Source organism: Crystallibacter degradans (assembly GCF_012952295.1).
Lineage (GTDB): Bacteria > Actinomycetota > Actinomycetes > Actinomycetales > Micrococcaceae > Crystallibacter > Crystallibacter degradans.
Genome location: NZ_JABBCH010000001.1, coordinates 515,361 through 739,526, shown reverse-complemented (window position 1 = coordinate 739,526; position 224,166 = coordinate 515,361). Strand labels below are relative to the sequence as shown.

The window sequence follows — 224,166 nt, the reverse complement described above, 5'->3', positions numbered from 1 at the left end:
ACGGAACGCCGATGGAGGCGATCAGCCAGACCAGTACCGTCGAGGCGTTGACTACCTGATCGGCGGCATTTTTCAGGGCGTGGGCGATAATGAGGCGGAGGCCGGGTTATTTCGTCTCAGGCGTCGTCCGTCTCCGGGCGTGATTCGGACCCGGACCCAGCTTCCGGGTCCGGGTCTGTCTCTGGTTCGGGAGGCAACGCGCCGCCTTCGCCCTTCCACCGGTGCAGCTGTTTCTCCGGTACCTCGCCTGTGTCAATTTTTCGGGTCTTGCCCGGGCCACTTTCGGCAGACTTGTCCATGCCCAGACTGTAGGCCGTCATCAGTGGGAGGGCAAGGGCCGCGCTGGCGACAGCCTGTGCGGCAGAACCGTGATCGAGAAAGTCACGGATGATTGATCTGAGTTAATAGGAGTGGACGAAGCATGCCGGGGTACCGAAGCGCCGGAATGCTCCGACGGAAGGGGTGCACGCAGTGGATCTGGAGACAACGACAGTCGAGGTCGAACGCGGTGTCCGGGAGGCAGATCAGCGCCGAGTGGCCAACATCCTCTCCGGGCTGGGCCCGGTTGAGGCCGTCCAGCTGCTGGAACGGCTGAATGCCAAACGGCGGGTGACGGTCTTCCTATTGCTGAGCAAAGAGGCAGCGCCTCTGGTGTTCGAGCGGCTGGATCCGGAGCTGCAGCGCGAACTGATCCTCCGGCTGGAGGCCTCCGAGGCAGCAGCGATCTTCGCCACGCTTCGGCCTGAGGACCGCGCGCGCCTCCTCGATATCACTCCCGCCCGGACCGCCGAGCGTTTACTCGCCGGACTCCCGCCCGCCCAGCAGGAAATCACCTCCGCACTGCTGCGCTACCCCAGAGGGACCATAGGGCACTGGATGAGGTCGGACCCGTTGTCCCTGCACCCGGAGCTGACGGCTGCCCAGGCGCTGGGACTGGTCCGGGATTCCACAGACAAGGTCGACACGCTCTGTATCCTGCCGGTGGCCGATGCAGCCGGCCGGCTCATCGGTGTGGTCACCCTGCCCGATGTTATCGGCACCAACCCGGAGACCCATATCGCCGACATCATGCGGACGCCCGAGTCTGTACGCGTGGACATCCCGGCTGAGGAGGCGGCCAGGCGTTGCGCGGACTTGAAACTGCTGGCTGTGCCCGTCGTTGACGAGGCAGGCCGACTTGTCGGGAGTCTGACGGTTGCCGACGCGTTGCGCATTCTGGAAGACGCAGAATCCGAGGATACGGCACGTGCTGGCGGCAGCGAACCGCTGCGCAGGCCCTATCTCGCGACGCCGGTGATGCGCCTGGTGCGATCCAGGGTGGTGTGGCTGCTGATGCTGGCCGTATCGGCGATCCTGACGGTCCAAGTCCTGGAAATCTTTGAGGCGACGTTGGAGCAGATGGTGGTCCTGGCCCTGTTCATCCCGCTGCTCACCGGAACCGGCGGAAACACCGGAAACCAGGCCGCCACGACCGTGACCCGTGCTTTGGCGCTCGGGGATGTGCGGATCCGGGACATGGGGAAAGTTCTCCTGCGGGAAGTACGGGTAGGAGCGGCCCTGGGCGTCATGCTCGGTGGACTGGGCTTTGCCCTGGCTTCGATCTTCTACGGCGCAGGGGTGGGACTTGTCATCGGGCTGACATTGCTGAGCGTGTGCACCATGGCAGCGACGGTCGGCGGGGCTATGCCCCTGATCGGCAAGTCCATCCGGGTCGATCCGGCCGTTTTTTCCAATCCGTTCATTTCAACCTTCTGCGACGCTACCGGCTTGGTGATGTACTTCCTGATCGCCCGGACGGTCCTGAATCTATGACGAGCCCCAGCGCGACGTTCACAGGTTAGCTGGCTGGCGGCTGTGGAGTAGGGTCGGCCTCGCCGCCGTCCTTCCGGAATGTGCTGATCATTCCATTTGGTTCCATAAAGGCGTATTTCACTTGATCCAGATTTTCAATACCCTGCAGGCGCAGTTGGGCCTCGATTTCCTCACGGCCCATAAACTCCCTCCTCATGAGGTGTTTGTTCAACTGCCCGTTCTCGATCAGTGACCTCTTGCTCGGCTTAAGGATCTTTCTGACCGATGGAAACTTGTAGGCTACTGCATCGAGAACAACGCTCCAGGCCAAGATCGTCACCACCAGGATCAAACCGTCCGTGACGGATGTGGAATCGGGGGCGAACGCGTGGGAGACGGCTTCCGCGAGCAGGACAACGACCAGGAGGTCCGTTAGCGCCAACGAGCCTGACTCCCGTTGCCCCGTCAGCCGGAGGATGAAGGTCAGCCCCAGAAACAGCAAGCTGCCCTGCACAACCAATTCGGCCACGGGAAGGGACGGATCAAGAATTGAAGCCCAGTCCATCGAAATACCTCCTGCGAACCCACGATGGCGGCGCATTCCCCGCCTCGATCGGGGGATCGGGGAGCAGCGCAGCCCTGGCCGTCCAGAATAAGTAAGTATACTTATAAGATTGGATTTCGGGCCAAGTCGCTGATCGCAGTGCGGTTTCCGATGGCACCGATAGGCGAGCGTACAAGCGGTCGAGCTACCACAGCCGGGAGGGGAGTTTATGGCACCATCCGGAGGGGACGAGCGCGAGAGTCGGACCATCGTCCTGGGCCTGATGGCCGATCCCGGGCTGCCGGAGCTCGTGGCCACACGATTGGGAGACACACTGCCGGGCAAGTTGTCCGAAAATATCGACGCCGCGGTGCGGTGGGAGGTTTCCGTCATCCGTGAGACCCTCCCGCTCGACGCGGACGGCGATGTCCAACTGGAGCGGTATTCGAAGGATCTGAAACAGCGCCATCACTGGGACCTTTTGGTCTATGTGACGGACTTGCCCCGCTACGTCGGAAACGAGCCCCTGGTCAGCGACGTCAACGTGGCCCAAGGTGTCTGCCTGATCTCGTTGCCCGCCCTGGGCTGGCCACGGGTCCGGCGCCGCACTTTGCAGGCGGTGCTGCATGCGGTAGCGCATATGATCGAAGCGTCTTCCGCAGAAGAGCCGGCCGACGATGAAAATGCGGACCGGCTCGCCCCGGTGCATGGCGTTTTCTCCTCTGCCAGAGATGACGGGAAATACTCGTACCTGTCGGGACTGCGCGGACGGCTACGGCTGATGTTGGGAATGATCCGCAGCAACCAACCGGGCCGGCTCCTGCCATCACTGTCCAGCGCCACCGCTGCCGCAATCGGCACCGGCGCCTTCGGCATCTTCTACGCGTCCATCTGGAACATGGCCGATTCTTCCAGCCCCCTCCGCTTGGCAGGAATCAGTGTCCTTGCCGTTGTCTCGATGACAGCATGGCTGATCGGGTACAACGGACTGTGGGACCGGCGCCGGCTCCACGGACTGGCCGGCCGCGCAGGCATGGATAACGTCGCTACGGCCATCACCGTGGTCCTCAGCGTTGCAGCGATGTACCTGATTCTGTTCGCGGTGCTGTTCCTGGGGTCCTTGGCGGTGATTTCCGGGGACTACCTGCAGTCACAGCTGAAGCATCCCGTCAGCCCCATCGATTACGCGCGGCTGGCGTGGCTCGCCAGTTCCCTCGGCACCTTTGCCGGCGCGCTGGGGTCCAGTTTCGACAGCGACGAATCCATCCGGGAAGCAACCTACAGCAGACGACAACAGGAACGGCGGAAATTAGCTGATGAAACATCCGGTGGCCGGGAGTGAGGCGGATCCGTCAGATGGATGGAGGGAAAAACCGTAACCCGTCGCCCGCCGGAGGCCAGACATGGGCTTGCCCTTGAACTAAGACAGAGCGTCCACCATGCTGGCAGTACCGACAGGCGAACATAATGTCTCCTGGCAGAACGAGGAACAGACTTCCTCGGAAGGGTGCACCCAATGCTCCGAGTGGCTGTACTGGCAACCGGCGGGACCATCGCGTCGAGCAAGGGTGCCGATGGCGCATCGGTAGCAAGCCGGGGCGTGCAGGACCTCGTGTCGGGGCTCGGGGCTGGGGACGTAGCGGTGGAAGCGCGGGATGTGCTCCAGCTCGGATCCTATTTGTTGGCACACCGCCATCTGCGCCTCATCGCCGAAGCCGTCGCCGAGGAGTTGGCCCGGCCTGAGGTTGACGGGATCGTAGTCACCCACGGTACGGACACCATGGAAGAAACGGCCTACCTGCTGGACCTGGTGCATGACAGTCCCAAGCCCGTGGTGTTCACCGGTGCCCAGCGGCCGGCCGATGCCGCTGATACTGACGGTCCGGTAAATCTTCGCGAAGCAGTTGCCGTTGCGGCGGCTTCCGAGGCCCGCGGACACGGCGTGCTGATCTCCTTCGCCGGACAGATTTTTGCCGCACGGGGCACCGGCAAGGCCCATACCGTGGCCCCGGCTCCGTTCCAAACGGCCGACGGCGGTCCGATCGGCCGCACCGACGGGACATACGTCCGCTTGGCGATGCAACCGCTTCGGGCACCCGCGTTGGCCCGGCCGACGCCGGCCTTTGACAGCACCCGGGTGGACGTAGTCAGCGCTTACCCCGGAGCCGATGCCGCGCTCGCGGCCGCCGCTGTGCAAGCCGGTGCTGCCGCCGTCGTTATTGCGGGCACCGGGGTGGGCAATGGCAATCACGCGCTGTGTGCCTGGGCGGAAGAAGCGGTGCGGTCCGGCGTCGTTGTTGGGCTTTCCACTCGTGTGGCGGAAGGGCCGGTGGTTCCGTACTACGGCAATGGCGGTGGCGCCGATCTTGTACGGGTAGGGGCCGTTCCACTGGGCTCGCTGCCGCTGTTCCAGGCGCGCATCCTGCTGGCGTTGCTGATCTCCGGCGAGCGGCGGCCCGAAGCACAACTGCTGGAGCCGTACCTCTGAGGAAGGAAAGACATGGCAAAGGAAATCTTCGTCGCTTTTGGAATTGATGTTGATGCGGTGGGCGGTTGGCTCGGTTCCTACGGGGGAGAGGACTCGCCTGATGACATTTCGCGCGGTGTTTTCGCCGGTGAAGTAGGCGTTCCGCGGCTGAACGCGCTGCTGGCCAAGTATGAGCTCCCGGCCACCTGGTTCTGGCCCGGCCACTCCATCGAGACCTTTCCCCAACAGTTCGACGAAGTTATTGCGGCCGGACACGAGATCGGCGTCCACGGCTACAGCCATGAGAACCCGATCGCGATGAGCAGGGAACAGGAGACCGAGATCCTGGACTACTGCATCGACCTGATCGAGCGGAAGTCCGGCAAGCGTCCGACTGGCTATGTGGCGCCGTGGTGGGAATTTTCCAAGGTCACCAACGAACTGCTGCTGGAGCGCGGCATCGCGTATGACCATTCACTGATGCACCGCGATTTCGAGCCGTACTACGTGCGCGTGGGCGACAGCTGGACGAAGATCGACTACGACCAGCCGGCCAAGACCTGGATGAAGCCGCTGGTCCGGGGCGAGGAAACCGATCTGGTGGAAATTCCGGCCAACTGGTACCTGGATGATCTGCCGCCGATGATGTTCATCAAATCCAGCCCCAACAGCCATGGATTCGTCAATCCGCGCCAGCTGGAGGAAATGTGGCGCGACCAGTTCGACTGGGTCTACCGGGAGCGCGACTACGCCGCTTTCACCATGACCATCCACCCGGATGTTTCGGGCCGGCCGCAGGTGCTGCTCATGCTGGAGCGGCTGATCGAACACATCAGTGGCCACGACGGTGTCAGGTGGGCGGACTTCCACACCATTGCGGAGGATTTCAAGGCGCGCAGCCCACGGTCGAAGTAACGGGCGAAGTGGCGACCGGAGGCGAAGTAACGGCTGGCAGCGGCTGGCAGCGAAGTCACGCGGTTCCCCCGGCCGTTGCCGGATCAACCGGCTGGCCGAAGGCGTGGACCAGCCACGCACCAAGCTGATCCCGCCAGACCAGGGTGACAACGGTAGCGCCGTCTGCCGGACGGCTGCTGCCTGGCGTGGTTCCTGCTGCGGCCGTCGGGAAGATCCCGACGTAGGCCACTTTGGGATCTTCCTCCGCGGGCTCGGCCACCGCGGCAACGTCCCAAACCGGAACCTGCTGCAGCTCCCGCGCCGCGGCGCTGAAATCTCCCCAATGTGCCCGGGAACCGGGTGTCACCAGGCTTTCGAGGGTGTTCCGGAAATGACCGGGGTCCATCAGCGCCTCGCAAAACAGCCGTGCGACTTCCGCTGCATCCTGCAGGTCACCCGCCGGTTCCGCCGGTCCGGCTCCACCCTCGGTGCGCGTCCGGTTCGTCCAACGGCTCTGCGGCGGCTGATCTTTGTTCATGCTTTCAGCGTAGGACCCGCCCCCGACCAGATAGCGTTCATTTTGCACCGCATTGCCCACCTCGCCGGAATGCGTGGCTGACTGAGGCAGTAGCGGACGCGCGTTTTACCTCGCTCGGCGGTAAAACGGACGTACTAGCTCACCAGCTGGGGACGCCTCCCGACTAAGCAACCGGATGGCGGGCCGTCTGGTTCACGACGGGATGACGGCCACGCCGGACCGGTGGATGCGGGCGGTGCGGCAGCAGGTGCAAGTACTCGGGATGCTCATACATGGTCTTCTTCACCAGCGGGTCCATGGGCCGCACCATCAGTTGGCGGCGGTGGACGAAGTCCAGGGCGCTGATAATCAGGAAAGTGTCCAGCTGCTTGTTTCTGAAGCCGCGGTCGATGGTGGTTTTGAGGAACCAGATTTCTGCACCCTTGATGCGGTAGGTCAGGGTCCCGGCGACGGTTCCGTCCGAGAAAATGATGAACTGGGAATGCGTGGGGTCATCGCGAACGGCAGGCATCAGAGTCTCCTCTTGCTTCCGATGGTGCGCAAGGCGCGCGCCAGTTACTGCATGAGACGCAGAGACCCCGTTGAAGGTTCAGTTTCGGAGGAAATTATTTACGACGGCGGCTGCTTCCCTTCGGGCCCGAAGATGAACTCCTCGGCATGGGCCACGGCCTTCTTGAAGGAATCATTGCGAAGGGCAAGCTGTGCGGCGTCGTCCTGGGTTTCCGCTTCGATGTACTGCGTGAAACCGGGCCGCAGAACCCAGATGCCGCCAGCGGGTGGCAGATAGAAAACGGCGAAGGACCGGTGCTTCCGGTCATCCTCCCATATAGGGACGACGGCGACGCTTGCGCCGGTGTCCACATTGATCCACTGGGCGCGGGGACGTGGCTGGTCCTCGTCGAACACACTGGGATTCAGGAACGGGGCTGTGCCCTCGCCCCAGCGTTCCTCGAAGCGCTCGTGGAAGATGGGAAATAGGGTTGAATCGTAGCGCCGCCAGTTTGACACTTTGCGGTCCTTTCTCGTGATATTCGGGTCAGGCTAGCCCAGGAACCATCGCCGGACCAGCAGATCAAACACGTCCCGCGGCGGGCGCAGGGGCGAGACCGGAGGAAACAGCCAGACCGTATCTTCGGGCAGCGCCGTCCAGCCCAGTATTACCGGCTCCGAATCCTGCACATCCAGGGCCACATGGCGTGCGCGGGACCTCGGCCGGGCATCCGGAACCGACGCCGCGCGATGCTGTCCGCGGTTGTCATAGGCGGCCCGGCGCCGGGGATCGCCCAGCACGGTGTAGGCATCCAGGATGCGGGCCATCGTGCGTGCCGCAGCCCGGGCGGTTTCCGGATCTGCCGAGAGCTGGAGGTCGGGGTGATGCCGGCGCAGCAGCAGACGATAGGCGCGGCGGATCTGTTCCTGGTCCGCGTCGCGATCCACCTCAAGGACCGCGTAGAGATCCTGCTCTTCCATCTCGGTTCTCCTCTGCAGTCTTCCGTCCGCACAGGGCACGGCTACGGATGCACCGAAAGTGATCATGGCAGGGGCGGTTGCCCTGCAGCCAGACAGGGCAACCGCGAAATCCCGCCGAATATCAGCCTCCTTGTGCGTCCTTCCGTTCTCCTTCGGGTTAGGCGTTGATCTGCTGCTGGGTGTCGCTGCTGTTGATTTCGATCTTGCGAGGCTTGGCCTGCTCACGGATCGGGATCCGCAGAGCCAGCACCCCGGCGTCGTAATTTGCTGTGACCTTGTCCGTGTCCAGGGTGTCGCCAAGGACGAGCTGCCGGCTGAAGGTGCCGGTGGGCCGTTCCGCGGCCACTACTTCTTTCTCGTCATCCAGCCGGGACTTGCGCTCGGCGGCTACGGTAAGGACGTTGCGCTCGACATCCAGATCAATCGTTGCGGGATCCACGCCGGGCAGGTCGAGTTCTACCACGAACTCGTCGCCTTCGCGCCAAGCGTCCATGGGCATGGCGGCGGGACGGGTCTGGGATCCGAAGACCTGCTGGGTCAGCCGGTCGAGCTCCCGGAACGGATCAGTTCGCATCAACATGGTTGCCTCCTTCAGTTCTTCTCTTGTTAGTCGGGCAGATTATCTATCTCTGCTGACACAGATATTATGACGCTGCGCTACAATATTTGCAAGAAGTGCGGAGGAAGAAATTGGGCAACGACGACGAGCGGCGGCTGCGGGCAGAGCAAGGCGTCTATGGCATCTCGGTGGCCGCGGACCTGGTGGGCGTGGGTCAGCAGACACTGCGGCTATACGAGCGCAAGGGCCTGGTGGAACCCGGGAGAACCGAGGGCGGCACGCGCCGCTACAGCGAAAACGATGTCGAGCGGCTGCGCCGGATCGGCGAACTAGTGGACGACGGACTGAACCTGGCCGGCGTCGACAAAGTGCTGCGGCTGGAGGAGGTCAACGCCGCGCTGCAACGGGAACTGGACGCGGCCAAGGAGCGGGACCGGCGGCAGAAGCGGTCTGCGAAGCAGGGCTAAGCGGTCCACGAGGCGCGTCCCGGCGCCTGCTATGCCGTCTGGCTGTCAGCGGACGCTATCGGCAGCGATGGCCGTGACCGGTTTGGGGAAATCAACCGCGACATCCACCTCGTGCCCGAGCGACTCCAGATACACCAGGTGGCTGGCGGTTTCCGCCAGCGCGAGCCGCAACGAGAACCCGTTCAGGGATGCCCAGCCGCGGGACCAGGTCAGCTCGCGCGCAACCTCCCAGACCGAGCCGGGAGCCTGCTCACGCAGGACCAGCAGTACTTCATCCGAGCGGGCCTGGTTGTGGCGTGCCAGTTGGGCCACCCGGCGGGACAAACCGGTAAAGCGGTACTCGTGCGCCGGGCAGACCTCGACGTCGCCGCCCAGATCGATGGCGGCGAGGGAGTCGAAGTAATCGGCCAGGGGGTTTGGCAGGCCCTCGTGTTCGAGGGAGATGTGCGGGGAAATCCGCGGCAGGACGTGGTCGCCGCTGAAAACCAGCCCGTTGTCTTCATCGACCAGGCAGAGGTGGCCCGGAGTATGCCCCGGAGTGGAGACGGCGCGGACGTTCAGCCCGGCGACGGGAAGCATTTCGCCGGAGGCCAGCGGGAGATCAGGCGACAGCAGTCGGGGGCGGTTGGCGCGGCGGGAAAAAGTCAGCTCTTCCAGCCGGTCCTGCGGCACACCCCAGTGGCCGAGCCGGAACATGTCCGCCTTCCGTACTTCGTCCACCTCGCGGGACGGATCCGGAATCCATTCATCCCCGTCCATCGCCAGCCAGGCGCCCGATGCGTCCTTCAGCCGGCCGGTCATGCCATGGTGGTCCGGATGATAGTGGGTGACCACAATACCGGTCAGGTCCCCGGGGGTTATGCCGGCTTGCTCCAGCCCGTCCACCAGATGCTGCCAGCCGTCGTCGCTGTCCCAACCCGGATCAATCAACACGGACGCTCCGGTGCCGAGCAGCAGGTAGCTGATCGTGTACCGCAGCGGATTGCCCGGGAATGGCACCGGAATGGACCAGACGTTGGAACGCAGCTGTTCCACCGGCGGGAATTCCTTGGCGTGCCACGCCCGGTACTGCTCGCGGCCGGTGACGGTGATGACTGGTTCTTCTGGCATCCGACCAGTCTAGGTCAGCGCAGCACGATCGCCGTGGCCGTTGCCGGCGATGCCCCCGTTTCCACAAAACCGGAAACGTTAGCGTCCGGATGCTTGATGATGTCGGTGATGGAGCCCAGATGCCGGGACAGATCCACCTTGTCCTCCGGTGCGGCCAGCAGCAGCTGGAAGCCGAATTCCTGCAGCGCGTTGATGCCGGCGCCGGCGTATTCGGAGTTCGCTTGGATGAAGGCCTCATCGATCATCACCGTGCCGTAGGTGCTGTAACCCTGGCTGGCAATGCCGAGCTGGTACGCCAGCGCGGCGCCCATGATGAACGAGGTGAAGCGCTGGCCTTCGCCGCCGGAGAGCGTGCCGGGTTCCAGCCCGGTTTCGATCTCCCCGTTGGGGTGGTGCTCGTTGCAGCTGATGGTGACATGCTGGCGCACATCCAGGACGGTGTCCCGCCAGTGCTGTTTCGCCGGATCGTTCAGCGCGTCCACCAAGCGTTCCAACGCCTTATAGCTGGCGGCCATCTGCTCCGGAGTCTGCTTGACGTAGGCATTGCCCAGCGCGTTTTTCAGATCTGTGCGGAAGGTGCGGGCTTCCTCCGGAACGCTGGTCCGGACCTCGAGCTTGAGGTGGCTGCCGTTGTCGAAGGGGACGTCGTCCAGAATCTGGTTCAGCGGCAGGATGCGCTCCTCGATGGCACGGCGTTCCTCCTCCAGCATCTGCAGCAGGTCCGAAAAGCGCTCGTAGGAGCGGTTGTTGAAATACTCCCGGAACTCCTCTTCGCGCTGCGGCAGGCCTTCGGAAATGATGTCGTGGTACAGCTGCTCATACTGCGCGGCGCTTTCGACGCCGGTGCCAAAGGAAGCGCTCAGATGCTCGCCCCAGTCGCGGGCAAAGAATTTGAAGGTATCCGTCAGCGCCGTCTCCGTTTTGTGGAGCTCATCGCTGAGGGTGGCAGCGGCGTCCTTGAGCTCCAGGGCCAGCCGGTGGAAGGCGGTTTCCAGTTCCTCCAGCCCCGTCGGTTCGCCCAGCGGTTCCAGGTAGCGGCCGATGGCCTCGGCAGCCCACTCCGCCGGCGGGTTTTCTTCGGCCCGGCGGACGGTGTTGTGCCAAGCGGACTCGGCATTGCGGAACTGCTTGTCCAGCTCCTGGAGGTCGTGGCGCAGCACTGCGAGCCGGCCAACACTGGCCTCCAGCTCGGACTTGGCAGCCTTGAGCTCGGCGTGGATTTCCGCGAGGGTGGCGCTGCTGTCCACCGCTTCGCGCAGCCGGTCCTGCAGGCCTTCCAGCACTTCGCGCTGGGCGCTGCTGTCGACGTCGGACCATGGACGGGTATCGGAGGCGACACGATGGAGCGCGTCCAGCCGCCCGGCGAGCACGTCCTTGGCCTTGCTCCGCTGGTCGGCCAGTTCGGTGGCGTCCGCATGCTCCCGCAGAATGCGCTCCGCCTGCGCTTCGAGCAGGGCGATCTTGTCCGTGTTGTTGAAGCCGAGCAGGTAGTCGCCCGGATTAACCTTCCGGGTGTCCCGTTCGAAGGTGTTCTTGTTCAGCTTGAGGGTGCCTGCGAGGCTGATCGCCTTGTCCTCGTGATGCAGCTCGGCGTCGGAGTCCACGCAGGTGAAGGCGTAATCACTGGTGATTTTCTGCTTCAACCAGTCGCCGGCCTCCGAGTTCTTGAATTCGAGTTTGCCGACCAAATCACGGTCTCCGGCGGTTCCCGGGCGCGGGGGAGTGGCGATATTGATCCAGCGCAGCTTGCCATGGCTGTCCAGCGCATCGATTGCCTTCGTCACCGTTCGGATATCGTCACCGCGGATCAGAAGCGTGGTGGCCAGCGACCGCAGGGCCTTCTCGGCGGCAGGCCGCCACGGCAGGTGCTCCGGGGCGATGTCCACCAGCTCGCCGGCGAACGGCATGTCCTCAGGTGCGATGCCGGTTTCGGCGCTGATCTGCCGCCGGGCGGCTGCGCTGGCGCCGTCGATGTTGTTGCCCCGCCGGGCGTAGGACGCGATCTCGGCGCGGAGCTTCTTCTCCCGGTCCTTGGCGTTGATGCTTGCGGCAACGGCCTCATATTCGAGGGTCTTGGCGGCTGCGGCCTCGGCGGTGAGCTCTTCGACGGCGGCCGCAGCCTGCTTGCGGGCAGACGCCAATCCGTCGGTCGACCACTCAACCTGCAGCCCGGCGTCGTCAATGTCTTGCTGCACCTGGGTGAGGACGCGCTCGCGCTGCGCCAGTTCCACCGAGGCGGCGCGGATGTCACGCTCCAGCGCTTCAATCGCGCGGCCGCCGTGGCTGGCATGCTGTTCATCCAGCCGCTGGACCTGCGCCTCCAGGTTCTCCTTCGCCGCGGCTTCCTCCCGGATCCTCAGGGTCTTGGCCTCGCGCTGGGCGGTGAGTCTGGCCGTTTCGGTTTCGAGGAGCCCGGCTGCCAGCTGCTGGCGGACCCGGGGCAGCTGCACCTCGGCCAGTTCCCGGTTCCGCTCCAGCTGTTCGCGCAGTTCCCGGTAGCGCAGGTGCTGCGCCGGTACCTTCGCCAGAGCATCGCGCTGGCCGGTGGCCTCTTCCAGCTGGCGGTAGATCCCGCGCAGGTGGCTGAAGTCCTCGATGGCTCCCGCGGCCGCCTTGAGCGTGGACGGGATGTCCAGCACCTCGTAGCGGAAGAACTTATTCACACCCTTGTCCAGACCCTTGCCGTTCTGCAGGGTCCGCAGCAGACTGAAGGCCTTGTCATTATCGATTCCCAGCCGGCGGCGGAAGCGCTCGGCGAAGGCCTTGTGCACGTCGAACGCCTCGCAACCGGGCAGCGCGGCATGAAGGGAGGTAGGGGAGAAGCGCCGTCCGCCGTGGTTTTCCAGCGCCTCGGTGTCCAGCGGCTTGTTGTGGATGACGTAGTGCTTGCCCACCTGGCCTTCAAGCCCGTTGGCCGGCAGATCAAAGAGGGCGGAGATGGTGACCTGGCGGCCGAGGCCGTCGTCGAAGACCAGTGCGACGGCGGACCAGGTGGCGCTGGGCCGCTGGTAGGTAGTGCCCGCAGCGGTTTTGGCCTTCCGCCCGCGCATGTAGCTGTAGGTGGTGCGGCGGTCCTTGCGGTTGCTGGCCTCGTTGGCGGACTCATTCAGCCGGGGCGCGGCATAGAAGATGTGCTGGATGCCGTCGAAGAGCGTGGACTTGCCCACCCCGGGGTGGCCGGTGAGCAGTGTGCCGGCGCGGTCCACATACATGGTGTGCCGGCCGTGGAACGTGCCCCAGTTGATCACCTGGATTTTGCTCAACCGGTACTGGCCGGGGTTGATCTCCTCGCCGAACGGGAGCGTCTGGGCAATGCTCACAGTTCCTCCTCGTTTGCGGTGGTGTTGTTAGGGACGGTGCTGCCGGAAGCGTGGCCTTCGGCCTCCGGGGCGGTCAGCTCAGGATCCAGGAGCTCGGGATCCGGCAGTTCCTGGTCGAGCAGGTCGGGGTCCAGCAGTTCCTGGGCGTCGCTGCGGGCCAACGCTTCGATGTAGGCCGGGATCTGGTCGATGCTGTCGAACGGCAGCGCCATGGCCAGCGCGTTGCTGACCCGGTACACGCCGGCCAGCTCGGTAGGCAGCAGCAGCTTCAACGCAAGCAGACGGGAGATGGAGGCATCGGTCAGCTCTTCCAGCCGCTTGTCGTCCACGGTGCCGAGCTGCCGGTGTTCTTCGAGGATCTCCCGGGCGGCGGCGCGCGAAATCGTGGCGTCGGTGCCGGAGCCGGCGTGCCGGTCCAGCAGCAGCCGCAGCCGCAGGGCCAGCAGCGTTTCCTCGCGCCGCAGCGGCTTGCGAGGCTGGATGGCGGTGGTGTGCGGGGCGTCCACTTCGGCCGGGGTGAGCATGGCGATCTTCCGGTCCGGATCCACGCTGAGCACCAGGAAGATCTCGCACAGGTAGTCGGCGATGACCTGCCGGTTGTCCAGCACGGTGGTCCACAGCCGGGGGTCGGCAACGCCATCGATGTACGGTCCGCGCAGCAGCCGCACGATCGTCTGGCGCAGCTGCAGCGGGAAGGTACCGGTGTCGCCGTCGAACAGTTGCCGCTCCGCGCGGTACCCGCTCGCCGCAATGTCAGCTTCCGTCTCGGTCATTTGCTGTCGTCCTTTGAGTCTGTTGAATCTTTGGTGAACGTGACGAGCGGGAGGTAGGCGGTGCGCTCGACGCCGTCGATCTGTTTGTAGGTGAGGACCTCGAACCGGTCGCCGGTGATGTCCTGGTCCGTGTTGCGGGCGGCGAGCACCAGGCCGCGGACTGAGTTGATGTGGCGCTGCTCGGGCGGCAGCAGCCCGAACGCCGCGCCCAGCGTTGCCCTGCCGTCCGTCGCCGCTGCGGTGGCGGCGCTGATCGCCTGGCGGATGGCACCGGCGTCGGCCTTGGGCGTATTGGGCGTGCGATGGATGTCCGTGTCGCTGAGCGCCGGCGGCTCGGCAAGCCGGGGAGGCGGGACGTGGTCCTCGGGGTTGAAGATCCCGATGCCCGCCAGCGTTTCGAACTCCGGCAGGTACAGGTTGACGGGAACCGCCGGCGTGCGGGTCTTCAGGTCCGGCGAGTGGGCCACGGCCAGCTCGGCCGAGCGGATGGCCTTGCGCAGCAGCATCGACTCGCGGAACTCGTCGCTCTGGACATAGGTGTGCAGGCTCTCGGAGAGACGGCCGTAGATGGCATGGACTTCGGAGGCCTGGCGCCGCAGCTCCCGCACCATGTTGGCCAGGGTGTTGCGCTCGTCGGAGCTGAGATCGGAGACGAAATCGCGCTCAAGCACCTCCCGGACAGCCTGGCGGAAGCGGGCCTGCTGCTGCGGGTTGTTCAGGAACTCCGTGAAGCCGCGGAAGGTCTCGCCCTCGGCGGTGCTGCGCAGCTGGCGGTCGCCTTCGAGCACCTGGCCCACGGCCACGCCCTTGGCCACGCTGGACTCCATGATTTCCTGCCGGATGTTGTGCAGCATGGCCTCCACGCCGTCGCGCATCCGCTTGAAGTCCGCTGGCAGACTGGAAGCCAGGTCGAGGATGCTGCGGGCCGCGGCAACGGAGGTTTCGTGTGGGAGGACCGCGGGTTCCTGGCCGGTCTCCAACGCCTGGATCTGCGCCTGCCGCTCGGCGATTTCTGCCTCAAGCTGCCGAATTCTCGCCGCCGGATCCGGGTCGGACTCGTGGGCGAGCGATTCAATGCTGTTCAGCAGGGCGCTCAACCGGGAGCTGTTGAGATTGGTCCGCTCCTGGGTGAAACCCTCGATGAAGTTCAGCACCCGCTGGGTTTGCGCGGTGGGCTCGTAGACAAACTGTCCGTCCACCATCGGCCGGGCGAGGAACTGGTTGCGCACCCAGGAATCGGCATAGTTGGCTGCCTGCCACTGCTCGTTGAGATTCAGGTTCTCGTGCCGGAGTTCCTTCAGGAAGGCAGCCAGTGCCGCGTGGAATTCCTCGAGCCCAATCCGCGGCCGGTTCGGGGTGAACTCGGCCCGGAAGAAGGCGATGGTCCACGGTGCCGCGGAGAGCAGCTTCCAGGCAGGGCTGAGCCTGAAGTCCTTCTGGGTGTGCCAGTTGGAGACAGCTTGTTCAGTGGAGCGCATCAAGAACTTTCTGCCAGTGCCTGGCTGCGGAGGGGACCCATTGATCTTAAGGGATGCAGCTCCGGGTGGCAGAATCACGAGGTGCTCTCGAGGAAGGTGCCGAAACGGTTGTCATCTGCGGGCAGCCGGATCTATGGTCAGACTGACGCAGTGCACATGGTCTTCGGAAGGTTCTCCATGACCAACTTGATCTATTCGGCGATCGCCTCACTGGACGGGTACATCGCAGACGAGCAGGGCCGCTTCGACTGGAGCATGCCGGATGAAGAAGTCCACGCCTTTATCAACGATCTTCAGCGGCAGATTGGTACCTACCTCTTCGGCCGGCGGATGTATGAGGTCATGACTGCTTGGGAGGGTCTGTCCAACGACGCCGGACTGCCGGCTGTCGAGCATGATTTCGCAACAATGTGGGATACGACGGACAAAGTCGTCTACTCCAGAACCTTGGAGACTGCCTCCAGCGCGAGGACCCGGATCGAGCGCAACTTTGCCCCGGACGAAGTCCGCCGGATGAAGGACGAGACGGACCGCGACCTTGCGGTGGGCGGATCCGAGCTCGCGGCCGAGGCGCTCAGGGCCGGGCTGGTGGACGAGTGCCACCTTTTCCTATCGCCTATTGCTCTGGGATGCGGCAAACGCTTCCTGGCCGACGGAATCCGGATCGAGCTTGAACTGTTGGATGAACGCCGTTTCGGAAACGGCGTTGTTTATCTCCGCTACGGCGTGGGAAAGAGTGATCGCTGATGTCCGGAATAGTTGCCGCCCATGGCCCCTTCGACCCCGAAACCGGGAAGCGGATGCTGGACCGATTATCGCACCGTGGACCTGACGGGGTGGGGTTCCGCCAATGCGGACCTTCCTGGCTGGGGAACCGGTATCTCGCCATCGTCGATCCTGCACACGGCGGCCAGCCCCTGTCCGGCAGTACCGAGGACATCTGGCTGGTGGGTGACGGCGAGATTTACAACCACCAGCGGATCCGTGCCAGGCTGGGCGCGGACCGCTTCCACACCGGCTCGGATCTGGAAGCGGCGGTACAGCTCTACGAAGAAATCGGGGTTGCCGCCTTCGAAAAACTCTGGGGTACGTTCGCCTTGGTCATTGCGTCGGAGGACGGGCGGTTTGTAGCGGCCCGTGACCCGCTCGGGCTGGCACCCCTGTACTGGGCCCGCCAAGGCCAGACAGTGTTGTTCGCCTCGGAGATGAAAGCCTTCGACGAGCAGTGGCGCCCCTCGGTGGAGCCTTTTCCGCCGGGACACGCCTGGACGCCGGAAGCCGGTCTCATTCCCGGTCCCGTTTTTCCTTCCGGTGCGCCGGTGCTGCTTAAGAGCCGTACCCCGGAGGAGGACCCGCCCACCTGGGTCTTTGACGCACTGCGCGAGACCTTGGTGCGCGCCGTCGAAAGGAGCATGCAGGTCGACGTTCCTGTCGGCGTCCTGCTTTCGGGCGGGGTGGATTCGAGCATCGTGACGGCCATTGCGTCGCGGATCGCCGGCAAAAAGGGCAAGACCCTGAAAACGTTCGCCGTGGGAATGGCCGGTAGTTCGGATCTTGCTGCGGCGCGTGTAGTGGCCGAGCACTGCGGGACCGAGCATCATGAGCACGTCTACACGGCCGAAGATGCCATCGGTCTGGTCCCGCAGGTGATTGCCGAGCTGGAATCCTTCGACCCGACTCTGGTGCACAGCGCCGTGCCTAACCACCTGGTATCCCGACTCGCACAGGACCACATCAAGATTGTGCTGGTCGGCGAGGGGGCGGACGAGCTGTTCGCCGGATACTCGCACTATGGCGAACACAGTAGCGGCGAAGCCCTGCATCAGGACCTGCTCGACACCATCGAAGGCCTGCATATCGGCGGGCTGCAGCGGGTGGACCGCGTCGCCGGGGCGCATGGACTGGAACCGCGGTTGCCGTTCCTGGATCTGGACATGGTGGAACTTGCCCTGGCACTTCCGCCGGCGTGGAAACTTACGAGCTCCGAGCGCCCGGCGAAATGGCTGCTGCGCCGTGCCTTCGATGGTTGGATACCGGATGAGGTGCTGTGGCGGCCCAAGGAGCAATTCGGCCAGGGCACAGGCATGAACGATGTGCTCCGCGGTCACTTTGGCGCCACAATCTCAGACGAGGAACTCGCCCGCGAATCCGATGTGCTGGATCCGCCCCTTCGCACCGGGGAGGAATTGGCGTACTACCGCATGTTCACGACGGCGCTGCCGGGAGTCAATGCACAGAAGACAGTGGGCAGGTTCGTCGAAGCCTGAACCTGCCCACTGCGCTCAGCCCAGCAGGCCTTCGCTTTTGAGCCACTCCTCGGCGACGTCGCGCGGCTGTTCGCCGTCGTTGTCCACGCGGCCGTTGAGCTCGGTGACAACCTCATTGGTCAGTTCGGCGCTGATCGGAGCCATAATGTCAGCGATGGCCGGGAACTTGTCCAACGTTTCCTGCCGCAGGGTCAGAGCGCCCTGGTACTCGACGAAGAATTCCTTGTCGTCTTCGAGCACGGTCAGGTCATTGGACACGACGCGGGCGTCGGTGGAGAACACTTCACCAAACGGGCAGGACTCGCCGATCTGCGTGTAGATCAGGTTCAGATCGAGCTCAACAACTTCGCTGAACTCGAAGCCATAGGCCTTTTCAAGCCCCGGCAGGCCGTCGTCGCGGTTGATGAACTCGCTGGCCGCACAGACGGCTCCCTGCTCGGGATTTTCCTGAATGAATGCTGCCGCTTCAGTCATGTTCGTCAAGCCGTTCTCTTCGGCAAAGGCAGACTTCACCGCAATCCGGTAGGTGTCGTCGAACGGTGCGGGTTCCAGCCACACAATGCCGTTTTGAGCATCCTCTTCGGCTACCGCGGCGTAGAGGTCCTCCGGCGCGTCCTCGGTGGTGTGGCCCAGGATGTTGACCCAGCCGGTCCCGGTGTAGTCCCAGTACATGTCAACTTCGCCCGACTCGAGTGCCTCGCGGACGGTGGCGCTGCCGGAGATGCCGGTGCGGTCCTCAACCGTGGCACCTGCGTTCTCCAGGGCGACGGCGGTGATCTGGGCCAGCAGGATGGACTCCGTGAATTCCTTCGAGCCGACGGCCAACTCGGCGCCGGCCAGCTCGCCGGTGCCGTTCCCACCGCCGTCGTCTCCGCCGCCACAGCCGGTCAGCAAAAGCATGCCTGCCCCCAATGCAGCAGCCACTTTGATCCTGGCGCTCATCGCTTTCATGATTCCTCTTCTCCTCGTTCTGATCGTGCTTTCACAGGCCTTTGGGCCGCAGGAAGTCTTCGGCAATACCAGCGAGGTAATCGATCAGCAGGGCCAGCACGGCTGTGAGCGCGGCACCGACAATCTGCACCAGGACCCGGTTGGTGGAAAGCCCGGCAACGATGATGTCCCCGAGCCCGCCTGCGTTGATGTAGGTGGTCAGCGTCGCGGTGCCGACATTGATGACCAGGGCGGTCCGGACGCCGGCGAGGATGATCGGGACGGACAGCGGCAGCTCCAGACGGGTCAGCACGCCGAACTTCGAGATTCCCATGCCACGCCCGGCTTCGAGGACGGATTCGTCCACCTGCTCCAGCCCGACCATGGTGTTCAACAGCACGGGGATTATGGCGTACAGGACCAGGCCCACCACCGCTGCCTGGAAGCCCAGGAAGAGGAAGGCCACGGCGAGCAGCACCAGGACCGCGATGGTCGGTACGGCCTGGCCGATGGTGAGCACGGTCAGCAGATAGGGCCGGATCCGGCGGGTGAATGGCCTGGTCAGCAGCACTCCCAGCGGAATGGCGATGACCAGGGTGAGCAGGGTAGACACCGCCGTGAGCTGGACATGCTCCCAAATGGCCTTCGTCAGAGACGCGGCGTTGAGGGAGCGGGCTTCGATACTGTCCAGCTCCTGGGAACTGACATACAGGTACAAGGCCAGGCACACCAATGCCAGCAGGGCCGGCATCAACAGGTAGCCGGTCAGGGTCCGGCGGTGGTGCGGCGGCTCGGCGGCCGCGACAATGCCGGTACGGACACCGGCGCCGGTATCGCTCATGGCTGCCCCCCGGTGCTCCCCGCCTCAGCGCCTTCGGCCAGTCCGGCTCGTGCTCTGGCGACGGCGCTGCTGCGCATGCCCCGGATGGCTTCATTGATCTGCTCGATATCCACTACGCCTTGGTAAATCCCTTTGGCATCCACGACGATGGTCACGCTGTAGCGGGCGGTGATCAGTTCGTTCAACGCGTCGCTGAGGGTGGCACGGGGCTCGACCATGGCGCCGGCGGGCAGCCCGATCTCATCGAGCGGACGGCCGGCGCCACGGTGAAGGTCATCAGCACCTACCCAACGTCGGGGCCGCCCCGACTCATCGAGTACCAGCAGGGCGCTTCGGTCGGATCGGCGGAGCATGTCCAGCGCCTGGTTGTGGTCCGTGCCCAGCTGGACGGTGGGCCATTGCGTCAGTTCGATGTCGGACACATGGCTAAGATTCAGCCGCTTCAGCGAGGCGCCGTTGCCGATGAAATCGGAGACGAAGTCGTTGGCCGGCGCGGTCAGGATCTGTTCGGGGGTGTCGTACTGGGCGATTTTTGATGCGTCTTGCAGGATGGCGATCCGGTCTCCCATCTTGATTGCTTCGTCGATGTCATGGGTGACGAAGACGATGGTCTTGCGTACTTCGGACTGCAGGCGCAGGAACTCGTTTTGCAGCCTGTCCCGGGTGATTGGATCGATGGCGCCGAAGGGTTCGTCCATGAGCATGACGTCCGGGTCTGCGCCGAGCGCCCGTGCCACACCCACCCGCTGCTTCTGTCCGCCCGAGAGCTGTTTGGGATAGCGGTTGCGGTAGGACTCGGGCGCGAGGTTCACCATCTCCAGCAGTTCGTCCACCCGCGCACTGACGCGCTTGCTGTCCCAGCCCAGCAGCTTCGGAACGGTAGCGATGTTCTCGCCGATGGTCAGGTGCGGGAAGAGACCCACCTGCTGGATGACGTAGCCGATACGACGGCGGAGTGCGTCCGGATCCGTGGTGGTGACGTCCTCGCCGTCGAGAATGATCCTGCCCGAAGTCGGTTCGATGATCCGGTTGATCATTTTCATGGTGGTGGTCTTGCCGCAGCCGGAGGGACCGACGAGCACGACAATCTCGCCTTCGTAGATATCCAGCGTCAGGTTGTCGACGGCGTTGTGTTTCTGCCCGGGGAACCGCTTGGTCAGGTTTTCCAACCGGATCATCACCTTGCCGGTGGATCGGTTGTTCACGGTTGTGCTGGTCATCGGATTCCTTGGGAGGTCGTGAGCTTGCGGATGACGTAGAAAAAGGCGTCGAAAAGGACGGCCAGAATGATGACGCCCAGCGTTCCGGCCAGGACCAGATTGACGGCCACGGGTGTACCGACGCGCGCCAACCCGGTGAAGATCAGTTCGCCGTAGCCCGGTCCAAGCACAATGGCGCCGATCGCGGCGATGCCGAGCAGGACCAGGGTGGTCACACGGATACCGGTGATGATGACCGGCCAGGCCAGCGGTAGTTCGATGCGCAGCAGCCGCTGGGACCGGCTCATGCCCATGCCCAGTGCGGACTCGACGATGGCGGGGTCTACCTCGCGGAGCCCGGTGATGGTGTTGCGGACAATCGGCAGCAGCCCGTACATCGTCAGGGCCACGACTACGGGCATGGCCCCCAGGCCCAGCGGCCCGATGAGCAGGATGAACAGTGCAAAGGACGGCACTGTGAGGAAGGCGCCGGTGATGGCGAGGACAACTTCGCGCGGGCGTTCCCGCTGGTAGGTAGCAATACCCAGGCCTACACCGATCACAGTGGCCAGCAGGACGGAAACTCCCACCAGGACTGCATGCTCGATGCCCAACTCGAGCATGTCGTCACTGCGGTTAATCAGGAATTCGAAGAAGTCCAAGCAGTTCTCCTCTACATCTCAACCGGGCACCGGCCTCTGGAACAGTGGCTTTGGCAGATTCCTTGAACGTGCCAATTGCCGGACTGACTGTCACTATAGTGGACGGTGCCCTGCGGTCCGCAGCGTGTCCGCAAGATGCGGCAAAGCGTTATCAAGCCTCTATCTGCGCCGCGGCGACGGTTGTGCCTGCTACGTGTCCCGGACCCGGACCGCTGATTCACGCAGGTATTGGTCCACGCGGGTGTAGGCATCGCGGGTCAGGGCACGCCACAGTTCCACAGCAAGCCGGGGGTCTTCTTCCTGCAGCTCGTCTATGGCTTCGGCGGTCAAGATCTTCACTTCAACCGGTCCTTCCGCCTTCTCCGTGGTCTCCTGCCGGTCTTCGCTGCCCAGGGCGAGTTCGCCGAAAGTCATCCCGGCGCTGAGCGTGGACAGCCTGACGCGTGCGCCGTCCGGCCCGGTGGCGATGGTATTGACCTTGCCCGAGATGATGAAAAAGACACCGCCGAAACGCTGTCCCACCCGGCGGACGATGCCGCCGTCGTGGTAGGTGCGGGTTTCCATCCGCGACTCCAATGCCGCGATATCGTCTGGGCTCAGCGTACTCATCGCCGGCGATTCGGCCACCGGGACCCTGGCCGGCGGCGACCAGCCCGGATTGTGCAAGGAAATCAGGCGGTTTTCCGCATACTCGACGGCGGCATTGCGGGTATCGAAGCTGCGCACCTTGGCGTCGGGAGCGGCGAAAAGGTCCTTGAGGGACTCTTCCCGGTCGACCAGCACGAGTTCCTTTCCAGCGGCGGCAAGATTCCGTTGCAGGCGGGGCAGCAACCGGTGCGCAACGCCGCCTGCCTCGCCTACCCGGCGCAAATCCAGGATGACCAGCTCGACGGCGGAGTCCAGCCCTGCGATGGCCCGCACCGTCGATTCTGTACCGGCAAACAGCAGGTCTCCGTTCAGTTCGATCACCCGGGCGCGGTGGCCATGCTCGCGCAGTGTCAGAGCGGCCTCGTCGTCGCGGCGTATTCCCGAGGGCGAGGCAGCGATGTCGTAGGAGGCGCGGATGGCGGAACGCCCGGCGCGGGCAGAGCGGACAAAGTGCATTTCCATCTCATCCGAGAGACGCTGGCTGGTGGCGATGCCCCGTACACTGCCGCCATGTTCATCAAGCGGCGGCGAGAAGACAGCCAGCCCGGCCTGTCCGGGGAGCACAGCTATGGTGCCGCCGCCCACCCCGGACTTGGCAGGCATCCCCACGTGGCTGACCCAGTCACCGGCGTCGTCGTACATCCCCGAAGTCATCATCACTGAAAGCACGCGCTCCACCGGGCCGATGTCCATGACGCTCACGCCGGTCACGGGGTTGGTGCCGCTGTTGGCGAGCGTGGCCGCCATGATGGACAGATCCCGGCAAGTGACCTGGACCGAGCATTGCCGCAAGTAATTTTCCAGGACAGCAGTGGGATTGTCTTCGATGATGTTGAAGGAGCTCAGGAGGTAGGCCAGTGCGTGGTTGCGGTCACTGTTGCGGAACTCCGCTTCAAAGATCTTTTCGCTGACAGCCAGGTCCCTGCCCGCGAAGTCGGAGTAGGCGCTGACGATGCGTTTGATTGCGGACCTGCCACCGGAGCCCTTGACCAGTGAAGTTACTGCCAGCGCGCCCGCATTGATCATGGCGTTTGCGGGTCGGCCAGTACCGGCGGCCAGCGAAATCTCGTTGAACGGATCTCCGGACGGCTCCACATCCACTTTCTCGTCCACCGCCGCCATGCCGAGATCCGACAGGGCGAGAGCGTAGGTGAATGGCTTGGAGATCGACTGCATGGTGAATTCCTTGCGGGAATCACCGACTTCATAGACATAGCCGTCCACGGTGGCGAGGCAGATACCGAAGTTATCCGGGTCTATCGTCGCCGAGGCAGGCCCGACGCTGTAGGGGAGGCCATGCCTGAGCTGCGAGATTTCGGTATGGAGGCTGCGCAGGTAGCTCTCGATCGGAGATTCCATGGGCAACAGCCTATTGGCAATGTGGAAACCCGATTGGCAGCCATCAGGCCCCGGCGTCGAACGGCGGGTCAGCGGGAACTGATGGACTCGAACTTCCGGATGGCCAGCGGCACGAAGACCAGCAGCATCACGGCGATGCCGATGAACACGGTGACGAACGGGTGCTGCAGCGTCCACGCGGTGGGCTCCGGGAATTCCGCATAGGTGTTGCCGAACAGCTGGCGGGCCGAGGCCACCAGCGCGGAGACCGGGTTCCATTCGGCGATGACGCGCAGGATGTCCGGCATGGTGTGGATGGGCACGAAGGCGTTGGAGATGAAGGTCAGCGGGAACAGGATCATGAACGAGGCGTTGTTGATGATCTCCGGGCTGCGGACGCTCATGCCCAACAGGGCCATGACCCAGCTGAAGGAGTACGAGAACAGCAGCAGGATGGCGACCCCGCCGAGGAAACCCCAGAACGACGTCGTTACCCGCCAGCCGACCGCCCAGCCCGTTGCCATCATGATCAGCATGGAGATGGAGTTGATGGCCAGGTCCCCGTTGGTGCGCCCTACGAGGACCGCGGCCGGGCTCATGGGCAGGGTGCGGAACCGGTCGATGATCCCGTCCTTAAGGTCCTGTGCCATCGCCGCGCCCGAGAACGTGGAGCCGAAGATGACCGTTTGGGCGAAAATGCCGGCCATCAGGAACAGCGTGTAGTTGTCGATGGCCATGGCGCCGCCGTAGACCTGGCTGAAGAGCAGCACGAACATGATCGGCTGCAGGATGGTGAAGACCAGGATTTCCGGCACGCGTTTGATCTTGACCAGGTTCCGGCGGGTGGCGATCCAGCCGTCCGATACGAACTGGCCGAAGCTGCTGCCGGTGCTGGCCAGGGCCGATGTGGAGCCGGGCTGGGTGAGGGTGGTCATTTCGCGTCCTCCAGTTGCGTCTTGGCGCGCTGCGAGCCGGTGCCGGTGCCGGCACCGCCGTCGTCGTCTGCGTCGGTTTCCGCCTTGCGGCCGGTGAGTTTGAGGAAAACATCGTCCAGCGTGGGGCGGCGCATGCCGGCGTCGTGCAGCTGGATTTTCACCTCGCCGAGGTCCGCGAGTACATACTGCAGCGCGCGCGGCCCGTCCGTCACCGGCACTTCCACCACGCGCCCGTCTCCGGAGACCTGGGCCTCGCCCTCGCCGTGCCGGGCCAGAATGCCGACCGCCGTCCCGGCGTCCGCCTCGTCCACCAGCGTGACAACCACGCGGTGGCCGCCGATCTGCGCCTTGAGCTCGTCCGCGGTGCCCTCGGCGATGACCCTGCCGCCGTCGATCACGGCAATGTCGTCCGAGAGCTGGTCCGCCTCCTCCAGATACTGCGTGGTCAGCAGCAGGGTGGTGCCCTCGGCCACGAGGTTCTTGATCACGCCCCAGAGCGCGAGCCGGCTGCGCGGGTCCAGCCCGGTGGTGGGCTCGTCCAAAAACAGGATCTTGGGGTTGATCACCAGGGCGCCGGCGAGGTCGATCCGCCGCCGCATGCCGCCGGAAAACCCCTTGACCGGACGGTTGCCGGCTTCGGTCAGTTCGAACTGGTCGATCAGTTCCTGCGCCCGGCGCCGCGCCGTTTTGGCGCCGAGGTGGTAGAGCCGGCCGACCATTTCCAGGTTCTCGAAGCCGGTCAGGTTCTCATCAACCGCCGCATACTGTCCGGCGACGCCGATGATCCGGCGCACGTCCTTCGGCGCGGCGGCGACATCGATTCCGTCGATATGCGCGCTACCGCGGTCCGGTTTGATGAGTGTGGTCAAGACCTTAACGGCCGTGGTTTTGCCGGCACCGTTGGGCCCGAGCAGGGCCTTGACCGTGCCGCGCGGGACGGAAAGATCCAGCCCGTCCAAGGCATGGACTGCGCCGGTTTTCGTCTTGTAGATCTTGGTCAGGCCGCGGGCCTCGATGATCGTCATGGTGGCATCTTAGAAAAGGCCGGGTGGGTTCGGAAAGGGAATTGAGGACAGTTCCGGTCCTCATGCCGGCCGGAATCATCGTGGTGCCGCCGTCGCACTATGGTGTGGGCCGCCGTCGTACGCCCTCGCTCTTTCTACGGGCTCCCGGTTAGGGACGCCTCCGGGGCAGACCTCTTAGCGACCGTCGGCCAACGCGCCGGCCGACTCCGAAAGTTCCGGCATCGGGCTGTCCGCTGCTTGATGTTCCGTCGCCGGATGCTCCGCTGCCTGATGGCCGGCCGTCTGGTCGTCCGCGGGTTTGCGGACAAAGAAAGCTGCCACCACGGCGAAGACCGAGATGATCGCGCCGGCCAGGAACGCGGCACGCACGCCGCCGGCCACCGCCACGTTACCCGCCGAACCGTCCGCGGCCAACGCGGCGGACTGGATCGACATGACGGTCACGAACAAAGCCGTCCCGACGGCGCCCGCCACCTGCTGGACCGTGCCGATGATCGCGCTGCCGTGCGAGTACAGTTCCGGCTTCACCGCGCCCAGGCCGGCGGTGAACAGCGGGGTGAAGAGCAGGGCCAGACCGATGCTCAGGACAATGTGCGCGGCCAGCAGCGTGAAGGGCGAGGTGTTCTCGGTCAGCGTGGAGAGGAACCACAGCACCGCACTGACCAGCGTTGTTCCCGGCACCAGCAGGACGGTCGGCCCGAACCTGTCGTAGAGCCGGCCGACAAACGGCGCCAGCAATCCCATGAGGAGCCCGCCGGGCAGCAGCATCAGGCCGATCTGGAACGGTTCGAGCCCAAGCACCTGCTGCATGTAGATAGGGAGCAGGATGATGGTGCCGAACAGGGCCGCCATGCTGATGACCATCAGGCCCACGGCGACCGCAAAGGTGCTGGAGCGGAAGGTGCGCAGATCCAGCAGCGCGCGGTCCCGCCGCTGGAGCCTCAGCTGGCGCAGGATGAAGGCGGACAGGGCCACGAGCCCCACACCGAAGGAGATCCACATGGGCATTGCGGACACAGCCTCACCCGCCTCGCCGGAGCCCTGGCCGACCAGGCTCAGACCGTAGATCAGGCCGCCGAAGCCGAACGCGGAGAGCACCACGGAGAGCACGTCCAGCGGGACCGGCCTCGGTTCGGTGACGTTGTCCACCCGCCGGTTGCCGATGATCAGCATGGCGACGGCGATCGGCAGCACCAGCCAGAACATCCACCGCCAGGACAAGGCGTTGAGGATGATGCCGGAGATGGTCGGACCGATGGCCGGCGCCACGGAGATGACAATCGAGACGTTGCCCATGGTCTTGCCGCGCTCGGCCGGGGCCACCAGGGTCATCAGGGTGGTCATCAGCAGCGGCATCATGATCGCGGTGCCGGTGGCCTGGACAATCCGGCCCAGCAGCAGGAGTTCGAATCCGGGCGCCATAGCGGCGATCAGCGTGCCGGCGGAGAAGAGCGACATGGCGGCGGTGAAGACCGGCCGGGTGTTGAAGCGCTGCAGCAGGAAGCCGGTGATCGGGATGACCACCGCCATGGTCAGCATGAACGCCGTGGTCAGCCACTGGGCGGCGCGCGCGGTGATCCCGAGGTCGTCCATCAGCTCCGTCAGGGCGACACTCATGATCGTCTCGTTCAGGATGACCACAAAGGAGGCAGCCAGCAGCAACCGGATCACCCGGTTGTTCCGGCGCGTATGGTCGGCGCCGTCGCTTCCCGGTCCGGGTACTGGCGCGGCGCCGGGATTTACGACGGCGGGTTCGGCCGGGGACTGTTGACTCACGGAAGGTATCCTCTAATGGTTTTTGTGGGAAGCGGTGCCTGCGCGAGGCGGCGACAGCAAGACTAACCAGCATAGTGGGAGCAGTATTCCCGCCGGTCCCAAAAGGGGGCGCACCCCACATAAGATGCCCCACTTAAGCGAGGTATGCACCGCCGGAAAATCCAACGGTGCATACCTATATATAGGAGCGCGTATATATAGGAGCGTCCCTATATAGCTGTTCCGGCTGTTCGGCCGTGGGCCTTACGCGGTGAAGTAGCCGTCTACCGGCATCCAGCTGGTGGGGTGCACCTTGGTGCCCTCGCCCGGGTTCAGGGCGCTGATCATCTGGCCGCCACCGAGGTAGATGCCGATGTGGCTTCCACCGTTCTGGAGCACCAGGTCGCCCGGCTTCGGGTTGCTGGTCGGGGTCAGAGCCCCGGCCTGAGCCGTGGTGACGCGGGGCAGGTCGATGCCGTGCTGGGCGTAGACCCACTGCACGAAGCCGGAGCAGTCCCAGCCGCTGGTCGAGGTGCCGCCCCAGACGTACGGGGTGCCGACCATGGACTTGGCGGTGCCGACGATGCCCGAGGTGCTGGCCGTGCTGGTGGAAGCAAGCTCGATGTTGGCGCTAGCTGCAGCAACAGTGAACGCTTCTTCCTGCGGTGCGGCCTGGGTGGCCGGTGCCTCGGCGGGTGCCGGGGCGGCCGGAGCAGCCTGGGCGGCCGGGGCCTGTGCGGCGCCGGAGAGCTGGATGACATCGCCCGGGTAGATAACCGAAGCAAAGCCGAGGCCGTTGGCGGCGAAGACATCGTTCAGCTCAACGCCGTGCTGCGCGGCAATGTTGCCAAGGGTGTCGCCAGCCTTGACGGTGTGGGTTGCAGCGTCCTCCGAGGAGGCCGGTGCGGGCGCCGGAGCTGCGGCCGGAGCGGCAACAGCCTCAGCCTGGGCCGTTGCGGCGAAGTCGCTGGAAGATACGTCGGACGCTGCGTTGGCAGGCAAGCCGGCGCCGAGCATCAGGCCACCGGCAGCGGTGACAACTGCGGCACTGCGGCCAACGGTACCTGCGTGGGACGATACGGCCTTCGAAACTCCGCTGAACGGGTTGCTGTGGACCGGGGTTGCACGATGGCGTGCGGAAGTGTTCTTGAACAAGGTTGTAGCCTCTCCCAATGCCTGCGAGGTAAGCTGTCGGGTTCGGATGGGAGTCACCCGGCCGCGTTCCACCTCGGAAAATCGCTCCGTGGTGAAGTGCGGCTTAACCCCAAGGGCTCTGGAGGGAGCCCGGTAAACGTGGGTCCCCCGCCTCTGCCATCTGTCTAGCGAACGGACTCGGAACGGTGGCAGAGTTAGGCAAAGCCATTCCGAGGGGGCCGGCCCAGGAAGCGCCGACGTGGTTGCCACCCTACATAACGGATTGGTAACTCCGCAAAACGGACGCGCCGTCAATGGCGGTTTTGGGGGTGGTTTGGTGCTAGTGGAGGCCCGGTGGATGCGTTCGGGCGGTGGCGCTGTTCCGTAGTAATCTTGCCGGATGATCCGTCGAAGCTTTGCCCTCGTGTTTGTGTTGTTTTCCCTGCTCATCACGGGGTGCAGCCAAGTTGAACAGGCCGCCGCCGATGCGGCCAATGAAGCCGTTTCCGGTGCCAAGGATGCGGCCGGCCAGGCCGCCTCTGATGCTGTGTCGGGAATCACATCGGCTGCTGTCGACGAAGTGCTCCAGCAGGTCTGCAAACCTGTGGCGGATGGCACGATCAGCGCGGGGGAGAAGCAACTGCTTTCCGGCCTCGTCGGTGCCGCTGAACAGGCCGGGGTGCCCGCCGAAATTACGACGCCGATGGGTGACATTGCGCAGGCCGGAGACCAGGTGCCGGCCGAGTCTGTGAACGCACTGCAGGACGCCTGCGCCAACGCCAGCAGCTAGCGCCAACGCCACCAACTAGCGCTAGAGCAGCCGGAACCAATCCCGAGCGTCGGCCTGGAATTTTGCCGGGTGAAGGCCTGCGGCGTCCTGCGGGATGGCGCCGAGGAACGGCACGTCCACACTCTGCAAGTACCGCAGATTGTCCTCTTCCACCGCGCTTGGTTCCACCGGCCAGGAACCGATGACCAGCCCGGCGGCTGCGAGGTTTCGGGTTTCCAGGGCCTCCAGCGTGAGCAGAGTGTGGTTCAGCGTGCCCAGTCCGCTGCGGCAGACAACGACGACGCCGGCACCGCCAACATCGGAGTTCCCCATCGCGGCCGCGAGGTCTGCGAGGGTCCTGCCCTCGCCGTCGAGTTCCACGAGGAGCCCGCCGGCGCCTTCCACCAGGACATGGTCCGATTCCGCAGCCAGCTGCTCAATGTGCCGGACGTGGTTCGCGAGGGAAGGCAGCGCCGCCCCTTGCCGCGCAGCAGCAGCCACCGGGGCCATCGGCTCGAGCAGCCGGATGCCTTCGGTCACCCTAGCCGCACCGGAGAGCCGGCGCACTTCGTCTGCGTCGCCCGGTTCGCCGTCACCAACCCCCGTCTGAGCCGGCTTGTAGACCGAAACGGTGCCCGGTAAGGCGGTGGCGAGCGCCGCCGTCGTTATCGTCTTGCCGACGCCGGTGTCGGTGCCGGTGACGAAAATGACCTGCGGCAGGCCGGTGAGACTGGCCTGACTGGACGGGGTGGGAGCCTCCGTCACTTTTCCTCCCGTTCCACCGTGACGGTGAGGGGCGTTTGGAAGGACAGCAGGCGCAGCCATTCGGGTTCCGGCCCGGTGAGTCCTACCGAGGGCAGGGCCCGGGCCGTTTCCTCAAGCACCAGCACGGTTTCCAGCTCGGCCAGTTTGGCGCCCAGACAGCGGTGCAGGCCATGCCCGAACGCCAGCGAATACGCGGTTCCGCCGGTGTCCAGGGGATGGTTGCCGCTGAGCTCGAGCAGGATTTCCGCGCCGGCGGGGAGTTCCGTGCCGCCCAATCGGGTGTCGCGGCCAACGGCGCGCCGCCAGGTATGTACGGAGGATTCGGTGGCCAGCACCTGCCGCACGAACGGCGCGGCTCCGGTCCTGCTCCCGTTCGTGGCGCCCGCCCCGGCTCCGGCCCCTGCCCTGGCGCCGGCCGCGAGGTGCTGCCAGCGTCCCGGTTCCTGCAGGGCGCGGTAGAACGACGTGCCGATCAGCTGCGCCGTGGTTTCCTGCCCCGCGATGACCAGGAAATAGCCCAGCGAGCAGATCTCCGACGGCGTAAGCCCGGCGGCATCGAGTACGCCGAAGAGCGACGCGGTGCCGCGGCTGGCGGCCACTTCGCCGCGCAGCCAGCCGTAGAACTCGGCGGCACTCTCCGCCAGGGCCGGCTGGCGGTCCTCGGCCGGCCAGCCCCAGAACAGCTCGAGCGAGTCCCTGCTCCAGCGTTTGAGGATGTCCAGGTCGGGGCAGCGGACGCCGGTCAGCTCCGCCATGATGACCGGCGGAACGTGCTTGGCCACCGCATCGGCCAGATCCACCGGCCCGTGGTGCAGCAGTTCAGCGGTCGCAGCGGTGCGTTCCCGGGTCAGCTCCCGCACCCGCGGCCCGATGGCGGCGACTTTCGCGGGGGTGAAAAAACCCGCCACCAGCTTTCGCACATCGCGGTGCTTGGTTCCGGTAGCCGACGCCAGCACCGGCGGCAGGGCGAAGCGGGCGCGGCTGAGGATGCGCAGGGCAGCCGGGGCCAGGGGCACCACGGAGGTCAGCGCGTTGGTGGGCAGGAAATCTTCGGTCCGGCGCATCACCTCACGCACTTCTGCCGGATCCGAAACAACGTGGAAGCTCATCGCGCTCCTACCCTTCCGAGGTGCATTGCAGCGTCTATTCCGCCCACCGGTTTAGGCAGAGTTCCTGCCTCCAATCCGGCCACCATGCCGGCCACCAGCCCGGCGGCATGCCGTACCTGTCCCGGTGCCAGGTCCGCGCGGGCAGTCAACCGCAGCCGCGAGATGCCGTCCGGCACACTCGGCGGCCGGAAGCATCCGACCAGGACCCCGGCTTCCTCGAGGCGGGCGGCGAGTTGCGCGGCGTCCTCCGGCCGGCCCACTGGGACCGACTGCACAGCTCCGGCGGCCTGCTCGACGCCGCACGCCTGGGCAATGATGGCCGCATTGCCGAGCACGGCCTGTGCCAGCGACGGGTCGGCGGCGATGATCCGGCAGGCCTCGGCCGCGGCAGCGGCTGCAGCCGGGGCCAGCCCGGTATCGAAAATGAAACTGCGGGCAGTGTTGACCAGGTGCGCGCGCAGTGCGGCCGAACCGAGTACCGCGCCGCCTTGTGCGCCGAGCGCCTTGGACAAGGTCGCCGTGAGCACCACGTGCTCCGCGCCAGCCAGTCCGGCCGCGTGGACGGCGCCGCGGCCGCCGCCGGCAACGCCGATTCCGTGCGCCTCGTCGACCACCAGCAGGGCGTCGTGATTGGCGCAGATGCGCGCAGTTTCTCTCAGCTCCGCCGCATCGCCGAGCACCGAGTAGACCGATTCAACAACGACGACGGCGCGCGGCTGGCCTCGGCTGCCCAGCAACCGGTCCAGCGCGGCGAGATCGCCATGGGCAAACACTTCCACGGGGGAGCGGGAGAGCCGGGCGCCGTCGATCAGTGAGGCGTGGCAGTGTTCATCCCGGACGATCAGCGTGCCGGGGCCTCCGAGCGCGGTGAGGATGCCGAGGTTCGCCGCGTAGCCGCTGGAGAACGCCAGGGCGGCGGGCTGGCCGGTCAGCCGGCAGAGCTCTGCTTCGAGTTCCGCGTGCACCGGCTGCGTCCCGGTGACCACCCGGGACGCGCGGGCGCCCGTGCCGAAGCGCCCGATAGCGTCGATGCCGGCGGCCTGTAGCCGGGGATCGGTGGACAGGCCCAGATAATCGTTGGAGGCCAGATCCAGCAGCGTGTCCCGGGCGGCCGAGTCGCTGGCGGCCGCGTTCCGGACGGTTGTGTTCCCTGCCGTGGTGTTCCGTGCCGTTGTGTTCCGCACTGTTCCGCGCCGGGCACGCACGTGGGCCTGCTCCCTGAGCCACTGCTGCATCGCGCCCATCAGCCGTACACCCGGCCGACGGCGGCGGTGATCCCGGCGCCGATGGCGGCGATATCCTCCGCCGAGGAAATATAGGGCGGCATGGTGTAGATCAGGTCGCGGAACGGGCGCACCCACACACCTTGCGCCAGCGCGGCGCGGGTGATGGCGGGAATGTCCACCGGCCGGTCCAGCTGCACCACCCCGACGGCGCCAAGCACACGGACATCGCGGACCGATTCCAGGCCGGCAGCCGGTGCCAGTGCGGCGGACAAGCCCTGCTGGACGTGCTGCACCTGCTTCTGCCAGTTGGCGGATTCCAGCAGGTCCAAGGACGCGGTGGCCACCGCACAGGCCAGCGGATTGGCCATGAAGGTGGGTCCGTGTAGCAGCGCGCGGAACTCCGAGGCCGTGATGGCGGCAGCCACCTCGCCGGAGCACAGCAAGGCGGCGAGGGTCAGGTACCCGCCGGTCAGTGCCTTGCCCACGCACATCACGTCCGGTGCGACGCCGGCCCACTCGGACGCGAACAGCCGGCCCGTGCGGCCGAAGCCGGTGGCGATCTCATCGAAAATCAGCAGCAGTCCATGCTCGTTGGCCACCCGGCGCAGGGTCCGCAGGCACTCCGGGGCGTAGCTGTACATTCCGCCCGCGCCTTGCAGCACCGGCTCCACGATGATGCCGGCCAGCTCGCCGGCATGCCGCACCGCCGTCTCTTCCAGCTCGGCGATCCAGCCGGACACCTCGGACGCCTCGGCGACCAGTTCGCCGTCGTTGTTCAGCCGCGCCGCAGGCGGCCGCGGCAGGAAGTGCTGCTGCGCGACGAGGCCGGGGAACGCGGTGTGCATGCCGTCCACCGGATCGCACACGCTCATCGCCGCGAAGGTGTCGCCGTGGTAGCCGCCGCGCAGGGCCAGGAACTGCTGGCGGCCGGGCCTGCCCATGGCTGCCTGGTACTGCACCGCCAGCTTCAGGGCCACCTCCACCGAGACGGAGCCGGAGTCCGCGAAAAACACGTGTTCCAGCGGATCCGGCGCCAGCTCCACCAGCTGCTCAGCGAGCCGGACGGCCGGCTCGTGGGTGAGTCCGCCGAACATGACATGGCTGAATTGCTCCGTCTGCCGGCGGACCGCCTCATCCAGGACCGGGTGCCGGTAGCCGTGGATGGCGGACCACCAGGAACTCATCGCGTCAACCGCCTCGAAGCGCTCGCCGTCCGCGGCCTGAAGCAGGAGCCGGACTCCCGAAGCTCCCGTGACGGCGTAGGGATCCGGACCGTCCAGCGGGGCGTAGGGATGCCAGAGCAGGCCGCGGTCGCGGGCGATGAGCGACGGCGCAGCGGAGGCTGTCTTGTCCAGAATGCGTGCAGCGGCGGCTGTTCCGACCGGAAACTCGATCGGCCTGCCCGGCGTGGCGGTTACGGTGCCCAGGGCCGTCTCAGACATTGGGGGCGAGTTCCGTACCGGCGCCGCGGCGGCGGATGGTGACCTGCCCTGCGGAAGCCGGGGCACCGCCGTCGTTGTTTGTCTGCGGGGTACCTGACGCAGCGGACCCAGGGGACACAGCACTGGAAACAGCGGACCCGGTGCAATCGGTGGACCCTGTGGAAGAATCCGGGCCGGCGCCCAGGACCACGAACCCGTTGTCGGCAATCATGTCCAGATCGGCCTTGGCCTCCTGGCCTTCGCTGGTGAGGTAGTCGCCGAGGAACAGCGAGTTGGCCACCTGCAGGGCCAGCGGCTGCAGCGAACGCAGGTGCATTTCTCGGCCACCGGCCATGCGGAGCTCGGTGGCCGGGCAAGCGAAGCGGATCATCGTTAGGATCCGTAGGCAGTGCGCGGGCGTCAGCAGCCAGGTGCCTTCCAGCGGTGTGCCCTCGAACGGCATCAGGAAGTTGACCGGGATCGAATCGCTGTCCAACTCGCGTAGCGCGAAGACCGCGTCGATCAGTTCGTCGTCGGTTTCGCCCATGCCCACGATCAGGCCCGAGCAGGGGGAGAGCCCGGCGTCCTTGGCATGCTCAACGGTGCGCACGCGGTCGGAGTATTCGTGGGTGGTGCAGATGTCCGCGTAGTTCGATTCGCTGGTATTCAGGTTGTGGTTGTAAGCGTCGACACCGGCGTCCTTGAGCTTGGAGGCCTGGCCGTCCTTGAGGATGCCGAGGCAGGCGCAGACCTCCACCTGCGGGTGCTCATCCTTGAGCCCCTCCACCATGGAAGCCACCCGGTCGACATCCCGATCGGTGGGGCCCTTGCCGCTGGCCACCAGGCAGACGCGGGAGGCGCCGGCACGGATCCCGGTGGCGGCTTGCTGCACGGCTTCCTCGGGCTTGAGCCAGGTGTACTTGAGGATTTGCGCGGCGGAACCAAGGCGCTGGGAGCAATAGGTGCAATCCTCGGGGCAGAGGCCTGATTTGAGGTTCACCAGATAGTTGACCTTGACGGTGTTGGCGAAGTGCGCGCGGCGCAACCGGCCCGCGGCGGCCACCACGTCCAGAAGCTGATCGTCGGTGGAGTGCAGGACGGCGAGGGCTTCCTCGCGAGTCAGGGTGCCGCCGGCCAGTTGCCGGTCGGCCAGGTCTTGAAAGTAATTGAACACCGTTCAAGTGTGTTGAGGCGCACAGGTTCTGTCAACAAAGATTGAACAGTGTTCAGGATTGTGACGTGCGCAGGGCGGGCGCCGTTCATGACTTGCTGCTCACAGACGTGCGGCACCACTCAACAGGGGCCTCCGGGTCCCTGAATCGACGGATGGTGTTTTAGCGCTGGGTTTCGGCGTAGAACCATTCGATGTGCTCGCGGAGCAGTTGGGAAGCCCGCTTGCCCTCGCCTGCGGACACCGCAGCCAAGATGCCGTGATGTTGGCCGCGGAGTACATCGGCGACCGGTTCCCACGCCTCGTCGCTGCGGATCGACTCCGCAACGTAGTCACTGATGGACAGGCGCAGCGACTCCATCATCGCCTCGATGACTGCATTGCCGGCGAGCGAGGAGAGCAGGACATGGAAGCGGGCATCGAGCGAATGGAAGTCCGCGCGGGCGAGCTTCGGGTCGTCCATCAACTCCAGCAGTCCCGCGGCCTCGTCAAGCTTGGCCCGGGTTGCCTCGTTCTCCGGATCGATGGTGACGGCCTCGGCGGCTCCGGTTTCGAGCAGGATACGCGTCTGCACGATCTCGCTGACCGTCAACTGTCGGGTTGCCACATGCAGTCGCAGTGCGGCGGCCAGCCCGGATGCGGGCTGGGACACGATGATCGCGCCTGCGTTGGGGCCGGAGCCGGTAGAAGTACGTACCACTCCGAGCACGTCCAGGATGCGGATGGCGTCGCGTACGGATGCCCGGGAGAGCCCGTGTTTTTCGGCCAGTGTCCGTTCGCCGGGCAGTTGATCGCCGAGTTTGAGTGCCCCGGAGCGCAGCTCCGCCTCAATACTTTGGAGCACCGCCTCGTAGGCGCGCGGTGCGGGTTTAGCTATCTTGCTGGTCACTGCTTCATCTTCGCATGCGCAGGCAGCCGGGCACGCCTTGGCAAGGCGTGCCCGGCCGCCGGTGGAGGCGGATGCCTAAGGTAGCATCCAGCCCAGGACCGGTGTCGACTGCAGGTAGACGACGATGCAGAGGACCAGCAACATGCCCACGCTCCAGCCGACGACCTTGCGCAGAATAAGTGATTCCTGCCCGTCGAGCCGGACAGCGGTGGCGGCGATGGCCAGGTTCTGAGGGCTGATCAGCTTGCCGACCACACCACCGGAAGTGTTGGCGGCAACGAGCAGGTTGGGATCTATCCCCGCTTTCAGCCCGGCGGTCTGCTGCAGCTTGGCGAACAGGGCATTGGCCGAGGTGTCGGAACCGGTGACGGCGGTGCCGATCCAGCCCAGAATCGGAGAGAGGAAAGCGAAGAACGCCCCGGTGCCCGCCAGCCAGGTGCCGATGGAGACGGTCTGCCCGGACAGGTTCATCACGTAGGCCAACGCGAGCACGGTGAGGATGGTCAAAGCGGCCCAGCGCATGCGGTGGATCGTGCGCGGGATTTCGGCCAGCGCCGTGCCCACCCGCAGCGGGTAGCGGCCGGCCCCGTCGAAGCGTGAATAGACGACGGCGACGAGCAGTCCGGCGATGAGCAGCAGCGTGCCCGGGTTGGACAGCCATGTGAACTTGTAGATGGTGGATGACACCGGGTCGCCGGCAGCGTCTACTACGTTCCCGTACAGCAGCGGCCACGGCACCGCGATGTCGGTGGAGGCAAGCCACCCCGGGATGTCCACGCCGAAGGTCCAGAGTTTGGCTACACCGAAGACCATGATGACGAGGAAGTACGGAAAGAGCGCGAGCCAGGTGCGGACCGGTGTCAGCCGTTCGGCGGCAGAGTCCGTCCCGGGCACGCCGGAACCGCCACCCTGCACGGCGTGGCCAGCGACCGGCACACCGCTGCCAGCGACCGGGACACGACTCGCCCCGACCGGAATCTCCGCGCAGATGCGTTCACGGGCAGCCGTTCTGCCACGCGGCTCCCAGACACGGAGGAACGCCACCGCCGCACCCATGGCGACCAGTGCGGCCACCACATCGGTGAGTTCGTAGGAGAAGTAGTTCGAGCAAAGGAACTGGGCGAGGCCGAACGAGAAACCGATGACCAGGGCCGCAGGCCAGCAGTCCTTGAGCCCCCGCTTCCCGTCCAGGATCAACAACAGGATCAGGGGAACGACGAACGCCAGCAGCGGGGCCTGCCGGCCGACTACGGCGCCGATATGGTCGGCATCCAGCCCGGTCAGTCCGGCGGCGGTGGTGATCGGGATCGCCACCGCACCGAAGGCGACGGGAGCGGTGTTGGCGACCAGCACGGCGGCGGCGGCGCGCAACGGAGCCATGCCCAGCGCGAGCAGCATCGTGGCGGTGATCGCGACGGGCGCCCCGAACCCGGCGAGCGCCTCGAGCAGACCACCGAAGCAGAAGGCGATGAGGATGGACTGCAGCCGCACGTCGCCGCGGCCGATCACATCGAATACCCGCCGCAGGTCTTCGAAGCGGCCGCTGATGACCGTAACTTGGTACAGCCACACGGCCATCACCACGATCCAGACGACGGGGAACGCGCCGAAGACCGCTCCGAGCCCACCGGACATCAAGGCCAAGCCCGCGGGCATCTGGAAGACCAGAATGGCGACCAGCAGTGCCACGAGCAGGGACACCAGCCCGGCCACGTGCGACTTCGTCTTGACGACGGCGAGCAGCACGAAGAAGGTCAGCAGCGGTAACAGCGAGACTATGGCCGAAAGCGCGACGCTGCCGGCTAGCGGATCAGTGGTAGGGGTAAATGTCTCCACAGGTTTTCCTTCGCATTGTGGGGCACGAGACCGGGCAGTTGGTCGGACCACTATGGTCCGACCACGTAAGCATAACGCATTCCCGCGGATTCTGTGAGGGGCATCACGAAGATGGGGCTGACCTGCGGCATTGGACGCGAAGCGTGGCGCAAGGACAGTAACGGGGGAGCGGGCGCGCCGGTTAGCGGCCGTTACGGCATGATGGAACAGGACGATGCTTGACCTCGGCGTACGGATCAGGAGCAATGGATGAGTCTCACCCGCCGGCAGATTGTGGATGCAGCCATGGACATCCTGCGCCATTACGGCCTCGGCGACCTGTCCATGCGGCGGCTTGCCCGTGATCTGGGGGTCCAGCCCGGCGCCCTGTATTGGCACGTGAAGAACAAGCAGGACCTGCTGGGTGTGCTGGCCGAACAGATTTTGGCGGAGGTGGACGCGGATACCGTTGACCCCGCAGCCACGGACGGCGACCCGGTCCGTCGGTTGGCCGCGGACATCCGCACCGCGCTGCTGGCCGTACGGGACGGTGCCGACGTGGTGTCGCTGGCGCATGCGCTGAATCCGGAGGCGCTTCCGGCGATCGCCACCCTGCGTACGCTTCTGCAGGATGCCGGCCTGACCGACCAGCAGACGCGCTGGGGCGCCCGCACGCTGACCCATTTCATTCTCGGCGCCGTCGCGGAGGAGCAGACCCACGCTGATCTTTCCGCGGCCGGATTGTTGCCGGAAAACGTACGCCAGGACAACGACGACGAGGCCTTCCTCTTCGGCGTGGACGCCGTCCTGGCCGGATTGCGGGCCCGCTAGGAGCAGTCAGTCCCGGATGCGGACGGCGGTTTCGCGCAGGTACTGGTCCACTCTGATGTAGGCATCGCGGGTCAGCGCCTTCCATAACTCCAGCGCCAGCCGCGGGGCGTCTTCTTCAAGCGCGAGGATTTCGTCGGCGCTGAGCACCATCAGCTCCACCGGGCCCACGGCCTTGACCGTGGTTTCCTGCCGGTTCTCGCTGCCCAGGGCCAGTTCGCCGAAGGTCATGCCGGCGGAGAGCGTACTGAGTTTGACCCGCGTTCCGTTCGGTCCCGGCACGGACGTGGTGATCTTGCCCGAGACAATGAAGAACACGCCGCCGAACCGCTGGCCCACGCGGCGGATCACGTCGCCGTCGTCGTACGTTTTGGGTGCCATCCGCTGCTCGAGCGCCGCGGCGTCCTCCTCGCTGAGGGAGCTGAGTGCGGGGCTGTCCGACGGCTGCACCGCATCCGGCAGCTCGAGGTCGCCGCCGTACCGGGCGATGAGCTGGTTCTCGGACCACTCCACCGCGGCGCTGCGGGTGGTGAAGGTTGGGACTTCGCCGTCGACCTCCATGAAGGACGCCGCCAGCGTGCCTTCGCCGTCGATTAGCACCAGCTGGCGCCCGGCCTCGGTGAGCTGCTCGCGGACGTCGGCGAGCATACGCAGTGCCACCGCGGCCACCTCGTCCACGCGGCGCAGGTCCAGAATGACGTGTTCGACGTCGTCGCTCAAGGCGCTGAGTTCGCGCACCACGGATTCGGAGCCGGCAAAGAGCAAGTCCCCGTTCAGCTCGATGACCATGGCGCGGTGGCCGTGCTCACGCAGTACGTCCGCGGCCTCGTCGGTGCGGCGGATGCCGGAGGGTGAGTCCGTGATGTCGTAGCCGGCGCGGATGGCGGACTTGCCGGTGCGGCCGGCCCGGACAAAGTGCAGTTCCATGTCGTCCGAGAGCCGCTGGCAGGTTTCGATTCCGCGCACACTGGTTCCGTGCGCGTCCAGCGGCGGCGAGTACACCGCCAGTCCCACCTGGCCCGGCAGCACGGCCAGGATGCCGCCGGCCACACCGGACTTGGCCGGCATGCCCACCGAGCTCATCCACGCCCCGGCGTCGTCGTACATCCCGCAGGTGGTCATGACCGACAGTACGCGCTCCACCTCGCCGATCCCGAGCAGGTTCTCGCCGGTCAGGGGGTTGGTGCCGCTGTTGGCCAGCGTGGCCGCCATAATGGACAAATCGCGGCAGTTGACCAGCACCGAGCACTGCCGGAAATAGTCCTCCACAACCGGGTCCGGGTCGGTTTCGATGATGTTGAACGAGCGCAGCAGATAGGCCAGCGCCTTGTTCCGGTGCCCGTGGGCCAGCTCCGATTTGTACACGCGATCGCTGACGGCAAGGTCCCGCCCGGCGAAGTCGGAGAACATGTTCAGGATCCGGCGGGAACGCGAGTACGGGCCGGCGCTTTTGACTAACGACGTCGCCGCCAGCGCCCCGGCGTTGATCATTGCGTTGGAGGGCCGGCCGCTGCCCTCGGCCAGGGAAATCTCGTTGTAGGCGTCGCCGGAGGGTTCGACGTCGATCTTCTCGTCCACTGCCGCCATGCCGCGGTCCAACAGCGCCAGTCCGTATGTGAACGGTTTGGAGATGGACTGGATGGTGAACTCTTCGCGCGAATCGCCGATTTCATAGACGTAGCCGTCCACCGTGGCCAGGCAGATGCCGTAGTTGTCCGGGTCCACGTCCGCCAGCGCCGGAATGTAGCTGGCGGGTTCGCCGTCCTTAATGCGCGCGATCTCCGCGTGGATGTGCGCCAGGTAGCGCTGGATAGGGGAGTCCATACCGCCAGCCTATGTGCCCGGCCGCTATTCCCCGATATCGCCAGTCAGCGATCCAGATTCATCACGGTTCACCGGTGGCCGCGCCTCTTCAGCCCCTCCTGACTCCGGCCCGGCAGACAGGAGGGGCTGCCGCATGATGCGGCAGCCCCTCAAGGTGTGTCAGTATCGGCCGGTCAGGCGGCCGGCAGATCAGTCGGTTATTCCGCTATTTAATCGGCTGCTCCTCAATTGGTTGCTCCGCTGCGGCTGCCTGAACCTGCGCGCTTTCACCCCTTCGTAACCGCTTCACGAAATTGACCACCATGATGATGATGACAAAGGCGAAGGGGAACGCGCCGATGATCGTGCCGGTTTGAACGGTATCGATCACGGAGGTGCCGCCCAAGGTCAGCAGCGCTACGGTGATGGCCACGATGCTCGCCACCAGTACCACCCGGAAGAGCTTGCTCGGCGTCCGACCCGAGGATACGAACTCTGCCAGGGCATGCACGCCTGAATCCAGGGAGGTGATGTAGTACGTTGCCACAAGGATGGTCGCCACGACCAACAGGATGGTGCCGACAGCGGGGATGTACTCGAGCATCACGAACAGCCCCTGCGAGGTGTCCTGGGCAACCGCGTCCGCGATGGTCCCCTGGTTCGCGTTGTCGTAGTACAGTGCGGCTCCGCCGATGACGCCGATCCAGATCATCACGATCAGGGACGGAACAACGGTGACGCCAAGGACGAATTCCCCGATGGTACGGCCCCGCGAGATGCGGGCGATGAAGGCTCCCACAAACGGGGAGAACGCGATGACCCAGCACCAGATGAAGACCGTCCACCAACCGTTCCAACTGTCCTGCCAGGAGCCGATGCCTTCGGCCGCGATGCCTGAATCCGTCCAGAGGCTCATGGCTAGGAAATTCTGGAAAAATGCGCCGAAGGTCTGCGACAAGGTGGACGCCAGGTAGATGATCGGGCCGAACGCGAACACGGCGACCAGGAGCACGATGCTCAGCACCGAGTTGATCTCGCTGATCCGCTTCATGCCCTTGCTGATGCCGAAGAAAACCGACCCTGCCGTGAGGGCACCCAGGGCCACGATGATCGCAATCCACAGCGGGGCACTGGCATGGATGCCGGTGATGGCGCTGATGCCGGAGGTGAACTGCAAGGTGGCGAAACCAAACGAGGTAGAGAGGCCGAGCACGGTGGCGAGGATCGCGAGCAACTCGATGACCATGCCGGCGCCGCGGCGGGACTTGCGCGGGAAGATATCGACGACGGCGTCGCGGAACGTGAGCTTTTTGCCCAGGTTGTGGTGCGAGTAGGCCAGGCAGATCGCCACAATGCCGTACATCGCCCAGGCTGTCAGGCCCCAGTGGAAGTAGGACCATGCCATCGCCCCGTCCACCGGGCTGGCAGAACCGGCCGGGAACAGGGGATTCTCCTCTTTGAGCATGATGGGCTCGGCAACGGACCAGAAGATCAGTCCAATGCCTTGGCCGCAAGCGAAGAGCATGGAGTACCAGGCGAATTTGCCATACTGGGGCTTGGCATCCGGTCCGCCAAGGCGGATGTGGCGGAACCTGCCGAATGCCAGCCAGCCGCAGACGCCCAGCGCCAGCGCGGAGAAGGCCACGAAGAACCACGTGAAGTATTCGGTGACAAAGGTCCGTGCTGCACCGATGGCGGTGGCAGTTCCATCCGGAACGGCCACGGCGAACGTGAGGATCGAAACCACCAGGACGATGGCGGCCACCTTGATGACAAGGTCGTCGACGCGCCGCTTCTTCTCTTCCTGCGGCTCTGACGGATTCAGGTCAACGTGCTTTACCGCCGGCACTGCCGGCCTCGTCTCATTTTTGCTCAACGTCATTGTCGATCACATCCTGGAATTCAGCATCAAGGGCGGCCGACATGGCGACGGTGGCCCGCTTGAGCAGGATTTCGCCCTTCTCCGCAGTGGCTTGGGCGGCAGATGACAGGCATCCTGACGCCGGCGTCAGTTCCGGACGCACAGGCAGGACATCGTAGTTCGGCAACACCGCCGGCGGCAAATCTTCGACCTTGTTCATCTCCACTTTCTCCGGGTACAGGTGGAGCATCAGCGATGTTTCGAGGACTCCGCCGTGTTCCAGGTCCCACCCGGTGAACCCGTCGGGGTACAGTTCCGCAATCGTCGCTTCGTCAACGAAGTCCCAGTAGGAGAGCAGCATGACCTTCACATCGTTGATCCCGGCCCGCTGCAGTTCCGTGACGGCCAGGTCGACACCTTCATACAAGAACTGGTAGTTCTCGAAATGGCCGTTGATGAAAGCGATTTTCCGCACGCCGTGCCGGGCAAATTCGAGGGTCAGCGTCCGGGCAATGGAAATGACGGTGGACGCATCCAAGCTGGTGGTACCGGGGATGTGGTTTCCGCCGCCTGAACGCTGCTGGGACTTGTAGCCATAGGTGATGGGGGCAGCGACCAGTCCGCCCACGGCTTCGGCTACGTTGCCTGCCATGGCGCGGGAGAGCAGGACGTCCACGTTGAGCGGCATGTGCGGTCCATGCTGTTCGATGGAGCCCACAGGGACGAGGACGGCCGCCTTGCCGTCCGAAATCTTTTCGCGGTAGGTGAAGGAGTCCAACTCCTCCATATAAACACTGTTGCGCATCGTCTCTCCGATTCTTTGCAAGCTGACAGGATGCCCCACCCCGTAAACGTGGCTGCCCGCGTGGAATACACGCGGGCAGCCACGTCCAGCGGGACGAGCAACTGGGTGCGACGAGGCGGTGCCGGTCCGGGACCGGCACCGCCCGAGGCACGTTAGGCGTCGATGATGTTGTTTTCGGGGCCGAAGCCGAATTTGGTGATGTTTTCGACGCCGCCGTCGTCGCCGATGACGAGGATGTCGTGTTCGCGGTAGCCGCCGGCGCCGGGTTCGCCGTCGAGGACGGTGATCATTGGTTCCATGGAGACGACCATGCCGGGTTCGAGGACGGTGTCGATGTCTTCGCGCAGTTCCAGGCCTGCTTCGCGGCCGTAGTAGTGGGAGAGGACGCCGAAGGAGTGGCCGTAGCCGAAGGTGCGGTTCGGCAGGAGGCCGTGGCCGATGTAGATTTCGTTGAGTTCGGCGGCGATGTCCTTGCAGACGGCGCCGGGTTTGATCAGTTCCAGGCCGCGGCGGTGGACCTCGACGTTGACGTTCCACAGTTCAAGGGAGCGTTCGTCGGGCTGGCCGAGGAAGAGGGTGCGCTCGAGGGCGGTGTAGTAGCCGGAGGTCATCGGGAAGCAGTTCAGGGACAGGATGTCCCCTTGCTGGAGTTTGCGGGTGGTGGCCCAGTTGTGGGCGCCGTCGGTGTTGATGCCGGACTGGAACCAGACCCAGGTGTCGCGGACTTCCTGTTCGGGGAAGGTGCGGGCGATTTCGTGGACCATGGCTTCGGTGCCGATGAGGGCGACTTCGTATTCGGTGATGCCTTCGCGGATGGCGGCCTTGATGGCTTCGCCGCCGAGGTCGCCGATGCGGGCGCCGTGTTTGATGACTTCGATTTCTTCGGCGGATTTGATCATGCGCTGGCGCATGGCGTCCTGGGAGACGTCGAGCAGTTGCGCGCCGGCGAACGCGGCCTGGATCTTTTCGCGGGTCAGGACGGGCAGGGCGTCGTCTTCGACGCCGAGGCGGCGGGCGGTGATTCCGCGCTGGCGCAGGGCTTCCTGGAGGCCGAAGTAGAAGTTGTCGCGGCGCCAGTCGGTGTAGACGATGTTCTCGCCGTAGCTGGTGCGCCAGGGCATGCCGGCGTCGATGTTCGCGGTGATCGTGACGGAGTCTTCGGCGGTGACGACCAGGGCGTAGTTGCGCCCGAAGGTGGTGTAGAGGAAGTCGGAGTAGTACTTGATGCCGTGGTAGCTGGTGAGGATGACGGCGTCGAGTTCCTTGGCGGCCATGATCTGGCGCAGCCCGGTCAGGCGGCGTTCGAACTCGGCGTCGGAGAAGGTCAGCTTCTGCTTGGTGCCGTTGTGCAGGACTTTCAGGCGCTCGAGCTCGGCGACGGAGTTGGCGGGAGCAGCTGCGATGGACATGGAATCTCCTAGAGAATTACGAATTGCGGTACCCGGCGACTGGCAGACGGGTGCAGTCGAAAGGTCGTTGTGGGAGGCAGCCACGAAACCCCGATGTGTTCCCGCTGCCCTTACGGACAAGGTTATGTGCCCTGCATCACAAAAAGTATGGGTAAAACGTCAAGGGATTACTGGAAAGCAATGGACGGTCTGTAAAGAACTTTCGTCCCGCCGTCGAAATTAACCCCCGGCCCCCGCCCGCTTCGTCCGGGTGGTGAACAGGACGCCCGCAATCACCAGGCCCGCGCCGAGGACCTGCATCGCCGTGATCGTCTCGCCCAGCAGGAAGTAGGCGCCCAGCATCGTGCCAACCGGCAGGAAGTTCAGGTACACAGAGGCCTGCGAAGCGCCCAGGATGGCCACGGCGCGGTTGTAGAGGATCAGTGCCACCACGGAGGGGAAGACGCCCAGGTAGACCAGCCCCCACCAATGGCCGCTGCTGCCCAGATCCGGCACCCCCAGGATCAGCCACTCGCCCGCCATAAACGGGAGCAGCATCAGCACGGACAACCCGGACATGACCAGCACCGAGCCGTAGGACGGGAACAGGTGCAGGTACTTCCGCACCCCGATCGAGTACAGCGCCCAACTGGCCACGGCTCCGACCATCAGCGCGTCGCCGGTATTCCAGCCCAGGTTACCAAGCTGGAAGACCTGCCCCTCCAGAACCACCCAGACCGATCCGAAGAGCGAAAGCGCCACCCCGAAAAGCTGGATCCACCGCAGTTTCTCCCGCAGCAGCCAGGCACTGAGCGCCACCGTCACAGCTGGGATGGCCGCCTCCAGCACCGAGACGTTGGTGGCCGAGGTGAACTGCAACGCTGCGTACAGGAACGTGGTGAAGGCGGCGACGCCGGTCACGGTCATGAACAACAGAGGTTTGAAATGCCGCCGGAACAGTGGCGCGGCCTCCCGCGCGCCGCGGTAGCCGAATGGCAGCAGGACCACGAACGCAACGGCCACCCGCAGGAACGCGATGGTGAAGGGCGGCAGGTCGGCCAGCGCCTTTCCCACAAGAATATTGCCAGAGTAAAAAACCACCACGAGAATGCACATCAGGTAGGCGCGCATCACGTGTCCTCTATGATCAGCAGCAAGGGGCAACCTCAGCATCGCCCGTTGCCACCGCCCGCGCCAAATCGTTCCACCACCAAGGAGCAAGACCAGTGGCATCAGTATTGTTGACCGGCGGAACCGGAACCCTCGGCCGCGCCGTCGAACACGCCCTGATTCACCATAACCACACGGTCCGGATCCTCAGCCGCCGCGAGCAGCCGGCCGGACGAGGACCCGGCACCTGGGCACAAGGCGATCTCAAAACCGGAGTCGGGATCGACGCGGCAGTCCACGGCGTCGATACGATCATCCACTGCGCAACCTCCGGCGGGCGCGGCGACATTGCCGGCATCGAAAACCTGATCGCGTCGGCCCGCAAGGCCGGCAGCCCGCACCTGATCTACGTCTCGATCGTCGGTGTGGACAGCATCCCGATGTCCTACTACCGGGCCAAATTCGAAGCCGAGCAGCGAGTGGAAACCTCTGCGTTGCCGTGGACCATCCTGCGCGCCACCCAATTCCACAACCTCGTCTCCGCCCTGTTTGCCGTCCAGCGGCGGCTGCCGCTGGTGTTCGCCCCGGAACTGCGCTTCCAGCCGATCGACGTCCGCGACGTCGCATCGCACTTGGTGGAACTGGCAGCCGCCGGCCCCGCGGGCAGGACTCCGGGCATCGGCGGACCGGAGATACTCACTGCCGAAGAAATCGCCCGCCTGACCCTTCAATCCCTTGGCGTACGACGGCGGGTGGTTCCGTTGCGTTTTCCCGGCAGGATGTTCGCCGCGCTCAGGTCGGGCAACAACCTCGTCCCCGGCAATCGGGTAGGAAAGCGGACCTTCGCCGAGTTCGCCGCCGAACAAACCAGCCGAGGACGATGACCGCAACCCGAAGGAGAATGATGATCGCAGCCATCCTGCACTCTGCCATGGCACCCGGAGAGGCCGGCCAGTCCGGACAAGCCGGACCAACCCGCTATGCCGAGGCCAAGCCGCTGGTCATTGAAGAACTCGAGCGGCCGGAACCGCGCGCCGGCGAGCTGGGCGTGTCCATTACGTATTCCAGCCTTTGCCACTCGGACCTTTCCGTCGTGGATGGCTCTCGGGTCCGTCCACTGCCCATGGCGCTGGGGCATGAGGCGGTAGGACGGGTAGTTACTGTGGGGGAGGGCGTCAACGACGTCAAAGAGGGAGACCACGTGGTGCTGGTTTTTGTCCCCAGCTGCGGAAGCTGCCGCGCCTGTTCCGCCGGTCGGCCTGCCCTCTGCCACCGCGCCGCCGAGACCAATGGCTCCGGCGACCTGCTGCACGGCGAAGCCCTGCTGAAAACTGCCGAGGGGAAGCGGATCAACCACCATCTGGGCGTGTCCGCCTTCGCCGACTACGCCGTAGTTGCCCGCGAATCCGTCGTCGTAATCAACGATGATGTACCGGACACGGTGGCGGCGATGTTTGGCTGCGCAGTGCTGACGGGCATGGGCGCGGTGCTCAATACGGCTGCGGTCCAAGCCGGGCAGTCTGTTGCGGTGTTCGGCCTCGGCGCCGTGGGCCTGTCTGCCGTCATGGCGGCCAGCCTGGCCGGGGCGAGCGATGTTATTGCCATTGATCCGAATCCGGGCAAGCACCAGTTAGCCTTGGACTGCGGAGCCACTGCCGTGGGAACGCCCGAAGATGCCGGCCGCCTGATCGCTGCAGCGACCGGCGACGGCGTCGACGTGGTGGTGGAAGCGGTCGGATCCGCCAAGGTCATCGCATCCTGCCTCGAGCACGTTACCCGCGGCGGCGCCGTGGTCTCCGTCGGCCTGCCGCACCCCTCGGCCGAGCTAACGGTCCCGGCCCTGCAGTTTGCCGGAGCAGGAAAGCGGCTGCTCGGTTCCTACATGGGCGACGCGGTGCCGGAGCGGGACATTCCGCGGTACCTGGAGCATTGGCGGGCGGGAAAGCTGCCCGTGGAACTGCTGTACACGGACACCAAACCGCTGCGCGAGATCAACGAAGGTCTGGACGCGCTGGCATCGGGGCAGGTGGTCCGCCGCCTCTTCCAGGCGTGACCGCTGCCTAGAAACCCCTCGCTACCGCGGCGGCCGCGCGGAGCCAGGCGCGCTGGGTCGCCGGCTGCAGGGCGTTGAACCGGATGGGCCCGTTGACCAGCGCCGGGTCGTACGGAATGCGCACTACCTCGCGAACGAATTCCCGGAAGCCGGTCTCGATCCGGTCCGCCTCGATCTTCGCGCGCTTGCGGGTCTCGCCGGTCATGCCGCGGCCGGCGTCGGTTGATTCGGAGACAATAACGACGGCGTTGCGCGCCAGTTCCGCTTCATGGTCACCGCGTGCCGCGAGGGTCTGCAGGGTAAGGCGCGCAGCCTCGGCCCGGTCCTCCATCGCGGTCACCGGCACCACCAGTTGGTTGGTGTGGTCGATCATCCGGCGCCAGTTGGCGGAGCGGGAGGTGTTCCCGGAGTCCATGACGATCAGCCGGTAGTACTTGCAGGCCACCCGGTGCGCGATGTCCACTTCCTCCGCGGTTACCTCGTGGTCGCCTTCTTCATTCTCGTCCGAGCGCAGCACATCGAACTTGTCCGCAGCCTGGTGATGGACGTAGTGGGCAAGGTCGGCAGCGTTGGATTCGGGGGAGAGGAGCTTGCCGGACGAGTCCACCAGATCCAGCACGCTCGAGGCATGCGGGCCTTGCTCGGTGCGCCAGCCTAGCGTGCCCTGCGACTCGTTGTTGTCCCATGCCAGCACCGGGCCGCCGCCGTAGCGGGCGAGGATGGCGCTGAGCATGACCACGGTTGGGGTCTTGTTGGCCCCGCCCTTGCGATTGACGACGGCGACCGTGCGCGGCCCCGGCCAATGCTGACTGACGAGCTGTACGTCCGCACGCTCGGCCAGCTCTTCCTTGGACGGCTCTACCCGCAGGCCCATTTTCGCCAGCACGCCCCGCCAGCCCTTGGTGGCCGGCTCCTTTGCCGAGCCAGTGACGAGGAAAGACGTCTCCCGCAGGTCCCGCCGGCGCCGGGCCTGCCCGCCCTCCTGCGGCTGAGGCTCTTGCCCGCCGTCCTCCTCCCGCGAGGTCACTGGCTCGCCGTCGTTCTGCTGCCTGCGCAACCTGCGGCTGGGCGGCTGGAATTCGTCGGCGCTGGTGGTGTCCGGATCAGAACGTTCTCCGGCGTTGTTGGTCCGATTGGCAGCAGCAGCAGCTGCCGGAAAGTCCGGAACTTGCCTGGTCATAGCCGTCCTATCATCCGGGGAGGTGAAATGATTTACTACTGATCATCTCCGGCCAGCTTCAGATGAACAAATGAAAACGGCATGAATGAAGCATCTGTGGATAGTTCCGCCCCTGCCGGGCGCGGCTGTTTTGCGGCGCTTACCGCCCGTTGTCGCCGAGTTCGTAGCGGTACGTGCGGGCGTTCACGCCGTCCCGGGTGGGGTGCTCGTCCACCGCGCTCCAGTTGAGGCGTTCGTAGAAGAGCGCCGCATTGCCTTCGCCGAGCAGTGTGACCAGCTCCGCCCGCGTGGCACCCGCAGCGCTCGCGTCCTCCAGGAAGCGGTTGAGGAGTTTCTGGCCGGCACCGGTGCCCCTCGCGGAGGAGTCAACGGCAATGGCAGTAACGACGGCGATCTGCCCGCCGGACGTAGCGTTGGACTCAGTGCTGGACGCAGTACCGGACGAAGTGCTTGCGGCCGGTCCGGCTGCGGGGGTGCGATGTGACTTCGGGGTGAGGATCCGCTTGAGGTAGGCTCGCCCGCGGGTGCGGACGAAGTGGGCGCCGAGCCGCGGCCGCTGGGCCAAAGCCAGCAGCCCGGCCAAGGCAAGCCGGACGCGGTGGCGGCGAACGACGTCGTCAATATGGCGGAACTGGTCCGTGGAGCCAACGAGGAAGCCAACGGACTGCGTGCCCCGGGCGTCAACGCGCTCGGCAACCAGCGCGACGCCAAAGGGTGAGTCGAGGAAACTGGCATGCCAGCGGCGGACAAAGCGCTCGCCCATCTGCGGGAACAGCCCGTCGGGCACATAGCGGCACTGCCACGCCGCCATGGTGCTGAGGTCGGTCGGCGTGGCCGGGCGCACGGTTACGCTCGGAACGTCTGGGGCAGGCAAATTAACTCCTGGAACAGGGAGGTGGCCAGCACCGAACGCGGTTGTATCAATTGTCGACTGCAGACGGCCCACTCCTCTTTCTTTGATGACGTCTCATCTAATGTCTGTGTGCACAGTGTAAACGACCAACCTTTCCGCAAACTGACAGGCTGGGGGAGGCAGCCGCGTCTGATCAAACGCGCCCCTCCCCAAGCGGCCCGTCCGCTCCTAGACTTAACGCTTGGGGCGTGGACCGCCCGCGCCTTTTCAACAATCGGGTTCATTACAGAATGCAGGTGAGCGCAATGACTGGTCGTGTAGTGCATTTCGAGATTCCCGCGGAAGACGAGGAACGGGCAAGGAACTTTTACAACGCGGCCTTCGGCTGGAACATCCAGCCCATGCCGGAGCTGAATTACAACATGGTCATGACCACGCCGACGGATGACCAGGGCATGCCGAGCGAACCGGGCGCGATCAACGGCGGTATGTTCCGGCGCGAAGGTGAGCTGAAGACACCTATTATTACGCTCGACGTCGAGGATATCGATGCTGCACTGGAGAAGGTGGGCAGCCTGGGCGGGTCCACGGTGGAAGCCAAAATGGCCGTCGGCGACATGGGGTTCGCCGCCTACTTCCGGGACAGCGAGGGGAATCTGATGGGCCTGTGGCAAACAGCCGCGCCCTCCGCGGGCTAGGCGCAATCCGGCGGTTGCCCTTGCGGGATCGGCCGTGAATGGCAGAATCGCACTCATGAAGCTCCACCTGCCGCTCGCATGGCCCACATCGCAGCCATCGCACGCCGGCGTGGTGCTCCGCCCGTTCCGCGACTACGATGCGCACCTCGCCGTCGAACTCTCGCAGGATCCCTACATCCAACTGATCAGCACCATTCCGGCCCGGCCCACCGAGGAAGAAGCGCTCGAGTGGATCCTGTACCAGAACGGACGCTTCACCGAGGGGATGGGCTACTCCTTCGCGATCGCGGACGCCGTGACGGACCGGGCACTCGGCCAGATCGGCATGTGGCTGAAGGCGATAGAGACAGGAAGAACGACGGCGGGTTACTTGGTTGCGCCGTCGGCGCGCGGCCGGGGCGTGGGCGCCGCGGCATTGACAGCGCTCACGTGCTTCGCCTGGACACTGCCCGTGCTGCATCGGGTGGAGCTGTACATCGAACCGTGGAACACGGGTTCCATCCGCACGGCCGAAGCCGCCGGCTACCAGCGCGAAGGACTGCTGCGCAGCCACCAGGCCATCGGCGGCGAGCGCCGGGACATGCTGCTCTACGCCGCCATCCGGCCCTAGTGCGGGCGTGCCTCATGGTGGGCGCGTCCATGGGAGCGCCGGTCCTCTTTCATCTCGGCCTCGAACAAGTGCCGCTTACCCTCGGCGAGCTCATCGCGCGCGGCCTGCTCCACTGACTTGAACGCGGCGTAGTAGTTGTCGTCGTAGTCTTCGACGATCTGGAACGTCCACCGTCCATCGATTACATTCCGCCCCACAACGTCCTGCTCGACCCGGTCGGCCAGCTCGCCGTGCCCGGCCTTGCGCAGGAGCTCCGCAGCCTCTCCCAGGGCGAGGTCGGCCCTACCCGTCAGGCGGTGGAAGCCGTACAGATAGCCACGCGCGTGTTCAACGACCTCCAACGCCTCGGACAGCTTGCCCAGCGCTTCAACCGTTGCGTCACTGGTGCCCTCGGGGCGGCGGTGGGAATGGTCAGGACCTTCATGCGGAAGCGTCGTCATGGGGAAATTATTGCCGTTGGAAGCGCAAAGCGCGACGCCGGCGTCCAACTTGGCACCGGCGTCGCACTTGGTTTTTTGGTTTTCTTGAAGGGACTACGGCAGCTGCGGGTCCACGCCGTAGTGCTCGGCCAGATCGGTGATCACGGCGTGCGCGCCCTGGATGCTGACGGAGGCGACGAAGGTTTCGTCGTCATCCTGCCGGCCATCTGGCCCTTCCTGGTCGCGGGCCTGGTGCTGGCGGCGATGAACATTCCGGCGCTGAACGCGTTGGCACTGGGCGAAGACACCGCCCGCTCCCTGGGTATCTCGGTGCTGTGGGCGCGCTGCGCAGGCATCGGAGCCATCACACTGCTGGCCGGATCCGCCGTGACCATGGCCGGCCCGATTGCGTTCGCGGGACTGCTGGTTCCGCATATCGCCCGGGCGATGGTGGGGGCCGACTACCGCTGGCTGCTGCCGGCTTCCGCTGTCACCGGCGCCGCGCTGCTCCTCCTGGCCGATACCGCCGGGCGGGTCATCGCGCGTCCGGGTGAGCTCTCCGTGGGCGTGGTGCTGGCCGTCATCGGCGCCCCCTTCTTTGTCTTCCTGGCCCGCCGCCGCAAGCTGGTGACCGTATGAGCACCGTGACCCGCAACGGCGGCAACGTCCGGTCGCTCCGCGTGCTGCGGGCCGGGCCGGTCTCCATCCGGATCAGCCCGCGCGGGCTCTCCGTGGGCGGAGTGCTGGTCCTGGTGCTGGTGGCGGCCATGGCCATCCACGTGGCCAACGGCGGCACACCGCTCGCCTTGCTGGACGTGCTGCGCGCGCTGCTGGGTGATACCTCCGATTCCAAGGTCCACCTGGCCGTGACCGAGTTCCGAGCACCGCGGATGGTTGCCGCCGTCGTCGCCGGTGCCTGCCTCGCAGCCGCCGGCGCCATCACGCAGACCGTCGCCAGGAACCCGCTGGCCAGCCCCGACGTCCTGGGCGTGACTGCCGGGGCCTCGCTCGGTGCCGTGACCGTGCTGGTGCTCGCCGGCGGCGGGAACGCCGGGCTGAGCGGGCTGACCGCAACCATGGGCATGCCGCTGGCAGCCTTCGGTGCGGGCGTGCTCAGCGGCGTCGCAGTCTACCTGCTGGCCTACCGTGGCGGGATCGACAGCTACCGGCTGGTCCTGGTTGGCCTGGGCATCAACGGTTTTGCCGTCAGCCTGACCACCTGGCTGCTGACCCTCGGCGACGTCAGCAGCGCGGCCCAGGCCCTGACCTGGATGATGGGTTCGCTCAACGGCAAGGACTGGGCACTGGTGCAGCCGATGGGGGTCATTGCCGCGGCGCTGCTGCTGGCCGCCGTCTTCTGCGGACGATGGCTGCTGCTGACCAGCTTGGGTGAGGACACCGCCGTCGGACTTGGTACCCGGGTAGGCTCGGTCCGGCTGACGGCGCTGACCATCGCCGTGCTGCTGGCCTCGGTGGGTACCGTGGTCGCCGGGCCGCTGGTGTTCGTGGCGCTCGCCAGCCCGCAGATAGCGCGCATCCTGACCGGTGCCGTAGTGCCCCCGGTGGCCATTTCCGCGTTGGTGGGGGCTGTGTTTGTGCTGCTGGCCGATACCGTCTCCGCCAACGCGCTGAGCGTGGCGCTGCCCGTGGGCGTTGCCACCGCCGTGGTCGGCGCCCCCTATTTGATCTACCTGATTCTGCGCTACCAACGGAGGCTCACATGAGCGCGCCCAGTACCGGCGGGCGGCTGCGCGCCGACGCCCTGACCCTCGGCTACGACGGCCCCGACATTGTCCGGGAACTGTCGCTGTCCGTGCCGGATGCCGCCATCACCGCCGTGATCGGGCCCAACGGCTGCGGGAAGTCCACCCTGCTGCGCGGGCTCGGCCGGCTGCTTGCGCCCAGGTCCGGAGCGGTGACGCTCGACGGCGAACCCCTGGCCAAGCTGTCCACCCGCCACGTTGCCACCCAGCTGAGCGTGCTGCCGCAGACGCCGGCCGCGCCGTCCGGACTGACCGTGGCGGACCTGGTTTCGCGCGGGCGGCACCCGCGGCAGAAGTGGTACCAGCAGTTCTCCGTGTCGGACGAGGCCGTGGTGCTCGATGCGCTGGCGGCCACGGACAGCCTCGAGCTGGCGGACAAGCCGCTGGAGGATCTGTCCGGTGGCCAGCGGCAACGGGCCTGGATCTCAATGACGCTCGCTCAGGAGACCGACATCCTGCTGCTGGATGAACCCACCACCTATCTCGATCTGGCGCACCAGGTGGAGGTCCTGGAGCTGGTCCGCCGGCTCAACCGGGACCGCGGCCGCACCGTGGTGATGGTGCTGCACGACATCTCGCTGGCGGCCCGCTACAGCGACCACATGGTGGCCATGAAGGACGGCCGGATCGTCGCGCAGGGAACCCCGGCTGAAGTGGTCACGCCGGAACTGCTGCTTGAGATCTTCGGGCTGGCCGCGCAGGTGGTGCAGGAACCGACAGCCGGACGGCCGCACGTCATCCCCTTGGGCGCCGGCGTTTAGCCAACCTGTTGGCCAGCTGTTAGCCAGCTTGGGCGGCTGTCTGGCTGCGACCTGAGGTCGGACGGCTAGCCGCAACCTGGCCGGACGGATCCCAGCACGTGCACGTGCAGGGCACGCCCCTACTGCGCCTGACTACCGAAGGAGGTGGAGACCGCGAAGTCCCCGCCGACAATGTAGCTGCGGCGGTACTCGAGCGGACGGCCTCCTGCATAACCCACGCGGTCGATCAGGAGCAGGGCAGTGTCCGCGGCGCACTGCAGCGACCTCGCCTGTTCCTCGGTGGCGACGACGGCGGTGAGCCGTTCTTCGCCGCCATCCAGCGAGATTCCGCACGCTTCCTCGAGCTCCTGGTACAGGGCAGTATTGGAGAAGTCCCGCTCCAGCAGCGGCCCGACCTGTTCGGCCGGCAGCCAGACGTCATCCAGCGCCAGCGGAACGCCGTCGGCATAACGCCGTCGTGAGAGATGGAACAGCGGTTCATCCGCCGGGAGCATCAGCCGCTGGGCTACCGCTTCGTTTTGCTCCACTTCCTGGGCCAGGACGTCACTGTAGTGCTCCATTCCTGCTTCCTGCAGGGTGGCGAAGAGGCTGTACACGGGACCGTAGGCGGTGCTTTTTCCCGCGACGACCTGTGGCAGGGCAACCGGCTTGCGGCCGCGTTGCGCGGTGACCAGCCCGGCCTCGCGCAGGGGGCGCAAGGCAGCGCGGATGCTGCCGCGGCTCGCACCGTATTCGTTGGCCAGGGCCAGCTCGCCGGGAAAACCATCGCTGAATTCGCCCTTCTGCAGCCGGCGGTGCAGATCCCGGCTGATGGCTTCCCAGAGCGGAGTTCCGGGCGCGGTGCTGCCAGACCCTGCAGCCGAAGGTTTTGCATGGTCCTGCCCGGTCACGTAGCCTCCATTTGGAGAAATGTATAAACATTTGCGGCCGCTCCGGCCGCAACGAGGAGCCTGAATGCCGTCGCCCAAGCCAACTGCCCCAGCCAGTAACCCCCGCAACCGTAACTTTACCGTGACGGCCACGGTCCTGGGCGTGGCCGTGCTCCTGCTGTTCGTTGGCATCTTCGCCTACCAAGGGGGTAAATCGCAGCAGGCCGCCAGCGCTGGACAGGGTGAACAGGCCGGAGAGAACGCCCAGCGGGGCAGTGAAGGCGAACTGGACATGTCCCGGCGGATCGCGGATGACCCCACGGCCCTGGGCGCCGTGGACGCGCCGGTGGTCATGGTCGAGTATTCGGACTACCGGTGCCCCTTCTGCGGCCTCTTTGCCCGCGACACACTGCCCGCCCTGGTGAAGAAGTACGTCGACAGCGGTGATCTCCGCATCGAGTGGCGCGACCTGCCGGTCTTCGGGGAGGAATCCATGGAAGCAGCACTGGCCGGGCGTGCGGCAGGGGAGCAGGGCAAATTCTGGGAGTTCAATAAGGCCGTCTACGATGCCGCACCTGAACGAGGACACGCGGACCTGAACCGGGAGCGCCTGATCGAGTTCGCCGAGCAGTCCGGCGTGCCGGACATGAAGAAATTCGAAGCGGACCTGGAGTCGAAGCAGCTGCGTCAAGCAGTTACCCGGGACGCACAGGAAGCGGCCTCTCTCGGTGCCACCGGAACACCTACCTTCCTGGTCAACGACACGCCCTTTGTCGGTGCCCAGCCGCTGGAGGCGTTTGAACAGGCCATCGACGCCGAGCTGAACGAAGCGAGAAGCAAGTAATGGAAATCGGCTACGCAGGCGCCTTTCTCGGCGGAGTGCTCACGCTGCTCAGCCCGTGTTCCGCCTTGCTGCTGCCGGCGTTTTTCGCCTATGCCTTTTCCACCAAGACGCGGCTGGTCGCCCGGACGGCGCTGTTCTACGCGGGCCTCCTGTCTACCCTGGTGCCGCTGGGGGTCTTCGCCGGGGCGCTCGGATCCCTGATCACCCAGCACCGCCATGGCCTGGTAGCGGTGGCGGCCACGCTGGTCATCCTGCTCGGTGCGGCGCAGATCCTCGGCCTCCGGCTGCCGGCCGTCCTGCGGAACAATTCGCAAGCCGGCTCCTCGGGCCTGTCGGTCTTCGTCCTCGGGACGGTCTATGGTGTCGCCGGGGTCTGCACCGGCCCGATCCTCGGCTCCATCCTGACCGTGGCGGCCGTCGGCAGTAACGCAATGTACGGCGGCATCCTGCTGGCGATTTATGCGCTCGGCATGGCGCTGCCGCTCTTTGTGCTGGCGCTGGTCTGGGATCGGCTGGGCATCAGCGGGCGCCGCTGGCTGCGTCCGCGGCCGCTGGTGATCGGCCGCTGGTCCAACTCTTGGATCGTGGTCATTTCCGGCATGCTCTCCATCGGCATCGGAGTCCTGCTGCTGGTGACGGACGGAACGGCAGGGCTGGGCGGCATGCTCAGCGTGGGAGACCAGTTCCGGTTGGAAACCACGGTCAGCGGCGCGGCGTCCGGCGTCTCCAACCTGGTCTTCGCCGGCATCGCCGCGGTGGTGCTGGTTGTCGCCGTCGTGCTGTATCTCAGGAGCCAGCGGACCCCGCGCGCAAGTGGCGACTTCGCCTCGGTCAGCGCTGCGACCCGGGACAACAAGAACAAGGAAGAGCGATGAAAAGCGGCCTTGTGCCGCTGAAGGGGGCGCTTGCGCTGTGGCCGCGCCGGCGCTGGCTGGCCGCGCTCGCAGCCGCAACCGCCACGTATGTAGTGGTGGCCGTCCCGACCGACCTGATCAACACGCCGTTTTTCGTCCGGGAGGTTCCGCCGACCTGGTGGTCCTTCCCGGTTCTGGCCATCACGGCCGCGCTGGCCGGTTTGGTGGCCGCGACCTACGTGGCGCGATTGCCGGAGGTGTCGCCAGAGCGCGGGCAGCGGATCGGAGTCGCGGGCGCCATTGTCTCCTTCTTCGCCGTCGGCTGCCCGGTCTGCAACAAGCTGGTACTCCTGGCCCTGGGCACCTCCGGCGCCATGCAGTATTTTGAGCCGGTCCAGCCGCTGCTGGCAGTGGTGTCGATCGGCCTGCTGGGCTGGGCGTTCTTCCGGCGTGCAACGTCCGAAGACCGCTACACGGTACCGCAGAAAACAACGACGCCGGCACTCACCGGCCGCTGAATCTCCGGCGTACGAACCTATCCCGGGGTGTCCTGCTTTTCGGGGACGGCAATGGCGTAGACGGTCCGCTCCTTCGTCGGGAACAGGGCCGTCCCATCGGCCAGCATGGACACCGGAAGGACAAAGTCGCCCGTGTCCAGAATGGCGCCGGACTCTATATCGATCCTGGCCGCCACGCCGTCGAGCTCGGCGTAGGCCACGCCAGGGCCGGCTGCTGTGATTCTCGCGCTGCGGGCGAAGCTCTTGGTCCACAGGGTGCCTTCATCAGGGCGGAGGGCCGTGATCACCTGCGAGCCGTCGCCCAGTTCCGACGCCAGCAGGACCGTGCCGGACGACTCGTCCACCGCTGCCATTCCGGCCGGCGAGCCGGCCAGCTGTCCCAGCAGTTCGCCGGTTCGAAGACTGTAAATAACGTCCTGAGGCTCCTTGCCCTGTTCCTCCCAGCGCAGCACCACGATGCCCCCGGTTGCCGGCCCGTAGCTGCCGGTGAATCGGACTGTCGCGCCCGGCGTTGTCCCGTTCGGCCGGGTGAACTCATCCGCGGACCACAGGGTGCCGCCGGAGCCGGTATCAACGGCCGAGAATCCGGTTCCGGAGCCGATCAAGGCTGTGCCGTGATGCTCATAGAGAGCAGTTTCACCCGCCGGGGTTTCGATCACGGTCCCGGTGTTCGCGTCCAGCAGCGTGCCTGGAGTGGTTCCGGCCGTGAGCGCCTTCGGCGTATTGGCGAAGATGAGTCCGTTTCCCGCGGAGGGGCCGGGAACCTCAGTGGGTCCCCACAGCACGTCGCCGCTGGCGGCAGAGAAGGCGGTGGCCGTCGTGATGCTGACCGGACCCTGCCCGTCCTTTCCGGCGTCGGAATCAAGAATAACGACGGCGGGTTCCCCGCCAACGCTGGTAAGCACAGTTCCCATACAGGACGGATTGGTATCAATGCGCCAGAGGGTGCCCGCAACGTTGAAGCCGTAGAAGCTTAGCGATGAGCGGCCGTCCCGGGGGAAAGCGGAACCGATGAAGGTGGCACCCAGGGCCGCCGGGGCGCTGTCGATCCTGACCGCGGAAGCCACCTCGAATCCGGGGAAGAAGCGCGCACCATCGGTTGAGCCGGTTGAGCCGGTTGAGCCGGTTGAGCCGGTTGAGCCGGTTGAGCCCGTCGAGCCGATTGAGCCGCCGGATGTTATGGGGCCAGTGGGCGTGACGGCGGCGGGCCGATCCCCGGTTTCATTGTGAGGCGAGGTGGGCGGGTTGCCGATATCTACCCGGTGCGCGGTGGGCAAAGCGGTATCTGGCGAGCAGCCAGTAACACCGAGCAAAGCGACAAGGACAAGGCTCGCAGCGGTTCGCCGTCCTGAATGTCTATACATTTCGGTGGCCACGCTACCATGCACAGGAAGACTTTTCCCGCCCGCGCGTCGCGGGCTCAGGATCGACCGAGGAGGAACCATGCCAACGGTGGACAATCCCATGCAAGATGCCCGTGCCGAATTCAGGGCGATGGGGCTGCTGGTTCACGGCGCGGGCCCGGGCGCCCAGGACTGGCTGCCGGGGGTGCTGCGCAGCGCAACCAACGCGGCAGACGCGCTTCCGGCGGGGACCGCTATCGAAGTGGTCATCCAGGGCCCCGGGGTTGCCCTGCTCTCCGGCGGATCCGGGTTTGCCGGCGAAATCAGCGCCGTCCTGGAGCGGCAGATCCGGGTTCTGGCCTGCGGAAACAGCTTGCGTTCCGCCGCCGTGCCGCCTGAGCAACTGCTGCCGGGCGTGGCCGCAGTCCCGGCCGCCATCGCCCACCTGGCTAGCAGGCAATGGGAAGGCTGGGCCTACGTCCGACTCTAGGCCGAAGTTGCGTCCGGCCTAGGAGCTGCCTAGTTCGCCACGTACGGGTAGTCCGTGTAGCCGGAGGCGCCGTCGGTGTAGAAAGTCTTCGAGTCCGGATCGTTCAGGGGAAGGTTTTCCTGCCAGCGGCGGGCAAGGTCCGGATTCGCGATGGCCGGGCGGCCCACCACAACGCCGTCGGCAAGTCCGTCGTCGAGGATGGCCAGCGCTTCTTCGCGGGTGGTAATGACGCCGAAGCCGTTGTTGAGCAGCACCGGACCGCCAAAGCGCGCGCGCAGTTCCTGGACGAGTGCGCCGGCCGGCTCCTTGTGCAGGATGCTCAGGTAGGCCAGGCCCAGCGGGGCAAGGCCGTCCATCAGCGCGGCATAGGTCGCCCGGGTCTCTTCGGCATCCAGTTCCAGGGCGCCCTGGACATTGTGTTCCGGGGAGATACGGATGCCCACCCGGTCAGCGCCGATCTCGGCGGCAACGGCTGCGGCAACCTCGATGACGAACCGTGCGCGGTTCTCCGGCGATCCGCCGTACTGATCGGTGCGCTGGTTTGAGCTCGGTGCGAGGAACTCGTGCAGCAGGTAGCCGTTGGCCGAGTGCAGTTCCACCCCGTCCAGGTCTGCTTCCACCGCGTTCCGCGAGGCCAGCACAAACTCGTCGATGATGCCCGGCAGCTCATCGGTGTCCAGGGCGCGGGGAACAGGGTACGGCTTTTTGCCGTCATAGGTGCGGGTCTCGCCGTCGATCGCTATGGCGCTGGGCGCGACGACTTCGTGGCCGCCGTTGGTGGCTTCGTGCGTGACGCGGCCGGCGTGCATGACCTGGGCGACGATCCGTCCGCCGTCGTGATGGACAGCGTCTGCGACAGCCCGCCAGCCGTCGATCTGTTCCGGCGTGACCAGGCCCGGCTGGCGCTGGAAGCCCTGTCCCGCGTAGCTGGGGTAGGCGCCCTCGGTGACGATCAGGCCCAGCGAAGCGCGCTGCCGGTAGTGCTCGACGACGAGCGGTCCCGGAACGCCGTTCACGCCGGAGCGCATGCGGGTCAGCGGCGCCATGATGAGGCGGTTGGAGAGGTCGAGGGCGCCAACGGACAGCGGGGTAAACAGGCTCACAAAAGTCCTTCTTCTTAACAATGCTTCCGCAGGGGCAACCAAGCGGGCAGACAAGTTATTCCAGCCGGACCCCGCGGGCGAAGCCTGGCGCTACCTAATCCTCGTAGAAGGTCCTCGCCGGCCCCTGGTCCAGCGAGGTCACGATTCCCGCCGCGACCTCGCGCAGCTTGATGTTCCGGGCGCTGGACGCCGTCTTCAGGATTTCGACGGCGGATTCCTGGCTGCACCGGTTCTGCGCCATGATGATGCCCACGGCGACGTCGATGTCCGTCCGGGAGACCAGCGCGGCCTTCAGATTGTCGGCGGTTTCGGCGAGGTGGGCCACGCGGACCGCCAGCATCAGGCCCAGTGACGTCTGCCGCACGAACTGCTCAACCAGCTCAACGGACTTCTCGTCGAACCGTCCTGGCCGGTGGGAGTAGAGGTTCAGCGCGGCCTTGGTGTCTTCCTGAAGGTGGAACGGAACGGCAAGGATGGCGCGCACGCCGTGCTGGAGCACCGCCGTCGTATATTGCGGCCACCGCTCTTCCGTCTGAAGATCGGGAATGAGGACATTGACCTGGTCACGTGAGGCGGTCATGCACGGGCCGTCGCCGAAAGCGTACTGGATCTCGTCCATGGCCTGCGCGTCTTCGCTGCTGCTGGCCACGGTGGCTGACCTCTTGTGCCGGAGCAGGGTTATGCCTGTGAGCACCTCGTCCCCAGGGGTGGAGAGGCTGGAGGATGACAGGCGTGCCATCCCGTCCAGGAATTCCCCGACGTCGGTGCTGTTGAGAACCAGTTCCTGAAGGTGCTGGCTCAAGTGGGTATCTGTTTTAGCGGTGGACTCAGTGCTCAAGACCGTTGGCGCCGTTTCACTCATGCACTGCGCGGGCCCGTCCAGCCCGTCGAAGAGCAATCCAAAGCGGCCCGCTGCTGAACCGTACCGAAAAAGTATAGGCCAACGGCAAGGCTTCTGGCGGCATACTGCCCCGTGGCGGGAGTAATGCCGGACACATGCGCTCAGTCGTCCCCGCTGCCGAGGATAGCCCAGGCGAAGGGGCCCAGCTCCAGCCCGTCGCCGCCCACCTGGACGTCGCCGCCGCGGGCCAAAACCGCGCGGGCGCCAGCAGGCGCGTCGACGCTCACGGGACTGCCGGCGAGGTTGAGCGCCACGGTGAGGGAATGCCCGTCGGCCTGCGCTTCGTAGACAAGGTGTTCGTTGGCCAGGGCCAGAACCCGGGTGTGCGCCCGGTGCAACCAGGGATGACGACGCCGGACGCCGATCAGCTCCTGATGCAGCCGGAAAATGTCCGCGCCCAGGTTGCTGAGCTCCGCCGGACTGTCGGGGAACGCCGGCCGGACCGCGTCGTCCCCGCCGGCACGGTCCTCCTTCACGCCGCGGAACCCCTGTTCGTCGCCGGCATAGATGGAAGGCGTGCCTCCCAGCGTCAGGAGGATAACGACGGCGTGGGGCAGCAGCGCGGTATTGCTCAGCTTGCTGGCCAGCCTGGTGACGTCATGGTTGCCCACGAAGGTCAGCGGGGCGAAGGACTCGAGGAAGCCGTTGTGCCGGTCCAGCGCGGCGGACAGTTCGTAGAGGTTGACGTCGTTGAGCGAACTCCAGACGGCCTTCCACAGCTCGTACTGGGTCACCGAGTCGAGCCCGCCCTCCGCCACGGCAGCGGCGTAATCCCCGTGGATGAACTCGCCGACGAAGTACGCGTCCGGATAGTCGGCGCGGACCGTGTCCAGCACCGGCGCCCAGAACGACGGCGGAACCGCATAGGCCGCATCCAGCCGCCAGCCATCCGCGCCGCGGGCCAGCCAGTACTTCATCACCTCGACCACGAAATCGCGCACCTGCGGTTCCACGTGGTTCAGGGCGAGCAGGTGGTGGTGCCCCTCGAAGTCCTCGTAGTCAGGTTCCGTGCCCGGGCTCCATTGCCCCTCGGGCCAGGAAAGCTTGAACCAGGACGACGACGGCGCTTCCGGCCCCTCCCTGAGAACCTGCTGGAACCGGTCAAAACTGCGGCCAACATGGTTGAAGACCCCGTCCAGCAGGACCCGCAGTCCCCGGGAATGGGCCGCGGCAATGAGGTCCTCAAAGTCGGCTCCGTCCCCGAGGCGTGGATCGATGCGGAAGTAGTCGGTGGTGTCGTAGCCGTGGGTTTCGGCGGCGAAAACCGGTCCGAGCACAATTCCGGAAGCACCGAGTTCCACCACATAGTCCAGCCACGCCGTCAGCCGCGGCAGCCGGTGCTGCACCTCGCTGCCTTCAACGGGAGCGTCTCGTTCCGCCCCGACGAACCCCAAAGGGTAGACCTGCCACCATATGACGTTTTCGACCCAACCCGGCCTGGCCATGAATGCCTCTTTCCGTTGTGGACGCTACTGCCGCAATTGTGTCAGCAATTGGACACATGGACTCCCCAAAGTTCTTCCCACGCGGTAGTTTCAAGAGTACGATCGTAGGTCCCGCGAGGAGAATTATGGCTCAATCCGTCATAAGGGCGACGGCATGATCCGGCTCCGGCAGCTGGCGCAAGCCGCGTCCGTTCTGACAACCCCGTTGGCTCCGGAAGATATTCTGTCCCTGTTCAACCCGGTGTTCTCGGCCCGCCAGCTGCGCGGCGTCGTGACCAAGGTTGTTCCGGAGACAACCGGTTCAGCCACCATTTATTTCCGTCCCGGCCCGGGCTGGAAGGTGCATCAGGCAGGCCAGTGGGCACGCATCGGCGTGGAGCTGGACGGCGTACGCCATTGGCGTTCCTATTCGCTGAGCACTGCCGCCGGAGAGGACCCGGCCATCACGGTGACCGACATCGGGGCCGTTTCCGGTGCCTTGGTGCGCAAGGTCAAACCGGGCGACGTGCTGTTCCTGGCCGCGCCGCAAGGGGACTTTGTGCTGCCCGAACAGCCCCGGCCGCTGCTGATGCTCACCGCCGGCAGCGGCATCACCCCGGTGATGTCCATGATCCGCACACTGGTGCCGGCCCGTCCGGATGCAGATGTGGTGCTGATCCACTCTGCCCGGACCCCGCAGGACAGCATCTTCGGGGAGGAACTGTACGAACTGGCCGACCAGTTCCCCCGCCTGCGAGTCATCCACCAGTTCACTGCCGAACACGGCCGGCTCGACTTCAGTTCGCCCGCCGAGCTGGACCGGCTTTGCCCGGACTGGCGGGAACGCGCCGCCTACGCCTGCGGCCCCGAAGGCTTCCTTGATGATGCCGAAGCGCTTTGGGCGCGCGAAGCCGCCGCCTCCAAATCCGGTGTCCCCGCCGTTCCCGCTGTGACCGGTGCCTTGACGATCGAACGCTTCAGTACCGGCCTCGCCGGGGGAGAAGGGCACGACGGCGGCCTGGTCACCTTCGAGGCGTCCGACCGCGAAATCGAGGCGGACGGAAACACTCCGCTGCTCGACGTCGGCGAAGACGCCGGTATATTGATGCCCAGTGGCTGCCGGATGGGGATCTGCCAAAGCTGCCTCGCACCATTACGGGCCGGACAAGTCCGCGACCTGCGCACCGGGGAAGTCCTCGGGGAACCGGGCCAACTCATCCAGACATGCATTACGGCAGCCGCCGGACCCGTCAACCTGGATCTCTAAGGAGGAAAATTATGGAAAGCGTTTCCACTACGGCCACAGTCCGCAGAACCGGTGCGCTCGCCGCGTCGGGTCATCCGCTGGTCCGCCCGCCGGCCGCCGCCCACCTCTCCGATGAGCAGGTCGCCGAGCTCGGCCGCGAGTTGGACGCCATCCGCGACGAAGTCATCGCCGAGCGCGGTGCCTCGGACGCCGCCTACATCCGGCGGGTGATCAAGGTCCAGCGCGGACTCGAGATCGCCGGCCGCGCGGCACTGCTGGCTGGGCGCAACAAGACCGCGTGGGTCACCGGCACCACCCTCCTGAGCTTCGCGAAGATCCTGGAGAACATGGAGATCGGCCACAACGTGCTCCACGGCCAGTGGGACTGGATGCGCGACCCCGATATCCACTCCACCACGTGGGAATGGGACTTCGTCACCCCGGCCCGTTCCTGGCAGCACACCCACAACGACTTGCACCATCGCTGGACCAACGTGATCGGCAAGGACAAGGACGTCGGCTACAACCTGCTGCGCATGTCTTCGGACCAGCCGTGGCGGCCGTTCAACGTGGGCAACCCGCTCTGGAACGCGATCCTGGCGCCCGTGTTCGAATGGGGGATCGCCATCTACGACCTGGAACTGGTGGATTACCGCGAAGGCACGAAGTCCAAGGCCGCTCTCGTCAGGGACCTCAAGGCGATGGGCCGCAAGGCCTTGCGCCAGTTCACCAAGGACTACGCGGCAACGCCGATCGTGGCCATGGTCACCGGCTCCGGCAAGCAGGCACTCTGGGGAACACTGGCCGCCAACGCCGTCCGCAACGTCTGGGCGCATGCGGTCATCTTCTGCGGCCACTTCCCGGACGGGGCGGATACCTTTACCGAGGAAATGGTCGACGGCGAAACCCGCGGCGACTGGTACGTGCGCCAGATGATCGGATCGGCGAACATCTCCGGTTCCAGGTTCATGCACCTGATGACCGGAAACCTGTCCCACCAGATCGAACATCACCTGTTCCCCGATCTGCCCTCCAACCGCTACATCGAGGTGGCCCCGAAAATCCGCGATATCTGCCGCCGCTACGGCTTGCCCTATAACTCCGGGCCCCTGTTCAAGCAGGTCGGCTCCTCCTGGGCGAAGGTCTTCAAGTACGCGCTCCCAGACAAGGCTGCTCCGGCTTCCTGACACCGGCTCCGCGTTTTCTTGGCATTCCTCGCCAGCTCCCGAGGAATCATGTCAAGATGCCCGCTTGGATTGCTTCTTGACTTTCCTTCCCGGCGGGACCAGTGTTTGTGCAGCGCTAAAAAGCTGCAGCGTACAAACCGGCAGCGGTGGGTTGCGCTGGGGAAGTGTGGCGCATCATGGCATCAACCGGCACGGGTCCGAGCAAGGACGCGGGTAGGCAATCCGGTGGAGGCACCCGCCGGGTGACCGGAGGGTTGTTCATCATCAGCGCCCTCACGTTCGCTGGCGCGGCCACAGTCTTATCGGCGACGTTCGATTGGCCGGATATCCTGCGCGAGCCGGCCGCCGTAGTGCTGCCCGCCTTTGCCGCCGGAGGCCCGGGGCTGGTCTGGACCTGGTTTGCGACCGCCTGGACGTACGGGATTCTTGCCGTTCCGATCCTGCTGCTGCCTTCCGTACTGGGCCGGCGCGAGGACCCGGTACTGCGCGCGGCCACTTACTTTGGCGCCACCTCCGTGGTGCTGTCGCTGATCGGATTTCTGCGCTGGGTCTTCGTCGTGCCGCCGCTGGCCGAGTCCTACGTCGCGGGCGACGCCGCCACCAGAACCGCGGTGGACGCCGCCTGGACTGCCCAGCACCAGTTCGGCGGCGCGCTGCTCGGTGAGCACCTGGGCCAACTGCTGGTCATCGGCTGGACAGTCACACTCAGCGCGGTCATCCTGCACAGCCGTGTCCTGCCGCGCTGGCTCGGCGCCGCCGGGCTTGTCACAGGGGCCCTCTACCTGCTCAACCAGGGGGACATCCTGGCCACAGCCGTGCCCGGTTTCCCTGTCTGGGACCTTGCAGGGCTGATTGGCAGCTCAACGTGGGGACTGTGGGTGGCGGCCCTCGGCGCCGTTCTCCTGCTCAGGCGAACGACGCCGTCGGCGGTGACTCCGCAGTAAGTCCGGCTGTGACTCCATCAAACTCAGCCGGTGTGCCGTCCCGTGAGCTTGTCCCGGAGCCGGTCGACCATGCCGACGCCGGGGCCGACGGTCTTATGAAACAGCTCGGAGTGCGGTGCGTGTGGGTGCGGGCGGGTCGGCGCCAGTTTCTTGGCCTTCTGCACCTTTTCGCCCAGATCGACCAGTTTCTCCGGAGGGATGTGCGCGCGTAGCTGGGGGAACTGCTCGGACTCCTCGTCCTTCGCATGGTGGCGCAATTTCGCCTCCAGTTCGCGGATAAGTTCCATGAATTCCGGGTCAGCGGCGTCGACGTCTTCAACCTGCTTCATCAACCGGACTATCTCGTCGTGCTCTTTCTTATCGTGCTCGACCTCCTTCGCGCCGTTCGGCACGTGCTCTTCTACTGCCGGGTAGACGAACATTTCTTCGGCGACGGCATGACGCATAACTTCGGCAATCACGGTGTCGGCCAGATCCCGGCGCTGGCTCGGATCGGCCGTGCTCTCGATCTGTCCGATCAGCGCGACCATCTCCCGATGGTCGGTTGTGAGGATATCGACGACATCTGTGCTGGTTCCACCACTACTGGTCATGAGACGTCCCTCCTTTGGGTCGTTGCTCCCGTGCGTTGGCAGGAACGGCCAACGTACCATCGCTCAACAGCAAGATCCATGGGCTGCCCGGGAGTCTGGAGGATTGCCAGCGTTCTCTCGCCAAAGTGAGCCAACCCGGCAACCATCGCATACTGAGCAGTAGGCTTTGACCATGCAGAAGCCTCTGGTCCAGGAAAAGACTCCGCTCAAAGTCGTCATGGTCGCCATCGTTGCGGCGCTCGGCGGCTTCCTGTTCGGCTTCGACAGCGCCGTGATCAACGGCGCCGTCGACGCGGTGCAGCAACAGTTCGGGCTGGGCAGCGTACTGCTCGGCTTTACCGTCTCCTGCGCACTGCTCGGCGCCATGATCGGCGCCTGGCTTTCCGGTCCGCTCGCCGACCGCCAAGGCCGGGTCCGGGCAATGCTGGTGGCCTCCGTCCTCTTTACTATCTCGGCCATCGGCTCCGGCCTCGCCATCGGCGTGACCGACCTGATCATCTGGCGCTTCATCGGCGGCATCGGTGTCGGCATGGCATCGGTCCTGGCCCCGGCCTATATTGCAGAGGTCTCGCCCGCGCACAGCCGCGGCCGCCTCGGTTCGCTGCAACAGTTGGCCATCGTGCTCGGTATCTTTGTGGCGTTGCTGACTGATGCGTACCTGGCCGCAGTGGCCGGCGGAGCGGGGGAGCCAATGTGGTTCGGGCTGGAAGCCTGGCGCTGGATGTTCCTGGCCGAAACCGTTCCTGCCGTGCTGTACGGGTTGCTGGCCCTGCAGGTGCCCGAGTCGCCTCGTTATTTGGTGGCCAAAAACGAACTGGTGGGCGCCGCCAAGGTGCTGCGCGACGTCGTTGGTCTTAACGGCAAACAGGCGGTGCAGGACAAGATCCAGGCCATCCGCGAAACCATCCACAGTGAGGAACGGCAGGGCCTCAAAGACCTGATCGGGGGGAAGGGCTGGCTGCTGCCGATCGTGTGGGTCGGCATCTTCCTTTCCGTCTTCCAGCAGTTCGTTGGCATCAACGTGATTTTCTACTACTCCACGAGCCTGTGGAGGTCCGTGGGCTTCAACGAGTCCGATTCCTTCAGCATTACCGTCATCACCTCGGTGACCAACATCCTGGTGACCGTGGTGGCCATCATGCTGGTGGACAAGGTGGGGCGCAAACCGCTGCTGGTGGCTGGCTCGATCGGCATGTTGCTCTCGCTTGGCGTGATGGCACTGTGTTTCAGCCAGGCCGTCGGGACCGGCGAAGACGTCACCCTGCCGCAGCCGTGGGGGGTGGTGGCGCTGATCGCGGCCAACCTGTTTGTGGTTTCCTTCGGCGCCACTTGGGGTCCGGTGGTCTGGGTATTGCTGGGGGAGATGTTCCCCAACCGGATCCGTGCCGTAGCGCTCTCCGTCGCCGCGGCCGCGCAGTGGCTGGCCAACTTCGCGATCACCACAACCTTCCCGTTCCTTGCAGATATCGACCTGACTCTGGCCTACGGACTGTATGCGTTCTTCGCGCTGTTGTCGCTGGTATTCGTCTGGAAGTTCGTGCCCGAAACCAAGGGCAAGGAACTCGAGGCTATGTAGCTGTGCTCGGCATCTTCACCACGGTGGTTCGGTCGGCTGCAGCGGCCAGTCATCGAACGGCCGGTTCCAGTCATCCGGTCCGTCTCCGGTCAGCGACTGGTTGGACAGCTTGGACTTCTGGGGCACGTCTGACGCGATAGGCATCTCGGCCGACTTCGGTTGGCTCGGTGGCAAGTCCGTAATGGGCTCCATCAGCGGCAGCAGTGTCTCTGCCTGTTGGCCGGGTGGACCGGAGCCGGGTACCAGTGAGAGTTCTGCCGGTTGAGGTGGGGGTTCCGCGACGGTGCCGTTTTCAACAAGCGGGGCCTGGGCGCGGGCGCCGGGCAGGGGTGTGCCGGCGAGTCGGTATCGGTTGCGGCGGGGTTTTTGGTCGGGGTCGATGTAGCGGGGCGGGATGAACCAGGGGATTCCGTCGCGGATTTCGATTATCCAGTTTTCGTCGTGCAGCAGGTGGTGGTGGTAGGAGCACAAAAGGCAACCGTTGTGAACTGATGTTGGGCCGTTGTGTTTCTCCCAGAATTTGATGTGGTGTGCTTCGGTCCAGGGGGCGGGCATGGTGCAGTCGGGGAAGGCGCAGCCTTTGTCGCGGGCGACGAGTGCGCGGCGTTGGGCGGGGGTGAACAGGCGTTGGGCGCGTCCGATGTCGAGGATTTCGCCTTTGCCGCCGAGGACGAGGGGGATGAGGTCGGCGTCGCAGGCGATTTTGCGGACGGTTTTGGGGCTGATCAGTCCGCCGAACACCGCGTCGGCGGAGGCGCCGATCTGGTCCACCAGGTCCTGGTAGTCCAGGTTGATCATGATTTGGGGGCGGTGGCCGCCGCTGGAGGGAAGTTTGTCCGTGGACAGGGCGATCTGGCAGGCGCCGACGAGGCCTTGCAGCAGTTTTTGCGGCCGGGTGGGTCCTTGCCATTGCTGTTCGGGCCCGGCCCCGGCCGTGTCGGCCGTGCCGCCCGGAGTGTCGGCGGCTGTTGCGGGGGCCGCCGGGGTGCCGTCTTCAGAAGCGAAGGTGGTCTTGACGCGCGGGTTGGTCGCGGCGTTCATGACGGTGACGAGGTATTCGAATTGTTCCGGGGTGGCGGCGATTTCCAGCCGGTGGAGGCCGTGGCGTTTGCCGCGGAGGAACACGCCTTGTTTCGCGCGGAGGATCTCATCGGTGGGTTCGAGTCCGTCCGGGTCCAGTACTGCTTCCCAGCGTTTGATGATTTCGCGCAGGCCGTCGATATCGGATTCGGTGGCCTGCTGGGTGAGCTGGTTTTCCATCGCGGCCAGGCCCGCGGGGGTTGCGGTGGGGCGGACGCGTTCGAGGGCGTCGCGGATGAGGGTTGCGGCCTGGCCGCTGATCTTTGAGGAGGTCAGTGCGGCGCCGAGGCGTTCGAGTTTCGGGGGTGCCTGTTCGCCGGTGATCAGGGTCGAGGGCATGGTGCTGGAACCTACGCGGAGGCGGCGTTTGGCTTCGCCGCGGCTGATCTTGAGTTTCTGGCGGAGGTATTCGGCGGCGTCCTTGTATTCGGGCTTTTTCGGTTTGCCGTCCTGACCGGTTCCCTGGACCGGGTCGGCCCAGGGGATGCGCTGGTCTGTTTCGCCTGTTTGGGCGATGTTCTGCTGTTCGACGGCGTGGGCGCCGATGACCTGGAGTTGCTCGACGGATTTGGAGATCTCTTCGATGCCGGCGACTGTGGCGGCGAGTTCCTTGGGGGATTGCAGGAGGCAGTCCTGCTGGAACCTGGCCGAAAAGTCCTGGAGGGCGGCCTGCACGGAAGCGAGGAAGCCCGCGGGCTCCTGATGCGCTTCGACCGGTGCGATTGCCATACCTCAACGCTATAGAACACGTCTTCGAGTAGCACGGGAAAAGCGCCAATGTGGAGGACTAGTGCCTTGTGTAGGAAGGAAGCGCGGGTCCGGCCGCCTGTGGAGGCGGCGTGGAGCGGGCCTTGGCCTAGGCGGAAGTTGCATTCCAGCCTAGGACCCAGCTTCGGTCAGGCCCGGCGGCGGCCGAACACCAGTGAGGCTACTGCAGTGCCTGCGGTGACCGTGTAGACGGCAGGCCAGGCACCCAGCTTCTTCGCTAGCGGGTGGGAGGCGCCAAACGCAGCCAGGTATACGCCGGTCAAAGCAGCGGCAGTCCCGGTGCCGGCGTCGCGCTTCCACAAAACGAAGGCTGCCGCACCTGCGGCGGCGAGCACGGCGCCGCCGAGCGGACGGTTCTTGGTGGCGCGGGCGGTTTGGAAGCCGCCGATCAATCCGGCGCTCGTGACCAGCGGGGTCAGCAGGGAACTCATGGAATCTCCTTAGTCTGGGGCGATGCCCTCTAGCCTATCTGGAGCATAGACTGCCCCTATCTAACGGAACTTTCCAAAGGACCCGATATGGGAACCGTCAGACGCCTTGCCGCAGATTTGACGCTTACCGACCTCGGCCGCGCCGTGAGTATCGTCGGCTTTAACCACGATGTCCATGCCGGAACGTTGTCCGGCTTCATTGTCCGCCGGACCAGGGATGTCGTGGATATTCATCTGGACGGCATCCCTGAGACGGTTGCCGTGTCGCATGAGGCGATAGTCCTGATCCTGGAGCCGGACAGCGAGAAGGGAACCGGACTCGGCGCGGAACAGGAAGCGGGCACGGGCGCGGAGCAGGGCTAATCGGACACCAAGGTTAGTCGACCGCTTCGCTGTTCCTGCCGGCGTCGTTGTTCTTGTCGCCGTATTGATGCTTCGCTTCCTCGGGGTTCACCGCGCGTTTGAGCAGGGCCGGGATCACCCACAACAGCACGAGCATGACCAGCACGACGCCGCCGCCCACGTAGATCGCCACCTGGTCGCCCGCCACGACGTCGAGAATGAAGGCGACGCAGCCGGTGGCCATCAGCCCGATACCGAGCACGGCGGACTTCACGATGCGGTGGCCGTGCGCCACGGTGGAGTCCTTCACATGCAGGCCGAAAAGCTTGCGGTGGATGGCCACGGGCGTGATAATGACGCAGGTCAGCAGGCCGGAAAATGTCAGCAGCGCGACGTACAGGCCCACCTGATAAGGCGCCAGTTCCTCGAACCGCGCCTGGAACGGCAGGGTCATGAGGAAGGCGGTGATGATCTGTGCGCCGGTCTGCATCACGCGCAGTTCCTGCAGCAGGTCGTTCCAGTTGCGGTCGAGTTTCTCCTCGAACGTCTCCCGACGGCCCACCGAATCTTCGTACACCTGATCGTCGGTTGCCATCCTTCAAACTTACCGCCAAAGTACGACGGCGGCAGGGTAAGTTCCAGCGAGGCTTACCATTGGCGTTATGCCACGTTCTGATTCCGACGGTTCATCCACGCCTGCAGGTTCCCCAGCCTCTGCCGGGGACGCCGCGAAACCCGTGCAGCCTGTTGCCGAGTTCAAGGCCGGCCAGGTGCCTCCCGGCGCCGACTACCCCGGCCGGGAGCTCATGCTGCTGTTGCAGAGCTTCACCACGGAGACTGACCGCTACATCGATACGATGGGCCGCCGTTACGGCATGCACCGGACGGACCTGAACGCTCTGACTATTGTGATCGACGCGCAGCGAGAGGGCCGGACGATCACGCCGGGGGTCCTTGGTGCGAAACTGTCACTGAGTTCGGCCGCGACGACGGCGCTGGTGGACCGGCTGGGCAAGGTAGGGCACATGGTCCGTGCGCGCAGCGAAACGGACCGCCGGCAGGTGCAGCTGGAAATCACGGACAGCGCCCGCACCACCGGGGCCGAGATCTTCTCGCCCATGGTCGAAGAACTCATTAAGGTGGTTGCGCGGCATTCGGCCGAGGAAGTTGAACTGCTCTCCACGTTCATGGCCGAGCTGCGGGATGCGATGATCCGCGCCCGCGAACAAGGCGTGGATCGGGATCGGACGGCGGGTCAGGAGCGGAACAGTGCCGGCTCGGCAGCAGCAAGCAATGGCAGCTGAAGCACCAGCCAGGGGCTGAAGGCCCACGGCGCAGCGTCCACGGCCCGGAACAGGGCGGCCGGATCCGTCCAGCGCCACTCGCAGACCTCCGCCGGCGCTGGCTGCGGATCGGTTTCCAAGATGGCCGTGTAGACAGGGCAGATTTCGTTCTCCATCACACCGGAGGCGTCCAGTGCGCGGTAGCGGAAATCCGGCAGGACCGGCTGCAGTCCGGAAACGGCGATCCCCAGTTCCTGCGGTGCGCGCCGGCTGACGGCTTCCTCCGTGGTCTCACCCGGGGCAGGGTGGCCGCAGAAGGAGTTTGTCCACACGCCGGGCCAGGTCTGTTTTGTCAGGGCCCGCCTGGTCACCAGGATTTGCCCGTCCTGATTGAAGAGGTGGCAGGAGAATGCGAGGTGCAGTGGCGTGGCCGCGGTGTGCACCTTGGACTTGTCGGCGGCACCGATGGCGGCGCCGTCGTTGTCCACCAGGACAACATTCTCAATGCTCGAGTCGCTGGAGTGGACGCTGTTCATAAAATCAATCCTGCCATGTTTCTCGATTACCGAGAGATAATCATGTTTACTATTCCGTATGACGATCCCGATGGAACGCCAGGCGGCGCCGGCCTCCCGCTCCGAAGAGCACCACAATCGTACTGAGCGTGTGTTGGAACAGTACTTTGACGGAGCGCGCCGCCAAGCCGGAGCCATGGGAACAGCATATGGCGAATTGTGGGACGTATTGCGCCGCGGCACCCAGGGCGGCAAGCGGCTGCGGCCGGAGCTGGTGTTCACCGCCTACAGCGGGCTGGGCGGCACCGACTTTGTCGCCGTGGCACCGGTAGCAGCGGCCTTCGAACTGCTGCACACCGCCTTGATCCTGCACGACGACGTTATCGACCGCGACTTCAAGCGCCGCGGCGTGAAAAATCTTGCCGGCGAATTCCGCGATCGCGCTGCCCGCCAGGGGTTTCCGGCGGATCAGGCCGAACACCGTGGCCAGTCCGCTGCCATCATCGCCGGTGACCTTGCCCTGACCGGTGCTTACCGGCTGATTGCCGGGGCAGAGCTGGCCGGCGAGCTGCGGTTTAGACTGCTGGAAGAACTGGATGCCGCAGTCTTCGCCTCCGCCGGTGGTGAGTTGCTGGACATGGAGTTTGCCGGCGCGCCGCAGCTGCCCACGCTGCCGGAGGTGATGACGATGTCGCGGCTGAAGACCGCCGCGTACTCGTTCGAAGCGCCGCTGCGCACCGGTGCCATCCTGGCCGGCGCCGACCTGCCGGCCGTGGAGACCGTCGGAACGGTGGGCCGGTTCATGGGGACGGCTTATCAGCTCGTCGATGATCTGCTGGGGACCTTCGGCGACGAATCCCTTACGGGCAAGACCACGATGGGCGATCTGGCGGAGGCCAAGTCCACGCCGCTGATGGTCTACGCCCGGAACACGCCGGAGTGGCCCCGGATCGCGGCTCTGCTGGACCAGGGGATCCGCACACCCGGGCAGGCGGATGAGGTCCGCCGGTGGCTGGAGCGCTGCGGCGCACGAGCCTACGTTGAAGACCTGACTGAGTGCTACACCGCCCGTGCCCGTGCCGCCTTGGAAGATTCACAGCTGCCGCCGCAGCTGCTTATCAAGCTCGACGGCGTCCTCAACCGTGCCGTCCAAAGGAGACGATGATGGATAACCAGGCGCAGGCGGGACTGTACGCTTCCGTCGCCCAGGAGGCCGCCGCCGTCGTTATCCGGCGCTATTCCACCTCATTCTCGCTGGCGACGCGGCTGCTGGAAAGGCCCGTCCGCCGCCATGTGGAAAACATCTACGCGCTGGTCCGGATCGCCGATGAGTGCGTAGATGGGGCCTGTGCGGGAGCCGGGTCCTCACCGGAGGCCATCCGCAGCTGTTTGGACAAGCTCGAGCAGGAAACCCTGGACGCCGTGGCCGGTTGCTACAGCTCCAATCTGGTGGTCCACGCCTTCTCGATCACTGCGCGTCAAGTGGGAATCGGGGCGGAGTTGATCCGCCCGTTCTTTGCCTCCATGCGCGCGGATCTGGAGCAGACCGGGCACACCCGCGACAGCTTCGAAGCGTATATCTACGGCTCGGCCGAGGTCGTGGGGCTCATGTGCGTGCGGGCCTTCCTGCTCGGCAGCCCCGTTGATGCGGAGCATATGGCAAGGCTCGACGGCGGTGCCCGCCACTTGGGTGCCGCGTTCCAGAAGGTGAATTTCCTGCGCGATCTCTCCGATGATTACCAGGATCTGGGCCGGAGTTACTTCCCCGACGTCACAGTCGACGAGTTCAGCGACGCCCAGAAGGATGCCTTGCTGGCCGACATCGAAGCGGATCTGGCAGCTGCTGCAGCGGTCATTCCGGAGTTGCCCGCCGGCAGCCGGACTGCCGTCGCTGCCGTGCACGCTTTGTTCGCCGAGTTGGCCAGGCGGCTGCGCGCCGTCCCGGCCCGGGAGCTGCTGGCGCGCCGCGTGCGCGTGCCTGACGCGGTCAAGCTGCGGCTGGTTGCCGCCGCCTGGTACTCACAGCAAGGACGCTCCGGCGCTTGGAAGCTGCGGCCGGTGCCTGTGCTGGCCGCGCTGCACAGGAGCAGCCGGTGAACGGCGGACAACGGAAGCCGCCCGGACCGGAAGTGGCTCCGGGCAGCAGGATCACCGTCATCGGCGCCGGACTCGCCGGTTTGGCCTCGGCCGCGTTGCTGGCGCGCGACGGATACCGGGTCACCGTCCTGGAGAAACAGCCCGACGTGGGCGGACGGGCCGGCACTTGGCAACAGGACGGCTACCGCTTCGACACCGGGCCCTCCTGGTACCTGATGCCGGAAGTTTTCGACCACTTCTTCAAGCTGCTGGGCACCTCGTCCGCGGAACAGCTGGACTTGAGCGTCCTGGACCCCGGCTACCGGGTGTTTTTCGAAGGCCGCGACCAGTCCGTGGACATGCGGCAGGACCGCGGCCTGAACGAGAAGACGTTTGAACAGCTCGAGCCGGGAGCGGGCAGGAAGCTCAGCGCCTACCTGGACTCGGCCCAGGAGACCTACGAGCTGGCGAAGAAGTACTTCCTCTACACCTCCTTCGCCTCCTTTAGGCCGCTGTTGACCCGCGAAGTCCTGCGCGGCGGGCCGAAGCTGGCCCGGCTGCTGCTGGAACCCCTGGATAGGTTTGCCGCCCGGTATGTGCAGGACGAGAGGCTCCGCCAGATTCTGGGCTATCCCGCGGTGTTCCTCGGGTCGGCACCGAAGCTGACGCCCAGCATGTATCACTTGATGAGCCACCTGGACCTGGATGACGGCGTACTCTACCCGCAGGGCGGCTTCGGCCGCATCATCGAGGCGGTCCATCAGTTGGCCGAAGCCGCGGGAGCCAGCATCCTTACGGGCGCCGAGGTGACGGACATCCTGACCGAAAGCCGCCCGGGCGGAAAGCCGCGGGCCTTCGGCGTCCGTTACCGCGACCAGCAGGGGGCAACCCACACGTTGGCCACGGACGCCGTGGTTTCCGCCGCGGATCTGCACCACACTGAAACACAACTCCTGCCCAACGCCCTGCAGACCTACCCCGAACAGTACTGGCGCCGACGGGTCGCCGGTCCCGGGGCCGTGCTGGTCATGCTGGGTGTGGAGGGAAAGATCCCGCAGCTCGAACACCACTCGCTGCTCTTCACCAAGGACTGGGACACCAACTTCGATGCCATCTTCGGCAGGCAGACGAGGGTGCCGGAGCCGGCGTCGATCTATGTCTGCAAGCCCAGCGCCACCGACCCGATGGTGGCGCCGGCGGGCCACGAGAACCTGTTCATCCTCGTACCGGTACCGCCTGACCCCGGCCTCGGTGCCGGCGGGATCAACGGCGCGGGCGATGAACGGATCGAGGCGATCGCCGACGTCGTTATCGAACAGCTCGCCACGTGGGCCGGAATCGAGAACCTCGCCGGTCGCATCCGCCTCCGCCGCACGGTGGGCCCGGCGGACTTCGCGGCCGACTACAACTCCTGGCGCGGCGGCGTGCTGGGCCCGGCGCATGTGCTCAAGCAAAGCGCCTTCCTGCGCGGACGCAACAAGAGCCGCAAGGTGGACGGCCTCTACTACGCCGGCGGCACCACCATCCCCGGCATCGGCTTGCCCATGTGCCTGATCAGCGCGGAAATCCTGCTCAAACGCCTGCGCGGAGACATAACGACGACGGCGCTGGCCGAACCGCTGCTGCCTTCCGTTAATGCGGGGTCGGGAGCCGTGAGTTGACCGGTTTCATCTATCTGGGCGCGCTGCTGTTCTCGCTGGCCGGCATGGTCATCCTGGACTGGCGGCTCAAGTTGTTCGTGCGGGTTGCCCCGCTGCGGGCCGGCCTGGTGCTGCTGACCGGTCTCGTGTTTTTCCTGGCCTGGGATCTGAGCGGCATCGCGCTGGGCATCTTCTACCGCGGACAAACACAGATCATGTCCGGCATCCTGCTGGCGCCCGAATTGCCGCTGGAGGAAGGAGTCTTCCTGCTGTTCCTGTGCTACCTGACCATGAACCTGTTCCTGTTGTTCAGCCGGAGACTCCGGACCGGCTCGTTCCTGCCGACGGGACAAGCGGTCCGGCGTGGGGAATCCCATGGGGAAACCAATGGGAAAACGCGTGGCGAAAAGGCAGGCTCCCGATGACGTACCTGCTGCTCAACCTCGGCTTCCTGGCCGTCGCCGCAGCTGCCGCTCTCGTGGCGGCTCTGGTCCACCGCGGCCGGCAAGCAGCGAGCCAGCGTCCGGCGAGCCGACCGCGGAAGGTGATTGCCGCCGTCGTACTTAGTTTTGTGGCGCTGGGCGTGCTGACCGCGGTGTTCGACAACCTGATGATCGCCTCCGGGCTGTTCGAGTACAGTGCGGAGCATACGTCCGGGTGGCGGATCGGGCTCGCGCCGCTGGAGGACTTTGCCTATGTGCTGGCCGCGGCCGTGCTGCTGCCCGCGGTGTGGACTTTGCTGCCGGCAGGGAAGGGAACGCGCGATGAATGACGTCAAGCCCGCCTCCGTGCTGCGCAATCTGTTTGTGTCCTCGCGGCCGGTCTCGTGGGTCAACACGGCCTACCCGTTCGCCGCGGCCTACCTGCTCACCGCCCAGACGCTGGACCTGCCGCTGGTGCTGGGCACGCTGTTCTTCCTGATCCCGTACAACTTGATGATGTACGGCATCAACGATGTCTTTGACTACGAGTCCGATGTGCTCAACCCGCGCAAGGGCGGGGCCGAGGGCGCGGTGCTGGATAGGACCTTGCACCGCATCACGCTGCGGGCTGCCTTGCTGCTGCCGCTGCCGTTCGTGCTGTACCTGCTGGCGGTGGGGACGTGGCTGTCCGCGGGGGTGCTGGCGCTGAGCCTGTTCGCCGTGGTGGCCTACAGCGCGCCCGGGCTGCGGTTCAAGGAGCGCCCGTTCGTGGACTCGATGACCTCCAGCTTCCACTTTGTCAGTCCGGCGCTGTTCGGGCTGGTGCTGGCGGGGGCCGATTTTACCGGCGGACTGTGGGCGCTGCTGGGTGCTTTCTTCCTGTGGGGGATGGCGAGCCAGGCTTTCGGTGCTGTGCAGGACATCATCGCGGACCGGCAGGGCGGTGTCGGTTCGGTCGGGACCGTGCTCGGGGCCGCGGCGACGGTTAAGTATGCGCTCGCCGCTTACGCGCTGGCCGGGCTGCTGATGCTCTTCACTGGTTGGCCGGGCATGCTCGGGGCGCTGTTGGCCGTACCGTACCTGGCCAACATCTGGCCGTTCAGGAAACTGGACGACAACGACGCCGAACGCAGCAACGCGGGCTGGAAGCGCTTTCTCTGGCTGAACTACGTGACCGGGTTCCTCGTGACCATGCTGCTGCTCTGGTACGCCGCCGCCCGCTGAATGATCTTGCGCGCCATGGACGGGAAGATCAGCCCGTGGAACGGTAGCACCAGCCACCAGTAGAGCTTGCCGGACAGGCCACGTGGGAAATAGATGGCGCGCTGGCGGTAGATGGTGCCGGTGCCGTCTGCCAGCGCGGAGAGTTCCAGCCACGCCTCGCCCGGCACCCGCATCTCGGCGCGCAGCCGCAGCACCTTGCCCGCGGGCGAGTCCTCGATGGCTTCCACCCGCCACCAGTCCACGGCATCGCCCACGACCAGCCGGTCGGCATGCCGCCGTCCGCGGTTGTGCCCGGCGCCGCCCACCAGCTTGTCCAGCACGCCGCGGATCGCCCAGGCGGCCGGCCAGGAGTACCACCCGTTGGCCCCGCCGATGCCTTCGATCACGCGCCACACGTGCTCCGGCGCCACATCGGTGCTGCGCGTGCGCTCGTCCACGAAGACCGTCTGCCCGGCCCACTCGGGGTCGCTGGGCAGCGGATCCGAGGGCGGCGCCTGCGAGGCGTTGGTCCAGCTGGTCTCCACCTCGCCGCTGGCCATCTTGCCCAGCGCCAGCTGAACGGCCGAGCGGTAGCCGGTCAGTCCGCCGTCGGGCTTTGGAATGTAGTTGTCGATCTCGTGCTCGGCGGCGACGGCGTCGTGCTGGAGGGACTCCACCAGCGGCACGGCCATGGAGTGCGGGATCGGCGTGGTCAGCGCCACCCACCAGCCGGCCAGCTTCGGCGCCGGGATGGGCAGCGAGTAGACCCGCCGCCGGGACAGCTGAGCCTGATGCGCGTAGCCGTACATGATGCCCGCATAGGTCAGCACCTCGCGGGATCCGATGTCGAAGGTGCGGTTCAGGCCCGCCGGCAGCTGCGGCGCGTGGACAAGGTAGTGCAGCACGTCGCGGATGGCGATCGGCTCAATTTTCCGCCGCACCCAGCTCGGCGCCGGCATGACGGGCAGGTTCTCGGTCAGGTGGCGGATCATCTCGAAGGACGCGGAGCCGGAACCGATAACGACGCCGGCCTGGAACACCACCGCGGGCACGTCGCCTTCCAGCAACACTCGTCCGACGGCGGTGCGCGAACGCATGTGCCGCGAGAGTTCAACGCCCTCCGGATGCAGCCCGCCCAGGTAGACAATCCGCTGGACGTCAGCGCGGGCAGCCGCCTCCGCCACGGTCCGGGCCATCTCGAGTTCTTTGCGCTCGAAACCCTCGCCGGAGCCCATCGAATGGACCAGGTAGAAGAAGGTCTCAACGCCGTCGCACACCCGCGCCACGGCAACGGCGTCCCCGAGGTCGCCTTCGACGATCTCCACCTGGTCATGCCACGGGACCCCCCTGAGCTTCGCGGGGGAGCGCACCAGCACGCGGACTTGGTAGCCCGCGTCGAGCAGCCGCGGGACCAGCCGCCCGCCGATATAGCCGGTGGCGCCGGTTACCAGTACCCGTTGTTTCATGCGGAGCGTCTCCTTCGTGTCGCGGCCAGCCGTGCCTGCCAGCGTTGGGCGGGTGCTTGGTCTGCCCAGTGTACGGACAGGGTATACAGGGCCCGCCGGAACCGCAGCCTCAGGCTGGCGGCGCTGGCAATGGCCCGCGGGGACATCCCAGTGGTCAGCCGCCGGTCGAAGCGGATCCTGCGCAGCGGCCCAAGGTGGAAGCTCAGGCACAGATCGTCGTGGAGCTCGGGGTCCTGCCGGTGGATCTGGTCCCTGATTTCCAGCCAGCACGACCTGCGCAAAGCCATGTTGGAACCGAACAGCGGCCAATGGCCCAGCGCCGCGCCGGTGGCCAGATAGTAGGAGCGCAGATAAAGGAAGGAAAGTACGACGGCGGCGGGCCGGGGGAGTGCGAAGGTTCCGTTTCCGGTCAGTGCTGCCAGTTCCGGTTCACGGGCGAAGGCTGCCGTAATCCGCCGCAGCCAGTCCTGCGGGAGGACCGAGTCGGCGTCGCACCGGGCGATGATGTCACCGGTGGCGGCGTCGTAACCGGCCGAGGCCGCGGCGGGAATCCCCGGTGTCGGCTCCTTGATGACCCGTGCGCCAAAGCGGGCGGCGACCTCGGTGCTGTTATCAGTGCAGCCGTTGTCCACCACGATGACCTCATCCGGAGGGTCCAGTTGGCCGGCGAGCGAGCGCAGGCATACCTCCAACGGCCCCGCGTCATTGAGGCAGGGGATCACTACCGAAACGCCGGAGCCCATCAGCCGTCCTTGTCCCGGCGCAGGGCCTGGTACGCCTCGAGCGCCGCCTGCCGGGATTCCTTCACGTCCACGATCGGCTCCGGGTAGTCCGGGCCGGCGTATTCCGGCACCCAGCGGGAGACGTAGCGGGCGTCCGGATCGAACTTGGCCTGCTGGGTCAGCGGGTTGAAAATCCGGAAGAACGGCGCCGCGTCCGCTCCGGAGCCGGCCACCCACTGCCAGCTGGCCGGGTTGTTCGCGGGATCGGCGTCAACCAGCGTGTCCCAGAACCACTGCTCACCGACCCGCCAGTCGATGCCCAGGTTCTTAATGAGGAAGCTGGCCGAGACCATCCGGACCCGGTTGTGCATCCAGCCAGTGCTCCACAGCTCGCGCTGGCCGGCGTCCACGAGCGGGACCCCGGTCCGGCCGCGCTGCCAGGCACGGACCCGTGCGGCGGGTGAGGCGCCGTCGTCGTTGTTCCGCTTGCGCTGCCCGGGCCGCTGCCAGGGGAAGGCATCGAATTCCGGACGCAGGTTCCGCTCCGCCAGCAGCGGCTGGTGGTAGAGCTGGTGCCAGCAGAACTCCCGCCAGCCCAGCTCACCGAGGTAGGTGCGGATGGCCTCGCCATTCGTCGCGGTGCGGCGGGCAGCCACTGCGTGCCAAATCTGGAACGGGCTGAGGTGGCCCCAGCGCAAATACGGGGAGAGCCGGCTGGTGCCTTGGGCAGCGGGGCGGTCGCGACCCTGCGGATAGTCCGCCAGTGTCTCGTCGATGAAGTCTTCCAGCAGCTCATGGCCGGCCACCGCTCCCGGCGTCCAGGTTTCACGCAGGCCGCCGGCCCAATCGGGCAACCGGGGCAGCAGCTTCCAGCTGTCCAGGTTCTCGGACTCCGGCAGGTGACCGCGGTAGCGCTGTCCGGGCTCCGGGGCGTCAAGCGGCTTGCGGAAGTCCAGCTCGGAAACCGTCTTCCAGAACGGCGTGAAGACCTTGTACGGGTTGCCCTGGCCGGTGCGGATCCGCCACGGTTCGTGCAGCAGCGAGGCCTGGAAGCTCTCCGCGTGGAGGCCGGTCGCCCCGGCCTTCTGCTTGACCTCGGCGTCGATCTGGCGCTCGGAGCCGCCGTAGCGCCGGTTCCAATAGACGGCTCCGGCGGCCAGTGCCTCCGCGACCTCGCCGACGATCCCGGCGGCCGGTCCACGGCGCAGCAACAGCGGAATGCCGAGCTTGTCCAGCTCCAGGCGCAGGTCCTCCAGTGCGTGGTGCAGCCACCAGCGGGCCGCGCCCCCGAGCGGCCGAATGCCTGGGCCCTCCTCGTCCAGCACGTACAGCGCCACCGCAGGCGAGTCCGCCACGGCAGCCAGCAGTGCCGGATTGTCCCGGACGCGCAGATCGTCGCGGAACCAGACCCGCGACGTCGTCATGGGAAGTTCCTTCCGGAGATCCCGCCCACGGAGGCAGACCCTTGGGGCGGGACAGACAGTGGGCTTATCTCTCGATTATCGAAATTGTTATGATCGAGTTAAGCACACCGGGGAACCCGCCGCCAAGCAGGAGGAGTTATGAAAACAACAACGCGAGGCCAAACGGGTCTGGCCATTCCGGTGCTAGTGCTGGTCAGCGGGCTGGTGGCTATCGCAGGCGCTTTTTTGGGCAGCGGCGCGATTGTCGGCACGCCCATTCAGGACGCCGCCGGAGGGTGGCTCTCGGCCGATTCCACGCCGCTGGCACCGGCTTCCCCGGCCTTCCGGATCTGGTCGGTGATCTATCTGGGCTTGTTTGCCTATTCCATCTGGCAGTTGCTGCCGGCCCAACGCCGCTCAGACCGCCACCGGGTGCTGCGACCTTGGGCCGCCGCCGCAATGCTGCTGAATGCGGCGTGGATCTGGGTCGTGCAGGCCGGCTGGCTGGCTGCGAGCCTGTTGGTGATCGTGGTCCTGCTGGCGGTCCTGATCCGCATACTGTTCATCCTGATGCACACCCGGGCAGAGAATGCCGCGGACGCAATCATTACCGATGGCACCTTCGGCCTCTATCTGGGCTGGATTACGGTGGCGACGATAGCGAACACCGCGGCGGTGCTCGGCGCGGCCGGCTTCTCCGGCTTCGGTCTGTCCGTACCCTTGCTGGCTTCCGTTGTCCTCGCGGTGGCTGCCGTTATCGGCGTAGTGCAGGCCTGGCGGACCGGAGGCCGGATTGCTCCGGCGCTCGCCCTCGCGTGGGGCTTGGCCTGGATCGCCGTCGGCAGGGTGGACGGCGGGCTGGAGTCCACCGGCACAGCCATCGCCGCAGCGATCTGCTCGGCTGCAGTACTGCTGGCCGCCGTCGTGCTTTGGCTGAAGTCCCGACGGCCACGCGCTAAGCTTGCTGACTAGTTCCGGACAGTTGGCCGGGCGAGGCAGAAAGAAGCCCAACCGTGTTCGAAGGCCCCAGCATTCTGTTCTTCGAGGCAGGCCTCGCGGTCTTCGCCGCGGCGATCCTGCCCAAACTCCTGCGCAACATGCCGCTCTCCATGCCGATGGTCTTCCTCGGTGCCGGCATTCTCGCTTTCACCGTGCTCCGGAACCTGCCGGACCCGGACCCGGTCAAGTACGCCGAGTTCACCACGCATCTGACCGAAATCTGCGTCATCATCTCGCTCATGGGTGCCGGGCTGGCGCTGGACCGGCCGTTCCGCTGGCGGGAATGGTCCACTACCTGGCGCATGCTGGGGATCGTCATGCCGCTGTGCATCCTGGTGATGACGCTGCTGGGGCTCTGGGTGCTGGGCCTCGGGTTGGCCGGCGCCATCCTCATTGCGGCGGCGCTCGCGCCCACCGATCCGGTGCTGGCCTCCGAGGTACAGGTGGGGGAGCCGGCCGACGCAGAAACGGACGCCAACGAGGACGAGGTCCGCTTCGGCCTGACCTCGGAAGCGGGCCTCAATGACGGGCTCGCCTTCCCCTTTGTCTATCTGGCCATCGTGATGAGCCTGGTCGGAACGGCTCCGGAAGCCTGGTTCCCGCAATGGTTCGCCGTCGACGTCGTGTGGCGGATCGGCGTCGGCGTGCTGCTCGGGTTCGGCACGGGCAAGCTCCTGAGCCGGATTTTCTTTGCGGCACGGTACAAGAGCCTGCGGCTGTCCGACCATTCCGAAGGCTTCGTGGCGCTGGCTGCCACCTTCCTGGCTTACGGCATGGCCGAGATGGTGGAGGGCTACGGCTTCATCGCGGTGTTCGTCTGCGCCGTCACCATCCGTTCGGCGGAGCACACCCACGGGTACCACAAGGTGCTGCACAGCTACGTGGAGCAGCTCGAACGGTTGATGACCGTGGTCATCCTGGTGCTCCTTGGCGGCGCCATCGCCCGCGGCCTGCTGGCAGGAATCGGCTGGATCGAGGTGCTGGTGGCGCTGGCGTTCCTGCTGCTGGTCCGTCCGCTGGCCGGGTGGCTGGCGCTGATCGGCGGCAGGACAGGACCGCGCGAACGCCTTGCCATCGCCTACTTCGGAATCCGCGGGATCGGCTCGCTCTACTATCTGGGGTACGCCCTCAGCCATGGCGAGTTCGACGCCGAAGCGCGCGAACTGTGGGCCGTCGTCGGGCTGGTGGTGGCGATGTCCATCGTCCTGCACGGCGCCACCACCGCTCCCTTGATGAACCGGCTGGATGCCCTGCGCAAGAAGGAAGCACTCCGGCAGTTCGGCGACGAAAACCAGGCACCCAACACCGCGGTGTGACAAATAACGACGGCGCCAAGCACCTTGCGCGCTCGCGTCACCTCGGATCCCCTTAGCACCGAAATACTAAGCATGCTGAATTTCGCGCTGAGCTAAGTCGGCCGTATTCCGTGGACGGCCAGCGCTGGGGTGGCTAGGTTGGAGGAAGTGGCGTGCCGATACGCGGCGCACCGAGTAAGGAGGTTTTTGATGGCTGCAAAGGACCGATCGAAGGCAGGCTTTACCGTACCGGGACTCTCGCTCGAGGATGGCTACAAGGTGGGCGAAACGCTGCAGATGCGGCTGCACGCCCTGAACGACCTGCAGCTGACCCTCAAGCACGCACACTGGAATGTGGTGGGCCGCGATTTTATCGGCGTCCACGAAATGCTCGACCCGCAGATCGAACAGGTCCGCGCCATGATCGACGCGGTCGCCGAACGGATGGCAACCCTGGGCGTTTCGCCCAACGGCCTGCCCGGCGCCCTGGTCAAGGCCCGCAGCTGGGACGACTACTCCATCAACCGTGCCGGAACCACCGAGCATCTGGCCGCGCTGAACGTCGTCTACAACGGCGTGGTGGAGGATCACCGCAAGGCCATTGAAACGGTAGGCGAGCTCGATCCCATCACGGAGGACATGCTGATCGGCCAGACGGCGGAGCTTGAACTCTTCCAGTGGTTCATGCGCGCGCATCTTGAGAACGCGGGCGGCGAACTCTCCACCGAAGGCACCAAGACGGAGAAGGACGCGGCCAGCAAGGCGAAGTCCAAGAAGTAACGCAGAGTATTCAAACTGATAACCGCATGCATACAGTAGCTGCGCAGAAGATCAGTTTTGGGGCCCGGCCGGCCAACCAGCTCGACTGGGACGCCGCCGGGCCCTTGCTCGCGCAGGCCGGGACCTGCAAAGGGGACCCCCGCCCAATCCTGACGGAGCTCAGGGCAGCGCAGGATCCGGTCCCGCAGCCGGGAACGGGTGCAACGCGTGCCCTCTGGGAGTTCCTTGCCGGGTTGGCAGCTGCGGATCTGGCAGCGGCACGGACGGTGGAACCGCATCTGGACGCCGCCGCGATTCTGGCGCAGGCCGGGATGGACATGCCGGCCGGGTCCGCCTGGGGAGTGTTTGCCGCGGAGTCGGCGGGCAGTCTGCTTGAGGCAAGCAAGAACGACGACGGAGCCTGGCAGCTTGCCGGAACCAAGCCCTGGTGCTCCTTGGCGGCAGAACTGGACGCCGCCGTCGTTACCGCCCATGTTCCCGGCGGCAGACGCGCTTTCGCCGTGGGGTTGCGCCGCGATGAAGTGCAGCCTGATATGGGCGAATGGCCCAGTCTGGGGTTGAGTGCGCTCCCCAGCATGCCGGTATATTTCCGCGCTTCGCCGGCAGTTCCGGTTGGCGGGACCGACTGGTATCTGTCGCGGCCCGGTTTCGCGTGGGGAGGGATCGGGGTGGCAGCATGTTGGTTCGGCGGTGCCGTCGGCCTGTTCCGGACCATGCTGGTAGCGGCGCACCGCCGGGAACCAGACCAGCTGGCCTTCGCATGGCTGGGTGAAGCGGACCGTTTGCTTGCGGCCGGAGCCACGGTGCTGAGCGCTGCCGCAGAGCAGGTGGACGCCGGCCAGGCAGGTGCGGCCGAGGCACTGCGGGTACGCGGCCACATTGCCGCGCTCTGTACTCGGATGCTGGAGATCTGCGGGCAGGCTTTGGGGCCAGGCCCGCTGGCCTTCGACGCGGACCATGCCCGCAGGGCAGCGGACCTCACGCTCTACATCCGCCAGCATCACGCCGCCCGGGACGATGCTGCGCTGGGTCGCCTGCTGCTCGAGCCGGCTTCGCCATCAGAGTCGGGACCGGCATAATGAGCTTTTCCCATACGGATACCGGCACCCCAGAGCAGCGCTGGCAGGAGGCGGGAGTCGCCAAGCTGCCTGCGCTGGAGCCGGCGGCCATTCCCGGCCGCGGCGGAAGGTTGGTGCTCGTGGCAGCACATCCGGATGACGAATCGCTCGGAGCTGCAGGGCTCATCCAGGCAACACTGGCCGCCGGCGCGGACGTCGTCGTGCTCCTGTGCACCGCGGGGGAGGCGTCCCACCCGCAATCCCCAACACACACGCCGCAGGACCTGGCCCGGATCCGGCTGCAGGAGTTCGACGCCGTGATGAGCGGCTTGGCGGCAGACGCTGCCTTCGCCGCAGACACCGCGGATGCCGCCGCCACCGCGGAGGCCGGGGATCCTGCCGGAAGCGGCAACCTGAGCTGGACGTTCCTTGACCTGCCGGACGGCAAGATCAGTGCGCATACCGCGGAGCTGGATGCAGGTCTTGCCGCCGCCCTCGCCGGCGCCGAAAACGCCGTCATCGCTGCGACGTACCGGGAAGACGGACACACGGACCACGAGGAGGTTGGTCTCGCGGCGCAACGGGCGGCACATGCCCATGGCGCCGGGCTGCTCGAGTTCCCCATCTGGTACTGGTTGTGGGCTGCGCCGGAGCAATCAGAGTCCTGGCGCAACTGGCGGTCGCTCGCCCTTCCGGCCCCGGCGGCGGACGCCAAGGCAAGGGCGCTGGCCGCCCATGTTTCACAGACTGCACCGCTGTCGGACGCGCCGGGAGACGAAGCGCTCCTCAGCCCGAGCTTCCTGCAGTACTTCGGGCGGCCGGCAGAGATCTTCCGCTGGACGCCCGCCCGCAACGCTGCAAGGCCCAACGGCGCCGGGACGGCAGCCAAAGTCTTCGACTCGCTCTACCGCAGACAGGCAGACCCATGGGCCTACCTCTCCAGTTGGTACGAGCAACGTAAGCGCGCCGTGACGGTGGCGTCCCTGCCGCGCGAGCACTACGACCGGGCGCTGGAAGCCGGCTGCTCGATCGGTGTCCTGACCGCCGAGGTGGCCGGCAAATGCGGCCAGCTGACCGCGGTGGATGCCAGCAGCGTGGCGCTCGAACGGGCGAAGACCAGATTGGCGAACAGCAACAACGTGGAGTTGGTCCGGGCGGAACTTCCGGACGGATGGCCCGCCGACAGCCAGCAGGGGCTGGACCTGGTCATTGTCTCCGAGATCGGCTACTTCCTGCGCTCCGGCGAGCTCCGCGAACTGCTGCGTCGGACACGGGAAGCGCTGAATCCGGGCGGACACTTGCTGCTCTGCCACTGGCTGCATCCCATTGAAGGGTGGGAGCTGGACGGGGAAACGGTGCATGCCATCGCCCGCGAGGTTACCGGTTGGGAGGCCGTTGTGGTCCACCGGGAACGTGATTTCCTGTTGGAGATCCTGGAGCGCCCCGAAGGAACGCGTGATTGAGCTGACCGGGATCCAAAGCACGACGGCGCAAGCCGGCTCGGGCGCGATCCGGCACGTCGTCGTCGTTGTTCCGGTGCGTAACGAAGAGGAGCTTTTGGCTGGCTGCATTCGCTGTATCCGGCACGCGATGGACCGGCTCGAAGCCGCGCGGCCGGGCCTTACCGCCGCATTGACCGTGGTGCTGGACGGGTGCACAGATGGATGGGCAGCTATCGCGCGGGCAGCCGCAGCGCAAGATGGCAGGATCGAGATTCTGGCGGCCGACTACGGGTCAGTCGGCGCTGCCCGAGCGGCCGGAACGGCAGCCGCACTGGAGCGTGTTCGGGATTCAACCGGCGCGATGGAGACCGTGTGGATTGCCTGCACGGATGCGGACACCTTGGTTCCCGGTAATTGGCTGACCGCGTTCGTTGGCCTGGCTAATGCCGGTGCAGACGCGGTGACCGGAACCGTGGAACCGGATCCGGCCCAGTTGGATGCAGAGCGCCTCGCCGCCTGGCACCAGCGCCACGGCCGCAGTGCGGAAGCTGCCTCTGTCCACGGCGCCAACCTCGGCATGCGTGCCTCCGCCTACCTGGCTGCCGGCGGTTTCCGGGACATGGCCGAGCACGAGGACGTCCGGCTGGTCGAAGACCTGCGCAGTTCCGGCGCCACCGTCCGCGCCTCCCGGGCCCTGCATGCCGTCACGTCGGGGCGGCTGGAGGGACGGACACCGGGAGGGTTCGCCGGTTATCTCGCCGCGCTCTAGTGCCTACCCTTCGGCGTTAATGAAGCCGACGATGATTGCCGTCCACCAGGCTGTCTGCGAGATCAGTGCGCAGGAGACCATGTGGAACCGCTGCCCCAGCGGCAGTTTGGCGAAGGTGGTGCTCGGCGGCATCCTGACCAGCCGCTTCATCAGCGGAATCAGCATGATCCCGTTCAGCGTCGCGATCAGCACCGCGGCAAGTTTCACCTGCGTCAACGGTTCGGTCAGCACCGGATTCAGAAAAACCCCGGTGGCGAGCAAACCCGCGAGGCCGCCCCAGATCAGTGTGCCGGCGGCCCCGTCCAACCGGATGGTTTCGCTCAGTTCCCGGCGGCCCAGCAGCCAGAGGAAACCGTGCCAATCCACCAGGATGATGGCGCCGAAAGCCATTACCAGGGACAGAATATGCAGGACCAGGGCGATGGTGAAGACGGCGCCGTCGGTCCGCACGATGGATGAAAGGTAGACCGACAATGCCCACGCGACAACGCCGGCGAGAACGAGCGCAGCCACTACCTTCCTAATGTCGCTCTCCGTCGCCGGCCTGCCCTGCCGGCGATTTGCGGCTGCAAAAGTGCTCATAGCGATCCTCCAGGGTGACGCATCCAAGCCCCCAGAGACTGGACCACACCTCCAAATTGGGAGACGCACCAGACCCGGCAACGGTTCAATACATCGAGCGATGTACTATGGCGTTATGGAAACCATCGTTCATTCTTCGGTGTTGTCCCGGTTCGGCTATGCACTGTCGGACCCGACGCGTGCAAGGATACTGCTGGCCCTGCACGATGCTCCGACCTATCCGAGCGATCTGGCGGAACTGATCGGGGTCAGCCGACAGAGCCTGTCGAACCACTTGGCGTGCCTGCGCGGCTGCGGACTGGTGGTTTCCGTTCCGGAAGGCCGCCGTGCACGGTACGAGCTGGCGGATCCGAAGCTGGGCCATGCACTGACGGACCTGCTCGACGTTGTGCTGGCTGTCGATCCGGCCTGCTGCAGCGAAAGCGTTGAGAAAGGCTGCTGCTGAATGGCTGCTCCCGCAAGCAACACCACTGCTGCTCCTTCGCCAATCCGCCGCGCCGTCCTTTCGCGCCGGGTCAGGTTCTTCGTTGCAGCGACGATTACTTACAACGTCATCGAAGCGGCAGTCGCGCTGACTGCCGGTTCGCTGGCCTCGTCCAGCGCGCTCATCGGCTTCGGCCTGGACTCGCTCATCGAAGTCTCTTCCGCCGCAGCGGTCGCCTGGCAGTTCGCCGGCCGCGACCCGGAAGCGCGGGAGAAAAAAGCACTGCGATTCATTGCGTTCTCGTTCTTCGCCCTGGCCGCCTTCGTGACTGTCGATGCGCTCCGTTCCCTCCTCGGCGGACGCGAAGCCGACCACTCGACCGCGGGCATCGTGCTGGCGGCCGTCAGCCTGGCCATCATGCCCCTGTTGTCCTGGGCCCAGCGCCGGGCCGGACGGGAACTGGGCTCGCGCTCGGCAGTCGCGGACTCCAAGCAAACCCTGCTCTGCACCTACCTCTCGGGCGTGCTGCTCGTCGGCCTGGTGCTGAACAGCACGCTTGGCTGGTCCTGGGCCGATCCGGTGGCAGCTTTGGTTATTGCAGCGGTCGCCCTCAAAGAAGGCCGGGAAGCGTGGAAAGGCGATGCCTGCTGTAGCCACGGCTAGAATCAACCCGAGAAGCTCGCGCAACTTAAAGGAACAACCCTCGTGACAGCCAAGTCCTCCATCAGCCTGCCCAACAAGATCGCCATCGGTATCATCATCGCCACCGTGGTGGTGGTTATCGGCATCGTGGCCCTCATCAACACGAAGGACACGGCTACTCAGGCAGCCCCGACGGAGGCCGCAGAGGTGGTGCGGGCCGACAGCCACCGGTTATCCGCCGCCGAGGACGAAAAAGCGGTCCTGGTCGAGTTCCTGGACTTCGAATGCGAATCCTGCCTCGCGGCCTACCCGTTCATCGAAGATCTGAGTAACAAATATGAGGGTGAGCTGACCATCGTCAGCCGTTATTTCCCCTTGGCCGGCCATCCGAACTCCATGAACGCGGCCCTTGCCGTTGAAGCAGCCGCCCAGCAGGGCAAATTCGAGGACATGTACCACCGGATGTTCGAAACCCAGAAAGAGTGGTCGCACTCCGCGGAGTCCCGTGCAGCCACGTTCCGCGGTTACGCCGAGGACCTCGGTCTCGATCTGGCAGCTTACGACGACGCCGTCGCGGATCCGGCTACAGCCGCCCGCATCGAGCAGGACAAGCAGGACGGCACCACCCTCGGCGTTTCCGGCACCCCGACCTTCTTCCTCGACGGCAAGCTCATCGAGCCATCCAGCCTTGAAGAATTCGAACAACTCGTGAAAGACGCCATCGCGAAGTAATTGCACCGGTTGGACACCGGCTGGACCGGTGCCCGGCTGTCGTTGGGGGATACGGCCGGGCACCGGAGCTTGATCGTTGGCCAAGGGTCATCATCCCTGCGACCAAGACAGACAAAGTCTTACCGGCCCAGCTTGTAAAAACCCGAACACGCGCTGCTGCAGGTCCGCCCCGGCCGGGACACGGCTTTCGAAGCTGCCTTCCGCGGATCCGCCGAGTACCAGCAGTGGAAGAAACTGCTGCACCACTTCTACGAGCCGTTCCCCACCGTGGAGCACTACTCCCAGATCGTTACGGCTACTTAGCTTCGATCTCCACGAAGACGAATTCGCCCGGCCCCGGGTTGACCACGTTGTGCTCGCTGCCCGCGGCCCTTGTGTAGGACTGCCCTGCGGTCAGCTGGTTCACGGATTCGCCGTCGTTAGTTTGCAGCTGCAGCTCTCCGGTAGTCATGGGTACGACGACGTAGTCCAGCTCGTGCCGGTGCCAGCCCGTCTCGGTGCCGGGCGGGAACCTCCACTCGGTGACCCGGAACTGCTCGTTGTCGATCTGGACCGTGGCGGTGGCCTTGTTGTGCAATCTGTCCTCCAAACCGTCGGCGCAACTTCAAACATACTCGTAGCCAGCACCCGGCGTTGTTCATCCGGCTGGCTTATTCCAGTCCGGCTCTTGTCGCATCGTCCAAGGTGATGTCCCAAATGTGCGGGTGTGCCACGGTGAACCGCCGGCCGGTAACTTCGGTGGGAGTGATGCGGACGAAGTGGTCTTTCGCCCCCGCTTCCCATGGCAACAGATGCTGGGCGGCCTCGGTACTCAGTGCCTGGGCCTGTTCCAGCTCAGCGGCCTGTCCTTTTACCACCACGCTCCAAGCGACATTGGTGCTCGAATCCACGCTGTCTACCTCAAACGCCACCGGTGCACCCTGTAGTACTGCGGACAGCTTTGTCCCGGGGCCGGTTCGGAAGATGATGGTTTCCTGGTCGATCCGGAAGTTGATGGGAAACAACTCCGGGTGGTCGTCGACCCATGCGGCGAGTCGACCGAGCGACACTCCGTGCAGCATTTTCCAGCATTGGTGGGTTTCCAGAACCTCGGTCGTGGGTCTTGAGGATTTGTTCTGCATGGCGGCGAGCCTACCCTCAATGCTGATAGGGAACCAGTGCCGGCGGCGACGATCAGGCGTAGCCTGACAGGACCAATCCATCCCTGACGTGTCCTGCGCCGCAAGCATCGGAGCCAGCATGCAACTGCAATACGTGGTGTGGTTCGAGGAGACCTCGCTGGAAGACATTCCACGCGTAGGCGGCAAGAACGCCTCGCTGGGCGAGATGCTGCAGGCACTCGCTTCCGGCGGGGTCCGCGTGCCCGGCGGCTTTGCCGTGACGGCGCAGGCGTACCGGGATTTCGTCCGGGCCAACACGCTGGAACCTGCCATCCGGGAGCAGCTGGGTCGCTACCGCGCCGGCGACCTGCCGTTGTACGAAGCGGGTCAAGCCGTGCGGGAACTGTTCCTGTCCGGGACGTTTCCCGCCGACATCGCCGCGGCGGTGCTGGAGTACTACCACGCCCTGGCCGACAGGGAGGGGACAGCCAACGTGCCGGTGGCTGTCCGCAGCAGCGCGACGGCGGAAGACTTGCCCGATGCGAGCTTCGCGGGGCAGCAGGAGACGTTTCTGAACGTCGCAGGCGACCAGTCGCTGCTGGAGGCCTGCCGGAGCTGCTTCGCGTCGCTGTTCACGGACCGGGCCATTGCCTACCGGGCGGTGAAGGGCTTCGATGATCTCGAAGTGGCCCTGTCCATCGGTATCCAGCGCATGGTGCGCTCCGACATCGGCGCCTCCGGCGTCATGTTCTCGCTGGACACGGAAACCGGATTCCCCGATGCCGCGGTCATCAGCGCGGTCTGGGGACTGGGCGAAACCGCGGTGCAGGGGACGGTGAACCCGGATAAGTACCAGGTGTTCAAACCGTTCCTTTCGACGTCGGGCCTCGTCCCGATCATCGAAAGGACATTGGGCGCGAAAGAACGCAAGATGGTCTACCGTCGCGGCGGCAGCGTGGGCACCCGGATGGTGGATACCACCGAGCGTGAGCGCCGGTCATTGGTCCTGCAGGACAACGAGGTCCTCCAGTTAGCACGCTGGGCGGTCCTGATAGAGAACCATTACGGCTGCCCGATGGACATGGAGTGGGCCAAGGATGGTCAGACCGGTGAACTGTTCATTGTCCAGGCCCGGCCGGAGACAGTCCATGCCGGTCGAAGCGAGACCCGGTTCTCCGTGCACCGCCTCATCGGACACGGGGAGCCCCTGTTGACGGGGGCAGCCATCGGCGATTCGATTGCCGTCGGGCAGGCATGCGTGATCCGCAGTGTCGCCGACATTGACCGGTTCGTGGACGGCTCCATCCTGGTCACGGAGATGACGGACCCGGACTGGGTCCCGGTGATGCAGCGGGCCGCCGGCATCATCACCGAACATGGCGGCTCCACCAGCCACGCGGCGATCATCAGTCGGGAACTGGGCGTACCCGCCGTCGTCGGCACGGGAAATGCGACCGACGTGCTCAAGGACGGCGCCACCATCACGCTTTCCTGCGCTGAGGGGGACGAGGGGCATGTCTATGCGGGAAGGCTGGAGTACGAGACCGAGGAGATCGACCTGGCGGAACTGCCGGAAACGCGGACGGACATTATGGTCAACGTCGCCAGCCCGGCGGCGGCGTTCAAATGGTGGCGGCTGCCCACGGCCGGGGTGGGACTCGCCCGGATGGAATTCATCATCAACGACGTGATCAGGATCCACCCCATGGCCCTGGTGCATCCGGAACGGATCGCGAACAAGGACGAGGCCCGGCAGATCCGCGAGCTGACCCGGGGCTTCGAGGACCCGGCGGAATATTTCGTGGAATCCCTCGCCATCGGTCTGGCCAAGCTCAGCACACCGTACTATCCGCGGCCGGTGATTGTCCGGCTCAGCGACTTCAAGACCAACGAGTACGCACACCTGCTGGGCGGTGGCGCGTTCGAGCAGCCGGAAGAGAACCCGATGCTCGGTTTCCGCGGTGCCTCCCGGTACTACGACGAGCGCTACCGTGAGGGCTTCGCGCTGGAGTGCCGCGCGTTGAAGCGCGTGCGGGAGGAGATCGGGTTTTCCAACATCATCATCATGATCCCGTTCTGCCGCACCGTCTCCGAGGCCGACCGGGTCCTGGACGCGATGGCCGCCAACGGCCTGGTCCGCGGCGAGAACTCCCTGCAGGTGTACATGATGTGCGAGATCCCCTCCAACGTGGTGTTGGCAGAACAGTTTGCCACCCGCTTTGACGGGTTTTCGATCGGCTCGAACGACCTCACGCAGTTGGTCCTCGGCGTCGACCGCGATTCCGAACTGCTGGCTCCACTGTTCGATGAACGGGAGGAAGCCGTGACGCGAATGATCAGCCAGGTTATCGCCAAGGCGCATGATGCCGGGATCAAGATCGGCATCTGCGGACAAGGGCCCAGCAACCACGCCGACTTCGCGGCCTTCCTGGTCGGCGAGGGCATCGACTCCATTTCGCTGAACCCGGACACAGTGCTTCAGACCATTCCGCGCATTGCCGAAACCGAACGTAGCCGAAACTAGTCAGGGCACGAAACACATGCCTGCTCTCGCCGAAATGCAGTCCGCGTAGCTAGGCTGTGGTTGATGGATACCAATGAGATTCTGCTGCAGCGTGCCGGACGCCTCGGGCACATCATCCTGAACCGGCCCAAGGCCATCAACGCGCTCAATGACACCATGATCACCGCGATCACGGCCGCGTTGCAGGAGTGGGCAACGGACGACGGCGTCGAAACCGTCCTGCTCTCGGGCGCGGGTGAGCGCGGGCTCTGCGCCGGCGGGGACATTGTCGCGATCTACCGCCACATCCAGGCCGGCGCGGACAAGGAAGTGTTCTGGGAAGACGAGTACCGGATGAACTCGATGATCTCGCGCTACCCGAAGCCGATCGTCGCGCTCATGGACGGCGTGGTGCTCGGCGGCGGCATCGGCCTCTCCGCCCACGCCTCGCACCGCGTGGTGACCGAGCGGACCACGGTCGGCATGCCGGAAACGCGCATCGGTTTCATTCCCGACGTCGGGGGCTGCTTCCTGTACTCGAGGGCGCCGGGGGAGCTGGGCACCCACCTGGGTCTCACCGCCGGAACCGGAACCGGGGCGGACGCCATGCTGCTGGGTCTGGCCGACTACTACGTGGACAGCGCAGACCTGCCGGAGCTGGCTGCGGCGCTCGCGGAAACTCCGGCGGAAGAAGCCATCGCGAGGTTCGCGCACAAGGAGGTGCCGCCGTCGGGCCTTGAAAAGGAACGGCTCTGGATCGACGCCTGCTATGCGTACGACGACGCGGAGGAGATCCTCGCCGCGCTGGAGGAATCCGGCGAACCCAACGCCCGGACGGCAGCCGCGGAGCTCGCCGCCAAATCGCCGACCTCGGTGAAGCTCACGCTCGAAGCCCTGCGCCGGGCCCGCGGGATGGACACACTCGAGGAGGTGCTGGACCAGGACTACCGCCTGGGCATCCGCCTGCTCGCAGCGCCGGACTTTGCCGAAGGAGTCCGCGCGCAGGTCATCGACAAGGACCGCAATCCCAAGTGGAAGCCCGCCACCCTGGCCGACGTGGACCGCGAGACGGTGGAGTCGTACTTTGCTGACCTCGGCGAGGACGAACTCGGGCTCAGTTCCGCGCAGATGCCAGCCGGCCAAACAAAGGCGTGATCAGCGGGCGGCGGTAGCAAGGCATTCGTCGGCGTTATCAAAACGTGATCTAGTATGGGTGGTGGCCGGGACTCAGCCCGCTGCCGAAGAGGAACGGAGTACCTTTGTCCACTCGTACCGTACTGACACGTGCCATCGCCGCCACCACCCTGGCCACCGGCATCGCCGCCCTGGGTGTTACTGCGGCCAACGCGGCCGGCATGAACTATGTGTATTGGGAGCCGTCCTACGTCCACTGCAAATGGAAGCAATGGACCGTGCTCAACGAAGAAGGCACCACGCTTACGCGGGACTGCACTGAGTCGAACGGCCAGTGGTACTTCACGACGCTGGAGTAAGCGGGTCGCGAGTGGGCGGAAGTTAGCGCCCCTTGTCTTCAAGTACTTGAAGTTCCTATCGTTGATGGAGTGAGCGCACCAAGCATCAGGCACACCTATTCGATCAAGGAGGCAGCGGCGCTGACCGGGCTGCCGGCCAGTACGCTGCGCTACTACGAATCCATCGGTGTCATCACCCCGATCCGTCGCGGGGCGAGCAGCAAGCACCGCGTCTACACGGACGAAGACCTGGACCTTTTGACCTGGGTATCGTGCCTCAGCGCGACGGGTATGTCGGTCGCCGACATGCGCCGCTACCTCGCGAACGGAGCCCTCGGGCCGGCCGCTGCCCCGGAGCAGATCGCGTTGTTGAAAGCGCAGCAGGAGCAGCTGGAGGACGAAGCGAGGTCCATCGCCCTGCGCAAGCGGTACGTTGCGCTGAAAATCGACTACTGGCAGGCTGTCCACGTCGGTGACGGCGCCAAGGCCGAAAGGCTCTCGGACGAGGCACGCATGCTGGCCGAAGACCTCAAGAAAACCAGGAAACAGTAAACAACACGCCCATCAATTCACGGACCCAATGGTCCGCCGGTCCGGCGTGCCCAAAGACAGGCAGGAGCACGACCGGCCGACCACAACAACCAACTGACCAGCCCCCTAGAAGGAGAAAACACATGACCACCATTGCCCACGCCTACGCATCCCCCTCACCCGACGGGGACCTTGTCCCCACGACCATCAAACGCCGCGACGTCGGACCGCACGACGTCCTGATTGAGATCAAGTACTCCGGCATCTGCCACTCCGATATCCACACTGTGCGCGGCGAGTGGGGGCCACAGGCCTATCCGCTGGTTCCGGGCCACGAGATCGCCGGCATCGTCACCGAGGTCGGAACCGAGGTGACAAAGCACGCCGTCGGCGACCGGGTCGGCGTCGGCTGCATGGTCAACTCCTGCGGCGAGTGCAAGAACTGCAAGGCCGGCGATGAGCAGTACTGCCTCAACGGCACGGTGGGAACCTACGGCGTGACCGACCGCGACGGGACCATCACGCAGGGCGGATACTCCACCCATATAGTCGTTACCGAGGACTTTGTGCTCCGCATTCCGGACGGCATTGACCTCGACGTCGTCGCCCCGCTGCTCTGCGCGGGCATCACGACCTACTCGCCGCTGAACCGCTGGGGCGCCGGCCCGGGGAAGAAGGTCGCCGTCGTCGGCCTCGGCGGACTCGGCCACATGGCCGTCCAACTCGCCCACGCCATGGGCGCCGAAGTCACAGTCCTCTCGCAGTCCCTCAAGAAGCAGGAAGACGGACTCCGCCTCGGCGCGGACCGCTACTACGCGACGAGCGACGAGGCCACCTTCACCGAACTGGCAGGCTACTTCGACCTGATCATCAACACCGTCAGTGCGTCGATCGACATCAGCGCTTTCCTGGGGCTGCTCACCGTGGACGGTGCCATGGTCAACGTCGGCGCGCCGGCGGAGCCGCTGCCGGTCAACGCCATGGCGCTCATCGGTGGTCGCAGGTCGTTCGCAGGCTCCATGATCGGCGGCATCCCCGAAACGCAGGAAATGCTCGACTTCTGCGCCGAACACGGCATCGGGGCCGAGATCGAACTCATTTCCGCCGACAAGATCAACGACGCCTACGAGCGCGTCCTCTCCTCGGACGTGCGCTACCGCTTCGTCATCGACACCGCCACCCTCGTATAACGCAGCGGCCTAACCAGGAGCGTGGCGTCCAATCTGGTTCGCCACGCTCCTGAGGATTCCGTTTACCGGCCTTGCTGCAACTCCAGGTATGCCGCCAGGTTCGCGAGCGACGAGGCCATGCCTGCCGCATGGTCTGCGGCGGAAATGCCGGCAGGGACATTATCGGCGCGGATATCCACCTGCGTCCCGGCGGCCACCGGCGTGACTTCCCAGGTCATCGTCATCGTGCCGGAATAGGCGGGATCGTCCGAGACGAAGTCGATTGCCTGCACCACCCGGACGCCTGGAACAATCTCGACAAAGCGTGCCTCGACGACGTCCGTGTCACTCGTGGCCTTGCCAGCTGCCATCGATTTGTCCGTATAGGTGAGGACCAAGCGGTAGGAGCCGCCCGGCCTGGCGTCGAAGTGCTCAAAGCTGCCGCTCATGCCTTCCGGCGGTAGCCAGGCCGCGAGCGAATCCGGATCGACGAGAGCGGAGAACACTCGTTCAGGCGGCGCCGCAACTACCCGGGAGGCCTTGTCAGTTCGTGACATTGTTCCATCGTAAAGCCCCGCTGGCCTGCTGGGACCGGGGCGGGTCGTCCCGGTTTGAGGCCGGGCCGCGGGTCTGGATCGACGCCGGGCCGGGGCCGACGCGTTCGCTGGCGCTAGGGGTGCTTGCGCTTCCAGACGGCGTGGCCCCAGCAGGCGGCCGCCACCAGGACGATACTGACGATCAAACCGAGGCTGAAGATCGTGCCGTAGCGCCTCTCGTCCGCCAGGCGGGCGGTGAGAAAGGTGCCTACCGAGCTGCCGAGGAACAGCGAGAAGGCAAACAGGGACACGCTCGTGGCACGGGCCTGCGGGGCGACGTCGGTGGCCCAGCCTTGCATGGAGGAGTGCAGTATGGCGTTGGAAGCGCCAACCAGCAGCGCGGTCGCGGTCAGCGCCGCGGGCAGCTGCGACACGGAAGAGGTCAGGTAGGCGACGACGAGGACCAGCCCGCCGAGGGCCATGAGCCGAGTGCGGGTGAAGTGACGGACCAGGCGCCGCATCAGGCGGGCACCGAGGATGACGCCGATACCGTAGCCGGCCGCGAGGATGCCCGCCAAGGTGACCCCGATGCCGGCGTTCTGCAGCGCCGGGACGAAGTAGGTCAGGATGCCCATCAGCACCGCGCCCTCCAGGGCAGCCAGGCCATAAACCCCGAGGGCAGAGCCGGAAAACGCCAGTCGGAAGTTGGCACCGCCGCGGTGGGCCGACCCATCGCCCGCCACCCCGCGAAGCCAGATCAGCAGGACCAGACAGCCAAGGGCCGGCAGCGCGAAGACCAGCCGCCAATCGAGCACCGCGGCCAACGTCCCCGCCGCGAGGGTGGCGATGGTCGTTCCCAGCGACGAGTAGATCTGCAGGTCGGATAGGCCGCGGGCCCGCTCAATCCCGGTCCGGGTATCGCCCAGGATCGTCAACAGCGTGGGGTACAGCGCCCCGGCCATCAGCCCGGTGAACGCCCTAGCCAGGAGGAGCGGAAGGTAGGCGCTGAACAGTGTGCTGGCCAACGCCCCGACCAAGACACCCACCAGCGCCGTGCGCAGTATGGCCATGCGGCCGAATCTGTCGCTGAAGAAACCCCACACCGGCTGCCCGACGGCATAAAGCAAGGCGTAGGCTGCCACCAGTTGGACGGCCTGGCCGAGGGACATCTCTGTCCGCTCGGCAAGCACAACCAGCATGGGCGGAGTGGCGAAGCGGTCGAAGAATGAAAGGAAGCCAATGGAGCGCAGGACCGAGTCGGGCACGCGTGCCCGCGGCTTGCCGGACGCTCCAACGGAACCGGACGCGTGCGCCATCATCTGTTCAGTATTTCCTTGTCTTCGGGCCTGCTCCGGTAGCTGAGACTAACAGGACTAGTCCTCCACAGGTGAGTCGGACGGAATGACGATGGTGGACAGCGCCCGCCGTTTCCGCCCTTTGCCCGGAGTGTTCGCCGAATACTTCTGCACTACGTCCCGCATCTCCCCGGCGAACTCCTCGAACTCGGCGTCGGTCAGCCACAGGGCGGTCTGCCGGTAACCTACGCCGTCGCGGACCAGATCCACCTTGCCTCGGTCCAGCGCGCCGTCGATGTAACGGTCGAAGAGTGCCAGCAGTCCGGCCGCGAATCCCATGAAGGCCTTGCGGTGGTCCTCGGGCGACATCGACGCCAGGGCATCTGCGGAGAGTTCGGTGGCTGCGAGATCCAGGGCATAAGTCCGCTCCGTAGTGCCTCTGACCTGGCGTTCCTCAACTACTGCCAGGACGCCGGCCTCGGCGAGCGTGCGGATGTGGCGGTAGAGCGTCGCGGGCGGCACATCGGGCAGCTGCGCAGCCATCCCGGCGGTGGTCAGCGAGCGGCCGCCCAGCAGTGTCTGGCAGATCCGCAACCGCACCGGATGAAGGACAAGGTCTGCGCTGGATCGGTTGGCCATGGAGCTATGTTCTCACTATTGACAATGTTATCGCAATTGATAATGATGGTCCTGTACACACCGATTACGAGAGTTGGGGAGAGGTAAATGGCACGGTTGGTCGTCAGCAACGGAGCTGTCCGCGTGGAGCTGAGCAGAGGGGAGAAGATCGCCGGTCTGCTGCCGAATCTGGACATACCTGCCACCGCGGTGGAGGACGTGCAGGTCCTGAAGGACGGCTTCACCGGGGTCACGGGTATGCGTGCGCCAGGCCTGGCACTTCCCGGCCGCGTGCGCATCGGAACCTGGCGCGGGTCCCGAGGGAACACCTTCGCCGTCGTCAATCAGGGAAAGCCGGCCGTGCAGCTGACGCTGAAGGACCAGAAGTACCGCCGCGTCGTCGTCGACGTCGCGAATGTCGAAGACGCAGCCCGGCAGGTGCGGGAAGCCGCCGGCCTGGATGAGAGCGCGGCGCCGGTTCTGGAAGACGCCAGCTTCCAATCGGACGGCCTGACCCTTGCCGGAACCTGGACCTTGCCCGCATCCGAACCGGTGAAGGGCCTCGCCCTGCTGCTGCCCGGATCCGGCGAGGTGGACCGCAACTCGGACCACCGCCGGATGCCGCTGGGCGTCACCCGCGATCTGGCCGAGGCGCTGGCGCTGGAGGGCATCGCTTCTTTCGGCTACGACAAGCGGGGCGTCGGCGCGTCCGAGGGATCATTCCTCGCCGCGGGCTTCCAACATAATTACGACGACGCCGCGGCGGCCCTCGAGATGGTCGCCCGGCGCTCGCCGAAATTGCCGGTCTTCGTGGTCGGTCACAGCGAAGGTGCCTTCCATGCCACAGCCCTGGCCGCGCACGAGCGGGAGCGGGTTGCCGGCGTCGTTCTGCTGTCCGCATCGGCCCACAGCGGCCAGGAAACTTCGCAGTGGCAGGTCGGGCAGATCGCCGGCGCGCTGCCTGCCTTCCCGCGGGTGGTGCTGAAGCTGCTGCGCACGGATCTGGCCAAGCAGCAGCGGAAGTCCATGGAGAAACTCCACGCCTCGGACCAAGACGTGCTGCGGATGCAGGGACGGCGGATGAACGCCCGCTGGATGCGCGAATTCCTTCAGTTCGATCCGCTGCCTTTCCTCAAGCAACTGGACATGCCGGTGCTGGCCATCAGCGGCGGAAAGGATCTGCAGGTCAACCCCGCCGACCTGGAGATCATCGCCCGAACGGTTCCAGGGCCGGTGGGGACCAAGCGCATTCCGGATCTGACACACCTGCTCCGCCGGGATCCGCGGACGCCGATGCTGACCGACTACAAGCGGCAGATCCGTGAGCGCACGGACACCGAAGTGCTGGAAACGGTGGCCGGCTGGGTGCGGTGCCAGGTGCTGGCCGCCCGTCCGCCCGTGGCCTGAGTCAGACTGCGCCCGATTGGATCGAACCTCGGCCAGCCGGATCGCTCATGACCGGACTCGGTTCCCTGCGAGCGTCGCACGCGTCCAGCCGCCGGATACCTGTAAGAACATGCTGAAGCTTCTTACATTTAATTCCCTAAATGTAAGTACTGAAGACCATTTCTTAGCTTAGTCATTCGCTGCTCGTGCAAGTTACTAGAACCTCCGACTTTTCAACAGGGAAACAACTTGGTTGACGCGGTTTACCAGGCGGCCTAGGCTGGAAATACCAAACTGAGGCAGGAGGACGGTGTGGACCTAAAGCACCGCAAGATGGCTTTGATCAAGAGGGCCCGTGGCGCCGCCTCGTCCGCTTCCGATCAGATGGTCGCTGTTCTTATTCGCAAACTGCGTGATTCAGTCGCGGCGAACGGCAGGACCCTGGAGGGTGTCGATCTGGACAGGGTGGTTGCCAGCATTACGCGTACCCTGCCCGACAAGGACAATCGGAACCACATGGTGGACCGGGTGGGCCCGTTTTATGACACCGCCGGACTGGAGCGTTGGCTGGGCATCTCTCGGCAGGCGCTGCGCAAACGCGTTCAGTCCCACAAGCTCCTCGCCTGCAAGACAGAAGACAACGTTCTCTTGTATCCGGTCTGGCAGTTCCGCGACGACGGGACCCTGATCCCGGGACTCCATGAAGTCCTCGAAATCTTAGCTGACGGCATGGAGGCACCCTGGAGTTGGGGCCTATGGCTTACCGCAAGGGTCGATGACGAACTTGGTGGCATGTCCGCAGCAGATTGGCTGGCGTCAGGTCGGGACCCGGAACGCGTCAAAGACCTTGCCCGAGAAGATGCCGCCGGCTGGGCGGCATGAGTGATGACCGCGGCCTGGGCAATCCGCCCGCAGAGCTGACGGATTTTCCAGCCGAGCAGATCTCGGCGGACCGAGATCTGTACCGGTGCGTGTCTAAACCCCGCAAGCCCTGGTGGTTCGGATCGGATGGCTCCCAGCGATTCGATTTGAAGGAACCGCGCGGAACGACCTATGTGGCGCTGGACATCGAGTCCGCCATCCGCGAAAAACTGCGCCGGAGGTTGCTGGAGGGCGGCATCCTGGACGAGGTGATGGTTGATGCCATCGAACTCCATACCCTCAGACTTCCCCGCGACGGTCGTTACGCCAACACCGGTTCCGGCCGCGCCCAGGATTTCGGAGCCAATCGAGAATTGTCCACCATCATGGATAAGGAGCTTACATGCCGATGGGCCGAGGCCTTCGCCGACGCAGGATTCGACGGCATCTTCTACGCCTCAAGGTTTACTTCGCCAATGGAGTGCAATTCCCTCGCCGTCTTCGGTGACGCGGGAGAGAGGACCTGGCCCTCCGAACCGATGGCCGGAAGGCAGGCCATCCGGCGCTCCGGATTGGTCCGCATGGTCGCGCGGTCGCCGTTTGCTAGGGGAGCCGACATCAAAGAACCGCCGCTCCCGGGAAAACCATAGCCCGACGCGCTTCAGCGTCTGCCGGTTGATGTCCAGCCTTGCTCATGCAGGCGTTCGAACCCGTCCAGCAGCAGATCCAGCGCAAACTCGAACTCGAACTGGTCGTCGCAACCCTGGCCGACGACTGAGTCGTCGTCGTGGTCCGCCCTCATCGCGATCTCCATGACATGCGGATACTTCTCGGCCATCGCGTGGAGCATGGTTGGCGAGATTTCCGCCGTGGCATTCGCGGAGTCGTCGAACACTTCCTGCGTGAATCCCCACATCCGGCTGCCCATGGCATGCATGACGTGATGGGTAAGATCCACCGAGAAGCCGCCAGCCTGGAACATCCCGATCATCGAGTCCATATACTCCAGCACCACGGGCGACTTGTTGGTCCGCGACTCGATCACCCGGCGTGCCCACGGATGCCGTAGCAGGATCTGCCGTGCGGCGAGGACCCGTTGCCTGACCGCGCTCTTCCAGCCCTCGCCACTGGCCCCGGTGTCGATCTCGCCAACGATGACGTCGACCATGCCGTCCAGCAGCTCTTCCTTGTTCGCGACGTGCTTGTACAGCGCCATCGGCACCACGCCCAGCTCCTGCGCAAGCTTCCGCATGCTCAGCGACTCGACTCCTGACTCATCCGCAAGAACGACGGCGGCACTCAGTACACGTTTCCGGCTCAGGGGAGTGCGACGCACCGTTTCCCTCTGCTGGGCCATCTGGTGCCCCCTTCTTTAGGCAGCCAATTTCTATTGACAAGTGTACGCCGTACACCTACCTTTAGTTGCATCAGGTGTACGCCGTACACCCTCGGCAAAATCGGACCGCTTCTCCCGGCCCCTCCAGCGAAGGATTCGAAATGAACGCCAGCAGAAAGACCGCAGCCGTGGCGATCGGGTCGGAAACCGGCGAAAGCTCCCGCCGCCGAAGCCCCCGGGTCCGGTGGCTCGTGCCCGCCGCATTGATCTTCGTCAGCCTCATCCCGGTGTTCTTCGGGACGGCCCGCCTCGCAGAACTGACGGGCGGTGCCGAGGTGACGCCGGCCAACCACAGGTTCTTCGACTCACCCATCCCCGTGCTGGTCCACATTCCCGCCGCCATCGTGTACTCCCTGGTCGGGGCGTTCCAGTTCGTCCCATCGCTCCGTCGCGGCAAGCGCGGCAAGCGCAGTTGGCACCGCTTGGCCGGGAAGGTCTTGATCCCCGCCGGCCTGCTCGTAGCCCTGTCCGGCCTGTGGATGGCTGTTTTCTATGACCTTCCGGCCAGTGACGGACCACTTCTGCTCGTCTTTCGGCTGGTCTTCGGCTCGGCCATGGTGGCGAGCATCGCCATGGGGATTCTCGCGATCCGGCGCCGGGACTTCGCCGCCCACGGCGCGTGGATGGCCCGCGGCTACGCCATTGGCATCGCCGCGGGAACCCAGGCACTCGTCAGCATCCCCTGGCTTCTCCTCGTCGGCCCGGCCGACGTACTGACCCGCGCGCTGCTGCTGGGGTCGGCATGGGTGATCAACCTTGCGGTCGCCGAATACTTCATCCATCGCCGCGCCCGTCGGTCTGCGCGAAAGAACCATGGCTCCAGCTCCCTTGCCGCGCCTGCAGCCATAACGTCCCTCTGATCGCTTGCTTCGATCAGCGCTATCCAACTACATGGCGATACCGGTGATCTTGCTGAAATCAGCCTCGGTATTCCCGGGGCAACAGATGGCAACTGCTTTGTACCGTATCCAGACTCCCCAAGACTAGGGTGATGCCCGGGACACGCCCGGGTATCGACGACTGCGATCGGGTCGTCGGTAGATCGTGGGGAGCGCGCCGCAGTGGACGCCTCTCCCAGTCTGTTCAAAGGAGAACTTCGTTGATCACAGCCAATTCGAGCGTGAGACGACGGCGAGGCATGGTGGGCCTCGCCGTTGCGCTGCCGCTGACCTTCATCCTGGGCGCCGGCGCCGTAGCCGCTGCGCCCCAGTCGACGAATGAGGGCAATCACGGAAAGCCCGCTGCGCTGGAGACGCGTGCCAAGAAGATCATCACGGTCAAGGGGCGCCAGTTCAAGGACCTGAATGGCAACGGCAAGCTTGACGTCTACGAGGACTGGCGAAAGCCGGTCGATGCTCGAGTCGCCGATCTCGTCGGGCAGATGACCCTTGAGGAGAAGGCGGGCCTCATGCTCATCGATACGGTGAACGCCTCGTGCGACCCGGCGACGGGCAAGTTCGGCACCGTACCCGACACGGCCGTCGACTACATCGACACCCAGAAGATGCACCGGTTCATCTTCCGCAACGTCGTCGACAGCGGCGAGCGCGGTGCCTGCCAGCCCAGCGGCGGCGGCTTCGGGACCAACGTGCGAGTCACCCCGGGCGAGGCGGCGACGTTCATGAACGACATCCAGGAGCTGAGCGAGGCCACCCGCCTCGGCATCCCAGTGCTGTACAAGTCGAACGCCCGCAACCACATCGACCCCCAGGCCAGGGCCGGCATTAACGAGGCATCCGGTGCATTCTCCGCGTTCCCCAAGGAAGCCGGCATCGCCGCGGCCGCCCTCGGCGAGCAGGCGAAGGCCACCGGCGAGGCGACCGATGGCGACATGTCCGTCGTCGAGGAGTTCGCCGGCGTCATGGGCGACGAATGGTCCTCCATCGGCCTGCGTGGCATGTACGGCTACATGGCCGACCTGTCGACCGAGCCGCGCTGGTACCGCACGCACGAGACGTTCACCGAGGACGCCGACCTGGGCGCGAACATCATGGGTGAGCTCGTGGAGTCGCTCCAGGGTGAGGTCGGCAAGGACGGCAACTCCCTGAGCGCAGAGACCGACGTCGCTCTCACGATGAAGCACTTCCCGGGCGGCGGCCCGCAGGAGCTCGGCCTGGACCCGCACTACGCCTTCGGCAAGGCGCAGGTCTACCCCGGGGATGCCTTCGGCTACCACCTCAAGCCCTTCGAGGCCGCCATCGAGGCCGGAGTCTCGTCGATCATGCCGTACTACGGCGTGCCGGTCGACGTCACGTACGAGGGCGTGGACTACGACGAGGTCGGCATGGCCTTCTCCGACCAGATCGTCAACGGCCTGCTGCGCGACCAGATGGGCTTCGACGGCTATGTCAACTCCGATACCGGCATCATCAACGACCGTGCGTGGGGCCTCGAGGACGCTACCGTTCCTGAGCGCGTCGCCGCGGCCATCAACGGCGGCACGGACACCCTCTCCGGGTTCAACGAGGTGCAGACGATCACCGACCTCGTCAAGACCGGCCTTGTGACCGAAGACCGCGTGGACCTCGCCGCGGAGCGACTTCTCGCCCCGATGTTCGAGATGGGCCTGTTCGAGGACCCGTACGTCGACCCGTCGGTCGCCGACTCGACCGTCGGCAGCGACGAGAACCGTGAGGTCGCTCTCGATCTGCAGCGCAAGTCCACCGTGCTCCTGCAGAACCAGGAGATCGACGGCGACTCCGTGCTCCCGCTCGACGGCGGCGAGACCGTGTACGTCCTCGGCAACGTCGACGCCGAGGAAGTTGCGGCCTCCGGCTATGACGTCATCGACGGCAACGACCCGGCCGAGCAGCGCACTGCTGCGGACGCCGACGTCGCGCTCATCTCGATGACCGCACGGAACGTCAACACCGGCAGCTACGTCAGCAACGACCCCGCCACGGGCCTCAACCCCGAGCACACCAATCCGAGCGCCATCGAGGGCCTCGACGGGCAGAGCCCGTACGGCGCAGCAGACGCATGCGTGGTCAACGGCGGTGGCGCGTGCACCGATGACGGGCTGCGCTTCGGCGGCTCCTTCCCGTGGGAGTCGAGCACACTCGACTTCACCGGGATGAAGGACGCCGAGTCGTGGGAGGTCACCCCGTCGCTCGACGCGGTGCAGCAGGTGATGACCGAGGTCGGCGCCGAGAACACTGTCCTCGACATCTACTTCCGCCAGCCGTTCGTGCTCGATGAGGCCAGCGGCCTGCGCGACGCCGGTGCGATCCTCGCCAACTTCGGCAACTCCACCGCGGCGCTCATGGACGTCGTCTCGGGCGAGTTCAACCCGCAGGGCCGCATGCCCTTCGCGCTGGCCGGAACCCGTGAGGCGATCCTCCAGCAGAACAGCGACACCCCGGGCTATGACGAGACCGACGACGGGGCGCTCTTCCCCTACGGTTTCGGCCTCAGCTACAAGGAGTAACGCTTTCTCCTTCCACTGAAGCGGCGGGTCACCAGAACGGTGGCCCGCCGCTTCGTCGTGCGACTCACGCGCTGCCGGAGGCCGGATGGTTTACACGTTGGCTGCCCGTAGATTATTCCGCAACGAGTGCCGTTGACCGACGGCAGGTGCAGCCACAAAGTTCTGCAGCGAAGTCGCACCACCGCGGGACCACGGGTAGAAATGATCGCCGTGCTCGGCAAGGACGCGAACAACGACGGCGGAACCCGGCTTCCAGCTCGCAAAGCCCACCGGCGCGGGCCATGCCATCGCGGCGCTGCTGCCGGGTGAACCGGCGCACCGGATCTAGGCGATGAGCGCCACCGCCATGACCATCGGCAGCGAGACTACCGAGGCGATGGAGGTGACCATCGTCAGCGTCTTGAACGTTCCTTGAGTGGACAGTCCGAGAAGCGACTTGAACATCCAGAAGAAGTTGCTGTTGACCTGAAGAGCGAACATCGCGCCCGAGGCAATGGCGAGGCCGATGACGATCGGCGGGACGCTGATCGACCCGAGTACAGGGCCGATGATCCCGGCGGCCGCGATGGCAGCCACTGACACGGACCCGATTGCTAAGTGCAGCACTGCGGCGATGACCCAGGCGAGCAAGATGCTGAGGATGACCGGCGCCGCGGCGTCGGCCGTGAAGAGGTCGGCCAGGATCGTGTCGAGCCCGGTCTCCCCGATGACGGCGCCCAGCGACCCGCCGATGCCGGTGATGAGCAGGATCTCACCGGTGGTGTGGAATCCTTCGCTCATTGCGGTTTCTGTGCCCTTCGAGCCCAGAGTGCGCCTGCAAAGCACGTAGGCACCGAGCAGGCCGACGAAGAGCGCGAAGTTGGCGTCGCCGAGGAAAGCGATGAAGTCGTTGGAGAACCCGAACAGTTGCGCGAAGGCGCCAAAGGCGATCATCACCAGCGGCACGAGAATGGGTAGCAAGCAGACGAACAGCGGGGGAGTTTTGGCGTCCTTCTCGACCAGTTCGGTGGTCTCCAGTTCGACCATCGCCTCATCGACTTCTTCGTCCTTGTCCGCCTTCCAGTAGCGCCCGCGCAGGAGCCATTGGAAGATCAAGGTCGTCACGATCGCGGTCAACGGTCCGAGCACGAGGCCGTAGACCAGCCAGAGACCCAATGGAATGTCCATCAGGCCCGCGATGGAGACTGCGGCCAGTCCCGGGATCACGAAAACGTAGCCGGCGAAGATCCCGGTCCCGAGTGCACCGGCCATGTGCGGCAAACCGGTCCGGCCGATAAGGGGCCCGCTCGAGCGCGCCACCGGAGAGGCCAGCACAACCTGTACGTCCACGTAAATCGAGGGGAAGATGGTCGACATCGCCGCCGTCAACGCGTACGGGAGCCGGCGTGCACCGACACCGTTGACGAGCATCGTCACCATCTTGCCGAAGGCACCGATCGCATGGAGCATCGCCCCGATGAGCACCCCGAAACCGATAAGCAGGCCGACCTCGCCCATGATTTCGCCGAAACCGGTGGCGATCGCCACGATTGTCCCCGTAAAACCGACGCCGGTGGCGAGGCCGAGGTAGAGCGAGCCGATGATCAGCGAGATCACCGGGTCCACCTTGACCTTGATGATGAGCAGGATGATGACGATGATGGCTATCGCGGTGTGAAGGGCGATCATGGCCTGCTCCTGCCGTTACGCGGAATGGCGGGGTCTACCCGGCACCGTCGCCATGTAGGCCCCACACTCTGGCCCTCAGTTCATACGCAGAGGTCGACAGTGTCAAGGAATTCAGGCAGTTAGTTCTTCGGCACAACCAATTGGTGCTGGAGCACTTTGGACTCCTGCTCGCCCAGGATTCCACCGGCAAGCTTTAGGGTGTCGCCCTCCTGAAGGTAGGGGAAGCGTCCGGACATGGCGACGCCTTCCGGAGTGCCGGTGTTGATAAGGTCTCCGGGCTCCAGCACCATGTACTGGGACAGTCGGTACACCAGCTCGGCGGCGTCGAAAACCATGTCGGCAGTAGAGCTGTCCTGCCGCGGATTGCCGTTGACCCAGGTCTGCAGGCGCACGCTGGCATCACCGGCCACGGCGTGGACTTCAGCTGCGGGGACAAGCCACGGCCCGATGGGAGTGAACGTGGGGCAGGACTTGCCCAATGTCCATTGCACACCCGAGTGCTCCAGTTGGAACTCGCGCTCCGAGATGTCGTTGGCCAGCACGTAGCCGGCGATGCAGGCGGCCGCGTCGGCCGGGGAAGCGAGGTAGCTGGCGCGCCGGCCGATCACCACGCCCAGCTCCACCTCCCAGTCGACCTTTTCGGCGCGGGGCGGGATGACGACGTCGTCGTTTGGCCCGATCACGGTGTTGGGGTGCTTGTAGAAGACGATGGGCCGCTCGGGAATGGGGTTGCCGGATTCGGCAGCGTGGCCGGCATAGTTCAGGCCGATGCCAAGCACTGCGCCGGGTCGGGCAATCGGTGCGCCGATGCGCAGGCCGGCAGAGTCAAAGGGTGCCAAGGCCTCAAGCGGCAGCTCGTCCAGCCGGTGCGCCCAGCTTTCCAGGAATGCCACGTCGATATCGGCGGTGACCGGCCGCAGGTCGTATGCCTGCCCCTCCGTGGAGACGAAGATGGGTACTTCCTGTCCGGCTTCGCCGATGCGCATAACTTTCATGCGGGGTCCTTTCGCTGTGGTCTGGGATCCGCGCCGGGCAACCGAACCGAGCCGGCATGCCGTCGGCAAGCATTGAGCCGCCTGCGTTTCCTATTTCATAATGTGGAAACTAATTCTCGCTACACGGTAGAGCGACTTTATCCAGCGACGGCTGGTGCGTCAAGTTTTCCGAAGCTTCAGGGGTTCTGCCGTTGCTGTTCCTGCAGGGCCTTGCGGTAATCGTCGGGGAACTGGTCGTGGTATTTCTCGACATGGTGCGCGGACTGCGCGCCTGCCTGCTCCGGATCGCCGCTGGCAATAGCTGCCCAGAGGTCGCGGTGTTCCTCGATCAGTTCGGGCAGGTCGGTGGCGTAGCGGAGCAGCCAGTTCATCCGCCCCTGCAGCGGTTCCAAGGCGGTCCGCAGGAAGTCATTGTCGGCAATCCGGGCTATTTCCTGATGGAAGCCGCTGTTGGTGCGGAGGGCTACAAGCAGCGAACCCTTGGCGAAATGGCGTTCGGCTTCGTCGAGATAGCCCTTCAGCCGGTCCAGGTCTTCGGGGGTTGCACGGACCGCCGCGAGCCGGCAGGCCAGCACTTCCAGGGAATGCCGGACGGCAAAGAGGTCTTCGACGTCCTTTTCGCTCAGGCTGCTCACTTCCGCACCGCGGGCCCCGCGGTCGCTCACCAGACCTTCCTGGCGGAGCATCCGCAGTGCCTCGCGGACCGGAAGGCGGGAGACGTGGAACTCCGCGGCGAGGTCGCGTTCCACCAGCGGGGTGCCGGGGACATAGCGGCCTTCGAAAATCCTCGAACGGATCGCATCGCGCACAGTATCCCGAAGCGGTTTGTCCTTTTCGGGGGCTCCATCTGTGCGGCTCATCGTTTTCTCCATCCGATCTCCAAAACTGCAATGCGGGCCCAAGCGATTGGAGCAGGAATCCAACCTGCTGGCCGCAGAAAAGCCTTTGGGATACCGAGTTGGGATCCCAAAATCATAGTGCTGCCGCTGATCAGGGTCAAACAAAATCGTGCGCCTTCCTGTGCACATCGAGCGGCGGCCCCGAGGAGCGATCAGGCGAACAACGACGGCGGTCGCTCCCTTCTGTCCGGAGACCCACTTTCCGTCGTGCGCACCACCGCTGTGCCCCTGTCCGGCAGCGGGCTCAATCCGCTTCCTGGCCTTGAACAGCGGCGATTTTGGGCTTTATTGGCATACCAACGCCGTGATCCCGCGTCAGCCCGCCGACGGGGCATTGACTGGGTCCTCCGGTTCCTTGACTGTGATTGGTGTCACCCATAACCTTGTTTCAATTCCTGAAAACAATTTTCCACAATATGAAAACAGGTAGAAATGACTGCACTCCAGGACCAGAGGTCAACGTCGACCGCACTGCCCCTGAGCCCGCGCCTTTACAACGAGGATCTGGCACCCACCAAAAAGGCAGGCCGCACGTGGTCGGCCTACAACATTTTCACTTTGTGGGCCAATGACGTCCACAGCCTCGGCAACTACGCCTTCGCCATCGGGCTGTTCGCCCTGGGGTTGGGAGCGTGGCAGATCCTGCTGGCGTTCCTCGTCGGCGCGGTGCTGCTCTTCCTGCTCCTGAGCCTCTCCGGCTTCATGGGGGAGAAGACCGGTGTTCCCTTCCCGGTCATGAGCCGCATTGCCTTCGGCATCCACGGCGCGCAGCTTGCCGCCGTCGCCCGTGGCGGCGTGGCCATCGCCTGGTTCGGCGTCCAGACCTACCTGGCCTCCGTGGTCCTGCGGGTGATGCTGACGGCCATGTTCCCCGGGCTGGCACCGCTGGACACCAACAACTTCCTCGGCATGTCCACCCTGGGCTGGATCTCCTTCGTGGCGCTCTGGATCCTGCAGGTCATCATTGTCAGCTTCGGCATGGAAATGATCCGCAAGTACGAGGCCTTCGCCGGCCCCGTCATCCTCGTCACCATGCTGGCCATTGCGGTCTGGATGTTCATCGAGGCCGGCGGCTCCATCGCCCTCTCCACCAACGAGAGCCTGACCGGCGGCGAGATGTGGCGGCAGATCTTCGTGGGCGGCGCCCTCTGGATCGCCATCTACGGCACGTTCGTCCTGAACTTCTGCGACTTCACCCGCTCGGCCACCAGCAAGAAGGCCATCACCCGCGGCAACTTCGTCGGCATCCCGCTGAACATGCTCTTCTTCGGCGCCATCGTCGTCGTACTTGCGGGTGCGCAGTTCAAGATCAACGGGCAGATCATCGAGAGCCCGTCCGACATCGTGCAGACCATCCCCAACACGTTCTTCCTGGTGCTGGCCTGCCTCGCGTTGCTGGTGCTCACCGTCGCGGTGAACCTGATGGCCAACTTCGTGGCACCGATCTACATGTTCACCAACCTCTTCCCGCGCCGCCTAAACTTCCGCTCGGCCGCAATTGTCAGCGCCGTCATCGGCCTGGTCATCCTGCCCTGGAACCTCTACAACAACCCGGTAGTGATCGTGTACTTCCTGGGCGGCCTCGGCGCCATCCTCGGCCCGATCTTCGGCGTCATCATGGCCGACTACTGGATCATCCGGAAGGCGCAGATCAACGTCCCGCACCTGTACACCGAGGCAGCCAACGGCGAGTACCACTACAAGCGCGGCGTCAACCCGCGGGCCATCATCGCCCTGGTTCCGGCCTCCGTCATCGCGATCATCCTGGCCTTGGCTCCCGCCTTCAGCGCCGTCGCCGGTTTCTCCTGGTTCTTCGGCGCCGGCCTGGCTGCGGTCTTCTACCTGATCGTGGCCGACCGCAAGGCACGCTTCCGCGACGTCGACGGCGAAGCACTCGCCGTCGCCAGCGTTCACTAACCGTTCACTACCAACGACCAATCCCTATCCAGCAGGAGAATTACTGTGCGCATCCTCGTCGTGAATGTGAACACCACCGAGTCCATGACCGAAGCCATCGGGCGGCAGGCGGCCGCCGTGGCGTCGCCGGGAACCGAGATCGTCGCGCTGACTCCGCTCTTCGGCGCGGACTCGGTCGAGGGCAACTATGAAAGCTACCTGGCCGCCATCGCCGTGATGGAAACGGTCCGCAACTACCCGGAGCCGTTCGACGCCGTCATTCAGGCCGGCTACGGCGAGCACGGCCGCGAGGGGCTCCAGGAAATCCTGGACGTCCCGGTCGTGGATATCACCGAAGCCGCCGCCAGCACCGCGCAGTTCCTCGGCCACAAGTACTCCGTGGTGACCACCCTGGACCGCACCGTCCCGCTCATCGAGGACCGGCTCAAGCTCGCCGGACTGGACGCCCGCTGCGCCTCCGTCCGCGCCAGCGGCATGTCCGTCCTGGGCCTGGAGGAAGATCCGGACGCGGCCGTCAACGCCATCGTCGCGGAAGCCGCCATCGCCGTCGCCCAGGACAAGGCGGAAGTGATCTGCCTGGGCTGCGGCGGCATGGCCGGCCTCACCGAGCGGGTGATCGAGCGGACCGGAGTGCCCGTTGTCGACGGCGTTGCTGCCGCCGTCACGATCGCGGAATCCCTGGTTCGGATGGGATTAACGACGTCGAAAATCCGCACCTATGCGCCCCCGCGGCCTAAAACCTTCAAGAACTGGCCGCTGAGCTCCGTCCCGGTGCTCGCCGGCCAAGCCTAATTAGAAACCCACTACTCACAGGATTGCAGAACCACCATGACAGAAACCATCAGCCGCCCAGCCTCCGCACCCACCGGACCCGCCACCGACTATGACCTGGTCATCCGCGGCAACCGGATCATGACCACCGCCGGCGAAGTCGCCCGCGAAGTCGGCATCCGGGACGGAAAGATTGTCGCCATCGAGCCCCTGGGCAACAACCTGGAAGGCGCGGAGGTCATCGAGCTCTCCGCCGAGGAAGTCCTGCTCCCGGGACTCGTCGACACCCACGTCCACGTCAACGAACCCGGCCGCACCGAATGGGAAGGCTTCGCCTCCGCCACGCGTGCAGCTGCTGCCGGCGGCGTCACCACCATCATCGACATGCCGCTGAACTCCATTCCGCCGACCGTCAACGTGGACGCGCTCGAGCAGAAGCGGGCGGCGGCACGTGAGCAGGCCTTCGTGGATGTCGGCTTCTGGGGCGGGGCCATCCCCGGCAACCAGGGCGACCTTCGCGGTCTGCATGACGAGGGCGTCTTTGGCTTCAAGTGCTTCCTGCTCCACTCCGGCGTGGACGAATTCCCGCACCTGGAAGCGGACGAGATGGAATCGGACATGGCCGTCCTGAAGACCTTCGACTCCATCATGATCGTGCACGCGGAGGACTCGCGCGCCATCGACCGCGCGCCCACCGCCGAGGGCGACCACTACGACAAGTTCCTGGCTTCCCGGCCGCGCGGTGCCGAGAACGTCGCCATCGCCGAGGTCATCGAGCGCGCCCGCTGGACCGGCGCCCGCGCCCACGTGCTGCACCTGTCCTCCTCGGACGCGCTGCCGATGATCGCTTCCGCAAAGCGCGACGGCGTCCGCATCACCGCGGAGACCTGCCCGCACTACCTCACGCTCATCGCCGAGGAAATCCCGAACGGCGCCACCGCGTACAAGTGCTGCCCGCCCATCCGCGAGGCCGGCAACCGCGAACTGCTGTGGGAAGGCCTGCTGGATGGGACAATCGACTGCATCGTCTCGGACCACTCGCCCAGCACCCTGGACCTGAAGGACCTGGAGAACGGTGACTTCGCCGTCGCCTGGGGCGGTGTCTCATCGCTCCAGCTCGGCCTGTCGCTGATCTGGACCGAGGCCCGCCGCCGCGGCATCACCCTGGACAAGGTCATCGACTGGATGTCCACCAAGCCGGCCGCGCTGGCAGGGCTGAACTCCAAGGGCAAGCTCGCGCTAGGGTACGACGCCGACCTGTCTATCTTTGCGCCGGACGAGTCCTACGTAGTGGATCCGGCCAAGCTCCACCATAAGAACCCGATCACCGCCTACGCGCAGAAGCCGCTCTCCGGCGTGGTCCGCAAGACCTACCTGCGCGGACAGCAGATCGACAGCCAGACCCCGGCCGGACAGTTGCTCCGCCGCGGCATAGCCTGACCCAACCAACAGGGGCGGTTGCTGCATAGCGAAGTGCAGCAGCCGCCCCACCACGAAAGGCAGCAAGTCCATGAGCAGCTCCACGGCGAGTACTCTGATCAACACGTTTGCAGTCGGCGACGACGGCACTGCGAGCTGCGAAGATTCCACTTGCCTCTACTGCAACGGCCCGGAGACGGACTGATCCTGCGGCCGCCCCGGCGAAAGGATCAGCGGTCCCCGCGCAGATCGTCGAGGATGTCCTCGCTGTTTTCATCCAGCCGAGTTCTGGCAAGCAGGCTGTAGTCCACCGGTCCCGCAGACGCGGCAGGACGAACGGCGCCCCCGAGCAGCAACCGTTCAAAGGGTGACGACGACGGCGGGATAAGCGTCGCCGCCACCTCGCCCTTGATTGTCACGCCGATGATCTCCCCGCTTCTGACGCGCTTAAGGATTTTGCGGCTCTCGTTGCGGAGCTGACGATGGGGAATGGTAGTCATGATTGACGCCTCCTTCGCTGGCGCCCTGTGCGGGTTGAGCATGGATGAATTCTCGGTCCTTCAGGCTGGGAAGTTGGCGTCTAAGGACGCTCGACGTTGATCGGCTCTTCCAATCAGATCAAATCTTTACCGTCGGCGCTATACCCATCAGCTACAGCCTCGGCCGTGGCCTTCCAGGAACTAACCAGGATGACAAGGCGGTCATAGCGGCCGACGGACGCGCAGCCTCGTGTCATGTCAATGACTTCACTGGCAAACGTCGCCTGATCCTTACGATCGAGAAACACTACATCGGCCCGGAAGGCCGAGACCAGGTCTCCCGTGGCCTTCGACGTCGCGTAACGTCCGCACAAAGGCCCGAATCTGCAGCATTGGAGTGCGACGACCAGTCGGTGCTGGTTAAACGGCGAGGCCGCCGGATCAACTCGATGATCGCGGCGGCCTGGCCGATGACGTTTCTCCCCAGAACGGTCGCGGTGTGGATGGCTCGGTGTATCACAGTCGCTCAGCTCCAGCGAGCGTCGGCCTCGACACCACCAGGAGAGCTGATACAAAGCGCTATAGACCCGTCTGGCTCACTCCGTACTCGGCCTGCTCCGGGGTGAAGCCCTCGAAGATCAGCTGGTCGTAGAGCCCGCCGCGAGAGAAGGAGGTGTAGTCGAGATAGTCCTTGGCTTTGTTGGCTGCCTGCTCGTTCCAGTCGACTGTCACGCGGTCTACGGCCCAAGTCGCATCCTCGGTCGAAAACTCCTCGAACTCCAGTTGACCGATCAGACCGGTGCGCGAGAAGGCGGTGTAGTCGAGGTAGTCAGCAGCTTTCCCCAGAGCATTCTGCTGACTGATTGTCCCAGCATTGGCCTTGGCAGCAGCATCAGCTTCAGCCTTGGCGGCAGCATCCGCCTCAGCTTTCTCCTTGGCAGCAGCATCAGCTTCAGCCTTAGCGGCGGCGTCCTCTTCAGCTTCAGCCTTTGCGGCGGCCTCTTCTTCAGCTTCCGCCTCCGCAGCGGCCTCAGCCTCGGCGACTGCTTGAGCGTCAGCAGCGGCAGGATCCTCTGTTGGCTCTGCCTCGGTAGCAACAGCGGAGCTTTCCGGCGCGGAAACGGCCGAGACGGACGTTGCGGGGGTCGACTCGCCGCGGGTGGCGTTGAAAATGATGCTCAGGAGGATGAAAACACCTGTGACGATCCAAGCGATTTTCTTGTGCTTGTCGTAACCCTCCAGCGGAAGACCCCGCTTATCCCGGGTCTTGTTCGCCAGAACGAGAATAAGGTCGACGAGGGCCCATATGCCCAGACCACCGAAGGTGACCAGCTTGAGGACGCCGGTTCCGATTTTGCCCAGATAGAACCGGTCCACGCCCAAAACGCCGAGGAGGAGGGAGAGCAACCATGTCACAAGGAACGATTTATTGCTCAGCTGCGGCTGTCCATAGCCGTGGGTTGGAGGATATGGCGCGGTGTAGGGGCTTTGGCTCATGAGAGTCCTTCCATAGGACACTTGACCGACGTGCGATGCGAAGTGTGCGAGGTGGGTGCGGTGATGGACGCGCATAGAGGGAACTCAGCATGGAGCGCGGGCCGCAAAGGCGGTTGATTGCGCCAGCAGACAATTAAAAACAAAATCGCTTCCCCCAATAGCGACACGGGCGCAGATGCCCGCAAACGTCTGCTACAGCTTAATCGATACATGTATGCAAATCAATCAAATTGGAAGTGACTTTTCAGGCGTCGACGCTGCTTACCATCCGTAATACCGGCGCCTGGCCGGAGAGACGCAATGCAGGGCAGACAACTGAGCAGTTACAACCGGTTCAACACGGCCTGCTTCACGGCGCTGGCCACCGCACCGCAGCGTTCGTGCAAGGCCTCCGACACCGCCGGTGTGAAGACCGCATTCATCGACCCGGGATCGCCCTGGGAGAACGGGTTCATCGAATCATTCATCGCCCAATTCCGAAGGGAACAACTCTCCGGAGAAATCATGGACACCGTGGCCGAAGCCAAGTGCTTGACCGACGAATGGAACGACATCTACAACGTGAATGGCCCCACGGATCCCTGGACGGAATGACGCCATCCAACTACTGGAATCAGTGGACCGCAGACCACCAATTAGCTATCGCGTAGCTGCTGGACTGCTAAAGCGGGCCCAATCAGTCCCGCCTCCGGCATCCCACCGTTCAGGTTTCCTAACCGGTACTCGTCGAAAACAGTCGCTGTACCTGATGCGAAGTCACCGGCATGCTGGACTATGGAAGCACCAAATCAAAAGCCTAGAAAGGCACCCACATGAGCAACTCAACGGCGAGTACTCTGACCACCACTTCGGCAGCCGGCAACGGTCCGGCCCGGTTCTTCAACGCGGACGCCATCGGCCCGTACGACGCAACCTGCGAAGACTCCACTTGCCTCTACTGCAACGGCCCCGAGACGGACTAAATGCCTACTCGTTGACCGATCCGGCCTCTGCCGGACGGTTGCGGATGCCCCAAGCCGAGACGAGGCCTCCGGCGATGGCGAGGATAGCGACGACCACGAGTACCCGGCGGAAGCCGTCGCCGTCGAGCACGGCGCCGAGAATGACGCCGGCGAATGCCACGGCAATCAGCCCGGCGATGCGTGACACTGCGTTGTTGATGGCGGATCCGATTCCGCTCTCGCCAGAACCTACAGCGGAGAGAATGGCGGAGGTCAGCGGGGCAACCGTAATGGCAAGGCCCAGCCCGCAAACGAGCAGACCGGGCAGCAGTTGTGTCCAGAAGTCCACCGGGATTCGCACGGCAGTCATCATCAAATAGCCGGTACCGACCACCAGGGGACCCACCGCCATAAAAATACGCGGACCGAACCTCCCCGCCAGCCCACCGAAGGTGCCGGATAACAGCAGCATCAATATGGCAACGGGGATGGTAGCCAGACCGGCTTGGGTTGCGGAGAACCCGGCGACCTGCTGAAGGAACAGGACTAGCACCAGCATGCCCAACGACAACGCGGCGTAGATGAACGCCGTGGCGATGTTGCCGATGCCGAAATTGCGCATCCGGAACAACCGCAGCGGCATCATCGGATGCGCGGTGCGGTTTTCCCACCAGAGGAAGACTGCGAAGGACACCACTCCACCGGCCAGGGAACCAACGACACCGGGATGGCTCCAGCCAAGCCGTTGCTGCTCGATCAGCGCGAAGACCGTTCCACCCAAGCCGACTGCGGCCAGCACGGCACCAACCACATCCAGCGGCCGGCTTTGTGCAGAAGGCTGTCCCTCGAGCCTCCTGAGTATTACTAGGGTGACGGCAATGGGGAGCACGTTGATGGCAAATATCCAGCGCCAATTCAACAGGTCAACCAGGAGACCGCCGAGCAATGGCCCCGCGATGGCGGAGGTACCTGTCCAGCCGGCCCATAACCCGATGGCTCGGCCCTGGGCTGCATCCCTGTAGGAGGACATGATCAGCGCCAGGGAACTGGGCACAAGCAGGGCGCCGCCGAGACCTTGGACGGCACGTGCTGCAATCAGCACGCCGCCGGTCGGCGCCAGCGCGCAGGCTAGGGATGCCAGGCCGAACAGGACCAGGCCCAGCCGGAGTATGCGGACCCTGCCGAACCCGTCGGACAAGGAGCCTGCAATGAGGATGAGGGCGCCGAGGGTCAGAAGGTAGGCATCAACAACCCACTGCTGCAGCGCCAGTCCACCGCCCAGATCGTCCGTCATCGCGGGCAGCGCAACGTTGATAATCGCGCCGTCCAGGAATGCCACGAACGAGGCTAGGATCGCGACCCACAGCACCGGACGGAGCGCGGGATCGAGGCGGACGGCTTCCTTGCGCCCCATGCGGGAACGCTTGTTCATTCCTGCCTCGCTTTCGGACCCTTTACCGGAGCCGTCGGCCAAAATGCCGCGGCAAAGCGCTGCTCCAACTCTAGCGAGGGTTCGCGAACCCAACCTGCTAACTTGTCGTCATGACAGAACGCGTAGGACAACTTGCATCAATCTCGCTCGACTGCCCGGATACCGATCAACTCGCAGCCTTCTACTCCCGACTCCTGGGCCTTGAGGAAGCATTCGCCACTCCGGATCGCGGCGTCGTTGCACTCTCTGGAGCAGGGCCCATGCTCACGCTGATGCGGGTGGACAGCTATGTCCCGCCTTCCTGGCCGGAAGGTCCGCAGCATCAGCAATTCCACCTGGATGTTGCCGTCAGCGAGCTGGAGCCGGCTGTCGCGAGTGCCCTCACGCTGGGCGCCACGGAGGCGGAGCACCAGCCCGCACCGGACCAGTGGCGCGTGCTCGTCGATCCCGTCGGCCACCCCTTCTGCCTCACTGTCGTCCGCCCGGACTGAGGAAAGGGGATGCCGTTGTACTGGCCAAAGTCAGGAGTACTTTCCAGCCTCCAGACCAGCTGGGTGCCTACTCGTTGGCCTATCCGGCCTCTACCGGAAGGTCGCGGATACCCCAAGCTGAGACGAGGCTGAATGGACACACATGGTGCCGCTGCTTGGTCATATCGAAATCGAATATAGGGTTGAGGCACGACTGTAATCGTAATCACGGGGGTAGATGTGTCACTGCAGTATGTTCCGATTCTAAAGGCGAAGCAAGGCGAACTTAGTGCTCTTCAGTCTTGGAGGGATTCCGACTTCCCAAACACTACCCCCCTCGTGGAGGTCGTCCCATGGGAGCGGGACGACGACATCGATGGGGATGATGGCGGAGAAATCAGGAAGGCCGTCTCCAGAATTGGAAAGTCCTGGGCGGGCAAACGTGCAACCATGCTGCTCGATGCCGCTTCCGCTGAGAGGGACCCAGAGAACGGTTGGGAATCATCAGCTCGCACCCCCGTCCTGTCGGAGATGTTGCGTCAATTGCGTCGAGAGCTTGTAAACGTGGCGCCGGTCGTTCGGGTGTCCGCCGGAGACGCATATACACGGCGCCTTGCTGACATTCACTACGAGTCGCCCATGGAGCGAGGCGCAATCCGGATAACGGCGGAGGATTTAGACGACACGGCGACACCCCTAGGAGACCTTGCGCTTAGGGTCGCCGACAATATTCGAATTCATCCAAGAAAACTGGACATCATCCTGGACTTCGGGGCGGTAAATGACGACGCTACCGCCGCTATGGCGGCGCGGCTGGCAAGATTCGTTCTACCTCAGTTGGCGGACGGAACTTGGCGATCGATCGTTGTGGCCAGTGGCGCATTCCCCGTCAACCTCTCGGAAGTCTCACCAAATAAGGTGGCAGAACTCGAGCGCTTTGACTTGCGCCTATGGCATAGCCTTCAAACGTTCAAAATCGGAACTCAGATTCACTTCGGAGACTATGCCGTTACGCATCCATTGATTCCCGTAGGAGTTCCATTCGCGGCTGCTCCGCAATTGCGGTACACCCTAGAGGATAGGTGGCTCGTAGCGAAGGGGCGCCGACAGGATCGGCGTGGACATGCTCAATTCTTCGATATATGCGCCGAAGTCCTGCGACAGGCTGGAAGATCGGCCCCCGACTACGATGTCTCCTGGGGGGACGAACGAATTCATCAGGCGGCGCGTCAGGCGGTAAATCCCTTGCCGGAGCTTGAACGGCTTGCACCATCGTCGCCTGTAGGACCCGGAAACGCGTCGACGTGGCGAGCAATCGCTACTTCACACCACATGGCCTATGTATCTCGTCGGTTGTCCGAGACGGGCGCGCCTTGAGTCGAGCGCGAACCGCTGCCTGCAACTCGTCTAACGGAAGCATCTCCACCAGGCGGTCCCACAGTACCCATCTGGTAGCTTTTGAGAGTCCCTTGTGAAGACCTCTCTCGCTAAGCTCTTCGAATGCTTCGTCTCGCCAAAGCAACTGTGCAACTGCCAGGGGGTCGATCTTCGGGTTGTGCTGGGGCTCGCGCTCCCAGTGGAGCCGCACCCTGGAGTCCGCGTCTTGAGTGGCGCACATTACGCCCCACCATTCGGGAACAGCGCCCATCGCCTTGTTCGCATGCTTTTCAGTAGAAACTATGGATGCGAAGTCCAGTACCAAATTGTAGTGTTCGATCTGGCTAGGCAGACGCGTCAAGTTGTCTCTCGGCGACTTAATCTCGAAGCCGGTAAGGGCGCCATTAATGAGGCAGACGTCCACTCGAGAGGCTCCGAGACACAAAGACAGCTCGGACCAGACTCGGTTGTCAACAGGGTCTGGATGTTCGCTACGAAGCTGATCAATGAGCGCCGAGCGGATCTCAATGTCTCGCATGTTCACTATGTTAGTCCTCCAGGGGTGATGGTCGTTTGATAGTCGATGCCTGTTGCCATTTGCTTTCGGCCGCGCCAGCCGAGACGCAGGCCACCGCAACCGTGGACCTTTGGGCGCGAGTTATGGCTCTGTTTGGGTATGTTGTGACTACCGCGTGCTTCTTTTTCACGGCGCGGCCGAAAGTTTGGCGCCGTCGTGCAGAGCAAAGCCGAGGATTGGGAGCACCACTGAAGGAGGTGTCTGAGGTGTTGGCTGAAGCAGAACAAAGTTCTTCTGCCGCTCAACGCCTCTGGACTCCAGCCATTGGCGTTGCGATCGAAGCAATGAAGGAAATAAGGGGCGAACTTTCCGACAAGAGGCTATGCCGGTTAATTACTGAACTGAGCGGACAGGTTGGTGAGGCCAAGGGCATGGCCCCTCCGACGGTCGACGACGCTGAAAGCCCGAAGCCTCTTACTGCGATTCAGCTTGAGAATGTTCGACTTGCAAGTCAAACAGCATCGAAGATTAGGAAAAGGCTGGGGGAAATCAAAAAGAAGGGTCACGGGGCGACCTAGCGACACCTGCTGCCTTGGGGTGATACAGAGGAATGCAACACGCCCCAGAGGTCCCCAAAGGACCTGTGGGGCATGTATTCGATCGGCGGACGTTAGTGATATTCGGCCTGGCAGGGTGACATGAAGTAGACCTCCGGGTGGAGTGGGGCTTGTCGAGAGTCCAGTTCCACAAACGGAGGTCTTCATGTCCCACCCTAACGCCATTCTCGCTCCCAAGGGACGTCTCCAACTGGCCAAATGCGTGGTCGACGAGGGTTGGACGCTGCAACGCGCCGCGGAAAGATTCCAAGTTGCCGTGACCACTGCAGCCCGTTGGGCCAGCCGCTACCGTGACCATGGCGAAGCCGGCATGACCGACCGTTCCAGCCGCCCGTACCGGTCACCGAACCGGGTAACCATGAAACGGGAACGCCGGATCATCAGCCGCCGTGTGAGCCTGCGTTGGGGTCCGGACCGGATCGGCTACTCATCGCGGGCAGCGCAACGTTGATAATCGCGCCGTCCAGGAATGCCACGAAGGAGGCCAGGATCGCGACCCACAGCACGGGACGGAGCGCAGGATCGAGGTTGACGGCTGCCTTGCGCTCCGTGCGGGAACGCTTGTTCATTCCTGCCTCGCTTTCGGACCCATTACCGGAGCCGCCGTCGGGACGCCGCGGCAAAGCGCTGCCCCAACTTTAGCGAGGATTCACGACGACGACGGCATACGGTTTTACGGTAGCGACCAACGCATGTGATTGCCGCCGATTAGGGGTGCCTGAACGGGTGCGTGAAAGGTACCGTTAGTCCCGTGATGTCACGCTGAAAGGACTGGCTCCTATGGCTACCCTCGTTACGTCCCTTGATCAACTCAATCTTGCATTCGCAGACCGCTTCAACGCGCGCGATGTAGACGGCCTGATGGCGCTCACCGTCGATGATGTCGTCTTCGTTCCGGCACCGGGGCAGTCCGTGGAAGGTCAGGAAACGGTTCGTGGCGCGCTTGAGCAGTTTCTCGGCCTGAACTTACCGATCGATTTGACGGTCCGTCACGTCTTCCAGACCGGCAACACCGGCCTTGCAATCGCTGACTGGACGATCAACGGTACCGGGCCCGACGGATCGGAAATAGCGATGGCGGGTACCACCGCCGACGTAGCTGTCTACGACGAGCAGCACGGATGGCGTTACGTGATCGACAACCCCTTCGGCACCGCCTGAATACTGCAAAAAACTCGTGAACGTAGAAGGGACTGTACCCGGCATAAACCGGGCACAGTCCCTTCAATATTTATGACAAGTGGAACGTCAGGCCGTCACCTCAAATACCGAGGCGGTCCAGCAGGTCGTTGGCCACCGGGATCATCTGCGCGGCACCGGAGTCGGTCAGGTAGCCGGCCTCGATCTGGCTAGCGTTGGAATCCTCAATCAGCTTCAGGTAGGCCTCGCGGCAGCCGTAGGTCTGCTCGAACTCCTCCTGCGAGATGAGCGAGTAGCTGCCGAACACCGATCCCGGGGCGGAAGCACCGATGAACGTGGCCAGCGGGTAGTCAAACAGCCCGTAGCGGACACCGCCGGTGACGTTGGCGTGGTCGTCGCGGACCAGTTCGCCGTCGTCGTTCATTTCGAACGATTGCGACGGCGCCGCCGGCTCGCCGTCCTTGGCCCGATCGACCAAGGACTCGGTGGCGGCGATGATGGTCGGCTCCAGCGGGTACGGGTTGAGCGCGTCGATGAACTCCTGGTCCATCAGGCGGGGGAGCCGGCCGCTGCGGTAGACCTCTTCATTGGCGGGCGTGACGGGGGAACTGACGTCCGTGTGCGGCGTGCCGGGAACCTGCCAGTGCCGGCGGTTCTCGGCCAAGTCCTCGTTTTCGGCGAGGACTTCGGTGCCGAACAGCGATGTGTCGCCCTCGGAGGAAACGCATCACTTGGAAGAGCACTTTTGACCTGGCCCCTAACAGGGAAGTAACCGATCCATTCCTCTATTCGATGTACTTCCTGGACTCCTCACCGGCCCGGAAAACAATGTCTCCCCTAACCGACGGCACTCTCCAGCCGCTCAGCGAATCAAGCTCTCGGATTTAATTCCGGGGATCCCATAGAAGTCACCCTCGTCGCCTTCACCCCGAGGACGTCTGCGCCCAGGTTGCTTCGGTCCGACAGCGCGCAAGTCTGGCCGCGCCGTCGCCCACGGCGGTTGGTGTCTCGAGGATGCCTACCCGGGACCGGATAGCGCATCTTACGTTTCCGGGATCGAGGCCAGGACAGACCAGATGCTGGCAGCCGTTCCGCAAATCAGGCCGCCTCCTACAAACAGCAACTCTGTTAGAAGTTTCCGGGATGACTGATAACTGTCCTGTCCGTGACTGGAGGTTCCAAAGTAGAAATCGGATTGGTTATAGGGGACACCCCAAGGGTCTGATTCATGTAGTTCCTGAGTTATCCATGCGGTGCCGTCGCTTTCCGCTTCCGGGTAATCATCTGAAGCGACGAATAGGTCTTCGCAGACGCCGCGGAGAGCAGCTATGTAGTCTTGTCGAACCTTGTATCGGTGTCCGGGCGGATATACCCGCCGCAGGGCGTGAAGAATGGCGTAGAGCGGCAGTACGCCTCCTGCCAAGTAAAGAAGGCTCATAGAGATTCCGGCGATATTCACAGCACGACCTTAGCTAACAACCCAGAGACCACTGAACGCGTCGTTGAGGCCGCTGGGGGGCTACTCGCATCCATGCGGATTTCATCGGACGTGGAACGTGTATGCCTTGGTTTCCCGTCAGCATACAGAAACGTCTGAACGAGGAGCAATTGCACGCGAAGAGGGAACTCTTCCACCTGACCGGCCTTTGAAGTGGACCTGAACGGCGAGCGTGCGACGGCGGCGTTCAGTCGCTGGTTGCCGCGCGCAGTGACTGGACCTTCTCCTCTAGCCCTCCATCCGGGCGTCCATGATGAAGTGGGCGTTCGCCGCCCTCGCCACCCGTGGGCGAGAGCTGGAGAACAGCAGGCTTTGCCAAGCTACACTCTGTACGGCCAGAGTACCTATTTATATGCCGAGAGCTCCAGCTATCTTGTCCCTATGGGTTCGGTACGCGTGAGCTCCGTCGTCGTCGATGGCCGGCACACGAATGATCGGTGGCAGGCTCATAGCCGAGGCGGCCAAGTCACGTAGCGAGTCGTAGTAGGCGCGCTGCCTTGTCCTTGAGCCTGGATTGGGGAATCCCTTGGCGAGCTTGGAGGCGCGGAAGGTGTCGGCCCGATTGGCGTTGCGACGGCACAGGTAACGGTATTCGTCGCGGTCGAACCCGAGGGCCGCATCCAAAGGGTAGGCGTCCAGGGCGACTAGCCGCCAACTGGAGAAGTGCTGGAATTCATCGACTTCGATTATGGTGCCGCTCGGCTCGTGGAGGAGATCGCCGCGCAACACGTTGGTCCGTCCGGCGGCATACGGAATAGCATCACCCTCAAGAGCCAGAAAGATCCCGTGGAGGGAGGCGGCTACCTCGGACGCCTCCGGAGGGAGGCCGAAATGTCCCCGCTCATTCAGCCAGGAAAACGAGTAGTTTTGCGTTAGCGGAATGCCGTCCGAAGCGGCGGCCGCTTTGAAGCTCTGTTCGCTGTCTCCCCGTGCCATGTTACCCACCATAGCTGAGCGGCATAATAGATCTGGGGCTCCGTGTGTGGCACCTCTATGCATCTAATGTGGCTGGCGGACGGACTGCTGAGAGAAGACCCTCCAGATCGCCAGTGGCGCCCTGATGATTGGCACTCGCAGAGGGCTTCCCCTGTGGCACCGTGGGGCACCGCGGGCAGCTTGCGCTCCGACCGTACGCAGGGCGTACCCACACGGCTTCTCCTTTTCCTTGTTTGGGCCCTGAAGATTATAGGATTGAGCACGTGACTGACTACGATTTTCGATCTCTTTCCCCTATAGATTTTGAAGAGTTTGCGAGAAATCTACTAAATGCCGATCTGGGTTTGGAATTGGTCACTTTTGCGGTTGGCCCCGACGGCGGAATAGATCTACGTGACACGATGTCCTGCTCATTGCCTGTAGTCGTACAGTGTAAGCATCGTCCTGACGCCCAAAAAGCTTCATTGAAGAGTGCAGCTGCAGGAGAAGTTCAGAAGTTGCAAGGCATGAGGCTAAGTAAGTATTTATTGGTTGTGTCGGCAGCGCTGTCGCCTGAAGCTGAAAACGAAATCCTGCAGATTTTGAACGGTATCGATGCCCAGACGCGGCAAGTGTGGCACAGGGGCAAACTTAATCAAGCTTTGACGAAGCACGCCAAAGTGGAAGAAAGGCATTTCAAACTGTGGTTGTCGAGCTCTACTGCTCTACACCGCATGGTGAATAGTGCCGAATGGCAGCGGAGCGAAGAGCTGGTTCGACGTGTAATCGATCGTGCCAGGCTTTTCGTCCACACCCCTGCTTATCGCCAAGCTTCTGATGTTCTAGACGAAGAGAATCTACTGATTATTACTGGCTCACCAGGTGTTGGAAAAAGCACTTTAGCTGAGATGCTGTTGTTGAGGCATTGGCATCAAGGATGGAGGGTGGTAAACGTCACGTCAGATGTTCAGGAAGCCTGGCGTCAATTGAGCGAGGAAAATACCATTTTTTTCTATGATGATTTTCTTGGTCAAACCAGCACGGCCGAACTGCAAAAAAATGAAGCAAACAGCATTGCCGCCCTTCTCGAGAAGATTCGGCGATCTAATGGGCACTATAGACTAATCATGACAAGCCGCGAACAGCTATTCGGTGAAGCCATCAGTGGACCCGATGATCGACTTCGTCGTCTTGGCGATGATCATGCGAGACTGAAGATCAACCTGTCTGATATTGGGCGGCAAGCAAAAGCGGAGATGCTATTTAATCATCTCTATTTTGCATTCGAACATGAGTCATTCCGTACCGGCTTTGCGAAAGATCTTCGCTATCGCAAAGTGGTCGATCACGAATCTTTTAATCCGCGAATTTTAGAGTCGGTTACAATGTTGACCAGGCACGAAAAAATCGATGAATTTTATGAAGAAATTCTCGGCGCACTAGACAATCCTGACGCGATTTGGTCTGGGAGTTTCCGGCAGTTGCCAAGACTTGCTGTCGACATCTTGTTTCAATTAGTTGCTGATCCTGGTGTTCTTGTCCCATTAGATGACATCAGGCGCGCTGTATCGATGGAAGACGAACGCAATTGGATCCCCGCGTTAAAGGTTCTGGAAGATACATGGATTCGTCTAACACCTCAAACTGGCCACGCACAGTACACCTCATTGTTTGACGCCAGCCGCAAGGATTTTTTGCTGCGTCGTATAGACGAGGCGCACCATCTTCAAGCACTCTGGCCACGTCTGATGAAGTGTGCACAGATCGCCTACTTGCTAAGGCTGGCTGGGTATTTGGACGATCGGATTATAGGCTCTTCAGAGAGGCCGCGTCCGGAGCTAAGGGCCAGCCTGGCCGAACTTCTTCCCGACCTGGACGGGCATACGATGCGAGTTGCCGCTACGCAGCTCGAGATCGCAGAAACGCGGGAGCAAGCCCGCAGAACCCTGAGTGAAGCGGAAAAAGCTGAGGCGTTTCCGTGGCATCCAGAGAGACTTACAGAGCGCGTCGAACTGGTATCGGACCTCGCTGCCCTGGCTTTCGGCACTTCGCTCCGCTTGCCAGCTACTGCAGAGTTGCTTGAGCAGAACGTGACCTTGCTGCTGGAGCTCTTGAGCGGGTCTGTCCGTCCGGAAGCAACAGCCCTCTTCCACCTGGCAGCTTACCTCGCAACCCCGGATGGTCCCGACTGGGCTCTAGATGCTGCGGAGGAAATTCTCTCGAGCGCGTTCTTTATCGTGGAACAAGCGAGCGATCTTTTGGCGTTCCATGAAGTGCCTGAATGGTTCCGCAACGGGCGTTATCAGAAGAAGGGCGAGGAACTTCTGATGCAAGCCGTCGAATGGGAAATGGAAGCAATCAATCAACAAGAGGATGCCAAGCTAATGCAACAACTTTTGGATGAATTGGTATCTGTGGCCTACGAGCTTGGACTCGACATTGATTTTGATTCGATTATCGAGAAGATTGACGAATTGAGCGACCCAGACGGGGAAGACTCTAATGCTGGTTGGCAGCCGTACATTCCAAGTGCAGCTCCCGGCGGATCTGACGAAGATCTGGAGGAACTGTTCGCGAAGTTGGCATGAGTGCTTCCAGAACAGCAGGCAATCCTCTACCGAATCGACTGTGCGTCGGCCGATTTCTGACCGAGGCCTCCAAATTGCGAATGTGCCGGCTGAATAGTGGTTAGTCATGCATACCCTAGTTGCCTTCAGCGACTATATATGCGTTATGTAATGATCTTCAAGCCGGCACGCTTTAAGTAACTGGCAGCGGACGCATACCAATCCGGGTTTCGTGTCGGGTCATCGTTGGTACCATGCGGCACGAAAATGATCATGCCCTGGCGTGCCCTTGTCAGCAGGACTCTGTATGCGTTGCGCAGGAAATCTTGATCTAGGCGCTTGTTGATGTGTTGCCATTTTGTGCCGGAAAACTTCCAGTGTTCAAATTCGGACCCATTCCATCTATAATCGGCGTCCCAGGCTACGATAGTCCAATCAAGCTCTAAGCCTTGAACATCGAACTCGGTTCCAACGAGTTCTAACGCATGGCATGACCGAACATCATCTGTTTCATTGAGAAACCATACGGCCGGATCGATTTTATTTTTTACAAATATTCCTTCCGGAAGGAGCCGGTATCCTTTGGAAGAGGCGAGTAGTCCACTTGATTCAGTCGCCTTTCGGTGCTCACGAACCCAAGCTTTTGCCACTTCCAAGTCACGTGTTACAGTTATTGGGAAAAGATTCTCTGTCTGTCTAAATATTTTCGACGCCGCATCCGAATCGCCGTGAACGAGATGATGTACTCCTTCGGATATAAGTTCTGTTCTAAATGACCGTTGACTCGTCTTCAAATGCAGGTCTGTCGATATTTCAATGCTTAGATCTGAATAATCAACTAGGCTTACGGCAGATCCCATAGACGTCGGGTCCTCGACCTCAGGTGCGAGGTATATGCTCCAGCTCGCATGGCTCTGGTTTAGGGCTCGAAGCCAGCCATCGAGTCCTGCCTCGCCGGCATTAATCTCTTGGCCACCGCCGACCAAAGCGACTATTACCGCCCAGTCGTCGTGTCGGTCCATGACGCTGATGAGGAACTCGGGTTCGGATTGGTCGAATCCGGGCTGCCGCTTCTTCGTTCGCATGAACTTTGAAGTCTGTTCGCGGTTCCATGCGCGCTGGGCCTCATCAAATATGACCACCTGTTCGGCGGGGGAACCCGAGTCAAATACATACTCATCTCGAAAATGGTGAATGTTCTGGACGTAGGCAGCGGCGCGTCGATAGCTAGTGGACTTGCGACATCCCAGCCGTCCAGATTCGTCTCGGGCCAGTGCTTCTTGTAGGACAGAGACAAGAGGGCCGTTGCCGGACAGGTACACAGCGTGTTCAGCGTCGGACGCTTGGGTGGCTGTCGCAATGTTCAGTCCGACGAGTGTTTTGCCTGCTCCGGGAACTCCTGTGACGAAGCAGATAGCTTTTTCACGATTTAGCCGAGCCGAGTGGATTACTTGTTGAACGTAGTTGCTCGTTTCTCGAAGGCCCGCTTCATCTGCTTCTGATCGAGTAATATCAGCAACATCGTGCCCGGCATAGAGGGCTTGGGCTGCCTGCACTATGGTTGGGGAAGGATAATACCTACCATCAGCCCATAATTCAGCATCAATCATTTCTACTCTAGTTTCCTGAGATTGAATCATCTGCAGAATTGCGCCGAGATTGCTGCCATTGCTTTTAATTGGGACAGCGACTGCCTCGTCGTCCCAGTGCACTTCAGCTATTTGACTAGGAGCGTCTGTAGCGATTACTACAGGAACAATCGGAAGCAGATGACTTGTCTTGTGGAAATACTTCAAGTCGAGGGCGTACCCATATGCCTGCTCGAGTGCTTGTATGTCGAAGTGGTTCGCGCCAACCTTGAATTCGATTACGAAAATACTTCCTGCAAGAATGATGACGGCGTCTGCTCTTCTGCCCATGCGGGGAATCATGAATTCGATAAATACGGTCCCCTGCTGGAGATTGATGAGTTGCTCCTTCAGCAGCTCAATCTCAATCGCCCATGCGTCAGCCTGTTCCGAATTCGTATCAAAACCATGAAAATATGTCAGTTGCCCGACTACCGACGCAGTTTCAGTCCGCATGAATTGTTCGATGGAATTACTGTACAAAGAGCGTTTGCCTCGTCCCCTGATGGCAATGGGGGAATGAACCGATTCCTGCGCTACATGTTCAGTGGGAGTCGTAAGCGTCATATCCCGATGCCTCTTACGAGCTCACTCAACGGGACTCCCAACCCATCAGAGAGACGCAGCATGGAAGTTAGGCTCGGATTTCTTTCACCTCGCTCGACTGCACCGACATAAGTGCGATGAAGTCCAGATCTTTCGGCGAGCTGTTCTTGAGAAAGGGACAACTGTGAGCGAGCTTGCTTTACGTTATTTCCTAGCGCGCTCATGGCGGAATCGAAGTAGTCCGTGTCGGTTTGCTTGGTGAATTGCACAAATCTGATTTGATGCGATTGCGACTTATAAGTCGACAGACTATGAGTAGCAGTCGCTGTGGATTAGGTCACGCGCCGTTGATTTATTCGGTGGTTCGGTGTCATGTTGACGAATAATTGAGTTGACTGGCGAAGTTGGACAACGTCAGGAAAGGACTCGTCCATAGGATGACGAGCTGGGCATGAGCAGATAAGTACATCTCTGAATTTGAGAAACTTCAGATCGACCGCGATCAGCTACAATCTCGGTTGCCCGATCTTCGGCGGTACTGCCCCGGCCGTGGGCGCCCCCGCTAGTCAACGCCACAGGGATCGTGCTCGCCGGCCTATTGACTCCGCGGCGGGCAGCGGTCGTGTCCCTGCTGACGCTGACTAAGGTGCAGGAAACCCGCGGCGTTTTGGGCTGGGGGCTTGTTCATTCTATGCAGTCGAAGCATCATGGCCCGCGATGGCAGCGGTGATCACGACCAGGCGACGACCAGGCGGGCGGCTTGTTGGGGGATGGTGACGTCTATGCCGGTTAAGTCCGTGAAGCGGCGGAGGCGGTTCATGAGCGTGTTGCGGTGGCAGAAGAGCTGGTCGGCGGATTGGGCGATGCTTCCGGTGGCTAGGTAGGAGCGCACAGCTTCCTCGACCCGTGCCCTTTCTGCCGGTCCGCTTTGAGCAAGCGCCGCTTCGACGTCGGGGACGACCGGGACGCCAGTTTCCGATAGGCGGTGTCGGGCGAGGCGTGCCCAGGCGTTGCGCATGGTGAGGGCTTGCTGGTCGGTGTCTTCGACCAGGGAGGCCAGGGCGCGGGCGGCCTGGGCCGCGACGCGTAGGTCCGCGAGGCCGCGTACCTGCTCCACCAGGCCGCACCTGATGTTCCGGACCTGCTCGGCGGCTTCGCGGTCGGCGCTGCCGGGGCGGTCGTCGGCTGCCCAGAAGGCGACGAGCCCGTCCGGCAGCGGGTGGGTGAACACTTCTGTACCACGGCGGGAAGCCGCGGCGATCACCACTCGGAGGGCGGCGGCGTCGTCCGTTGTTGCTGCGGCCACGACGAGGGGAGCGTCCTCGTCGATGCCGAGCTCGTCGGCGATGCGGGTGAGCATTTCCGGCGCCGGGCTGACCGGGCCGAACATGGTGGCGACGTGGCCTTGCCTCACGGAGGACGCTTCCTGGGCCATGCGCTGGCGCTCGGCGATGTAGGTGGCCTGGGTCTGGGCGGCGTAGGAGTCCACCACTTGCCACACCGTCTCGGCCCGGCGCACCAGCAGCTCGGCGTCGCCCGGACCGGCCAGGGCCATGAGCTCGCCCCAGGTGACCGTGAAGTCGATCCTGATGGCGGTCATGAGCGACTCCACCGGGATGCCGGCCCGGGCGCGGGAGACGCCGACGTCCAGGGAGATGTTCTGTGCTATCTTATTCGAGACAAATCTGATTTATTGTCGGCTGGGCCACATCAAATCAGATGTAACGACGCGTCTGAGGAGTTCGGCCAGTGGCAGAACAGAACCTACCCCCATTTGTAGTGATGGGTGTGCAAGGGTGCGGCAAATCGACGGCTGGCATGGCCATAGCCGACCGCCTTGGCCTGCCCTTCATTGACGGCGACGATCTGCATTCGGCGAGCAACAAGGCGAAGATGGCGGCCGGAAATCCCCTGACCGACGCGGACCGTGAGCCGTGGCTGGACGCCGTCGGGCGTACCTTGGCAGAGGGAATTCAACAGGGCGAAGCCCGGGTCATTGCTTGTTCGGCACTCAAGCGCCGGTACCGCGACCAGATCCGTTCCTTTGCGCCGACAGCTCGGTTTGTGCATCTGCAGGGGCCGCAGGAATTGATCGCGGCCCGGCTCAGCCAACGCAACCACGAATACATGCCGCCCGCGCTGCTGGATTCGCAGTTTCAAACGCTGGAACCATTGGAAGCGGACGAGGCCGGGATCAGGCTCGATGTAGCCAGTTCGCCCGAAGACATCGCTGAGGCCGTGGCAGACGCCCTCGGCGACGCCGGCAATCAGTCGCCGATCAAACCGAAGAACGGATAGGACAAATGACGGATCTCGAACTCAACTGGACGTTGGGTACGCCTGCCCTGTTGGGCGTGGCCACGGCAGCGATCGCGCTGCTGCTCGTGCTGATCATGCGGTTCCGCGTGCATGCCTTCCTGGCGCTGATCGTGGTCAGCCTGCTGACCGCTGTGGCTACCGGCATCTCCGCAGCGGACATCGTGCCGACGCTGCTGGGCGGCTTCGGCACTACTCTGGGCAGCGTTGCGCTGCTGGTCGGCCTCGGTGCGATGCTGGGGCGCATGCTGGAGGTCTCCGGCGGTGCGGACGTGCTCACCAGTGCGCTGATCCGCCGCTTCGGGGAAAAGCGGGCTCCGCTGGCGCTGTCCGTGGCGTCGCTGCTGTTCGGCTTCCCGATCTTCTTCGATGCCGGCCTTGTGGTCATGCTGCCGATCATCTTCACCGTGGCCCGCCGGCTGGGCGGATCGCTGCTGCTCTACGCCTTCCCGGCAGCCACTGCGTTCTCGGTCATGCACATCTTCGTGCCGCCGCACCCCGGCCCCGTGGCCGCAACAGGCCTGCTCGGCGCCGACGTCGGGCTGGTCCTGGTCCTTGGCCTGGTTGTCGCCCTGCCCACCTGGTACGTGGTTGGCTACCTGTTCGGTAAGTTCCTCGGCCGGCGCATCCAGGTGCCGGTGCCGGACATCCTGGACGCGCCGAAGGGTTCGGCCGAGTCCGAGTTCCGCTCCGCGCCCAAGCTGGGCACCATCATGTTCCTGTTGCTCCTGCCGCTGGTGCTGATCTTCCTCAACACCGGCCTGAACATGCTGGCCACAGCAGGCGTCGTCTCGCTGGATGACACCTGGGTACAGATTGTGCGCACCTTCGGCGAAACGCCTGTGGCGCTGCTGATCACCGTGTTCATCGCCATGTGGATGCTCGGCCACCGCCAGGGCAAGAAGCACAGCCTCACCGAAACCGTGGTGGACAGCGCCCTCGGCCCGGTCTGCTCGATCATTCTCATCACCGGTGCCGGTGGTATGTTCGGCGGCGTGCTGCGCGCCAGCGGAATCGGCAACGCCCTGGCGGATTCGCTGGATGCGGTCGGCTTGCCGGTCATCGTTGCCGGCTTCGTGATCGCCGCTATTGTCCGCGTGGCGCAGGGCTCGGCTACCGTCGCGCTGACCACGGCCGCGGCACTGGTCCAGCCGGTGGTGGCCGGCAACGCCAGCTACAACCCGGTGGAACTGGCAGCGATCGTGCTGGCCCTGGCCGCCGGCTCCGTGTTCGCCGGCCACGTCAACGACTCCGGCTTCTGGCTGGTCAGCCGCTTCTTCGGCATGGACACCAAGACCACCCTGAAGACGTGGACGGTCGGTCAGGCACTCATCGGCGTGATCGGCTTCGTCCTGGCCCTGGCCATCTTCATGATCGCCTCGTCCGTCTAGCAACCCCGCGGCGGGGGCGGCAGCACCGCCCCCGCCCTGCAAGGAAAACTTATGTCTGTGAACATGTTCGACATCACCGGCCGGGTAGCCCTGGTGACCGGCTCCAGCCGGGGCATCGGCAACGCCATTGCCCGGGGGCTCGCCGCTGCCGGCGCCACCGTAGTCCTCAACGGGCTGGACCCGGACCGGCTGGAAGCCGCCCGCGAAAAGCTGGCCGCCGAGGTCGGGGCGGAGCGGATTTTCGCCAAGGCCTTCGACGTCACCGACGCCGAAGCAACGGCCGACGGCGTTGCCTGGGTCGAGCGCGAAATCGGATCGTTGCGCATCCTGGTCAACAACGCCGGAGTGCAGCACCGCGTGCCGATGCTGGACCTGGACGTGGCCGACTGGGAGCGGGTGCTGCGCACCAACCTGACCAGCGCGTTCCTCGTGGGCCGTGAAGCCGCCCGGCACATGATTCCCCGGGGCGAGGGGAAGATCATCAACATTGCCTCGGTGCAGGCCGACCTGGCCCGCCCGACCATTGCCCCGTATACGGCGTCCAAGGGCGGCATCCGAAACCTGACCCGGGCCATGACCGCCGAGTGGGCCGCATCCGGCCTGCAGATCAACGCCATCGCCCCGGGCTACATCCACACCGAAATGACCCAGAACCTGGTTGATGATCCGGCGTTCAACAGCTGGATCCTGGGCCGTACTCCCGCCCACCGCTGGGGCACGGTTGAGGACATCATCGGCCCCGCGCTCTGGCTGGCCTCGGATGCTTCCAACTTCGTCAACGGGCAGGTCGTCTTCATCGACGGCGGCATGACCACCGTTGTCTGACCAGACCAGCCGAAAGGAACCTGCTGCAATGAACCAGCTCCCCTCCTCGACCCTGGGCGTGGTCGCCCACGGCGCCGGTGACCTGCGGGTCGAGGCGTTCGACCGCGCCGAGCCGAAGCCGAACGAGGCCGTCGTCGAGATTGTCTACGGCGGAATCTGCGGTTCCGACCTGCACTACTGGCAGCACGGCGCCGCGGGGGAGTCCATCCTCAAGGCCCCGATGCTGCTGGGTCATGAAGTGTCCGGCCGCGTGGCCGTGCAGGCTGCCGACGGCAGTGGTCCGGCGGCTGGCACCGCCGTCGTCGTCCATCCGGCCACCCCCGGCCCCGGCGACGGTTCCCGCTACCCGGCGGAACGGCCCAACCTTTCCCCGGGCTGCACCTACCTGGGCAGCGCCGCCCGCTTCCCACATACCGAAGGGGCGTTTGCCCGCTACATCAACCTGCCGACGCGGATGCTGCGCCCGCTTCCGGCGGAGCTGCCGCTGCGCCGGGCCGCGCTGGTGGAACCGGCGAGCGTCGCCTGGCACGCGGTTTCGCGGGCCGGAGACGTCAAGGGCAAACGCGCCCTGGTCATCGGCGCCGGACCGATCGGCGCGCTGATCGTCGCGGTGCTGCGCACGGCCGGGGCGGCCGAGGTCATCGCCGTCGACATGCACGACAAGCCGCTGGAGATTGCCCGCGCGGTAGGCGCCACGCGCACGCTGCACGCCACGGACGCGGAGGCGATTGCCGCCGTCGACGCCGATGTCTGCTTCGAATCCTCCGGCAACCACCGCGGCCTGGCCTCGGCCGTGCGCGGGGCCACCCGTGGCGGCCGCGTGGTTATGGTCGGCCTGCTGCCCTCCGGCGAACAGCCCGCGCTGGTCTCGCTGGCCATCACCCGCGAACTCGAGCTGGTGGGTTCCTTCCGCTTCAACGACGAAATCGACGAGGTGGTCGCGGCCATGGCCGACGGATCCCTGCAAGCCGATCCGGTGATCACGCACGAGTACGACATCGAAGACACCCTGGAAGCATTCGGGATGGCCCGCGACTCGGCCAGCAGCGGAAAGGTGCTGCTGCGTTTCGGCGCCGCGGACTAGCCGGCCGAATGAGCGGAGCGGCCCTGGTACCCACCGGGGCCGCTCCGCCCGGTTAAGGACGGTTCAGGTAAAAACGCGCGGCTCGTGCTGCCAGACGCCCTGGACCTCGGCCACGGTCCGCCGCATGATCTTGTCCATCGCCTCCCGCGCGGCCTCCGGTCGCCCGCTCTGAATGGCGTCGGCGACGTCGACATGCAGCTGCAGCGCCTCCTCATGCGGATGTTCCGGCATCAGCCCGTAGTCGGTGCGTCCGCGCAGGACCTCGGCGATCATCGAGTCCATCTGCGCGAACATCTCGTTGCCGGAGGCGGCCAGGACCAGCGAATGGAAGTGGATGTCCAGCTCCAAAAACTGCTGCAGGTCTCCGGCCCGGCCCACGGCGCGCATCTTCGCGGCCACCGCCAGCAGTTCGGCGGAGAGGTCCTCGGGGGAGTGCAGCGCCGCAAGTTCCGCGGCCGCGGGTTCGACGGCGGAGCGCAGCTCGGTCAGCGACCGCAGCTGGGTGCCCTTGCCCGCGTTGGCCAGCCGCCACCGGATCACCGAAGGGTCCAGGACATGCCAGCGTTCCCGGGGCAGCACGCGGATGCCGACGCGTTTGACCGTCTCCACCAGGCCAAGGGACTGCAGCACGCGCACCGCTTCCCTGGCGACCGAGCGGGAAACGTTTAGTTCTTCCTCCAAATGCTCGGAGTACATGGTGGTTCCCGGTGCCATTTCGCCCGAGACGATGCGCTGCGCCAGCGTCTCGATGACCAGATTGTGCAGGCGCGAACTCATACGGGCCCCGGGTTTGAAATCACCTGTTCATTCTATGCAGCCGGAGCACTGTGCCTTGCGACGGTGACGGCATTCAGGACCAGACTACGTTCAGGACCAGGCGACGACGAGGCGGGCGGCTTGTTGGGGGATGGTGACGTCGATGCCGGTGAGGTCGGTGAAGCGGCGGAGGCGGTTCATGAGCGTGTTGCGGTGGCAGAAGAGTAGGTCGGCGGACTGGGCGATACTGCCGGTGGCCAAGTAGGACCGGACTGCTTCCTCCAGCCGCGCCCTTTCTGCTGGTCCGCTTTGAGCCAGAGCTGCTTCGACGTCGGGGACTACGGGGACGCCGGTTTCCGAGAGGCGGTGGCGGGCGAGGCGTGCCCAGGCGTTGCGCATGGTGAGCGCTTGATGGTCGGTGTCTTCGACCAGGGATGCCAGGGCGCGGGCCGCCTGGGCCGCGACGCGCAGGTCCGCGAGTCCGCGGACCTGCTGCACCAGGCCGCACCTGATCTGCCGGACCTGCTCGATGGCTTCGCGCACGGCGCTGCCGGGGCGGTCGTCCGCGGCCCAGAACGCGACCAGCCCGTCCGGCAACGGGTGGGTGAACACTTCTGTACCACGGCGGGAAGCCGCGGCGATCACCACACGGAGGGCGGCGGCGTCGTCCGTTGTTGCTGCCGCCACGACGAGGGGAGCGTCTTCGTTGATGCCCAGCTCGTCGGCGATGCGGGCGAGCATTTCGGGCGCCGGGCTGACCTGTCCGAACATGGTGGCGACGTGGCCCTGCCGCACGGAGGACGCTTCCTGGGCCATGCGCTGGCGCTCGGCGATGTAGGTGGCCTGGGTCTGCGCGGCGTAGGAGTCCACCACCTGCCAGACCGTCTCGGCGCGGCGGACCAGCAGCTCGGCGTCGCCCGGATCCGCCAGCGCCATGAGCTCGCCCCAGATCACGGTGAAGTCGATCCGGATGGCCGTCATCAGCGACTCGATGGGGATGCCGGCGCGGGCGCGGGAGACACCGACGTCCAGCGAGATGTTCTGGCGTTCGGCCATCAGGCGTTCATTGTCGGCGCCGGGGCGCAGGCTTTCGATCAGTGCCTCGAACGAGGCGGCACCGGTGCGGCGGATCTCGCTGGCCGGCAGGACGCCGTCGCGGTAGTCGTCGAGCTGCAGGACGCGCTCGATGAAGAGGTCCGTCAGCGCGTCCACAGACAACTGGTCCAGCAGGCCGTTCCAGCGGGCGGCCTGCGCGGCGTCGTCGTCGTTCTTTTGTTTCCTGGGTATTGCCATGGTGTTATCCGCCCCGATTTTTGTGCTTTTGCACATTGTAGCCGCCGAAACCCGCGACTTTTCGTGCGGGTGTGACGCGGCACACTCTGGAATGCTGGTGTTCATTCCCAGTCCGTTGCGCACCGTTCGGCGCAATGGGCAGTCCGAACACCAAGCGTGGAGGCACCATGTCACAGACCCTGAACCTCGAGGCCGGGGCCACCCGGAAGATCACCGACAAGGAGGCGATGAAGGTCTCCATGGGCGCCCTCATCGGCACCGCGATGGAGTGGTACGACTTCTTCCTGTTCAGCGCGGCGGCGGCGCTGGTGTTCAACGTCCAGTACTTCGCCAACGAGAACGCCACGGCGGCGGCGCTGGCCTCCTTCGCCACCTTCGGCGTGGGCTTGGTAGCCCGTCCGCTGGGCGGCATGTTCTTCGGTGCCATGGGCGACAGGATCGGCCGCCGCAAGACCCTGATGGTCACCATTGTGGGCATCGGCGCGGTGACCGGGCTGATCGGCCTGCTGCCGACCTACGCCGCCATCGGCATTGCCGCTCCGGTGCTGCTGGTGCTGCTGCGCGTGTTCCAGGGCCTGTTTGTGGGCGGCGAGTGGTCCGGCGCGATGACCATTGTGGTGGAGAACGCGCCGCTGGAGCGCCGCGCCCGCTACGCCGCGCTGCCGCAGATCGGTTCGCCGATCGGCACCATCCTCTCCTCGGGTGGCTTCTTCCTGATGACGCTGTTCTTCTCGCAGGAGAGCTTCAACTCGTTCGGCTGGCGCATCCCGTTCCTGGCCGCCATCCCGATGCTGCTGATTGCGCTCTACATCCGCAGCCGGCTCGAAGAGTCCCCGGTCTTCACCGAGCTGATGGAGCACGACCAGGTGGAGAAGGCCCCCATCCGCACCACGCTGCGCGAGTCCTGGAAGCACATCATCATCGGCATGGCCGCGGCCCTGCTGGGCGTGGGCGGTTTCTACCTGGTCACCGCGTTTGTGGTCTACTACGGCGTGGCCATCCTGGGCTACTCCGCGCAGTTGATGCTGCTCGGCGGCATGATCGCCGCCATCGTGGAAATCCCCATCCTGATCCTGGGCGGCCGGCTGGGCGAGCGCTACGGCTGCAGCCGCGTGATCCTGGTGGGCGGCATCGCCTCCGCCATTGCCGCGGTTCCGTCCTTCATGCTGGTGGCCAGCGGCAACCCCGTGCTGGTGGTAGTCGGTATGGTCCTCGCCGTGGCAACGCTGTCCTTCCCGTACGCCGCCTCCGGCACGGTGCTGACCGGCCTGTTCCCGGCCCGCACCCGCTACACCGGCGTGGGCTTCGCGCAGAACACCGCCGGCATGCTCTCCGGCTTCGTCCCGCTGCTGGCTACGGGCATGGTGGCCGCCGCCGCAAACCACTGGTGGCCGGCCGCCGCCATGCTGGTGTTCCTGAGCCTGTTCACCGCCGTTGCCGGTGCCGTGGCCCCGCGCATGAGCGTGGACCTGCCCGGCTTCAAGCACTAAATTCAACGTACGACGACGACCTGCCGCCGACGTTACTGAACCTCCCGACGAACTCCCGACGACGACTTCCTGATGAAAGAGCTCCACACTATGTCCCAGTCAGCCGGCCATCTGATAGTCCGCCAGCTTGAGGCGCACGGCGTCCGCCGTGTGTATTCCGTCCCGGGGGAGAGCTTCCTCGACGTGCTGGACGGGCTGCACGATTCGCCCGTGTCCACGGTGGTCTGCCGCCAGGAGGGCGGCGCCGGGTTCATGGCGCTGGCCGAGGGGCGCAAGACCGGCATTCCGGGCATCGCGATGGTCACCCGCGGGCCTGGCGCGGCGAACGCGATGATCGCGGTGCACACCGCCTGGCAGGATGCGACGCCGCTGGTGCTGTTTGTCGGGCTGATCCCCGTGGCGGACCGGGGCCGGGATTCGTTCCAGGAGTTCAGCCTGGAGGGATGGTTCTCGACCACGGCCAAGCGCGTGGCGGTGCTCGACGACGAACACCGCGCCGCGGAGACCGTGGCCGAGGCTTTGCAGCTGGCGGTGTCCGGCCGGCCCGGGCCGGTGGTGATCGGCCTGCCGGAGGACGTGCTGGTCCGTATGACCGACGCCGACGTAGTCCCGCCGCGTTCGCTGGCCGCTGCCGTGCCGCCGCCGGCCGCGATGGAGGAACTGGCCAGCCGGCTGGCCGCCGCCGCCCGCCCGCTTGTTGTGGTTGGCGGGGACGGCTGGGGCGACGACGGCGGGAAGCTCGCGTCTTGGGCAGCCGAGGCGCAGGTTCCGGTGGCCGCGGACTGGCGGGCGTACGACGTCGTGCCGCACGGTTCTCCGGCCTGGGCCGGCTGGCTGGGCTACGGCCGCGCGGACACGCTGGCGGCCCGCCTGGACGAGGCCGACCTGCTGGTGTTCGTCGGCTGCGGACGGACCGACGTGCTCAGCGACGGCTACACCAAGGGCTTCAACACGCCGACGGTGCTGGTGCTGCCGGACCCGGATGCCGCGACGCATTCCGGCCGGATCAACCTGCATCTGGCGGTGTCGCCGTCGTCGTTTGTTGCGGCCTTGCCGGCTGCCGCGGAGGCGCGCGGGAGCCGGGGGAGCGGCTGGATGGAAGCGCTCGCCGAGGACCAGCGCCGGTACGCCACCCCGCGGCCGGACAACAGCCCGGGCGTTGACCTGGGCGTGGCGTTCGGCGTGCTGGAAGAGCGGCTGCCCGCGGACAAGGTGGTCACGTACGGCGCGGGCAACGCGACGCTCTGGGGCCACCGCTACCTGACCCACCACGGGTTCGGTTCGCTGATCGGGCCGCGCAACGGGGCCATGGGCCTGGCCGTTCCGGCCGCCGTTGCCGCGTCCTTGATTGAGCCGGACCGGCAGGTGGTGGCTGTCTGCGGCGACGGCGACTTCCTGATGAACGCGCAGGAACTGGCCGTGGCCGCGGCGCACGGTGCCGCTCCGCTGGTGATCGTGGTGGACAACGGGATTTACGGCACTATTGTGCTGCACCAACGCAACCACTACCCGGACCGGCCGTCCGGCACCTCGATGGTCAACCCGGATTTCGCCGACTGGATCCGCAGCTTCGGTGGACACGGCGAACGGGTGGAGAAGACCGAAGAGTTCGGGCCCGCGCTGGAGCGTGCGCTGTCCAGCGGAAAGTTGGCACTGCTGCACCTGGTGACCGATCCGGAGACGATGCCGCCGGGCACTGCCAACGCGCCGGAAGAGCTGGCGGAGGTCGCCGGCTTTGGGGCTGCGGACGCCGGCGACGGCGGTCTGGCTGCGGCGGACGAGGTTTCGCGATGAAACTGGACCTGATCCTGCGCGACGCCGACATCATCACCCTTGAAGCCGACCGTCCCCGGGCCACTTCCGTGGGCGTACTCGGCGGGCGGATCGCCGGCTTCGACGAGGAGCTTGAGGGGTGCACAGCCGAGCGGGAAGTCTCGCTGGGCGGCGCCACCGTGGTGCCCGGTTTCATCGACGCGCACTGCCACACCACGTGGTGGGGGCTGGGCCTGGGCGCCGTTGAACTGGAGCAGGCCCGCGGGCTTGAGGAGCTCTACGCGCTGCTCGAAGCCGAGGTGCGACGGCTGGATGCGTTGCCCGGCGGCGCCCCTGACTCCTGGGTTAACGGCACCGGCTTCAACCACAAGCACCACGGCGGGGCTTTCCCGGACATTCGGCGGCTGGACGAGATCACCGGCGACCGGCCACTGTACCTGCGGCACGTCTCCGGACATCTGTCCATCACCAACTCCGCCACGCTGCGGCTGGCCGGCGTCTTCGAGCCCGGCTTCACCGACCCCACCGGCGGTGCCGTGCTGCGCGGGGCCGACGGGTATCCAACTGGGGTGGTTGAAGAGTCCGCCCAGCAGCTGATTCAGAACCTGCTGCTGCCGTATCCGGTGGAGCGGATTGTCGAGGCGCTGGACGCAGCGACCACGCGCTACGCAGCCGAAGGCATCACCAGCTTCACCGAAGCCGGCATCGGCGGCGGCTGGATCGGGCACAGCCCGGTGGAAGTGCAGGCGTATCTGACGGCCAAGCGGTCCGGAAAGCTGCACGCCCGCGCGCAGCTGATGCCCGCCCTGGATTCGCTGCGGCCGATCGAGGCAAACGCGGCGGATATGCACGGGACCGGCTCCGGCCGCGGACTGGACCTCGGCGCCGTGGCGGGTTTCGGCGACGAGTGGGTGTCGCTGGGGCCGGTGAAGGTGTTTATGGACGGCTCGCTGCTGGGCGCGACCGCCGCGGTGACCGAGGACTACTGCGGGCACCAGCACAATACCGGTTACCTGCTGGATTCGCCCGAGGCCTACCGCGAACGCGTCGACGCCGCCTACCGGGCCGGCTGGCCGATCGCGCTGCATGCGATCGGCGACGCGGCCATCGACCTGGCCACCGAGATTATTGTTGGCTGCCAGGAGCGCTACGGCCGGAACCACCTGCCCAACCGGATCGAGCACTTCGGCATCGCCCGGCCGGACCAGCTGGCGCCTGTCGCCGCCGCCGGGATCGCCGTCGCCCCGCAGGCAGCGTTCATCGGTCCGCTCGGCGACCAGTTCGCCGCACTGGTAGGGCCGGAGCGCGAAGGCTGGCTGTACCGGGGGCGCTCGCTGGTGGACGCCGGTATTCTCGTGGCCGGCAGCTCCGACCTGCCCGTGGCCGACAACAACGTGCTGCGTGCGATGCAGTCCTGGGTGGACCGGCGCACCGAACAGGGCAAGATCCTTGGGGGAGCGGCCGAGGGCCTCACCGCCGAGGAAGCGCTGCGGACCTACACGGACTGGGCTGCCCGGGCCACGGGCACTGCCGACCAGAAGGGCACACTGAGCCGGGGGAAGCTGGCGGACTTCGCCGTGCTCTCCGGGTCGCCGCTGGACGCGCCGGACATCTCCGACCTTCAGGTGCTGGCCACGATCGTCGGCGGCGAATTCAGCTACGACAGGCTGGGCGCAGGCACGGCTTCGGACGCCGCTGCCGCCCCGAGGACCCGCTCCGCTGCTGGCCCAGAGTCCGGCCGCATTACTAGCCCCGCACCCGAGTCTCTCTTCGCGCCCGAGCCGGGCGCCGCCGTCGTTCGCTGATCAACATCCACACGTCAGACCGAGCCGTTAGGATTCCACTCATGACCACCACCTCCGCGCAGTCCGCCCCGTCCGTTTCCGGCGACGAGGCCAGCGCCTTCCTGCACGACTTCCGCTCGATGAGCACGTTCGGGGCAACGGCTGGTGGGGGAGTGGACCGGCAGGCGGGGACGCTGGTCGACGGCCAGACGCGGACCTGGTTCCGGGGCCTGGTGGAAGGCCACGGCTTCGACGTCCGCTACGACGCGGTGGGAAACCAGTTCGCGCTGCTTGAACTGAAGCCCGGCGCCCCGTACATCGCGGTGGGCTCGCACCTGGACTCGCAGCCGCTGGGCGGACGGTTCGACGGCGCTTATGGTGTGCTGGCCGGAGCTCATGCGGCGATCCGGCTGCAGCAACGGCTGGCGGCAGAGGGCACCGAGCCGGCGTTCAACATCGCCGTCATCAACTGGTTCAACGAGGAAGGCTGCCGGTTCAAGCCCTCCATGATGGGCAGTTCCGTGTTCACCGGCAAGCTGCCCGCCGAGCAGGTGCTGGCCACCACGGATCCGCACGGTACCACCGTCCGCGAGGCGCTGGAGGCCATCGGTACCATCGGCGATTTCTCGCTGGACCTTGCCGCGTATGTGGAGATCCACATCGAGCAGGGCCGGTCGCTCGAGGACGCCGGACTGACCATCGGCCTGGTCGAATCCACCTGGGGTGCGAACAAGTACGAGTTCATCGTGCACGGGGAGCAGGCGCACACCGGCGCCACCGTGATCGCCGACCGGCATGACGCGCTGCTCGGGGCATCCTCGCTGGTGGTCGCCGCGCGGGAGATCGCCGACGAGTTCAGTACCGACGAGCATTCCGTCATCACCTCCTGCGGGGAGTTCACGGTCTACCCGAACTCGCCCGTGGTGGTGGCCAGCCGGGTGGAGCTGCTTGTCGATGTGCGCAGCACCGACCCCGATGTGCTGGCCGCCGCCGACGCCGAACTGCACCGCCGGGTCGCCGAGATCGAGCGGAAGGCGAGCGTGCGGATCGAACGCGGCGCCGAACATGTCTGGGCTGCCAAAGCCTACGACGAGGCCGGCATGCGCCTTGCCGCCAAGAGCGCCGAAGCGCTGGAACTGCCGTACGGAACCGTCCGGACGCTGGCCGGGCATGACTCGACAAACATGAAGGACATCGTCCCGACGATCATGCTGTTCGTGCCCAGCGTCGAGGGCATCTCGCACAACGAGAAGGAACTGACCAACGACGACGACATGCTCGCCGGCGTGGATCTGCTCACCGAGGTGCTGGGGCGCGTGGTGCTAGGGGACTTCGTTTCGCCTTAGTCAGGCTGCGCGTGACGCCGTAGTAGCGAGCCGGAAGGTACTGGAGGCCGCTCTGATCGGTTACGCAGCGAACGTCGCCAGCGCTTCGCGGATGACCTCGGAACGCGTCTTCCCTTCATATGCCGCCCGATCGTCGATAGCGGCGAGCTCTTCCGAGGTGAGACGAAGCGCGATGACCTGCGATGGCTCTGTGCCCCGCCCGGGCCTTCCTCGGCCCCGCTTCTTCAATGCGTCGACGTCGTACCCAGCTTCGGCCTCGGCTGCCCATTGCGCGATCTGCTCCTCGGAGACCGGAACGCCATTGATTGTCTCGTCTGCATCCATGACAATATCGTAATACGAAAACTGGTGGGCGTGCCCGGAAGTTGCTGATCATGGAGAAGATGTAGTCCCAGCGGTCAGCGTTCACACCCGCAGCTAAAGCGCGCCCCTGCGGCGGCGTGTCGCCATGCCGCCGGTGGGATCATCGAATCGGGGGATTTGCAGCCAGCGAAGGAGCGGATCATGGCACGCGGATCAGGACTTATCGAGCGGTTCTACCGGGAAATCATGGAGGGAGGGAACCTGGACCTGATCGACGAGCTGGGCAGTGAGAGCTACACGGATCATGAGGAGCCCATGCCGGGGCAGCCGTCAGGTCTGGACGGCATCAGATTCTACGTTGACACCTTCAGGAAGGCTTTCCCTGACATCAAGGCGAAGACTATCGAACCCACGATGACTGATGGGGACCTGGAGGCGGCCCGGGTCGTCCTCACCGGTACCCACCAGGGCGAACTGATGGGGACTGCCCCCACCGGCAACACTGTGGAGTTCGCCGGCATCGACATCATCCGTGTTCAGAACGGCAAAGTGGTCGAGCATTGGGGAGCGACGGACATGCTGAAACTGATGCAGCAGATTGGCGCCGTTCAGTTGTAACCACGGCGAGACGAGGAGAGCGCCGGCGTTGAACTGCACCCCGAAAGTTGGACTCGAAATTCTGAGTCTGATTTTCCGAGGTGCAGTTCCCTATGCGGCCAACGGGGGCGCTGGAACTGCCCTACGGAACCGTTCGCACGCTGGCCGGGCACGATTCGACGAACATGAAGGACATCGTCCCGACGATCATGCTTTTCGTGCCCAGCGTTGAGGGCATCTCGCACAACGAGAAGGAACTGACCAACGACGACGACATGCTCGCAGGCGTGGATCTGCAGACTGAGGTAATGGGGCGGTGGTGGTCGGGAACTTCGTTTCGACCAAGTAGCTTGTACTAGCTCGAAACAGTGCTCTCACAGCTTATGCACAACTGCTCGTGTGTCTTCCGCGGCTGACTCCCCAGTCTCCTAGGATGAATCAATGATCCTCCAGGAGGTGACCGAACCGGTCGATGTTGTCATCGTTTCGAATGGCCACCCTCAATGGTGGGAGATCGTAGCTTCGTTCGGTCCAATGGCGGTCCTGCTGGCCGCAGGGATCACCGCTTGGATCGGCTGGAAATCCCTCGATCAGAAGGCGGAAGCGGACCGCGCTGCTCTGGAACAGAAGGCGGAGGCCGACGAACGGTCGCAGTGGTGGGAGCGTGCCCAGTGGGCCCTGGACGCGTCCTTGTCCGATGATCCGTTCCGCAAGGAGACAGGCCTGGGCGTGCTTGATCTGCTGGCCCGCAGCAAGCTGGCCGGCGAGGAGGAGGCCGCACTCATCAAGCTGGCAGCAGTGGACAATGTGGCTAAGAACGATTTCCGTGCGCCGGAGTTGCCACAGCGGAAGCGATGGTGGCGTTCTGGACGGTAGCCTGAAGGCAAGAGACAATGGATGCAACGATGAAGGAATCGAGGTCGATCAATGAGCACCGTTATGCCGCGCAAGTGCAAGGCAAAGCCGGCGTCTACAGCGACCAGAACTCCGCAGCAGGAGCGTATCAGGATCAGAGCTGCCCGTCTCTGGGTAACCACCGACCGAAAGCTCGGACAAGAAACACCTGAGTGGATTCGCGAGTTGGCTAAAAAGCCGCTCTGAGGCAGCTGGGCGCCGCCGGCGACGTGGGCTTTCCTGATCCCGGTCTGGAGTACCACCGTCAGTCCGACTTGTCTCTTAGGCCCTCCTCGGGTCGGAGAATCCGAGCGATACGTACCCCGGCGCGCGCCTGTTCAAAGATGCGGCCAGCACAGGCGTGAGTTCGTCGTGGTAGTCGTGGACCGTAGCCACAGTTTTGCCAGGATATGGTCTGGTGATGCGCCCGGCATACTGGACGAGCCTGCCCTTGAAGGATATTGGCGCGGCGAGGAACAGGGTGTCCAGCTGTGGGCAGTCGAAGCCTTCGCCGATATAGGAGCCGGTGCCGAGCACCAGCAGGGGACCGGCATTGTCGACCGCGGCCAAATGGGCGACGGCTTCCTGCCGCGCCTTCGCCTTCATGGCTCCGCTGAAGACCAAGGGAGCCAGACCGGCCGCCCGGAAGCGCTCGGCGAACTGGTCCAAGTGAGTCTTCCACGTGGTGAGCAGCAGGATCTTGGCCTGCTGTTGGTGCGCCGCCATGACGTCGTCGACAATCTGCTGCAGTCGCGCCTCGTCGGCGACAAGATCCTTGTAGATCTTGGAGATCCCGCCCGGCGCGCTTGGATCGGCGTCGCCGCTGTAGGTGTACGACGTCGGATGGACCTTCAGCGACAGAACCGGCGACGGAATCTCGTTGCCCTCGCGGGGCAACTTTTCAGGATCCTGCAGCGCCATGGTGTGTCTCACCTGGCCCAACTGGTGGAACATCAGCTCGTCCAAGCGGTCCCGCCGGTACGGAGTGGCAGTGAGGCCGAGCCAGTAGCGCGCCGAAATTTGATCCATGACCTGGCTGAATGCGGCAGCCGGGACATGATGGCACTCGTCCGCGATGACGAATCCGTATTCTTTGGTCAGTTCGCCGATGCTCTCCCGCCTGGCCAGCGTGGGCAGGAGAGCGACGTCGATCCGTCCTGTGGTCTTGGTCCGGCCGCCGCCGATCTGGCCGCACTTTTCGCCCATCAGCTCGCCGACGCGTTTGCGCCACTGTTCGGCCAGGGCCTTGCGATCCACCAGGATCAGGGTCGAGACGCCGCGGGCAGCCATCATGGCGCAACCGATTACCGTCTTGCCTGTGCCCGGAGGTGCGACCAGAACGCCGTGCTCGCTCGGGGTCAAGTCCTCAACTGCCTGTTGCTGGTCCGGCCGCAGGGTGGCTGCACAGCTGAACGCGTAGGCGGTGCCGGACGAGCGCTGGTCCTCGATACGCAGTGAGCTGCCGGAGGAATCTACCAGCTGGCCGAGCAACGGCAGTAGGCCGCGAGGCAGGACCAGGTCGCCGTCGAGCGTTTCATCGTAACTGCGCAGGAAGCGTGGGATATTCCATGTTGACCTGCGCTGGCGCTGGCGGGCCTGGAACTCTGGATTGGGCATCGATGCGGCATGTTTCACTGCGGAGATCATTGCCGGGCCCAGCTCGGTCGCGGTGACCGTCAGCCGGGCGTCGAATTTGGCGTGGATGATCAGTGCCGGACGCGGAACGATCTTCGACGATTTCGGCAACTCGAGACGCCGTACGTCGTGGCCGAACCGGACCGCTGGCAGAGCGCGGACGTGGCGAGCTACGGCGCCAGAAGACAACCTTTCCAAGCTGGATAGGTACGCCCACTGGTCCTCGTAGGGTTCAAGGGTAGTGGTGTCCACGAACAGGGTTGTTCCATGCTGGCGCCGCTGACCGTTCAACGGGGCCGCGATCAGATTCCCCAGCCCCTTGCCCGAATGCATATCCTGGGACGGAAATAGTCTGTCATAGCTGGAAAGGCTCATGCTGCCACGCAGACCCATGGCCTCGTGGATCAGGCCGGTCGCCAGCTCGCGGGCGCTCGCCGCCGCGATAGCGGAGGCGAAGAAGATCCAGGCATGGGCGCCGCGCCCGGACTGGGAGACCTCGAGGGCGGCCGGGATACCTCGGAACCGGGCGGCCTTGACATAGGCGAGGGCATCGAGCATGGCTGCCGCGCCGTCGAAATCGGCCGCGACCCACCAGCAAGTATCGTCCTCGGCGAGCGGATACAGGCCGATGTGCTGCTGGCCGCGCAGGTGGGCGTCGACGACGGCGGGGGTGAGCCGAAGATAGTCGGCCGACTCACGCTTCATTCCCTTGCGCCAGCCGCCTGCGACGGCGGGAACCCAACCGGATCGTCCGTCCTTGGGATTCTCCCAGCGCAGGGCAAAGATGTCGGTGCGTGCGCGGAACAGGTCCTGGAAAAACCGCACCCTCAGCTCCGGCGGCGAAGTCTTGGTCACTGGGCCTGCAGGGCCTTCCAGCGACAGGGTTGGCTGATCCCTGTGCGCGGCTCTGGCTTCCTCTTCGCTAAGCTCAAGCAATTTGCGCAGTCGTGCGTTGTCAAGGCGGAGCTCTTTGAGCTCATGGGCCAGAGTCACGTCTCCCAGGCCGTCGAGGAGCGGCAGGGTGGCCTGGCCGTCAGCAACGGTATCGTCATCGAACACACACTTATTCTCGTGGGCTGAATGTCTGGAAACAAAGCAGGACTATGTGAGCGAGACATAGACCGCACGCTGTTGATCTGTTCATGGACGCAGCTGCCCGCGGACGTACGAAAGCATGTCCACAGCGTCACAGGTAACGTGGATTGTATGCGAGACCGCGACAAGGTCAACGACTATCGGCGTCGGATGCGGGAGCAGGGATACCGCCCCGTCCAGCTGTGGGTGCCCGACGTGCGAACCGAGCAGTTCGCCGACGAGGCGCATCGGCAGTCCGCCGCCGTTGCAGCCGCCAGCAGGGACAACGACGACCAGGACTTCATTGAAGCTGTGTCGATCGCCTGGGACGAGTGAACCGCGCGATATTTGGACCGGCAGCCCAGCTACGTCATGATCGACAAGCTCACCACAGTCCGCCGTTCCAACGTCCAGGAACGGATCGGCTGCCTCCCACTGCTCAGCTCGTTGAAGCCGAGCGCGCTCTGATGGCGTTCCTCGGGCTGGCGGGCTGACCTCCGGCGTACCGCAGAACCAGCCATCTGGCATCACGGAATCGGCCGCGGCGGCGGGACACTTGGCCGGCTACGCCCGGCTGGCGGAAGCAGACTGCTGCATCGAGCACATTAGGCCGTGTCGGCTGCGCCGGTCAGGGCGCTAAGCCCGCGTGCGCCTTCTTCGTCGAGGTAGTCGGCGAAGTAGGCGGCGATGGCGTTACGGGCGGTGTTGCCGGCGGCCGCGGCGTCGCCGGCGGCGATGGCCTGGAAAATGGCGCGGTCCCGCTCGACGACTCCTTCCATGGCGGCCGTGGAGTTTCCGGAGCGTTCCATCCGGTCGTTCATGAGGTTGAGGATGGAACCGGCGACGGCTTCGCCGCAGATCCGCAGCAGGCAATTGTGGCTTGCCTCCCAGACTGCAGTGTGGAAGTCCAGGTCGGCGCGGTTGAAGCTGTCCGAGCCGTTGGCGACTTCCGCTTCCATGCGCTCGACGGCGTCGCGCATTTTCTCGGCTTGTTCCTCTGTGTGCAGGACCGCGGCCAGCTGGCAGGCGGAGCTCTCCAGCACAATGCGGAACTGGACCAATTCCGAAAGGGACAGCGAGGCGATGCGGGCCATGGTGGTGAAGGAGCGTCCGAGGCTGTCGGGTGAGACAGCGAGGACTTCCGGCCCGCTGCGTCCGCCGGGACGGGACGCGATCAGTCCCTGGCTCTGCAGAACACGCAGGGCTTCGCGGATGATGGGGCGGCTGACCGAGAACTGCACCATGAGTTCACGTTCGCTGGGAAGGTGCTGGCCCGGCTCGATCTCCCGGGAGAGGATGGCCTCTTCGATCTGCTGCACCACGCGCTCGTAGGTCAGCGTGGGCACGGGCGGCGTGAAGGTCAGCTTGCTCATGCGAGGATCATCAACTCGCCGCCTACACCCGCCGCTTCGTGGCCGATGCCCGTGCCGCTGCTACCCGGAACAGCCTGCTCGACGGACTGAAGGCGGAAACGCGTATCTAGGCGCAGCTGGCCAGTGCCATGGACGGGTTTGATGCCCTCATGTGTCCCGCCTCCGCGGTCTCGACGCTCAAGGCCGACGAGGACTACCTTGACGGGATCGATGTCGGGGGAGCGCACCTGGACCACTACTGGCAGACGCGCATGACCGCGCCGTTCAACATCAACAACCGCTGCCCGGTGCTCGCCGTACCCAGCGGACTGTCCGACATCGGTGGTCCCACCGGCGTGCAGATCGTCGGCCACCCCTATGACGACCTCACGGTCTTCCGCATCGGCGCCGACGTGGAGCAGGCCCGCCCCTGGGCCGGCAAGCTGCCGCCGCTGTAGGCCTTGATCTTCAGCCGCGGCCTGATCAAGTCATTCCTGAGCCGCGTCTTCTACCTGGGTGTAGGGCTATGGCGTCCAGATGAGAATGTCGGCGAGCCGAAGGACGGACAATTGGTGTCCGTCAGGGGTATTCCGAGTAGCTGCTAGGTCGGTGAGCCACTCGAGGTTTTCCCGGATGTCCTCCCAGAGCGCCCGCCTGATGTGCTCCGGACGCCTCGTGCCATAGAAGTCACGTACGCGGGAGTCGATGAGCGGCACGATGTGGGGTCGGCGGCGATGCAGCACCTTCGACACGGTTACGGCCGTCCACCACTTGACCGGAATAGCAGCAGTGTTGGCTTGGGCCAAACTCTCGAGAGACTGTTCGAGCTCTTCCAACGTTTCATACGATTCGAATGATCGTGCTCCCTGGAGATTGACCAGGGCGTTGTCGAGAGCATGCCGAAGACGCTGCGCCGGTCCGTCTCCTTCGGAAAAGAGCGGGATGACGTCACGGCCGCTCAGTTGAAGGCTCAGGAGGTTGGCCATCAAAACGTCGGAAGGCGCGAGCGGTGCATCGATATCACCCCTGTGGTCATAAGCATTAAAGGCATAACCCAAGCTCGTGGAGGTGTATTTCGCCAGCTTCTCAGAGGCAGACGTTTTCAGTGAAGCCAGACTATTTGAAGCCATAACGGTTCCCCCTATTTGAATGTGGTTTCTGCTTAGACCGGGACTGACGACGAGCCCCGCCGTTCCATGTGGCAAGGCTAGCCGCCGACCGGCGAGTCGTTGCCCCGGCAATAGGAATTTGCTGGCGAATAGCTCTAATTAGACCGGATATCCGGAATGCAGTGACGTGTTATTTACATCACATGTGAAGCATGCTTACATTGATTACACGTTCCATGTGGGGGAGGGGGCAGCCATGGGAAACCACCTAGCGAAGCCAGTTGCTGTCTCTGCCCGCGTTCTCCTCGCCGCCGGTCTCGGCGCGCTGGGATGGACGTTCTTTTCGACAACGACGGCGGCTGCCTCCGACGAATCCGCGGGTCTGGCCGCGCTCGAAGCGACGCTTCAAACAGTGGAAAAACCAGCCGCAGAGTTGGAGGACCCCGCAGCTGCAGCCGTCAACGCAGTACTAGGTCAAGCCACTTCTGGTTTAACTGGGGCTGCGGCGCCTGCGGTTCAACCGGCTCCGACTGATCTTGGTGTAGTTCAGGAACTCGGTGCTGTCGTCGAGGCTGCCGCACCCGTTATCGAGGCCCCGGCGACGGAAGTGGTCCAAGCGGTGGTGCCAGCGGCGGAAGTCGTCGAAGCGGTGGTACCGGCGGCGGAGGCCGTGGTCCAGGAACTGGATGTCGCCGTAGAGCACCTCGACGCTGCGGTGCAGGACGCGGGCCTGCCCTCCGTCCTCCCGGAGAAGCCCCTTGCGACCGTCACTGACGCCGTCGTCGGCCAGTTGGATGAAGCTGTTGACGTTGTCACCGCTCCCATCGAGGTGGTCACCGCTCCTGTTGAACAGGTGCTTGAACCTGTGACCGATAAACTCCGCCCCGCTGTCCCGATTCTGCCCGAGCCTCCTGCCGTTCCGGTCACGGACTCTGAGCCTGAACCCGTCGAGCCGGCACCGGCCGCGCCTGCCGCCGACCCCGTGCCTGCCGGCCAGGAACCTGCCTCGCAGGCTGAGGTGACAACACCCGCCGCAGCCGCTGTGAGCCCGAAGGAGCGGTTTGGCTCCCCTGCAGTCGAAGACGCACCCGGCCGCACGACAGGCGAGGGCATTGCGTTCCCATCAGAGAGTCAGGACGGACGCATAACGACGGCGGAGACCATCGATCTTCAAGCACAGTCTCCCGGCCAGAACCACTTTCCTGCTATGGGCGTTTCCCCGGCCCCCGACAGCAACGCCAGCCTCAACCGAGCAGAGGTTCCGTCCCCAACTGGAGGGCCCGTACCGGTGTCTTCATTCCCCGTCACGAACGGTGGTTCTTCCGGTGGTGGCGGTGGCGGTGGATCCGCGGGCCACGGTTCGGCGGATGCTTACCTGACGAGCGGGCAGTACCAGTGGCTTGCCGCCACCTTGGCCTACAGGACCGAATCCACAGCCCTGCCCGCATCGCCGGCTTTTGATCCCGGCTCCACGCCTGACTGATCTGCTTCCTGCTGCGCCGGGCTTTCCGGCGGCCGGTTTCTTGCAGCGCGATCCCTTGCGCCCACATGCATGTCGTCGCCCCAACCGGCCTGAGCAGCTGAACGTCCTTCTTTTGGCGGCGCTTGTAGAAGCCCTGGATATCCATCAGTCGCTACATCGTGCCCACACCACCTCTTGTTACAGCCGTACCGGCCGTCTGCCTGAAGTGCCTGCGAGGCAATCGATTCTCGTCCGCGTTCTGAGGCGGACCGCTATACATTTCACGGGATATCGTTCGCGGTCTCCCAGAACCCGTCGAAAGGGTGAATTCAGATGACTAAAGCTTGGGATTGGTGAAAACAGACCAGCACCGCGTTCCGCGCACACCGTGCGGAATGCGGTGCTGCCTACCCGCCCGCCTCCTCGATAACAGTGCGGAAGATCGGCAAGCTGCGTTCGATCATGTCTTCGTTTGCCGTCAGGGATATACGGAAGAATCCCGGCGTCTCGAACATGATGCCCGGAAGGACAAAGACATCCTTGGCTGCCAGTCTCTCGGTGAAAGCCAGGTCGTTGGGCACGGGGGATTCCATGTAGAGGTAAAAGGATCCTTCCGACCTCTTCGCCTTGTACCCCATCCCGGCCAACGCATCGGCCATGACGTCGCGTTTGCGTTGCAACCGGCCGACGTCGATGGAGAACGTTTCCAGCTTCGGCAGCGCATATTGCAGGGTGGCGTTGGGATAGACCCAGCCCGTGGCCAGTTGCAGTGCCTGGATGACAGCCTGGAGCTGGTCCCGGTCGGGCATCGTGGGCGGAAGAGCGAGGTAACCGACCCGCTCGCCGGGCGCGAGGTGGGTCTTGCCATACGAATATGCCAGCAGCGTGAACGGGTAGAACTCCACCGGGCTGTGAAAGCGCAGGCCGTCGTAGACAATCCGGTTGTAGGCCTCGTCGGAGACAAGGTAGATGCGGCGGGAGTTGCGGGCCGAGGCCTCTTCCAGCAGCGCGGCCAGCCTGGCCAGCAGTTCCGGCGGGTAGATGCGGCCGGTGGGATTGTTGGGCGAGTTGACGATGACCACACGGGTCCGTGGCGTGATGGCCGCGGCGATCGCCTCCAGGTCGAGGTCGAAGGTCTCGGTGTTGATCTTTACCTTCACCGGTGTCAGGCCGGACTCCACGAGGATCGGTTCATAGCAGAACCACGGCGGCAGGCTATAGATGACCTCGTCGCCCGGATCGGTTACGGCCTTCAGCGCCAACGCGATGGCGGTGAAGCCTCCGGTTGAAAGATAGATGTGCTCGGGCTCGAAGGGCACGTCCAAGAGCCGCTGCAGCGAAGCCGCCGCAGCATCCTGCGCCTCCGGCAGGTTGGTCTTGTACGCGAACCATTCGTTGTTCCGTGGTGTCAGCACGTCCCGCAGCGCGGTAACATACTCGTCCTGGGGCATCTGGTGGGGATTGCCGAAGCCGAAATCGCAGGCGGTCGGCTCGAATTTACGGCGCGCGTAGAGCGAGTTGTTCAGGAAAGTGTTGATCAGTTGGTACGACGGAATGGCTGCGATGGCCGCGGCACGTTGTGAAGCTGCAGTTCCCGGTGCCCCGGAAGCTTGTACACCGGATTGTGTGGTGGTCATGGGATTGTCCTTCGAGGCCGTGCCGACCAGGTCGGCGGACTGATGACTTCCCGTGCCGGAGCCCCCAGCGGCCGCGGTACGTTATATGTTCCTCCGGACCCTCCATGCGCACAACGCAGTCCCGTACCCGGAGAGCTTCCGGGTCAGGCCACCTCGTTCCAGGCCGCCACGATGCCGGGAACAGCCCTTTCGAGTTCCTCGTGCGGAAGCGCAAACGGGGTGCGGATCCAGTGCTCCAGTCCATGGTCTTCGACGGCGAACACAGAGCCGGGAGCCAGCAGGACTCCGCGCCGTGCGGCGGCCTCGGCCAGGACGGTCGACCGGGGCGCGGGCAGGTTCCACCAGAGCGACAGTCCACCGGCAGGCAGGTTCGCCTTCCAACCGGGAAGCTGGTCTGTGAGCGTGGCATGAAGCCAGTCCCGCTCCGCGCGGATACGGGTACGGGACTCCTCGGGCAATCCACTTCCGGTCTGCAGCATGCGGGTGAGGACCAGCTGTTCGAGCACGGGCGCGCCGAGATCCAGTGAGGTACGCATGGTGGTCACTGCGCCCTGCAATGACCTGGGGCAGCGTATCCAGCCCAGCCGCAGACCTCCCCAATGGGATTTGCTGGCGCTGCCGATGGAGATGATGCGATCCGAGTAAACGGCCATCGGTTTGACGTCGGGCTCGGTGTCCCACCAGAGATCCACCGCGGTCTCATCGACGATGCCCACGGTCTTGGCAGCATCCAGTTGCCGTGCCCAACGTTCGCGGCCTGTGTTGTCCAGCAGGGTTCCGGTGGGGTTGTGGAAATCGGGCAGGCAGAGCATCGCCGCCGGTTGGACCCGCCGCAACGCCTGGCCCACCGCCTCAAGATCCGTTCCGTCCGGGCCGATGGGAACAGCAGCCACCCGCGCGCCGTGGTGCCGCAGCGACGCGATGCTGTTTGGATAGCTGGGACTTTCCGCCAGCACCCGGGAGCCGGGAGGCAGCACCGCGCGGATCACGGCGGCGAAGCCGGCCAGAGCACCGTTGGTAACGACAATCTGTTCCGGCGAGGTCTCCAGTCCGCGCTGCCCGTACATCCGGGCAATCTCGCTGCGCAGCTCGGGCAAACCCAGCGGGAAGTAGCCCATGCCCGAAATATAGGCAGGCAGCTGAGCCATGGCCGCTTCGTAGTGCTCCACCATGCCGACAGGAGCGGACGGCGCGGCGCAGGTCAGATCCACCGCGTGGCGGCCGATTGCTTCCAGCTCGATCCCGCCGTCGGGCATCGGTTCCTGGCCGCCCGACGCCGGACCGCCGGGAACCGTGATGACGGTGCCGGATCCCTGGCGTGCGGTAGCGAAGCCGCGGTCCCGCAGTTCCGAGTAGGCCCGCGAAACCGTGGTGCGGCTCAGGCCCAGCTCCGTGACCAGTTCGCGCTCGCTCGGAAGGACTGTTCCGTGGAGCATCCGTCCATTGGCCACCAACCGGCGGATGCCGCGGGCCAGCGAGGCGTAAGCAGGTCCTTCCTCCGCCAGCGGGCCGATCATCGAGTGCAGCCTTGTGGCGGAGACCCGCCGGTTCTGTAAATCCATGTGGCCATTCTCTCGCAATTGGCTATTTTTTTGAAGGCCACTTTGAGGGAGTATTGATGCCATGAGCACGGAAGCAAGCCCCGACACCACCACTGATCAAGATACCCAGCCAACGACGACGACGGCCGCAGCCAAGCGGCGCTTCGGGGGCGGCAACATCGAGCTCAGCAACCTGAGCCCGCTGGAGCAGCTCAAGGCGGGGCGCCTGCCGCGCCGTTTGGTGCAGCTGTTCATCGGCCTGAGCCTTTACGGGCTGGCGATGGCGGCATTTGTCCGGGCCGGCGTCGGGCTGGATCCCTGGGACGTCTTCCACTACGGCATCGCGGAGCGAGTCAACCTCAGCCTCGGCACCGTGGTCATTATTGTGGGCTTCCTGGTCCTGCTGCTCTGGATCCCGCTGAAGCAGTGGCCGGGTCTCGGTACCGTCGCCAACGTCGTCTGGATCGGTGTCGCCACGGACGTAGGCCTGTATTTCATTCCCGCGGCAGATCATCCCGCCAGCCAATGGGGCCTGTTCGCAGTGGCGCTGGTGTTCAACGGACTGGCCGGAGCGCTCTACATCGGCAGCCAGTTTGGCCCCGGGCCGCGCGACGGGCTCATGACCGGATTGCACCAGCGCACCGGACTCAGCCTGCGGTTGGTCCGCACCGGCATCGAGCTTGCTGTCCTGGGCGCCGGTTGGCTGCTTGGCGGCATCGTTGGTTTCGGCACCCTGGCCTACGCGCTGCTGATCGGACCCTTCACACAGTTCTTCATGCGTTGGTCCATCGTGCAGTTGGACCGTCCGGCCGGCGAACCGGCAGCGAAGCAGTAGCCTCGCTGCCTCCCTGGGGCTAACGTCCGATGACGGCACGGACCATGTCATTGAACGCGGACAGGCCAAGGTCGCCGTGCATGGCGGTAATTGTGACTTGAGTATCAGCGCCGGTCGGACTTCCCGCAGCCAAGCTCCCCATGATGATCGTGAAGCTTTAGCTGCCGTCCTGCAGCCTGATTAACTGTCCCGCGCGGAGCAGCGACGCTCGAAAATACGAGATCCGTAGATTGCTGTGAAGGTCGCGGTGTAGTGCTTCGTTGACGGTGGTTTCGTAGCGCGTGATGCTCCTTTTCCTTAGCTTGAGGAAACCCAGGCCAGCAAGGGTCAAGAGCAAAATGAGGATCAGGATGCAAACGGCACCAGGTACACCGGCGATTGCGGAAGCAATAAGCCAGATGACAGTTGCCACGGAGAGGAGCTTCATCCCGTCCATTCCGCCAGTGGTTCTGCGGACCGGGAGACAGACCACGGCGGCCACCGTAGGTTCAACGGCGTCGCTCAGATTTCTCTGTTCTGTCATGACCGCTCTTTCAGTTCCGCCAAGGCTTCAGCTTCGCGAACCGGCCGCAGCGCTTCGCGCAGTTCGGGCTGATCAGTATTCGCCGCACTTGTCAGCGGTTCCGCAACAGCGGCGAGCGAGGCCAGATGAGCGTGTCCCTCAGCCGGTTGTTGGGCCACCTCCAGCCGATAGCGAGCAGCGAGAAGCTGCTCGCGCACGACTTCCAGTTTGTTGGTCCGTTCTAGTTCCCGGCAGTACCGAACACACCAAAATTCCCGGTTCGACCCAACGGTGTTGAGCATTTTCGTTCCGGTCTCAAGCAATCCGGGGACACGGGGATCCTTCTCGTCGGCGCTCCGCAGTGTCTTTAGCCTTGTTTCGTTCCCCTTGGTGATTTCGTCATAGTGGCCGTATGCGGCCCGCGCCGATTCCAGAGCAGGAGCGAGTTCGATTGCCGTAGAGTCGATCGCTTCGACCATCGTTGAGCCGCCGTCTTATCTGGGTATGACTGCCGGTGCCCTGTCTGCTGGTCTCTCTATAGATCACAGCTATTAGGTATCTGCTTAGCTGAAGTAGGCTCTGAATGCTCCATGGCCGATTTGTCGCAGCGGATGCCGCGGGCGGGTGTGGACTACCCGAAGACGCTCGGGCAGTTCCAGGACTGGTTCAGCACCGAACATGCCTGCTTCGAGTACCTGTGAGACTGCGCTGGAGTCCGCCTGCGCTCAGCCGTCGCCGTGTGGGATAACGAGTTGCTCGCCTGTGTCAGCGGTCATCCGCTCGACCTCGGCCCGATAGGCCTCGGCGACTTCCGTCGAGAACGTGATCAGGTCGTCGATCCCGGCCTCGGAAATCCAACCGGGGCCGGTCTTGGCCCGCTGTTCCCTGCCATCGAAACCGAAGAGCGCATTCGCCCGGTTGCGGAACGAGTCTGTCGTCAGCGCCGGAACAGCAAAGCCACTGTTGCTGCCGGCGTAGGAGCTGAATGGGATGCCGACGTGTCCGTCCGGGTACAGTGCGACCACCGAGCGTTGGCCGGACCCGCCCGTTACGGGTGCGCGGGCAGTTAGCGTCGCGTGGCCATCCCGGTAGTACCAGACCCCGTGGCCCAACGACTTCCACCGACTGATGATCTGCTCGACCACTTGTCGTAGTGAGGAGTCGGTGAATCGAGACCAGAACTCGTCGGCAGCGGCAAGGTCTGCGTTGCGCTTGACTGCGCCGACGCTTGTGGTGAAGGTATTCGGCTGCACGATGGTGTCGAACAGCGGCGCCCAGGGGCTGTCGCCGATCCGGACGGCCCGCGCTTCGACCAGCCACACTTTGATGCCCTTGTCCGGGTCCAGTTCAGCCAGGTCATTAAGGTATTCGGCAACGGCACGGAACTCATCGCGATGTTCCTCAGCGATGACCACGAGGCCGCGGGCACGTGGGGGCGCAACCGCGTATGCGAGACCGCGGGTCAGATGATCGTGGTCAGCGCGACCGTACTGGTTCTCAATCACGAACGAGGTTCCGTCGACACATTCGGCGACGATGTCGATTCGGCGTCCGCCGATCGTCGGAACCTCGGTCTTGCCGATCGCGACGAGATCCACCCCGATGGCAGCGCCGATTTCGTCGAGACGCTCGGCTAGCAGCGGCGTGAAGTCAGAAGCCTCACCTTTCCACGCCTCCGTGAGCCGTCCGAACTCCACTTTCCCCATCGCAGTCACCAGCTAATCCTAGCGCGTGGAGCTGACACACATAACGCTGCTCGGCGCGTTCTGTGGCGCAGCCGTCGGTCGGCCCTGAGCGGGGCCAAATCCGTCTGCACTCAGCCTACTTCGGCTAAACAGGTACTTAATTCACAGCTTCACCCAATCCAACTGCCGCTTTATTGACCCAAAAGTCCGGTCCAGCGCGACTTTCGCAAGTACGCTCATCATCAGACCTTGGTGACGGTGATGGTTGACGCGGCGCAGGAGTCGGCGTGCTTGATCAGGGCCTTCTTCTCGGTGCTGTCCACCTTGAGCCCCCAGCGGACCTTCATCGCAACCCAGTCAGCCACGTACTTGCAGCGGTTCTTCGGCGGCATCCAGGCTTCCGGACCCTTGGCTTGTTTGGCCGAGTTCAGAGCGGACGTTTGGGCGCTGAGTGCCCGGCCGTCGCCCAGGTCGTTGTAGAAGGCGACACGACGGGTCTGGGACCAGTAGCGCGCCCCGGATCCCCAGGCTTCATGCACCGGGACAAGGTGGTCAATCTGGACTGCCGACGCCGAGTAATGCGTGCGGTTGTCCCAGTTGGTTACCCATTTGCCCGTGCGGACCGTGCAGCCTTTGGCAGTGGTGTACTTGGTCCGGACCTTGGACTCCTGGATCAGGACCTCGGCCCTGGTGGTCTGGCAGTCCCGGTTCGTGTCCTTCCAGGAGCCGAAGTAGCGGTCGCGGTCGTAACCGGTGTTCCGCTCCACGGCCACCGGCAGCGAACGTGCAGCCGATCGCAGTGATGCCTTATAGACAGTGGCCGCCTCGGCCGGAATCGCGAGTCCTGCAACCAGAAGAAGGGCTGCCACAACGGCAGCAAGAAGTTTCCCCAACATAACAAGTCCCCAAACTTGATAACCCCAATGCACGTGATGCGTGCGGTTATACGATACACGTCAGGGACAGATTGCGATATACCCAAGCGCGGACCCATCGCTGGTTTCCGGTCCTCAGCTGTAGTCGTACCAGCCCCGACCGGACTTGCGGCCGAGGCGGCCTTGTTCGACGAGGTCCGTGATGGCGGGGTCCGGGCGGTCGGCGTCGTCGTTGGTTTCGGCGTAGGTTGCCTGGGCGATGAAGTCGATTACGTCCAGGCCAACCATGTCCATGAGCTCGAACGGTCCCATGGGGTGGCCGAGCGCGGTCTTGGCGGTGGTGTCGATGTCTTCGAGGGTGGCGATGCCGGCGGCGTGCAGGGCGAGGGCTTCCTTCTGGATGGCGCCCATCAGGCGATTGGCGACGAAGCCGGGGATCTCGCGGTTGATCAGGACGGGTTCCTTGCCGAAGCGCCGGGCGAGTTCAAGGGTGGTGTCCACGGTGGCCTGCGAGGTTGCCTCGTTGCGCACGACTTCCACGCACTTCATCACCAGGGCCGGGTTGAAGAAGTGCATGTTGCAGACCTGCTCGGGCCGGCCGCTGGCTTCGGCGACTTTCGAGGAGCCGAGGGTGGACGAGTTGGTGGCGAGGATGGCGTGGGCCGGTGTGAGTTCGCCGAGCTGGGTGAAGATGTGCTGCTTGAGTTCGAGGCGTTCGGTGGCGGCCTCGATGACGAAGTCGGCATCCGCTGCCGCGGCGGCGAGGTCCGTGCTGAAGGAGAGCCTGCCGAGTGCGGCGTCGGCGTCCGCCTGGCTGGCGCGGCCCTTGGCCACGTTCGCCTGCATCCGGGAAGTCAGTTGCTCCTTGGCCCGTGCGAGCATGTCCTCGGCGATGTCCTGGACGGTGACGCGGTAGCCGGCGAGGGCGGCGACCATGCCGATCTGCGAGCCCATGGCGCCGGATCCGATGACCAGAATGTGCTTGATGTTCTCGATCGAGGGGTTCATAAGTTCCTTAGACTCCGGCTGTTCCGCCGCGCAGGTAGACGGTGGTGGTGTGGGTGAAGAATTCCTTGGCAGCGGCGCCCTGTTCCTTGGGACCGTAGCCGGACTTCTTCGCGCCGCCGAAGGGCACGTGCGGGTCGGCGCCGGCGGATTCGGAGTTCACATGCAGGATGCCGACGTCCAGGTCGTCGATCGCGTCCAGGGCACGGGTGACGTCCTGGGTGAACAGGGCGGCGGAGAGCCCGAACTCGCTGTCGTTGGCGAGGTTGAAGGCCTGCTCCACGGTGGCGGCCCGGCGAACGGCCAGCACGGGGCCGAAGAGCTCCTCGCGCCAGACATCGAGCTCCTGATCTGCGGGGAGTTCCAGGATGGTCGGCGGGATGAAGTAACCGGTGGCGAGGTCGCCGTCGTCGTACTTTTGCCCGCCGGCGATCAGCCGCGCACCCTGCGAGAGCGCGGTGTCGATGCCGTCACTGATGGACTTGCGGGCGCCGTCATTGACCACCGGGCCCATCTGCATGGCGGGATCGGCCGGGTCTCCGACCGCCAGCGCGTTGGCGCGTTCGGCCAGGGTGGCGAGGAATTCGTCGGCGATGGCCTCGGCCACGATGAGGCGCGAAGTAGCGGTGCATTTTTGCCCGGTGGAGCGGAACGCGCCGAGCATGACCTGTTCGGCGGCGAGTTCGAGGTCGGCGTCGGCGAGGACGACGGCGGCGTTCTTGCCGCCCATCTCGGCCTGCACCGGAACGCCCCGGCCGGCTGCTTCGGCGGCCAGGCGACGGCCCACGCCGGTGGAACCGGTGAAAGTCAGCCCGTCCAGCGCCGGATGCTCCACGATGGAGTTGCCCATGGAACCCGGGCCGATCAGCAGGTTCAGCACGCCCGCCGGCAGGCCCGCGGTGTCCAGCGCCTGGGCCAGCCGCAGCGCCAGCAGCGGCACGGTGCTCGCGGGCTTCCAGACCACGGTGTTGCCGTACGCGAGAGCCGGGGCGATCTTCCACGCCGGAATGGCGATGGGGAAGTTGAACGGGGTGACCACGCCGACCACGCCGAGCGGCTTGCGCGTGATGAGGATCTTCTCGCCGCGCCGCGGGGAGGAGAAGATCTCGCCGGCGCTACGGTCGCCGTCGTTCCCGTAGTAACGGAAGATCTGCGCCGCCCGCAGCACCTCGCCCTGGCCCTCGGCCCGGGTCTTGCCCTCCTCGCGGGCGAGCTCCAGTCCCCAGGCTTCCGCGTTCTGTTCAATAACGACGGCGGCACGGAGCAGCACGGCGCCGCGCTCGTGCGCCGGGGTGCGGGCCCACTCGCGCTTGGCCGCAACTGCGGCGGTCATGGCCTGCTCCACCTCGGCTGCTCCGGCCTGCAGGCCCTGGGCCACAACCTCGTCCGGGCGGGCCGGGTTGTAGCTGGTGATGGGGGAGCCGGTGCCGGGAACCCAGGCGCCGTCGATGTAGTGCTGAAGCTGTACCGGAGAGGTCATGCTCGCTCCTTGAAGTAGCGGAGGGACGTGATGGATGGGAGGACCGTATGGTGCGGCAGCCGGCTACCGGAAGGCGGGGAGGCCGGTGATCTTCTGGCCCAGGATGAGGGTGTGGACTTCGTCGGTGCCTTCGTAGGTGCGCACGGATTCGAGGTTGTTGGCGTGCCGCAGCGGCGAGTAGTCCAAGGTGATGCCGTTGCCGCCGAGGATGGAGCGGCATTCGCGGGCGATCTCGATGGCCTCGCGGCAGTTGTTGAGCTTGCCCACGGAGATCTGGTGCGGCTGCAGCTGCCCGGCGTCCTTGAGCCGGCCCAGGTGCAGGGCGAGCAGGAAGCCCTTGTTGATCTCCAGCGCCATGTTGACCAGCTTTTCCTGGGTGAGCTGGTAGCCGGCCAGCGGCTTGTCGAACTGCAGGCGTTCCTTCGAGTAGTCCACGGCGGCCTGCCAGGCGTCGCGGGCGGCGCCCATGGCGCCCCAGATGATGCCGTACCGGGCTTCGTTCAGGCACTCGAACGGGCCGCGCAGCCCCTTCGCGTCCGGCAGGACGGCGTCGGCGGGCAGGCGGACGTCGGTGAGTTCGATGTCGCACTGGATTGAGGCGCGCATGGAGAGCTTGGGCTCGATCGGGGTGGCCTTGAACCCGGCGGTTTCGGTGGGGACCACGAAGCCGCGGACGCCGTCGTCGGTCTGGGCCCAGATGATGGCGACCTTGGCCACGGAGGCGAGGCCGATCCAGCGCTTGGAGCCGTTGAGGATCCAGTCTTCGCCGTCTCGGCGGGCGAAGGTCTTCATGCTGGACGGGTCCGAGCCGGCGGTGGGTTCGGTGAGGCCGAAGCAGCCGATGGCTTCGCCGGCGGCCATCTGCGGCAGCCACTCCTGCTTCTGCGCTTCGGAGCCGTGCTTGTAAATGGCGCTCATCGCCAGCGAGCCCTGCACGGAGACGAAGGTGCGCAGGCCGGAATCGCCGGCTTCAAGCTCGGCGCCGGCGATGCCGTATTCCACCGCGGAGCGCCCGGCGCAGCCGTAGCCCTTCAGGTGCATGCCGAGCAGGCCGAGCTTGGCCATCTCCGGCACAATCTCCAGCGGGAAAACGGCCTTTTCGTACCAGCCGGCGATGTTGGGCTTGATCGCCGAGTCAACGAAGGAGCGGACGTTCTTCTGCAGCAGCCGCTCCTCCTCGGTCAGCAGGGAGTCGAGGGCAATCAGGTCATGATCCTGGGACATGGGTTTCCTTTTTTGATCAGAGTCTAGGGACAAACGACGGCGGGGGTCAGGCAAGTGCCGGAGCGGCGGCTTCCGCGGTGGTTGCGTCGCGGCCGGCAGCGACATCGACGATGGCCTGGCGCAGGACCGCCAGCCCGTCGCGGAACAGTTCGTCGCCGATGACCAGGGGCGGCAGCAGCCGGATCACGTTGCCGTGGGTGCCGCAGGTCAGGGTCAGCACGCCTTGGGCGTGGCAGCGGGCGGAGATCTCCTTGGCCAAGTCGGCCCGGGGCTCCAGCGTGCCGCGGTCGGCGAACTCGAGGGCCAGCATGGCGCCGCGGCCACGGAACTCGGCGACCACGTCGGTCTCCGCGACCAGCGGTTCGAGCACCTCGCGGGCCGTGGCTTCGATGGAACGGGCGTTGGTCAGCAGCGTCCCGTCCTCGAACGCCTCGAAAACGGCCAGCGCCGCCTCGCAGGCCAGCGGGTTGCCGGCGTAGGTACCGCCGAGGCCACCGGCGTGGACCGCGTTCATCAGGTCCGCGCGGCCGGTGACCGCGCTCAGCGGGACACCGTCGGCCAGGGCCTTGGCGCTGAGCGTCATGTCGCCGGCGATGCCTTCGTGCTCGCTGGCGAAGAGCGTGCCGGTGCGGCCCATGCCGGCCTGGATCTCGTCGATCACCAGCACAATGCCGTGCTTCGTGGCGATCTCGCGCAGACCTTTCAGGAAACCGGGGGCGGGGACGATGAAACCGCCCTCGCCCTGGATAGGCTCGATGACCATGGCCGCGAAGCTCTCCGGGCCGTGCTCGGCCAGCGTTGCTTCGACTGAGGCGAGTGCCGCGGCGGCGACGTCCGCGCCCGAGGCGGGAACGCCGTCGTCGTTGGTTGTGTTTGTAGCGGTGGCGGGGCGAAGCGGGTTGGCCGAGGCTGCGCGCACCACCTCGGTGGGGAACGGGCCGAAGTTGAGGCGGTAGGGGGTCTCCTTGGCGGTCATCGCCATGGTCATCAGCGAGCGGCCGTGGTAGGCCTCATCGAAGACCAGCACCTTGCTGCGGCCGGTGGCGGAGCGGGCGATCTTGACCGCGTTCTCCACGGCCTCGGCGCCGGTGGAGAAGAGGGCGGTGCGCTTCTCGAAGTCGCCGGGCGTGTGCTCGTTGAGCCACTTGGCCACCTGGGTGAAGGACTCGTACTCGGTGACCATGAAGCAGGTGTGCGTGAAGCGCTCCAGCTGCGCGGCAACGCGCTCGCGGACGCGCGGGTTGCTGGCGCCGATGCTGGTCACGGCGATGCCGGAGGCGAAATCGATCAGCCGGTTGCCGTCCACGTCCTGCAGGATGCCGCCGTCGGCGCGGTCGATGAAGACCGGCAGGGCGATGCCGAAGCCATCGGTCACGTGGGCCTGGCGTTCGGCATGCAGGGCCTGCGAACGGGGACCTGGAATGGCCGTGGCCAGGTGGCGGGACTGGGGGAGCGGAGTGAGGCTGGAAGTCATGGGACAAAACTAGTCACTCGCGGCATGCGGTTCATTGGACAAACTATCCAGAAACCCGGATTCTATAGTCACTACTATCCAACCTTGGCCGCATTGGCGCGTCCGAGTCGAAGGGAGAACCGTGATCAGTCTGGCGCAGCTGTGCGGGCAGCTGGGAAGCGACCTGGTGCCGGAAGGCGGCGGAGCCGTGCCGCGGCGGCAGATTTCCGGCGTGCACATTTCAGAGCTTGAGGATCCCACGCCGTATCTGGAAGGCGGCGAGCTGCTGCTGACCACCGGCATTCCGGTCTCGGCCGGAGCCGAAAAGACCGGTGCCTACGTCCGGCGGCTGGTGCAGCGGAATGTGGCCGCGCTCGGCCTGGGCCTGGGCGCCGGGGTTGACGAGGTCCCGGAGCCGCTCGCAGAAACCTGCGCCGAGGCAGGGCTGGCGCTGCTGCTCGTTCCGGACGGCACCCCGTTCATGAACGTCTCGCGCGCCTACTGGGATCTGGTGGGCAAGGGCGGGCAGGCGGACCTAGCGGCGAGCCTGGGCACGCAGACAGCGCTGGCACGCGCGGCTACCCGGCCGGACGCGCTGGCTTCCGTGGTCAAGGCGCTTGCGCAGGCGCTCGGCGGCTGGGTGGTCTACCTGCCGGCAGACGGGGGAGCGGAAACGCTGTGGCCGGACACGGTCAGCGGCGTGGTCCCGCAACTGCGTGAAGAAACCGCCCGATTCAACATGGCCGGAACCCAGTCCGCCGCGACCTTCCAGCTCTACGGCACGGACGTGGTGGAATACCCCGTGCTGGTAGGCCGGCGCACCGCGGGGTACTTGGCGATCGGCGCAGGCCGGAAGCTGGGCAAGACGGACCGGCAGATCATCCTGACCGTCTGCGTGCTGCTCTCGCTCAAGGCACAGCAGGACCAGGAGGCTTCCGGCGCGTCGGCCATGATGGGTGCGGCCGTGGCCAAGCTGGTGCTGAAGGGGTATGTGGATGCGGCGCGCGCCCTCGCCGCCGACCTGGAGCTGGACGGCATGCCGGGGCAGGTCCGCTTGCTGGTCCTGCGCCGAAGCCAACCGGAATCCGGGGGCCCGGGCGATGCCGCGGCCGCCGTGACAACGCTGCACGAAGAGGAAGCATGGCCCGGTCTGGCCGCGGCCGTCCGGAACTGCCGCCTGCGCTACACCGCCGACGGGCTCACCTATTTCCTGCTCGACGCCGGGGCCGGCAGTGAGGCCCGTGCCGGTAGCGAGGCCGGTCAGGAGGGCCGGGCCGGCAGCCAAACAGGGCCCGGCACTTCGCCCGGTTCGCAGGAAGCACCGCCGGAAGGCATGTCTGCCGCGATCAGCCTGCCGTTGCCGCTGGAGCAGGCTTCCACTGCGGTGGCCGAGGTAGTTGCTGCGGCGCGGCGTGCCGACGACGGCGTGCTCGCGCAGGTGAAGGGCGGGCTCGATGCCCGGGCCGAGGCATGGGTGGCCGCGCTCGCCGGGTATTCCCGCGCGGACCTGGTCGAAACGGTCCGCTCCTACCTGCGCAACCGGGGCCAATGGGAGATCACGGCGCGCGAGCTGAACCTGCACCGCAACTCGCTGCGGCACCGGATCTCGATCGCGGCCAAGCTGATCGATGCGGACCTGGATGATCCGGACGTGGCGGCCAACCTCTGGCTGGCCCTGCGCCGCACGGGTTAAAGCCAGAACGACGACGACGTTAACGCCAGAACGACGACGGCGGGTGGCGCCCCGCCGTCGTCGTCCATCGCTAGGTGCGGGGTCAGTTCTCCGCGAGCCAGGCCCGGACGGCGTCGTCGTGTTCGCCCAGCTGGGGCGGCGCGGCGGTGCGCGGCGGCAGCGGGGGAGTCCAGGTGGCTGGGTGGCGGACCTGGCGGCCCACCGGAGTGCCGTCCGGCGTGTGCACTTCGATGGTCGGGTTCAGGCCCAGGGACTCGGCGAACTGCAGGCCGTCGTCGATACCGGCTACGTGTCCGGCCGGTACGCCGGCACTGTTGAGCTTGTCCTGCCAGATCTGCGCGCCGGCGGTAGCGAGGGCTGCCTCCAGGATCGTGACCAGTTCCTCGCGGTGGGCCACGCGGGCGCTGTTGGTGGCGAACCGCTCGTCGTCGGCGAGCCCGGGCGAACCGATTACGGCCGCGAGCTTCCGGAACTGGCCGTCGTTGCCGCACGCCACCGCCAACGGCCCGTCTTCGCACTGGAGCAACTGGTACGGAACGATGGACGGGTGCCCGTTGCCCATCCGGCCCGGGACCTTGCCCGCTCCGAGGTACGCCTGGGCCTGGTTGGCCAGTGCGCCCTGCAGGCTGGAGAGCAGGTTCAGCTCCAGATGCGCACCGCGTCCGGTGGCGGCCCTGGCATTCAGCGCCGCCAGTACGCCGATGGTCGTGTCCTTCGCCGTGAGCACGTCCACCAGGGCGACGCCGGCCTTCATCGGGCCGCCGTCCGCCTCGCCGGTGATGCTCATGAGCCCGCCGAGCGCCTGGACAATGAAGTCGTAGCCGAGCAGGTCCGCGCCGCCGCTGCTGCCGAACCCGGTGATGGAGGCGTAGACCAGCCCCGGGTTTTCGCGGCTCAGTTCTTCATAGCCGAGCCCGAGTTTGTCCATCCCGCCCGGTTTGAAGTTCTCTACGAGGACGTCGGCCCGGGCGGCGAGCTTCCGCGCCAGCACGCGGTCGCCGTCGTCGGTCAGGTCGAGGCAGACGGACTCCTTGTTCCGGTTCACGCTCTCGAAGTACGTCGCCCCCGTGGCCGAGTACGGCGGACCCCATGTGCGGGTGTCGTCCCCGGCCCCGGGCCGTTCCACCTTGATCACCCGGGCGCCGAGGTCAGCCAGGGTCATGGTGGCCAGCGGGCCGGCGAGGACGCGGGAGAAGTCCGCGACGACGATCCCGTCGAGGGGCAGCTTGCCGGATGTCGTGGGGTCGGGGGAGCCGGTGGTATTCATGAAATTCCTTCTGCCGGGGCGGCGGTAGGTCTGGTGTCGGGAGCCAGCATGCGGGTCAGCGACGGCGTGCGGCCAGCCTTGCGTGCAGTTCGTCTTCGGCGTTCGGGCCGCCCTTGATGCCGGCCGGAATGCGGAACAGGAAGATGGCACCGAGGACCCACCATAGGCCGAACAAGGTCCACGGGGCGCCGCCGATGGCAGCGGGCATTCCCGGGATGTAGAGACTCAGCAGCCCGGCACACAGCAGGACGGAGGCGCCGCCAATCCAGATGCCGCCGTTGCGCTTTCCGCCGACACGCAGCGGCCGGTCCATCTGCGGCTCTTTCCGGCGCAGGATGACAAAGGCGATGCCGACCAGCAGGTACGCAATGACAATGCTGGGGGAACCGGAGTCAACCAGCCAGCCGAGCATCGCCGTGCCGAAGAACGGGGCCAGGACGGAGAGGCCGCCGATGAAGAGCAGCGCGTTGACCGGGGTGCGGAACTTCGGATGGAGCTTGCCGAACCAGGCCGGGAGCATGCCCGAGTTCGCCATGGCGTAGAGCAGTCGGGATGCGCCCATCAGCAGCGAGTTCCATGAGGTCAGGATGCCGGCGATGCCGCCGGCGATGAGGACCTTGGCCATGAGATCGGAGTTGAACAGGGCGCCCATGGCATCCGCAGTGGCCAGTTCCGTTGCGGCCAGTTCGGACCCGGGCATGGCCGACGAGGTGGTCAGGATGACGGCGACGTACCAGACAGCCGCGATCAGCACGGAGATGACCACCAGCTTGCCAACCTTCTTCGCTGGAATGTTCACTTCCTCGGCGGACTGTGGAATCACGTCGAAACCCACAAACATGAACGGCACAATGACCAGTACGGCGAAGAAACCGGCCCAGCCGTTGTTGAAGAACGGTTCCATGTTGTCCGCGCTGCCGCCAGTGGTGGAGCCGAACAGGAGCAGGGCGCCTACCGCGAAGAGGAACAGGATGACGAACAGCTGGACCGTGCCGGCGATCTTGACACCCAGGATGTTGATGGCCGTAATAACGACGGCGGCAATCACGCCTACCAGCGCCCAGCTGAGATAGACCTCGGCGCCGGCAACTTCCCAGAGACGGACCTTGTTCAGCTCCGGAAAGAGATACAGCGCGGTCCGCGGGAGCGCCACCGCCTCGAACGCCACAATAGTGATGTAGCCGCCCGTGATCGCCCAGGACCCGATGAAGGACCAGCGCGCGCCCATCGACCGGAGCAGGTAGTTGTGCTCGCCGCCCGCAAACGGCATGGCGGCGACGAGCTCGGCGTAGGTCAGCCCGACGACGGCCATGATGATGCCGCCGGCAAGCATCGCGGCCGCCGCGCCGAACGTGCCGGCCCCTTCAATCCAGCCGCCGGTCAGGACAACCCAGCCGAAGCCGATCATCGCGCCGACGCCGATGGCCAAGGTGTCCCAGTGGCTGAGGACGCGCTTGAGCTTGGCTTCCGGGGCCCGTGCTGTTTTGACAACCAGCCGTTCGGTCATGGTTCCATCCTTTTGTTTTGACTGCGCCCAAGCCTAGTGACCTGAAACACAGGCCGAATTGGATGAATTGTCCAGCGTGCTGGTCAGACTGTCCGAGGGACTAGGATTTTGCCCATGCAGGACGCGCAGGTTCCCCCTGATTGTGCGGGCCGGCTGGACGGGGCGGATGCGGAAAGCCTCGCAGCGCAGGCCATCCTGGCGCGCCTGCGGGAGCTGGCGCCGTTGCTGTGCCGGGAGTCGGACGGCGACCGGATTGAGCCCAAGTCTCCCTTGTTCCTGCTCGACGAGCGGTTCGCCCCCTCGCACAGTGTCAGCCGCATCGTCCGGCAGTCACTGGCCGCCGTCACGGACAACGCCAACGCGCTGCGGCGGCTGGTATTCGTCGAAGATCCCGGCGGACCCGTCTATTACCGGCAGAATACCCATGCCCCCTACTCGCTGGTGCGGACCATCATCGAGTGCGCGACGACAGTGCTTTGGGCGCTGCTGCCGGAAGATGGGCGCGAACGTTCCCGCCGGAGCCTGGTCCTCATCGCTCGGGAGGTCTTCAATGCCTCGTCCTTTTGGGACGCTTACCTCGAAGAGTTCCGGCCCGGCGAGCATGCCCACGCCGTGGAGTACTTCGACGGGCTGCGCCAAGCGGTCAATGACGCGGCGGAGTCGATGCTGCTGCCGCCGGTTTTTAGCCGGAAGGCGAGCGGTAACTGGGGCTATGCCACGAAGAACCGCACGCAGACGGCCATCCTGAAGGACCTGCGTTCCGACGGCGATGTGCCGGCCGAGCTGATCTTTGTCTGGCAGTTCTGCAGCGGGTACTCACATGGGCTGGAGTGGGCTGCTTCCATCGGGAACAGCTATCCCGATCCAGACCGGGTGCCTGGCCCGGAGCAGCTTCCCGCCGGGAGTATGGAGCAGCTCCGCCGGATCTGCGACGCCGCCTTCGACCTCGTTCCCCGTGCCTGGGAAGCCTACGATCTGAGCCGCCGCGCCTGGCCGGTGCTCTGAAATCCATGCAGCGATAGGGAAAATACGTCGGAAGCGAAGCTTTTTGCTGGTCCGGTCTGCGGCTGCAAATGTGCGCCGTTTCCGGGTCCCTCGCCTTTGAAAGTCCTCTGATTCCACGCGAGAAGAAGCCCGCTGCTTCCGTCTTGGTCGATGGCGCGAGATCCAGCCCTTGCCAGAATAAACATTCATTAGTAGAGTTTTTCAGTGATCGCGGTCACGTGATGTGCATCACGAAGGGACATGGGGGTTCCGCGTTGGGGTACAGACCGCTTCCATCCGACTTACTGCTTTGACTCACCGTTGAGAAGGAGAGCAATGTCTGCCGAAATGACGAAGCCTGCTGGGGAGACCGGCATCGATGAAGATGCCGCACACCTCGCCAGCCTCGGTTACTCGTACGATCAGCAATTCAAGCGCGAAATGACGTTCTGGGGGAATGTGTCCCTGGGCTTCACTTATCTGTCCCCCGTTGTTGGTATCTATTCGCTGTTCGCAGCCTCGCTCGGAATCGCCGGGCCGCCGATGTTTTGGTCGCTGATCATTGTCGGCGTCGGCCAGCTGCTGGTCGCCACGGTCTTCGGGGAAGTTGTTTCCAACTACCCGGTGGCCGGCGGGGTGTACCCGTGGTCCCGCCGACTGTGGGGCCGCAAGTGGGGCTGGATGAACGGTTGGGTGTACCTGTGCGCACTGCTGGCAACCATTGCCAGTGTTGCCTACGGCTCCGGCCCCTTCCTCAGCTCCCTGCTGGGGATGGAGAGCAGTGTCAACTCCGTGATCATGGCTGCCCTGGCCGTCATCCTGCTGGCGACCTTGCTGAATCTTGGCGGCACCAAAGTCCTGAACAAGGTCGCCATGCTCGGCCTGCTCGCCGAGCTGGGCGGCGCTTTGGTAGTCGGTATCTGGCTGATGGTGGCGGCCCGCGAACACGATCTGGGCGTACTGTTCCAGAGCTTCGGGGCAGGCGAAGGTAGCAACTACTTCATCGCCTTTGCGGCGGCGGGACTGATCGGCATCTACCAGTACTACGGGTTCGAGGCCTGCGGCGACGTCGCTGAAGAGGTCCCGAACCCCGGACGCACCATCCCGAAGGCTATGCGGATGACCATCTACATTGGTGGCTTCGCGGCGATGTTCGTCTGCCTGTCCCTGATCCTTGCCGTTCCCGATTTCGGCGCAGTGATCAGCGGCGCCGACGCCGATCCGGTCGGCAACGTGCTGCTCTCGGCTTTCGGACCTGTCGGCTTCAAGGTAGTGCTCGCCGTCGTGCTCATCTCTTTTGTTTCCTGCGTCCTGAGCCTGCAGGCGGCATCCTCCCGCCTGGCCTACTCCATGGCCCGTGACGGCATTCTTCCCGCCAGCAAACTGCTCAGCAAGTTCAGCGAAACCCGCCACGTTCCGCCGTATGCCCTGCTGCTGGCCGGCCTGGTTCCGGCACTGATCGTGATCGGCTCCAAGGTTTCCGAGGATGCCCTGATCACCATCATTTCCTTCGCCGCCATGGGTATGTACATGGGCTTCCAGATGGTGGTGCTCGCGGCGCTGCGTGCACGGCTCAAGGGCTGGAAGCCACGCGGTGCCTTCCAGCTGGGCGCCTGGGGCACCCCCATCTACGTAGCGGCACTGACCTGGGGTGTGCTCGGCATGGTCAACATGGCCTGGCCGCGGACCCCGGAAGCCGGCTGGTTCTCCAACTACATCGTGTTGATCTCTGCGGTCGGCGTCGTCGTAATCGGCCTGGTCTACATGGCGTGGAAGAAGCCCTACCTCAAGGGCGACGCACCCTTCGGCGATGCGGTCCCCGCCGCGCCGGCACATTCCCTCAAGCCCTAACGCGGCTGCCGCGCCTTTCAGTTCCAACAGCAAAGAAAGAAACAGGTTCCACATCATGAGTACGCCTACCGTCCAGGTTCCCTACCTGAACATCTCGGATCCATCGTTCGCCATGCAGTCCGAAGAGCTGCGGGCAGCCCGGGAGCAGAGCTGGTACGCACGGACCAATTACGGCATCGCCGTGCTGCGGTATGACGAGGTCAGCAAGCTGCTCAAGAGTCCCAAGCTCTCGCAGGGTAGCGCCAAGTGGCCGGCGCACAACGGCGTCCACGGCGGGCTTTTCTACGACTGGTGGACCAAGAACCTGCTGGTACTGGAGGGCGAGGACCACCACCGGATCCGGCGCCTGCTCAACCCGGCCTTCTCTCCCCGGCTGATCAAGGACCTGGTGCCGCGCTTCCAAGTCCTGGCGAACGAGCTGATCGACTCCTTCATCGACAAGGGCGAATGCGAGTTCATCCGGGACTTCGCCGAACCCTATGCCACGCGGGTGCTGACCATCCTGCTGGGCATTCCGGAAAGCGAATGGCCGACGATCGCCCGGCTGGCCTCCACCGTGGGGCTGGCGCTGGGCGTGACCTTCAAGCAGGACTTGGACAAGGTGGACGCCGCCGTCGCCGAGCTCTATGAATACGCCGAGGGACTGATCAAGGACCGCCAGGCCAATCCGGGCGAAGACTTCGTCAGCCGCCTGGTACTGGCCAACCGGGACGGAGACCGGCTCAGCGACGAGGAGCTGCGCAACGCGCTGGTCCTGCTGATTTTTGGCGGCATGGACACCACGCGCAACCAGCTTGGACTGGCCATGCAGTCCTTCATGCACAACCCGGAGCAGTGGGAGCTGCTGGCTGAACGCCCGGACTTGGGCGGCAAGGCCGTCGAAGAAGTCATGCGGATCAATCCCACGGTTACTTGGGTGACCCGGGAAGCAGTCGAGGACTTCACCTACCAGGACCTGTTCATCGAAAAAGGCACCACGGTCCACCTGTTCACCCAGTCATCAGGCACTGATCCGAAGGCTTTCCCCAACCCGGAAATGGACCTGCTCGGCGAGCACGCTCCGCACTACGGGTTCGGCGGCGGAGTCCACCACTGCCTGGGGCACTTCGTGGCCCGCGCGGACATGAGCGAGGCGTTGCCGCTGCTGGCCAGCCGCATTGCCCAGCCGTACCTGACCGGCGGGGACGAGTGGCTGCCGGACTCGGGCAACACCGGTCCGATCCGGCTGCCCATCGGCTTCACCAAGCGGTCCTAGCGGCCCTGAACACAGCAATACTTTAGGAAGGACAACACCGATGAAGACCATCGACGTAGACCGCACCCTCTGCGACAACCACGGCCAGTGCGCTATCGCCGCGCCGGACGTTTTCCGGATGAATGCCGACGGCGAGCTCGAGTACGAGGCAACTTTCGACGACGCACTGCTGGACGAGGTGGAGGAAGCCATCGACGTCTGTCCGGTCCAGGCTATCTTCCTCAAGGACTGACATGAGCCGCAGAATAGTCATCGCCGGAGCCTCGATGGGAGGACTGCGCGCCGCCGAACAGTTGCGCGCGGCCGGCTGGGAGGACGAGATCGTCGTCGTCGGCGATGAGACCCACCCGCCCTATAACCGACCGCCGCTGTCCAAGGACCTGCTCGCCGCACCCGGATCCCGCGAGGATGCGCTTGCCGCGGTACAGCTTCGGCAACGCCGCACGGCCACCGATATTCAATGGCGGCTCGGATGCGCGGTTACTGCGGCAGATCTCGCGGCCCGCACACTGACGTTGGATAGCGGCGAAGAACTTGTCTACGACGGACTGGTGATTGCCACCGGGCTCCGACCCAGGCGAGTACCCGTTCCGGGACCCACCGCCGGACGCCACGTGATTCGCCGTCTCGAGGACACTCTGGCCTTGCACGGCGAGCTGACGTCCAGGTCCAAGGTGGCGGTCATCGGCGCCGGTTTCATCGGATGCGAGGCGGCCGCGACAGCTGCCGCCCTCGGCTGCAAGGTCACGCTCATCGAGGGGGCCGGCGGTCCGATGGAGCGCCCGCTCGGTCACGAACTGAGCGCGGGCATCCGGACCTTCCTGCAGACGCACGGCATTGACTGTGTGGCCGGCAAACGGGTCACCGAGTTCCTGGACGTGCCCGGAACCTACACCGAAGGCTCCGGGCGCTGTGCAGGTGTCCGGCTCGAGGACGGTACGGAAGTAGCCGCCGACGTCGTTATTGAGGCCGTCGGCTCGCTGCCGAACGTCGAGTGGCTGGCGGGAAACGGGCTGGACCTCAGCGACGGTGCGCTCTGCAACGAACACCTCCAGGTGCTCGGAGCGGAACATGTGGTTGCGGTGGGCGACGTAGCCCGGTATCCGGATCGTCGCGCCGGCGGACCTGCCCGCCGCGTCGAGCATTGGGCCACTCCGGCCGATACGGCCAAAATCGCCGCGCCGGCACTGGTGGCGGGCCTCAAGGGCGACGTTGTTCCTCAGCCGGCGGCACCGATGCCGTCTTTCTGGACCGACATCTTCAAGACCCGAATCCAAGGAGTGGGCAGCCCCGCTCTGGCCGACACCATCGAGGTTCTCGAAGGCGACCCTTCCCGCCCTTGGGAGGGAACCGCCCTGGCTTACTACCGCGACGGCCGGTTGATCGGCGCGGTGACCGCCGCTCTGCCGGCTGACCGCCAACTGCACTACCGCAAGCTCGTGAACGAATCCGGCATCCCCGCCGGCGCCGACCTGGCTGCCGTCTGACCGGCTTCGCACACTGACGAGAAAGAAGACCATCATGACACTCACCCCCGTACGGCCCGACCTGGCCGCCAACGACCTGCAGCAATCCCTCAACGACCGCGGCGCCTTTGCGCGGCACCAGGAGCGCAACCTGCGTCCCGAAACCGTGCGCGACCTCGGCCGCAAGATCGAGGAGGCCGGCGTCGAGTATGTGTACTACGCGCTGCCGACCATCGGCTCCCGCATGGTGGCCAAGATGGTCCCGGCCAACCACTTCAAGCGCAACTTGGAAAAGGGCATCTGCTTCCACCGGACGGCGCTGTCCGACCTGCAGAATGACCGCCACGGTAACCTGATCGGCGGCGGCATCGAGGCCCGCGAATTCTGGGCACTGCCGGAGCCGGATACATTTGTGGTGCTGCCCTGGGACACCTCGGTGGCGCGGATCTTCTGCACCGCCTACGAGCCCCCGCACCTGCCTGAAGTCGGCGGCCGCCTCCTGCCGATCGACACCCGCTCACTGCTGATCCGCTCGCACGAGGCCTTCACCGCCCGCACTGGCTTCGAGGTCCGCTCCGGAACCGAACCCGAGATGACCTGGGAAGGCCCAGGTCTCGAGGTGGTCAAGAAGCCCGGCACCAGCCCGGCTTACCAGGTGGAGAACCTGGAGCGGATGCGTCCGATCTACAAGAAACTGGTTACCTACGCCAAGGCCATGGGCCTGGACATGATCGAGGGAGACTACGAAGACGACGGCCAGCTTGAGCTCAACTGGATGTACGACCGGGTGGAAAACACCGCAGACCGGCTGGTCACCTACCGCCAAATCTGTAAGCAGGTGGCCCGCGAATTCGGCGTCACCGCCAGCTTCATGCCCAAGCCCTACAACGGCCAGATGGGCAACGGCTGCCACCACAACCTGAGCCTCTGGGACGGGAACACCAACGTCATCGAGGACGACGGCAGGGTGGAACTGCACGTTTCCGAGACGGCCAGGCACGCCATCGGCGGTCTGCTCACACATGCTCCCGGTTCGATGGCGGTCATGGCCAGCACCGTCAACTCCTACAAGCGGTTCTGGGACGCCGGCCAGTTCGCCCCCAGCACCGCAAACTGGGGCTTGGATAGCCGCGGCTGCCTGGTGCGCATCTCCTCCAACGGCCGGATGGAGTACCGGGTTCCGGACGCCGCCGTGAACCCGTACCTGTCGCACACGCTGCTCATTGCCGCGATGGAGGACGGACTGAACCGCCGGCTGGATCCAGGTATGGCCGACGACGGCGGTGCGGACGTTCCGGCCCTCGGCGGCCAGTTGCCGCTCACCTTGGGCGACGCGATCGACGCCTTCGTCTCTGATACGTACCTCACGTCGGCACTGCCGGCGGACCTGGTATCGATCTACACCCAACTGAAGCAGGAGGAGTGGGCCCGCTACTGCGGCGCCATCACTGAATGGGACCGCGAGATGTACTGGGAGACCATTCCGTGAGCCGCGTCGAGACTCTTTCAGCTGGCATCCTGCGTTTGGCCTGTATCGACTCCGAGGCGCCGCCGCTGTTCAACCTGGCCGACGACCACGGCAACCGCCGCGGGTACGAGCCGGAGGCGGCCGAGCTGGTCGCCTCCGTGCTGGGCCTGCGCATCGAGTGGACGTACCTGGACTGGGACGACATGCTCCCCGCCGTGCGCGACCACCGGGTGGATGCGGTCTGGTGCGGCCAGGGCATCATCCCGGAACGCCAGGCCGTGGTGAACTTTACCGACCCGTACGCCGTGTTCGACGAAACCGTGCTGGTGCGCAAGGGCGATCCGGCCCGCTCGCCGGAGGACTTGGTTGGCTACAAGGTCGCGGCGATCGAGGGCAGCGCCAACATGAAACTGGCTGTCACCTTCGAGGGAGCCGAACCGGTCGCCTTCAACGGCGCGGACGTGTTCGGGGAGATGCTGGCGGCCCTGCGCAACGGTGAGGTGGATGCCATGGTGGACGACGACGTCGTGACCGTGCCGCTTGGGGAAGAGCCCGCGTACGATGTCGCCTTCACGCACCCCACGGGTAACCGGTGGGGGATTGGGGTGGCCAAGGACAACCCGTTCCTGCTGGCCGAGCTCAACGCGGCACTGGCAACGGTGGTGGCGGACGGGCGGCTGGAGCGGGTCTGGACCAAGTGGATGCCGCACCTGCCGTACCCGCTGGCGGCGGAGGTAGCAGTATGAGCCGCCCCTTAATCGGCGTTCCGGGCATGTGGTCCAACTCCGTCCACGGCCTGCGCTTCGATGGCGTTGCCGTGGCAGCCAAGGTGCTGCGCTGCATCGTCGCTGCCGGCGGTGAGCCGGTCGTGATGTTCCCGGGAAGCGGCGACAGCGCCGCCGAGCAGGTTGCCCGTTTCGACGGCGTGCTGCTTCCCGGCGGTGCCGACGTGGCGCCCGAGCTTTACGGAGCAGAACCGGACGAACATTATTGGCCCACCGACTACTCTGGCCAGGACGCGTATGAATCGGCCATTATGGCCGCCTGCATCGAAGCGGGAGTGCCGCTGCTGGCGATCTGCCGCGGCCTGCAGCTGCTCAACGTATCCCGTGGCGGCACGCTGCTTCAGCATCTGGAGCCGGGAACCGTGCAGCATAAGGATGCGATACATCCGGTTGCGGTTTCGGAAGGGTCATTGTTGGCAACGGTGGTCGGCAGCGGGCAGGTGGATGTCTCCTCGTACCACCACCAGGCCGTGGGTGCGCTCGGTGAAGGCCTGGAAGTGACGGCGATCGCAGCGGACGGCGTGGTGGAAGCGCTCGAAGCGCCGGAAGCTTCCATGCTCGCTGTCCAGTGGCATCCGGAAGACACCGCAGAGACCAATCCCGCCGACCACGCGCTGTTTGTCTGGGTTGTCGACGCGGCCAGACAGCGCCGTGACGTGGCTGTCGCCGCAGAACTGGCAGGTGCCCGGTGAGTGGGCTGCGGGTCAACCCCGCGGACGTGGTTCCCGCCGCCTTCGAACACCTGCCCGCGGACGCGCCGCGCGTCGCCGTCGTTGTTTCACTGACGTTCCCCGGGATGACCCAGCAGACACTGGAACTGATGGAACGCTTTACGCGTGTCGCGTTTGAAACACTGCTGGCAGCCGGTGCCCGGGCCGAGCTGGTGGACAGTGGTGCGGAACAACTGACTCCCGAAGCGGAGCTGGCAAAGTACGACGGAGTCCTCTTTCTGGGCGGCGGCGATGTGGACGCGTCGTTGTATGGCCATACTGGGCCGGTACGGAATTCCTACGGAGTCGATCTGCGGGCGGACCAGTACTGTCTGGAACTGATCCGCGGTGTGCTGGAGCGGGACCAGCCGCTGCTCGCCATCTGCCGGGGGTCGCAGCTGCTCAACGTAGCTTGTGGCGGCACGCTGATCCCTGATCTGGACCCCTGGCATCTGCACCGCGGGGGACCGGGACAACCGATGTTCCTGGACGAGAAGGTGAACCTGGCTCCCGGCTCGAAGGTGGCGGCCATCCTTGGCCGTCCAACGGTCACCGTGCGCTCGGGGCATCATCAAGCGGTGGGAACTGTGGCAGCTGAACTGCAGGTTGCCGCTTTGGCACAGGACGGTGTGGTTGAAGGTACGGAGCATCCGGGCAAGACCTGGGTGGTCGGCGTGCAATGGCATCCGGAGGACTCGGACGGGGACGCGAATGATCGGTCCCTGTTGTTTGAAGAGTTCGTGCGCCAGAGCAGGCTGAATACGGCGGCTGCGCCGGGCAGGCCGCAGGAGCCGGCCAACGCCTGATCAGTTGATCTGCGCGGTCATCCGGCCGTGCAGATCAGGTGCAGGTTCAGGTTGGGGACGTTCAGCGGTATGAAGCAGAATCCTTCCGGCGCTGCCTTGATCCGTTCCCCCACAATGAAACGTCCGGAGTTGCCCAGGATCACGCGGTTCTGGCCATTCAGGATGGCGGCATCGCCAGGAATCCGGCGGACAATCGGGATGAACTTGTTTTCAATGTCGCGGATCCGGATGTCACAGCCGGTTACACCGATGAAGGTTCCATGGACATAGGTCGGAACGGTACAGGTCATGATGTATTCGTCGAAGCCGAGATAGTCCACATAGGGGCCCGCAATGGATTGCCGGCCGGTTTTGGCAGCGATGGAAAACCAGGGGAGCTGCTCGTAATCGTAAAACCGTTCGCCCTCGGGAGCTAAATCAAAATCGAGTTTTTCAATATTTCCCGAATCAGTTCTGAACCACCATTCCAATACTCCTTCAGCGTCTTTGATTGCCGAGATCGAGAAGATTACTCCCGCGCCGACAACAATGTCATGGGAATTGAGGAACGCGGTGGATATTTCACGTAATCCGGTAATGTCTTTAGGTGATATTTTTATGCCTGCCTGAATTTTTGCTCCGAGCTGTTTTTCCACCGTGTGGGCAGTGTTGTACAGGTCCTGGTACAGCTCGTTGAGCCATGCCTCGATGGCCGTCGCACTGCTGATGGCGCGGGGTGAGGCGGGCGCAATCATGGGATCTCCTCTTCATCGCCTGCATGGGCAAGCGTGAGCTTGGTGTCAATGAGGTGGTAAGTGTTCCGCCGGATATGTTCGACAACCAAACGCTGGGCGTTGTCTGGTTCGTCCGCCCTGATCGCATCCACGATCCGCACATGCTCACGGGCGGCCGTAGCGGGGTCGAACACACCGGCGATTGGGCTCCACAGAAGCTGGCCGACCTCGGATTGCAGGCGGATCTCAAGGGTTGTGAGCCGCGGAGACTGGGCGACCACCGCCAGCTCTATGTGGAAGCGGCTGTCTGATCTCGCCTGTGTTTCGGGGGAATCGGCGTCGGCCAGCGCCTTGGCCAGCTGTTCCAGCCGGTCCAGATCCTTCGGATGGGCGCGGTCACATGCCAGCCGGGCAGCTGCTGCGGCCACGGCAGTTTGCTCGTCGCCGAGATCCCGCAGGTCCGCAATGGAAGTGTCCCGAAGGTACTTCCGCAGCTGCTGCTCCTGGGCCTGCGGGGACTTGACCACAAACGTTCCGCCATTGCGGCCGCGCCGTGTTTCAACCACCCCGCGTTCCCTTAGTTCAGCGAGGGCTTCACGAAGGGTGGCTCCCGCTACGCCGAACATGTCGGAAAGCTCGGATTCCACGGGCAGGCGCTCGCCGACGCGGAGCATGCCCAGGGCAATCGCCGTGGATATCCTCTGGACTATCGCCTCGGACCGTTCCTTTTCGGGCAGGGAGCGATAAATCTGGGACTGCAGCGCCGGCGGTGAGGCCACGATTTTCTCCCTTCTACTGGGCGACAGTTGGACGTCGGGTTTCCGGCGAATCGCTTATGAAGCATTCTACTTTATGGTTGCTGCCACATATCATCCAATTATCACTACGACATATCAAGAAATGTCTCAAATTCGCTGGATATGCAGTCTTCCTGCCGATATTTTTGAAAGCATGACTTACTACAAGAGTATAAATCCTGCGACCGGCGAAACGCTGCAGGAATTCGCAGCTGCCAACGATGAAGAAATTTCCGGGGCACTCAAGAAAACACAGACGGCCTATGATTCATGGCGGCAAAGTGCTGTTCCGGAGCGAACTGCCGTCCTGCTGCGTGTGGCCGAGCTCTACCGGGAGCGCCGGGATGAACTGGCAAGAATCATCAGTTTGGAAATGGGCAAACCGGTCAGCCAGGCCAAGGGCGAAATCGGGCTGGTCGCGGACATTTACGAGTACTACGCAACTGAAGGTCCGGCATTCATGGACGACGAGTTGCTGACCGTCAAGGGTGGCGGAGAGGCCGTTGTCCGTTCGGCCCCGATCGGAGTGCTGCTCGGCATCATGCCCTGGAACTATCCCTACTATCAGGTGGCCCGGTTCGCCGCTTCGAACCTGATGCTGGGAAACACGATCCTGCTCAAACACGCGCGGAACTGCCCGCAGTCGGCGATCGTGATGGAAGAAATCTTCCGGGACGCCGGCCTGCTCGACGGCGCCTACGTCAACATATTTGCGACCAACGAGCAGGTCGCCGAAATCATCGCTGATCCGCGCGTCCAGGGCGTCTCCCTGACAGGCAGCGAGCGTGCCGGCTCCGCGGTGGCGGAGGTGGCGGGCCGCCACCTGAAGAAGTATGTGCTCGAGCTGGGCGGAAGCGATCCGTTCATTGTGCTGGACTCCGAGGACCTGGACGCAACGGTCAAGGCTGCTGTCGGCGGGCGCATGAGCAACGCCGGCCAGGCCTGCACTGCCTCCAAGAGGTTCATCATCGTCGAGGACCTCTATGAAGAATTCGTGGATAAATTCACCAAGCGGATGGCGAGGGTCGAGCCGGGCGACCCGCTGAAGCCCGAAACGCGCTTCGGCCCCCTGTCATCGCAGGGTGCCGCCGAAGAACTGATCGAACAGGTTCAGGATGCGGTCGACAAGGGCGCTGAACTGCTCACGGGCGGCAAGCTTGTCGAAGGACCGGGAGCTTACGTGGAACCGACTGTCCTCACCGGCGTGAAGCCCGGCATGCGTGCCTACTCGGAAGAGCTTTTTGGCCCTGCCGCCGTCATCTACAAGGTGCGGGATGCCGAGGAAGCCATCGAACTGGCGAACGGGTCGCCCTACGGGCTCGGTGGAGCCGTTTTCAGCGCCGATGTAGAGAAAGCCAAAGAAGTTGCCGACCGATTGGACACCGGCATGGTGTTTATCAATTCCGTGGCAGATTCACAGGCCGATTTGCCTTTCGGCGGCGTCAAGCGCTCCGGCGTCGGCCGCGAGCTGGCCAAGTACGGCATGGCCGAATTCGTGAACAAGAAGCTGATCCGGGTGCCTGCCGCAGGTTAGGAAGGGCAGCGGCAGCAGCCTTCAAACGGGCAGTTCCGAGGGCAATGGTCCAGCGTCCAGCTGGAGCATTGCCCTCGGCAGGCATAGTGCTGTTTTCAGGAGTCCAGTGCTGCTTCAAGCTTGTCGATGTTGCCGCTCATCCACTCCACGTAGGAGACATCCTCGGGAAGGGTTTCGGTGAAGTCGACCACCGGCACACCCGTCTCTTTGGCCATTGCCTTCAGACTCTCTGACTGTGGACCTTCCACCTGGCTGTTGTAGGCCAGCAGGACCATGTTTCCTGACGTCACAAGATCCCGCGCTTCCTTGAGTTCGGCCGGGGGAGCGTCGTTCCCGGCTTCGATCGCGGCAACGAACCCCTTCGGCGTCTTGTCGACAAGCCCGATGTCGGTGAGGAGATGCTCAGCCAGCGGCGCGGTGGCGGCGATGGCACTGCCCTCATGCTCCTTGCGTAGATCGGCCATGCGACCTTCAAGGTCTCCGAGATCATCGGTGAACGCCGCCGCGTTGGACTCGTATGTGGAAGTATTCTCGGGGTCCAACTTGGTTAGCTGCGCGGCAATCTCATCGGCGATCCTGGAAATGGCCGGGAGTGAATACCAGACGTGCTCGTTGACCGCGCCGTGGCTGTGATCGTGCTCGTCGGGCTGTGCGGCAGCGGGCTCATCTTCGTGGGCTTCGTGTGCCTGCGCCTCATCTTCATGGGCGGCATCGAGTCCCGATACTTCGAATGCATCGATCACCGCTGCCACGTCCGTGTCTCCCGCGAGCTGTTCCATGAACGGATCGAAGCCACCCCCATTGCGGATGACGAGGTCAGCCTCGGATAAAGCAAGACGGTCCCTGGCCGTGCCTTCGTAAGAGTGCGGGTCCTGGCTAATGCTGTCGATGATCGCCGTGGCCGACACCTTCCCACCGCCGACGGCTTCCGCGATATCGCTGTATACGTTCGTGGATGCGACGATGCTGATCTTGTCGCTGGATGCTGCGGATGCTTGGGTGCCCGCTTCGGATTGGGGTCCGGCGCAGGACGTCAAGGCAACGGCGAGAACTGCCGTTCCGGCGAGTGCCGATCGGCGGAGTTTGGAGTGCATACGAAAAATACCTCGGTGGTTGGACTGTTGTGATCTGGGGGAGTGCTTGAGCTGGCAGATGCTTCAGCCCTGACGGGCTTTCATCCGCGGGTTCTTCTTGTTGATGACGAACGTGCGGCCGCGTCGGCGGACAACCTGCGCGCCGGGGATCTTCTTCAACGCCCGAAGTGAGTTGCGTACTTTCATTTTCTTCTTGGCTCCATTTCTGCGGCTTCTGTGGATTCGCTGGTATCCAGCCCAAAGGGGTCCGGAAACCTACCGGACTGCTGGGCGGTTTCGGCTGGCGTCAGCGCATAGCCATCGAGAAGTTCTCGAAGTTCTTCTGGCCGGATTTCTTCGCCGGTGACGGCTATGACCGTCGCCCTGTCACCGGATTCGGGATCCCAGTCCAGGATTGCGTCCGTGCTTCCGGCCGGGTGGCTGCTGGCGGCATCGGGCAGATCAGCGGCCCAGGGACCGGTGTTCTCGAGCAATACACGCGGACCGATGCCTTGGATGGCGATTCTGCAGGTTGGCGCCGAAGCCATCCACAGGCGTCCACGCAACCAGACGCACCCTTCGGCCAGTTGGGGTAGAGCTTGTCTGAAGCGTCCGGGATGCAGCGGCCGGCGGACTCGGTGCAGAACGGTGGTGTACACGGTGGAAGTGTCCGCAGCCGGAATCCGCACCGTACCGGGCACGGACCGTGCCCGGGCCTCGGCAGCATCGTGGCGCGCCGGGGAGCGAGTTGATCCTGCTTCGATCAGGGTGGAGTGCGGCGCGAGTTCGCGGAGCAGCAACAGGCTTCTGCCCCGGTGATTCCCGGCGCTGGAGGGGAAAGGACCGGCCAGAAAGACCGTATCGCTGAAGCTCAATTCTTCCAGGAGGAATTCACCCGCGGTTCGTTCTTCCTTGCGGGCGGCGGTGTAGCCGGATCCAAACAGTGTGTGCCGGTCCCACATCTGATCTTCCAAGGAGGACGGATCGCATGCCAGGACGACCGCCGCGATCTTAAAGAGGCTCTTCACACCCTGGGTGATTCCGTGGACCGCCATTGACGCGGCCATCGTAGGTGGGAGCCCCATAATGATGTGCTCATAGCCGTCGGCAAGCAGGCGCTCAACCGTCGGTGCCACATCCAACCTCACCGTGCAGCTGAGGCAGCCGTGCTCCAGTAGGTTTTCATGCCGCTCCAGCAGTCGGCCGTCATGGAAAACCTGCCGCACCACGGTGCCGTTTTCCAACAGATCATGGATGACGACGGCGGTATCCACCCTGCCGCTGGAGAGGTGATCGAGTGCCGGGGCGCGGCAGAGCGCGTCCAAAGAACTGACGAGTGTGATGTGCATGCCAGCCAGCATACATGAGAATCATTCTCATTACGACGAATGGGGAATTTCCAACTGCATCCGATGGCCAGCTCTGAAGACCGCTAGCAGGACATAGGAAAACGGTCGGCGTAGCTGGTGTACCAACTATGCCGACCGTCCTCAGCGACCTGCCTGATCGAAGGGTTAGGCCTGCGGCTGCAACGTTCTGGTGCGGCTTGCCAGCCGGAGGCCGGCATAAATGGCGGCGGCCAGCAGTGGTGTGACCAGCGTTCCCACCGTCGATCCCCAGGCCAATCCGGACTGGATCAGCCCGATACCGATGGCGGCCGAAACACACCACGCGGCGACGCCTGCAGTGTTTACTGTCGGGAACGAACTGTCGGGCAGGTGGCCGGGTTCAACGGGCCTGCCGGAGCGCCGGTCCAGCGCAATGTGCGTCAGGGCGATCGCCACCCAACCGGTGACCAGGGCGCCCTGCCAGGACAGAGCCACCAGGAGGTACTGCACCACGGGCAGCAGCATCAGCAGGAAGATGATGCCGGCGCCGAGGAGGTTCCAGACAATTCGCGGCAGCTTCACTTTGAAGGCACGCTCGCCGAACTCCCGCAGGTTTGAGATGCCCAGTGCATAGTTGGCGGTGTTGATCCGCGTCTGCGAAACAAAGACCACCAGGAGGCCGAAGAGGCCCATGAGGGAGACCAGTCCGCCGGCCACTCCGGTCTCGGTGGCTTCAAGGCCCGGGATGGTGAAGGTCAGGAAGATCCCGATCAGGGCGTTTGCGCCGAAGGCCAGCGCGTAGAACAGCCAGCCGAAGGTGTACCTCTTGTGGAATTTCTCGTCCCGGGGCCGGCCAAGGGCAGCGAAGTCCATGGTGTACATCATGAGGATCCAGACGCCCATGAAGGCGGCAAAGGTGCCGAGCCAACCCGGACCGCCCTCGGCGAGCCCGAGTGCCGGCACCGAGTGCGTGAGCCAGTCATCGGAGAAACCGTGGGCGGTTCCGGCCCAGATGACGGCGGCAACCAGACCGCCCCAATACACGGGCAGCAACCAGCCGTTGATCTTGTCCAGCCAGCGCTGGATTCCGCCGGCGACCAGGGGCAGGGTGTACACGACGACGACGGCGTACCAGAGTGCCATCGGTCCGCCGAACTGTGCCTGGAACGCGAAGGCGAGGATGGCGCCTTCGAAGACCGCGTAATAGACCGCCGTGGCCGCAAAGATGATGGTCGCCAGCAGCGCACCCGTGCGGCCGAGGAGATGTTCCTATAGGCAAGTCTTACGGTGTTAAGTCCTCTGGTTGCACTCCGCCGGTCGAGGGAAACGTGTCTTCTTTCGATAGACGGGAGGGATCAGGGCCGGGACTTGGGCGGGCGGTCCTGAGGCGTGTCTCCCACTTTTTGTCGCTTGGTTCCCCACGGCTATCTACTGGCGGGGCCTACTAAGCGATATCCATCGAGCTTTGTCATAGGTTGGTGTCTGGCGTCGGACCCAACTAATAGCTCAACCGCAGCTAAGCGGCGGTGGTTGTTCGATTCCTTTTCACCAGCCCGAGTACGAGCAGGACCACTCCCGCGACGAACACTCCAGCACCGCTTATTATCAGCGCCTTTTCAGTCGGGTTTATCGCCACTACACGGCGGAAAACCTCGGGTTCTAGCTTCTCCTGCAGATCCTCTAAGTACATGAAGCGCGAGAAGGCCGATGTCCACATGGCAAATTCCAAGCTGAGTGCCACGAGGATAAGTGCAATGCCGATGATAAACATGGCCTGAACTTTGCTAATCATTGGTGCCCCCGTTAGATATTGATTTGAAGTGAAATAGAGGCGGGTTGTTGGGCCGCCATGGATCCGCAGCCCAACAACCCTTTCAGTTATAGCCGGGTCGCCCTAAGACCAGTAGCCGTCATAGGGGTTGCAGCGGTACTTGGTGAGGGAAGTCGCCCAGTTGATCGTCGGCCTCCAAGACTCAAGGTTGTATTCCGGAAGCGATGCAGGGTAGCCAGCAATATGACAATAGAACTGCTCCTGAATTGAGTTCGTCCACCGCCAGGAATTCGATCCTAGCTTTGTGCGGACTTCGTCACGATGTGCCCACCAAATTGTCGCGTCCCGGTTTTGAGTCCCCCAGTAAGTGGGGCTCACATTGATCTTGTATCCCTGCGACGTGAAGGTGACATACGGAGAGTAGTAAAGATCGATTCCGAACCATGGATCTGCCACCACGGGGTATGCCACATCATTAGAGGCCGTATGAGCCACTACCTGAACAAGCGACGTGCCGGCCACCTCATAGTGGGTAGCGATATCTCTCCCCGAGGAATCCTTCGCCCACGGAGCCGCTACTCCACCGAGGTACTCACCTTTGTTAGAGACAATATCGACACCACCGTCGGGACGTAACTCTAGTGATGCACCGGAAGCGACGCCGAGTCCGTACCGATAGCTCGTTGGCGCAGCGGAGGAGGTTATCGTAGTTGCGACCTGCAGCGATCCGTCTTCCTTCGGCAGAGCGCTGGTAATGCTACCGTCACCGTTGTCGAACTGCACCTGCCCATCGGAACCAGCGACAGCTTTCGCCTTTTTCTCGGATGCTGGCAGGTTAACCCGAATGGTTGTCTCATCTGAGCGGATGACGGCAGGTCGAGATGAGTCGCTGGGCAGCGTTACGTCTCCATTTTGTGTAGACATCGGACCACTCGGAGCGCCCCGAAGGTCATCAGCCATCAACGAGCCCTCAAGGACCTCCGGCGCCACAATTGCCAAGGTTCCGTGCTCCTGGGACTCTTCCGCTTGAGCAGGACCTAGACCCGCAAGCAGAAGAACCGCAGCGGTTCCCGCTGACGCCACTAAGCGTCGTTTGAACGTATGCAATTTTTCCCCTAATAGAAATTGAGACCTGATGGATCGTTTATCCATCGATACGACTTCACATAAGAAATTCAGTGAAGTCAACGCTGTTCTAGGTGGAGAAGCCGGGTGATGCCTGATCGTGATCAGCGATTCCGCAATTCGGGAAAATGCTGTGGGAAGTGGACTAAGCCATCCAGAGCTGATAGCTACAACTGCGGATAACTTAGGTATCCGTCGTCGCGTCGCTGTCAGCGAAGCACTTTGACAGAGGCGAAACTCTTGCGTCCTTCAAGCAGCTGACCCAATTGAAACATTCGTATCTGGAACTATCCGTGTATGCAGTTGGAGGTCCTTTTTCAAGGCATAGTAGAGCTCTCTGGCGACGAATCGTTTGAGGCTCCTGATCACGTCGGACTTTGAATGTCCCTGACTCTGTTTGCGCTCAAGGTAGGCCTGAGATCTCGGATCGGACTTTAGCCGCCCGACGGTGATCAGGTAGATGGCTCTGTTGGCTTGGCGGTTGCCGCCTCGGTGTAGCCGCATCCGGTGCGATTTACCGGACGCGACCGGTATCGGCGCCACCCCGCAGAGCCGCGCGAAGGCTGCTTCGCTCGGAAAACGGCTAATGTTCTCGCCTGCGGTAATAAGCAGCTGGGCTGCGCTAACCGGCCCCACTTGGGGCAGGGTCATGGTCGTCGGCGCGACAGCGGTGACGAGGCGGTTGAGGTGCTTGTCGACATCGTTGATCTGCGCAGTGAGTTCAAAGGCCCGGCGACCAAGTTCCCGTAGGGCGTACTTTGCTGCCTGCTCCGGCTCGTCCAGCCTGACCAGGTCGGGGCGAAGCGATCTTGCCTGCATAGCTTTGGCCTGTAAGGTCTTGGCGTTGAGGCGTCCGCGCAGGGCGGCAGGGGCTGTAACCAAGATGTCGCGCAGCTGCACGAGGGTAGCTGTCCGTGATTTCACGGCCGAATCACGGATGAGGTGGAGGTTTCTGATCGCTTCGACGGCTCCGGTGGTGTCTTTTGCCGGTGAGGAACACTCTCCGGAGAGGACTTTACGTGCGGCAGCTTCTGCATCGATGACGTCGTTCTTCCCGGATCGGCTGCGGACGAGCGCATGCCCCCGATTCACCTCGAGGACATCCAAGCCGGCGGCAAGAAGATGACGGGTAAGTCCCGCCCCATAGGAGCCGGTGCATTCCACGCCGACCGCGCTGATGGTGCCAAAACCGTCTGCCCAGTCCAGCAGTTGTTGATAGCCGACCAAGTCAGTGGAGAAACGTCGATCGCCAAGCATCTGCCCGTTGGCATCCAACGCGGCTGCGTGGTGGACGAGTGAGTGAGTATCCACGCCGATGGTGACGGCTCGGGTAGGGCGCTTTGTCACAAGAGTCATGTTTCTCGTTCCTGTCGATGGCTATGGAGGCGAGCACGGTTGACCGGGCCGGGCGGACAAAGCACTGAAGAGCTAAGCTGCACGTTCCTATCAAGTCACAACTCCCGTCCGGCCCGGTCGCCCATGGTGAGTGGCAGAGGAACGGAACCGACATATCTCCTCCTGGACAGTTCCAGCAGTCAATGCTGGCCGTCACGCAGCGGGTAAGTCAGGAACCCCTCCCCTGCCACATGGCATCCATCATTCCTCAGTGCGCAGCGGGAGAACTGGGCGACGGTCAGGCCGTTTCGCAGTGCGTAGCCGGCCAGGACGCGGTTGATGAGGCCGTAGCTGAGGATGGTCAGGCCCAGACCGATCAAGGCGTCCCGGGTGCCGTAGGCCTGGGCGAGTGCGGCGCCGATGTAAACGAAGAACATTGCGCTGACCAACCCGTACCAGGCCATGGTGAGTGAGCCGCGGCTCATGCGGGTTGAATTGCTGGTTTCCTGAGGTAGTGCTTCGGTTGATGACACGGTTGTCTCCCGTAAGCGGGCATGGCGCCAGGAACAGACGTCCCTGACGCCATGCTGTGAGGATGGATTAGGGCCTTTTGGCCGGGTGGTTTACTGCCAGTGGGCGGAGGAGCGCCTGCCCATCAGCTCGCGGTACTGCTCTGTTGTGGTGGGATAGAGTTCGCCGGTTCCCCAATCGAGAATGACGCCGTAACGCCGGATCACGTCGAGCATGTGCAGTTCGCCGCTGCGGTACTTTTCGGCGATAGCGGTTGCGTCTTCGGTCAACCATCCAAGGCGCTGGCTGCGGATGTCGGCGCGGAGCTCATCGCTTGCTGTTTCGTCGATCTCGAACTGGTCCAGCTCGGCGTCGATCTCACGGATGACGACGCCGTAGTCCGCCGCCGCGCGCTCGATGGAAACGTAGCCGTCGATGACATCTTCGACAACCTCCGCATATGAACGCTCCAGCGGGTCACCGTAGCCGCCGCCACCTGCGGACGGCCGGGTGAACGAGTCGCCAGACTGAATCGGTACTGAAGAGAAATTGGAGCCGAGGAAACGTTCGTCGGCCGTGCCCTTGTTGAGCCAGACGCCGTGCGGGATGGAAGGCAGGCCGCCTTCGATGCCCCAGGTGATGGAGCGGGCGCGGTCACAGCAGTAGCTCATCACGGTACTGGTGGCATCGGTGAGGGTGCCGCCCTTTTCAATACCGAGCCCGCCCCGGAAGCGTCCGGGTCCGCCGGAATCAACGGCAATCTGGTGGACGGTGGTGAGGACGGGAGAGAGGCGCTCCTGCCCTTCCACCGGCTGCACAGCGAGGCCCGGGCCGAAGACCGGCGCCGTAGCGCTGGCGCCGTCCTTGCTGGCCCTGCCGCCCCAGCCGCCGGCCATCCAGTCGTACCACATGAAGTAGGGGTTGTCGGAGGTGCGGTTGTCCCGCCCGCCGACCAGCAGATACTCCAGGTTGAAGGCACACGCCATGGCACGTTCTGGCATGATCTGGGACCACAGTTCGAAAATGCCGTTCATGAGCTTTTCATACGGGCCGGAACAGAAACCGGTGACGGCGTAGGGCCAGCCCGCGTTGACTACGGTTCCTTCCGGTCCGATCTCGGCGTCTACGGCCGCGTAGAAGCCGGAGTTGAGCGGAACGTCCGGGAAGAAGGTCTTGGTTCCCGCGTAGATGGCGGAGTGCGTGGTGCCGTAGCCGGAATTGAGGAACGTCTCCACGGCCGGTGCCGACCCGGTGAGGTCGTAGTGGATTCCCTTACCATCGAGCGTCAGCTTGATGTGGATGGGGACCAGGCCCTCGCCCTTGCCCGGGTCGAAATCGATGTAGTCCACAGTTTCCCACTGGCCCTGCGGCAGGGTTTCGAGCCGCCGCCGGACAATCCGTTCCACGTAGTCCTGCGTCTCCTGCATGGCAGCCACGACGGTGTCCTTGGAGTACTTGTCCACCAGGCGCAGGACCTCGCGCTCGCAGACCGCTGTCGCCTCGGACTGGGCCTGGAGATCGCCCATGGCCTGCTGCGGCGCCCTCGTATTGGAAACCAGCAGCTGGGCAACATCGTGGAGGAAGATGCCTTTGCTCCACACGCGGACCGGCGTGATGCGCAGCCCCTCGCCGAAATGTTCCTTCGCATTGACGTCGAACGATCCGGGGACATTGCCGCCGATGTCAGCCCAGTGGCCCTTGTTCTGGGCGAAGGCAATCACTTCGCCTTCGGAAAACACCGGCCTGATAAAGCTGACGTCATTGAAGTGGGTGCCGCCGCGGTAAGGGTCGTTGATGGCGAAGACGTCGCCTGGGTGGATGTCCGTACCGAACTCTTCGAGGATGGCCTTGCACTGGAAGTGCAACGTCCCCACATGGACGGCGATGTCCCCGCTGCCCTGCATCACGGTATTTCCTTTGGCGTCGCAGAGAGCGGAGGAAAAGTCGCGGGAGTAGATGACAAAGGAATAGCAGGTGCGCAGGATCTGCTCGCTCATGAGGTCCACGCTGGTGGCGAAGGCGTTCTTGAGGACCTCGAAAGTGACAGGATCCAGGCCCGAAGCCAAACGGGCAGCGGAATGCGCGGAATGCGTGTCGGGTGCCAGTACCGTGTCGGTCATTACTTGGCCTCCTCGTTCTTGAATTCGGTCAGATGGATGCGGATGTTCAGCCATTCATCGATCTCGGCGGTTGTCCGCGGCGGGACCACGGTGGTGGAGTCCAGCTGGTCGATGATGGCGGGTCCGAGAAATGTGGCGCCGGCAGGCAGCGCCGCGCGGTCGAACACCGGGGTCTGTACCCAGCCGTCCGCGCCGAAGTAGACGGGCCGCACGGATTTCGGTTTGCCCGGATCGGCCAGGAGCTCCTTCTCCGGGGCGAACGAGGGCTTGGGGGTCTTGCCGATCGCGGACAGCTGCAGCTGGTAAATCTCCACCGGCTGGTTGTCCTGGCGGAAGGCGAACTCGCGCTCGTGCTCCTGGTGGAAAGTCTGGATAGCTTCCTCAAGGGCGCCCTTGCCGGAGCCCATGGGAACAGCGAGCGAACGCCACTGACCCTGGTAACGCATCGAGATGACCCGCTGCAGCACCGAGTTCTCCTCGTCGACGCCTTCATGGCGCAGCCGCGCGGTGGCCTCGGTTTCCAGGTTCAGGAACTGGGCTTCGAGATCCTCGGGATCGGCTTCGGAAGCCAGCGCCGTATACATGGCGGACAGGTCGTGGCGGATGTCCACGAGCAGGCAGCCCATGGCCGAGGTGACGCCGGGGTTCGGAGGTACGACGACGGTGGGAATGTTCAGCTCGCGGGCCACCTCGGCGCCGTGTAGGGCGCCGGCGCCGCCGAAGGCGATGAGCGCAAAATCCCTCGGATCGTAGCCGCGGCGGATGGAGATCAGACGGACCGCGTCGGCCATGTTGGCGTTGGCGACCTGCAGGATTGCTTGGGCAGCCTCTTCATCGCTCATACCCAGCGGACCGGCGATGACGCGGTTGACGGCGTCCTGGGCGAGGCCGCGGTCCAGGCTCTTGGCGCCGCCGGCCAGCGTCGTGCCCAGGCGGTTGAGCACCACATTCGCATCGCAGTTGGTCGGCTGGTCGCCGCCGGTGCTGTAACAAGCCGGTCCGGGATCCGCACCGGCCGACTGCGGTCCGTTGCGGAGGGAACCTGCGATGTCGATGTGCGCCAGAGAGCCGCCGCCGGCTCCGATGGTCAGTACTTCGATGCTGGGGAAGACAATCGGGTGGCCGTATTCAACCTGCCATTCCTTGGTGATGCGCAGCTCGCCCCCGGATACCAGCGCAATATCCGTTGACGTACCGCCCATGTCGAGGCCGACGGCATTCTCGTAACCGCACTGCTGCGCCACGTGCTTGGCTGCAATAGCGCCGGCGGCGATACCTGAAGCGGCCAGTCTCACCGGGTAGCGCTTCACCATCCGCGGCGTCATCGATCCGCCGCCGGAGTGCAGCAGCAGCAGGTCCCCGCTGTAGCCGCCGCCCTTGAGCTCATCCGCTAGCCGGTTGACGTAGCCGGAAACCAGCGGGGCCAGCACCGCATTGGAAACGGCGGTATTGAAGCGGTCGTGCTCGAAGATCTCGGGCAGGATCTCGGCTGACGTCGAGACCGTGGCCTCGGGGAGTTCCTCTTCCAGGATCTTGCGCATGCGCACTTCATTCTCGGCGTTGGCATACGAGTTGATGAAGCAGACCGCGATCGTGGTGACGCCGCGCTTCCGCAGCAGGGCAGCAAGGCGACGGGCATCGTCCTCGTCCAGCGGCGTGATGACGTTGCCTGCGTAATCCACGCGTTCGGTGACCTCGAAGCGGTCGCGGCGGCGAATGTAGGGGCCGGTGACGTCGTTGTAGGCATCCCACAGGTCGTCTTTGGTGCCGTCGCGGATTTCGATCACGTCGCGGAAACCGCGGGTGGTGACCATAGCCGCCGTCGGGAAGTTGCGGGTAATGAGCGCGTTGGTGGCAACGGTCGTCCCGTGTGAGAAGAGCGAGACATCGGCCAGATTGATCTCGGCACGCTTGACGCCGTTCATCACGGCCAGCATAGGATCCTCAGGCGTGGAGGGGACCTTCGTGACCCGCATGCGTTGTGTTTCTTCGTCGAAGATGCAGACGTCGGTGAACGTCCCACCAACGTCGACGGCGACTCGGACATTAGCCATCTTGTGATTCCTCCAAGGATGTGGTTTCGCGTAGCCACTACGATCCAGTGTGACCCAGCTCTCTGTCACTGGAGGAACTGAAATACCATGGAAGCGCAATTGTAGTTTTTACAATCACCGCCCGGTGGCTTTCCGATCGGCACCGACGGCAGATTCTCAAGGACGTATTCGATGGATGCAAAACCCGCCCTTTCGCTCTCCGATGTCGTCGGGCAAGACGGTTTGGGGCTGCAGGCGGTCGTGCCGGGGGACCCGAACGCCGTCGTTATTGGAGCGCATACCAGCGAGATCCATGATCCGGCGAAATGGTTTGAGCCGGAAAGCGTCATGCTGACCACAGGGCTGCGTTTTGTCGGAGCCGAGAGCGATTCGGCGCTGGCAGACAGGCTGGTCGCGGAATTGAAGTCGGCCAAGGTGGCGGCGTTGTTTTTCGGCGTGGGAGTGTATTTCCAGGAAGTGCCCCGCACGCTCACGGCTGCGTGTAAACGGGCGAACTTCCCGTTGTATACGGTGGCGGCGGAAGTGCCCTTCCACCACATCGAGAATTTCATCAACCAGTCCAAACTCTCGCCGGACTCCTACGTCCTCAAGCGTGCCATGCGGTTGACCAACGACCTGCTGCAAAGAGTTTCCGCCGAGAACCCGGTCCAATCGCTGATCGCCAGGCTTGGTTCGGTGTGCCGCGGAACCGCGGTGTTGTACGAGGACTCCGGCCGGATCGTTGAATCAACGGGCGAAGGCCCGACTCATCTGATCTGGAACGAATTGCGGGATCAAAAGCAGGTGTCGGACCGGATTTCCATTGGCCGCTGGGAGGTCATGGCCCGCCCGCTGGTGCTGCGCGGGAACGGCTACTGGCTCGCCATCGCGAGTAGGAACACTGGGGTGATCGATGAACTGGGGGAGATGCTGCTGGAGACAACCCAACGCCTGCTCGGGGCGATCAACGGCATCAGCCAGTTCTCCGTTTCGAAAGAACGCCATGAAAACGCCCAGTTGCTCAGTATGCTCCAGGACGGCATTCCGGTGGCAAGGGAATACCGGCACTGGGAACGGATGCGCCCGTTTCGGTTTGTGCCGTATGAACGGGTTCGTGCCGTCGTCGCAGCAAATCTGGAGCAGGAGCCGATTCCCGCTCCACTGGTGGAAAGACTCCTGCAAAGGGCTTCGGTCAGCGGTTTGGGTCTGCTGCTGGCGGAAAACGGCCGGACGCCGGAGAGCCCGCCGGGATTCCATGCACTGGTTTCTGACACCGCGGCGCTCGAGGCTTGGCTGGGATTGGCGGAGGATGTGTTCATTGGGCTTTCCGAACCCTATTCGGATCTTGCCACCACACCGGACGCCTTCCGGGAGGCCGATACGGCCGCTGGAATCGCTCGCCGGAGGGCGAGAGCAGCCGGCGCGAACGGATCCGGCGGCCGGTGGATCGTTCGGTTGGACGAGGTGGATCCGGTGACCTGGCTGCTGGCCAGGCGGCAGTCGCCGCAGGATTCGGACAAGCTGGGCAAGTTCGTCCAGGGGCTTGACCGGGACACGGAGCTCAGGCAGACAGTCCTGTGGTACCTGGCCCGGAACCTGGACATAGCGCAGGTTGCCAAGATGCTCTTCGTCCACCCGAACACCGTCCGTTACCGGTTGAAGAAAGCCGAGGATCTCATCGGCGGCCCGCTCTCCAGCTCGCGGATCATCGCGAATCTTTACCTGGCCTATCACGAGGACATCCTCGCGCTCGAAGAGACCGACCCGGTGTGAGGGAGGCACCGGGGCGTTCGAAAAGCGTCCGCGGTGTAGCTTGGGGATAGCCAATGACAGTTTCCGAGGGGAGCCCTGACCATGACCGATCTTTATCTGTCCGGAGATCCGGTTGCTGATGATCTGCTGAACGCCAATCCGTTCGCCCTGCTCACGGGCATGCTGCTCGATCAGCAGATCCCGATGGAAGTAGCCTTCAGCGGTCCGGCGAAAATGGCCGAACGCATCGGCGGCCTGGATGCGCAGCAGGTCGCACAGCTGGATCCCGAAGAGTTCCTCGAAGTATTCCGGCAGAAACCCGCCGTCCACCGGTTCCCTAAGTCCATGGCCGGCCGGGTGCAGGATCTCGCGCGGACAATCGTTGAGGATTACGACGGCGACGCGTCGCACATCTGGACTGCCGGAAATCCGAGTGGCGCTGAGGTGCTTGCGCGGCTGAAAGCGCTGCCCGGATTCGGTGAGCAGAAGGCGAAGATCTTCCTAGCGTTGCTGGGCAAGCAGTTTGGGCTGGAGGCCTCCGGCTGGCAGGAGGCGGCAGGGGACTACGGGCGCAACGATGTCGCGATGTCGATCGCCGACGTCACCGGGCCGGAGTCGCTTGTCGCAGTGCGCGAATTCAAGCGGCAGCAGAAGGCGAAGAAGAAGTAGCGATAGGTTGAGCAATTACTTTATCGTCTCGGTCTTGTTGCTCGTGTATCGAGGGAACGGCAATGCCGTGCTTGTTTCGCGTCGCTATCCTAACGACAAATATCCGTCCGATATGCTGCCGGAAGTGCGGCTCCGTAAGGGGAGCGCCCCTCATGAAGCGGCTGTCGCTGATTTTGAAAAATCTACTGGGCTGACATTAGGAAATCTGGCTTATAGGGACGCCTTTATACGCGGTGGCACCGGACTGGTGCTGGTATGTACCAGCAGTCTTACGGATGGCACCGAAGTTGTGTCGCGTTATCCGCAAGAAGAACTATATGAATGGTTAAGCAAAGAGCAGCTTCTAGGGATGAGCGATAGGTATGCCAACTATGGGCATGCTATGGAACATTGGCCATTTGCCGACGATAAGTGCTGATTTGGTTCAAGATGAGTAGCCTTAGGATCTGGGCTAGCCTTGGGGCATGGCACGCCCAAACGTTCCGCCCAATACCGTTACTGTCTTCACCGATGTCATGTGCGGCTGGTCCACACTGGCGCTGCACCGCTTCTACCAGGCTCGCGACGCAGCCGGACTGACCGGCCGTTTGCATGTTGACCTGCAGCTGTTCCTGCTCGAGGACCTCAACCGTACTGCCCTCAAGACCTCGATGATCGAACCGGAGAAGCCCGTCATCAATGCGCTGGAGCCGGAACTGGGGTTCACAGCGTGGCAGCGCGATCCCTCCGGGTGGCCCGTGACCAGCTTGCCGGCCAACGAAGCGGTCCACGCTGCCAAGGAACAATCCCTCGCGGCGGCCGAGGAACTCGACATGGCGTTGCGGCTGGCGTTTTGGCGGGACAGCCGCTGCATCAGCATGCGCCACGAAATTCTCGACGTCGCAACGGCGTGCAGGGACGTCGACGTCGACAGGCTGCGTGACGCTTTCGACACGGGCAGGGCACGAGGACCCATGATGGAGTCATATTTTGCCCACCGCGACGATGTCCAGGGCAGTCCGCACTTCTTCCTCGCCGACGGTACGGATGTAGCCAATCCGGGGATGGAGCTGCACCAGGAAGACCAGGACGGCACCGAAGTTCCCGTGGTCGATGACGACGATCCCGGCGTCTACGACGGTCTGGTCCGGCATGCGGCGACAGCGGCCGGCGTCGGATAGCCGCACGGGGCCCATCGCCCACATAACGGATTGAAAACGGCTTCCGGGGTTGTGGGGCGGTGCTGAGCTTGGCAGAGTGGTAAGTGTGCTGATGGATTAGCGCAGACAGCCTCACAGCAGGACAATCAGGAAAGCGGGTACATCATGCAGATCGACAAGCAGCAGATCCTCGACCTCCTCCGGTCTACGGGCGAAACCGGCAAGGCCGAGCAGGCGCAGAAGGACCTGCCGGACCAGGTAGATACCGAACGCGATTCCGGACTGCTTTCCAAACTCGGTATCGATGTCAACGCACTGCTTAGCAAACTCCCCGGCGGACTAGGCGACAAACTGGGCGGCCTGGGAGACAAGCTCGGCGGTTTTGGCCGCTGACCAAACAGCCACCATCTAAATAAGCTCCGGCCCGGCACACCGCACGATAGTTGGGGGTGTCGGGCCGGCTCCTTCCCAAATTGCCCAAGGCTGAGGAGTTTGCGGTGCTGATCCTGTTTGGCTTCACCCGGAGGCCGCGTGTGCTGGCCACCCGGCCGGGCACGTGCCCTTTCTGCGGCGTGAGCGGGCCGCAGCGTCTCATTGAGGAAGCTGGCAAATTCTCCATCTTCTTCATCCCCATCTTCACCACCAGCCGTCGCTACTACACCGAATGCCTGAACTGCGGGCGCCAAAACGAGATCTCCCGGCAGCAAAAGGACGCGCTCCTGCAGGGGTGACAGCTGCAGGAGTAACAGCATTATTTTGCGGTGGCGGTTCCCATGACGAGCGGGTTGAGCGGCTGCCATTTCGGCCCGATAAAGAACTCTTCGTCCAGTTTCACGGTAAAACCGGCAGCCGCGATGGCTGCAACGGTGTCGCGGTTGGGATTGCAGCCCTGCGCGGCAAAGTGCCATACCGGGCGGACCAGATCCTGGACCTTGGCATGGGTGCCGAAGCCGCGGACATGCTCGAGGAACAGCAGTTTCCCGCCGGGCTTGAGCACCCGCCGTGCCTCGGCCAGGGCGGATGCCTGGTCCGGCACCGTGCAGAGCACCAGGGTGTAGACCACCGCGTCTACGCTGGAATCCGCTGCGGGCAGCCGAGCCGCTTCGCCGTCGTCGATCGTCACCTCGGTCCGCGCGGTGCCGATCTTCGCTTCCAGCCGCTTGCGCATATTCGCGTCCGGTTCCACCGCGGTGACAGTGCACGACGGCGGGAAATGCGGCAGGTTCGCGCCGGTCCCGGCACCGACGTCGATCACCCTGCCCTGCAGGCCGGACAGCAGTGCCGCCCGGCGCTGGCTGAGGACCTGGGTCTCGGCGAAGCGCGTGGCGGAGTCGTAGCGTGCGGCAAAGAACGCGCTTTTCAGTCCCACGGTTTACCTGCTTCCCGCTCGGCAGCTGCCGCAGGCTCAGTAGTCATCGTCGCGAACGTCTTCGTCCCGGTCCGCATCATTTTCGGCTTCATCATCCTGGGCCCCTCCGGGAGCGGGACCGAGCGCGGCGAGGACTTCCTTGGCCACGGCCTCGCTGGACTGCGGGTTCTGCCCGCTGATGAGGTTGCCGTCGAGGACCACGTTGCTGGCCCACGCCGGCCCCGCCTGGACAATGGCGCCGTTGGCCCGCAGCGTCGATTCCACCAGCCAGGGCGTGTTGTCGCCGGTGCCGCCGCCGAGTTCCTCCTCGTCCGTGAAAACGGTCAGACGTCTGCCCGCAAAGGCGAACTCGCCGTCGTCGTTCCTTGCGCTGAGCAGTCCGGCCGGGCCGTGGCAGAACGGGGCGATGATAATTTCCGCGCGGTCCGCCTCGGCCAACAGCCGGCCCAGATCCGAATCCGTGGCGAGGTCGGCCATGGGGCCGTGGCCGCCGGGCAGCACAATGGCGTTGTAGTATGTCGGGTCGACCTCGGAGAGCACAAACGGGTGCGACAGCTCGGCGTCGATCTCCTCGAGATAGGCGGTGAAATCGTCGGCCTTCTGCTGGCTGCCGGCCGATTCCGCCGTGAGACTGACGGCGTCCACCGTGGGCTTCCTGCCGCCGGGCGTGGCGATATTGACGGTGTGGCCGGCCTCGCTCAGCAGCCGGTGCGAGACTACCAGCTCCTCGGCCCAGTAGCCGGTGGGATGCTGGGTGCCGTCCTTCATCATGAGCGAGTCTGCGGCCGAAACGACCATAAGGATCCGTGCCATGCTAATGCTCCTTGCGCCGGGATGGATACATCCACCGTGCCACAGCGGCCGCCGCAGGAACAGGGTGCGGGGGCTGGGCCCTAGATCTGTTCCACGGCAGCAGCACTATTGTTTTCCCCAACGTGCCAGTGGAAGTATTCGATCATGACTACGTCACTGACTATCGGATATGCCGCGATGCTCGAGCAGTTCCACCCTCGCGAGGCGGTTGAGCTCTCCGAATATGCCGAGCAGAAGGGCTTTTCCGGCGTGATGGCGGCAGACCACTTCCAGCCGTGGGTTCCCGCCCAGGGTGAATCGGCCTTCGTCTGGAATGTGCTCTCCGCCCTGGGGGAACGGACCAAGGGCGACATCGGGCCCGGCGTCACCTGCCCTACTTTCCGGTGGCATCCGGCGATGGTGGCGCAGGCCTCGGCGACGCTGGCCGCCATGTATCCGGGCCGGCACTGGCTGGGGCTGGGATCGGGGGAGGCGCTGAACGAGCACATCACCGGGCAGTACTGGCCGGAACCGCCGGAGCGGATCAACCGGATGTTCGAGGCGATCGAGATCATCAACAAGCTCTTCACCAACTCGCTGGCGGGCAAGGACGTCCGGCACAACGGCGCCTACTACAGGATGGAGTCCACCCGGTTGTGGACCATGCCCGAGGTGCCGCCGGAAATCCTGGTGGCCACGGCGGGCCCGGTCACGGCCAAGCGAGCGGGCAAACATGCCGGCGGGCTGATTACGGTGGGGGCGCCGCTGGATAAGGTGGCGATGCTCTTCGACCGGTTCGACGCCGGCGCCAAGGAAGCGGGCAAGGATCCGTCCCGTATGCCGAAGGTGCTCCAGCTGCATCTGAGCTGGGCCCCGACCTACGAGGAAGCGCTGTCCAATGCCATGACCGAGTGGCCCAACGGCGGGATGAAGTTCCCCAAGGGGGACATCCGGTCTCCGTTCGAGCTTGAGCAAATGGCCAAGCTGGTCCGGCCGGAAGACTTCGAAGGCCGGCTGGTCATCTCCGAAGATCCGGACGTGCACCGCGCCTACATCCAGAAGTTCGCGGACCTGGGCTTCGACCGGATCTACCTGCACAACGTGGGCCGCAACCAGCGCGAGTGGATCGATGTGTTCGGCGCAAAAGTCCTCCCGGCGTTGACCCGATGAGCCGGCGCGTGCTGTCCGTCTTCGCCGTCGAGGGCATCGGCGAAATCACCGCCGGCGACGACCTGGCCACCGTCATCCATGAGGCCGTGCGCGGGGAACTTCGGGACGGGGACATCCTTGCGGTCACGTCCAAAATCGTATCCAAGGCCGAGGGGCGCGTGCGGCGGGCAGCGGACCGCGAGGAAGCGATTACGGCGGAAACGGTACGGGTTGTCGCCACGCGCGCCCATGCGAACGGCGTGACCCGCATCGTCGAGAACCGGCTGGGCATAGTCTCCGCGGCGGCCGGGGTGGACGCCAGCAATACGCCCGAGGGGACCGTCCTCCTGCTGCCCGTTGATCCGGATGGCTCGGCGCACCGGCTCCGCGCCGAACTGCACCGGCGCTGCAGCGTGAACGTCGCCGTCGTGATCACGGATACCCTCGGCAGGCCCTGGCGGAACGGGCAGACGGACGTGGCGATCGGCGTTTCCGGGCTGGCACCACTGGCCGATCTGCGGGGTTCGGTGGACAGCGCCGGTCGCCGGCTGAGCGCCACGGTCACCGCTGTGGCGGACGAGATCGCCGGGGCGGCGGACCTGGTCAAAGGCAAGACCAGCGGCTGCCCGGTCGCCGTGGTGCGGGGGTTGGCCAACCTGGTTTCGGTTCCAAATAACGACGACGGCGGCGCGCGCCTTGGCCACGCGGGTGCGGCTGCCCTGATCCGGTCCGCCGAGCAGGACATGTTCCGGCTGGGCACGGCGGAAGCCATGGCGGCGGGCCGGGAGGAAGGCCTCGAAACCGGCCGCCGCGAGGGTCTAGAAGCCGGCCGCCGCGAGGGTCTAGAAGCCGGCCGGCGGCAAGGCTACCGGCAAGGCTATGAAGCAGGACTGAAGGCCACCAGCGGCCTGCCCGTGAGCGGATGTTCGAGCACCACGGCGTCCACCCCGTAGACCCGGCGGATCAGGTCCGGCGTCAGGACTTCGCTCGTGGGGCCGGCCGCCGCGACTTTGCCCTCCTGCAGGACGATCACCTGATCGCAGTAAGCGGCGGCGATGTTGATGTCGTGCAGCGCGGCGAGCACCGCCGCTCCGCCGGCCGCCAGGTTCCGGACCAGTTCCATGGTGGCCAGCTGTGCGTTGATGTCCAGATGGTTGGTCGGCTCGTCGAGCAGCAGGACGTCCGGCTCCTGGGCGAGGGCTTTGGCCAGCTGGACCCGCTGGCGCTCGCCGCCGGACAAGGTGCTGTACCTACGCTCCGTGAAGCAGTCGAGGCCTACCGCCGTGAGGCTGCGGCGGGCAACGCCCAGATCCTCGTCACTCGTGCCTGCCAGCAGGGAACGGTAGGGCAGCCGGCCCAGCAGCACTACATCCAGCACGGTCAGCGGCAGGTCCGTGTCGGCACTTTGCTCCACGAGGGACAGTTGGCGGGCGCGTTCCTTGCGGCGCAGGGCGTGGAGGTTGGAACCCGCCAGCTGGACGGAACCGGCATGCGGCACGGCGACGGCGCCCAGCAACTGCAGCAGGCTCGATTTTCCCGCGCCGTTGGGACCCAGCAGCCCGGTCACGGTGCCTGCCGGGACGTGGCAGTCCACGCCGTCGAGAATGAGCTTGCCGCCTGCCCTGAAGCCGAGGCCGAGCCCTTGCAGGGAAACGCCGGGCGGCGGGACGGACGTAGCCGGCGTGGCGGGCTGGCCGGAGGACCGGCGTGCGGTTAAGGGATGTGTAGGGCTGGTTGTCGGATTCATGAGGCGTTCCTCCAGCGCCAGAGCATGATGATGAAGACCGGCGCTCCCAACAAGGCGGTAATGATGCCGACGGGGATCTCGCGCGGGTCGAATATCGTCCTGGCCAAGGTGTCGGCCCAGACCATGAACAGGGCTCCGGCCAGGGCAGAGAGCGGAAGCAGCGCGCGGTGCCGTGCGCCGGTCAGCAGCCGGACGGCGTGCGGCAGGATCAGGCCGACAAAGCCGATGGAACCACTGACCGAGACCATCGCCCCGGTGAGCACGGCCGTTCCGCCCAGCAGGAGCCAGCGGATGGCGGTCACGTTCAGCCCGAGCGCCGCTGCGGCGGTGTCGCCGAACGCGAAGCCGTCAAGGATCCGGCCGGACAGCAGCACCGGCGTTCCCGCGACGGCGAACGCGACGCCGGTGATGGCGACGGAGCCCCAGGTTGCGGCGGACAGCGAGCCCATCATCCAGCTGAGCACTTCGCGGTAGGAATCGCCCTGCGCGGAGAAGAAGATGATGAACGAGGCCAGTGCGGAAGCCAGCGCGGAGACCGCCAGTCCGGCGAGCACTGTTCGGGTGGGGGTGATGACGCCCAGGGCCGAAGCCAGTCCGAGGGTGAGCGCCATCGCAGCCATCGCCCCGGCGAACGCGGCCACCGGCAGCAGTACGGCGGCGCCCAGCAGGAGGACCGCGACGGCGCCCAGCGAAGCTCCGGAGCTCAGCCCCAGCAGATAGGGATCGGCCAGCGGATTGCGCGTGAGTGCCTGCATGACTGCGCCACTGACGGCCAGGCCGGCTCCGACCAGTCCAGCCGTGAGCAGCCGGGGCAGCCGCAACTCCCAGACAATGCCGTCCTGGATGGCGGTCAGCTCGACGGCGACGCCGAAGTGCTCCGGCCGGAGGCCCAGATGCCGGAGGACGGATCCGAGTACCTGGAGCGGCGACAGGTTGGCCGGGCCGATCGAGACGGCGACCAGCACCGAGGCGACGAGCGCAGCCAGCAGGACCGCGCCCCACAACACCCCGGATATCGGCTGCCGGCCGGACCGGGAACGGGCAACGGTGGCGGGCGCCGTCGTCGTTAGTTTGTGCCCGGAGTGCTCGCGCAGGCTCATGCCTAATCCAGTTCCGCCAGCTGGTCCACCAGGGACTGGACCGTTTCGACGCTGCGGACGCCCGCCTCGGAAGCGGCGAAGGGGACCACCAGGTACCGGCCCTCCTTGACCGCGTCCAGCTGCGAGATCACCGGATGCGCCTCCAGCACGCCGATCTTCTTCTCGGTGCTGCCCCAGCTGGAATCCACCAGCACAATGACGTCCGGATTCCGCTCGGCGACAACTTCCCAGGACAACGGGGACCAGGCCTGGTCCACATCGGCGGCCACGTTCCGCAGGCCCGCCGCCTCCATCACCAGCTGGGGAGCTCCGCTGCCGCCGCCGACAAAGGGGGTGTCGGAGCCGGAGCTGTACCAGAGCGCCGAGAGCTCCTTACTGTGCGGCTCGATTGCGTCGAGTTGCTGCCGCTGTTCGGCGACGAGTTGCTCGGCTGCGGCGCCGGCGTCGAAAATCCGGCCCATTTCCCGGACGTCCGCGAAGATGTTCTCGAAAGTCAGCGGATCCGGCCGGTAGCCCGGCTGCTGGCAGGCCGCGGGGGAGACGTACGTGTTGACGCCGAGTTTGCCCAGGGCTGCGCGCTCGCCGGCACCGTCCGCGGAGAAATTGGATTCCCACCCGGCGTAGACGAAGTCCGGTTCGAGCGCCAGCACCGGTTCCTGGGCCGGCAGTTGTTCGGAGATCACGGGGATGTCCTGCTGCCATTGCTGCGGCACGGGGCCGTCGGCGAAGGCCGTTCCCACCATCCGCTCGCCCAGACCGAGGGCGAGCAGCAGTTCCGTGCTGGTGGATTTGATCGTGACGGCACGCTCCGGCGGCGCCGTGAAGGTGACCTTGGTGCCGCAGTTATCCACCGTGAACGGAAAGCCCGAGGCCGGAGCGGAGCCGGCCTCCGGGCCAGCTGCAGGACTCGTTGCCGCGGTGTTCGGAGCGGAGCCGGCCGGCGCGGGCCCGCCGCACCCGGCGAGCAGCAGCGAAGCCGCGGCCACCAGGGGCAAAACGGAGCGTAACGAGGCGGAATTGCGCATGGGACCTCGGTTCGTCAGCCAGGCGCAGTGGTATGTGCAGCCAGCGCGCCGGGGCGCTGTTCGATGGAACCGGCGACAGCCGGTGACCGGCGGCCCAATTCCAGGCCGTGCGGGCCGGTCATACGCAACCGGTGGGTCCGAGACCGAGTATAGGCCCCATTTAAACTCCGTTGGAGGTTTCGGACTTCGGACCATGGTTTTCCAAGCACGGTGCGGCTATCGTTTCAGGCACGTGACGGACGTTAGGCCCAGTCTTAAGGCATATCGGAGGCAGTCGATGACAACGGTTAGGGCAGCACTCACCCAGACCACCTGGACCGGGGACGAGGAGTCCATGGTCAGGAAACACGAAGACTTTGTGCGCAAGGCCGCGGCCGAGGGCGCCCAGGTGATCTGCTTCCAGGAACTGTTCCACGGGCCCTACTTCGGCATCGTCCAGGACAGCAAGTACTACGACTTCGCGCAGCAGGTGCCGGGGCCGTTGACGGAACGCTTCGCCAAGCTCGCGGCCGAGCACCATATGGTCATCATCCTTCCGGTCTATGAAGAGGAACAGCCCGGCATCTACTACAACACCGCCGCGGTGATCGACGCGGACGGGACGTACCTGGGGAAGTACCGCAAGAACCACCTGCCGCATGTGGAGAAGTTCTGGGAGAAGTTCTATTTCCGGCCCGGAAACCTCGGCTGGCCGATCTTCGACACCGCGGTGGGCAAGGTCGGGTTGAACATCTGCTACGACCGGCACTTCCCCGAAAGCTGGCGGGTGCTCGGCCTCAACGGTGCCCATCTGGTCTTCAACCCGAACGCCTCCAAGCCCGGCCTTTCCAACCGCTTGTGGGAACTGGAACAGCCGACCGCCGCGGCCGCCAACGGCTACTACGTGGTGGTGCCCAACCGTGTGGGATCGGAAGCCAACGAGTTCGGCGACGAGGCGGTGAACTTCTACGGCACCTCCTATGTTGTGGACCCGCAGGGGAACTACGTGGGTGAACTGGGCAGCGGCAGCGAGGAGGAACTGCTGATCCGCGACCTGGACATGGACCTGGTGCGCACCGCCCGGAACAGCTGGCAGTTCTACCGGGACCGCCGCCCGGATGCCTACGGACCGATCGTCGCGCCGTAAGCCGCCCGGCCCCGAGAACTTGGCAGGAGAAACCCGATGTCTACAACCCTGATTACCGGCGGGACCGTGGTCAGCTCGACAGGCCGCAGCGAAGCCGACGTGCTGATCGACGGCGAAAAGATCTTGGCCGTGCTGGCGCCCGGCTCCACCCTGCTGGGCCATGACCTGAAGTCTTCGGTGGACACCGTGCTGGATGCCGCCGGCAAATACGTTGTTCCCGGCGGGATCGACGCGCACACCCACATGCAGATGCCGTTCGGCGGCACCGAAGCGAGCGACACTTTCGAAACCGGTACGCGTGCCGCTGCCTGGGGAGGCACGACGACGATCGTGGACTTCGCGATCCAAAAGTACGGCGAGCGGGTGATGGACGCGCTGACTGCCTGGCACGACAAGGCGTCCGGCGAATGCGCCATTGACTACGGCTTCCACCAGATCATCGGCGACGTGAACGACGATTCGCTCAAGGCCATGGAGGGCCTGATCGACGAGGGGATCTCCAGCTACAAACTGTTCATGGCGTACCCGGGCGTTTTCTACAGCGACGACGCGCAGATCTTCAAGGCGATGCGCGTGGGGGCCGACACCGGATTGATGACCATGATGCACGCCGAGAACGGCCCGGCCATCGACGCCATGGTGGCCGAACTGCTGGCCCAGGGCAAAACCGATCCGTACTACCACGGGGTGGCCCGGGCGTGGCAGATGGAAGAGGAAGCCACCCACCGCGCCATCATGCTGGCCAATCTCACCGGCGCCCCGCTGTACGTGGTCCACGTCTCGGCCAAGCAGGCCGTCGCGCAGCTGGCGGCAGCCCGGAACAACGGCCAGAACGTCTTCGGCGAAACCTGCCCGCAGTACCTCTACCTCTCGCTGGAAGACCAGCTGGGGGCGCCGGGCTTCGAAGGGGCCAAATGGGTATGCTCCACGCCCTTGCGCTCCAAGCTTGAGCATCACCAGGACCACATGTGGCAGGCGCTGCGGACCAACGATCTCCAGATGGTCTCCACCGACCACTGCCCGTTCTGCATGAAGGGGCAGAAGGACATGGGCGTGGGCGATTTCTCCAAGATCCCCAACGGTATCGGCGGTGTGGAGCACCGGATGAACCTGATCTACCAGGGAGTGGTGGACGGCAAGATCCCGCTGGAGCGCTGGGTGGAAATCACCAGCACCACCCCTGCACGGATGTTCGGCATGTACGGACGCAAAGGCGTCATCGCCCCCGGGGCCGATGCCGACGTCGTTATTTACAACCCTGAAGGGCATACGTCGATCGGGCTGGAGAAGACCCACCACATGAACATGGACTATTCCGCGTGGGAAGGCTTCGAGATCGACGGCCACGTGGATACCGTCCTCTCCCGCGGCCGCGTCATTGTCGACGACAACCAGTACCTGGGCAGCAAGACGCACGGGCAGTACCTCAGGCGTGCTCCCAGCCAGTACCTGATCTAGGAGCGCCATGGAATTCGGAACAGTACTCCAATGCAACCCGCCGGCCGCGCGCACCGTGGCGTTGGCGAAAAAGGCCGAAGAGCACGGGTTCGACTACGTCTGGACCTTCGATTCGCACCTGCTGTGGCAGGAACCGTACGTGATCTACAGCCAGATCCTGGCCGAGACACGCACCATCAAGGTGGGCCCCATGGTCACCAATCCGGCCACGCGGGACTGGACTGTCACGGCGTCCACCTTCGCCACCCTGAACCAGATGTACGGCAACCGGACGGTGTGCGGAATTGGCCGCGGCGACTCTGCGGTACGCGTGATCAACGGCGCGCCGACAACGCTGAAGACACTGCGCCAGGCCATCCACGTGATCCGCGAACTGGCCAACTCGCGCCCGGTCGAATACAACGGGGCCACCCTGCAGTTCCCGTGGAGCGCAGGGTCCGAACTGGAGGTGTGGGTTGCCGCCTACGGTCCGCTGGCGCTGAAGCTGGCCGGAGAAGTGGGCGACGGCTTCATCCTGCAACTGGCCGATGTGGACATTGCCGAATGGATGATCCAGACCGTGCGCCAGGCAGCCGCCAATGCCGGACGGGATCCGCTGGCCGTCAAGTTCTGCGTGGCCGCGCCGATGTACGTGGGCCAGGACTGGGAACACATGCGCGACCAGTGCCGCTGGTTCGGCGGCATGGTGGGCAACCACGTGGCGGATATTGTGGCCAAGTACGGCTCGGACTCCGCGGTGCCGCAGGCCCTGACCGATTACATTGCCGGGCGGGACAGCTATGACTACAACGAGCACGGCCGGGCCGGCAACACCCACACGTCCTTCGTCCCGGACGAGATAGTTGACCGGTTCTGCGTGCTCGGCACGGCGGAGCAGCACATCGAGAAACTGGAAAAGCTCAAGGCCCTCGGCGTCACCCAGTTCGCCGGCTACCTGCAGCACGACAACAAAGAAGAGACCCTGCGGGTCTACGGCGAAACCATCATGCCCGCGCTCCGGGAGCACGTGGTGGCAAAGGCAGAAGCGGACCGCACCGACCGGACGCCGGAACCGACCACTCGATAAAGGGGGAGCGGCAAACCAAGTACGACGGCGGTGCGCGCCTCAGGGCGCGATGGTTTCCTTGTCGGGCTCCACCGGTTCGGGCCGCAGGCGTGCCGCCAGTTCGCCGCGGCTGTGGACGCCGACCTTGGCGAAGACGGACTTCAAGTGGTCCTGCACGGTATGCGCCGAGATGAAGAGCCGGTCCGCGATGTCCCCCGTCGAACGTCCGGCAATGACCTCGGCGCAGATGTGACGCTCGCGCGGAGTCAGCCCGTAGGCGGCCAGCAGCAGGGCGACCAGCTCCTGACCGGCGGCCGGTTCAATCACGACGGCGGTCGAGGCGTCCTCCGCGCCGAGCAACGGGGACGCGTGGAGGATGGCCCAGTGCCCGCGGGCATCGCGCAGCTTCGCACGGAACTCACCTGTTGGCGAGGTGCGCGCTCCGGCCGCCATCACGCTCATCATGGTCAGGAAGCGGCCCGGCGAGATCTCGTCCAGCCGGTTCCGCCATTCCAATGCACCCGGTGTTGCCGACCGCAGTTCTCCCTGCGGCCCGGTGACGACGATGGCCCGGCCGGTTCCGGACGGAGCGCCGTGCAGTTCGGAGCGCACCGCCAGCCGGGTCGCTGAGGCGATGGCCGGAGCCACGGCAGCGAGGAACTCCATCTCCCGAGCAGTGAAGTCGCGGCCGGAACGGACCATTCCCGCCGCGCCCCAGCATGCGCCGTCGGCCAGGAAAAGGACGCGCAGTTCGCGGTCCAGACCAAGCGGCCGCCACACTTGGTTGAGCCGGATGCTGTGCCTACGCTCGCGCTCCGGCAGTTCGGACAGCGCGGCGACCGACTGCTTGCGGGCGGCCAGCGCGGCAAACCGATGGGGTTCCGCCGTCGCATATTCGGCCTCCGCCAGCAGCGGCTCATACTCCACCGGAATCCTCGTCTTGCCGCTGGCCATGGTGCTGATGACCAGGGTTTCCGGATCGATGGTGGCCCAGCAGGTCAGCTCGGTGCTGATCTCCCGGCAGACCAGACGGATAGCCTCGGCGTGCAGTTCGCTGACGCCCAGCCCGGTGACGGCAAGTACCGCGATGTTCCTGCGGACGCGGTAGGCCCGCTCCTCCCACATAAGAAAAGTATCCCATCGGGCGGCACCGCAAGGATCCCCTTAATTCTGGGATCGACGCCGTTACGGCGGGTTTCTAGCGTGGAGTCATGGCACATCTTATTCAACACACAGCCGCCGGCGAGGGCAAGGAATTCGTCGCGCCGGACGCCGTCCTGACGGTAAAGATCGACGCCGGACATACCGACGGGAACTACGAAATCTTCGAGGTCGACGCACCTCGCGGTCCGGCCACCCCGCCGCACCGCACCGGTTGGGCGAAGGCGTACTACGTGCTCAACGGCCGCATGATCGTCCAGATCGACGACGACGGGTACGATCTGGGGCCGGGGGAGTCCATCGCGATCCCGCCGGCGGCCCTGCATACCTTCACGGTGCTCAGTCCGTCGGCCAAGTTCCTGGTTGTGAGCCTGACCGATGGCATGGGGAGGTTCCACACGGACCTGGACGCCACCGTGCCGCACGACCGGGCGATGGAGGAAAACCTGGCCAAGGTCCGCGAGGTGCTGGCGCGCCACGACGTCACTGTGGAAGGAATGGAGCGCGTGCCATGACCGGGGTGGTTTGGGGCTTCGCGTTGCTGGCGGCGGTGCTGCACATCCTCGTTTTCGTCTGGGAAGCCCTGCTGTTCCAGCGCCCCGGTGTGCACGGAGGCGTTTTTTCGACACCGGAGGCTGACGTTCCGGCCATCCGGCTGTGGGCGTTCGGGGTTGGCTTCTACAACCTCTTCCTGGCCGCCGGTCTGATCCTCGGCGTCATTTTGTGGGCTGCCGGCGAGGTTGTTGTGGGGCGGGCATTGGTCATCTACATCTGCCTGTTCATGTTCCTGTCCGGCATCGTGCTGCTGATCGCCGACCGGCTGGCCCTGAGCAGGCCGCGTGGAACGGGAATCAGCGGCGCCGTGGCCCAAGGCGGTCCGCCGCTGGTCGCCCTCGTCGCCGCGGTGCTCTGATTCGGCTGCGGGTGACGCCTGCCTCGGGGCTAAACGAGCCGGGCAAGCTGTGTCAACAGGTCTTTGACGCGGGTGTCCTGGTTTTCGGCGAGCATCTCGTTGGTCAGGAACGAGAATCCCACGTTCTTCTCCGGCCAGGCTCCGTGCAGGCCGCCGCCCGCGCCGGAGTGGCCGAACGCTGGCTCCACCGGGCCATAGGTCCCGATGGAATCGGCCAGCTCGTAGCCTAGCCCGAACCTCAAGGGGCGGTCGTTGATCGCATCGAGCCCTTCGGACCAAGTCCTGGTCGCTTCTGCCAATGACGCCGCGGAGACCAGGCCGCCGTCCGGATCCGCCAGACGGGAGTAGAGGTTGGCCATGGCATCCGCCGTGGCAATGCCGCCGCCGGCTGCCATCTGGCCGCGGTGCATTTCGGGGGAGTTGAAGTGGTCTTTCTCCCCGGTCAGTAATTGCCCGTACATCCGTTCCACGATCTTGCGCCGCTCCGGATCCTGCAGGTAGGTGCTGATCGCGTAGGAATCGGAACGGAAAATGGTGGCGAGCCGAGGGGCCAATTCCTCGGGCAGCCCAAGGTAGATTTCCAGCCCGAGCGGCGTGCTGATCAGTTCGGAAAGCAGTTGGCCAACGGACTTACCTGTGACGCGGCGGAACAGCTCTGTCAGCAGGTAGCCGTAGGTGATGGCATGGTAGGCCACCTTGCTGCCCGGCTCCCATAACGGGACCTGGGCAGCGAGCACCTCAGCGTTCCGCGCGTTATTGTGGAAGCTGTCCCCGCCCGCGGGCTCCGGATCCACGTACGGCAGGCCCACCGTGTGGTTGAGCAACTGGGAGACCGGCACCCCTTCCTTGCCGCCGGCCGCGAACTCCGGCCAGTAATCCGCCACGGGCCTTCGGACATCGAGCAGCCCGCGCTCCACCAGCATGGCGGCCAGCGTGGCCACTACTCCCTTGGTGCCGGAGAACATGACCGCCAGCGTCTTCGGGCCCCAGCTTTCGGCCCCGTCGGCCCACCCAGCCCCATCGGTTCCGGCAGCGGAGCGCCGGGTGGTGCTGCCGCCGTAGAAGCGGGCCAGCGGCTCGCCGCTGCGGTAGACGCAGAACGCCATGCCGCCCTGCGCCTGCTGCAGGTGGTGCCCGAAGACACGCTGGAGGTTCTTGAAACCCTCGTCCGGCAGGCCGCCGTCGTTATGACTTTCGAAGGGGACAGTCAAGGTACTCCTTAGAAGGTGGGGACGTTGGCCAGCAGCTCGCGCGTGTAGTCGTGCTGCGGATTTTCCAGCACGTCCTCGGTGCTGCCCAGATCCACAATCCGGCCCTGCTGCAGGACGGCCATGCGCTGCGAGATATGCCGGGCCAGGGCGATGTTGTGGGTAACGAACAGCATGGACATGCCGGTGTCGGTCTGCAGCGACCGCAGCAGGTCGATGATGGAGGCCTGCACGGAGACGTCCAGCGCAGACGTGACTTCGTCGCAGACCAGCAGCGACGGCGCGTTGACCAGTGCGCGGGCGATGGCGGCCCGCTGGCGCTCGCCGCCGCTGAGGTCGCCCGGACGGCGGTCCAGGTAGCTGTCGCCCAGCCGCACCTGGTCCAGTGCTTCGCGGACCCGCAGCCGGCGTTCCTTGCGGCTCATCTTGCCGGACATTTGCAGGGGAACCTCGACGGATTCGCAGATGGTCCGGCGCGGGTTCAGCGAGGAGAACGGGCTTTGGAACACGTACTGGACCTGCTGGCGCTGTTCGGCGCTGCGGGCACGGGTGCCCGGAGCCAGCTCGGCGCCGTCCAGGCAGACGGTGCCGTTGTAGTCCTCGTTGAGGCCCGCGATGCAGCGCGAGAGGGTGGTCTTGCCGGAGCCGGATTCGCCCAGCAGCATCATCGACTCGCCCTGCCCCAGCTTGAAGTCGATGCCGTCCAGCACCTGGTTCTCGCCGTAAGCCAGACGCAGTCCGGAGACTTCGAGCAGGCTGCGGTGGGCCGCCGGCGCCGGGGTATGCGCAGCTGAGTGACGGTCCGCCGTCGTTATTTGAGCGGCGTGGCCCGCGCTGCCGTCCTGCGGCACGGCCGCCTGTTCACCGGTGATGGCCGCGACGCTGCCCACCCGGCGCTTGCCGGCCAGGTCCGGAACTGCGTTGAGCAGTTTGCGCGTGTAGTGGTGCTGCGGCCGGTAGAGCACCTGGGCTGTGGGACCGTGTTCCACCACGTCGCCGGAGAGCATGACAACGACGTCGTCCGCCACCTTGGCCACGACCGCCAGGTCATGCGTGATGTAGAGTCCGGCAACGCTGTGCCGCTCCGCCAGCTGGTCGATGGTCTGCAGCACCAGCGCCTGCGTGGTGACATCGAGGCCGGTGGTGGGCTCGTCGAGCACCATCACCGCGGGCCGGCAGGCGAAGGCCATGGCGATGCCCACCCGCTGCTGCTGGCCGCCGGAGAGCTGGTGCGGATAGCGGCCCAAGTAGGCCCGGTCATTCTCCAGACCGACCTCGGCCAACACCTCTGCGGCACGGCCGCGGCGCTCTGCGTCCGAGTCCCCGTAGCGGTGCACCCGCAGGACTTCCATGATCTGCTCGCCGATCCGCATGGCGGGGTTCAGCGAAAGGGCCGGATCCTGTGGGACATAGGAGATGGCGCCGCCGCGGAGTTTGCGGCGTTCGGACTCCGGCAGGTCCAGGATGCTGCCGTCCTGGCCGGAACCGGCCAGGTGGATTTCGCCGCCGGTGTGCTCCAGGCCCTGGCGGAAGTGCCCCAGGCAGGCCAGCCCGGCGGTGGTTTTGCCGGAGCCGGATTCGCCCACCAGGGCAAGGATCTTGCCCGGCTGGAGCTCGAAGGAGACCCCGTGCAGGATTTCCTCGCCCGCCGTGGTGGCGACCCGCAGCCCGTCGGCGCTGAGCACCGGCGTGGCTGTGGTGGTGTTTTCCGAGATGGACGTGCTCATTTGGTTGCTCCCACGTTCACGTTGGCCGATGCCCGCGCCAAGGAATCGGTGATCAGGTTGGTGCCGACCGTCAGCACGGCGATCGCCAGGACGGGCAGGATGACGCCCCAGGGCTGGACCACCAGGGCAATGCGGTTCTCGTTGATCATCAATCCCCAGTCCGCGGTGGGCGGCTGCATACCCAGGCCCAGGAAGGACAGCGAGGCCACCGCGCCGATGGAGTACGTCATCCGCAGTCCCAGCTCCACCATCAGGGGGCCGGTGATGTTGGGCAGCACGTCCTTGACCAGGATCTTCCATTTGGGCACCGCATACATCTCCGCGGCGCGGATGAAGTCCTCGGTGATGACTTCCACGGTGGCGGAGCGGGTGACCCGGGCGATGCGGGGCGCGTGGGTAATGCCGATGACCACCACGAGCACCCAGCCCTGCGGACCCAGCACGGTGATGGCCAGCAGCGCGAAGACCAGCTGCGGCAGGGCCAGCATGACATCGTTGGCGCGCATGATGATGCTGTCCACCCAGCCGCCCTGGTAAGCCGCGACCATGCCGGTCAGTCCGCCCAGGACCATGCCTAGCAGCGTGGCCAGCGCGGCGTAGATCAGCAGGCGCAGGCCGCCGTCGAGGAACCGGCTGAGGACGTCGCGGCCCAGATTGTCCGTGCCGAACAAACCGTCCGCTTGGAACGGGCGGCCGGCGAACTGGGTACTGGTATAGCCGGTGGCCCAGGGCAGCAGCAAAGGTCCGAGCACGGCCAGGAGGACGACGACGCCGGTCAGCGCGATGCCGATCTTTGCCTGCCGCTGGCGGACCAGCCGCCGCAGCAGTCCTGGCGGGGTCTCGACTTCGCGGGCGATGTCCTGGGGTGAATCAATGACGCTCATCGGGTGCCCCCCGTGCGTAGTTTCGGATTGGTCAGGATGCCGACCATATCGGCCAGCAGGTTGACCATGATGTAGACCGCGGCGATCAGGATGGACAACGCCTGGACCACCTGCACGTCCCGGTTGGCTACCGCATCCACCAGGGCCTGGCCGATGCCGGGATAGCGGAAGAGGAATTCAACAACGACGACGCCGCCGGCCATCCACGCGAGCTGGATGGCGACCACTTGGGCCACCGGCGACAGCGCGTGGGGGAGAGCATGCCGCAGGATGACCTGGCGTTCAGGCACACCCTTCAGCCGGGCCATCTCCACATAGCCCGAGTCCAGTACCTCCAGCATGGTGGCCCGCATCATGCGTGTGATGTAGGGGGTGACTACCAGCACCAGGGTCAGGGTGGGCAGGACCAGCTGCAGCGGGTAGTTCCAGACCGCTTCGCCGGGCGGGGCCATGGTGACCGAGGGCAGGATGGGGAAAACGGTGGTGGAGAACAAGGTGATCAGCGCGATGCCGATGACGAATTCGGGCAGCGCCGCCAGTACCAGGCTGACGCCGGTGGTGACATGGTCGCCGGTGCGGCCGCGGCGCAGGGCGCTGTACGTTCCCACGAGGAAGCCCACGGGCAGGCTGATGAGGCTGGCCGCGACCAGCAGCACCAGAGAGGCGCCGATGCGTTCACCCAGCAGCGCGCTGACCGGGCCGCCGGAGGCCGCCGAAATTCCGAGGTCGCCGACGAAAAGGCCGCCGAGCCAACTGAAGTAGCGCTGCAAGACCGGGTCGTTGAGGTTCATCTGTTCGCGGAGGGCCGCCAGCCGTTCCGGCGTGGCCTGCTGGCCCAGGATCGCCTGGGCCGGATCGCCCGGCAGCAGCAGGGTCGCCACGAAAACCAGGACGGACACCGCCAGCAGGATCAGCACACTGGTAGCCAGCCGGCGCAAAATAATCGGCATCATGATAGGTCTCCTCCCAGCCAGACGCGGCGGAACTCGAAGCCGGACAGCGCCAGGCCGGTGCGGTTGGGCACCAGGCCCGCCACGTATTGCTGGTAGGCGTCCGCCTGGTTCGGGTGGCCCCAGATGATGTAGCCGCCCTCGTTATACTCGATCTCCTGCGCTGCGGCGATGAGCTCGTTGCGTTTGTCCGGATCCAAGGTGCCCTTGGCCTGGGCGACCAGTTCGTTGAACTCCGGGTGGTCCCAATGAGTCTCGTTGTAGGGTGCGGTGGGCAGCGAGCTGTTGTTGACCTGCGGCAGGAAATTCCGGGTGTACCAGAAGTCCTGCGCGAAGTCCCACTGCAGGTAGCCGTCGCCGAAGAACGTGGTGGTATCCACACGGCGGATTTTCACGTTGATACCGGCGGCAGCCGCCTGTTGCGCGAATACTTGGGCCGCTTCCACGGCGCCTGCCTGGATCGGAGCGGTCACCAGTTCGACGCTCAGTCCGTCCGGGTAGCCCGCTTCGGCCAGCAGTTCCTTGGCACGGGCAATGTCCTGCACGCGCTGGGGCAGCTTGGAGGCATAGCCGGGGTCGAACGGGGAATAGAGGTCATTCCCGATGCTGCCGTTGCCGCTGAGCACCTGTTCGATCATCTGTTCCCGGTCCACCGCCAGGCGGAAGGCCTGGCGGACCCGGTTGTCGTCGAAGGGCGGCTTGTCCACCCGCATTGTGAACGGCATCCACATGCCGGTTTCGGAGTTGAGGATACTGATCCGCGGATCCGCATCGATCACCTCGAGCAGGGCCAGCGGAATCTGTCCGACGGCGTCCACCTGGGTGGAGAGCAGCGCATTAATGAGCGCGTCGTCGTCGTCGAAATTCAGGATTGCCAGCTCGTCCAGATACGGTTCGTTGTCGCGCCAGTAGTTCTCGTTGCGGACAAACAGGCTGCTGCGTCCGGGGGTGAAGGACTGGTACTTGAAGGGTCCGGTGCCTACGGGCGTGGCCGGGTCGTAGTCTTCGGGCACAATGCCCAGGGCGTACTGGCCGAGGGAATCGTCGAAGGTGGCGGCAGCGGTGTTGAGCCGGAACTCCACCCGGTGGTCGTTGATAACGGCCACCTCGTCCAGGACGGAGAGCGAGGACGCGCCTGTCTTGGGATCGTCCGGATCGGTGATCCGTTTGAACGTTGCCGCCACATCCCGACCGGTAAGGGGCCGGCCGTCGTGGAAGGTTACGCCCTTGCGCAGGTCTACCGTCCAGACCAGCGCGTCGTCCGACGGCGTGGCGCTGACGGCGAGCAGCGGCTGCAGTTCGTAGTTCTCGTCGCGGTAGAGCAGCGATTCGTAGAGGTTCACCACCCGGGCAATGTCCGTGGTGCTCACAGGGGAGTGGGCGTCGAGACTGTCCGCGGCACCGCCGCCGGAGAGACCCACACGGAGCGTGCCGCCGGATTGCGGCGGACCCTCGGGGCTGGCCAGGACATTGGGCTGTCCGCCACTGCAGGCGGCGAGGAAGCCGCCCAGTCCCAGGGCGAGGCCGGTGCCGAGCAGCCGTCGGCGGGTCAGCTGCAGGGCAGAGGTATCCGGCAGCCGCTGTCTAGAGGAAGTTGCTGGTTCCACTGTTCCTTCTTTCTGGAGGGAAATACGGCTAAGCAGAGACTTTCCGTCCGATCCAATCCGGCGCCGGACCAGCCGCGCGCCCAAAGGCATCGATGTTCCCCGTGATGGCCGCAGGGAAGGCTTCGCTGCGGCCGGACTGCTGGTTGACGTGAAGTGCCAGCAGCTCCTCGGTGGCAATAAGGCGGCCACCGGCGTGCATCTCATGGGCCAGATGGAGCTTCTTCGGGCCGGAGCCTGCAATCGCCGTCGTAATTTCCAACTCGGCGCCGAGTCCGGTTTCGGCCAGGTACCTGACGTGGGCTTCGACGGTGTAGAGGGAGTTGCCCGTCTGCATGCGGTACGGCTCATCCAGGCCCAGCTGGTCCATGACGTGGTCCGTGGCAAAGCCGAACGCCAGGACGTAGAAGGCTTCGGACATGTGGCCGTTGTAGTCGATCCACTCCGGCAGGACCGTGCAGCGGTAAACGGCGAGTTCGCCGGCCGCCATGCCGTTCATCTTTCCGCCTTCACCGCGGCGATGGCGTTCCGGATGGCGATGATCGCCTCGTCGCGTGCGGCCACCAGTTCCGGGACGGTCCGCCCGGCGGCTTCCTCGTCACAGCCGGCGATCACGGCGTCGCGCAGTTCCGGTGTCAGTTCCGGCGCATCCAACCGGGTCCACGGGGACTTCAACGACGGGCCGAAATGGTCCAGCATGTGGGCCATGCCGCCCTCGCCGCCGGCCAGGTGGAAGGTGAGCATGGGCCCCTGCAGCGGCCAGCGCAGGCCGGGTCCGTCCGTGATGGCCAGGTCGATCTGCTCCACCGTGGCCTCGCCGTTGTCCACCATGTGCAGCGCTTCGCGCCAGAGCGCTTCCTGCAGCCGGTTGGCAATGAAGCCGGGGACTTCGCGGTCCATGGTGATCACGGACTTGCCGATGTGCTCGTACCAGGCCGAAGCCCACTTCACGGCGGCCGTGGAGGTCTGCCCGCCGCCGACAACCTCCACCAGCGGAATGAGGTACGGCGGGTTGAACGGATGCCCGACCACCAGCCGCGACGGATTGGCGGCCTCGGTAGCCATCTCCGTCATACCGTAGCCGGAAGTGGAGGAGGCAATGACGACGTCGGGGGCCGTCACAGCGTCGATCTGGGCCAGCAGCGACTGCTTGAGTTCCAGGACCTCGGGTGCGCTTTCCTGCACGAAACCGACGCCGGCCACGGCCTCTGCCAGATCAGAGTGGACGGTGAAATTGTCCTTCGAGGCGTTCGGCGCAAGGCCCAGCTTCGTCAGGGCCGGCCAGGCGGCGTCGATGAGGCGGCGCAGCTTCGGCTCCGCATCGGGGGAGGGGTCCCAGGCCTGGACGCGGTAACCGCGGGCCAGGAAGTAGGCGGCCCAGCCGCCGCCGATGGTGCCGACGCCCACGCAGGCGACAGCGCCGACGTCGTTCATGTCCAAGGGGGTGAAATCTGCGGTGGTCATAGGTTCAGGCCTTCTTCTCGAGCTTGAGGATTTCGCGGGCTTCGTCGGGCGTAGCCACCGACGAGCCGAGGTCGTGGACAATCTGGATGGCGCGTTCGGTCAACTGCGCGTTGGTGGCCTTGACGCCCTTGCTGAGGTAGAGATTGTCTTCCAGCCCCACCCGGACGTGGCCGCCCAGCAGCACGGACTGGGCCACCCACGGCAGCTGGTCGCGGCCGATGGCGAAGGAGGTCCACTGCGCGCCCTCGGGCAGCATGTTGACCATGGCGTGCAGCAGGCCCGCGTCAACGGGGGCCCCGTAGGGGATACCCATGCACAGCTGGTACAGCGGCGGCGGGGCAATGAGGCCTTCTTCCACCATCACGTTTGCGAACCAGAGGTTGCCGGTATCGAAGATCTCCATCTCCGGCTTCACTCCCAGCTGCTTGATGCGCTCGGCGCCCTCGCGCAGCATGTCGGGTGTGCTGATGTAGACCTGGCTGCCTTCGCCGAAGTTCAGCGAGCCGCAGTCGATGGTGCAGATTTCCGGCCGCAGCTCCTCCACGTGGGCCAGGCGCTCCAGCCCGCTGACCAGGTCCGTGCCGGGCAATTGCTTGGTGGGGTGGCCCGGGTCCAGCACCAGGTCGCCGCCCATGCCGGCCGTGAGATTGATGACCGGATCGACGTCGCTTTCGCGCACCAGGCGGACAACTTCGCGGTACAGGGCTACATCGCGTGAACCCTGCCCGGTTTCGATGTCGCGGACGTGAATGTGGACCACGGAAGCCCCCGCACGCGCCGCGGCGATGGCATCAGCGGCGATCTGTTCAGGGGTGACGGGTACGTGCTCGCTCTTGCCGGTGGTGTCGCCGGCGCCGGTGAGTGCGCAGGTGACGATAACCTTGCGGTTCATTGGGGACTCCCTTGTGGTTTGACAATATTGCGGTCTATAAAACTCTGGATGTGGCTGAACATCTGATCGGAAGTCAGCATGCCGGTCAGGACCTTGATGCCGAGTCCGTCCATCAGGCTGGTCAGGTCCATGGCCAGCTCCCCGGAGGGCGCATCGACGAAGACGCCGAACTGCTGCCCGTGGAGGATGGTGTCCTCCATGGTCTGGTACCAGCGGCGGTAACCCTGGGCGTGGTTCTCCTTGCCGGACTCATCCACGGCTACGTCCGCCCAGGTCTGCAGCCAAATGGACCACTCTGCCCGGCCCCGGTCTCCCGCAGGCAGCTGCAGTTCGATCAGCCGCTTAAGCCGGTCCACCGGATCCGAGATCGTGTGCAGCTCGGCGATCTGGCGGTCAAAGGCCAGCTTGACAGAGTAGCGCAGGGTTTCGGCGAAGATCTCCCGCTTGGTGGAGAAGTAGTAGTGGACTGTAGCGCTGCTCATCTCGCAGACGTAGGCAATGTCCGCAATGCGTACCGCGGAGTAGCCGCGGCGGGCCAGCAGCCACCACGCCGCTTCGATGATCGCGCGCCGCTTCAGCGCCTGCTCGTTGTTTTCGCGGTGCCGTGTTGGCAGGACCTTGGCCGGCGGCGGCACTGACGGACCTTGGCTTTGATCGGAACCGGAGATCAGCCAGTTCACCGTCACGCCGGTGACATCCGCAAGGTTAGTCAGCTCCGCCGGCAGGAAGCGCCGCGTGCCTTTGAGCGCCTTGGAGAGTTTGGTTTCATCCAAGCCAATGTGCCGTGCCACCTCCCGTTGGGCGAGGCCGGAATTCCGGATGGAGACGCGGGCTCGTTCTGCTAGTCCCGCGTGATCTGCTGCCGATGCCATCCCCAGACGTTATCCCTTGACTTGCGATCTTGGCAAGACCACCGACTGAAAATCAGTCAGCGTTGCGATTTTGTGATGCAACGCACATGATGGCGGGGGTGGGTGTTAGGGCGAGACTAGTGCGAACCTCTCCTTGGCGCAGCGGTTCTAACGGGCCCAAGATTTCCCTCAGCTTCTGTTTGGACACTATGACCTGGCGATGCTTTTCGAATGGCGGCTTTGTCGCTGCCTCCGGATGTCAGGACGTCGGACAGACCCAAGTTTTTAGCAAGAATCTGGGGGTAAACGTTTAGGCAGGACTTGTGAGCTGCCGAGTCCCACGGACCCTGGCCTCCAAGGGGCGTTCCTTCCAGCAGCTGAAGGAGTCATCATGTCTAATCTTCCCGACAGAAAACCGGTCAGGCGCCGCGCCTTCGCCTCGCTTGCCGCAGCGGTGACGCTGGCTGCTTCCCTGGTCCCGCTCGCAGCTCTGCCCGCCAGCGCCGATGTTGCCGCGGTGGGCCCGGTCGATCAGCAGACCGGTTTCCCCATGTGGTACTCGGACGGCAGCGTGAAACTCCAGCTGTGTTATATGGCGAACGCTGGATGCCTGGCCGAGCCGCCCAATCCGGCTGCGCCGGCATCGTACCCGGACAACTTCCCCGAGGAGGCGTTCTGGTTCGCCGCGGAAGCCAGCGGCGGGAACCTGCGGCTCTACGAGGCCGCGCTGGAAGCGGCTCACGTCAACGGCCCGGTCAAGCAGGGCGAGCAGATGGGCTTCGGCCGGCTGCGATTCATCATCGAGAACCTGGTCCCCAATGCCTCCTACACGGTGACGCACCCCTACGGCACCACCACGCTCACCGCCGAGCCCGACCCCAAGAACGCTTCACTCGGGCGCATCAAGACCACTCTCGACTCAGGCGTTTGCGCGCCCACTGCCCTGGTGCCCTGCGACTGGAAGGGAGTAGGCGCTGCCTTCCTGGGCGACTACGCCGTGGGCACCACCGCCTCGTTCCTGCGGCAGGCCGGTGCCGCAGCCGGAACGCTGGGAGATATCAACACACCGAGGCCGGTGACCGGGGCCCCGTCCGGCATCAACGCCGTCGTTGTTACCGGACCCAACGCCGGCGGCCCGGGCGTGGACTCCCTGACCGTCGATACCTTCACCGTCCAGGGATTGGTATTCAACGGCGACGACGGTGCCCCCACCACGCCTGACCTGACGGCGGCGAGCGACAGCGGCCGTTCCGCCACGGACAACATCACCAAGGTCACCACACCGACCTTCACCGGCAACATCCCTGGCACGCCGGCTTCCACTGCCAATGTGGAACTGATGCTGGACGGCGCCAGCACGCCTGCCGCCTCCGTTGCCATGACCAACGGCTCCTACTCGCTGAAACCGGCTGCGGCGCTGGCTTCAGGCGTGCACAAGGTTCAGGCCCGGACGGCGAACCCCGCCTACACCGTAGATCCCGTTACCGGTGCTCCGGCCGATCCGGCGGTGCCGCAATACCTGGTTTCCCCGACTCTGACGTTCACTGTGGACACCACTGCACCGGCTGCTTCGGTGGTGGCGCCCTTCCCGTCCACTCCTACCCTCGACAACACACCAACGTTCAACTACACAGCCAACGACGCCGGCGCACGTTTCGAATGCCAGCTGCTCCCGAGCAACGCCGCCTGGGATCCAACCTGCGCATCCCCGATGACGTACGACGCCCAGGTGAACGGCACCTACCTCTTCAACGTCCGCGCCACCGATACGGCCGGCAACGTCGGGGCTGTGGCTACCCGGACGGTACGCATCGGGCCGGCCGACACCGCGGCTCCCACTGTGACGGCGCGCGGCCCGGGCGCATCGGCCACCAACGTGGCCATCGGCAGCAACGTGACGGCAACGTTCAGCGAGTTCATGCAGGGCGTCTCCGGAACCACCTTCACCCTGAGGAACGCTGCGGGAACCGTCATTCCGGCCACCGTGACGTATGACCAGGCCACACGTAAGGCGACACTGAATCCGACGTCGAATCTCGCTCCGAACACGGTCTACACGGCACGTCTGACCGGTGGTGCCACCGCCATCAGGGACACCGCGAACCTTGCGCTGGCCAGCAGCAGTTGGACCTTCACCACGGCGGCTGCTCCCACGGTTACGGCCCGGACGCCGGGATCCGGTGGCACCGCAACCTCGTCCACCGCCAACATCACCGCGACCTTCGGCAAGGCGGTCACGAGCGTCAGCGGCACGACGTTTACCCTGAAGAACGCCGCCGGCACCGTCATTCCTGCCGCGGTCAGCTACAACGCCACCACGAGGGTCGCCACCCTCAATCCGTCGGCCAACCTGGCCGCCGACACGAGGTACACGGCGACCCTGACCGGAGGAACGACGGCGATACGGGACACGCTCGGAACTCCGCTGGCGAGCACCAGTTGGTCCTTCATCACCGGCGCCGCTCCGACCATGACCGCAAGGACGCCGGCGGTCAACGCCACCGGAGTCAGACGGGCGAACAACATCACGGCCACGTTCAGCGAACCGATGCAGGGGGTCACGGCCTCGACGTTCAAGCTGAAGAACGCCGCGACCGGCGCCGCCGTGACGGCCACTGTCACCCGTAACGGGACTACCAACCAGTGGGTCCTGAACCCGGGGGCGACACTGGCGTCGAACACGAGGTACACCGTGACGCTGACGGGTGGCACCTCCGCCGCCCGGGACCTGGCGGGCAACCCGGCCGCCACGACGGTCTGGAGTTTCACGACCGGAACCCTCTAACCAGGCAATGAGAACTGCCCGCGCATTTCTTCCGGAATGCGCGGGCAGTTCTTGTATGAGGGCGCCGTCGATATTCAGACCTAAGGCGTCACAACGGTCAGGGTACCGTGGCTTGCCATGCCGATCGTGGTGCCGAAACTGCTGCTGGCGTCGCCGAGCACGCGGTGCAGCCAGGCAGCGTCATCCCTTGCCGCCCGTTCCAGGCGCATGCGTCTGGCGCGCACTGGCACCAGGCGCAGTTCGCGCAGTTCCTGCGAGGCCGCATCCATGGTGACGAAGTACAGCAGGCGGAGGTCGTCACGGAACTGCTCATAACCGCTGATGCCTTCGTAGTCGTTGATCAGGTCGCCGCAGCCGTACAGGATCGGCCGGCCGCGGTATACCTCGATCGGACGCGGATGGTGCGACGAATGTCCGTGCACTACGTCGACGCCGCCATCGATCAGCCAGCGGGCAAACTGGATGTGGCCGCGGGGAACGTTGTAGCCCCAGTTCGAGCCCCAATGCAAGGAGGCCACGGCAAGGTCGCCTTCCCGCCTGGCCGCGTGCGCGCGTTCGATGATCAGCGCGGCGCTTTCTTTGGACAGATCCGGCAGCAGCGCCAGGCCTGGCCGGTTCTTGCCGGCGGCATTGGCTGGGGAGATGCCGCTGGATTCGAGTCCGACTGACCAGACAAGCACCCTCCCGTTGCCAGCGCTCAGCACCCCTGGCCGCCACGCTTGTTCGGCGTCGTAGCCGGCTCCTGCGGTGCGAATTCCCGCTGCATGCAGCGTGTCCACTGTGTCAGTCAGTCCGACGGCGCCGAAGTCCAGCACGTGGTTGTTCGCCAGGGCGCAGACATCGATGCCGGCGATGGTGAGACAAGCGATGTTGTCCGGGCGCATGCGGTAATGGATGCCCTTGTCAGGGGCGAAATCGCCGTCGTTGGTAATGCTGGTTTCGAGGTTGATAACCCGCGCATCCGGCGCGGCTTCGCCGATGACCTTCAGCGCGTCTCCCCACGGCCAGTCCGGTTCAACAGGTCGGGGAATCGGGCCATTGGCTGCTTCCGCCAACGCAACGTAATCCCGGGCGTCGCGGACGTGCCCCTCCCGCAGCTTCGGCGAGCCAGGGCTGGGCAGGATCTGGTCCACACCCCGGCCGGTCATCACATCCCCGGCGAGGAACAGTTTTATTGTGCCCGACGCCATTCGAACCACCTGCTCCACGGCCCTTCTAGGACCACTTTAGCGCTGGGTCATCCGAAAGACCTGTTTCGTGAACGCAACCTGTGTTTGGCGGTAATACCGGGTCATACTTGGGCATGAAGACCGCTATTTCCATGCCAGATAAGACTTTTGAGCGGGCCGATGCTCTGGCCAAATCGCTCGGTTTGAGTCGGTCGGAATTTATATCGCGCGCGGTCGATCACTACGCGGACGAGCTGGAAAGATCCTCGCTAACTAACCGAATCGACGCAGCCATCGAAAGTTGCGGATTCGACAACGATGCGACGACTGCCGTTGTTGGAGCGGGCCGGGCGACGCTCTCCGCTGATGGTGATGAATGGTAGACCGGGGTGAAATATTCTGGGTTGATCTGGGGCCGGCAGAGGGTAGCAAGCCTGCCAAACGCAGGCCAGTTCTGGTGGTCCAATCGGATGGCTATAACTGCTCGCAGACAACGACGACTATCGTTGCAGTGATCACGTCCAATCTGGCATTAGCGGTCATGCCTGGCAATGTCTTCCTGCCGGCTAAAGTTACTGGTCTGCCTAAGGATTCTGTTGTTAACGTGACGCAACTGGCTACCGTGAACAAGACAGATCTCTATGAGCTTGCTGGGAGCATCCCGCTGGATATTATGCGAGCGGTGGATGAAGGTCTGTCCGGTGTTCTGGCTGCAGGCATCTGACTGGATTTGAAAAGACCAGTGGCGCGGCCCGGCCCTGCCGAGTCAGCGGTCGCGTGTGGTGCCTGCGGTGGCGGCGCGGAGCAGTTCGGCGAGGTTCTCGCGAGTGGGCTGGCGCGGGTTGGATGCGGGGATCACGGGCAGGATGATGTCGACGGCTTCGGCAATGTTGTCCTCGGTGAAGCCGTAGTCCTTCAGCGCCTTGGGGGCATCCAACGTTGCACGGAGCCGGTTGAGGCCCTCCACTGCGTCCTCGGTACCAAACGCCGCGGCGATCCGTGCGGCGGCGTCGGGTGCTTCGGGGGCGTTGAACGCGAGCACATAGGGCAGCACGGTGGCGTGGGTCTGGGCGTGGGGCATGTTCCAGGTCCCGCCGAGGACGTGGCAGATCTTGTGGTGCATCCCGGAGCCGGCGGAGGCGAACGCGACCGCGGCTAGGTAGGCGCCGTAGAGCGCCTGTTCGCGTCCCGCCAGCCCGGAAGGGTCCTGCTTGACCTGGGGAAGGCCCCGGTTGAGGGCGCGGATGCCTTCGGCGGCAAGGGCCTGGTTGATCGGGTCCATGCGCGGTCCCCACATGGAGTCCACGCAGTGTGCCAGGGCGTTCAGGCCGGAGGCGACGGACAGGTCCGCCGGCATTGAGAGGGTTAGTTCGGCGTCGTAAACCACGGTTACGGGGAGGACGCGGTCGTCGATGCCGGTGGTCTTGCGCGCGGCCTCGGTTAGACCCCAGACGTTGGTGGCTTCGGACCCGGCGTACGTGGTCGGTACGGCGATGATCGGCAGTCCGGTGGTCAGGGCGATGGCTTTGGCCAGCCCGGTGGTGGACCCGCCGCCGACACATACCAACAGATCGATCCCGTGCGCAGATGCGGCGGCGCGGGCCTTTTCGGCCTTCTCGATCGGGACGTGCGGGGCGACGTCGTCGTAATCCAGGGCCACGCTGATTTTTCGGGCGACATGCGCGGCGACGGCCGCCTTGGACTCCGAGGCGATCACCATGACCTTCCGGGCGTCGAGGCGGGCGACCTCGGCCGCGAGGTTTTCGGCGGCCTTGCCGGAGCCGAACAGCACCCGCTGTCCCAGGGTTACATGGTCAAAGACGAGACTCATGGGCGGGTTCCTCTATTCGGCATGATGAAGCGGTATCCGGAAGTGCAGTCGAAACCATCTTCAATCACGAAGGGACATTCGCGCAGCCGAGCCAGCTGCTGTTACGTGGGCAGGCAGCAGTCAGGGCTAAGCGCTGCCTTCGTAGGTCCCGTATACGGGAAGACCGGCCGTTTCGTAGGTGTGGATCGCCATTCCGGCAGGAGTCACCTTGTGGTTTACCAGCTTCAACCCGGCAGGAGCGCCTCCATCGGGGAACAGGCGCCGTCCGCTGCCCACCACTACCGGGGCGATGACCAGCCGCAGTTCGTCGATCAACCCTGCTGCGAGCAGTGACTGGCCCAACCTGGCGCTGCCGTGGATCTGAAGTTCCCGGCCAGGCTGTTGCTTAATGTCCGCTACCTTTGCCGGAATGTCCCCAGACAGGATGGTACTGGGATTCCACTCTGCGTTGGTGAGGCTGTTGGACGCGACGTATTTGGGCACGGTGTTCATCTTTTCCGCGAACAGAT

At 64.7% G+C, this 224,166-nt stretch carries 218 protein-coding genes, 3 pseudogenes and 1 riboswitch (1 of these 222 cut by a window edge); of the genes and pseudogenes, 104 read left to right on the top strand and 117 right to left on the bottom strand.

Features of this window, described 5'->3' with window-relative positions:
- Nucleotides 1–116: 116 nt before the first annotated feature.
- Complete coding sequence (locus HGO92_RS03430) at nt 117–299, bottom strand: hypothetical protein (protein WP_169991820.1); 183 nt, start codon at nt 297–299, stop codon at nt 117–119.
- 172 nt (nt 300–471) lie between these two features.
- On the opposite strand from HGO92_RS03430, the gene mgtE reads away from it, so the two are divergent.
- A complete protein-coding gene (gene mgtE, locus HGO92_RS03425) occupies nt 472–1,812 on the top strand; it encodes a magnesium transporter (RefSeq protein ID WP_169991819.1) in 1,341 nt (446 codons plus the stop codon).
- A gap of 25 nt (nt 1,813–1,837) precedes the next feature.
- Here the strand turns inward: mgtE and HGO92_RS03420 are convergent, their stop codons facing one another.
- Nucleotides 1,838–2,356 carry a DUF421 domain-containing protein gene (locus HGO92_RS03420; RefSeq protein WP_169991818.1) on the bottom strand — a complete coding sequence of 173 codons (519 nt, stop codon included), beginning with the start codon at nt 2,354–2,356 and terminating at the stop codon, nt 1,838–1,840.
- Nucleotides 2,357–2,564: 208 nt separating this feature from the next.
- Here HGO92_RS03420 and HGO92_RS03415 point away from each other — a divergent pair, with 208 nt between their 5' ends.
- The 3 genes from HGO92_RS03415 (at nt 2,565) to HGO92_RS03405 (ending at nt 5,717) form a co-directional block, all read left to right on the top strand.
- Entirely contained in the window at nt 2,565–3,677 is a 1,113-nt protein-coding gene (locus HGO92_RS03415; protein WP_169991816.1) for a DUF2267 domain-containing protein, read from the top strand.
- Between the two features lie 174 nt (nt 3,678–3,851).
- Nucleotides 3,852–4,823 carry an asparaginase gene (locus HGO92_RS03410; protein WP_169991814.1) on the top strand — a complete coding sequence of 324 codons (972 nt, stop codon included), beginning with the start codon at nt 3,852–3,854 and terminating at the stop codon, nt 4,821–4,823.
- Nucleotides 4,824–4,835: 12 nt separating this feature from the next.
- On the top strand, nt 4,836–5,717 hold the full coding sequence (locus HGO92_RS03405; protein WP_169991812.1) for a polysaccharide deacetylase family protein: 882 nt from the start codon (nt 4,836–4,838) through the stop codon (nt 5,715–5,717).
- 55 nt (nt 5,718–5,772) lie between these two features.
- Here the strand turns inward: HGO92_RS03405 and HGO92_RS03400 are convergent, their stop codons facing one another.
- The 5 genes from HGO92_RS03400 to HGO92_RS03380 form a co-directional block, all read right to left on the bottom strand.
- The gene (locus tag HGO92_RS03400) at nt 5,773–6,234 is read right to left on the bottom strand and encodes a hypothetical protein (protein WP_169991810.1); all 462 of its coding nucleotides are present in this window, start codon (nt 6,232–6,234) and stop codon (nt 5,773–5,775) included.
- 163 nt (nt 6,235–6,397) lie between these two features.
- The gene (locus HGO92_RS03395; protein WP_169991808.1) at nt 6,398–6,745 is read right to left on the bottom strand and encodes a GNAT family N-acetyltransferase; all 348 of its coding nucleotides are present in this window, start codon (nt 6,743–6,745) and stop codon (nt 6,398–6,400) included.
- A 98-nt stretch (nt 6,746–6,843) separates the two neighbouring features.
- Nucleotides 6,844–7,242: a hypothetical protein gene (locus tag HGO92_RS03390; protein ID WP_169991806.1), complete on the bottom strand. Its 399-nt coding sequence runs from the start codon at nt 7,240–7,242 to the stop codon at nt 6,844–6,846.
- A gap of 33 nt (nt 7,243–7,275) precedes the next feature.
- The gene (locus tag HGO92_RS03385; protein ID WP_169991804.1) at nt 7,276–7,704 is read right to left on the bottom strand and encodes a DnaJ domain-containing protein; all 429 of its coding nucleotides are present in this window, start codon (nt 7,702–7,704) and stop codon (nt 7,276–7,278) included.
- Nucleotides 7,705–7,861: 157 nt separating this feature from the next.
- Nucleotides 7,862–8,284: an Hsp20/alpha crystallin family protein gene (locus tag HGO92_RS03380; protein ID WP_169991802.1), complete on the bottom strand. Its 423-nt coding sequence runs from the start codon at nt 8,282–8,284 to the stop codon at nt 7,862–7,864.
- 110 nt (nt 8,285–8,394) lie between these two features.
- Between HGO92_RS03380 and HGO92_RS03375 the strand changes: the two genes are divergently transcribed.
- Nucleotides 8,395–8,730: a MerR family transcriptional regulator gene (locus tag HGO92_RS03375; RefSeq protein ID WP_169991800.1), complete on the top strand. Its 336-nt coding sequence runs from the start codon at nt 8,395–8,397 to the stop codon at nt 8,728–8,730.
- A 45-nt stretch (nt 8,731–8,775) separates the two neighbouring features.
- Here HGO92_RS03375 and HGO92_RS03370 read toward each other — a convergent pair whose 3' ends face one another.
- The 4 genes from HGO92_RS03370 to HGO92_RS03355 are packed head-to-tail and all read right to left on the bottom strand — an operon-like array spanning nt 8,776 to nt 15,411.
- Complete coding sequence (locus HGO92_RS03370) at nt 8,776–9,840, bottom strand: MBL fold metallo-hydrolase (RefSeq protein WP_169991798.1); 1,065 nt, start codon at nt 9,838–9,840, stop codon at nt 8,776–8,778.
- A 14-nt stretch (nt 9,841–9,854) separates the two neighbouring features.
- Complete coding sequence (locus HGO92_RS03365) at nt 9,855–13,160, bottom strand: ATP-binding protein (RefSeq protein ID WP_169991796.1); 3,306 nt, start codon at nt 13,158–13,160, stop codon at nt 9,855–9,857.
- The gene (locus HGO92_RS03360) at nt 13,157–13,933 is read right to left on the bottom strand and encodes a DUF4194 domain-containing protein (protein ID WP_205834106.1); all 777 of its coding nucleotides are present in this window, start codon (nt 13,931–13,933) and stop codon (nt 13,157–13,159) included. Before HGO92_RS03360 ends, HGO92_RS03365 begins: the two co-directional genes overlap by 4 nt.
- A complete protein-coding gene (locus HGO92_RS03355) occupies nt 13,930–15,411 on the bottom strand; it encodes a DUF3375 domain-containing protein (protein ID WP_169991794.1) in 1,482 nt (493 codons plus the stop codon). The genes HGO92_RS03360 and HGO92_RS03355 overlap by 4 nt, the downstream gene beginning before the upstream one ends.
- Nucleotides 15,412–15,588: 177 nt before the next feature.
- Between HGO92_RS03355 and HGO92_RS03350 the strand changes: the two genes are divergently transcribed.
- Complete coding sequence (locus tag HGO92_RS03350) at nt 15,589–16,158, top strand: dihydrofolate reductase family protein (protein WP_169991792.1); 570 nt, start codon at nt 15,589–15,591, stop codon at nt 16,156–16,158.
- Nucleotides 16,158–17,678 (top strand): asparagine synthase (glutamine-hydrolyzing), encoded by a 1,521-nt coding sequence (gene asnB / locus HGO92_RS03345; protein ID WP_205834105.1) that lies wholly within the window; start codon nt 16,158–16,160, stop codon nt 17,676–17,678. The genes HGO92_RS03350 and asnB overlap by 1 nt, the downstream gene beginning before the upstream one ends.
- Before the next feature lie 15 nt (nt 17,679–17,693).
- Here the strand turns inward: asnB and HGO92_RS03340 are convergent, their stop codons facing one another.
- From HGO92_RS03340 to HGO92_RS03300, 9 genes are all read right to left on the bottom strand, one after another.
- Nucleotides 17,694–18,629 (bottom strand): glycine betaine ABC transporter substrate-binding protein, encoded by a 936-nt coding sequence (locus tag HGO92_RS03340; protein ID WP_169991790.1) that lies wholly within the window; start codon nt 18,627–18,629, stop codon nt 17,694–17,696.
- Nucleotides 18,630–18,660: 31 nt separating this feature from the next.
- A complete protein-coding gene (locus HGO92_RS03335) occupies nt 18,661–19,449 on the bottom strand; it encodes an ABC transporter permease (RefSeq protein WP_169991788.1) in 789 nt (262 codons plus the stop codon).
- A complete protein-coding gene (locus HGO92_RS03330) occupies nt 19,446–20,669 on the bottom strand; it encodes an ABC transporter ATP-binding protein (RefSeq protein ID WP_169991786.1) in 1,224 nt (407 codons plus the stop codon). The genes HGO92_RS03335 and HGO92_RS03330 overlap by 4 nt, the downstream gene beginning before the upstream one ends.
- The gene (locus HGO92_RS03325; RefSeq protein ID WP_169991784.1) at nt 20,666–21,310 is read right to left on the bottom strand and encodes an ABC transporter permease; all 645 of its coding nucleotides are present in this window, start codon (nt 21,308–21,310) and stop codon (nt 20,666–20,668) included. The genes HGO92_RS03330 and HGO92_RS03325 overlap by 4 nt, the downstream gene beginning before the upstream one ends.
- 189 nt (nt 21,311–21,499) lie before the next feature.
- On the bottom strand, nt 21,500–23,317 hold the full coding sequence (glsA, locus tag HGO92_RS03320; protein WP_169991782.1) for a glutaminase A: 1,818 nt from the start codon (nt 23,315–23,317) through the stop codon (nt 21,500–21,502).
- 68 nt (nt 23,318–23,385) lie between these two features.
- The gene (locus HGO92_RS03315) at nt 23,386–24,231 is read right to left on the bottom strand and encodes an ABC transporter permease (RefSeq protein ID WP_169991780.1); all 846 of its coding nucleotides are present in this window, start codon (nt 24,229–24,231) and stop codon (nt 23,386–23,388) included.
- Nucleotides 24,228–25,256, bottom strand: coding sequence for an ATP-binding cassette domain-containing protein (locus tag HGO92_RS03310; RefSeq protein WP_169991778.1), 1,029 nt, complete (start codon nt 25,254–25,256; stop codon nt 24,228–24,230). Before HGO92_RS03310 ends, HGO92_RS03315 begins: the two co-directional genes overlap by 4 nt.
- 174 nt (nt 25,257–25,430) lie before the next feature.
- Nucleotides 25,431–27,041 (bottom strand): MDR family MFS transporter, encoded by a 1,611-nt coding sequence (locus tag HGO92_RS03305; protein ID WP_440915754.1) that lies wholly within the window; start codon nt 27,039–27,041, stop codon nt 25,431–25,433.
- A 234-nt stretch (nt 27,042–27,275) separates the two neighbouring features.
- Nucleotides 27,276–28,166 carry a LysM peptidoglycan-binding domain-containing C40 family peptidase gene (locus HGO92_RS03300; RefSeq protein WP_240974348.1) on the bottom strand — a complete coding sequence of 297 codons (891 nt, stop codon included), beginning with the start codon at nt 28,164–28,166 and terminating at the stop codon, nt 27,276–27,278.
- Nucleotides 28,167–28,170: 4 nt separating this feature from the next.
- Nucleotides 28,171–28,346: riboswitch (cyclic di-AMP (ydaO/yuaA leader) on the bottom strand.
- A gap of 199 nt (nt 28,347–28,545) precedes the next feature.
- Here HGO92_RS03300 and HGO92_RS03295 point away from each other — a divergent pair.
- Nucleotides 28,546–28,935, top strand: a complete 390-nt coding sequence (locus HGO92_RS03295; RefSeq protein WP_169991776.1) for a hypothetical protein — start codon at nt 28,546–28,548, stop codon at nt 28,933–28,935.
- 21 nt (nt 28,936–28,956) lie between these two features.
- Here HGO92_RS03295 and bioD read toward each other — a convergent pair whose 3' ends face one another.
- From bioD to HGO92_RS03260, 7 genes are all read right to left on the bottom strand, one after another.
- On the bottom strand, nt 28,957–29,679 hold the full coding sequence (bioD, locus tag HGO92_RS03290; protein ID WP_346768833.1) for a dethiobiotin synthase: 723 nt from the start codon (nt 29,677–29,679) through the stop codon (nt 28,957–28,959).
- Nucleotides 29,676–30,788, bottom strand: a complete 1,113-nt coding sequence (locus HGO92_RS03285; protein WP_169991772.1) for a cytochrome P450 family protein — start codon at nt 30,786–30,788, stop codon at nt 29,676–29,678. The genes bioD and HGO92_RS03285 overlap by 4 nt, the downstream gene beginning before the upstream one ends.
- Complete coding sequence (locus HGO92_RS03280) at nt 30,785–32,032, bottom strand: aminotransferase class I/II-fold pyridoxal phosphate-dependent enzyme (RefSeq protein WP_169991770.1); 1,248 nt, start codon at nt 32,030–32,032, stop codon at nt 30,785–30,787. Before HGO92_RS03280 ends, HGO92_RS03285 begins: the two co-directional genes overlap by 4 nt.
- Nucleotides 32,032–33,456 (bottom strand): adenosylmethionine--8-amino-7-oxononanoate transaminase, encoded by a 1,425-nt coding sequence (locus HGO92_RS03275; protein WP_169991769.1) that lies wholly within the window; start codon nt 33,454–33,456, stop codon nt 32,032–32,034. The genes HGO92_RS03280 and HGO92_RS03275 overlap by 1 nt, the downstream gene beginning before the upstream one ends.
- Entirely contained in the window at nt 33,449–34,609 is a 1,161-nt protein-coding gene (bioB, locus tag HGO92_RS03270; protein ID WP_169991767.1) for a biotin synthase BioB, read from the bottom strand. The genes HGO92_RS03275 and bioB overlap by 8 nt, the downstream gene beginning before the upstream one ends.
- A gap of 160 nt (nt 34,610–34,769) precedes the next feature.
- Nucleotides 34,770–35,495 carry a FadR/GntR family transcriptional regulator gene (locus tag HGO92_RS03265; RefSeq protein WP_346768832.1) on the bottom strand — a complete coding sequence of 242 codons (726 nt, stop codon included), beginning with the start codon at nt 35,493–35,495 and terminating at the stop codon, nt 34,770–34,772.
- Nucleotides 35,496–35,570: 75 nt separating this feature from the next.
- Nucleotides 35,571–37,331 carry an L-lactate permease gene (locus HGO92_RS03260; RefSeq protein ID WP_346768831.1) on the bottom strand — a complete coding sequence of 587 codons (1,761 nt, stop codon included), beginning with the start codon at nt 37,329–37,331 and terminating at the stop codon, nt 35,571–35,573.
- A 249-nt stretch (nt 37,332–37,580) separates the two neighbouring features.
- On the opposite strand from HGO92_RS03260, the gene HGO92_RS03255 reads away from it, so the two are divergent.
- Entirely contained in the window at nt 37,581–38,141 is a 561-nt protein-coding gene (locus HGO92_RS03255; protein WP_169991763.1) for a TetR/AcrR family transcriptional regulator C-terminal domain-containing protein, read from the top strand.
- Nucleotides 38,142–38,147: 6 nt separating this feature from the next.
- On the opposite strand, the gene glsA (HGO92_RS03250) is transcribed toward HGO92_RS03255, so the two are convergent.
- The 5 genes from glsA (HGO92_RS03250) to HGO92_RS03230 all read right to left on the bottom strand — a co-directional run bounded on the left by glsA (HGO92_RS03250) (nt 38,148) and on the right by HGO92_RS03230 (nt 45,126).
- Complete coding sequence (gene glsA / locus HGO92_RS03250; RefSeq protein ID WP_169991761.1) at nt 38,148–39,962, bottom strand: glutaminase A; 1,815 nt, start codon at nt 39,960–39,962, stop codon at nt 38,148–38,150.
- A gap of 205 nt (nt 39,963–40,167) precedes the next feature.
- Nucleotides 40,168–41,823: a BCCT family transporter gene (locus tag HGO92_RS03245; protein WP_169991759.1), complete on the bottom strand. Its 1,656-nt coding sequence runs from the start codon at nt 41,821–41,823 to the stop codon at nt 40,168–40,170.
- Nucleotides 41,804–42,589, bottom strand: a complete 786-nt coding sequence (locus HGO92_RS03240) for a creatininase (protein ID WP_240974347.1) — start codon at nt 42,587–42,589, stop codon at nt 41,804–41,806. Before HGO92_RS03240 ends, HGO92_RS03245 begins: the two co-directional genes overlap by 20 nt.
- Nucleotides 42,590–42,759: 170 nt before the next feature.
- Complete coding sequence (locus HGO92_RS03235; RefSeq protein WP_169991755.1) at nt 42,760–44,016, bottom strand: aminopeptidase P family protein; 1,257 nt, start codon at nt 44,014–44,016, stop codon at nt 42,760–42,762.
- 219 nt (nt 44,017–44,235) lie between these two features.
- Entirely contained in the window at nt 44,236–45,126 is an 891-nt protein-coding gene (locus HGO92_RS03230; RefSeq protein ID WP_169991753.1) for a DMT family transporter, read from the bottom strand.
- Nucleotides 45,127–45,221: 95 nt separating this feature from the next.
- Here HGO92_RS03230 and HGO92_RS03225 point away from each other — a divergent pair, with 95 nt between their 5' ends.
- Together HGO92_RS03225 and HGO92_RS03220 are read left to right on the top strand one after the other, a co-directional pair.
- Nucleotides 45,222–45,989 (top strand): NAD(P)H-binding protein, encoded by a 768-nt coding sequence (locus HGO92_RS03225; RefSeq protein ID WP_169991751.1) that lies wholly within the window; start codon nt 45,222–45,224, stop codon nt 45,987–45,989.
- Between the two features lie 20 nt (nt 45,990–46,009).
- Nucleotides 46,010–47,158 (top strand): zinc-dependent alcohol dehydrogenase family protein, encoded by a 1,149-nt coding sequence (locus HGO92_RS03220; protein WP_169992056.1) that lies wholly within the window; start codon nt 46,010–46,012, stop codon nt 47,156–47,158.
- Nucleotides 47,159–47,165: 7 nt separating this feature from the next.
- Here HGO92_RS03220 and HGO92_RS03215 read toward each other — a convergent pair whose 3' ends face one another.
- The gene (locus HGO92_RS03215; RefSeq protein WP_240974346.1) at nt 47,166–48,338 is read right to left on the bottom strand and encodes a MinD/ParA family ATP-binding protein; all 1,173 of its coding nucleotides are present in this window, start codon (nt 48,336–48,338) and stop codon (nt 47,166–47,168) included.
- A 139-nt stretch (nt 48,339–48,477) separates the two neighbouring features.
- Nucleotides 48,478–49,212: a GNAT family N-acetyltransferase gene (locus HGO92_RS03210; RefSeq protein ID WP_169991749.1), complete on the bottom strand. Its 735-nt coding sequence runs from the start codon at nt 49,210–49,212 to the stop codon at nt 48,478–48,480.
- Between the two features lie 284 nt (nt 49,213–49,496).
- Between HGO92_RS03210 and HGO92_RS03205 the strand changes: the two genes are divergently transcribed.
- Together HGO92_RS03205 and HGO92_RS03200 are read left to right on the top strand one after the other, a co-directional pair.
- Nucleotides 49,497–49,889, top strand: a complete 393-nt coding sequence (locus HGO92_RS03205; protein WP_169991747.1) for a VOC family protein — start codon at nt 49,497–49,499, stop codon at nt 49,887–49,889.
- A 55-nt stretch (nt 49,890–49,944) separates the two neighbouring features.
- Nucleotides 49,945–50,499, top strand: a complete 555-nt coding sequence (locus HGO92_RS03200) for a GNAT family N-acetyltransferase (RefSeq protein WP_169991745.1) — start codon at nt 49,945–49,947, stop codon at nt 50,497–50,499.
- On the opposite strand, the gene HGO92_RS03195 is transcribed toward HGO92_RS03200, so the two are convergent.
- Entirely contained in the window at nt 50,496–50,939 is a 444-nt protein-coding gene (locus HGO92_RS03195; RefSeq protein ID WP_169991743.1) for a hypothetical protein, read from the bottom strand. The two genes, HGO92_RS03200 and HGO92_RS03195, sit on opposite strands and share 4 nt — an antisense overlap.
- A gap of 84 nt (nt 50,940–51,023) precedes the next feature.
- On the opposite strand from HGO92_RS03195, the gene HGO92_RS03190 reads away from it, so the two are divergent.
- Genes HGO92_RS03190 through HGO92_RS03180 form a run of 3 tightly spaced genes read left to right on the top strand, consistent with a single transcriptional unit; the run spans nt 51,024 to nt 53,442 of the window.
- Entirely contained in the window at nt 51,024–51,557 is a 534-nt protein-coding gene (locus HGO92_RS03190; protein WP_240974345.1) for a FecCD family ABC transporter permease, read from the top strand.
- The gene (locus tag HGO92_RS03185; RefSeq protein ID WP_169991740.1) at nt 51,554–52,642 is read left to right on the top strand and encodes a FecCD family ABC transporter permease; all 1,089 of its coding nucleotides are present in this window, start codon (nt 51,554–51,556) and stop codon (nt 52,640–52,642) included. The genes HGO92_RS03190 and HGO92_RS03185 overlap by 4 nt, the downstream gene beginning before the upstream one ends.
- The gene (locus HGO92_RS03180) at nt 52,639–53,442 is read left to right on the top strand and encodes an ABC transporter ATP-binding protein (protein ID WP_169991738.1); all 804 of its coding nucleotides are present in this window, start codon (nt 52,639–52,641) and stop codon (nt 53,440–53,442) included. The genes HGO92_RS03185 and HGO92_RS03180 overlap by 4 nt, the downstream gene beginning before the upstream one ends.
- Nucleotides 53,443–53,561: 119 nt before the next feature.
- Here the strand turns inward: HGO92_RS03180 and HGO92_RS03175 are convergent, their stop codons facing one another.
- A complete protein-coding gene (locus HGO92_RS03175) occupies nt 53,562–54,332 on the bottom strand; it encodes a GntR family transcriptional regulator (RefSeq protein ID WP_346768830.1) in 771 nt (256 codons plus the stop codon).
- Nucleotides 54,333–54,396: 64 nt separating this feature from the next.
- On the opposite strand from HGO92_RS03175, the gene HGO92_RS03170 reads away from it, so the two are divergent.
- Genes HGO92_RS03170 through HGO92_RS03160 form a run of 3 tightly spaced genes read left to right on the top strand, consistent with a single transcriptional unit; the run spans nt 54,397 to nt 56,527 of the window.
- On the top strand, nt 54,397–55,155 hold the full coding sequence (locus HGO92_RS03170; RefSeq protein ID WP_169991734.1) for a DsbA family protein: 759 nt from the start codon (nt 54,397–54,399) through the stop codon (nt 55,153–55,155).
- On the top strand, nt 55,155–56,030 hold the full coding sequence (locus HGO92_RS03165; protein WP_169991732.1) for a cytochrome c biogenesis CcdA family protein: 876 nt from the start codon (nt 55,155–55,157) through the stop codon (nt 56,028–56,030). Before HGO92_RS03170 ends, HGO92_RS03165 begins: the two co-directional genes overlap by 1 nt.
- Nucleotides 56,027–56,527, top strand: coding sequence for a hypothetical protein (locus tag HGO92_RS03160; protein WP_169991730.1), 501 nt, complete (start codon nt 56,027–56,029; stop codon nt 56,525–56,527). Before HGO92_RS03165 ends, HGO92_RS03160 begins: the two co-directional genes overlap by 4 nt.
- Before the next feature lie 17 nt (nt 56,528–56,544).
- On the opposite strand, the gene HGO92_RS03155 is transcribed toward HGO92_RS03160, so the two are convergent.
- Nucleotides 56,545–57,804 (bottom strand): PQQ-binding-like beta-propeller repeat protein, encoded by a 1,260-nt coding sequence (locus HGO92_RS03155; protein ID WP_169991728.1) that lies wholly within the window; start codon nt 57,802–57,804, stop codon nt 56,545–56,547.
- A 166-nt stretch (nt 57,805–57,970) separates the two neighbouring features.
- On the opposite strand from HGO92_RS03155, the gene HGO92_RS03150 reads away from it, so the two are divergent.
- Entirely contained in the window at nt 57,971–58,360 is a 390-nt protein-coding gene (locus HGO92_RS03150; RefSeq protein WP_169991726.1) for a DsrE family protein, read from the top strand.
- 29 nt (nt 58,361–58,389) lie between these two features.
- Here HGO92_RS03150 and HGO92_RS03145 read toward each other — a convergent pair whose 3' ends face one another.
- The 3 genes from HGO92_RS03145 to HGO92_RS03135 form a co-directional block, all read right to left on the bottom strand.
- On the bottom strand, nt 58,390–59,463 hold the full coding sequence (locus tag HGO92_RS03145; protein ID WP_169991724.1) for an oxidoreductase: 1,074 nt from the start codon (nt 59,461–59,463) through the stop codon (nt 58,390–58,392).
- 94 nt (nt 59,464–59,557) lie between these two features.
- Nucleotides 59,558–60,265: a GAF and ANTAR domain-containing protein gene (locus HGO92_RS03140; protein WP_346768829.1), complete on the bottom strand. Its 708-nt coding sequence runs from the start codon at nt 60,263–60,265 to the stop codon at nt 59,558–59,560.
- 200 nt (nt 60,266–60,465) lie between these two features.
- Nucleotides 60,466–61,809, bottom strand: a complete 1,344-nt coding sequence (locus HGO92_RS03135) for an alpha-amylase family glycosyl hydrolase (RefSeq protein WP_169991720.1) — start codon at nt 61,807–61,809, stop codon at nt 60,466–60,468.
- A gap of 154 nt (nt 61,810–61,963) precedes the next feature.
- Here HGO92_RS03135 and HGO92_RS03130 point away from each other — a divergent pair, with 154 nt between their 5' ends.
- The 3 genes from HGO92_RS03130 (at nt 61,964) to HGO92_RS03120 (ending at nt 65,165) form a co-directional block, all read left to right on the top strand.
- Entirely contained in the window at nt 61,964–63,055 is a 1,092-nt protein-coding gene (locus tag HGO92_RS03130) for a ferredoxin reductase (protein ID WP_169991718.1), read from the top strand.
- A gap of 11 nt (nt 63,056–63,066) precedes the next feature.
- Entirely contained in the window at nt 63,067–64,221 is a 1,155-nt protein-coding gene (locus HGO92_RS03125) for a fatty acid desaturase family protein (RefSeq protein WP_169991716.1), read from the top strand.
- Between the two features lie 176 nt (nt 64,222–64,397).
- Nucleotides 64,398–65,165 carry a DUF4386 domain-containing protein gene (locus HGO92_RS03120; RefSeq protein ID WP_169991714.1) on the top strand — a complete coding sequence of 256 codons (768 nt, stop codon included), beginning with the start codon at nt 64,398–64,400 and terminating at the stop codon, nt 65,163–65,165.
- 23 nt (nt 65,166–65,188) lie between these two features.
- Here the strand turns inward: HGO92_RS03120 and HGO92_RS03115 are convergent, their stop codons facing one another.
- On the bottom strand, nt 65,189–65,758 hold the full coding sequence (locus HGO92_RS03115; RefSeq protein WP_169991713.1) for a hemerythrin domain-containing protein: 570 nt from the start codon (nt 65,756–65,758) through the stop codon (nt 65,189–65,191).
- Nucleotides 65,759–65,930: 172 nt separating this feature from the next.
- Between HGO92_RS03115 and HGO92_RS03110 the strand changes: the two genes are divergently transcribed.
- Entirely contained in the window at nt 65,931–67,334 is a 1,404-nt protein-coding gene (locus HGO92_RS03110; RefSeq protein ID WP_169991711.1) for a sugar porter family MFS transporter, read from the top strand.
- Nucleotides 67,335–67,349: 15 nt separating this feature from the next.
- Here the strand turns inward: HGO92_RS03110 and HGO92_RS03105 are convergent, their stop codons facing one another.
- On the bottom strand, nt 67,350–69,143 hold the full coding sequence (locus HGO92_RS03105; protein WP_169991709.1) for a DUF222 domain-containing protein: 1,794 nt from the start codon (nt 69,141–69,143) through the stop codon (nt 67,350–67,352).
- Between the two features lie 167 nt (nt 69,144–69,310).
- Complete coding sequence (locus HGO92_RS03100) at nt 69,311–69,613, bottom strand: hypothetical protein (protein WP_169991707.1); 303 nt, start codon at nt 69,611–69,613, stop codon at nt 69,311–69,313.
- Nucleotides 69,614–69,700: 87 nt separating this feature from the next.
- Here HGO92_RS03100 and HGO92_RS03095 point away from each other — a divergent pair, with 87 nt between their 5' ends.
- Complete coding sequence (locus HGO92_RS03095; RefSeq protein ID WP_169991705.1) at nt 69,701–69,976, top strand: hypothetical protein; 276 nt, start codon at nt 69,701–69,703, stop codon at nt 69,974–69,976.
- Nucleotides 69,977–69,989: 13 nt separating this feature from the next.
- On the opposite strand, the gene HGO92_RS03090 is transcribed toward HGO92_RS03095, so the two are convergent.
- Nucleotides 69,990–70,550, bottom strand: coding sequence for a DUF6328 family protein (locus HGO92_RS03090; protein WP_205834104.1), 561 nt, complete (start codon nt 70,548–70,550; stop codon nt 69,990–69,992).
- A 67-nt stretch (nt 70,551–70,617) separates the two neighbouring features.
- Here HGO92_RS03090 and HGO92_RS03085 point away from each other — a divergent pair, with 67 nt between their 5' ends.
- Nucleotides 70,618–71,259 (top strand): MarR family winged helix-turn-helix transcriptional regulator, encoded by a 642-nt coding sequence (locus tag HGO92_RS03085; protein ID WP_205834103.1) that lies wholly within the window; start codon nt 70,618–70,620, stop codon nt 71,257–71,259.
- Here HGO92_RS03085 and idi read toward each other — a convergent pair.
- Nucleotides 71,211–71,774, bottom strand: coding sequence for an isopentenyl-diphosphate Delta-isomerase (gene idi, locus HGO92_RS03080; RefSeq protein WP_169991703.1), 564 nt, complete (start codon nt 71,772–71,774; stop codon nt 71,211–71,213). The genes HGO92_RS03085 and idi overlap by 49 nt on opposite strands.
- Nucleotides 71,775–71,832: 58 nt before the next feature.
- On the opposite strand from idi, the gene HGO92_RS03075 reads away from it, so the two are divergent.
- Genes HGO92_RS03075 through HGO92_RS03050 form a run of 6 tightly spaced genes read left to right on the top strand, consistent with a single transcriptional unit; the run spans nt 71,833 to nt 77,115 of the window.
- Nucleotides 71,833–72,918: a polyprenyl synthetase family protein gene (locus HGO92_RS03075; protein WP_240974344.1), complete on the top strand. Its 1,086-nt coding sequence runs from the start codon at nt 71,833–71,835 to the stop codon at nt 72,916–72,918.
- Nucleotides 72,915–73,850 carry a phytoene/squalene synthase family protein gene (locus HGO92_RS03070; protein WP_240974343.1) on the top strand — a complete coding sequence of 312 codons (936 nt, stop codon included), beginning with the start codon at nt 72,915–72,917 and terminating at the stop codon, nt 73,848–73,850. The genes HGO92_RS03075 and HGO92_RS03070 overlap by 4 nt, the downstream gene beginning before the upstream one ends.
- Nucleotides 73,847–75,490: a phytoene desaturase family protein gene (gene crtI, locus HGO92_RS03065; RefSeq protein ID WP_346768828.1), complete on the top strand. Its 1,644-nt coding sequence runs from the start codon at nt 73,847–73,849 to the stop codon at nt 75,488–75,490. Before HGO92_RS03070 ends, crtI begins: the two co-directional genes overlap by 4 nt.
- On the top strand, nt 75,487–75,894 hold the full coding sequence (locus HGO92_RS03060; RefSeq protein WP_169991701.1) for a lycopene cyclase domain-containing protein: 408 nt from the start codon (nt 75,487–75,489) through the stop codon (nt 75,892–75,894). The genes crtI and HGO92_RS03060 overlap by 4 nt, the downstream gene beginning before the upstream one ends.
- Nucleotides 75,891–76,241 carry a lycopene cyclase domain-containing protein gene (locus HGO92_RS03055; protein WP_169991699.1) on the top strand — a complete coding sequence of 117 codons (351 nt, stop codon included), beginning with the start codon at nt 75,891–75,893 and terminating at the stop codon, nt 76,239–76,241. The genes HGO92_RS03060 and HGO92_RS03055 overlap by 4 nt, the downstream gene beginning before the upstream one ends.
- Complete coding sequence (locus tag HGO92_RS03050) at nt 76,234–77,115, top strand: prenyltransferase (protein WP_169991698.1); 882 nt, start codon at nt 76,234–76,236, stop codon at nt 77,113–77,115. The genes HGO92_RS03055 and HGO92_RS03050 overlap by 8 nt, the downstream gene beginning before the upstream one ends.
- On the opposite strand, the gene HGO92_RS03045 is transcribed toward HGO92_RS03050, so the two are convergent.
- From HGO92_RS03045 to HGO92_RS03035, 3 genes are read right to left on the bottom strand one after another with little or no spacing between them, the layout of a single operon-like run.
- Nucleotides 77,058–78,560 (bottom strand): SDR family oxidoreductase, encoded by a 1,503-nt coding sequence (locus HGO92_RS03045; RefSeq protein ID WP_169991696.1) that lies wholly within the window; start codon nt 78,558–78,560, stop codon nt 77,058–77,060. The genes HGO92_RS03050 and HGO92_RS03045 overlap by 58 nt on opposite strands.
- A complete protein-coding gene (locus HGO92_RS03040; RefSeq protein WP_169991694.1) occupies nt 78,557–79,303 on the bottom strand; it encodes a glycosyltransferase family 2 protein in 747 nt (248 codons plus the stop codon). Before HGO92_RS03040 ends, HGO92_RS03045 begins: the two co-directional genes overlap by 4 nt.
- Nucleotides 79,303–80,706 (bottom strand): cryptochrome/photolyase family protein, encoded by a 1,404-nt coding sequence (locus HGO92_RS03035; protein WP_169991693.1) that lies wholly within the window; start codon nt 80,704–80,706, stop codon nt 79,303–79,305. The genes HGO92_RS03040 and HGO92_RS03035 overlap by 1 nt, the downstream gene beginning before the upstream one ends.
- Nucleotides 80,707–80,844: 138 nt before the next feature.
- Between HGO92_RS03035 and HGO92_RS03030 the strand changes: the two genes are divergently transcribed.
- From HGO92_RS03030 to HGO92_RS03005, 6 genes are all read left to right on the top strand, one after another.
- Complete coding sequence (locus tag HGO92_RS03030) at nt 80,845–81,657, top strand: TspO-related membrane protein (RefSeq protein ID WP_205834101.1); 813 nt, start codon at nt 80,845–80,847, stop codon at nt 81,655–81,657.
- 41 nt (nt 81,658–81,698) lie between these two features.
- Nucleotides 81,699–83,000, top strand: coding sequence for a cation:proton antiporter domain-containing protein (locus HGO92_RS03025; RefSeq protein WP_169991691.1), 1,302 nt, complete (start codon nt 81,699–81,701; stop codon nt 82,998–83,000).
- 189 nt (nt 83,001–83,189) lie between these two features.
- Nucleotides 83,190–83,759 (top strand): Dps family protein, encoded by a 570-nt coding sequence (locus HGO92_RS03020; RefSeq protein ID WP_169991690.1) that lies wholly within the window; start codon nt 83,190–83,192, stop codon nt 83,757–83,759.
- Between the two features lie 26 nt (nt 83,760–83,785).
- Nucleotides 83,786–84,838, top strand: coding sequence for an acyl-CoA dehydrogenase family protein (locus HGO92_RS03015; protein ID WP_169991688.1), 1,053 nt, complete (start codon nt 83,786–83,788; stop codon nt 84,836–84,838).
- A complete protein-coding gene (locus tag HGO92_RS03010; RefSeq protein WP_205834100.1) occupies nt 84,838–86,280 on the top strand; it encodes a PIG-L family deacetylase in 1,443 nt (480 codons plus the stop codon). Before HGO92_RS03015 ends, HGO92_RS03010 begins: the two co-directional genes overlap by 1 nt.
- Nucleotides 86,273–87,028, top strand: a complete 756-nt coding sequence (locus HGO92_RS03005; protein WP_346768827.1) for a glycosyltransferase family 2 protein — start codon at nt 86,273–86,275, stop codon at nt 87,026–87,028. Before HGO92_RS03010 ends, HGO92_RS03005 begins: the two co-directional genes overlap by 8 nt.
- Before the next feature lie 3 nt (nt 87,029–87,031).
- Here the strand turns inward: HGO92_RS03005 and HGO92_RS03000 are convergent, their stop codons facing one another.
- On the bottom strand, nt 87,032–87,541 hold the full coding sequence (locus HGO92_RS03000; protein ID WP_346768826.1) for a hypothetical protein: 510 nt from the start codon (nt 87,539–87,541) through the stop codon (nt 87,032–87,034).
- A 184-nt stretch (nt 87,542–87,725) separates the two neighbouring features.
- Between HGO92_RS03000 and HGO92_RS02995 the strand changes: the two genes are divergently transcribed.
- The 3 genes from HGO92_RS02995 to HGO92_RS02985 are packed head-to-tail and all read left to right on the top strand — an operon-like array spanning nt 87,726 to nt 89,408.
- Entirely contained in the window at nt 87,726–88,055 is a 330-nt protein-coding gene (locus HGO92_RS02995) for an ArsR/SmtB family transcription factor (RefSeq protein WP_169991684.1), read from the top strand.
- A complete protein-coding gene (locus HGO92_RS02990) occupies nt 88,056–88,697 on the top strand; it encodes a cation efflux transmembrane domain-containing protein (RefSeq protein ID WP_169991682.1) in 642 nt (213 codons plus the stop codon). It begins immediately after the preceding gene.
- 42 nt (nt 88,698–88,739) lie between these two features.
- The gene (locus tag HGO92_RS02985; RefSeq protein WP_346768825.1) at nt 88,740–89,408 is read left to right on the top strand and encodes a DsbA family protein; all 669 of its coding nucleotides are present in this window, start codon (nt 88,740–88,742) and stop codon (nt 89,406–89,408) included.
- A 295-nt stretch (nt 89,409–89,703) separates the two neighbouring features.
- On the opposite strand, the gene HGO92_RS02980 is transcribed toward HGO92_RS02985, so the two are convergent.
- On the bottom strand, nt 89,704–89,985 hold the full coding sequence (locus HGO92_RS02980; protein WP_169991681.1) for a cupin domain-containing protein: 282 nt from the start codon (nt 89,983–89,985) through the stop codon (nt 89,704–89,706).
- A 73-nt stretch (nt 89,986–90,058) separates the two neighbouring features.
- Nucleotides 90,059–90,529 (bottom strand): pyridoxamine 5'-phosphate oxidase family protein, encoded by a 471-nt coding sequence (locus HGO92_RS02975; RefSeq protein ID WP_169991679.1) that lies wholly within the window; start codon nt 90,527–90,529, stop codon nt 90,059–90,061.
- Nucleotides 90,530–90,647: 118 nt separating this feature from the next.
- On the opposite strand from HGO92_RS02975, the gene ppsA reads away from it, so the two are divergent.
- The 5 genes from ppsA (at nt 90,648) to HGO92_RS02950 (ending at nt 96,204) form a co-directional block, all read left to right on the top strand.
- A complete protein-coding gene (gene ppsA, locus HGO92_RS02970) occupies nt 90,648–93,032 on the top strand; it encodes a phosphoenolpyruvate synthase (RefSeq protein ID WP_169991678.1) in 2,385 nt (794 codons plus the stop codon).
- 63 nt (nt 93,033–93,095) lie between these two features.
- Nucleotides 93,096–94,166: an enoyl-CoA hydratase/isomerase family protein gene (locus HGO92_RS02965; protein ID WP_169991676.1), complete on the top strand. Its 1,071-nt coding sequence runs from the start codon at nt 93,096–93,098 to the stop codon at nt 94,164–94,166.
- 104 nt (nt 94,167–94,270) lie between these two features.
- Nucleotides 94,271–94,504 carry a hypothetical protein gene (locus tag HGO92_RS02960; protein ID WP_169991675.1) on the top strand — a complete coding sequence of 78 codons (234 nt, stop codon included), beginning with the start codon at nt 94,271–94,273 and terminating at the stop codon, nt 94,502–94,504.
- Between the two features lie 69 nt (nt 94,505–94,573).
- Nucleotides 94,574–95,035, top strand: coding sequence for a MerR family transcriptional regulator (locus HGO92_RS02955; protein ID WP_169991673.1), 462 nt, complete (start codon nt 94,574–94,576; stop codon nt 95,033–95,035).
- A 122-nt stretch (nt 95,036–95,157) separates the two neighbouring features.
- Nucleotides 95,158–96,204 carry an NAD(P)-dependent alcohol dehydrogenase gene (locus tag HGO92_RS02950; protein WP_169991672.1) on the top strand — a complete coding sequence of 349 codons (1,047 nt, stop codon included), beginning with the start codon at nt 95,158–95,160 and terminating at the stop codon, nt 96,202–96,204.
- Nucleotides 96,205–96,266: 62 nt separating this feature from the next.
- Here the strand turns inward: HGO92_RS02950 and HGO92_RS02945 are convergent, their stop codons facing one another.
- From HGO92_RS02945 to HGO92_RS02935, 3 genes are all read right to left on the bottom strand, one after another.
- Nucleotides 96,267–96,740, bottom strand: coding sequence for an SRPBCC family protein (locus tag HGO92_RS02945; protein ID WP_169991670.1), 474 nt, complete (start codon nt 96,738–96,740; stop codon nt 96,267–96,269).
- 113 nt (nt 96,741–96,853) lie between these two features.
- On the bottom strand, nt 96,854–98,038 hold the full coding sequence (locus HGO92_RS02940; RefSeq protein ID WP_240974342.1) for an MFS transporter: 1,185 nt from the start codon (nt 98,036–98,038) through the stop codon (nt 96,854–96,856).
- A 54-nt stretch (nt 98,039–98,092) separates the two neighbouring features.
- Nucleotides 98,093–98,653, bottom strand: a complete 561-nt coding sequence (locus HGO92_RS02935) for a helix-turn-helix domain-containing protein (protein WP_169991668.1) — start codon at nt 98,651–98,653, stop codon at nt 98,093–98,095.
- An 87-nt stretch (nt 98,654–98,740) separates the two neighbouring features.
- On the opposite strand from HGO92_RS02935, the gene HGO92_RS02930 reads away from it, so the two are divergent.
- The 3 genes from HGO92_RS02930 (at nt 98,741) to HGO92_RS02920 (ending at nt 101,529) form a co-directional block, all read left to right on the top strand.
- Complete coding sequence (locus tag HGO92_RS02930) at nt 98,741–100,039, top strand: alpha/beta hydrolase (protein ID WP_205834099.1); 1,299 nt, start codon at nt 98,741–98,743, stop codon at nt 100,037–100,039.
- A gap of 291 nt (nt 100,040–100,330) precedes the next feature.
- On the top strand, nt 100,331–100,900 hold the full coding sequence (locus HGO92_RS02925; protein WP_169991667.1) for a hypothetical protein: 570 nt from the start codon (nt 100,331–100,333) through the stop codon (nt 100,898–100,900).
- Entirely contained in the window at nt 100,897–101,529 is a 633-nt protein-coding gene (locus HGO92_RS02920; protein ID WP_169991665.1) for an RES family NAD+ phosphorylase, read from the top strand. Before HGO92_RS02925 ends, HGO92_RS02920 begins: the two co-directional genes overlap by 4 nt.
- Nucleotides 101,530–101,540: 11 nt before the next feature.
- Here HGO92_RS02920 and HGO92_RS02915 read toward each other — a convergent pair whose 3' ends face one another.
- Nucleotides 101,541–102,236 carry a TetR/AcrR family transcriptional regulator gene (locus tag HGO92_RS02915; RefSeq protein WP_169991664.1) on the bottom strand — a complete coding sequence of 232 codons (696 nt, stop codon included), beginning with the start codon at nt 102,234–102,236 and terminating at the stop codon, nt 101,541–101,543.
- 140 nt (nt 102,237–102,376) lie between these two features.
- Here HGO92_RS02915 and HGO92_RS02910 point away from each other — a divergent pair, with 140 nt between their 5' ends.
- Entirely contained in the window at nt 102,377–103,135 is a 759-nt protein-coding gene (locus HGO92_RS02910) for a DUF2306 domain-containing protein (protein WP_169991662.1), read from the top strand.
- Nucleotides 103,136–103,395: 260 nt separating this feature from the next.
- On the top strand, nt 103,396–105,702 hold the full coding sequence (locus tag HGO92_RS02905; RefSeq protein ID WP_346768824.1) for a glycoside hydrolase family 3 protein: 2,307 nt from the start codon (nt 103,396–103,398) through the stop codon (nt 105,700–105,702).
- A 324-nt stretch (nt 105,703–106,026) separates the two neighbouring features.
- Here the strand turns inward: HGO92_RS02905 and HGO92_RS02900 are convergent, their stop codons facing one another.
- The 3 genes from HGO92_RS02900 to HGO92_RS02890 all read right to left on the bottom strand — a co-directional run bounded on the left by HGO92_RS02900 (nt 106,027) and on the right by HGO92_RS02890 (nt 109,225).
- Entirely contained in the window at nt 106,027–107,370 is a 1,344-nt protein-coding gene (locus tag HGO92_RS02900) for a GntP family permease (protein ID WP_169991660.1), read from the bottom strand.
- A gap of 119 nt (nt 107,371–107,489) precedes the next feature.
- Nucleotides 107,490–108,365, bottom strand: coding sequence for a fumarylacetoacetate hydrolase family protein (locus tag HGO92_RS02895; RefSeq protein WP_169991658.1), 876 nt, complete (start codon nt 108,363–108,365; stop codon nt 107,490–107,492).
- A 176-nt stretch (nt 108,366–108,541) separates the two neighbouring features.
- Nucleotides 108,542–109,225 carry a GntR family transcriptional regulator gene (locus HGO92_RS02890; protein ID WP_169991656.1) on the bottom strand — a complete coding sequence of 228 codons (684 nt, stop codon included), beginning with the start codon at nt 109,223–109,225 and terminating at the stop codon, nt 108,542–108,544.
- 471 nt (nt 109,226–109,696) lie between these two features.
- Between HGO92_RS02890 and HGO92_RS02885 the strand changes: the two genes are divergently transcribed.
- Genes HGO92_RS02885 through allB form a run of 3 tightly spaced genes read left to right on the top strand, consistent with a single transcriptional unit; the run spans nt 109,697 to nt 113,392 of the window.
- Nucleotides 109,697–111,181, top strand: a complete 1,485-nt coding sequence (locus tag HGO92_RS02885; RefSeq protein ID WP_169991654.1) for an NCS1 family nucleobase:cation symporter-1 — start codon at nt 109,697–109,699, stop codon at nt 111,179–111,181.
- A gap of 45 nt (nt 111,182–111,226) precedes the next feature.
- Nucleotides 111,227–111,973 carry an aspartate/glutamate racemase family protein gene (locus tag HGO92_RS02880; protein ID WP_169991652.1) on the top strand — a complete coding sequence of 249 codons (747 nt, stop codon included), beginning with the start codon at nt 111,227–111,229 and terminating at the stop codon, nt 111,971–111,973.
- Nucleotides 111,974–112,009: 36 nt separating this feature from the next.
- Nucleotides 112,010–113,392, top strand: coding sequence for an allantoinase AllB (allB, locus tag HGO92_RS02875; protein WP_169991649.1), 1,383 nt, complete (start codon nt 112,010–112,012; stop codon nt 113,390–113,392).
- A gap of 209 nt (nt 113,393–113,601) precedes the next feature.
- Here allB and HGO92_RS02870 read toward each other — a convergent pair whose 3' ends face one another.
- On the bottom strand, nt 113,602–113,871 hold the full coding sequence (locus HGO92_RS02870) for a type II toxin-antitoxin system Phd/YefM family antitoxin (RefSeq protein WP_169991647.1): 270 nt from the start codon (nt 113,869–113,871) through the stop codon (nt 113,602–113,604).
- A gap of 558 nt (nt 113,872–114,429) precedes the next feature.
- Nucleotides 114,430–115,266 carry an Ltp family lipoprotein gene (locus HGO92_RS02865; RefSeq protein ID WP_440915751.1) on the bottom strand — a complete coding sequence of 279 codons (837 nt, stop codon included), beginning with the start codon at nt 115,264–115,266 and terminating at the stop codon, nt 114,430–114,432.
- A 387-nt stretch (nt 115,267–115,653) separates the two neighbouring features.
- Between HGO92_RS02865 and HGO92_RS02860 the strand changes: the two are divergent.
- Nucleotides 115,654–115,997, top strand: a pseudogene (locus HGO92_RS02860) (integrase core domain-containing protein); the annotation flags it as partial.
- A 162-nt stretch (nt 115,998–116,159) separates the two neighbouring features.
- The gene (locus HGO92_RS02855) at nt 116,160–116,309 is read left to right on the top strand and encodes a hypothetical protein (protein ID WP_169991645.1); all 150 of its coding nucleotides are present in this window, start codon (nt 116,160–116,162) and stop codon (nt 116,307–116,309) included.
- A gap of 4 nt (nt 116,310–116,313) precedes the next feature.
- On the opposite strand, the gene HGO92_RS02850 is transcribed toward HGO92_RS02855, so the two are convergent.
- Complete coding sequence (locus tag HGO92_RS02850; protein WP_440915750.1) at nt 116,314–117,720, bottom strand: DHA2 family efflux MFS transporter permease subunit; 1,407 nt, start codon at nt 117,718–117,720, stop codon at nt 116,314–116,316.
- A gap of 110 nt (nt 117,721–117,830) precedes the next feature.
- Between HGO92_RS02850 and HGO92_RS02845 the strand changes: the two genes are divergently transcribed.
- Both HGO92_RS02845 and HGO92_RS02840 read left to right on the top strand, forming a co-directional pair.
- On the top strand, nt 117,831–118,211 hold the full coding sequence (locus HGO92_RS02845; RefSeq protein WP_169991643.1) for a VOC family protein: 381 nt from the start codon (nt 117,831–117,833) through the stop codon (nt 118,209–118,211).
- 219 nt (nt 118,212–118,430) lie between these two features.
- On the top strand, nt 118,431–119,567 hold the full coding sequence (locus HGO92_RS02840) for a beta family protein (protein WP_346768823.1): 1,137 nt from the start codon (nt 118,431–118,433) through the stop codon (nt 119,565–119,567).
- Here the strand turns inward: HGO92_RS02840 and HGO92_RS02835 are convergent.
- On the bottom strand, nt 119,509–120,105 hold the full coding sequence (locus tag HGO92_RS02835; RefSeq protein ID WP_169991641.1) for a sce7726 family protein: 597 nt from the start codon (nt 120,103–120,105) through the stop codon (nt 119,509–119,511). The genes HGO92_RS02840 and HGO92_RS02835 overlap by 59 nt on opposite strands.
- A 245-nt stretch (nt 120,106–120,350) precedes the next feature.
- On the opposite strand from HGO92_RS02835, the gene HGO92_RS02830 reads away from it, so the two are divergent.
- Nucleotides 120,351–120,662: a DEAD/DEAH box helicase family protein gene (locus HGO92_RS02830; protein ID WP_169991639.1), complete on the top strand. Its 312-nt coding sequence runs from the start codon at nt 120,351–120,353 to the stop codon at nt 120,660–120,662.
- A gap of 184 nt (nt 120,663–120,846) precedes the next feature.
- Nucleotides 120,847–121,128: pseudogene (locus tag HGO92_RS02825) on the top strand (leucine zipper domain-containing protein); the annotation flags it as partial.
- On the opposite strand, the gene HGO92_RS02820 reads toward HGO92_RS02825, so the two are convergent.
- Complete coding sequence (locus tag HGO92_RS02820) at nt 121,082–121,270, bottom strand: hypothetical protein (protein WP_169990812.1); 189 nt, start codon at nt 121,268–121,270, stop codon at nt 121,082–121,084. The pseudogene HGO92_RS02825 and the gene HGO92_RS02820 overlap by 47 nt on opposite strands.
- 211 nt (nt 121,271–121,481) lie before the next feature.
- On the opposite strand from HGO92_RS02820, the gene HGO92_RS02815 reads away from it, so the two are divergent.
- Nucleotides 121,482–121,862 (top strand): YybH family protein, encoded by a 381-nt coding sequence (locus tag HGO92_RS02815; protein ID WP_169991637.1) that lies wholly within the window; start codon nt 121,482–121,484, stop codon nt 121,860–121,862.
- Between the two features lie 100 nt (nt 121,863–121,962).
- Here the strand turns inward: HGO92_RS02815 and HGO92_RS02810 are convergent.
- The 3 genes and pseudogenes from HGO92_RS02810 to HGO92_RS02800 all read right to left on the bottom strand — a co-directional run.
- Nucleotides 121,963–122,553 (bottom strand): annotated as a pseudogene (locus HGO92_RS02810) (alpha/beta hydrolase domain-containing protein); the annotation flags it as partial.
- Between the two features lie 330 nt (nt 122,554–122,883).
- Complete coding sequence (locus HGO92_RS02805; RefSeq protein ID WP_169991633.1) at nt 122,884–123,300, bottom strand: ATP-grasp domain-containing protein; 417 nt, start codon at nt 123,298–123,300, stop codon at nt 122,884–122,886.
- A 387-nt stretch (nt 123,301–123,687) separates the two neighbouring features.
- On the bottom strand, nt 123,688–124,275 hold the full coding sequence (locus tag HGO92_RS02800) for a DUF7255 family protein (RefSeq protein WP_169991631.1): 588 nt from the start codon (nt 124,273–124,275) through the stop codon (nt 123,688–123,690).
- Nucleotides 124,276–124,538: 263 nt separating this feature from the next.
- Here HGO92_RS02800 and HGO92_RS02795 point away from each other — a divergent pair, with 263 nt between their 5' ends.
- Nucleotides 124,539–126,842 carry an nSTAND3 domain-containing NTPase gene (locus tag HGO92_RS02795; protein WP_169991629.1) on the top strand — a complete coding sequence of 768 codons (2,304 nt, stop codon included), beginning with the start codon at nt 124,539–124,541 and terminating at the stop codon, nt 126,840–126,842.
- 143 nt (nt 126,843–126,985) lie between these two features.
- Here the strand turns inward: HGO92_RS02795 and HGO92_RS02790 are convergent, their stop codons facing one another.
- From HGO92_RS02790 to HGO92_RS02780, 3 genes are all read right to left on the bottom strand, one after another.
- Nucleotides 126,986–128,932, bottom strand: coding sequence for a DUF2075 domain-containing protein (locus HGO92_RS02790; RefSeq protein WP_205834098.1), 1,947 nt, complete (start codon nt 128,930–128,932; stop codon nt 126,986–126,988).
- A gap of 80 nt (nt 128,933–129,012) precedes the next feature.
- Nucleotides 129,013–129,219, bottom strand: coding sequence for a helix-turn-helix domain-containing protein (locus HGO92_RS24490; RefSeq protein WP_169992030.1), 207 nt, complete (start codon nt 129,217–129,219; stop codon nt 129,013–129,015).
- A 506-nt stretch (nt 129,220–129,725) separates the two neighbouring features.
- On the bottom strand, nt 129,726–130,646 hold the full coding sequence (locus HGO92_RS02780) for an RsbRD N-terminal domain-containing protein (protein WP_502305982.1): 921 nt from the start codon (nt 130,644–130,646) through the stop codon (nt 129,726–129,728).
- A gap of 131 nt (nt 130,647–130,777) precedes the next feature.
- Between HGO92_RS02780 and HGO92_RS02775 the strand changes: the two genes are divergently transcribed.
- The 4 genes from HGO92_RS02775 to HGO92_RS02760 are packed head-to-tail and all read left to right on the top strand — an operon-like array spanning nt 130,778 to nt 134,611.
- A complete protein-coding gene (locus HGO92_RS02775; RefSeq protein ID WP_169992028.1) occupies nt 130,778–131,293 on the top strand; it encodes a gluconokinase in 516 nt (171 codons plus the stop codon).
- Nucleotides 131,294–131,298: 5 nt separating this feature from the next.
- The gene (locus HGO92_RS02770; protein WP_169991623.1) at nt 131,299–132,702 is read left to right on the top strand and encodes a GntP family permease; all 1,404 of its coding nucleotides are present in this window, start codon (nt 131,299–131,301) and stop codon (nt 132,700–132,702) included.
- A gap of 51 nt (nt 132,703–132,753) precedes the next feature.
- A complete protein-coding gene (locus HGO92_RS02765) occupies nt 132,754–133,527 on the top strand; it encodes an SDR family oxidoreductase (protein ID WP_169991621.1) in 774 nt (257 codons plus the stop codon).
- A gap of 28 nt (nt 133,528–133,555) precedes the next feature.
- Nucleotides 133,556–134,611, top strand: a complete 1,056-nt coding sequence (locus HGO92_RS02760) for an L-idonate 5-dehydrogenase (protein ID WP_169991619.1) — start codon at nt 133,556–133,558, stop codon at nt 134,609–134,611.
- Between the two features lie 63 nt (nt 134,612–134,674).
- On the opposite strand, the gene HGO92_RS02755 is transcribed toward HGO92_RS02760, so the two are convergent.
- Both HGO92_RS02755 and HGO92_RS02750 read right to left on the bottom strand, forming a co-directional pair.
- Nucleotides 134,675–135,388 (bottom strand): FadR/GntR family transcriptional regulator, encoded by a 714-nt coding sequence (locus tag HGO92_RS02755; protein ID WP_169991617.1) that lies wholly within the window; start codon nt 135,386–135,388, stop codon nt 134,675–134,677.
- A gap of 90 nt (nt 135,389–135,478) precedes the next feature.
- Complete coding sequence (locus tag HGO92_RS02750) at nt 135,479–136,660, bottom strand: helix-turn-helix domain-containing protein (RefSeq protein WP_169991616.1); 1,182 nt, start codon at nt 136,658–136,660, stop codon at nt 135,479–135,481.
- Nucleotides 136,661–136,827: 167 nt separating this feature from the next.
- On the opposite strand from HGO92_RS02750, the gene HGO92_RS02745 reads away from it, so the two are divergent.
- From HGO92_RS02745 to HGO92_RS02730, 4 genes are all read left to right on the top strand, one after another.
- Entirely contained in the window at nt 136,828–138,150 is a 1,323-nt protein-coding gene (locus HGO92_RS02745; RefSeq protein WP_169991615.1) for an MFS transporter, read from the top strand.
- Nucleotides 138,151–138,240: 90 nt separating this feature from the next.
- Nucleotides 138,241–139,944 carry a thiamine pyrophosphate-dependent enzyme gene (locus HGO92_RS02740; RefSeq protein ID WP_169991614.1) on the top strand — a complete coding sequence of 568 codons (1,704 nt, stop codon included), beginning with the start codon at nt 138,241–138,243 and terminating at the stop codon, nt 139,942–139,944.
- Complete coding sequence (locus tag HGO92_RS02735; protein WP_169991612.1) at nt 139,941–141,728, top strand: amidohydrolase; 1,788 nt, start codon at nt 139,941–139,943, stop codon at nt 141,726–141,728. The genes HGO92_RS02740 and HGO92_RS02735 overlap by 4 nt, the downstream gene beginning before the upstream one ends.
- 41 nt (nt 141,729–141,769) lie before the next feature.
- Nucleotides 141,770–143,053, top strand: a complete 1,284-nt coding sequence (locus tag HGO92_RS02730) for a M20 family metallo-hydrolase (RefSeq protein WP_169991610.1) — start codon at nt 141,770–141,772, stop codon at nt 143,051–143,053.
- 60 nt (nt 143,054–143,113) lie between these two features.
- Here the strand turns inward: HGO92_RS02730 and HGO92_RS02725 are convergent, their stop codons facing one another.
- Entirely contained in the window at nt 143,114–143,377 is a 264-nt protein-coding gene (locus HGO92_RS02725; RefSeq protein WP_169991608.1) for a ribbon-helix-helix protein, CopG family, read from the bottom strand.
- Nucleotides 143,378–143,557: 180 nt separating this feature from the next.
- On the opposite strand from HGO92_RS02725, the gene HGO92_RS02720 reads away from it, so the two are divergent.
- From HGO92_RS02720 to HGO92_RS02710, 3 genes are all read left to right on the top strand, one after another.
- A complete protein-coding gene (locus HGO92_RS02720) occupies nt 143,558–143,974 on the top strand; it encodes an ester cyclase (RefSeq protein ID WP_169991606.1) in 417 nt (138 codons plus the stop codon).
- 92 nt (nt 143,975–144,066) lie between these two features.
- Nucleotides 144,067–144,312: a hypothetical protein gene (locus tag HGO92_RS02715; RefSeq protein ID WP_440915749.1), complete on the top strand. Its 246-nt coding sequence runs from the start codon at nt 144,067–144,069 to the stop codon at nt 144,310–144,312.
- Nucleotides 144,313–144,394: 82 nt separating this feature from the next.
- Nucleotides 144,395–144,829 (top strand): hypothetical protein, encoded by a 435-nt coding sequence (locus tag HGO92_RS02710; RefSeq protein WP_169991604.1) that lies wholly within the window; start codon nt 144,395–144,397, stop codon nt 144,827–144,829.
- Nucleotides 144,830–145,129: 300 nt separating this feature from the next.
- Here HGO92_RS02710 and HGO92_RS02705 read toward each other — a convergent pair whose 3' ends face one another.
- Entirely contained in the window at nt 145,130–147,541 is a 2,412-nt protein-coding gene (locus HGO92_RS02705; RefSeq protein ID WP_346768822.1) for a TOTE conflict system archaeo-eukaryotic primase domain-containing protein, read from the bottom strand.
- A gap of 147 nt (nt 147,542–147,688) precedes the next feature.
- Between HGO92_RS02705 and HGO92_RS02700 the strand changes: the two genes are divergently transcribed.
- Nucleotides 147,689–147,892 carry an antitoxin MazE family protein gene (locus tag HGO92_RS02700; protein ID WP_169991602.1) on the top strand — a complete coding sequence of 68 codons (204 nt, stop codon included), beginning with the start codon at nt 147,689–147,691 and terminating at the stop codon, nt 147,890–147,892.
- A gap of 269 nt (nt 147,893–148,161) precedes the next feature.
- Here HGO92_RS02700 and HGO92_RS02690 read toward each other — a convergent pair whose 3' ends face one another.
- Complete coding sequence (locus tag HGO92_RS02690) at nt 148,162–148,929, bottom strand: FadR/GntR family transcriptional regulator (protein WP_169991600.1); 768 nt, start codon at nt 148,927–148,929, stop codon at nt 148,162–148,164.
- Nucleotides 148,930–149,057: 128 nt separating this feature from the next.
- Between HGO92_RS02690 and HGO92_RS02685 the strand changes: the two genes are divergently transcribed.
- A complete protein-coding gene (locus HGO92_RS02685; protein WP_277351851.1) occupies nt 149,058–149,366 on the top strand; it encodes an amidase family protein in 309 nt (102 codons plus the stop codon).
- A 66-nt stretch (nt 149,367–149,432) separates the two neighbouring features.
- Here HGO92_RS02685 and HGO92_RS02680 read toward each other — a convergent pair whose 3' ends face one another.
- Nucleotides 149,433–150,038 carry a DUF6308 family protein gene (locus HGO92_RS02680; protein WP_169991598.1) on the bottom strand — a complete coding sequence of 202 codons (606 nt, stop codon included), beginning with the start codon at nt 150,036–150,038 and terminating at the stop codon, nt 149,433–149,435.
- Between the two features lie 235 nt (nt 150,039–150,273).
- Between HGO92_RS02680 and HGO92_RS02675 the strand changes: the two genes are divergently transcribed.
- On the top strand, nt 150,274–151,500 hold the full coding sequence (locus HGO92_RS02675; protein WP_169991596.1) for a hypothetical protein: 1,227 nt from the start codon (nt 150,274–150,276) through the stop codon (nt 151,498–151,500).
- A 386-nt stretch (nt 151,501–151,886) separates the two neighbouring features.
- Here HGO92_RS02675 and HGO92_RS02670 read toward each other — a convergent pair whose 3' ends face one another.
- Together HGO92_RS02670 and yczR are read right to left on the bottom strand one after the other, a co-directional pair.
- On the bottom strand, nt 151,887–153,116 hold the full coding sequence (locus HGO92_RS02670) for an aminotransferase class I/II-fold pyridoxal phosphate-dependent enzyme (RefSeq protein ID WP_169991594.1): 1,230 nt from the start codon (nt 153,114–153,116) through the stop codon (nt 151,887–151,889).
- Between the two features lie 143 nt (nt 153,117–153,259).
- Nucleotides 153,260–154,678, bottom strand: a complete 1,419-nt coding sequence (gene yczR, locus HGO92_RS02665; RefSeq protein ID WP_169991593.1) for a MocR-like transcription factor YczR — start codon at nt 154,676–154,678, stop codon at nt 153,260–153,262.
- 61 nt (nt 154,679–154,739) lie between these two features.
- On the opposite strand from yczR, the gene yczE reads away from it, so the two are divergent.
- The gene (gene yczE / locus HGO92_RS02660) at nt 154,740–155,492 is read left to right on the top strand and encodes a membrane protein YczE (protein WP_240974338.1); all 753 of its coding nucleotides are present in this window, start codon (nt 154,740–154,742) and stop codon (nt 155,490–155,492) included.
- A 157-nt stretch (nt 155,493–155,649) separates the two neighbouring features.
- Here yczE and HGO92_RS02655 read toward each other — a convergent pair whose 3' ends face one another.
- From HGO92_RS02655 to HGO92_RS02620, 8 genes are all read right to left on the bottom strand, one after another.
- On the bottom strand, nt 155,650–156,015 hold the full coding sequence (locus HGO92_RS02655) for a hypothetical protein (RefSeq protein ID WP_169991591.1): 366 nt from the start codon (nt 156,013–156,015) through the stop codon (nt 155,650–155,652).
- The gene (locus HGO92_RS02650; protein WP_169991589.1) at nt 156,012–156,473 is read right to left on the bottom strand and encodes a hypothetical protein; all 462 of its coding nucleotides are present in this window, start codon (nt 156,471–156,473) and stop codon (nt 156,012–156,014) included. Before HGO92_RS02650 ends, HGO92_RS02655 begins: the two co-directional genes overlap by 4 nt.
- 246 nt (nt 156,474–156,719) lie before the next feature.
- Nucleotides 156,720–157,709: a hypothetical protein gene (locus tag HGO92_RS02645; protein ID WP_169991587.1), complete on the bottom strand. Its 990-nt coding sequence runs from the start codon at nt 157,707–157,709 to the stop codon at nt 156,720–156,722.
- A 212-nt stretch (nt 157,710–157,921) separates the two neighbouring features.
- Complete coding sequence (locus tag HGO92_RS02640; RefSeq protein WP_346768821.1) at nt 157,922–158,548, bottom strand: HNH endonuclease family protein; 627 nt, start codon at nt 158,546–158,548, stop codon at nt 157,922–157,924.
- A 141-nt stretch (nt 158,549–158,689) separates the two neighbouring features.
- Nucleotides 158,690–159,562 (bottom strand): 3-hydroxyacyl-CoA dehydrogenase family protein, encoded by an 873-nt coding sequence (locus HGO92_RS02635; protein WP_169991583.1) that lies wholly within the window; start codon nt 159,560–159,562, stop codon nt 158,690–158,692.
- Between the two features lie 7 nt (nt 159,563–159,569).
- Complete coding sequence (locus HGO92_RS02630) at nt 159,570–161,039, bottom strand: aldehyde dehydrogenase family protein (protein ID WP_169991581.1); 1,470 nt, start codon at nt 161,037–161,039, stop codon at nt 159,570–159,572.
- 63 nt (nt 161,040–161,102) lie between these two features.
- Nucleotides 161,103–162,263, bottom strand: a complete 1,161-nt coding sequence (locus HGO92_RS02625) for an acyl-CoA dehydrogenase family protein (RefSeq protein WP_169991579.1) — start codon at nt 162,261–162,263, stop codon at nt 161,103–161,105.
- Between the two features lie 46 nt (nt 162,264–162,309).
- Nucleotides 162,310–163,737, bottom strand: a complete 1,428-nt coding sequence (locus tag HGO92_RS02620) for an aminotransferase class III-fold pyridoxal phosphate-dependent enzyme (RefSeq protein WP_169991577.1) — start codon at nt 163,735–163,737, stop codon at nt 162,310–162,312.
- A gap of 121 nt (nt 163,738–163,858) precedes the next feature.
- Between HGO92_RS02620 and HGO92_RS02615 the strand changes: the two genes are divergently transcribed.
- A complete protein-coding gene (locus HGO92_RS02615; RefSeq protein ID WP_169991575.1) occupies nt 163,859–165,409 on the top strand; it encodes a PucR family transcriptional regulator ligand-binding domain-containing protein in 1,551 nt (516 codons plus the stop codon).
- 82 nt (nt 165,410–165,491) lie between these two features.
- Here HGO92_RS02615 and HGO92_RS02610 read toward each other — a convergent pair whose 3' ends face one another.
- Nucleotides 165,492–166,676, bottom strand: a complete 1,185-nt coding sequence (locus HGO92_RS02610; RefSeq protein ID WP_169991573.1) for a CaiB/BaiF CoA transferase family protein — start codon at nt 166,674–166,676, stop codon at nt 165,492–165,494.
- 55 nt (nt 166,677–166,731) lie between these two features.
- Nucleotides 166,732–168,183 carry an APC family permease gene (locus tag HGO92_RS02605; protein ID WP_169991571.1) on the bottom strand — a complete coding sequence of 484 codons (1,452 nt, stop codon included), beginning with the start codon at nt 168,181–168,183 and terminating at the stop codon, nt 166,732–166,734.
- A gap of 114 nt (nt 168,184–168,297) precedes the next feature.
- On the opposite strand from HGO92_RS02605, the gene HGO92_RS02600 reads away from it, so the two are divergent.
- From HGO92_RS02600 to HGO92_RS02560, 9 genes are all read left to right on the top strand, one after another.
- Nucleotides 168,298–169,188, top strand: a complete 891-nt coding sequence (locus HGO92_RS02600; protein ID WP_169991569.1) for a hypothetical protein — start codon at nt 168,298–168,300, stop codon at nt 169,186–169,188.
- 315 nt (nt 169,189–169,503) lie between these two features.
- Nucleotides 169,504–171,018 carry an APC family permease gene (locus HGO92_RS02595; protein ID WP_169991567.1) on the top strand — a complete coding sequence of 505 codons (1,515 nt, stop codon included), beginning with the start codon at nt 169,504–169,506 and terminating at the stop codon, nt 171,016–171,018.
- Between the two features lie 55 nt (nt 171,019–171,073).
- Complete coding sequence (locus HGO92_RS02590; RefSeq protein WP_169991565.1) at nt 171,074–172,273, top strand: cytochrome P450; 1,200 nt, start codon at nt 171,074–171,076, stop codon at nt 172,271–172,273.
- Nucleotides 172,274–172,313: 40 nt separating this feature from the next.
- Nucleotides 172,314–172,505, top strand: a complete 192-nt coding sequence (locus HGO92_RS02585; protein WP_169991563.1) for a ferredoxin — start codon at nt 172,314–172,316, stop codon at nt 172,503–172,505.
- 1 nt (nt 172,506) lies between these two features.
- Nucleotides 172,507–173,760 (top strand): NAD(P)/FAD-dependent oxidoreductase, encoded by a 1,254-nt coding sequence (locus HGO92_RS02580; protein ID WP_169991561.1) that lies wholly within the window; start codon nt 172,507–172,509, stop codon nt 173,758–173,760.
- 34 nt (nt 173,761–173,794) lie between these two features.
- Nucleotides 173,795–175,228, top strand: coding sequence for a glutamine synthetase family protein (locus tag HGO92_RS02575; protein ID WP_205834095.1), 1,434 nt, complete (start codon nt 173,795–173,797; stop codon nt 175,226–175,228).
- Nucleotides 175,225–175,953: an ABC transporter substrate-binding protein gene (locus tag HGO92_RS02570; protein ID WP_346768820.1), complete on the top strand. Its 729-nt coding sequence runs from the start codon at nt 175,225–175,227 to the stop codon at nt 175,951–175,953. Before HGO92_RS02575 ends, HGO92_RS02570 begins: the two co-directional genes overlap by 4 nt.
- Nucleotides 175,950–176,684: a gamma-glutamyl-gamma-aminobutyrate hydrolase family protein gene (locus tag HGO92_RS02565; RefSeq protein WP_169991557.1), complete on the top strand. Its 735-nt coding sequence runs from the start codon at nt 175,950–175,952 to the stop codon at nt 176,682–176,684. The genes HGO92_RS02570 and HGO92_RS02565 overlap by 4 nt, the downstream gene beginning before the upstream one ends.
- On the top strand, nt 176,681–177,508 hold the full coding sequence (locus HGO92_RS02560; RefSeq protein WP_169991555.1) for a gamma-glutamyl-gamma-aminobutyrate hydrolase family protein: 828 nt from the start codon (nt 176,681–176,683) through the stop codon (nt 177,506–177,508). Before HGO92_RS02565 ends, HGO92_RS02560 begins: the two co-directional genes overlap by 4 nt.
- 17 nt (nt 177,509–177,525) lie before the next feature.
- Here HGO92_RS02560 and HGO92_RS02555 read toward each other — a convergent pair whose 3' ends face one another.
- Nucleotides 177,526–178,242, bottom strand: coding sequence for a cache domain-containing protein (locus HGO92_RS02555; RefSeq protein WP_169991553.1), 717 nt, complete (start codon nt 178,240–178,242; stop codon nt 177,526–177,528).
- Nucleotides 178,239–179,000 carry an FCD domain-containing protein gene (locus HGO92_RS02550; protein WP_169991551.1) on the bottom strand — a complete coding sequence of 254 codons (762 nt, stop codon included), beginning with the start codon at nt 178,998–179,000 and terminating at the stop codon, nt 178,239–178,241. The genes HGO92_RS02555 and HGO92_RS02550 overlap by 4 nt, the downstream gene beginning before the upstream one ends.
- A gap of 172 nt (nt 179,001–179,172) precedes the next feature.
- Between HGO92_RS02550 and HGO92_RS02545 the strand changes: the two genes are divergently transcribed.
- Complete coding sequence (locus HGO92_RS02545; RefSeq protein ID WP_169991549.1) at nt 179,173–180,552, top strand: NAD-dependent succinate-semialdehyde dehydrogenase; 1,380 nt, start codon at nt 179,173–179,175, stop codon at nt 180,550–180,552.
- 95 nt (nt 180,553–180,647) lie between these two features.
- On the opposite strand, the gene HGO92_RS02540 is transcribed toward HGO92_RS02545, so the two are convergent.
- The 10 genes from HGO92_RS02540 to HGO92_RS02495 all read right to left on the bottom strand — a co-directional run bounded on the left by HGO92_RS02540 (nt 180,648) and on the right by HGO92_RS02495 (nt 191,868).
- A complete protein-coding gene (locus tag HGO92_RS02540; RefSeq protein WP_169991547.1) occupies nt 180,648–181,646 on the bottom strand; it encodes a metal ABC transporter solute-binding protein, Zn/Mn family in 999 nt (332 codons plus the stop codon).
- Between the two features lie 63 nt (nt 181,647–181,709).
- Nucleotides 181,710–181,832: a type B 50S ribosomal protein L36 gene (gene ykgO, locus HGO92_RS02535; RefSeq protein ID WP_133409460.1), complete on the bottom strand. Its 123-nt coding sequence runs from the start codon at nt 181,830–181,832 to the stop codon at nt 181,710–181,712.
- Nucleotides 181,829–182,974: a GTP-binding protein gene (locus HGO92_RS02530; protein ID WP_169991545.1), complete on the bottom strand. Its 1,146-nt coding sequence runs from the start codon at nt 182,972–182,974 to the stop codon at nt 181,829–181,831. Before HGO92_RS02530 ends, ykgO begins: the two co-directional genes overlap by 4 nt.
- Nucleotides 182,975–183,139: 165 nt before the next feature.
- Nucleotides 183,140–184,096: a purine-cytosine permease family protein gene (locus HGO92_RS02525; RefSeq protein WP_205834094.1), complete on the bottom strand. Its 957-nt coding sequence runs from the start codon at nt 184,094–184,096 to the stop codon at nt 183,140–183,142.
- A 373-nt stretch (nt 184,097–184,469) separates the two neighbouring features.
- Nucleotides 184,470–184,724, bottom strand: coding sequence for a hypothetical protein (locus HGO92_RS02520; protein ID WP_169991543.1), 255 nt, complete (start codon nt 184,722–184,724; stop codon nt 184,470–184,472).
- Between the two features lie 123 nt (nt 184,725–184,847).
- Nucleotides 184,848–185,876 (bottom strand): DUF2599 domain-containing protein, encoded by a 1,029-nt coding sequence (locus HGO92_RS02515; protein ID WP_169991541.1) that lies wholly within the window; start codon nt 185,874–185,876, stop codon nt 184,848–184,850.
- 222 nt (nt 185,877–186,098) lie between these two features.
- A complete protein-coding gene (locus tag HGO92_RS02510; protein WP_169991539.1) occupies nt 186,099–187,205 on the bottom strand; it encodes an IS110 family RNA-guided transposase in 1,107 nt (368 codons plus the stop codon).
- 179 nt (nt 187,206–187,384) lie between these two features.
- On the bottom strand, nt 187,385–187,669 hold the full coding sequence (locus tag HGO92_RS02505; protein WP_205834093.1) for a hypothetical protein: 285 nt from the start codon (nt 187,667–187,669) through the stop codon (nt 187,385–187,387).
- A gap of 138 nt (nt 187,670–187,807) precedes the next feature.
- Entirely contained in the window at nt 187,808–189,814 is a 2,007-nt protein-coding gene (locus tag HGO92_RS02500; protein ID WP_205834092.1) for a hydantoinase B/oxoprolinase family protein, read from the bottom strand.
- Nucleotides 189,814–191,868, bottom strand: coding sequence for a hydantoinase/oxoprolinase family protein (locus HGO92_RS02495; protein ID WP_169991537.1), 2,055 nt, complete (start codon nt 191,866–191,868; stop codon nt 189,814–189,816). Before HGO92_RS02495 ends, HGO92_RS02500 begins: the two co-directional genes overlap by 1 nt.
- Before the next feature lie 171 nt (nt 191,869–192,039).
- Between HGO92_RS02495 and HGO92_RS02490 the strand changes: the two genes are divergently transcribed.
- The 6 genes from HGO92_RS02490 (at nt 192,040) to HGO92_RS02465 (ending at nt 196,138) form a co-directional block, all read left to right on the top strand.
- On the top strand, nt 192,040–193,620 hold the full coding sequence (locus tag HGO92_RS02490) for a helix-turn-helix domain-containing protein (RefSeq protein WP_169991535.1): 1,581 nt from the start codon (nt 192,040–192,042) through the stop codon (nt 193,618–193,620).
- An 81-nt stretch (nt 193,621–193,701) separates the two neighbouring features.
- Nucleotides 193,702–194,268 carry an HhH-GPD-type base excision DNA repair protein gene (locus HGO92_RS02485; RefSeq protein ID WP_169991533.1) on the top strand — a complete coding sequence of 189 codons (567 nt, stop codon included), beginning with the start codon at nt 193,702–193,704 and terminating at the stop codon, nt 194,266–194,268.
- 7 nt (nt 194,269–194,275) lie between these two features.
- Nucleotides 194,276–194,686 carry a hypothetical protein gene (locus HGO92_RS02480; protein WP_169991532.1) on the top strand — a complete coding sequence of 137 codons (411 nt, stop codon included), beginning with the start codon at nt 194,276–194,278 and terminating at the stop codon, nt 194,684–194,686.
- A gap of 46 nt (nt 194,687–194,732) precedes the next feature.
- Nucleotides 194,733–195,428: a DsbA family oxidoreductase gene (locus tag HGO92_RS02475; RefSeq protein WP_169991530.1), complete on the top strand. Its 696-nt coding sequence runs from the start codon at nt 194,733–194,735 to the stop codon at nt 195,426–195,428.
- Between the two features lie 144 nt (nt 195,429–195,572).
- Nucleotides 195,573–195,800 carry a hypothetical protein gene (locus HGO92_RS02470; protein WP_169991528.1) on the top strand — a complete coding sequence of 76 codons (228 nt, stop codon included), beginning with the start codon at nt 195,573–195,575 and terminating at the stop codon, nt 195,798–195,800.
- A gap of 104 nt (nt 195,801–195,904) precedes the next feature.
- Complete coding sequence (locus HGO92_RS02465; RefSeq protein WP_169991526.1) at nt 195,905–196,138, top strand: zinc-ribbon domain-containing protein; 234 nt, start codon at nt 195,905–195,907, stop codon at nt 196,136–196,138.
- A 20-nt stretch (nt 196,139–196,158) separates the two neighbouring features.
- Here the strand turns inward: HGO92_RS02465 and HGO92_RS02460 are convergent, their stop codons facing one another.
- Complete coding sequence (locus HGO92_RS02460; protein WP_169991524.1) at nt 196,159–196,776, bottom strand: methyltransferase domain-containing protein; 618 nt, start codon at nt 196,774–196,776, stop codon at nt 196,159–196,161.
- A 36-nt stretch (nt 196,777–196,812) separates the two neighbouring features.
- Nucleotides 196,813–197,589, bottom strand: a complete 777-nt coding sequence (locus tag HGO92_RS02455) for a type 1 glutamine amidotransferase domain-containing protein (RefSeq protein ID WP_169991522.1) — start codon at nt 197,587–197,589, stop codon at nt 196,813–196,815.
- A 144-nt stretch (nt 197,590–197,733) separates the two neighbouring features.
- Between HGO92_RS02455 and HGO92_RS02450 the strand changes: the two genes are divergently transcribed.
- Nucleotides 197,734–198,738 carry a TIGR03557 family F420-dependent LLM class oxidoreductase gene (locus HGO92_RS02450; protein ID WP_169991520.1) on the top strand — a complete coding sequence of 335 codons (1,005 nt, stop codon included), beginning with the start codon at nt 197,734–197,736 and terminating at the stop codon, nt 198,736–198,738.
- Nucleotides 198,735–199,670 carry a coenzyme F420-0:L-glutamate ligase gene (locus tag HGO92_RS02445; RefSeq protein WP_169991518.1) on the top strand — a complete coding sequence of 312 codons (936 nt, stop codon included), beginning with the start codon at nt 198,735–198,737 and terminating at the stop codon, nt 199,668–199,670. The genes HGO92_RS02450 and HGO92_RS02445 overlap by 4 nt, the downstream gene beginning before the upstream one ends.
- Here HGO92_RS02445 and HGO92_RS02440 read toward each other — a convergent pair.
- Genes HGO92_RS02440 through HGO92_RS02430 form a run of 3 tightly spaced genes read right to left on the bottom strand, consistent with a single transcriptional unit; the run spans nt 199,595 to nt 202,589 of the window.
- Nucleotides 199,595–200,464 carry an ABC transporter ATP-binding protein gene (locus HGO92_RS02440; protein ID WP_169991516.1) on the bottom strand — a complete coding sequence of 290 codons (870 nt, stop codon included), beginning with the start codon at nt 200,462–200,464 and terminating at the stop codon, nt 199,595–199,597. The two genes, HGO92_RS02445 and HGO92_RS02440, sit on opposite strands and share 76 nt — an antisense overlap.
- Nucleotides 200,461–201,564 (bottom strand): putative F420-0 ABC transporter permease subunit, encoded by a 1,104-nt coding sequence (locus HGO92_RS02435; protein ID WP_169991514.1) that lies wholly within the window; start codon nt 201,562–201,564, stop codon nt 200,461–200,463. The genes HGO92_RS02440 and HGO92_RS02435 overlap by 4 nt, the downstream gene beginning before the upstream one ends.
- Before the next feature lie 2 nt (nt 201,565–201,566).
- Nucleotides 201,567–202,589 (bottom strand): putative F420-0 ABC transporter substrate-binding protein, encoded by a 1,023-nt coding sequence (locus HGO92_RS02430; protein ID WP_169991513.1) that lies wholly within the window; start codon nt 202,587–202,589, stop codon nt 201,567–201,569.
- 277 nt (nt 202,590–202,866) lie between these two features.
- Between HGO92_RS02430 and HGO92_RS02425 the strand changes: the two genes are divergently transcribed.
- Genes HGO92_RS02425 through HGO92_RS02415 form a run of 3 tightly spaced genes read left to right on the top strand, consistent with a single transcriptional unit; the run spans nt 202,867 to nt 206,239 of the window.
- Complete coding sequence (locus tag HGO92_RS02425) at nt 202,867–203,715, top strand: nitrilase-related carbon-nitrogen hydrolase (protein ID WP_169991511.1); 849 nt, start codon at nt 202,867–202,869, stop codon at nt 203,713–203,715.
- A 36-nt stretch (nt 203,716–203,751) separates the two neighbouring features.
- A complete protein-coding gene (hydA, locus tag HGO92_RS02420; protein WP_169991509.1) occupies nt 203,752–205,173 on the top strand; it encodes a dihydropyrimidinase in 1,422 nt (473 codons plus the stop codon).
- 7 nt (nt 205,174–205,180) lie between these two features.
- Nucleotides 205,181–206,239, top strand: a complete 1,059-nt coding sequence (locus HGO92_RS02415; protein WP_169991507.1) for a TIGR03842 family LLM class F420-dependent oxidoreductase — start codon at nt 205,181–205,183, stop codon at nt 206,237–206,239.
- A gap of 39 nt (nt 206,240–206,278) precedes the next feature.
- On the opposite strand, the gene HGO92_RS02410 is transcribed toward HGO92_RS02415, so the two are convergent.
- The gene (locus tag HGO92_RS02410; protein ID WP_169991505.1) at nt 206,279–207,343 is read right to left on the bottom strand and encodes a helix-turn-helix transcriptional regulator; all 1,065 of its coding nucleotides are present in this window, start codon (nt 207,341–207,343) and stop codon (nt 206,279–206,281) included.
- Nucleotides 207,344–207,429: 86 nt separating this feature from the next.
- Here HGO92_RS02410 and HGO92_RS02405 point away from each other — a divergent pair, with 86 nt between their 5' ends.
- Nucleotides 207,430–207,894, top strand: coding sequence for a cupin domain-containing protein (locus HGO92_RS02405; RefSeq protein WP_169991503.1), 465 nt, complete (start codon nt 207,430–207,432; stop codon nt 207,892–207,894).
- Nucleotides 207,891–208,292, top strand: coding sequence for a DUF1304 domain-containing protein (locus HGO92_RS02400; protein ID WP_169991501.1), 402 nt, complete (start codon nt 207,891–207,893; stop codon nt 208,290–208,292). The genes HGO92_RS02405 and HGO92_RS02400 overlap by 4 nt, the downstream gene beginning before the upstream one ends.
- Nucleotides 208,293–208,321: 29 nt before the next feature.
- On the opposite strand, the gene HGO92_RS02395 is transcribed toward HGO92_RS02400, so the two are convergent.
- Genes HGO92_RS02395 through HGO92_RS02355 form a run of 9 tightly spaced genes read right to left on the bottom strand, consistent with a single transcriptional unit; the run spans nt 208,322 to nt 217,893 of the window.
- On the bottom strand, nt 208,322–209,503 hold the full coding sequence (locus tag HGO92_RS02395; protein WP_169991499.1) for a serine hydrolase domain-containing protein: 1,182 nt from the start codon (nt 209,501–209,503) through the stop codon (nt 208,322–208,324).
- An 8-nt stretch (nt 209,504–209,511) separates the two neighbouring features.
- Complete coding sequence (locus HGO92_RS02390; RefSeq protein ID WP_169991497.1) at nt 209,512–211,227, bottom strand: ABC transporter ATP-binding protein; 1,716 nt, start codon at nt 211,225–211,227, stop codon at nt 209,512–209,514.
- Nucleotides 211,224–212,111, bottom strand: a complete 888-nt coding sequence (locus tag HGO92_RS02385; protein ID WP_169991495.1) for an ABC transporter permease — start codon at nt 212,109–212,111, stop codon at nt 211,224–211,226. The genes HGO92_RS02390 and HGO92_RS02385 overlap by 4 nt, the downstream gene beginning before the upstream one ends.
- Complete coding sequence (locus HGO92_RS02380) at nt 212,108–213,064, bottom strand: ABC transporter permease (RefSeq protein ID WP_169991494.1); 957 nt, start codon at nt 213,062–213,064, stop codon at nt 212,108–212,110. The genes HGO92_RS02385 and HGO92_RS02380 overlap by 4 nt, the downstream gene beginning before the upstream one ends.
- Nucleotides 213,061–214,668, bottom strand: a complete 1,608-nt coding sequence (locus HGO92_RS02375; protein WP_346768819.1) for an ABC transporter substrate-binding protein — start codon at nt 214,666–214,668, stop codon at nt 213,061–213,063. The genes HGO92_RS02380 and HGO92_RS02375 overlap by 4 nt, the downstream gene beginning before the upstream one ends.
- 28 nt (nt 214,669–214,696) lie before the next feature.
- Nucleotides 214,697–215,164 carry a thioesterase family protein gene (locus tag HGO92_RS02370; RefSeq protein WP_169991492.1) on the bottom strand — a complete coding sequence of 156 codons (468 nt, stop codon included), beginning with the start codon at nt 215,162–215,164 and terminating at the stop codon, nt 214,697–214,699.
- Nucleotides 215,161–216,129: a 3-hydroxyacyl-CoA dehydrogenase NAD-binding domain-containing protein gene (locus HGO92_RS02365; protein ID WP_169991490.1), complete on the bottom strand. Its 969-nt coding sequence runs from the start codon at nt 216,127–216,129 to the stop codon at nt 215,161–215,163. The genes HGO92_RS02370 and HGO92_RS02365 overlap by 4 nt, the downstream gene beginning before the upstream one ends.
- A 4-nt stretch (nt 216,130–216,133) precedes the next feature.
- Nucleotides 216,134–217,021, bottom strand: coding sequence for a beta-keto acid cleavage family enzyme (locus HGO92_RS02360; protein WP_169991489.1), 888 nt, complete (start codon nt 217,019–217,021; stop codon nt 216,134–216,136).
- Entirely contained in the window at nt 217,018–217,893 is an 876-nt protein-coding gene (locus tag HGO92_RS02355) for a TetR/AcrR family transcriptional regulator (protein WP_169991487.1), read from the bottom strand. Before HGO92_RS02355 ends, HGO92_RS02360 begins: the two co-directional genes overlap by 4 nt.
- Nucleotides 217,894–218,263: 370 nt before the next feature.
- On the opposite strand from HGO92_RS02355, the gene HGO92_RS23630 reads away from it, so the two are divergent.
- Entirely contained in the window at nt 218,264–220,657 is a 2,394-nt protein-coding gene (locus HGO92_RS23630) for an Ig-like domain-containing protein (protein WP_240974337.1), read from the top strand.
- An 80-nt stretch (nt 220,658–220,737) separates the two neighbouring features.
- On the opposite strand, the gene HGO92_RS02345 is transcribed toward HGO92_RS23630, so the two are convergent.
- A complete protein-coding gene (locus HGO92_RS02345; RefSeq protein WP_169991485.1) occupies nt 220,738–221,847 on the bottom strand; it encodes a CapA family protein in 1,110 nt (369 codons plus the stop codon).
- A gap of 113 nt (nt 221,848–221,960) precedes the next feature.
- On the opposite strand from HGO92_RS02345, the gene HGO92_RS02340 reads away from it, so the two are divergent.
- Nucleotides 221,961–222,209, top strand: coding sequence for a ribbon-helix-helix protein, CopG family (locus tag HGO92_RS02340; RefSeq protein ID WP_169991483.1), 249 nt, complete (start codon nt 221,961–221,963; stop codon nt 222,207–222,209).
- Nucleotides 222,203–222,550 carry a type II toxin-antitoxin system PemK/MazF family toxin gene (locus HGO92_RS02335; RefSeq protein WP_169991481.1) on the top strand — a complete coding sequence of 116 codons (348 nt, stop codon included), beginning with the start codon at nt 222,203–222,205 and terminating at the stop codon, nt 222,548–222,550. The genes HGO92_RS02340 and HGO92_RS02335 overlap by 7 nt, the downstream gene beginning before the upstream one ends.
- 42 nt (nt 222,551–222,592) lie before the next feature.
- Here HGO92_RS02335 and HGO92_RS02330 read toward each other — a convergent pair whose 3' ends face one another.
- The gene (locus HGO92_RS02330; RefSeq protein ID WP_169991479.1) at nt 222,593–223,657 is read right to left on the bottom strand and encodes a maleylacetate reductase; all 1,065 of its coding nucleotides are present in this window, start codon (nt 223,655–223,657) and stop codon (nt 222,593–222,595) included.
- Between the two features lie 126 nt (nt 223,658–223,783).
- Nucleotides 223,784–224,166 carry the 3' portion of a dihydrofolate reductase family protein gene (locus tag HGO92_RS02325; RefSeq protein ID WP_169991477.1) on the bottom strand. The gene runs 235 nt beyond the window's last position, so 383 of the gene's 618 nt are visible here — the last part of the coding sequence; the start codon falls outside the window, past its right edge; the stop codon is at nt 223,784–223,786.

Coding starts and splice junctions, on each gene's coding strand:
- HGO92_RS02545 (WP_169991549.1), top strand. CDS start 179,173: ATGACTTACTACAAGAGTATAAATCCTGCGACCGGCGAAACGCTGCAG.
- HGO92_RS02945 (WP_169991670.1), bottom strand. CDS start 96,740: ATGTCACGAACTGACAAGGCCTCCCGGGTAGTTGCGGCGCCGCCTGAA.
- HGO92_RS03195 (WP_169991743.1), bottom strand. CDS start 50,939: ATGACGACGCTTCCGCATGAAGGTCCTGACCATTCCCACCGCCGCCCC.
- HGO92_RS02750 (WP_169991616.1), bottom strand. CDS start 136,660: ATGGCAATACCCAGGAAACAAAAGAACGACGACGACGCCGCGCAGGCC.
- HGO92_RS02580 (WP_169991561.1), top strand. CDS start 172,507: ATGAGCCGCAGAATAGTCATCGCCGGAGCCTCGATGGGAGGACTGCGC.
- hydA (WP_169991509.1), top strand. CDS start 203,752: ATGTCTACAACCCTGATTACCGGCGGGACCGTGGTCAGCTCGACAGGC.
- HGO92_RS02900 (WP_169991660.1), bottom strand. CDS start 107,370: ATGATCGCCCTTCACACCGCGATAGCCATCATCGTCATCATCCTGCTC.
- HGO92_RS03180 (WP_169991738.1), top strand. CDS start 52,639: ATGAGCGCGCCCAGTACCGGCGGGCGGCTGCGCGCCGACGCCCTGACC.
- HGO92_RS03130 (WP_169991718.1), top strand. CDS start 61,964: ATGATCCGGCTCCGGCAGCTGGCGCAAGCCGCGTCCGTTCTGACAACC.
- HGO92_RS02515 (WP_169991541.1), bottom strand. CDS start 185,876: ATGGATAAACGATCCATCAGGTCTCAATTTCTATTAGGGGAAAAATTG.
- HGO92_RS02760 (WP_169991619.1), top strand. CDS start 133,556: ATGAACCAGCTCCCCTCCTCGACCCTGGGCGTGGTCGCCCACGGCGCC.
- HGO92_RS03405 (WP_169991812.1), top strand. CDS start 4,836: ATGGCAAAGGAAATCTTCGTCGCTTTTGGAATTGATGTTGATGCGGTG.
- idi (WP_169991703.1), bottom strand. CDS start 71,774: ATGAACAGCGTCCACTCCAGCGACTCGAGCATTGAGAATGTTGTCCTG.
- HGO92_RS03205 (WP_169991747.1), top strand. CDS start 49,497: ATGACTGGTCGTGTAGTGCATTTCGAGATTCCCGCGGAAGACGAGGAA.
- HGO92_RS02725 (WP_169991608.1), bottom strand. CDS start 143,377: ATGGATGCAGACGAGACAATCAATGGCGTTCCGGTCTCCGAGGAGCAG.
- HGO92_RS02575 (WP_205834095.1), top strand. CDS start 173,795: ATGACACTCACCCCCGTACGGCCCGACCTGGCCGCCAACGACCTGCAG.
- HGO92_RS03245 (WP_169991759.1), bottom strand. CDS start 41,823: ATGACGTTGAGCAAAAATGAGACGAGGCCGGCAGTGCCGGCGGTAAAG.
- HGO92_RS02885 (WP_169991654.1), top strand. CDS start 109,697: ATGACTGCACTCCAGGACCAGAGGTCAACGTCGACCGCACTGCCCCTG.
- HGO92_RS02385 (WP_169991495.1), bottom strand. CDS start 212,111: ATGAGCGTCATTGATTCACCCCAGGACATCGCCCGCGAAGTCGAGACC.
- HGO92_RS03100 (WP_169991707.1), bottom strand. CDS start 69,613: ATGAGTTCCCTGCTGACCCCGCTGGTCACGAGCGCCGGATTGATCGGC.
- HGO92_RS02585 (WP_169991563.1), top strand. CDS start 172,314: ATGAAGACCATCGACGTAGACCGCACCCTCTGCGACAACCACGGCCAG.
- HGO92_RS03085 (WP_205834103.1), top strand. CDS start 70,618: ATGCCACGTTCTGATTCCGACGGTTCATCCACGCCTGCAGGTTCCCCA.
- HGO92_RS02500 (WP_205834092.1), bottom strand. CDS start 189,814: ATGACCGACACGGTACTGGCACCCGACACGCATTCCGCGCATTCCGCT.
- HGO92_RS02675 (WP_169991596.1), top strand. CDS start 150,274: ATGGGAAACCACCTAGCGAAGCCAGTTGCTGTCTCTGCCCGCGTTCTC.
- HGO92_RS03030 (WP_205834101.1), top strand. CDS start 80,845: ATGAAAACAACAACGCGAGGCCAAACGGGTCTGGCCATTCCGGTGCTA.
- HGO92_RS02975 (WP_169991679.1), bottom strand. CDS start 90,529: ATGCAGAACAAATCCTCAAGACCCACGACCGAGGTTCTGGAAACCCAC.
- HGO92_RS03335 (WP_169991788.1), bottom strand. CDS start 19,449: ATGAGCGATACCGGCGCCGGTGTCCGTACCGGCATTGTCGCGGCCGCC.
- HGO92_RS03400 (WP_169991810.1), bottom strand. CDS start 6,234: ATGAACAAAGATCAGCCGCCGCAGAGCCGTTGGACGAACCGGACGCGC.
- HGO92_RS02800 (WP_169991631.1), bottom strand. CDS start 124,275: ATGGCACGGGGAGACAGCGAACAGAGCTTCAAAGCGGCCGCCGCTTCG.
- HGO92_RS02775 (WP_169992028.1), top strand. CDS start 130,778: ATGGGTGTGCAAGGGTGCGGCAAATCGACGGCTGGCATGGCCATAGCC.
- HGO92_RS02565 (WP_169991557.1), top strand. CDS start 175,950: ATGAGCCGCCCCTTAATCGGCGTTCCGGGCATGTGGTCCAACTCCGTC.
- HGO92_RS03295 (WP_169991776.1), top strand. CDS start 28,546: ATGATCCGTCGAAGCTTTGCCCTCGTGTTTGTGTTGTTTTCCCTGCTC.
- HGO92_RS02520 (WP_169991543.1), bottom strand. CDS start 184,724: ATGTTTATCATCGGCATTGCACTTATCCTCGTGGCACTCAGCTTGGAA.
- HGO92_RS02365 (WP_169991490.1), bottom strand. CDS start 216,129: ATGACCACCGCAGATTTCACCCCCTTGGACATGAACGACGTCGGCGCT.
- HGO92_RS02965 (WP_169991676.1), top strand. CDS start 93,096: ATGGATACCAATGAGATTCTGCTGCAGCGTGCCGGACGCCTCGGGCAC.
- HGO92_RS03255 (WP_169991763.1), top strand. CDS start 37,581: ATGAGTCTCACCCGCCGGCAGATTGTGGATGCAGCCATGGACATCCTG.
- HGO92_RS02935 (WP_169991668.1), bottom strand. CDS start 98,653: ATGGCCAACCGATCCAGCGCAGACCTTGTCCTTCATCCGGTGCGGTTG.
- HGO92_RS02915 (WP_169991664.1), bottom strand. CDS start 102,236: ATGGCCCAGCAGAGGGAAACGGTGCGTCGCACTCCCCTGAGCCGGAAA.
- HGO92_RS02920 (WP_169991665.1), top strand. CDS start 100,897: ATGAGTGATGACCGCGGCCTGGGCAATCCGCCCGCAGAGCTGACGGAT.
- HGO92_RS03315 (WP_169991780.1), bottom strand. CDS start 24,231: ATGACCACCCTCACCCAGCCCGGCTCCACATCGGCCCTGGCCAGCACC.
- HGO92_RS02950 (WP_169991672.1), top strand. CDS start 95,158: ATGACCACCATTGCCCACGCCTACGCATCCCCCTCACCCGACGGGGAC.
- HGO92_RS02910 (WP_169991662.1), top strand. CDS start 102,377: ATGAACGCCAGCAGAAAGACCGCAGCCGTGGCGATCGGGTCGGAAACC.
- HGO92_RS03075 (WP_240974344.1), top strand. CDS start 71,833: ATGACGATCCCGATGGAACGCCAGGCGGCGCCGGCCTCCCGCTCCGAA.
- asnB (WP_205834105.1), top strand. CDS start 16,158: ATGTCCGGAATAGTTGCCGCCCATGGCCCCTTCGACCCCGAAACCGGG.
- HGO92_RS03010 (WP_205834100.1), top strand. CDS start 84,838: ATGAGCTTTTCCCATACGGATACCGGCACCCCAGAGCAGCGCTGGCAG.
- HGO92_RS03330 (WP_169991786.1), bottom strand. CDS start 20,669: ATGACCAGCACAACCGTGAACAACCGATCCACCGGCAAGGTGATGATC.
- HGO92_RS03280 (WP_169991770.1), bottom strand. CDS start 32,032: ATGGGCGCGATGCAGCAGTGGCTCAGGGAGCAGGCCCACGTGCGTGCC.
- HGO92_RS02360 (WP_169991489.1), bottom strand. CDS start 217,021: ATGAACCGCAAGGTTATCGTCACCTGCGCACTCACCGGCGCCGGCGAC.
- HGO92_RS02380 (WP_169991494.1), bottom strand. CDS start 213,064: ATGATGCCGATTATTTTGCGCCGGCTGGCTACCAGTGTGCTGATCCTG.
- HGO92_RS02685 (WP_277351851.1), top strand. CDS start 149,058: ATGGACGGGTTTGATGCCCTCATGTGTCCCGCCTCCGCGGTCTCGACG.
- HGO92_RS24490 (WP_169992030.1), bottom strand. CDS start 129,219: ATGAGCGCGCTAGGAAATAACGTAAAGCAAGCTCGCTCACAGTTGTCC.
- HGO92_RS03220 (WP_169992056.1), top strand. CDS start 46,010: ATGATCGCAGCCATCCTGCACTCTGCCATGGCACCCGGAGAGGCCGGC.
- HGO92_RS02370 (WP_169991492.1), bottom strand. CDS start 215,164: ATGAACGGCATGGCGGCCGGCGAACTCGCCGTTTACCGCTGCACGGTC.
- HGO92_RS02630 (WP_169991581.1), bottom strand. CDS start 161,039: ATGACCTCTCCGGTACAGCTTCAGCACTACATCGACGGCGCCTGGGTT.
- HGO92_RS03350 (WP_169991792.1), top strand. CDS start 15,589: ATGACCAACTTGATCTATTCGGCGATCGCCTCACTGGACGGGTACATC.
- HGO92_RS02835 (WP_169991641.1), bottom strand. CDS start 120,105: ATGCGAGACATTGAGATCCGCTCGGCGCTCATTGATCAGCTTCGTAGC.
- HGO92_RS02595 (WP_169991567.1), top strand. CDS start 169,504: ATGTCTGCCGAAATGACGAAGCCTGCTGGGGAGACCGGCATCGATGAA.
- HGO92_RS02890 (WP_169991656.1), bottom strand. CDS start 109,225: ATGAGCCGCACAGATGGAGCCCCCGAAAAGGACAAACCGCTTCGGGAT.
- HGO92_RS03430 (WP_169991820.1), bottom strand. CDS start 299: ATGGACAAGTCTGCCGAAAGTGGCCCGGGCAAGACCCGAAAAATTGAC.
- HGO92_RS03055 (WP_169991699.1), top strand. CDS start 75,891: ATGACGTACCTGCTGCTCAACCTCGGCTTCCTGGCCGTCGCCGCAGCT.
- HGO92_RS03020 (WP_169991690.1), top strand. CDS start 83,190: ATGGCTGCAAAGGACCGATCGAAGGCAGGCTTTACCGTACCGGGACTC.
- HGO92_RS02355 (WP_169991487.1), bottom strand. CDS start 217,893: ATGGCATCGGCAGCAGATCACGCGGGACTAGCAGAACGAGCCCGCGTC.
- HGO92_RS03185 (WP_169991740.1), top strand. CDS start 51,554: ATGAGCACCGTGACCCGCAACGGCGGCAACGTCCGGTCGCTCCGCGTG.
- HGO92_RS02855 (WP_169991645.1), top strand. CDS start 116,160: ATGAGCAACTCAACGGCGAGTACTCTGACCACCACTTCGGCAGCCGGC.
- HGO92_RS02850 (WP_440915750.1), bottom strand. CDS start 117,720: ATGAACAAGCGTTCCCGCATGGGGCGCAAGGAAGCCGTCCGCCTCGAT.
- HGO92_RS02730 (WP_169991610.1), top strand. CDS start 141,770: ATGACCACCACCTCCGCGCAGTCCGCCCCGTCCGTTTCCGGCGACGAG.
- HGO92_RS02650 (WP_169991589.1), bottom strand. CDS start 156,473: ATGGTCGAAGCGATCGACTCTACGGCAATCGAACTCGCTCCTGCTCTG.
- HGO92_RS02930 (WP_205834099.1), top strand. CDS start 98,741: ATGGCACGGTTGGTCGTCAGCAACGGAGCTGTCCGCGTGGAGCTGAGC.
- HGO92_RS03135 (WP_169991720.1), bottom strand. CDS start 61,809: ATGGCCAGGCCGGGTTGGGTCGAAAACGTCATATGGTGGCAGGTCTAC.
- HGO92_RS02870 (WP_169991647.1), bottom strand. CDS start 113,871: ATGACTACCATTCCCCATCGTCAGCTCCGCAACGAGAGCCGCAAAATC.
- HGO92_RS02620 (WP_169991577.1), bottom strand. CDS start 163,737: ATGACTTCCAGCCTCACTCCGCTCCCCCAGTCCCGCCACCTGGCCACG.
- HGO92_RS03360 (WP_205834106.1), bottom strand. CDS start 13,933: ATGACCGAGACGGAAGCTGACATTGCGGCGAGCGGGTACCGCGCGGAG.
- HGO92_RS02485 (WP_169991533.1), top strand. CDS start 193,702: ATGACCGATCTTTATCTGTCCGGAGATCCGGTTGCTGATGATCTGCTG.
- HGO92_RS02995 (WP_169991684.1), top strand. CDS start 87,726: ATGGAAACCATCGTTCATTCTTCGGTGTTGTCCCGGTTCGGCTATGCA.
- HGO92_RS03395 (WP_169991808.1), bottom strand. CDS start 6,745: ATGCCTGCCGTTCGCGATGACCCCACGCATTCCCAGTTCATCATTTTC.
- HGO92_RS02690 (WP_169991600.1), bottom strand. CDS start 148,929: ATGAGCAAGCTGACCTTCACGCCGCCCGTGCCCACGCTGACCTACGAG.
- glsA (WP_169991782.1), bottom strand. CDS start 23,317: ATGGAATCTCCGATCGAGAGCTACCTGCGCAGCCTCCATACCGAAATC.
- HGO92_RS03420 (WP_169991818.1), bottom strand. CDS start 2,356: ATGGACTGGGCTTCAATTCTTGATCCGTCCCTTCCCGTGGCCGAATTG.
- HGO92_RS03410 (WP_169991814.1), top strand. CDS start 3,852: ATGCTCCGAGTGGCTGTACTGGCAACCGGCGGGACCATCGCGTCGAGC.
- HGO92_RS03015 (WP_169991688.1), top strand. CDS start 83,786: ATGCATACAGTAGCTGCGCAGAAGATCAGTTTTGGGGCCCGGCCGGCC.
- HGO92_RS02735 (WP_169991612.1), top strand. CDS start 139,941: ATGAAACTGGACCTGATCCTGCGCGACGCCGACATCATCACCCTTGAA.
- HGO92_RS02755 (WP_169991617.1), bottom strand. CDS start 135,388: ATGAGTTCGCGCCTGCACAATCTGGTCATCGAGACGCTGGCGCAGCGC.
- HGO92_RS23630 (WP_240974337.1), top strand. CDS start 218,264: ATGTCTAATCTTCCCGACAGAAAACCGGTCAGGCGCCGCGCCTTCGCC.
- HGO92_RS03165 (WP_169991732.1), top strand. CDS start 55,155: ATGGAAATCGGCTACGCAGGCGCCTTTCTCGGCGGAGTGCTCACGCTG.
- HGO92_RS02405 (WP_169991503.1), top strand. CDS start 207,430: ATGGCACATCTTATTCAACACACAGCCGCCGGCGAGGGCAAGGAATTC.
- HGO92_RS02680 (WP_169991598.1), bottom strand. CDS start 150,038: ATGGCTTCAAATAGTCTGGCTTCACTGAAAACGTCTGCCTCTGAGAAG.
- HGO92_RS02430 (WP_169991513.1), bottom strand. CDS start 202,589: ATGCGCAATTCCGCCTCGTTACGCTCCGTTTTGCCCCTGGTGGCCGCG.
- HGO92_RS02440 (WP_169991516.1), bottom strand. CDS start 200,464: ATGAATCCGACAACCAGCCCTACACATCCCTTAACCGCACGCCGGTCC.
- HGO92_RS03200 (WP_169991745.1), top strand. CDS start 49,945: ATGAAGCTCCACCTGCCGCTCGCATGGCCCACATCGCAGCCATCGCAC.
- HGO92_RS03045 (WP_169991696.1), bottom strand. CDS start 78,560: ATGAAACAACGGGTACTGGTAACCGGCGCCACCGGCTATATCGGCGGG.
- HGO92_RS03415 (WP_169991816.1), top strand. CDS start 2,565: ATGGCACCATCCGGAGGGGACGAGCGCGAGAGTCGGACCATCGTCCTG.
- HGO92_RS02330 (WP_169991479.1), bottom strand. CDS start 223,657: ATGAGTCTCGTCTTTGACCATGTAACCCTGGGACAGCGGGTGCTGTTC.
- HGO92_RS03275 (WP_169991769.1), bottom strand. CDS start 33,456: ATGTCTGAGACGGCCCTGGGCACCGTAACCGCCACGCCGGGCAGGCCG.
- HGO92_RS02590 (WP_169991565.1), top strand. CDS start 171,074: ATGAGTACGCCTACCGTCCAGGTTCCCTACCTGAACATCTCGGATCCA.
- HGO92_RS03090 (WP_205834104.1), bottom strand. CDS start 70,550: ATGGCAACCGACGATCAGGTGTACGAAGATTCGGTGGGCCGTCGGGAG.
- HGO92_RS03110 (WP_169991711.1), top strand. CDS start 65,931: ATGCAGAAGCCTCTGGTCCAGGAAAAGACTCCGCTCAAAGTCGTCATG.
- HGO92_RS03235 (WP_169991755.1), bottom strand. CDS start 44,016: ATGTCCATCGCAGCTGCTCCCGCCAACTCCGTCGCCGAGCTCGAGCGC.
- HGO92_RS02495 (WP_169991537.1), bottom strand. CDS start 191,868: ATGGCTAATGTCCGAGTCGCCGTCGACGTTGGTGGGACGTTCACCGAC.
- HGO92_RS02670 (WP_169991594.1), bottom strand. CDS start 153,116: ATGACCACCACACAATCCGGTGTACAAGCTTCCGGGGCACCGGGAACT.
- HGO92_RS03310 (WP_169991778.1), bottom strand. CDS start 25,256: ATGACGATCATCGAGGCCCGCGGCCTGACCAAGATCTACAAGACGAAA.
- HGO92_RS02450 (WP_169991520.1), top strand. CDS start 197,734: ATGACTACGTCACTGACTATCGGATATGCCGCGATGCTCGAGCAGTTC.
- HGO92_RS02895 (WP_169991658.1), bottom strand. CDS start 108,365: ATGAAAGTTATGCGCATCGGCGAAGCCGGACAGGAAGTACCCATCTTC.
- HGO92_RS02740 (WP_169991614.1), top strand. CDS start 138,241: ATGTCCCAGTCAGCCGGCCATCTGATAGTCCGCCAGCTTGAGGCGCAC.
- HGO92_RS02390 (WP_169991497.1), bottom strand. CDS start 211,227: ATGAGCACGTCCATCTCGGAAAACACCACCACAGCCACGCCGGTGCTC.
- HGO92_RS03215 (WP_240974346.1), bottom strand. CDS start 48,338: ATGACCAGGCAAGTTCCGGACTTTCCGGCAGCTGCTGCTGCTGCCAAT.
- HGO92_RS02475 (WP_169991530.1), top strand. CDS start 194,733: ATGGCACGCCCAAACGTTCCGCCCAATACCGTTACTGTCTTCACCGAT.
- HGO92_RS02700 (WP_169991602.1), top strand. CDS start 147,689: ATGCGAGACCGCGACAAGGTCAACGACTATCGGCGTCGGATGCGGGAG.
- HGO92_RS03355 (WP_169991794.1), bottom strand. CDS start 15,411: ATGCGCTCCACTGAACAAGCTGTCTCCAACTGGCACACCCAGAAGGAC.
- HGO92_RS03115 (WP_169991713.1), bottom strand. CDS start 65,758: ATGACCAGTAGTGGTGGAACCAGCACAGATGTCGTCGATATCCTCACA.
- HGO92_RS03230 (WP_169991753.1), bottom strand. CDS start 45,126: ATGCGCGCCTACCTGATGTGCATTCTCGTGGTGGTTTTTTACTCTGGC.
- HGO92_RS02345 (WP_169991485.1), bottom strand. CDS start 221,847: ATGGCGTCGGGCACAATAAAACTGTTCCTCGCCGGGGATGTGATGACC.
- HGO92_RS02815 (WP_169991637.1), top strand. CDS start 121,482: ATGGCTACCCTCGTTACGTCCCTTGATCAACTCAATCTTGCATTCGCA.
- HGO92_RS02990 (WP_169991682.1), top strand. CDS start 88,056: ATGGCTGCTCCCGCAAGCAACACCACTGCTGCTCCTTCGCCAATCCGC.
- HGO92_RS03370 (WP_169991798.1), bottom strand. CDS start 9,840: ATGCCAGAAGAACCAGTCATCACCGTCACCGGCCGCGAGCAGTACCGG.
- HGO92_RS02525 (WP_205834094.1), bottom strand. CDS start 184,096: ATGGCACTCTGGTACGCCGTCGTCGTCGTGTACACCCTGCCCCTGGTC.
- HGO92_RS03150 (WP_169991726.1), top strand. CDS start 57,971: ATGCCAACGGTGGACAATCCCATGCAAGATGCCCGTGCCGAATTCAGG.
- HGO92_RS02820 (WP_169990812.1), bottom strand. CDS start 121,270: ATGAACAAGCGTTCCCGCACGGAGCGCAAGGCAGCCGTCAACCTCGAT.
- HGO92_RS02635 (WP_169991583.1), bottom strand. CDS start 159,562: ATGAACCCCTCGATCGAGAACATCAAGCACATTCTGGTCATCGGATCC.
- HGO92_RS02435 (WP_169991514.1), bottom strand. CDS start 201,564: ATGAGCCTGCGCGAGCACTCCGGGCACAAACTAACGACGACGGCGCCC.
- HGO92_RS02335 (WP_169991481.1), top strand. CDS start 222,203: ATGGTAGACCGGGGTGAAATATTCTGGGTTGATCTGGGGCCGGCAGAG.
- HGO92_RS02415 (WP_169991507.1), top strand. CDS start 205,181: ATGGAATTCGGAACAGTACTCCAATGCAACCCGCCGGCCGCGCGCACC.
- HGO92_RS02490 (WP_169991535.1), top strand. CDS start 192,040: ATGGATGCAAAACCCGCCCTTTCGCTCTCCGATGTCGTCGGGCAAGAC.
- HGO92_RS02425 (WP_169991511.1), top strand. CDS start 202,867: ATGACAACGGTTAGGGCAGCACTCACCCAGACCACCTGGACCGGGGAC.
- HGO92_RS02455 (WP_169991522.1), bottom strand. CDS start 197,589: ATGGCACGGATCCTTATGGTCGTTTCGGCCGCAGACTCGCTCATGATG.
- HGO92_RS02745 (WP_169991615.1), top strand. CDS start 136,828: ATGTCACAGACCCTGAACCTCGAGGCCGGGGCCACCCGGAAGATCACC.
- HGO92_RS03105 (WP_169991709.1), bottom strand. CDS start 69,143: ATGGCAATCGCACCGGTCGAAGCGCATCAGGAGCCCGCGGGCTTCCTC.
- HGO92_RS03385 (WP_169991804.1), bottom strand. CDS start 7,704: ATGGAAGAGCAGGATCTCTACGCGGTCCTTGAGGTGGATCGCGACGCG.
- HGO92_RS02715 (WP_440915749.1), top strand. CDS start 144,067: ATGCGGCCAACGGGGGCGCTGGAACTGCCCTACGGAACCGTTCGCACG.
- HGO92_RS03285 (WP_169991772.1), bottom strand. CDS start 30,788: ATGAGCTTCCACGTTGTTTCGGATCCGGCAGAAGTGCGTGAGGTGATG.
- HGO92_RS02770 (WP_169991623.1), top strand. CDS start 131,299: ATGACGGATCTCGAACTCAACTGGACGTTGGGTACGCCTGCCCTGTTG.
- HGO92_RS03240 (WP_240974347.1), bottom strand. CDS start 42,589: ATGGAGGAGTTGGACTCCTTCACCTACCGCGAAAAGATTTCGGACGGC.
- yczR (WP_169991593.1), bottom strand. CDS start 154,678: ATGGATTTACAGAACCGGCGGGTCTCCGCCACAAGGCTGCACTCGATG.
- HGO92_RS02470 (WP_169991528.1), top strand. CDS start 195,573: ATGCAGATCGACAAGCAGCAGATCCTCGACCTCCTCCGGTCTACGGGC.
- HGO92_RS02400 (WP_169991501.1), top strand. CDS start 207,891: ATGACCGGGGTGGTTTGGGGCTTCGCGTTGCTGGCGGCGGTGCTGCAC.
- HGO92_RS03340 (WP_169991790.1), bottom strand. CDS start 18,629: ATGAAAGCGATGAGCGCCAGGATCAAAGTGGCTGCTGCATTGGGGGCA.
- HGO92_RS02605 (WP_169991571.1), bottom strand. CDS start 168,183: ATGACCGAACGGCTGGTTGTCAAAACAGCACGGGCCCCGGAAGCCAAG.
- ppsA (WP_169991678.1), top strand. CDS start 90,648: ATGCAACTGCAATACGTGGTGTGGTTCGAGGAGACCTCGCTGGAAGAC.
- HGO92_RS02510 (WP_169991539.1), bottom strand. CDS start 187,205: ATGACTCTTGTGACAAAGCGCCCTACCCGAGCCGTCACCATCGGCGTG.
- ykgO (WP_133409460.1), bottom strand. CDS start 181,832: ATGAAAGTACGCAACTCACTTCGGGCGTTGAAGAAGATCCCCGGCGCG.
- HGO92_RS02555 (WP_169991553.1), bottom strand. CDS start 178,242: ATGATTGCGCCCGCCTCACCCCGCGCCATCAGCAGTGCGACGGCCATC.
- HGO92_RS03380 (WP_169991802.1), bottom strand. CDS start 8,284: ATGTTGATGCGAACTGATCCGTTCCGGGAGCTCGACCGGCTGACCCAG.
- HGO92_RS03160 (WP_169991730.1), top strand. CDS start 56,027: ATGAAAAGCGGCCTTGTGCCGCTGAAGGGGGCGCTTGCGCTGTGGCCG.
- HGO92_RS03125 (WP_169991716.1), top strand. CDS start 63,067: ATGGAAAGCGTTTCCACTACGGCCACAGTCCGCAGAACCGGTGCGCTC.
- HGO92_RS02340 (WP_169991483.1), top strand. CDS start 221,961: ATGAAGACCGCTATTTCCATGCCAGATAAGACTTTTGAGCGGGCCGAT.
- HGO92_RS02845 (WP_169991643.1), top strand. CDS start 117,831: ATGACAGAACGCGTAGGACAACTTGCATCAATCTCGCTCGACTGCCCG.
- HGO92_RS02610 (WP_169991573.1), bottom strand. CDS start 166,676: ATGAATACCACCGGCTCCCCCGACCCCACGACATCCGGCAAGCTGCCC.
- allB (WP_169991649.1), top strand. CDS start 112,010: ATGACAGAAACCATCAGCCGCCCAGCCTCCGCACCCACCGGACCCGCC.
- HGO92_RS03050 (WP_169991698.1), top strand. CDS start 76,234: ATGAATGACGTCAAGCCCGCCTCCGTGCTGCGCAATCTGTTTGTGTCC.
- HGO92_RS02710 (WP_169991604.1), top strand. CDS start 144,395: ATGATCCTCCAGGAGGTGACCGAACCGGTCGATGTTGTCATCGTTTCG.
- HGO92_RS02410 (WP_169991505.1), bottom strand. CDS start 207,343: ATGTGGGAGGAGCGGGCCTACCGCGTCCGCAGGAACATCGCGGTACTT.
- HGO92_RS03040 (WP_169991694.1), bottom strand. CDS start 79,303: ATGGGCTCCGGCGTTTCGGTAGTGATCCCCTGCCTCAATGACGCGGGG.
- HGO92_RS02600 (WP_169991569.1), top strand. CDS start 168,298: ATGCAGGACGCGCAGGTTCCCCCTGATTGTGCGGGCCGGCTGGACGGG.
- HGO92_RS03070 (WP_240974343.1), top strand. CDS start 72,915: ATGATGGATAACCAGGCGCAGGCGGGACTGTACGCTTCCGTCGCCCAG.
- HGO92_RS02720 (WP_169991606.1), top strand. CDS start 143,558: ATGGCACGCGGATCAGGACTTATCGAGCGGTTCTACCGGGAAATCATG.
- HGO92_RS02625 (WP_169991579.1), bottom strand. CDS start 162,263: ATGTCCCAGGATCATGACCTGATTGCCCTCGACTCCCTGCTGACCGAG.
- HGO92_RS03170 (WP_169991734.1), top strand. CDS start 54,397: ATGCCGTCGCCCAAGCCAACTGCCCCAGCCAGTAACCCCCGCAACCGT.
- HGO92_RS02940 (WP_240974342.1), bottom strand. CDS start 98,038: ATGATGGCGCACGCGTCCGGTTCCGTTGGAGCGTCCGGCAAGCCGCGG.
- HGO92_RS03095 (WP_169991705.1), top strand. CDS start 69,701: ATGGGAACCGTCAGACGCCTTGCCGCAGATTTGACGCTTACCGACCTC.
- HGO92_RS02530 (WP_169991545.1), bottom strand. CDS start 182,974: ATGCACATCACACTCGTCAGTTCTTTGGACGCGCTCTGCCGCGCCCCG.
- HGO92_RS02655 (WP_169991591.1), bottom strand. CDS start 156,015: ATGACAGAACAGAGAAATCTGAGCGACGCCGTTGAACCTACGGTGGCC.
- HGO92_RS02505 (WP_205834093.1), bottom strand. CDS start 187,669: ATGAGCCGCGGCTCACTCACCATGGCCTGGTACGGGTTGGTCAGCGCA.
- HGO92_RS03120 (WP_169991714.1), top strand. CDS start 64,398: ATGGCATCAACCGGCACGGGTCCGAGCAAGGACGCGGGTAGGCAATCC.
- HGO92_RS02765 (WP_169991621.1), top strand. CDS start 132,754: ATGTCTGTGAACATGTTCGACATCACCGGCCGGGTAGCCCTGGTGACC.
- yczE (WP_240974338.1), top strand. CDS start 154,740: ATGAGCACGGAAGCAAGCCCCGACACCACCACTGATCAAGATACCCAG.
- glsA (WP_169991761.1), bottom strand. CDS start 39,962: ATGGACTCCCCTATCCAGCGCTACCTGGCGCACATCCACGCGGAGATC.
- HGO92_RS03035 (WP_169991693.1), bottom strand. CDS start 80,706: ATGACGACGTCGCGGGTCTGGTTCCGCGACGATCTGCGCGTCCGGGAC.
- HGO92_RS02445 (WP_169991518.1), top strand. CDS start 198,735: ATGAGCCGGCGCGTGCTGTCCGTCTTCGCCGTCGAGGGCATCGGCGAA.
- HGO92_RS02540 (WP_169991547.1), bottom strand. CDS start 181,646: ATGCACTCCAAACTCCGCCGATCGGCACTCGCCGGAACGGCAGTTCTC.